The organism is Pedobacter sp. FW305-3-2-15-E-R2A2 (assembly GCF_038446955.1).
Lineage (GTDB): Bacteria > Bacteroidota > Bacteroidia > Sphingobacteriales > Sphingobacteriaceae > Pedobacter.
This window is the reverse complement of sequence record NZ_CP151803.1, coordinates 4,151,574-4,382,259: the sequence shown is the minus strand read 5'-3', so window position 1 is coordinate 4,382,259 and position 230,686 is coordinate 4,151,574. Positions and strand designations below refer to the sequence as shown.

The 230,686-nt window shown below is 42.2% G+C and carries 204 protein-coding genes and 2 tRNA genes (2 of these 206 only partly in view); 106 read left to right on the top strand and 100 right to left on the bottom strand.

The window, feature by feature from the left end:
- On the bottom strand, positions 1-123 hold the start of the coding sequence (locus AAFF35_RS17600) for an electron transfer flavoprotein subunit beta/FixA family protein (protein ID WP_342327838.1). Its footprint begins 615 nt before the window's first position; 123 of the gene's 738 nt are visible here — the first part of the coding sequence; its start codon is at positions 121-123; the stop codon falls past the left edge of the window.
- Positions 124-168: 45 nt separating this feature from the next.
- Between AAFF35_RS17600 and AAFF35_RS17595 the strand changes: the two genes are divergently transcribed.
- Together AAFF35_RS17595 and chrA are read left to right on the top strand one after the other, a co-directional pair.
- Entirely contained in the window at positions 169-504 is a 336-nt protein-coding gene (locus AAFF35_RS17595; RefSeq protein WP_074604649.1) for a tetratricopeptide repeat protein, read from the top strand.
- Positions 505-515: 11 nt separating this feature from the next.
- Positions 516-1,715 (top strand): chromate efflux transporter, encoded by a 1,200-nt coding sequence (gene chrA / locus AAFF35_RS17590; protein WP_342327837.1) that lies wholly within the window; start codon positions 516-518, stop codon positions 1,713-1,715.
- A 12-nt stretch (positions 1,716-1,727) separates the two neighbouring features.
- Here the strand turns inward: chrA and dnaB are convergent, their stop codons facing one another.
- Positions 1,728-3,296 (bottom strand): replicative DNA helicase, encoded by a 1,569-nt coding sequence (dnaB, locus tag AAFF35_RS17585; RefSeq protein WP_342327836.1) that lies wholly within the window; start codon positions 3,294-3,296, stop codon positions 1,728-1,730.
- A 209-nt stretch (positions 3,297-3,505) separates the two neighbouring features.
- On the opposite strand from dnaB, the gene rlmB reads away from it, so the two are divergent.
- Positions 3,506-4,273, top strand: a complete 768-nt coding sequence (gene rlmB, locus AAFF35_RS17580; protein WP_342327835.1) for a 23S rRNA (guanosine(2251)-2'-O)-methyltransferase RlmB — start codon at positions 3,506-3,508, stop codon at positions 4,271-4,273.
- 60 nt (positions 4,274-4,333) lie between these two features.
- Here the strand turns inward: rlmB and AAFF35_RS17575 are convergent, their stop codons facing one another.
- The 8 genes from AAFF35_RS17575 to AAFF35_RS17540 form a co-directional block, all read right to left on the bottom strand.
- Positions 4,334-5,710, bottom strand: coding sequence for a hypothetical protein (locus AAFF35_RS17575; protein ID WP_342327834.1), 1,377 nt, complete (start codon positions 5,708-5,710; stop codon positions 4,334-4,336).
- A 34-nt stretch (positions 5,711-5,744) separates the two neighbouring features.
- A complete protein-coding gene (locus tag AAFF35_RS17570) occupies positions 5,745-6,371 on the bottom strand; it encodes a YceI family protein (protein WP_342327833.1) in 627 nt (208 codons plus the stop codon).
- 122 nt (positions 6,372-6,493) lie between these two features.
- A complete protein-coding gene (locus AAFF35_RS17565) occupies positions 6,494-6,901 on the bottom strand; it encodes a hypothetical protein (RefSeq protein WP_342327832.1) in 408 nt (135 codons plus the stop codon).
- Positions 6,902-6,906: 5 nt separating this feature from the next.
- The gene (locus tag AAFF35_RS17560) at positions 6,907-7,527 is read right to left on the bottom strand and encodes a YceI family protein (protein WP_342327831.1); all 621 of its coding nucleotides are present in this window, start codon (positions 7,525-7,527) and stop codon (positions 6,907-6,909) included.
- Complete coding sequence (locus AAFF35_RS17555; RefSeq protein WP_342327830.1) at positions 7,524-7,919, bottom strand: hypothetical protein; 396 nt, start codon at positions 7,917-7,919, stop codon at positions 7,524-7,526. Before AAFF35_RS17555 ends, AAFF35_RS17560 begins: the two co-directional genes overlap by 4 nt.
- Before the next feature lie 144 nt (positions 7,920-8,063).
- Positions 8,064-9,335, bottom strand: a complete 1,272-nt coding sequence (locus AAFF35_RS17550) for an Hsp70 family protein (RefSeq protein WP_342327829.1) — start codon at positions 9,333-9,335, stop codon at positions 8,064-8,066.
- A 101-nt stretch (positions 9,336-9,436) separates the two neighbouring features.
- A complete protein-coding gene (locus AAFF35_RS17545; RefSeq protein ID WP_342327828.1) occupies positions 9,437-10,528 on the bottom strand; it encodes a mannose-1-phosphate guanylyltransferase in 1,092 nt (363 codons plus the stop codon).
- Between the two features lie 14 nt (positions 10,529-10,542).
- Entirely contained in the window at positions 10,543-11,508 is a 966-nt protein-coding gene (locus AAFF35_RS17540) for a KpsF/GutQ family sugar-phosphate isomerase (protein ID WP_342327827.1), read from the bottom strand.
- An 89-nt stretch (positions 11,509-11,597) separates the two neighbouring features.
- On the opposite strand from AAFF35_RS17540, the gene recQ reads away from it, so the two are divergent.
- Positions 11,598-13,787: a DNA helicase RecQ gene (gene recQ, locus AAFF35_RS17535; RefSeq protein WP_342327826.1), complete on the top strand. Its 2,190-nt coding sequence runs from the start codon at positions 11,598-11,600 to the stop codon at positions 13,785-13,787.
- A gap of 15 nt (positions 13,788-13,802) precedes the next feature.
- The gene (kdsA, locus tag AAFF35_RS17530; RefSeq protein WP_342327825.1) at positions 13,803-14,618 is read left to right on the top strand and encodes a 3-deoxy-8-phosphooctulonate synthase; all 816 of its coding nucleotides are present in this window, start codon (positions 13,803-13,805) and stop codon (positions 14,616-14,618) included.
- Positions 14,619-14,636: 18 nt separating this feature from the next.
- On the opposite strand, the gene AAFF35_RS17525 is transcribed toward kdsA, so the two are convergent.
- Positions 14,637-16,532 (bottom strand): OmpA family protein, encoded by a 1,896-nt coding sequence (locus AAFF35_RS17525; protein WP_342327824.1) that lies wholly within the window; start codon positions 16,530-16,532, stop codon positions 14,637-14,639.
- Positions 16,533-16,585: 53 nt separating this feature from the next.
- A complete protein-coding gene (locus AAFF35_RS17520; protein WP_124582479.1) occupies positions 16,586-17,209 on the bottom strand; it encodes a 7-carboxy-7-deazaguanine synthase QueE in 624 nt (207 codons plus the stop codon).
- Positions 17,210-17,311: 102 nt separating this feature from the next.
- On the opposite strand from AAFF35_RS17520, the gene AAFF35_RS17515 reads away from it, so the two are divergent.
- The 4 genes from AAFF35_RS17515 (at position 17,312) to AAFF35_RS17500 (ending at position 19,289) form a co-directional block, all read left to right on the top strand.
- Entirely contained in the window at positions 17,312-17,644 is a 333-nt protein-coding gene (locus tag AAFF35_RS17515; RefSeq protein WP_342327823.1) for a Rieske (2Fe-2S) protein, read from the top strand.
- A gap of 2 nt (positions 17,645-17,646) precedes the next feature.
- Complete coding sequence (locus tag AAFF35_RS17510) at positions 17,647-17,988, top strand: hypothetical protein (RefSeq protein ID WP_342327822.1); 342 nt, start codon at positions 17,647-17,649, stop codon at positions 17,986-17,988.
- 58 nt (positions 17,989-18,046) lie between these two features.
- Entirely contained in the window at positions 18,047-18,310 is a 264-nt protein-coding gene (locus AAFF35_RS17505) for a hypothetical protein (RefSeq protein ID WP_342327821.1), read from the top strand.
- Positions 18,311-18,401: 91 nt separating this feature from the next.
- Positions 18,402-19,289: a hypothetical protein gene (locus tag AAFF35_RS17500; RefSeq protein ID WP_342327820.1), complete on the top strand. Its 888-nt coding sequence runs from the start codon at positions 18,402-18,404 to the stop codon at positions 19,287-19,289.
- Between the two features lie 488 nt (positions 19,290-19,777).
- Here AAFF35_RS17500 and AAFF35_RS17495 read toward each other — a convergent pair whose 3' ends face one another.
- The 7 genes from AAFF35_RS17495 to AAFF35_RS17465 are packed head-to-tail and all read right to left on the bottom strand — an operon-like array spanning position 19,778 to position 29,276.
- The gene (locus AAFF35_RS17495; protein WP_342327819.1) at positions 19,778-20,659 is read right to left on the bottom strand and encodes a tetrahydrofolate dehydrogenase/cyclohydrolase catalytic domain-containing protein; all 882 of its coding nucleotides are present in this window, start codon (positions 20,657-20,659) and stop codon (positions 19,778-19,780) included.
- A 51-nt stretch (positions 20,660-20,710) separates the two neighbouring features.
- Entirely contained in the window at positions 20,711-22,498 is a 1,788-nt protein-coding gene (lepA, locus tag AAFF35_RS17490) for a translation elongation factor 4 (protein ID WP_124582475.1), read from the bottom strand.
- A 30-nt stretch (positions 22,499-22,528) separates the two neighbouring features.
- Complete coding sequence (locus tag AAFF35_RS17485; RefSeq protein ID WP_342327818.1) at positions 22,529-25,462, bottom strand: GH92 family glycosyl hydrolase; 2,934 nt, start codon at positions 25,460-25,462, stop codon at positions 22,529-22,531.
- 20 nt (positions 25,463-25,482) lie between these two features.
- A complete protein-coding gene (locus tag AAFF35_RS17480; protein ID WP_342327817.1) occupies positions 25,483-26,214 on the bottom strand; it encodes a copper homeostasis protein CutC in 732 nt (243 codons plus the stop codon).
- Between the two features lie 27 nt (positions 26,215-26,241).
- Complete coding sequence (locus AAFF35_RS17475) at positions 26,242-27,276, bottom strand: N(4)-(beta-N-acetylglucosaminyl)-L-asparaginase (RefSeq protein WP_342327816.1); 1,035 nt, start codon at positions 27,274-27,276, stop codon at positions 26,242-26,244.
- Between the two features lie 26 nt (positions 27,277-27,302).
- A complete protein-coding gene (locus AAFF35_RS17470; RefSeq protein ID WP_342327815.1) occupies positions 27,303-28,106 on the bottom strand; it encodes a nitrilase family protein in 804 nt (267 codons plus the stop codon).
- A gap of 24 nt (positions 28,107-28,130) precedes the next feature.
- Entirely contained in the window at positions 28,131-29,276 is a 1,146-nt protein-coding gene (locus AAFF35_RS17465) for a methionine aminotransferase (RefSeq protein WP_342327814.1), read from the bottom strand.
- A gap of 67 nt (positions 29,277-29,343) precedes the next feature.
- Between AAFF35_RS17465 and AAFF35_RS17460 the strand changes: the two genes are divergently transcribed.
- Positions 29,344-30,111 (top strand): queuosine precursor transporter, encoded by a 768-nt coding sequence (locus tag AAFF35_RS17460; RefSeq protein ID WP_124582465.1) that lies wholly within the window; start codon positions 29,344-29,346, stop codon positions 30,109-30,111.
- A 5-nt stretch (positions 30,112-30,116) separates the two neighbouring features.
- Here the strand turns inward: AAFF35_RS17460 and AAFF35_RS17455 are convergent, their stop codons facing one another.
- The 4 genes from AAFF35_RS17455 to AAFF35_RS17440 form a co-directional block, all read right to left on the bottom strand.
- Positions 30,117-30,566 (bottom strand): RES family NAD+ phosphorylase, encoded by a 450-nt coding sequence (locus AAFF35_RS17455; protein ID WP_342327813.1) that lies wholly within the window; start codon positions 30,564-30,566, stop codon positions 30,117-30,119.
- Between the two features lies 1 nt (position 30,567).
- Entirely contained in the window at positions 30,568-31,032 is a 465-nt protein-coding gene (locus tag AAFF35_RS17450; RefSeq protein ID WP_083361657.1) for an antitoxin Xre/MbcA/ParS toxin-binding domain-containing protein, read from the bottom strand.
- Positions 31,033-31,166: 134 nt separating this feature from the next.
- Positions 31,167-31,547, bottom strand: a complete 381-nt coding sequence (locus tag AAFF35_RS17445; protein ID WP_124582459.1) for a GreA/GreB family elongation factor — start codon at positions 31,545-31,547, stop codon at positions 31,167-31,169.
- A gap of 204 nt (positions 31,548-31,751) precedes the next feature.
- The gene (locus AAFF35_RS17440; RefSeq protein ID WP_342327812.1) at positions 31,752-31,901 is read right to left on the bottom strand and encodes a hypothetical protein; all 150 of its coding nucleotides are present in this window, start codon (positions 31,899-31,901) and stop codon (positions 31,752-31,754) included.
- Between the two features lie 90 nt (positions 31,902-31,991).
- On the opposite strand from AAFF35_RS17440, the gene def reads away from it, so the two are divergent.
- The 3 genes from def to mgrA all read left to right on the top strand — a co-directional run bounded on the left by def (position 31,992) and on the right by mgrA (position 34,063).
- Entirely contained in the window at positions 31,992-32,651 is a 660-nt protein-coding gene (gene def, locus AAFF35_RS17435) for a peptide deformylase (protein WP_342327811.1), read from the top strand.
- A 151-nt stretch (positions 32,652-32,802) separates the two neighbouring features.
- Complete coding sequence (locus tag AAFF35_RS17430) at positions 32,803-32,982, top strand: histone H1 (RefSeq protein ID WP_073228855.1); 180 nt, start codon at positions 32,803-32,805, stop codon at positions 32,980-32,982.
- Between the two features lie 88 nt (positions 32,983-33,070).
- Positions 33,071-34,063 carry an L-glyceraldehyde 3-phosphate reductase gene (gene mgrA / locus AAFF35_RS17425; RefSeq protein WP_342327810.1) on the top strand — a complete coding sequence of 331 codons (993 nt, stop codon included), beginning with the start codon at positions 33,071-33,073 and terminating at the stop codon, positions 34,061-34,063.
- Positions 34,064-34,128: 65 nt separating this feature from the next.
- On the opposite strand, the gene AAFF35_RS17420 is transcribed toward mgrA, so the two are convergent.
- Entirely contained in the window at positions 34,129-35,271 is a 1,143-nt protein-coding gene (locus AAFF35_RS17420) for a histidine decarboxylase (protein ID WP_342327809.1), read from the bottom strand.
- Between the two features lie 155 nt (positions 35,272-35,426).
- On the opposite strand from AAFF35_RS17420, the gene AAFF35_RS17415 reads away from it, so the two are divergent.
- From AAFF35_RS17415 to AAFF35_RS17400, 4 genes are all read left to right on the top strand, one after another.
- Positions 35,427-35,903, top strand: coding sequence for an Lrp/AsnC family transcriptional regulator (locus AAFF35_RS17415; RefSeq protein WP_073228848.1), 477 nt, complete (start codon positions 35,427-35,429; stop codon positions 35,901-35,903).
- 2 nt (positions 35,904-35,905) lie between these two features.
- Positions 35,906-36,559, top strand: coding sequence for a YceH family protein (locus AAFF35_RS17410; protein ID WP_342327808.1), 654 nt, complete (start codon positions 35,906-35,908; stop codon positions 36,557-36,559).
- A gap of 23 nt (positions 36,560-36,582) precedes the next feature.
- Positions 36,583-37,131: a lysozyme inhibitor LprI family protein gene (locus AAFF35_RS17405; RefSeq protein ID WP_342327807.1), complete on the top strand. Its 549-nt coding sequence runs from the start codon at positions 36,583-36,585 to the stop codon at positions 37,129-37,131.
- A gap of 108 nt (positions 37,132-37,239) precedes the next feature.
- A complete protein-coding gene (locus tag AAFF35_RS17400) occupies positions 37,240-38,979 on the top strand; it encodes a thiamine pyrophosphate-dependent enzyme (RefSeq protein WP_342327806.1) in 1,740 nt (579 codons plus the stop codon).
- Positions 38,980-39,056: 77 nt separating this feature from the next.
- Here AAFF35_RS17400 and AAFF35_RS17395 read toward each other — a convergent pair whose 3' ends face one another.
- The 5 genes from AAFF35_RS17395 to AAFF35_RS17375 form a co-directional block, all read right to left on the bottom strand.
- Positions 39,057-40,058 carry an aldo/keto reductase gene (locus tag AAFF35_RS17395; protein WP_342327805.1) on the bottom strand — a complete coding sequence of 334 codons (1,002 nt, stop codon included), beginning with the start codon at positions 40,056-40,058 and terminating at the stop codon, positions 39,057-39,059.
- 80 nt (positions 40,059-40,138) lie between these two features.
- On the bottom strand, positions 40,139-41,047 hold the full coding sequence (locus tag AAFF35_RS17390) for a helix-turn-helix transcriptional regulator (protein ID WP_342327804.1): 909 nt from the start codon (positions 41,045-41,047) through the stop codon (positions 40,139-40,141).
- Positions 41,048-41,105: 58 nt separating this feature from the next.
- Complete coding sequence (locus AAFF35_RS17385; RefSeq protein WP_342327803.1) at positions 41,106-43,451, bottom strand: GAF domain-containing protein; 2,346 nt, start codon at positions 43,449-43,451, stop codon at positions 41,106-41,108.
- A 12-nt stretch (positions 43,452-43,463) separates the two neighbouring features.
- Positions 43,464-44,003, bottom strand: a complete 540-nt coding sequence (locus tag AAFF35_RS17380; RefSeq protein ID WP_342327802.1) for an SRPBCC family protein — start codon at positions 44,001-44,003, stop codon at positions 43,464-43,466.
- A 93-nt stretch (positions 44,004-44,096) separates the two neighbouring features.
- The gene (locus AAFF35_RS17375; protein ID WP_342327801.1) at positions 44,097-45,236 is read right to left on the bottom strand and encodes a sterol desaturase family protein; all 1,140 of its coding nucleotides are present in this window, start codon (positions 45,234-45,236) and stop codon (positions 44,097-44,099) included.
- 292 nt (positions 45,237-45,528) lie between these two features.
- Between AAFF35_RS17375 and AAFF35_RS17370 the strand changes: the two genes are divergently transcribed.
- Together AAFF35_RS17370 and pncB are read left to right on the top strand one after the other, a co-directional pair.
- Positions 45,529-45,921, top strand: a complete 393-nt coding sequence (locus AAFF35_RS17370) for a DoxX family protein (protein WP_342327800.1) — start codon at positions 45,529-45,531, stop codon at positions 45,919-45,921.
- Between the two features lie 45 nt (positions 45,922-45,966).
- Positions 45,967-47,148: a nicotinate phosphoribosyltransferase gene (gene pncB, locus AAFF35_RS17365; RefSeq protein ID WP_342327799.1), complete on the top strand. Its 1,182-nt coding sequence runs from the start codon at positions 45,967-45,969 to the stop codon at positions 47,146-47,148.
- Here pncB and AAFF35_RS17360 read toward each other — a convergent pair.
- Positions 47,132-47,914: a DUF695 domain-containing protein gene (locus AAFF35_RS17360; RefSeq protein WP_342327798.1), complete on the bottom strand. Its 783-nt coding sequence runs from the start codon at positions 47,912-47,914 to the stop codon at positions 47,132-47,134. The two genes, pncB and AAFF35_RS17360, sit on opposite strands and share 17 nt — an antisense overlap.
- 122 nt (positions 47,915-48,036) lie before the next feature.
- Here AAFF35_RS17360 and AAFF35_RS17355 point away from each other — a divergent pair, with 122 nt between their 5' ends.
- Both AAFF35_RS17355 and AAFF35_RS17350 read left to right on the top strand, forming a co-directional pair.
- Positions 48,037-49,065 (top strand): hypothetical protein, encoded by a 1,029-nt coding sequence (locus AAFF35_RS17355; RefSeq protein WP_342327797.1) that lies wholly within the window; start codon positions 48,037-48,039, stop codon positions 49,063-49,065.
- Complete coding sequence (locus tag AAFF35_RS17350; RefSeq protein WP_342327796.1) at positions 49,062-49,499, top strand: hypothetical protein; 438 nt, start codon at positions 49,062-49,064, stop codon at positions 49,497-49,499. Before AAFF35_RS17355 ends, AAFF35_RS17350 begins: the two co-directional genes overlap by 4 nt.
- 87 nt (positions 49,500-49,586) lie before the next feature.
- On the opposite strand, the gene AAFF35_RS17345 is transcribed toward AAFF35_RS17350, so the two are convergent.
- From AAFF35_RS17345 to AAFF35_RS17335, 3 genes are read right to left on the bottom strand one after another with little or no spacing between them, the layout of a single operon-like run.
- Positions 49,587-50,168, bottom strand: coding sequence for a PhnA domain-containing protein (locus AAFF35_RS17345; RefSeq protein WP_342327795.1), 582 nt, complete (start codon positions 50,166-50,168; stop codon positions 49,587-49,589).
- Between the two features lie 33 nt (positions 50,169-50,201).
- Entirely contained in the window at positions 50,202-51,425 is a 1,224-nt protein-coding gene (locus AAFF35_RS17340) for a DUF6596 domain-containing protein (protein ID WP_342327794.1), read from the bottom strand.
- A gap of 52 nt (positions 51,426-51,477) precedes the next feature.
- Positions 51,478-51,816 carry a YciI family protein gene (locus AAFF35_RS17335; protein WP_342327793.1) on the bottom strand — a complete coding sequence of 113 codons (339 nt, stop codon included), beginning with the start codon at positions 51,814-51,816 and terminating at the stop codon, positions 51,478-51,480.
- A 93-nt stretch (positions 51,817-51,909) separates the two neighbouring features.
- Between AAFF35_RS17335 and AAFF35_RS17330 the strand changes: the two genes are divergently transcribed.
- Complete coding sequence (locus AAFF35_RS17330) at positions 51,910-52,626, top strand: DUF2071 domain-containing protein (protein WP_342327792.1); 717 nt, start codon at positions 51,910-51,912, stop codon at positions 52,624-52,626.
- A 36-nt stretch (positions 52,627-52,662) separates the two neighbouring features.
- On the opposite strand, the gene AAFF35_RS17325 is transcribed toward AAFF35_RS17330, so the two are convergent.
- Together AAFF35_RS17325 and AAFF35_RS17320 are read right to left on the bottom strand one after the other, a co-directional pair.
- Positions 52,663-52,947 (bottom strand): hypothetical protein, encoded by a 285-nt coding sequence (locus tag AAFF35_RS17325; RefSeq protein WP_342327791.1) that lies wholly within the window; start codon positions 52,945-52,947, stop codon positions 52,663-52,665.
- A gap of 176 nt (positions 52,948-53,123) precedes the next feature.
- Positions 53,124-53,825 carry an aspartate/glutamate racemase family protein gene (locus tag AAFF35_RS17320; protein WP_342327790.1) on the bottom strand — a complete coding sequence of 234 codons (702 nt, stop codon included), beginning with the start codon at positions 53,823-53,825 and terminating at the stop codon, positions 53,124-53,126.
- Between the two features lie 100 nt (positions 53,826-53,925).
- Between AAFF35_RS17320 and AAFF35_RS17315 the strand changes: the two genes are divergently transcribed.
- The 4 genes from AAFF35_RS17315 to AAFF35_RS17300 all read left to right on the top strand — a co-directional run bounded on the left by AAFF35_RS17315 (position 53,926) and on the right by AAFF35_RS17300 (position 57,776).
- A complete protein-coding gene (locus tag AAFF35_RS17315; protein ID WP_342327789.1) occupies positions 53,926-55,362 on the top strand; it encodes a PLP-dependent aminotransferase family protein in 1,437 nt (478 codons plus the stop codon).
- A gap of 68 nt (positions 55,363-55,430) precedes the next feature.
- The gene (locus AAFF35_RS17310; RefSeq protein ID WP_342327788.1) at positions 55,431-56,417 is read left to right on the top strand and encodes a hypothetical protein; all 987 of its coding nucleotides are present in this window, start codon (positions 55,431-55,433) and stop codon (positions 56,415-56,417) included.
- A gap of 5 nt (positions 56,418-56,422) precedes the next feature.
- Entirely contained in the window at positions 56,423-57,127 is a 705-nt protein-coding gene (locus tag AAFF35_RS17305; RefSeq protein ID WP_342327787.1) for a hypothetical protein, read from the top strand.
- A 10-nt stretch (positions 57,128-57,137) separates the two neighbouring features.
- Complete coding sequence (locus tag AAFF35_RS17300) at positions 57,138-57,776, top strand: START domain-containing protein (protein WP_342327786.1); 639 nt, start codon at positions 57,138-57,140, stop codon at positions 57,774-57,776.
- Between the two features lie 94 nt (positions 57,777-57,870).
- Here the strand turns inward: AAFF35_RS17300 and AAFF35_RS17295 are convergent, their stop codons facing one another.
- The 5 genes from AAFF35_RS17295 to AAFF35_RS17275 all read right to left on the bottom strand — a co-directional run bounded on the left by AAFF35_RS17295 (position 57,871) and on the right by AAFF35_RS17275 (position 61,920).
- Positions 57,871-58,956, bottom strand: coding sequence for an NADH:flavin oxidoreductase (locus AAFF35_RS17295; RefSeq protein WP_342327785.1), 1,086 nt, complete (start codon positions 58,954-58,956; stop codon positions 57,871-57,873).
- Positions 58,946-60,196, bottom strand: coding sequence for a DUF6596 domain-containing protein (locus tag AAFF35_RS17290; protein WP_342327784.1), 1,251 nt, complete (start codon positions 60,194-60,196; stop codon positions 58,946-58,948). The genes AAFF35_RS17295 and AAFF35_RS17290 overlap by 11 nt, the downstream gene beginning before the upstream one ends.
- Before the next feature lie 5 nt (positions 60,197-60,201).
- Positions 60,202-60,528, bottom strand: a complete 327-nt coding sequence (locus tag AAFF35_RS17285; RefSeq protein ID WP_342327783.1) for a YciI family protein — start codon at positions 60,526-60,528, stop codon at positions 60,202-60,204.
- 73 nt (positions 60,529-60,601) lie between these two features.
- Positions 60,602-61,411, bottom strand: coding sequence for an SDR family oxidoreductase (locus AAFF35_RS17280; protein ID WP_342327782.1), 810 nt, complete (start codon positions 61,409-61,411; stop codon positions 60,602-60,604).
- Positions 61,412-61,599: 188 nt separating this feature from the next.
- Positions 61,600-61,920, bottom strand: coding sequence for a hypothetical protein (locus tag AAFF35_RS17275; RefSeq protein ID WP_342327781.1), 321 nt, complete (start codon positions 61,918-61,920; stop codon positions 61,600-61,602).
- Positions 61,921-62,091: 171 nt separating this feature from the next.
- Between AAFF35_RS17275 and AAFF35_RS17270 the strand changes: the two genes are divergently transcribed.
- From AAFF35_RS17270 to AAFF35_RS17240, 7 genes are all read left to right on the top strand, one after another.
- The gene (locus AAFF35_RS17270) at positions 62,092-62,682 is read left to right on the top strand and encodes a Crp/Fnr family transcriptional regulator (RefSeq protein ID WP_342327780.1); all 591 of its coding nucleotides are present in this window, start codon (positions 62,092-62,094) and stop codon (positions 62,680-62,682) included.
- 56 nt (positions 62,683-62,738) lie between these two features.
- On the top strand, positions 62,739-63,098 hold the full coding sequence (locus AAFF35_RS17265; protein ID WP_342327779.1) for a DUF4406 domain-containing protein: 360 nt from the start codon (positions 62,739-62,741) through the stop codon (positions 63,096-63,098).
- Entirely contained in the window at positions 63,085-63,666 is a 582-nt protein-coding gene (gene nudK / locus AAFF35_RS17260; RefSeq protein WP_342327778.1) for a GDP-mannose pyrophosphatase NudK, read from the top strand. The genes AAFF35_RS17265 and nudK overlap by 14 nt, the downstream gene beginning before the upstream one ends.
- A gap of 68 nt (positions 63,667-63,734) precedes the next feature.
- Positions 63,735-64,106 carry a VOC family protein gene (locus AAFF35_RS17255; protein ID WP_342327777.1) on the top strand — a complete coding sequence of 124 codons (372 nt, stop codon included), beginning with the start codon at positions 63,735-63,737 and terminating at the stop codon, positions 64,104-64,106.
- Positions 64,107-64,135: 29 nt separating this feature from the next.
- A complete protein-coding gene (locus tag AAFF35_RS17250; protein ID WP_342327776.1) occupies positions 64,136-64,432 on the top strand; it encodes a hypothetical protein in 297 nt (98 codons plus the stop codon).
- Positions 64,433-64,466: 34 nt separating this feature from the next.
- Positions 64,467-65,156, top strand: coding sequence for a hypothetical protein (locus AAFF35_RS17245; protein WP_342327775.1), 690 nt, complete (start codon positions 64,467-64,469; stop codon positions 65,154-65,156).
- A gap of 339 nt (positions 65,157-65,495) precedes the next feature.
- Positions 65,496-66,482, top strand: a complete 987-nt coding sequence (locus tag AAFF35_RS17240; RefSeq protein ID WP_342327774.1) for a DUF6266 family protein — start codon at positions 65,496-65,498, stop codon at positions 66,480-66,482.
- 81 nt (positions 66,483-66,563) lie between these two features.
- Here the strand turns inward: AAFF35_RS17240 and AAFF35_RS17235 are convergent, their stop codons facing one another.
- Together AAFF35_RS17235 and mraY are read right to left on the bottom strand one after the other, a co-directional pair.
- Positions 66,564-67,115 carry an HD domain-containing protein gene (locus AAFF35_RS17235; RefSeq protein WP_342327773.1) on the bottom strand — a complete coding sequence of 184 codons (552 nt, stop codon included), beginning with the start codon at positions 67,113-67,115 and terminating at the stop codon, positions 66,564-66,566.
- 46 nt (positions 67,116-67,161) lie between these two features.
- Positions 67,162-68,409: a phospho-N-acetylmuramoyl-pentapeptide-transferase gene (gene mraY, locus AAFF35_RS17230; protein WP_342327772.1), complete on the bottom strand. Its 1,248-nt coding sequence runs from the start codon at positions 68,407-68,409 to the stop codon at positions 67,162-67,164.
- Between the two features lie 143 nt (positions 68,410-68,552).
- Here mraY and abc-f point away from each other — a divergent pair, with 143 nt between their 5' ends.
- From abc-f to AAFF35_RS17210, 4 genes are all read left to right on the top strand, one after another.
- Entirely contained in the window at positions 68,553-70,142 is a 1,590-nt protein-coding gene (gene abc-f, locus AAFF35_RS17225; RefSeq protein WP_342327771.1) for an ABC-F type ribosomal protection protein, read from the top strand.
- 90 nt (positions 70,143-70,232) lie between these two features.
- Entirely contained in the window at positions 70,233-70,829 is a 597-nt protein-coding gene (locus AAFF35_RS17220) for a TetR/AcrR family transcriptional regulator (RefSeq protein WP_342327770.1), read from the top strand.
- A gap of 92 nt (positions 70,830-70,921) precedes the next feature.
- The gene (locus AAFF35_RS17215; RefSeq protein ID WP_342327769.1) at positions 70,922-71,407 is read left to right on the top strand and encodes an acyl-CoA thioesterase; all 486 of its coding nucleotides are present in this window, start codon (positions 70,922-70,924) and stop codon (positions 71,405-71,407) included.
- Between the two features lie 59 nt (positions 71,408-71,466).
- The gene (locus AAFF35_RS17210; RefSeq protein WP_342327768.1) at positions 71,467-72,708 is read left to right on the top strand and encodes a cystathionine gamma-synthase family protein; all 1,242 of its coding nucleotides are present in this window, start codon (positions 71,467-71,469) and stop codon (positions 72,706-72,708) included.
- Between the two features lie 77 nt (positions 72,709-72,785).
- Here the strand turns inward: AAFF35_RS17210 and AAFF35_RS17205 are convergent, their stop codons facing one another.
- Positions 72,786-73,709 (bottom strand): AraC family transcriptional regulator, encoded by a 924-nt coding sequence (locus tag AAFF35_RS17205; RefSeq protein WP_342327767.1) that lies wholly within the window; start codon positions 73,707-73,709, stop codon positions 72,786-72,788.
- 242 nt (positions 73,710-73,951) lie between these two features.
- Here AAFF35_RS17205 and AAFF35_RS17200 point away from each other — a divergent pair, with 242 nt between their 5' ends.
- From AAFF35_RS17200 to AAFF35_RS17190, 3 genes are all read left to right on the top strand, one after another.
- Entirely contained in the window at positions 73,952-74,437 is a 486-nt protein-coding gene (locus AAFF35_RS17200) for a nuclear transport factor 2 family protein (RefSeq protein ID WP_342327766.1), read from the top strand.
- A gap of 15 nt (positions 74,438-74,452) precedes the next feature.
- Positions 74,453-75,220, top strand: a complete 768-nt coding sequence (locus AAFF35_RS17195) for a DUF2310 family Zn-ribbon-containing protein (RefSeq protein WP_342327765.1) — start codon at positions 74,453-74,455, stop codon at positions 75,218-75,220.
- 77 nt (positions 75,221-75,297) lie between these two features.
- Complete coding sequence (locus tag AAFF35_RS17190) at positions 75,298-75,744, top strand: DUF6265 family protein (protein WP_342327764.1); 447 nt, start codon at positions 75,298-75,300, stop codon at positions 75,742-75,744.
- Positions 75,745-75,753: 9 nt separating this feature from the next.
- On the opposite strand, the gene AAFF35_RS17185 is transcribed toward AAFF35_RS17190, so the two are convergent.
- Genes AAFF35_RS17185 through AAFF35_RS17175 form a run of 3 tightly spaced genes read right to left on the bottom strand, consistent with a single transcriptional unit; the run spans position 75,754 to position 78,359 of the window.
- Positions 75,754-76,218 (bottom strand): DinB family protein, encoded by a 465-nt coding sequence (locus AAFF35_RS17185; RefSeq protein WP_342327763.1) that lies wholly within the window; start codon positions 76,216-76,218, stop codon positions 75,754-75,756.
- Positions 76,219-76,230: 12 nt separating this feature from the next.
- On the bottom strand, positions 76,231-77,070 hold the full coding sequence (locus AAFF35_RS17180) for a hypothetical protein (protein WP_342327762.1): 840 nt from the start codon (positions 77,068-77,070) through the stop codon (positions 76,231-76,233).
- An 11-nt stretch (positions 77,071-77,081) separates the two neighbouring features.
- Positions 77,082-78,359, bottom strand: a complete 1,278-nt coding sequence (locus tag AAFF35_RS17175; RefSeq protein WP_342327761.1) for a hypothetical protein — start codon at positions 78,357-78,359, stop codon at positions 77,082-77,084.
- 198 nt (positions 78,360-78,557) lie between these two features.
- Here AAFF35_RS17175 and AAFF35_RS17170 point away from each other — a divergent pair, with 198 nt between their 5' ends.
- The 4 genes from AAFF35_RS17170 (at position 78,558) to AAFF35_RS17155 (ending at position 84,812) form a co-directional block, all read left to right on the top strand.
- Positions 78,558-78,944 carry a hypothetical protein gene (locus AAFF35_RS17170; RefSeq protein ID WP_342327760.1) on the top strand — a complete coding sequence of 129 codons (387 nt, stop codon included), beginning with the start codon at positions 78,558-78,560 and terminating at the stop codon, positions 78,942-78,944.
- A 156-nt stretch (positions 78,945-79,100) separates the two neighbouring features.
- Positions 79,101-80,183 carry an efflux RND transporter periplasmic adaptor subunit gene (locus AAFF35_RS17165; RefSeq protein ID WP_342327759.1) on the top strand — a complete coding sequence of 361 codons (1,083 nt, stop codon included), beginning with the start codon at positions 79,101-79,103 and terminating at the stop codon, positions 80,181-80,183.
- A gap of 38 nt (positions 80,184-80,221) precedes the next feature.
- Complete coding sequence (locus AAFF35_RS17160; RefSeq protein ID WP_342327758.1) at positions 80,222-83,386, top strand: efflux RND transporter permease subunit; 3,165 nt, start codon at positions 80,222-80,224, stop codon at positions 83,384-83,386.
- Positions 83,379-84,812 carry a TolC family protein gene (locus AAFF35_RS17155; protein WP_342327757.1) on the top strand — a complete coding sequence of 478 codons (1,434 nt, stop codon included), beginning with the start codon at positions 83,379-83,381 and terminating at the stop codon, positions 84,810-84,812. The genes AAFF35_RS17160 and AAFF35_RS17155 overlap by 8 nt, the downstream gene beginning before the upstream one ends.
- 69 nt (positions 84,813-84,881) lie before the next feature.
- On the opposite strand, the gene AAFF35_RS17150 is transcribed toward AAFF35_RS17155, so the two are convergent.
- Positions 84,882-85,034, bottom strand: coding sequence for an alpha/beta hydrolase (locus AAFF35_RS17150; RefSeq protein ID WP_342327756.1), 153 nt, complete (start codon positions 85,032-85,034; stop codon positions 84,882-84,884).
- A gap of 162 nt (positions 85,035-85,196) precedes the next feature.
- Here AAFF35_RS17150 and AAFF35_RS17145 point away from each other — a divergent pair, with 162 nt between their 5' ends.
- The 3 genes from AAFF35_RS17145 to AAFF35_RS17135 are packed head-to-tail and all read left to right on the top strand — an operon-like array spanning position 85,197 to position 87,650.
- Positions 85,197-86,159 (top strand): hypothetical protein, encoded by a 963-nt coding sequence (locus AAFF35_RS17145; protein ID WP_342327755.1) that lies wholly within the window; start codon positions 85,197-85,199, stop codon positions 86,157-86,159.
- Positions 86,160-86,170: 11 nt separating this feature from the next.
- Positions 86,171-86,812: a hypothetical protein gene (locus AAFF35_RS17140; protein ID WP_342327754.1), complete on the top strand. Its 642-nt coding sequence runs from the start codon at positions 86,171-86,173 to the stop codon at positions 86,810-86,812.
- Between the two features lies 1 nt (position 86,813).
- Positions 86,814-87,650 (top strand): maleylpyruvate isomerase N-terminal domain-containing protein, encoded by an 837-nt coding sequence (locus AAFF35_RS17135; RefSeq protein ID WP_342327753.1) that lies wholly within the window; start codon positions 86,814-86,816, stop codon positions 87,648-87,650.
- A 10-nt stretch (positions 87,651-87,660) separates the two neighbouring features.
- Here AAFF35_RS17135 and AAFF35_RS17130 read toward each other — a convergent pair whose 3' ends face one another.
- Together AAFF35_RS17130 and AAFF35_RS17125 are read right to left on the bottom strand one after the other, a co-directional pair.
- The gene (locus AAFF35_RS17130) at positions 87,661-88,461 is read right to left on the bottom strand and encodes a methyltransferase domain-containing protein (RefSeq protein WP_342327752.1); all 801 of its coding nucleotides are present in this window, start codon (positions 88,459-88,461) and stop codon (positions 87,661-87,663) included.
- Between the two features lie 296 nt (positions 88,462-88,757).
- Complete coding sequence (locus AAFF35_RS17125; RefSeq protein ID WP_342327751.1) at positions 88,758-89,534, bottom strand: DUF3667 domain-containing protein; 777 nt, start codon at positions 89,532-89,534, stop codon at positions 88,758-88,760.
- 88 nt (positions 89,535-89,622) lie between these two features.
- On the opposite strand from AAFF35_RS17125, the gene AAFF35_RS17120 reads away from it, so the two are divergent.
- Positions 89,623-90,384 carry a helix-turn-helix transcriptional regulator gene (locus tag AAFF35_RS17120; protein WP_342327750.1) on the top strand — a complete coding sequence of 254 codons (762 nt, stop codon included), beginning with the start codon at positions 89,623-89,625 and terminating at the stop codon, positions 90,382-90,384.
- A gap of 179 nt (positions 90,385-90,563) precedes the next feature.
- Here the strand turns inward: AAFF35_RS17120 and AAFF35_RS17115 are convergent, their stop codons facing one another.
- Positions 90,564-91,031 carry a hypothetical protein gene (locus AAFF35_RS17115; protein ID WP_342327749.1) on the bottom strand — a complete coding sequence of 156 codons (468 nt, stop codon included), beginning with the start codon at positions 91,029-91,031 and terminating at the stop codon, positions 90,564-90,566.
- A 202-nt stretch (positions 91,032-91,233) separates the two neighbouring features.
- Between AAFF35_RS17115 and AAFF35_RS17110 the strand changes: the two genes are divergently transcribed.
- The 5 genes from AAFF35_RS17110 (at position 91,234) to AAFF35_RS17090 (ending at position 98,503) form a co-directional block, all read left to right on the top strand.
- Positions 91,234-93,465 (top strand): radical SAM protein, encoded by a 2,232-nt coding sequence (locus AAFF35_RS17110; RefSeq protein WP_342327748.1) that lies wholly within the window; start codon positions 91,234-91,236, stop codon positions 93,463-93,465.
- 11 nt (positions 93,466-93,476) lie between these two features.
- Positions 93,477-94,256: a toxin-antitoxin system YwqK family antitoxin gene (locus AAFF35_RS17105; RefSeq protein WP_342327747.1), complete on the top strand. Its 780-nt coding sequence runs from the start codon at positions 93,477-93,479 to the stop codon at positions 94,254-94,256.
- Positions 94,257-94,403: 147 nt separating this feature from the next.
- Positions 94,404-95,222 (top strand): helix-turn-helix domain-containing protein, encoded by an 819-nt coding sequence (locus tag AAFF35_RS17100; RefSeq protein ID WP_342327746.1) that lies wholly within the window; start codon positions 94,404-94,406, stop codon positions 95,220-95,222.
- A 40-nt stretch (positions 95,223-95,262) separates the two neighbouring features.
- Entirely contained in the window at positions 95,263-96,846 is a 1,584-nt protein-coding gene (locus tag AAFF35_RS17095; RefSeq protein ID WP_342327745.1) for an FAD-dependent monooxygenase, read from the top strand.
- Between the two features lie 106 nt (positions 96,847-96,952).
- A complete protein-coding gene (locus AAFF35_RS17090) occupies positions 96,953-98,503 on the top strand; it encodes a tyrosinase family protein (RefSeq protein ID WP_342327744.1) in 1,551 nt (516 codons plus the stop codon).
- A 56-nt stretch (positions 98,504-98,559) separates the two neighbouring features.
- On the opposite strand, the gene AAFF35_RS17085 is transcribed toward AAFF35_RS17090, so the two are convergent.
- The 6 genes from AAFF35_RS17085 to AAFF35_RS17060 all read right to left on the bottom strand — a co-directional run bounded on the left by AAFF35_RS17085 (position 98,560) and on the right by AAFF35_RS17060 (position 105,159).
- Complete coding sequence (locus AAFF35_RS17085) at positions 98,560-99,048, bottom strand: hypothetical protein (RefSeq protein ID WP_342327743.1); 489 nt, start codon at positions 99,046-99,048, stop codon at positions 98,560-98,562.
- Between the two features lie 67 nt (positions 99,049-99,115).
- Positions 99,116-100,558: an alpha/beta hydrolase gene (locus AAFF35_RS17080; protein WP_342327742.1), complete on the bottom strand. Its 1,443-nt coding sequence runs from the start codon at positions 100,556-100,558 to the stop codon at positions 99,116-99,118.
- Between the two features lie 61 nt (positions 100,559-100,619).
- Positions 100,620-101,423 (bottom strand): helix-turn-helix domain-containing protein, encoded by an 804-nt coding sequence (locus tag AAFF35_RS17075; protein ID WP_342327741.1) that lies wholly within the window; start codon positions 101,421-101,423, stop codon positions 100,620-100,622.
- A gap of 48 nt (positions 101,424-101,471) precedes the next feature.
- Positions 101,472-102,767, bottom strand: coding sequence for a M20/M25/M40 family metallo-hydrolase (locus AAFF35_RS17070; RefSeq protein WP_342327740.1), 1,296 nt, complete (start codon positions 102,765-102,767; stop codon positions 101,472-101,474).
- A 140-nt stretch (positions 102,768-102,907) separates the two neighbouring features.
- Entirely contained in the window at positions 102,908-103,906 is a 999-nt protein-coding gene (locus AAFF35_RS17065) for a hypothetical protein (protein ID WP_342327739.1), read from the bottom strand.
- 35 nt (positions 103,907-103,941) lie between these two features.
- Entirely contained in the window at positions 103,942-105,159 is a 1,218-nt protein-coding gene (locus AAFF35_RS17060) for an MBOAT family O-acyltransferase (RefSeq protein WP_342327738.1), read from the bottom strand.
- A 551-nt stretch (positions 105,160-105,710) separates the two neighbouring features.
- Here AAFF35_RS17060 and AAFF35_RS17055 point away from each other — a divergent pair.
- The 6 genes from AAFF35_RS17055 to AAFF35_RS17030 are packed head-to-tail and all read left to right on the top strand — an operon-like array spanning position 105,711 to position 111,995.
- Positions 105,711-106,205: a hypothetical protein gene (locus AAFF35_RS17055; RefSeq protein WP_342327737.1), complete on the top strand. Its 495-nt coding sequence runs from the start codon at positions 105,711-105,713 to the stop codon at positions 106,203-106,205.
- A 2-nt stretch (positions 106,206-106,207) separates the two neighbouring features.
- Entirely contained in the window at positions 106,208-107,866 is a 1,659-nt protein-coding gene (locus AAFF35_RS17050; protein WP_342327736.1) for a GMC family oxidoreductase, read from the top strand.
- Between the two features lies 1 nt (position 107,867).
- On the top strand, positions 107,868-108,917 hold the full coding sequence (locus AAFF35_RS17045; protein ID WP_342327735.1) for a ferritin-like protein: 1,050 nt from the start codon (positions 107,868-107,870) through the stop codon (positions 108,915-108,917).
- Between the two features lie 11 nt (positions 108,918-108,928).
- Positions 108,929-109,465 (top strand): hypothetical protein, encoded by a 537-nt coding sequence (locus AAFF35_RS17040; RefSeq protein ID WP_342327734.1) that lies wholly within the window; start codon positions 108,929-108,931, stop codon positions 109,463-109,465.
- A 2-nt stretch (positions 109,466-109,467) separates the two neighbouring features.
- Positions 109,468-111,084: a S8 family serine peptidase gene (locus tag AAFF35_RS17035; RefSeq protein ID WP_342327733.1), complete on the top strand. Its 1,617-nt coding sequence runs from the start codon at positions 109,468-109,470 to the stop codon at positions 111,082-111,084.
- Positions 111,081-111,995, top strand: coding sequence for a S1/P1 nuclease (locus tag AAFF35_RS17030; protein ID WP_342327732.1), 915 nt, complete (start codon positions 111,081-111,083; stop codon positions 111,993-111,995). The genes AAFF35_RS17035 and AAFF35_RS17030 overlap by 4 nt, the downstream gene beginning before the upstream one ends.
- 36 nt (positions 111,996-112,031) lie before the next feature.
- Here AAFF35_RS17030 and AAFF35_RS17025 read toward each other — a convergent pair whose 3' ends face one another.
- Entirely contained in the window at positions 112,032-112,601 is a 570-nt protein-coding gene (locus tag AAFF35_RS17025; protein WP_342327731.1) for a dihydrofolate reductase family protein, read from the bottom strand.
- Between the two features lie 251 nt (positions 112,602-112,852).
- Between AAFF35_RS17025 and AAFF35_RS17020 the strand changes: the two genes are divergently transcribed.
- Positions 112,853-113,305: a VOC family protein gene (locus AAFF35_RS17020; RefSeq protein WP_342327730.1), complete on the top strand. Its 453-nt coding sequence runs from the start codon at positions 112,853-112,855 to the stop codon at positions 113,303-113,305.
- A 110-nt stretch (positions 113,306-113,415) separates the two neighbouring features.
- On the opposite strand, the gene AAFF35_RS17015 is transcribed toward AAFF35_RS17020, so the two are convergent.
- The 10 genes from AAFF35_RS17015 to AAFF35_RS16970 form a co-directional block, all read right to left on the bottom strand.
- A tRNA-Lys gene (locus AAFF35_RS17015) sits at positions 113,416-113,488 on the bottom strand.
- 120 nt (positions 113,489-113,608) lie between these two features.
- The gene (locus AAFF35_RS17010) at positions 113,609-114,790 is read right to left on the bottom strand and encodes a chromate transporter (RefSeq protein ID WP_342327729.1); all 1,182 of its coding nucleotides are present in this window, start codon (positions 114,788-114,790) and stop codon (positions 113,609-113,611) included.
- Between the two features lie 10 nt (positions 114,791-114,800).
- Positions 114,801-115,328 carry a hypothetical protein gene (locus AAFF35_RS17005; RefSeq protein WP_342327728.1) on the bottom strand — a complete coding sequence of 176 codons (528 nt, stop codon included), beginning with the start codon at positions 115,326-115,328 and terminating at the stop codon, positions 114,801-114,803.
- Between the two features lie 43 nt (positions 115,329-115,371).
- The gene (locus AAFF35_RS17000) at positions 115,372-116,229 is read right to left on the bottom strand and encodes a chromate resistance protein ChrB domain-containing protein (RefSeq protein ID WP_342327727.1); all 858 of its coding nucleotides are present in this window, start codon (positions 116,227-116,229) and stop codon (positions 115,372-115,374) included.
- A 379-nt stretch (positions 116,230-116,608) separates the two neighbouring features.
- Positions 116,609-117,076: an SRPBCC domain-containing protein gene (locus tag AAFF35_RS16995; RefSeq protein WP_342327726.1), complete on the bottom strand. Its 468-nt coding sequence runs from the start codon at positions 117,074-117,076 to the stop codon at positions 116,609-116,611.
- A 20-nt stretch (positions 117,077-117,096) separates the two neighbouring features.
- Positions 117,097-117,717 carry an SRPBCC domain-containing protein gene (locus AAFF35_RS16990; RefSeq protein WP_342327725.1) on the bottom strand — a complete coding sequence of 207 codons (621 nt, stop codon included), beginning with the start codon at positions 117,715-117,717 and terminating at the stop codon, positions 117,097-117,099.
- Positions 117,717-118,049, bottom strand: coding sequence for a metalloregulator ArsR/SmtB family transcription factor (locus AAFF35_RS16985; RefSeq protein ID WP_342327724.1), 333 nt, complete (start codon positions 118,047-118,049; stop codon positions 117,717-117,719). Before AAFF35_RS16985 ends, AAFF35_RS16990 begins: the two co-directional genes overlap by 1 nt.
- Positions 118,030-118,482 carry an SRPBCC domain-containing protein gene (locus AAFF35_RS16980; RefSeq protein ID WP_342327723.1) on the bottom strand — a complete coding sequence of 151 codons (453 nt, stop codon included), beginning with the start codon at positions 118,480-118,482 and terminating at the stop codon, positions 118,030-118,032. Before AAFF35_RS16980 ends, AAFF35_RS16985 begins: the two co-directional genes overlap by 20 nt.
- A 55-nt stretch (positions 118,483-118,537) precedes the next feature.
- A complete protein-coding gene (locus AAFF35_RS16975; RefSeq protein WP_342327722.1) occupies positions 118,538-119,626 on the bottom strand; it encodes a Gfo/Idh/MocA family oxidoreductase in 1,089 nt (362 codons plus the stop codon).
- Between the two features lie 145 nt (positions 119,627-119,771).
- Positions 119,772-120,095, bottom strand: coding sequence for a nuclear transport factor 2 family protein (locus AAFF35_RS16970; protein ID WP_342327720.1), 324 nt, complete (start codon positions 120,093-120,095; stop codon positions 119,772-119,774).
- Between the two features lie 138 nt (positions 120,096-120,233).
- Here AAFF35_RS16970 and AAFF35_RS16965 point away from each other — a divergent pair, with 138 nt between their 5' ends.
- Positions 120,234-120,599, top strand: coding sequence for a helix-turn-helix domain-containing protein (locus AAFF35_RS16965; RefSeq protein WP_342327719.1), 366 nt, complete (start codon positions 120,234-120,236; stop codon positions 120,597-120,599).
- A 92-nt stretch (positions 120,600-120,691) separates the two neighbouring features.
- On the opposite strand, the gene AAFF35_RS16960 is transcribed toward AAFF35_RS16965, so the two are convergent.
- Positions 120,692-121,486 carry an SDR family oxidoreductase gene (locus tag AAFF35_RS16960; protein ID WP_342327718.1) on the bottom strand — a complete coding sequence of 265 codons (795 nt, stop codon included), beginning with the start codon at positions 121,484-121,486 and terminating at the stop codon, positions 120,692-120,694.
- A 350-nt stretch (positions 121,487-121,836) separates the two neighbouring features.
- On the opposite strand from AAFF35_RS16960, the gene AAFF35_RS16955 reads away from it, so the two are divergent.
- Both AAFF35_RS16955 and AAFF35_RS16950 read left to right on the top strand, forming a co-directional pair.
- On the top strand, positions 121,837-122,745 hold the full coding sequence (locus AAFF35_RS16955) for an alpha/beta hydrolase (RefSeq protein WP_342327717.1): 909 nt from the start codon (positions 121,837-121,839) through the stop codon (positions 122,743-122,745).
- A gap of 121 nt (positions 122,746-122,866) precedes the next feature.
- Positions 122,867-123,739: a helix-turn-helix domain-containing protein gene (locus AAFF35_RS16950; RefSeq protein ID WP_342327716.1), complete on the top strand. Its 873-nt coding sequence runs from the start codon at positions 122,867-122,869 to the stop codon at positions 123,737-123,739.
- A 282-nt stretch (positions 123,740-124,021) separates the two neighbouring features.
- Here AAFF35_RS16950 and AAFF35_RS16945 read toward each other — a convergent pair.
- A tRNA-Lys gene (locus AAFF35_RS16945) sits at positions 124,022-124,094 on the bottom strand.
- Positions 124,095-124,292: 198 nt separating this feature from the next.
- On the opposite strand from AAFF35_RS16945, the gene AAFF35_RS16940 reads away from it, so the two are divergent.
- Together AAFF35_RS16940 and AAFF35_RS16935 are read left to right on the top strand one after the other, a co-directional pair.
- Positions 124,293-124,457, top strand: a complete 165-nt coding sequence (locus AAFF35_RS16940; protein WP_342327715.1) for a hypothetical protein — start codon at positions 124,293-124,295, stop codon at positions 124,455-124,457.
- Positions 124,458-124,654: 197 nt separating this feature from the next.
- Positions 124,655-139,321, top strand: a complete 14,667-nt coding sequence (locus AAFF35_RS16935) for an amino acid adenylation domain-containing protein (protein WP_342327714.1) — start codon at positions 124,655-124,657, stop codon at positions 139,319-139,321.
- Between the two features lie 36 nt (positions 139,322-139,357).
- On the opposite strand, the gene AAFF35_RS16930 is transcribed toward AAFF35_RS16935, so the two are convergent.
- A complete protein-coding gene (locus AAFF35_RS16930; protein WP_342327713.1) occupies positions 139,358-139,711 on the bottom strand; it encodes a hypothetical protein in 354 nt (117 codons plus the stop codon).
- A 145-nt stretch (positions 139,712-139,856) separates the two neighbouring features.
- Here AAFF35_RS16930 and AAFF35_RS16925 point away from each other — a divergent pair, with 145 nt between their 5' ends.
- From AAFF35_RS16925 to AAFF35_RS16915, 3 genes are all read left to right on the top strand, one after another.
- Positions 139,857-141,686, top strand: coding sequence for an alpha-L-fucosidase (locus tag AAFF35_RS16925; RefSeq protein WP_342327712.1), 1,830 nt, complete (start codon positions 139,857-139,859; stop codon positions 141,684-141,686).
- 117 nt (positions 141,687-141,803) lie between these two features.
- Positions 141,804-142,151, top strand: coding sequence for a hypothetical protein (locus AAFF35_RS16920; protein WP_342327711.1), 348 nt, complete (start codon positions 141,804-141,806; stop codon positions 142,149-142,151).
- Between the two features lie 100 nt (positions 142,152-142,251).
- Positions 142,252-143,235 (top strand): hypothetical protein, encoded by a 984-nt coding sequence (locus AAFF35_RS16915; RefSeq protein ID WP_342327710.1) that lies wholly within the window; start codon positions 142,252-142,254, stop codon positions 143,233-143,235.
- 31 nt (positions 143,236-143,266) lie between these two features.
- Here the strand turns inward: AAFF35_RS16915 and AAFF35_RS16910 are convergent, their stop codons facing one another.
- Positions 143,267-143,719 (bottom strand): nuclear transport factor 2 family protein, encoded by a 453-nt coding sequence (locus AAFF35_RS16910; protein ID WP_342327709.1) that lies wholly within the window; start codon positions 143,717-143,719, stop codon positions 143,267-143,269.
- Between the two features lie 197 nt (positions 143,720-143,916).
- Here AAFF35_RS16910 and AAFF35_RS16905 point away from each other — a divergent pair, with 197 nt between their 5' ends.
- A complete protein-coding gene (locus tag AAFF35_RS16905; RefSeq protein ID WP_342327708.1) occupies positions 143,917-144,417 on the top strand; it encodes a hypothetical protein in 501 nt (166 codons plus the stop codon).
- Here the strand turns inward: AAFF35_RS16905 and AAFF35_RS16900 are convergent.
- A complete protein-coding gene (locus AAFF35_RS16900) occupies positions 144,406-145,212 on the bottom strand; it encodes a helix-turn-helix domain-containing protein (RefSeq protein ID WP_342327707.1) in 807 nt (268 codons plus the stop codon). The genes AAFF35_RS16905 and AAFF35_RS16900 overlap by 12 nt on opposite strands.
- 74 nt (positions 145,213-145,286) lie before the next feature.
- On the opposite strand from AAFF35_RS16900, the gene AAFF35_RS16895 reads away from it, so the two are divergent.
- The 5 genes from AAFF35_RS16895 (at position 145,287) to AAFF35_RS16875 (ending at position 152,633) form a co-directional block, all read left to right on the top strand.
- Positions 145,287-146,021: an Error-prone repair protein ImuA gene (locus tag AAFF35_RS16895; RefSeq protein ID WP_342327706.1), complete on the top strand. Its 735-nt coding sequence runs from the start codon at positions 145,287-145,289 to the stop codon at positions 146,019-146,021.
- A 1-nt stretch (position 146,022) separates the two neighbouring features.
- Positions 146,023-147,519 carry a DNA polymerase Y family protein gene (locus tag AAFF35_RS16890; protein ID WP_342327705.1) on the top strand — a complete coding sequence of 499 codons (1,497 nt, stop codon included), beginning with the start codon at positions 146,023-146,025 and terminating at the stop codon, positions 147,517-147,519.
- A gap of 11 nt (positions 147,520-147,530) precedes the next feature.
- Positions 147,531-150,692 (top strand): error-prone DNA polymerase, encoded by a 3,162-nt coding sequence (locus AAFF35_RS16885; protein ID WP_342327704.1) that lies wholly within the window; start codon positions 147,531-147,533, stop codon positions 150,690-150,692.
- A 268-nt stretch (positions 150,693-150,960) separates the two neighbouring features.
- Positions 150,961-152,142 carry a hypothetical protein gene (locus tag AAFF35_RS16880; RefSeq protein ID WP_342327703.1) on the top strand — a complete coding sequence of 394 codons (1,182 nt, stop codon included), beginning with the start codon at positions 150,961-150,963 and terminating at the stop codon, positions 152,140-152,142.
- 11 nt (positions 152,143-152,153) lie between these two features.
- Positions 152,154-152,633, top strand: a complete 480-nt coding sequence (locus AAFF35_RS16875) for a hypothetical protein (RefSeq protein WP_342327702.1) — start codon at positions 152,154-152,156, stop codon at positions 152,631-152,633.
- Between the two features lies 1 nt (position 152,634).
- Here the strand turns inward: AAFF35_RS16875 and AAFF35_RS16870 are convergent, their stop codons facing one another.
- Positions 152,635-154,044, bottom strand: a complete 1,410-nt coding sequence (locus AAFF35_RS16870; RefSeq protein WP_342327701.1) for a hypothetical protein — start codon at positions 154,042-154,044, stop codon at positions 152,635-152,637.
- 230 nt (positions 154,045-154,274) lie between these two features.
- Between AAFF35_RS16870 and AAFF35_RS16865 the strand changes: the two genes are divergently transcribed.
- From AAFF35_RS16865 to AAFF35_RS16850, 4 genes are all read left to right on the top strand, one after another.
- A complete protein-coding gene (locus AAFF35_RS16865) occupies positions 154,275-154,841 on the top strand; it encodes a DUF4256 domain-containing protein (protein WP_342327700.1) in 567 nt (188 codons plus the stop codon).
- A 95-nt stretch (positions 154,842-154,936) separates the two neighbouring features.
- Positions 154,937-155,464, top strand: a complete 528-nt coding sequence (locus tag AAFF35_RS16860) for a hypothetical protein (RefSeq protein WP_342327699.1) — start codon at positions 154,937-154,939, stop codon at positions 155,462-155,464.
- A 310-nt stretch (positions 155,465-155,774) separates the two neighbouring features.
- A complete protein-coding gene (locus AAFF35_RS16855; protein WP_342327698.1) occupies positions 155,775-157,325 on the top strand; it encodes an ATP-binding protein in 1,551 nt (516 codons plus the stop codon).
- 14 nt (positions 157,326-157,339) lie between these two features.
- A complete protein-coding gene (locus AAFF35_RS16850; RefSeq protein WP_342327697.1) occupies positions 157,340-157,702 on the top strand; it encodes a response regulator in 363 nt (120 codons plus the stop codon).
- A gap of 70 nt (positions 157,703-157,772) precedes the next feature.
- Here the strand turns inward: AAFF35_RS16850 and AAFF35_RS16845 are convergent, their stop codons facing one another.
- Both AAFF35_RS16845 and AAFF35_RS16840 read right to left on the bottom strand, forming a co-directional pair.
- Positions 157,773-159,266, bottom strand: coding sequence for a Dyp-type peroxidase (locus AAFF35_RS16845; RefSeq protein WP_342327696.1), 1,494 nt, complete (start codon positions 159,264-159,266; stop codon positions 157,773-157,775).
- 16 nt (positions 159,267-159,282) lie between these two features.
- The gene (locus AAFF35_RS16840; RefSeq protein ID WP_342327695.1) at positions 159,283-160,800 is read right to left on the bottom strand and encodes a hypothetical protein; all 1,518 of its coding nucleotides are present in this window, start codon (positions 160,798-160,800) and stop codon (positions 159,283-159,285) included.
- A gap of 219 nt (positions 160,801-161,019) precedes the next feature.
- Here AAFF35_RS16840 and AAFF35_RS16835 point away from each other — a divergent pair, with 219 nt between their 5' ends.
- From AAFF35_RS16835 to AAFF35_RS16825, 3 genes are all read left to right on the top strand, one after another.
- Positions 161,020-161,610 carry a hypothetical protein gene (locus tag AAFF35_RS16835; protein WP_342327694.1) on the top strand — a complete coding sequence of 197 codons (591 nt, stop codon included), beginning with the start codon at positions 161,020-161,022 and terminating at the stop codon, positions 161,608-161,610.
- A 157-nt stretch (positions 161,611-161,767) separates the two neighbouring features.
- Positions 161,768-162,247 carry a MauE/DoxX family redox-associated membrane protein gene (locus AAFF35_RS16830; protein WP_342327693.1) on the top strand — a complete coding sequence of 160 codons (480 nt, stop codon included), beginning with the start codon at positions 161,768-161,770 and terminating at the stop codon, positions 162,245-162,247.
- Positions 162,248-162,299: 52 nt separating this feature from the next.
- Positions 162,300-162,617 carry a hypothetical protein gene (locus tag AAFF35_RS16825; RefSeq protein ID WP_342327692.1) on the top strand — a complete coding sequence of 106 codons (318 nt, stop codon included), beginning with the start codon at positions 162,300-162,302 and terminating at the stop codon, positions 162,615-162,617.
- A 7-nt stretch (positions 162,618-162,624) separates the two neighbouring features.
- Here AAFF35_RS16825 and AAFF35_RS16820 read toward each other — a convergent pair whose 3' ends face one another.
- Genes AAFF35_RS16820 through AAFF35_RS16810 form a run of 3 tightly spaced genes read right to left on the bottom strand, consistent with a single transcriptional unit; the run spans position 162,625 to position 168,586 of the window.
- Positions 162,625-164,010: a RagB/SusD family nutrient uptake outer membrane protein gene (locus tag AAFF35_RS16820; RefSeq protein ID WP_342327691.1), complete on the bottom strand. Its 1,386-nt coding sequence runs from the start codon at positions 164,008-164,010 to the stop codon at positions 162,625-162,627.
- Positions 164,011-164,044: 34 nt separating this feature from the next.
- Positions 164,045-167,236 (bottom strand): SusC/RagA family TonB-linked outer membrane protein, encoded by a 3,192-nt coding sequence (locus AAFF35_RS16815; protein ID WP_342327690.1) that lies wholly within the window; start codon positions 167,234-167,236, stop codon positions 164,045-164,047.
- Between the two features lie 33 nt (positions 167,237-167,269).
- Positions 167,270-168,586 (bottom strand): redoxin domain-containing protein, encoded by a 1,317-nt coding sequence (locus AAFF35_RS16810; protein WP_342327689.1) that lies wholly within the window; start codon positions 168,584-168,586, stop codon positions 167,270-167,272.
- A gap of 233 nt (positions 168,587-168,819) precedes the next feature.
- Here AAFF35_RS16810 and AAFF35_RS16805 point away from each other — a divergent pair, with 233 nt between their 5' ends.
- From AAFF35_RS16805 to AAFF35_RS16790, 4 genes are all read left to right on the top strand, one after another.
- On the top strand, positions 168,820-169,065 hold the full coding sequence (locus AAFF35_RS16805) for a helix-turn-helix transcriptional regulator (protein ID WP_342327687.1): 246 nt from the start codon (positions 168,820-168,822) through the stop codon (positions 169,063-169,065).
- A 104-nt stretch (positions 169,066-169,169) separates the two neighbouring features.
- Positions 169,170-170,450: a TlpA disulfide reductase family protein gene (locus AAFF35_RS16800; protein ID WP_342327686.1), complete on the top strand. Its 1,281-nt coding sequence runs from the start codon at positions 169,170-169,172 to the stop codon at positions 170,448-170,450.
- 46 nt (positions 170,451-170,496) lie between these two features.
- Entirely contained in the window at positions 170,497-171,906 is a 1,410-nt protein-coding gene (locus tag AAFF35_RS16795; RefSeq protein WP_342327685.1) for a histidine kinase, read from the top strand.
- A complete protein-coding gene (locus tag AAFF35_RS16790; RefSeq protein WP_342327684.1) occupies positions 171,907-172,659 on the top strand; it encodes a LytTR family DNA-binding domain-containing protein in 753 nt (250 codons plus the stop codon).
- Positions 172,660-172,727: 68 nt separating this feature from the next.
- Here AAFF35_RS16790 and AAFF35_RS16785 read toward each other — a convergent pair whose 3' ends face one another.
- The gene (locus tag AAFF35_RS16785; RefSeq protein WP_342327683.1) at positions 172,728-174,242 is read right to left on the bottom strand and encodes a PAS domain S-box protein; all 1,515 of its coding nucleotides are present in this window, start codon (positions 174,240-174,242) and stop codon (positions 172,728-172,730) included.
- An 88-nt stretch (positions 174,243-174,330) separates the two neighbouring features.
- Positions 174,331-175,212, bottom strand: coding sequence for a hypothetical protein (locus tag AAFF35_RS16780; protein ID WP_342327682.1), 882 nt, complete (start codon positions 175,210-175,212; stop codon positions 174,331-174,333).
- A 171-nt stretch (positions 175,213-175,383) separates the two neighbouring features.
- On the opposite strand from AAFF35_RS16780, the gene AAFF35_RS16775 reads away from it, so the two are divergent.
- The 3 genes from AAFF35_RS16775 (at position 175,384) to AAFF35_RS16765 (ending at position 177,190) form a co-directional block, all read left to right on the top strand.
- Positions 175,384-176,004: a response regulator gene (locus AAFF35_RS16775; protein ID WP_342327681.1), complete on the top strand. Its 621-nt coding sequence runs from the start codon at positions 175,384-175,386 to the stop codon at positions 176,002-176,004.
- A 126-nt stretch (positions 176,005-176,130) separates the two neighbouring features.
- Entirely contained in the window at positions 176,131-176,943 is an 813-nt protein-coding gene (locus AAFF35_RS16770; RefSeq protein ID WP_342327680.1) for an endonuclease/exonuclease/phosphatase family protein, read from the top strand.
- 25 nt (positions 176,944-176,968) lie between these two features.
- A complete protein-coding gene (locus tag AAFF35_RS16765; RefSeq protein ID WP_342327679.1) occupies positions 176,969-177,190 on the top strand; it encodes a hypothetical protein in 222 nt (73 codons plus the stop codon).
- Between the two features lie 10 nt (positions 177,191-177,200).
- Here the strand turns inward: AAFF35_RS16765 and AAFF35_RS16760 are convergent, their stop codons facing one another.
- Entirely contained in the window at positions 177,201-177,455 is a 255-nt protein-coding gene (locus AAFF35_RS16760; RefSeq protein WP_342327678.1) for a helix-turn-helix transcriptional regulator, read from the bottom strand.
- A 435-nt stretch (positions 177,456-177,890) separates the two neighbouring features.
- Between AAFF35_RS16760 and AAFF35_RS16755 the strand changes: the two genes are divergently transcribed.
- Positions 177,891-178,403 (top strand): DUF2199 domain-containing protein, encoded by a 513-nt coding sequence (locus tag AAFF35_RS16755; protein ID WP_342327677.1) that lies wholly within the window; start codon positions 177,891-177,893, stop codon positions 178,401-178,403.
- On the opposite strand, the gene AAFF35_RS16750 is transcribed toward AAFF35_RS16755, so the two are convergent.
- Together AAFF35_RS16750 and AAFF35_RS16745 are read right to left on the bottom strand one after the other, a co-directional pair.
- Entirely contained in the window at positions 178,400-179,134 is a 735-nt protein-coding gene (locus AAFF35_RS16750) for a LytTR family DNA-binding domain-containing protein (RefSeq protein ID WP_342327676.1), read from the bottom strand. The two genes, AAFF35_RS16755 and AAFF35_RS16750, sit on opposite strands and share 4 nt — an antisense overlap.
- The gene (locus AAFF35_RS16745) at positions 179,131-180,204 is read right to left on the bottom strand and encodes a histidine kinase (RefSeq protein WP_342327675.1); all 1,074 of its coding nucleotides are present in this window, start codon (positions 180,202-180,204) and stop codon (positions 179,131-179,133) included. The genes AAFF35_RS16750 and AAFF35_RS16745 overlap by 4 nt, the downstream gene beginning before the upstream one ends.
- A gap of 227 nt (positions 180,205-180,431) precedes the next feature.
- Between AAFF35_RS16745 and AAFF35_RS16740 the strand changes: the two genes are divergently transcribed.
- The 4 genes from AAFF35_RS16740 (at position 180,432) to AAFF35_RS16725 (ending at position 183,019) form a co-directional block, all read left to right on the top strand.
- Entirely contained in the window at positions 180,432-181,451 is a 1,020-nt protein-coding gene (locus AAFF35_RS16740) for a hypothetical protein (RefSeq protein ID WP_342327674.1), read from the top strand.
- Positions 181,452-181,461: 10 nt separating this feature from the next.
- Positions 181,462-181,680: a hypothetical protein gene (locus tag AAFF35_RS16735; RefSeq protein ID WP_342327673.1), complete on the top strand. Its 219-nt coding sequence runs from the start codon at positions 181,462-181,464 to the stop codon at positions 181,678-181,680.
- A gap of 79 nt (positions 181,681-181,759) precedes the next feature.
- Entirely contained in the window at positions 181,760-182,533 is a 774-nt protein-coding gene (locus AAFF35_RS16730; protein ID WP_342327672.1) for a GDSL-type esterase/lipase family protein, read from the top strand.
- A 165-nt stretch (positions 182,534-182,698) separates the two neighbouring features.
- The gene (locus AAFF35_RS16725) at positions 182,699-183,019 is read left to right on the top strand and encodes a hypothetical protein (protein WP_342327671.1); all 321 of its coding nucleotides are present in this window, start codon (positions 182,699-182,701) and stop codon (positions 183,017-183,019) included.
- Between the two features lie 40 nt (positions 183,020-183,059).
- Here the strand turns inward: AAFF35_RS16725 and AAFF35_RS16720 are convergent, their stop codons facing one another.
- Entirely contained in the window at positions 183,060-185,288 is a 2,229-nt protein-coding gene (locus AAFF35_RS16720; protein ID WP_342327670.1) for an alpha-L-fucosidase, read from the bottom strand.
- 194 nt (positions 185,289-185,482) lie between these two features.
- On the opposite strand from AAFF35_RS16720, the gene AAFF35_RS16715 reads away from it, so the two are divergent.
- On the top strand, positions 185,483-188,347 hold the full coding sequence (locus AAFF35_RS16715) for a sugar-binding domain-containing protein (RefSeq protein ID WP_342327669.1): 2,865 nt from the start codon (positions 185,483-185,485) through the stop codon (positions 188,345-188,347).
- 104 nt (positions 188,348-188,451) lie between these two features.
- Positions 188,452-189,648 carry an alginate lyase family protein gene (locus AAFF35_RS16710; protein WP_342327668.1) on the top strand — a complete coding sequence of 399 codons (1,197 nt, stop codon included), beginning with the start codon at positions 188,452-188,454 and terminating at the stop codon, positions 189,646-189,648.
- Between the two features lie 180 nt (positions 189,649-189,828).
- Here the strand turns inward: AAFF35_RS16710 and AAFF35_RS16705 are convergent, their stop codons facing one another.
- Positions 189,829-190,620, bottom strand: coding sequence for an SDR family oxidoreductase (locus AAFF35_RS16705; RefSeq protein ID WP_342327667.1), 792 nt, complete (start codon positions 190,618-190,620; stop codon positions 189,829-189,831).
- Between the two features lie 48 nt (positions 190,621-190,668).
- Positions 190,669-191,250 (bottom strand): TetR/AcrR family transcriptional regulator, encoded by a 582-nt coding sequence (locus AAFF35_RS16700; RefSeq protein ID WP_342327666.1) that lies wholly within the window; start codon positions 191,248-191,250, stop codon positions 190,669-190,671.
- Between the two features lie 189 nt (positions 191,251-191,439).
- Between AAFF35_RS16700 and AAFF35_RS16695 the strand changes: the two genes are divergently transcribed.
- From AAFF35_RS16695 to AAFF35_RS16685, 3 genes are all read left to right on the top strand, one after another.
- Positions 191,440-192,036, top strand: a complete 597-nt coding sequence (locus AAFF35_RS16695; protein WP_342327665.1) for an Rpn family recombination-promoting nuclease/putative transposase — start codon at positions 191,440-191,442, stop codon at positions 192,034-192,036.
- 57 nt (positions 192,037-192,093) lie between these two features.
- Complete coding sequence (locus tag AAFF35_RS16690) at positions 192,094-192,375, top strand: hypothetical protein (protein ID WP_342327664.1); 282 nt, start codon at positions 192,094-192,096, stop codon at positions 192,373-192,375.
- A 178-nt stretch (positions 192,376-192,553) separates the two neighbouring features.
- Positions 192,554-193,015, top strand: coding sequence for a hypothetical protein (locus AAFF35_RS16685; RefSeq protein ID WP_342327663.1), 462 nt, complete (start codon positions 192,554-192,556; stop codon positions 193,013-193,015).
- 25 nt (positions 193,016-193,040) lie between these two features.
- Here the strand turns inward: AAFF35_RS16685 and AAFF35_RS16680 are convergent, their stop codons facing one another.
- The 4 genes from AAFF35_RS16680 to AAFF35_RS16665 all read right to left on the bottom strand — a co-directional run bounded on the left by AAFF35_RS16680 (position 193,041) and on the right by AAFF35_RS16665 (position 196,364).
- Positions 193,041-193,379 (bottom strand): TfoX/Sxy family protein, encoded by a 339-nt coding sequence (locus AAFF35_RS16680; RefSeq protein WP_342327662.1) that lies wholly within the window; start codon positions 193,377-193,379, stop codon positions 193,041-193,043.
- Between the two features lie 49 nt (positions 193,380-193,428).
- Complete coding sequence (locus tag AAFF35_RS16675) at positions 193,429-194,598, bottom strand: DUF6266 family protein (protein ID WP_342327661.1); 1,170 nt, start codon at positions 194,596-194,598, stop codon at positions 193,429-193,431.
- Positions 194,599-195,093: 495 nt separating this feature from the next.
- A complete protein-coding gene (locus AAFF35_RS16670) occupies positions 195,094-195,309 on the bottom strand; it encodes a hypothetical protein (RefSeq protein WP_342327660.1) in 216 nt (71 codons plus the stop codon).
- 209 nt (positions 195,310-195,518) lie between these two features.
- Positions 195,519-196,364, bottom strand: coding sequence for a M12 family metallopeptidase (locus AAFF35_RS16665; RefSeq protein ID WP_342327659.1), 846 nt, complete (start codon positions 196,362-196,364; stop codon positions 195,519-195,521).
- A gap of 441 nt (positions 196,365-196,805) precedes the next feature.
- Here AAFF35_RS16665 and AAFF35_RS16660 point away from each other — a divergent pair, with 441 nt between their 5' ends.
- Together AAFF35_RS16660 and AAFF35_RS16655 are read left to right on the top strand one after the other, a co-directional pair.
- Positions 196,806-198,548 (top strand): hypothetical protein, encoded by a 1,743-nt coding sequence (locus tag AAFF35_RS16660; RefSeq protein ID WP_342327658.1) that lies wholly within the window; start codon positions 196,806-196,808, stop codon positions 198,546-198,548.
- Between the two features lie 206 nt (positions 198,549-198,754).
- The gene (locus AAFF35_RS16655) at positions 198,755-201,664 is read left to right on the top strand and encodes an AAA family ATPase (protein ID WP_342327657.1); all 2,910 of its coding nucleotides are present in this window, start codon (positions 198,755-198,757) and stop codon (positions 201,662-201,664) included.
- A 447-nt stretch (positions 201,665-202,111) separates the two neighbouring features.
- Here AAFF35_RS16655 and AAFF35_RS16650 read toward each other — a convergent pair whose 3' ends face one another.
- The 6 genes from AAFF35_RS16650 to AAFF35_RS16625 are packed head-to-tail and all read right to left on the bottom strand — an operon-like array spanning position 202,112 to position 216,586.
- On the bottom strand, positions 202,112-204,538 hold the full coding sequence (locus tag AAFF35_RS16650) for a penicillin acylase family protein (RefSeq protein ID WP_342327656.1): 2,427 nt from the start codon (positions 204,536-204,538) through the stop codon (positions 202,112-202,114).
- Between the two features lie 46 nt (positions 204,539-204,584).
- Positions 204,585-205,667: a fatty acid desaturase gene (locus AAFF35_RS16645; protein WP_342327655.1), complete on the bottom strand. Its 1,083-nt coding sequence runs from the start codon at positions 205,665-205,667 to the stop codon at positions 204,585-204,587.
- Complete coding sequence (locus tag AAFF35_RS16640) at positions 205,657-206,295, bottom strand: hypothetical protein (RefSeq protein WP_342327654.1); 639 nt, start codon at positions 206,293-206,295, stop codon at positions 205,657-205,659. Before AAFF35_RS16640 ends, AAFF35_RS16645 begins: the two co-directional genes overlap by 11 nt.
- An 11-nt stretch (positions 206,296-206,306) precedes the next feature.
- Entirely contained in the window at positions 206,307-211,553 is a 5,247-nt protein-coding gene (locus AAFF35_RS16635; RefSeq protein WP_342327653.1) for an amino acid adenylation domain-containing protein, read from the bottom strand.
- Positions 211,554-211,587: 34 nt separating this feature from the next.
- Entirely contained in the window at positions 211,588-214,785 is a 3,198-nt protein-coding gene (locus AAFF35_RS16630) for an amino acid adenylation domain-containing protein (RefSeq protein ID WP_342327652.1), read from the bottom strand.
- A gap of 1 nt (position 214,786) precedes the next feature.
- The gene (locus AAFF35_RS16625; protein ID WP_342327651.1) at positions 214,787-216,586 is read right to left on the bottom strand and encodes a hypothetical protein; all 1,800 of its coding nucleotides are present in this window, start codon (positions 216,584-216,586) and stop codon (positions 214,787-214,789) included.
- Between the two features lie 468 nt (positions 216,587-217,054).
- On the opposite strand from AAFF35_RS16625, the gene AAFF35_RS16620 reads away from it, so the two are divergent.
- Positions 217,055-220,156: a lantibiotic dehydratase gene (locus AAFF35_RS16620; RefSeq protein WP_342327650.1), complete on the top strand. Its 3,102-nt coding sequence runs from the start codon at positions 217,055-217,057 to the stop codon at positions 220,154-220,156.
- Here AAFF35_RS16620 and AAFF35_RS16615 read toward each other — a convergent pair.
- Positions 220,151-220,849: a LytTR family DNA-binding domain-containing protein gene (locus AAFF35_RS16615; protein ID WP_342327649.1), complete on the bottom strand. Its 699-nt coding sequence runs from the start codon at positions 220,847-220,849 to the stop codon at positions 220,151-220,153. The two genes, AAFF35_RS16620 and AAFF35_RS16615, sit on opposite strands and share 6 nt — an antisense overlap.
- Entirely contained in the window at positions 220,839-221,918 is a 1,080-nt protein-coding gene (locus AAFF35_RS16610) for a sensor histidine kinase (protein ID WP_342327648.1), read from the bottom strand. Before AAFF35_RS16610 ends, AAFF35_RS16615 begins: the two co-directional genes overlap by 11 nt.
- Before the next feature lie 593 nt (positions 221,919-222,511).
- On the opposite strand from AAFF35_RS16610, the gene AAFF35_RS16605 reads away from it, so the two are divergent.
- The 4 genes from AAFF35_RS16605 (at position 222,512) to AAFF35_RS16590 (ending at position 228,339) form a co-directional block, all read left to right on the top strand.
- Positions 222,512-225,379 carry a hypothetical protein gene (locus AAFF35_RS16605; RefSeq protein WP_342327647.1) on the top strand — a complete coding sequence of 956 codons (2,868 nt, stop codon included), beginning with the start codon at positions 222,512-222,514 and terminating at the stop codon, positions 225,377-225,379.
- Positions 225,376-226,476 carry a serine protease gene (locus AAFF35_RS16600; RefSeq protein WP_342327646.1) on the top strand — a complete coding sequence of 367 codons (1,101 nt, stop codon included), beginning with the start codon at positions 225,376-225,378 and terminating at the stop codon, positions 226,474-226,476. Before AAFF35_RS16605 ends, AAFF35_RS16600 begins: the two co-directional genes overlap by 4 nt.
- Before the next feature lie 30 nt (positions 226,477-226,506).
- The gene (locus AAFF35_RS16595) at positions 226,507-227,277 is read left to right on the top strand and encodes a trypsin-like serine protease (RefSeq protein ID WP_342327645.1); all 771 of its coding nucleotides are present in this window, start codon (positions 226,507-226,509) and stop codon (positions 227,275-227,277) included.
- 126 nt (positions 227,278-227,403) lie between these two features.
- A complete protein-coding gene (locus AAFF35_RS16590) occupies positions 227,404-228,339 on the top strand; it encodes a peptidoglycan-binding protein (RefSeq protein WP_342327644.1) in 936 nt (311 codons plus the stop codon).
- Positions 228,340-228,455: 116 nt separating this feature from the next.
- On the opposite strand, the gene AAFF35_RS16585 is transcribed toward AAFF35_RS16590, so the two are convergent.
- Positions 228,456-229,055: a hypothetical protein gene (locus AAFF35_RS16585; RefSeq protein ID WP_342327643.1), complete on the bottom strand. Its 600-nt coding sequence runs from the start codon at positions 229,053-229,055 to the stop codon at positions 228,456-228,458.
- Between the two features lie 480 nt (positions 229,056-229,535).
- Here AAFF35_RS16585 and AAFF35_RS16580 point away from each other — a divergent pair, with 480 nt between their 5' ends.
- Positions 229,536-230,054, top strand: coding sequence for an STM3941 family protein (locus tag AAFF35_RS16580; RefSeq protein WP_342327642.1), 519 nt, complete (start codon positions 229,536-229,538; stop codon positions 230,052-230,054).
- 49 nt (positions 230,055-230,103) lie between these two features.
- Here the strand turns inward: AAFF35_RS16580 and AAFF35_RS16575 are convergent, their stop codons facing one another.
- Positions 230,104-230,686, bottom strand: partial view of an AraC family transcriptional regulator gene (locus tag AAFF35_RS16575; protein WP_342327641.1) — the 3' portion only. The gene runs 410 nt beyond the window's last position; 583 of the gene's 993 nt are visible here — the last part of the coding sequence; its start codon lies beyond the right edge, outside the window; its stop codon occupies positions 230,104-230,106.

Sequence of the window (230,686 nt, the reverse complement as noted above, 5' to 3'; positions counted from 1 at the left end):
AATTTCATCATAGGGATTCACAATAAATGAAACGCCTGATGTATTGAATTGTGTATTATCGTTAGTAAAAGTTATTTTTGTCGTTGTGTCGGGCACATTACTGATACAAACTAATATTTTCATAAAATTGTCTTTTTGCAAATCTAATTAAAAAAGCAGGGAATTAAAATGCAAAGTACCCGATTAGCAAAGTTATTGGAGTTTTTATCCAATGATCCTAATGATCCATTCGTTCTATACGCTTTAGCGACCGAATACAACAACTCAAATGACACAGAAAAGGCATTTGAGTATTACCTGAAACTCACTACTGATCATCCGGATTATGTAGGGACCTATTACCACCTTGGTAAATTGTACGAAAAACAAGGCCAGAAAGAGGCGGCACTTCCTGTGTATCAAAAAGGAATGGCAGAAGCCAGAAATAAAAGAGATATGCACGCCTTTTCTGAGTTACAGGGGGCTTATAATTCTGCTGCAGGTTTAGATTACGAGGACGATTAACCTTTATTCAATTGAGCAAAAGACAACTGCTATTTATCAGGGATGTGTTTCTGTTTACGTTTACCGCCTTTGGTGGTGCACAGGCACATCTGGCCTTATTGTTAAAGTACTTCGTGAAAAATGTCCCGTATATTTCTGAAGAGGAATTGCTGGAGCTGAATGCCCTGGCCCAGGTCTTACCCGGGCCCGCCTCCACACAAACACTGGTGGGGATCGGCTATAAGGTAGGAGGGTTGAAGCTGGCCATCATTACCTTCCTGATCTGGATCATCCCCTCTGCGGCAGTGATGACTTTTGCTGCCATCAGTTTTGCGAAATGGGACCAAAAACAAAAGTTCAGTACGATCCTGGAATACATGCAACCGATCGCCCTCGGAATTGTCGCCTTTGGTGCATTTAACCTGGCCAAAAGGGTGCTGGTTTCTCAGCTGACCATTTTCCTTGCTGGTGCTGCAGTGATCGTAACACTGGTCCTTCGCAACGCTTACGTGTTTCCGATTGCCATTTTAATCGGAGGGATGATCTCTTCGGCTATTGGAACGCCGAAAGAAGAAAGCGAACTCCGGGTGAAGTTATTCTCTAACATCAACCCTAAAAAACTAATCTATTTTAGCAGTGTTTTGTTATTATTTTCCCTTTTAGGGGCCATTATCAACAGAACTTCTCCTTTCAGTTTACCGATCAGGCTGTTCGAAAACTTTTATAGAAACGGGGTGCTCATTTTTGGCGGCGGACAAGTCCTGGTGCCTCTAATGTTTACGGAGTTTGTGGAAATGAAGCACTACCTGAATGGTCCAAGCTTCCTTTCTGGTTTTGCACTTCAGCAGGCACTACCAGGCCCTACTTTCTCTTTTACGAGTTATGTAGGTGCTTTGAGCATGAAAACTTTTGGTTATGGCTTAACAGGTCAGATCCTTGGAGGTTTTGTGGCGGTGATGGGGATCAATCTGCCGGGACTAATTCTCGTCCTCTTTATTGTTCCTTTTTGGGAAGACCTGAAAAAGATCTCCCGAATCAAATATTCTATGACCGGAATTAATGCGGTCAGCGTGGGTTTTATCATTGCCGCATTTATCCTCCTGGTGAAGCCTACAGGCTTAAACTTAATGGGAATAGGGGTGATGACCGGTACTTTTCTTGTACTTAATTATACCAAAATAAGCCCGCCATTCATTGTGCTGGCGGGAATCTTATTGGGTTATTTCATTTGATCTTTCAGTCGGTTAAAATGGTGCATCGTCATCGCTCATGTCGTCCATTCTGGATGGCTTGATGATGACATTGCCTGCCGGTCTGTCAAAGTCCTGAGAAGGCTGCATGCCTGCACTTGGACTTTCCATCGAGAAGGAAGTAGGCGCAGAGAAGTTTTCCTCCAAATCGGCAAACTTAACGTACTTGCCGATAAAGCGTAATGGCACAATTCCGGTTTCACCGTTACGGTGTTTCGCGATAATTACCTCACCAATACCTGCCTGTGAACGTCCTTGCTCATCTTCCGTAATCCCATAGTATTCTGGTCTGTAGAGGAAGAGCACCATATCCGCATCCTGCTCAATGGAACCAGATTCACGTAAATCCGATAGCATCGGTCGTTTACCATTTTGGCCGGGTCTGCTCTCTACCGCACGACTCAACTGAGATAATGCCAGTACAGGAACGTTTAATTCTTTGGCTACAGATTTCAGGGCCCTGGAGATACTACCAATTTCCTGCTCCCTGTTTCCACCGCCACCTTCACCTTTACCATGCATCAGCTGCAAGTAATCGATGATGATTAACTGTAAGTCGTATTGTGATTTTAACCTTCTGCATTTTGCCCTGAACTCAAAGATGTTTAAAGCCGGGGTATCGTCAATTAATAATGGTGCTTCTGTTAACGTACCTATTTTACTGTGGAGCTGTTGCCATTCCCACTCTGCAAGATTTCCTTTTCTGATCTTTTCCTGCTCAATTTCTGTTTCTCCTGAAATCAAACGATTCACCAACTGTACCGAGGACATCTCCAGGGAGAACACCACTACTGCACGTTTAAAATCTACTGCGGCATTTCTGGCACAGGTCAGTACGAATGCGGTTTTCCCCATCGCCGGACGTGCCGCGATGATCACCAGATCCGAAGGCTGCCATCCACCGGTAATCCGGTCAAGATCCGTAAATCCGGAAGGTACCCCGGTTAATCCATCACTCTTTCCACGAAGTTCCTCTAAAGTGGCCAGGGATTGCTTGACAATCTCGTCCATCTTCTGGGTATCCCTGCGCAGGTTATTCTGGGCAATATCGAAAAGGTTCTTTTCTGCATGGTCCAGCAGGTCGAAAATATCGGTGGTATCCTCGTAAGCATTCTGAATAATTTCAGAAGAGATTCTGATGAGCTCCCGCTGAATGTATTTCTGAGAAATGATCCGGGCATGGTATTCTATGTTTGCTGCCGAAGCAACCCTGTTGGTCAGGTTGGTAATATAGTAAGCACCGCCTACCATTTCCAGTTGTCCCAGGTTTCTAAGTTCTGAGGTTACGGTCAGGATATCTACCGGCTTTGATTTCTGGAACAATAATGCGATGGCTTCAAAAATCTTTTTGTGCGCTTCCGCATAAAAGACTTCTGGTTTTAAGATGTCAATTACCGTAGAAAGGGCATCTTTTTCCAACATCAAAGCACCAAGGACCGCTTCTTCAAGGTCTAATGCCTGAGGTGGTATCTTTCCCATGGTGTTCATGGAATTGCTCAACCTGTTCTTTCTGGCAGTGAAGCTTGCTTTATCTTGTCCCTGATTTCCGTTATCATTACTCATAGGCACAAAAATAGACAAAAATTAGGTCCTTTGCTTAATTCTTTTATGAACATTTGAAAACATCAAATACCGGAATTCCAGTACCATTCTGCTAAATCGTACTTATTTTCCAACAGAACTATGTGGATAAGACGGACTTAGCCCGGCAAAAAAATAGGTTTCCTTTAATCGTAATATTTCAGCTATTTTTGCGCTTCAATTTAAGAAAGATGGAAAATTCCAGGAGAGCCCCGAGAGCTAAAGAAAATAATGAATTCGTATTTGGTATACGTGCTGTAATAGAAGCAATTAAAGCTGCTAAAGATATTGAAAGTATTTATGTTCAGCGCGGCTTGTCAGGGGACCTGATGCTGGAGTTGAAAACCCTTTTAAAAGACGTAGATGCACCAATTCACAATGTGCCGGTAGAGAAATTAAACCGGATGACACAGAAAAATCACCAGGGTGTGATTGCGGTAATTTCTTCCATCACTTTTCAAAAAATTGAAGACATCATTCCAGCAGTTTATGAAAAAGGAGAAACACCGTTAATCCTGATTCTGGATGGCATCACTGATGTGAGAAACATGGGAGCCATTGCCAGAACTGCTGCCTGTGCAGGGGTTCACGCGATCGTTGTACCTACAAAAAACTCAGCTCAGATCAATGCAGATGCGATCAAAACTTCTGCAGGTGCCTTATTTACGATTCCGGTTTGCAGACATCCGAATCTTCATAAAACAGCCTTGTTTTTACAGGATTGTGGCTTGCAGATTGTAGCTTGTACAGAAAAAACAAACGATTTGATTTATGCACCTGATTATACAGTGCCTACCGCAATTGTAATGGGAGCGGAAGATGAAGGAATCTCTAATGAGATTATGAGAATGGCAAACCATTTGGCCAAAATTCCGATGATCGGAGAAATCAGCTCATTGAATGTTTCGGTTTCTGCCGGAGTAATTCTTTACGAAGCCATCAGACAACGTCAGTTGTAAACCTAATAAGGGCTGTCTTTTTTAGACAGCCCCAATATTTTGCTTTAAAAATCTTTGCCGTTAAAATCCTACTACCGCTTCCAGTACGAAACCATTGAATTTTCCGCCTGAGCGGATATCAGCAGTTGGAAAATCTTTATATTTCTGTTGTACATATTCTCCCTTCATCATTATATTTTTAGTTAAAAACCAGCCTGCAGCAGCAGCAATACGGTCGATCTTCACATCTGAAGTGTAAACAACCGGACCAGCTCCTGTGCCAGTGGCATTATTGGCCAGTCTTGCAGAAACGGTATTGTATTTCAGGCCAACAAACAGGTTTTCCTGATTTCCAAAACGGTACACACCATCAATGGCGAATTGTTTGGCATCCCTGGTGTCAGTTTCCTTCGCCGTTCTTCCTGAAGCCAGTTCATAAGTACCAAACAGTTCCGCACCTTTTACTTTCAGGAACGCATTGAACATAAAAGTATTTACCTTTTTAGTGAAGCCAGGATTGAAACGTCCCGAAAAGGCCATTGCGGTAGATTCTGATATGGTATTTGGCTCCATCACATATTGGTAGTTGGAACCGGTACGGTCACCCCCAAACAGGGTGTTGGCACCGCCTCCCTGATTGCCATAATAAGATCCGCTTACCCTAAACCTGATGTCTGAGGTCAGTTGTTTATCAAAACCACCTTTTAGCAATATGGAAGGGGATTTGGTATAATCTTTATCCGGATTGGCAGCGGCAGTCAGAGAGTCAATATTTCCTTTGATCATTCCGCTGCTCATTCCTGCCAATCCAAAGAATCCGTTCTTTCTCAGCATCACCTGGCCTCCGATCTCCGTTGCAAACCCGTCCATAATATTGTTTTCCATAAATGGGTTATAGATCGTATGACCGCCATCACTTCTGCGGAAATGTACGTCGCCATAATCCAGCTCATAGTGACCAACCTTAATCGTTGCGATTTTCATCAGCTCCTCCCAAATCTGCCCTTTGAAAGGGAGTTTGTCAAACTGAATGTAACCACCTTTCACCCAAACTTCATTATGGTGTCTTGAGGACAGATAAGTGGTGATGTTCAACCTGATTCCATCCGACAGCTGCACATCCATAAACAGGTTGGCCTGTGCGGTCATAAATCCGGGTGTAATGCTTCTTAACCTGTTGCCGGGTGTGCCGACAGCCCCAATGTTATTGTTTAAAGCGGTTGGGTTTTTATGTTTCAGGCTTTGAAACTGTTGGGTAAAACCTGCGCCAAACTTGAGTTTAAGGCCATCAAAGAGCGTCGTGGAATCTTTGGGATCTTCAAATACGTTGATACCGGTTTTGTCATAGGGTCTGAGGTTATCTATTTTTTGAAACTGGGCTTTGCTGAGCAGCGGCATAAAACAAATCCACATTAATGCAATTAGCGGTATTAAAAATGAGGAATTTTTAGTTTTCATGATCGTGGGGTATATCGTGTGAAATTTTAATAGACTATTTTTTAAAATGAAGCGTAAATGCAATGGTCAGGTCGTTGCCCACCTTCATTGCACCAAGCATAAAGCTGGGCGGTTGAATGCCGTAATCAGTGAGTTTGATTTTTTCCTGACCACTGCATACGATGGTATTGTCGGATTTAACGTCCCCGTTTACCTGTAAACTGATGACTTTGGAAACCCCGGCGATGGTCAGCGTACCTGTGGCGTTCACTAAGAATTTATTTTTCTGCTGAGGTGTAACTGTCGCTTCCCGGAGTTTAAAGGTGATCTGAGGATAAGCATCGGCCTTAATGGCTTTATAAGTGCGGTTATTCATGGATGTACTTTCGCTCTTCAGGTTTTTGGCATTTACGCTGAAATTGAGTGAAGTCAGGCTTTTAGGGACGCTTTCCTCAGCCGTGAATGCTGCAAAACTGGCCTCACATACCGGGTTTTCTGCAGTCATGGTCCAGTCGTGAACATTTGACTTGCCGGAAACCTTTACCAGGTTGTCCTTTGAACCATTGAGTTTATAATTAACCTGTGCCTGAAGGTTACTGCTGACAGCAACGCTGCTGAAAATCAGTAAAAGCAGGTATTTAAATGGGCTGGATAGCCGGGCGGGAGACAGGATTGTTTTCATAACGTATTGATTAATTTGTTTAACCAAAATTACAAACCGCTATGTTGCCTTCTGATGACGTTAAGCACTTGGAAACATGATGTTCATCATCTTAATTGTGCTTTTCGGAGAAAAGGAAAACCTCAGGGATTGAGCTTTGCAAATAGTGTTCCCGCAACAACTGCCTGGAAAAATCCATAGAGGAACCAGCTGAGGACCATAAAGAACGTAATGTCGAGCGAACTGAAGGTGATCCACATGACGGGGAGTAAGGAAACGATGGCGTATACAAAACCGAACTCCAGTCCCCTGAGGATAAAGTGACCATGGAAAAGCCCTTTAAAACGATCCCAAAACCAGGATAAAGCAAAGCTGATGATAAAAGCATGCATATAGAAAAAAACATCCCTGTTTCCATCTGAATTAAAAAGGGGGTTGTTATAGTCCATAAATAAAGCGGGGAAAAGCCTGATTCCAAGGTAGAGTCCGCCATAGCACAAGATAAACAGCAGGGCTCCGGCAGTTAGTCCGGAAAGGATAATTCTCTTCATTTTATTTAATTTAAAGTTTTGATGTTGAGTACAAATTCGACATTCAGTTCATTGTTGGTTTTGATCATTCCACCAAGTTTTCTAGGCGGGCTGATGTTAAAGTCTGAAAAATTCACTTGTTTTGTTCCGATGAGCTTTATATTTCCATTGCTGTTCATGGCATATTTATAATCTACTTCAAAACGTTTGACTGTTCCGGCCAGTTCAATGGTTACGGCTCCTTTTATGGCCTCTTCCCGATTGTAGAGGTCGGGGTATTTACTCAGGCTCAGGAATTTGATGATGATCTTAGGATAGACTTTCGCCTTCAGTGTCTTTCTCAGGTCGTTGGTCATGACGGCATGCTTGCAATCGAATTTTTGGACGTCAAGGGCCATCGATCCGGTAATTTTTATGGAGCCGTTTTTGCTGTCTTTGGAACAGATTAAGGTGTCAGGCCGGGTGTATTCCGGAACAATACAACTGAATTTATTGATATTGGTGCTCCCGTTAACCTTCAGTGTACATTCTTTGGTTAAAATCCACTTCACCGGATCTGTATGACCAGCATTAAAGGCGAGGGAGGGCAGTAGGAGCAACAGCAACAGCAAGGATGGCCTGATCAAAGCGCCGGAGGAAGGACTCATTTGGAAAGAGAACTGTTCACGATTGAAAGGTTGAAAACTGCTTTTCTTTCCGCCTGGAAAGCCTTCAATAGTTTTTCAATTTTTAGCTTTAAGCTGATGTGATCGGCTAAGAAACTGAAGGCTATCTTTTTTTCTGAGGCGACCACGAGAACCCCCAGAACATCGATGAACTTCCGGACATCGTTTTTCAAATGTTCGTAGCTATCTTTTAACTTATGCAGTCTTTCTGTAAAATCATCTTTATCCGGCGACTGAACCAGCGTTTTGTGCAGCTTGATTAAGAATACCATCTCCGGTTCAAAAAAGTCCAGGTCTGTCAACCATTGTTTGCCGATCAGGTAAAGTTCCTGTAATTCGGTGTTCAGTTCATTGTCTTCTATTGATGTTGTCATGGCTAAGAAATAATAAGTAAATTTTAGATTATTATTTCTTTGTTTGATTGACCGGGATCAGTCTTTATGGTGATGTTCATCACCTTTGAAAGGGAGGACGTTTAAAATATTGGGGCAGCCTTTTCAGACCGCCCCATAGGCTATTTAAGCTTCTTCAAATAAATATCCGCTATAGGCCAATCCTTTGGCTACACTGATAAAGTTATCTCCTGAATTTACAGGAACACCTGGGAATTTGGTGTCAAACAAGTTTTTAACTGCTGCAACGAGTGAAGTTCCGCCAGTGAGGAACAAACTGTCGATTTCTTCTGCTTTGATCTGGTGTTTAAGGATAAACTCATCCAGATACATGCTGATCTTTCTCAGGTCTTTCTGAATGATGGTGTTGTATTGATCAATAGATACCTGCTCATCAATCTCTATTTCCATCTTGTTGTACACAAAAGGAGAATCATCGCTTTTTGACAACTGTACTTTTGTTTTTTCAATAGATTGAAAAAGGGAATAGCCGAGATTGTGATTGGTCAGCGTGATCAGGTTCTTTAGTTTCGGGTTCTGTTTCGAATAGTGGTAATAATTCTGAAGATCATTCCTTACCCTTAATCCGTTAAAGAAGTTCATTTGTTCCCAGGAACAGATGTTGCTGAAGTAGGAGTTCGGAACGGTTAACATTTTGCCCGGAGCGGCTTCATAAAGGGTGTCTTTTCCGAAATGAGGCGTTCCCCGGTCCCACATAAACGAAGAATCGAAGCTATCGCCACCGATATAAATACCACCGGTTGCCAGGATGTCGTTTCTACGGTCCTTGCTGCCCACTTTTTCAGGATCCAGGATGAGGTAGGTAAAATCGGTTGTACCACCACCTAAATCGGCAACGAGTACTTTCTCTTTTTTAGTAATGGTTTTCTCATAGGCAAAGGCCGCACCGATGGGTTCAAACTGGAACCTGATGTCGGTAAATCCTGCACTTTCTGCGGCTTTATTTAAGCGTTTCTGTGCAAGGGCATCTTTGGCCGTATTGTCGTCGTCGAAGAAAACAGGTCTGCCAATGATGGCTTTCTGACAATCATATCCGATGATCTTGTCCGCTTTCAGTTTCAAGTCTCTTAAAATTAAAGTCACCAGGTCTGAAGCGTTGTATTTTTTATTGTAGACACGGGTTTCAATGAAACTGCTTCTCGGCAAAATCCTTTTTATGGATTTCATAAACCGGCCTTTCATTCCATCTTTCAGGTAGGCAGTAATGGCATCTTCGCCCACAAAATGGCTTACAGGCTCTGCAGCACTGAGCTCATTCTGGAAATATAAAATGGAGGGAACGGTAATTGTATCGATGATTTCTTTTTTTTCATCATCATAGATCGATAGGGCAGAATTGGTTGTTCCAAAGTCAATTCCGTATAAATACTTAGTCATTGTAAAGAGAAATTTTGAGGCAACGAAAAATGTTAAAACAATACATCCGGATTTTAGCATTTGCCAGAATCCGGATGTATTAAAAAAAGGTAAGTTCTTGGTTATATATACTTTGTACCGAATTTAGATTTTACATCGGCCACAATCTGTTTAATATTCTGTTCTTCCGTTCTTGGACAGATCATCAGGGTGTTATTAGACTCTACCACAATATAATCATGTAATCCCTGAAGGATCACCAGCTTGTCTTTAGGAACGTTTACCATGCAGTTTGAAGAGTCAAACATCATCACTTTCTCGGCAGGGATTACCGCATTGCCCACATAGTCGTGCTCGGCGATGTCGTAAATGGAAGCCCAGGTACCCAGATCTGACCATCCGAAATCCGCAGGCAGGACATAAACATTATCTGCTTTTTCCATGATTCCAAAATCTATAGAAATATTGGTACACTGCTGATAAGCCACGCCAATGAACTCTGTTTCATTAATGGTGTTGTATATCGGATTTCCCTGAAGAAAGATCTCATGCATCTCCGGAAGGTGCTTAGCGAAAGCTTTAGTGATCGACTTTGCCGACCAGATAAAGATGCCGGCATTCCATAGAAAATCTCCGCTCTGAATAAATGACTTGGCAAGATCCAGATTTGGTTTCTCCGTAAAAATTTTAACCTTATGAATCTGATCGTCTGTCTTTAAAGTGTTTTCTACGTACTGGATATACCCATAACCTGTGTCCGGTCTGCTAGGCTTAATACCCAGTGTAATCAGACAATCGTTTTCAGATGCCGCTTTTAAAGATTGTTCAATAGCTGCGATGAAAGCATCCTGGTTGGTAATGGTGTGGTCTGAAGGCGCTACGACAATGGTCGCATCGGGATTCAGGTTGAGGATTTTCATAGAACCATAGGAGATACATGGTGCCGTATTGCGCATGATAGGTTCCGCAAGAATCTGGTTCTCTGCCAGGTTTGGCAGTTGCTCTTTAACGATATCAGTGTAAATTTCATTCGTTACCACAAAAATATTCTCCGGCGGACAAATCCTTAAAAAGCGTTCGTAAGTACTTTGAATGAGTGTTTTTCCAATACCAAAAAAATCAATGAACTGCTTGGGATATTCTGTTCTGCTCACTGGCCAGAATCGGCTGCCAACGCCACCGGCCATGATTAGTGCGTAATTATTTTTATTCATGCTAAACTAAATTCTTAAATTATACCTTCCTGAAGAAGGTCGTGTAAATGTATCATCCCAAAGTAAGCACCGGCATCAGTCACCAATAACTGTGTAATGTTGTTTTCTTTAATCATTTCCAGTGCATTAATCGCCAGGAGCTCTTTTTCAATGGTTTTAGGATGGGGATTCATCAAATCACTCGCTTTAATGTCGGCTAAATTAGTGTGTTTTTCTAACATTCTCCTGATATCTCCGTCAGTAATGATTCCTAAAATCGCATCCGCCTCAATAACAACGACTGCACCTAAACGGTTTTGACTAATTTCAATTATGACATCTTTTACAGAAGCTGTGGGCGGGATGCTTGGCTTTTGATTTTTAATCGCAATATCTCCCGCCTTGAGGTACAGGCGTTTACCTAATGCACCTCCGGGGTGGTATCTGCCAAAGTCTTCTTCATTAAAATTCCTGGCATTCAGCAAACAGATCGCAAGGGCATCGCCCATGGCCAGTTGGGCTGTTGTACTTGTGGTAGGGGCCAGGTTATGCGGACAAGCTTCCTTTTCCACAGTGGTATTCAGGATCAGGTCAGCCTGTATGGCGAGCTCTGAATTCAGTTGTCCTACCATTCCGATCATCAGGTTTCCGGATTGCTTCAGCAGGGGCGCCAATACTTTGATTTCCGGGGTGTTTCCGCTCTTGGAAATACAGATCACAATGTCGTTTTTCTGGATCATTCCAAGGTCTCCATGCACCGCATCTGCAGCATGCATAAATATCGATGGAGTGCCTGTAGAATTGAAAGTTGCCACAATTTTCTGCGCAATAATCGCGCTTTTACCGATTCCTGTAACAATAACACGGCCTTTACATTGCAGAATAAGGTCGATAATCTGGATAAAATCGTCATTTATGTGCTCAATCAGCCCCAAAATTGACTGTGCTTCCAGCTGTAACGTGTTGACTGCGTCCCCGATAATAGTTTTTTTACTTTTCAAACAGAATTAATTAGTATATTGATGCTTTGAATTAGTGCAAAATTATGTTATTTTGAAGTAAATATAGCACTGAATATTTTATACGCGTAATGGATGTGAAAAAGTCGTTGTTTGATAACTTACAAACCTTTTTTGGTTTTAACAATTTTAAAGGTGATCAGGAGTCTATCATCACTAATGTTCTTGAAGGAAAGAATACGTTTGTTATTATGCCTACAGGTGGAGGGAAATCCATATGTTACCAGTTACCGGCGCTAATGAGCGAAGGTACTGCAATTGTTATATCGCCCTTGATTGCCCTGATGAAAAATCAGGTAGATCAGCTGAGGGCTTTCGGCGGAAGCGACAGCATCGCTCACTTTTTAAACTCTTCTTTAAACAAAGCGGAAATTACCCAGGTAAAAAGTGACTTGCTGAGTGGACAAACCAAATTGTTATACGTTGCCCCGGAATCGCTTTCGAAGCAAGACAATATTGAGTTCTTAAAACTGATTAAGATATCCTTTGTGGCGGTCGATGAGGCCCACTGTATTTCTGAATGGGGGCATGACTTCCGTCCGGAATACAGGAAGATAAGACAGGTCATCTGTGGCCTGGGAGATGATATTCCAATTATCGCTTTAACGGCAACAGCCACTCCGAAAGTTCAGCAGGACATCATTAAGAACCTGCAGATGTCGGACGCAACCTTATTTAAGTCGTCCTTTAACCGACCGAACTTATTTTATGAGATCCGCCCGAAAAGAGATGTCATTAAGGAAATGATCCGGTACATCAAGTACAATACGGGCAAATCCGGGATTATTTATTGTCTGAGTCGTAAAAAGGTAGAAGAAGTCGCGGAAGCGCTAAATCTGAACGGGATTAAGGCTTTGCCTTACCATGCAGGATTAGAACCTAAGGTGAGGGCTGATACGCAGGACAAATTCCTGATGGAAGATGTGGAGGTGATTGTGGCCACCATCGCTTTCGGTATGGGAATCGATAAACCGGATGTACGTTTCGTGATCCACCATGATATTCCAAAGAGTATGGAAGGCTATTACCAGGAAACCGGTAGAGCAGGAAGAGATGGTGGTGAAGGGGTATGTATCGCTTTTTACGCGCAAAAAGATGTAGATAAGCTGGCAAAGTTCATGAAGGATAAGCCGGTATCTGAGCGTGAAATCGGAACACAGATCCTGAAAGAAGTGATCGACTATGCAGAGTCCGGCGTGTGTCGGAGGAAACAGATCCTGCATTACTTTGGAGAAAACTTCAATGAAACAGGCTGTAACTGCATGTGTGATAACTGTAAAAAGCCGAAGAAACTTTTTGACGCGGAAGAATCCCTGCTGGTTTTATTGAAGTTGATTCAACGCATAGGAGAGAAGTTTGACGATACTCATATCCTGAACATCTTTACCGGTTCTGAAACGGCACAAACGATTGCTTACGAGCATGGTAAGATTGCGGAGTTCGGTCTGGGAATGGTAGAAGGAGAAAACTACTGGAAGTCTCTGGTTCGTCAGTCGGTACTGAACAATTTCCTGTCTAAAGATATTGACAACTACGGCCTTTTAAGGTTAACCAATAACGGAAGAGATTTCATCGAAAACCCATATAGCCTTAAATTTGTGCTCAACGAGCCGATAGAAAGTGCTGCGGACGACGATGAGGATGATGTTAAACATGGAACAGGAACGCTGGATACGCAATTGTTACAGCTGTTAAAGGACCTTAGAAAGAAAATCGCCAAGCAAAAGAATGTACCGCCATTTGTGGTATTCCAGGATCCTTCATTAGAAGAGATGTGTACACATTATCCAATCGCAATGGATGAGTTGAAACAGATCTCCGGAGTAGGAAACGGAAAAGCCATGAAATTCGGTTCTCCATTCATTGAGCTGATTAAGAAATATGTAGATGATAATGACATTGAGCGCCCGATAGACCTGATCATTAAGACTCAGGCCAATAAATCGCAGCTTAAAGTATCCATTATCCAGAATATTGACAGACAGATTGGTCTGGAAGATATCGCGAAGTCTAAAGGCATTACTTATTTCGATATCTTAAAAGAGATCGAAGCTATCGTAAATTCAGGCACTAAGCTGAACCTTAATTATTTTGTAGATGAATTGATTGATGAAGACCGTCAGGATGAAGTATTTGATTACTTCCAGTCTGCGGAAAACGATTCTATCGATGAAGCATTAAAAGAATTAGGGGAAACAGATTATTCCCGTGAAGAGATCCAGTTGATGCGGATCAAATTCATGTCTGAATTAGGTAATTAATACACAAGATACAAAATGATCAATTTCCCATTAGATAATTTAAAACATCAGGATTCCAATAATTTCTTTTTAATGGCTGGGCCATGTGCCATTGAAAGTGAGGAGATGGCACTGCGCATTGCGGAGAAAATCGTTACCATCACTGATAAACTGAATATCCCTTATATTTTTAAAGGCTCTTACCGTAAAGCGAACCGCTCAAAAGGTGGCTCATTTACCGGAATAGGAGATGAAAAAGCATTGAAGATTCTCGAGAAAGTTGGTAAAACTTTTAACGTGCCAACGGTGACTGATATCCATGAAAGTGGCGAAGCAGCAATGGCAGCAGCTTATGTGGATGTCCTGCAGATCCCTGCATTTCTTTGTCGCCAGACAGATTTGCTAATCGCAGCAGCGCATACCGGCAAAGTGGTGAACGTAAAGAAAGGTCAGTTTTTATCTGCCGGATCGATGAAATTCGCGGTAGAAAAGATCGTAGAATCCGGAAATAACAGGGTCATTTTAACGGATCGCGGAAATACTTTCGGCTATCAGGACCTGATTGTAGATTATCGTGGATTACCGGAAATGCGGGCCTTCGGAGTTCCGGTAGTGATGGATTGTACGCATTCTCTGCAACAGCCGAACCAAAGTTCTGGTGTAACAGGAGGAAAACCTGAACTGATTGAAACCATTGCCAAGGCGGCAATTGCTGTTGGTGCTGACGGGCTTTTTATAGAAACACATCCTGATCCTGCAAATGCAAAATCAGATGGTGCAAATATGTTACATCTGGATTTACTGGAAGATTTACTGGTAAAACTGGTAAGATTAAGAAAAGCGGTTATTTAACCGCTTTTCTTATATCAACTAAATCTTGGTAATGAGGAAGGAAGTTCTTCTGTTCCTTTTACGTTTTTCTTCTGTTTCATTTCCTGCTATGGGCTTGCTCTCTCCATAACCTTTATAGGTTAAGCGCTCCGGATCGATCTTGCTTTCAATGAGGTGATCATAAACAGCTTTTGCGCGATTCACTGATAATTTCTCGTTCTGCAGGTCATTACCTATGTTATCAGTATGCCCCTGAACTTCAATATGGATATTCAGGTTATTTTTTAACAGGTCTTTTAAGGTTGCCAGTTCCGTTACTGATGAAGGTAACAGGGTGTATTCATTGGTGTTAAAAAAGATGTTTTTCAGAATCATATCTGTGCCAACTTTTAAGCGATCCAGGTCAATCTCAAGAAGAAATGGTTTATTTCCATTGGCGGCGGTCAGCTGATAATTTTCAGAGTAGAAAAGGTAACCATCTGCGCTGACGTTAAATGCATAATCAGCGCCTATCGGCATTACCGCAAGAAATTCTCCGTTTTCCTTAGAAGTATAGTCATTGTAGGCTGTCTTTTTATTGCCCAGGTTTACCACCTGAACCCTTGCTTCCAGAAATTTCCGGGTCTCTTTATCTCGAACAATGCCTTTTACATACGTTATGGCCATCGGTTTTTTGTCGTCCGGTAGTTTAAACTGATAAATGTCCATGTCGCCATATCCATCTTTTAAGTTAGAGGAGAAAAAGGCTTCCGTTCCGTCCGGACTCACAATTAACCCACTCTCTTCGCTAAAGCTATTGATCGGATAGCCCATGTTCAGGGGATTACTCCAATGACCGGTACTGTCCAATCTGCTCATAAATATGTCTTTGTTCCCCATTCCGGGCCATCCGTCTGATGAAAAGTATAATGTTTTTCCATCTGCATGAAGGAAAGGCGTATTTTCGTCGTATGGGGTGTTGATTTCCGGACCAAGGTTAACAGGAGCTGACCATTCGCCTTCCTCATTCAGCAAGGTCTTCCAGATGTCATAACCGCCGATACCTCCGGGTCTGTTGCTGACAAAGTACAAGGTATTTCCATCGGGGCTGATGGCTGGCTGTGATTCCCAGTAAATGGAGTTTACAGGTGCACCAAGGTTAAAAGGTTGTCCCCAGTTATTTCCTTCTTTATGGCTGACGTAGAGGTCACATCTTCCTAATCCATTTGGTCTGTTGCAACCGGTAAAAAAGAGGTATTGCCCGTCAGGAGAAATGGATTGTGCACCTTCATTAAATTGTGAGGTATTGATGTTGCTACTCAAAGAAACAGGGCTACTCCATTCTTTATTGCGTTTTTTGGAAATGAAAAAGTCTTCATTGCCTGCTATGTTTCTGCTGAAAATTAAGGTCTCATTATCCGCAGTAATGGCAGGAAAATAATCCCGGTGTTCGGAGTTGATTTGCGGACCAAGGTTAACAGGTTCATATTTTTGAGGCGTTTTTAAAGCCAGAATCGAAAATTCACAGTCCTTTTTGTATTTTTTTGCCTTTGCAAGGAAGTCCTTGTCGCTGCCGGTATATTTGTCGATAAAAAGGGTTATATTTTTTAGCGCATTGTGATAATCACCGGTATTGAGATGTGATTCCGCCAATCCATAATAGATCCGGGCATCTGATCCGGCACCTAAAGCAAGAGCTTTGTTATAGTACTGTTTGGCTTCGTCAAAAGATTTAATCCTTCTGTTCAGTTCGGCGAGCTGAACAATGGCAACCTGGAAATTTGGGTCTGCGGTTGCCGCATCTTTTAAAGAAGCAATTGCACTTTCGTAATTGTTGTTGTTCAAGTATACCTGAGCCTTATCAAAATCAGCCATCGCTTTTTTGACAGAGGAGGTTTGAGCGCTAACACCAAGAATTACAAAGACTAAAAAAGCCGCAATAGATATTTTTTTCAAAACGCTACTGTTTATGAATAATATTAAATGTAGCGAAAAATCTGAAGATATAATTAAGGGATATTTAAATATTTATGAGTTTGTAAGGAGATTTCCCATTTAGGGTTCGCCATTACATAATCAATAATCAGTGGAGTCATCTCTTTTGATTTAGACCATTCCGGTTGTAAATACAACTTACAGGTATCAGAAACACTTTCTGCGTATTTCTCTGCCCATTCAAAATCACTCTTATTGAAGACAATCACTTTCAGCTCATTGGCAAAAGGAGTGATGTCCGGACGGGGTGCTTTAAATTTCTTTGGAGAAAGACAAATCCAGTCCCATGTACCCGAAAGTGGATAGGCACCGGAGGTTTCTATAAAGGTCAGGATATTTCTTTCTTTTAGCTTTTGGGTCAGGTAATCCAGGTTGTAGATCAATGGCTCACCACCAGTAATCACTACTGCTTTCCCTGGAAAACTATCTGCTTTAATGACAATATCATCCGATAGGGTTAGTGGATGTAACTCTGCATCCCAGCTTTCTTTAACATCACACCAGTGACAACCGACGTCGCAACCCCCCAAACGAATAAAATAAGCCGCTTTTCCTGTGTTAAATCCTTCGCCCTGAATGGTGTAAAATTCTTCCATTAAAGGAAGTAATGTGCCGTCTGCTGGTATTTGATGTGCCATATAAAGTCTGCAAAGGTAAAGAAAATATCGGCGGGAAATGAGATTATATGTATATTGAAAACGTTTATATGACCAATCTATGAAAAAGAAGGGAATCCGGAGATGCTGAAATGGTATAAAATAGAAGGCACATTCCCCGAGCAGGATTTTGTACAGCAAATCAAGGTGAACGGGAAAAAGTTATGTATGCTTAGGCATCAGCATCAGCTTCATGTGGTTCAGAATACCTGTCCGCATGCAGGAGGAATTCTGAGTGGGGGGCGTTGTAAAGATGGTTATCTGATCTGCCCGATCCATCGGTATGAGTATAATCTGGAAACAGGAAGAGGGGCAGAGGGCCAAGGTGATTATATCGATACTTATCCGGTGGAAGTGCGGGAAGATGGGATATATGTGGGGTTAAAAGAAAGCTGGATAAAGAAACTATTTGGGTAAGTATGCAGGATTTTAAAATAAGATTTCCGTCTGGTTACCAGGTAAATGATATTTTTAATGATAATTTAGACCTAAATGTGATCTTCCCCGATAACCGTGTCTTTTTTGGAACGTCTTTTACGGTTTATAATATTCAACATTTGATGGAAAAGGGCCCAGACAATTACTTTTGGGCTGTTGATATGTTCATTGTAAAAGATTTAGAGAAGATGACCATAAGGAAGGCTATTCAAGACGCAATTAATGATGAATATTTTGACTTAATTTTTTCAAGAATAGGTTCTTTAAGTACGGTTTACGGTAAATATGCACAGTATGATATTATAGTTGATGAATGTACTTAGTGTATATCCACTTTTACCTGAGAAAAATGATGGTCCTGATCATATCTAAATTATGTCGATGAAAAAGTACTGGTTTGAATTTGGCATTAGTGAGAATTTGTTCCCTTTTGGAATAAGAATGGGGTGTGGATTGACAGCATATGATTATAATGATGCGTTAAGTTTGCTTAACAATAAAGTGTTTAAGGATAGGCCATTGCCGGAAATCATAAATGCAATTGAAAATATCGATGTGTCGACGTTAGATTCTGGGCATGTTTTGTCAAATATGCTATCGCCTGATAAAAGAGGTGTTTGGTTTCCTATTGGTTATGATTTGTAACAAGAGCAATTATAAGCTAACTATTCTGATAAAGCTTGTTAAGCTCCTTCTAATTGGTGTTTTTCTTATACTTGAGTTTATAGAGATTGAAATGTTATCTAACGACAGATTAAGTTATAGAGAAAGCCATATTTTATTAATGCCACTTATTGTCTTCCTAATTTTGTATCGCAGTAAACTGACAGACCTATTATTGTTTCTGATTTGCGTATACGGTATCTATGTTTTTTTTGATTCAACAGATAAAAGTTACGTAACATCCATGGATATCACGGGTAACTTGCAATTGCACTCTTTTTATGGAAGTTTAGGAGGAATCAGTCGTAGAATAATTATCATATATCCTCTTTTCTTTTATCTGGGGACATTGATCGCCTTGAGTACTGCATACTGTAGGGGGAGATTGAGAGCTGCTCACCTAAATCTGGTTTTGATTTTTTGTTGCCTCGTCATCGCAGGTTGTCAATCACAAGAAAAAACTGCGGCAATAGCTTTCCCGGAACAGGATGAAATTTTTAAGATATGGTTAAGAGATACATTAGATGTCATAAAAAAACATCCTGATAGGATCGGAGGGGGCTTGGTTAAATCGGAAGTTAAAATTGCCGAAGACTCTTTGCTTTTTGATGAGATCAAAACTTATGAATTTAATGCCGGAACAGAAACTGGAAATAAAGAAATATTGAATGTTATTGCACTGTTAAAAGATTATGATGAAGTCCCAAAAGTTGATTATCAACTCTCCTTTGTGGTACAGACTTCTTTTTCCCCATCAATGGTACCGCAATTGAAATCTGATTACCTCTTCGAATTACAAAATATTATCGTTCGAACAGTTGAAACGATCAGCGAATATGATTATATCAGAGGAAGATTATCCGGGAAAAAGGTGAGTCCAGGGAGGAAAGATTCAAATCAAAAAGAAGGTACTTATGATTTTCTTTGGCAAGGACGTAAGTTAGTAAAACGTAAAAAATAAAAGCAAAAGTGATTAAGACAAAGATTAGTGGAAGTTCAGCCGTTGGGAGCCAATTGTTTCTTATTTTTAGTTTATTGCCATTACTGATATTTTTTTCGTATTTAATACTTGATGTATTGACATTTACTAGCCTGGGTGTTCTGGCAGTTATTCTTGCTATTGCATCTTTTATCTTTATACGTGCCTTTTCTTATTACGACGTTTATAGCATTGGAAATGAGCTGGTTTTTAAGAACCTTTTTTTTAAGGCAAAGAAGTCCAGGGCCGAGGTAAAGGAGGTCGATAGGTGGTTGTCGAGATCTTCATTTTATGTATGTTTTAATGATGGTTCTACATTTTACTTCCGATCCTCAATATCAGATGGTTTTAGGGATTCTGATCAGTTAATTAAGGAAATAAAAGAAAAAATTATGACTCCGGAACAATAAAAAAGAGGGTTGACTTTTAAATCAACCCTCTTTTTTATATATAGAGATATCAAGATATCCTTATGGATAGATTTCCTTTTTTGCTGAAGCCAATGTGTTCTTTAACAAACCTACAATCGTCATCAGACCTACACCTCCGGGAACCGGAGTAATCCATGAAGCTTTTGGTGCTACATTTTCAAAATCAACATCACCATACAATTTATAACCTGATTTCGTTTCTGTTGAAGTCTCTCTGTTGATGCCTACGTCAATAATGATTGCACCAGGTTTTACCATATCAGCAGTTACAAAATTCTTTTTGCCGATTGCAGCAACAATAATATCTGCCTGTAAAGCCAGTTCTTTCAAATTCGCTGTTTTACTATGGGTAAGTGTTACCGTACAGTTCCCTGGGTTTGCATTTCTGGCCATCAGGATACTCATTGGGCTTCCTACAATATTACTTCTGCCAACTACCACACAATGTTTCCCTGTGGTATCAATCTGATAAGCCTGAAGCATTAACAGAATCCCATAAGGGGTTGCAGGAATAAAACAAGGAAGGTTTCTCATCATACGACCCAGATTTACCGGGTGAAAACCATCTACATCTTTACGATAATCGATCGTTTCCGTTACTTTTTCCGGATCGATGTGTTTAGGAAGGGGAAGTTGAACGATTAAGCCATCTACATCAGCATCCTGATTAATTTCCTCGATCTTCTGTAATAATTCTGCTTCAGTAACAGTGACATCATATCTGATCAGGGAAGATTGGAAACCTACCTTTTCACAGTTTTTCATTTTACTGGCGACATATGTTTCGCTGCCACCATCATTACCAACCAATATCGCTATCAAGTGAGGTTTTCTGCCACTCTCTGCTAAAAAAGCCGCTGCTTCTGCTGCGATTTCCTGTTTTATTTTCTCTGATGCGAATTTTCCGTCCAGTAACTGCATGTAATCCTAATGTTGTTTATGTTTAGGCAATGCCAGGCATTGCCCTAAAAATTAATCTAATTTAAGTACGGCCATGAAAGCGGTTTGTGGAATTTCCACATTACCTACCTGACGCATCCGTTTTTTACCTTTCTTTTGTTTCTCCAAAAGTTTACGCTTACGGGAGATATCACCACCATAACATTTGGCCGTTACATCTTTACGTAAAGCCCTTACGGTCTCACGGGCAATAATTTTTGCACCGATAGAAGCCTGAATCACAATCTCAAATTGTTGTCTCGGAATCAATTCCCTCAATTTCTCACAGATTCTTTTTCCAAAATCATAGGAATTGCTACGGTGAATTAAGGACGATAACGCATCCACATGCTCTCCATTCAATAGAATGTCCAGACGTACCAGGTCAGATTGCTTATAGCCAATCTGGTGGTAATCGAAAGAAGCATATCCTTTGGAGATGGTTTTCAGCTTATCGTAGAAATCGAAAACGATCTCACCCATAGGCATTTCAAATATCAGTTCAACACGGTCTGAAGTCAGGTACGACTGATTCACAATAGTCCCTCTTTTCTGAATACAAAGCGACATTACCGGACCAACAAATTCAGCTTTGGTAATGATGTTTGCTTTGATGAAAGGCTCTTCCACGAAATCCAGTTTACTTGGATCAGGAAGGTCTGAAGGGTTGTTTACGATGACTTCAATGCCTTTACTGGTATGGGCGACATAAGATACGTTGGGAACAGTCGTAATTACCGTCATATCAAATTCGCGTTCCAGACGCTCCTGGATGATCTCCATGTGCAGCATTCCAAGGAACCCGCAACGGAATCCGAAACCTAAAGCTGCAGAGCTTTCCGGTTCAAATACAATCGAAGCATCGTTCAGCTGTAATTTATGCATCGCCTCACGAAGTTCTTCAAACTCATCTGTATCTACAGGATAGATTCCCGCAAATACCATTGGTTTTACCTCTTCAAATCCTTGAATGGAATCTAATGAAGGCCTGGCAACGTTAGTGATCGTATCTCCAACCTTAACCTCACGCGCTTCTTTAATTCCTGATATGATATAACCTACGTCCCCGGTTTTCACCACGTCCTTAGGTAACATGTTTAATTTTAGTACACCCACCTCATCAGCAAGATATTCTTTACCGGTATTGATGAACTTTACTTTATCCCCTTTTCTGATTTCACCATTCACTACTTTGTAGTAAGCAATAATTCCTCTGAAAGAGTTGAATACAGAGTCAAAGATTAAGGCCTGTAATGGCGCTTCCGGTTCTCCAACAGGAGCAGGTACGCGGTCTATAATCGCCTGAAGGATGTCCATTACCCCCAATCCGGTTTTTCCGGATGCAGGAATGATCTCTTCGCGTTTACAACCAATCAGGTCAATGATCTGATCTTTTACCTCTTCAGGCATTGCGCCTGGTAAATCCATTTTGTTCAGGATCGGAATGATCTCCAGGTCATGCTCTAAAGCAAGATATAAGTTGGAAATCGTTTGTGCCTGAATCCCTTGTGAAGCATCAACGATCAACAATGCACCTTCACAGGCCGCGATTGAACGGGAAACTTCATAAGAAAAATCTACGTGTCCGGGGGTATCAATCAGGTTTAATACATATTCCTGTCCGTCTACGGTGTAGTTCATCTGAATGGCGTGGCTTTTTATCGTGATGCCGCGTTCACGCTCCAAATCCATATTATCCAGCAATTGAGCCTGAGACTCACGTTGGGTAATGGTTTTAGTATATTCCAATAAACGGTCAGCCAGGGTGCTCTTACCGTGGTCAATATGTGCAATTATGCAAAAATTACGTATGTGCTTCATCAGTGGCGCAAATATAGGATTTTGAGTCGATTAATTTATCGTAATTTCATCAAAGAAAGAATGGGCCAGCTCACCTGAACCATCATGCCAGTCGCCAAGAATGCCATAAGCCTTGACTACCACCTTAATATATCTGCATTCTATGCCTGCTTTGGCACTAAACTCCTGAATTTGCTGACGTTCATCTTTTGGATCAACCGTTGATTTTACCTTGCCGATTTCTACAAAATGAATGTTGTCCGAAGAGCCATAAAAACTCACTTCCGAAGGAATAATGATCCAGGCATTGGTATCTTGCAATGCGCCAATGCTTACGGTGTTCACTTTCTTCTTCAAACCAAGGTCTACAACAGCCTCAATTTCCGGACTTCTGAAGCCTTGCCAGATGTCTCCGATTTTGTAATTGGCCGTTCCCCGGATTCCATCAATCAGCGCATTGTTTCCACCGCCGGTAAAAGTAGGATTAATCGCAGTTTTAACCTGTATGGTATAATGTTGATCTGCCGTTTGGTAGGAAGCTTCTACAGGAAAACTGTTTACATAGCCAGCTTTATAGGCAATGGCTTTAATCTGACTGCTTTTGTCGATCTCAAAGGGCTGAGTATAACGAAGGGAAGCTGCAGAAGGCGTGCTGCCGTCGGTGGTATAATAGATCTCTGCGTCCTTTAACGAATTACTGATGCTGATGCTTTGTTTTCCTTTGAAAATAGCAGAGGGGCCATTAATCGATGGGTTAGGGGTAATGAGTTGCCCACTGATCTTCATCACCGGCTTCTCCAGACTGTTTAAATAATCCATATCCGGTTTAGCCGAATGCGCAAAATCAAGTGTTCCTCCATTGGCAAGATCGTTGTAATTCAGAAACAGTTTACCATAAGGTTTTCCGTTTAATTTCAGTCCGGAAGTATAATAGCGGTCCTGATTAAGGGAAGGCGCATTCACGACGATCTTTTTCCCGTTTTCCAGGTGTACCGTTAGTTTCTTAAACCATGGACTGCCGATATTGTAAATGTTGTTGCCGGGAGAGACCGGATACCAGCCCATCGCACTCATCACCAGCCAGGCACTCATCTGACCACAGTCTTCATTTCCGGATAAGCCATCAGGCTGATCATGGTATTGTTCCCTGTAAATTCTTTGCAGATAATGTGCCGTCTTTTCCGGATGCCTGGTATAATTGAACAAATAAGACATATGGTGACTCGGTTCATTTCCATGGGCATATTGCCCGATTAAACCTGCGATATCATCCTGAGCCCTGCCTGTCAATCCTTTTTTTGTAGTAAATAGCTCATTCAGCTTTTCCTGATAGGCCGGTTCTCCGCCCATAAATTCCATATGGGTATTGACGTCCTGCTGGGTGCTGAAGGAATAATGCCAGGAATTGCCTTCCGTGTAATTGCTGTTGACTTCTGTAGGTTCAAAAGGTTTGTAGAAACCTCCGTTTTGCCGGGCACGGATAAAACCGGTTTCCGGATCATAGAGGTTTTTCCAGTATTGTGCCCTGCGGCTGTACAATTCCTGGTCTTCCTTTTTGCCCAGCATGCGGGCGAATTCCGAAATGCACCAGTCGTCATAAGCATATTCTACTGTTTTGGACGCAGATTCTTCTTCCTTATCGGAAGGAACAGCGCCTTGAGCAACGTAAAGGTCTATTCCGAACTGTTTCCTGTTTACAGAAACTTTCATCGCTTCCAGGGCTTTTTCCGTATCAAAATCGCGGATTCCCTTTGCATAGGCATCTACAATCACTGGAATGGAGTGGTTTCCAATCATACAAAAGGTCTCATTCGAAGCCAGTTCCCATATGGGCAACAGCTTTCCCTGGTCGTACATAGCCAGAAAGGTTTTAATGAAATCCAGTGTTCTTTTTCTGTCGATCAGTGTGAGGAGTGGATGTTCTGTGCGGTGGGTATCCCATAAAGAGAAAACAGTAAAGTATTCAAAACCGACTGCACGGTGAACCTTCTTGTCCAGACCCAGGTATTGTCCATCCACATCCATAAATAAATTGGGATTGAGGAAACTATGGTACAATGCGGTATAATAAGTACGGAGTTGTTTCTGATCGGTACTCTCTGCTTCAATTTTAGAAAGCTCGGTATTCCAAATCGTTTTAGCCTTCGCTACGGTGCCTTTGAAATCATAACCTTTTAACTCTGCATCCAGGTTTTTTAAGGCACCTTCCGCACTGACTGCCGAGATGGCCACTTTAGAAAGCACATTTTCAGCAGCCTTGGTGTCAAACTGGATAAATAGCTTGATGTTTTTACCGGATGCCTTTTTCAGCCCTTTCTGTACGACATCATCAACAGCAATGCCATAAGATTTAAAAGGCTTGCTAAACTTAGCATAGAAATAAACAGGCTGGTCTTTAGCCCAGGCTCTGGACCTTCTGAACCCGCGGATTTCAGTTGGGCTGACCACTTCAATCCAGGAATCCAATACGCGGTCCCGGTGTTTTAAATCGATGATGATATTCGATTGCTTTGAAGCAGGAAAGGTATATTGGTGTAAAGCAACTCTTCTGGTGCTCGTCAGTGCTACATTGATGCCATATTTGTCGAGTTTAGTGGCATAATAACCTACGCTTGCTTTCTCATTTTTCTTTTGAAAAGGAGAGGCATAAGCAGTATTCTGGAACTCCGGTTGTCCTACCGTGGGCATGAACAAAACATCGCCATAGTCAGGAATCCCTACGCCACTTAAATGGGTATGAGAGAAACCATAAACGACACTGTCGGTATCGTGGTAACCGGAGCAGCCATCCCATCCGGTTAAACGGGTGTCAGGACCCGGTTGAATCATGCCAAAAGGCATAGAAGGGCCTGGATAAGTATGTCCATGGCCACCTGTCCCGATAAATGGATTTACATATTGCGTATAATCTTTTTTAGTCTGGGCAGTGCTGATGGAAAAGAACAGGGCCACAACTAAGGTTGTGCTGGTCAGTTTTTGTATCATTATTATCGATAATTATAACGTTATTTATTGCTGTTGGCCAATTCAATCAGCTTTTTTACGGTCGCTGCATCCGTCAGGTCATAGCTGAACTCATCTACGGAAGTCCCCATACTCAATCCTGGATTTCTGAATTTCATATCGCTCTTTACGGCATGTTTTGCTGAAGCATGGAACTCTTTTGCTCCCGTAATCCGGATGATCTCTGCAATGTTTTCGGTTTTGACACCTGCTCCCGGCATAATGCTGATCCTTCCGGCAGCCTGGGTGATTAAACCTTTTAGCTTTTCTGCACCCAAAAGCGCAGAAGCTGCAGCTCCTGAAGTTAATACCCTTTCGCAGCCCAGTTCAATGAGCTCCTCTAGCGCTTTTTCCAGGTCATTACACATGTCAAAAGCCCGGTGAAAAGTGACCTTCATCGGCCTTGCCAGTGCAATCAGTTCTGCGCATCTTTCCTTATCAATGCTGCCATCTGCTTTTAGAATCCCGATGACCACACCATCACAATTTAATGATTTACAGATTTTAACATCTTCCTTCATGAGGCGAAACTCCAGGTCAGAATATAGAAAATCCCCACCTCTGGGGCGGATAATCGGATAAACAAGGATGTGCAACAGCTCTTTTGCCAGCTTAATTTGTGCATAACTGGGAGTAGTCCCACCTTCTGGTAAATTATCACAAAATTCTACCCTCACAGCGCCACCTTCCTGAGCCGCAAGGGCAGAGGTAAGCGAGTTGGCGCAAACTTCCATTTGAATCATTTTATAAAAAGAAAAATGTTAATAATAGCTTTTTCCAGGGATCAATAAATCGTCTTTCTGACTGGTACATACCGCATAGCTGAAGCCTTTTTGGATCGCATAAGCTCCGTATTCCCCCTTTTTATTCAGGGCAAGGAAACCCACCTGAATGCCTTTTGCAATTTCCGGTTTCTTCTTAATGATCCTCATTACCGCTTCTTTACAGGCATCCTCAGGAGCATAACCTTGTCTCATCAATTCTACGACTAAGAAGCTGCCTACATTACGGATCACCTCTTCGCCTACTCCTGTAGAGGTGGCGCCGCCAACTTCATTGTCTACATATAAGCCTGCTCCGATGATCGGGCTATCGCCCACACGTCCATGAAGTTTATAAGCCATTCCGCTGGTGGTACAGGCCCCAGAGATGTTTCCTTTGGCATCAATGGCCAACATACCTATGGTATCATGGTTGTATTGGTTTCCTGGTAATTTAGTAGGAGCAGCCTTATCGTACAATTTATTCTCGATGTTCATCACCGGCGCATATTTGGCTGTTTTCAACCATTCCTTCCATGCTTTTTCACTTTCTTTAGTGAGCAGGTTTTCTTTTTTAAAGCCGTTTTCTAATGCAAACTGAAGTGCACCATCACCAACAAGCATCACATGCGGCGTTTTCTCCATCACGAGTCTTGCCACAGATATCGGGTGCATAATGTGTTCTAAACCTGCTACCGCACCGCAATTGCCTAAATCATCCATGATACAGGCATCCAGGGTTACATGACCATCTCTGTCCGGTAAGCCGCCATATCCTACCGACTGATTTTTAGGGTCAGCCTCGGGAACATGAACACCTTTCTCCACCGCGTCCAAAGCCCGGCCTCCAGTGGAAAGCACTTTCCATGCCGCCTGATTGGCTGCAATACCGAAATCCCAGGTCGAGATCACAATCGGTTTTACGGGTTCCTGGGAAGAAGGAGCAGGGATCATCGCTGCCGCACTTGTTCTGTCGATGGCCAATAACGAAGCGGAAAGCGCAGATGCTTTTATAAATTTTCTACGGTTAAACATGGTTTGGTTTGGTATAGTTTGTTTGGTTAAATGATACTAAAATTGTCGGCATCCTTTAAGAAAGGAAAGCTTTGACGGGTTTTTACAAGTTCTTCATAACCGATGCTGAAGGTATATAAATCTTCATCTTCAGGTTTGTAATAAACGGTTTTACCCATAGGATCGATACATTGGGATTGACCACTATGGTACACTTCTTTGCCATCATGGCCTACGCGGTTAGCGGCGATCACATAACTTTGGTTTTCGATTGCACGGGCAGGAATCAATGCATTCCAATGTATGGCGCGTTTATCCGGCCAGCTGGCAACGAACAACAGGATGTCGTATTCTTCATTCTGGTTGCGCAACCAAACCGGGAAGCGAAGGTCATAGCAGATCGCAAGGCGGATTTTCCAGCCTTTTAATTCCACGATGACTCTGTCATTGCCAGGGGTATAGGTTTTATCTTCTTCCCCTAAACCAAAGAGGTGTCGTTTGTCGTAATGACTGTATCCGCCTTCCGGAAGCATCCAGATCATGCGGTTATAATAATGTCCGTTTTCTTTAATGATCAGACTTCCGGTAACCACACATTCGTATTTCTGTGCAATTTCGTTCATCCATTGCATGGTTTTTCCTCCCATCTCTTCAGCAAGTGCCTCCGCATTCATGCTAAATCCGGTATTGAACATCTCAGGAAGAATAATCAGATCTGTTTTTTCTTTAACACCCGAGGATAATCTCAAGGATAAGTTCTGAAGGTTCTTGTCAATATTTTCCCAAAATAGGTAGGCCTGAAATATGGTGATCTTCAGGTTTTTAATATTCAGGTAATCTGGACTTTCCATTATTCTAATTTAAGGGGATGTAAATTATAATTTAACTAGTCTTTCAACGGCTTTTTCCAAAGTTTCTTGCTTTTTAGCAAAACAAAAACGTAAAACATGATGGTCCGTATTCCGGATATAGAAGGCAGAAACGGGGATAGAAGCTACGCCATACTCTTTAATTAACCTTTCGGCCATGGCGACATCTTTTTCATCGCTGAGGTGCTCATAGCTAACGCATTGGAAATAAGAACCATTGCAAGGTAATAATTTAAACTTAGTTTCGGCAAGCAGGGAACGGAACAAATCGCGTTTTTGCTGGAAGAAAGCCGATAATCCAAGATAACTCTGCGGATCTTTCAGGTACTTTGCTACGCCCAGCTGCATTGGAGTATTCACACTGAATACATTAAACTGATGTACTTTTCTGAACTCTTTCATCAAGGCTTCAGGGGCAAGACAATAGCCTAATTTCCAGCCGGTAGTATGGAGTAACTTGCCGAAAGAGGCCACAATAAAGCTTCTTTCCCGAAGTTCAGGGTATAAAGCTACACTCTGGTGCTTTTTACCGTCAAAAATAATATGTTCATAAACCTCATCACTCAAAATCATGATGTCGGTGTTTTTGGTCAGTTTAATGAGCGCCTTAATGTCTTTTTCTGATAAAACACAGCCCGTTGGATTCTGAGGGCTATTTAAAATGATCATTTTGGTATTGGCAGAAAATAGCTTTTTGACCATTTCCCAATCGATCTCGTAATTTGGCGGGGCGAGTTGATAAGGCTTTACCAAACCACCAAGCATTTTGATCGTGGGTGCATAACAGTCGTATGCAGGCTCAAAGATGATCACTTCATCTCCGGCATTGATGTAAGCATTTAAAGCGGTAAATATCGCTTGTGTACCACCTGCGGTAACGGTAACTTCCGTTTCAGGATGGTAGTCTGCGCCATAAAGGCTGTTCATCTTTTCAGAAATCAACTCCCTTAGGACCGGAAGGCCAGTCATCGGGGCATATTGATTAAATCCTTGTTTCATTGCATCCGCTACATATTCAATTAGTTTAGGATCGCAATCGTAATCAGGAAATCCCTGGGAAAGATTAATTGCTTTGTGTTCTTCGGCTAATTTGGACATGACCGAAAAGATATTCGTGCCTGTTCCAGGTAGTTTTGATTGAGTAGATATCATGTGACAACGAAAATAGAAATAATATTTATCCTCTTATATCAGATTTATTTAATAATTTCATCCTGCTATGACTTTTAAAACAAAAGAAAGCAGGTTGCTGCTCGTTTTAGGCTCTTTTTTTGTCGCCAATGCCATTCTCTCAGAATTTATCGGAGTAAAAATATTTACGGTCGAGGGAACGCTTGGCATCAAGCAGTTTGACATCAATTTATTGGGCGTACCCAACCTTTCCTTTAACATGTCTGCAGGCGTATTGACCTGGCCACTGATCTTCATCATGACAGACATCATCAATGAATATTTTGGAGTCCGGCAGGTACGATTCCTGTCGATCTTAACCGCAGTACTGATCGCGTATGCTTTTTTTATTGTAGGTGCGGCGATGAAACTGACGCCATCAGACTTTTGGGTAAACCAGAATATTCAGGGACATCAACTCAATATGAATGCTGCTTTTGCGGGGATATTCGGACAGGGGATGTGGATCATTGTAGGTTCTATCATTGCTTTCCTGATCGGACAGATTGCCGATGTACTTATCTTTCATAAGATAAAAAAGGTGACAGGAGATAAAGCATTATGGCTGCGGGCAACGGGTTCAACTGTAGTTTCCCAATGTATTGATAGTTTTGTGGTGATCTTTATTGCTTTTTACCTGAATCCTCAATACCATTGGAGCTGGCAAATGGTGGCTGCCATCGGGTTGGTCAATTATACCTATAAGTTCATTGTGGCCATTCTGATGACCCCGATATTGTACCTTGTTCATGGCATTATTGACGGTTATCTTGGAAAAGACCTGGCACAGCGCATGATCAAAATGGCAGGTAGGTAATCCCGTTATAGCTTGATCCTTTTATCAAACACAAAAGATTCAGATTTTAACAGTTTGATGAACTTAAAATCCGGATGTTGCGGGTTGATCAGGTAATTGTATTCTGCAGGAATGATAGAAGAGGGGACTTTTAAGATGGCTGATTTGCCTTGCTTTGTCCAGTTTTCACCAATTTCCTGTGTGAGTGGCATATTTTCAAATTCAACCCAGTTTGCGGGGAGCTTTTTGAGCTCAATTGTCTGAATCATGATGTCATCAGGAATTTCAATGGTCATCACCTGGAAGGAGTTGTTAAGTCCGATCTGGTTTCTATGCACCACATTTTCCAGGCAGGCCAGAGAGCGTGATCCTGCACTGTAAATCACTTCTACTTCATTCGGATTCCAGCGTGCTGCTCTTCCTGAGGCCATTAAAGAACCGGCATATTTTGTGAGGGCGATACGAAATACCTGCATATTATGCTAAATCACCGTATTCAATGCGGATTAATTCTTCTTCGATCAGGGAAATCCCGGTAATGGTATCCATCAGTTCAAAAGGGATCTGATTGCCTAAGCCATATGAAGGGGTATTCAACCAGAGGTGAAAGGCTTTTGCGGTTCCAAAGATTTCGATTCCTTTTTCGAAAAGAGAGAAAGATTTGAGGAGTTTTTCACTTAAGGAAGCATCCAGCTTGGAAGCATTGGACACATAATTCTCTATTGTTTTTACATTTGTTTTAAAAGTATCCTGAAACTCCTCCCTGGTAAAGCCGGAAAGACTCAGAAAGTCTAATGCAGCCTTTGCCGATAAGCCGTTTTTTGCACTGGTGAGTACACTGATGGAATTGGTATACAAAGATTGATAAGGTGCAATGAGCGCAGCCTCAGCAACGACAGATACTTTAGCTTTAGTTTTATAGGGTTTTGGAGTGCTTGCCATAATACTTCTTTTTTGCTATTTCAAATGTAGGAATATTTTCTGTGATTTTTAGAATATTTTCCAAACAAAGACGCATTCCTGACAATCCTGGCTTTGAGGGGCATGGAATGCGACTTTGAAGCGGGAAGGAGGACCTAAGAAATTTTCTTTACTTCCAGTATTTTAAACTCCTGAATGCCATCGGGCATCTCCCAGTTGATGATGTCTCCCGTTCTGTATCCGAATAGCGCAATGCTGATCGGCGCAAAAACAGATACTTTCTGTAATTTAATGTTCGCTTCTTCGGGCATCACAATTCTAAATGTAAATTCTTTACCGGTTTTCGTGTTGGCGATTCTGGCTTCAGATTTCAGACAGACCACGTCGGCAGGAAGTTCCTGATCGGCATAAATGGTGGCTTCTTTAATTTCCTGTCTCAGTTTTTCCTTGTTATAAGGACTCATGTTGGATTTGTCCAAATGTTCTTTTAACAGTTTTAAATCGCTTTTTGATAGTGACAATGATTTTGTTTCCATGTTTTAAATGTCTTGATATAAAAAAATATTTAATTGCTTTGAAAAATGAAGGGCAACGCAATGGGATTATCGCGTAAAAGATCAATTTTTGTGAACAGGAACCTGCAAAATCGAAGGAATCCTGATGCTTAAAATATTAAATAGCAGTATTGATCAGAAGAAGAAGGCCCCTGAATCGAAGGTATAAAAGAAATGATTCGGGGCTTAATTAATAAAGTCTTTACTCGTTATCTGGTAAGTAAAGCCAAAGGGATAGTTCTCCCTGAAAAACCTTTTGAAAAGGGCATATACCTGCAGCTGACTTTTATTATAAGTCATCAATGTTGCTTTATATAGACCGGTTTTCTGTTTCATTTTTGCTAATCTCGGTAGCTTTTTTACAAATTCAAAGTAAAAAGCGTTTTATTTTAAATCATTACCTTAGTCAGACTATCCTGTTTTAATATGATGAGAACATTCCTTTTAGCCCTGTTGGGCTTCCTGATTTTTAAACCTGTCTCCGGCTTCGCACAGGGCTTTACCAATAACGAAAAATCAATTATCCTCTCGGGGGATACCGCAACGATGCTGAGGGTCACCCAGATCACCGAAGCCGAAGAGTTGAAAGTATTGACAACTGCTTCTACTGATATTAATCCAAAAGATCCTTTAATTAAGGTGCTGGCACAGCGCATGTACCTCGCCATGCGGGATGTCACCCGCCCGGGAATAGGAATTGCAGGACCCCAGGTAGGCATCAACCGCAACATCATCTGGGTAAAGCGATATGATAAGGAAGGAGAGCCTTTTGAACTGTACCTGAATCCAAAGATCACCTGGAAATCGGAATTGTTGAGAAAGGGAACGGAAGGATGTTTATCCATCCCGGATGCCATAGGAGAGGTGGTCCGCCATCATGCCATTAAACTGAATTATTTCGACCGACAGGGCAAAGCAAAGGAGGAAATTATTGAGGGTTTTACAGCGGTGATCTTCCAGCATGAAACGGATCACCTGAACGGAATCCTGTTCACTGAAAGGTTGAAAGAACAAGAAACAAAGGCCTATAATTCCCTTGTCGGACGCCTTAATTTTATGCAGGAGAAGCTGTACCTGCGCCCCTGAGAAGCGTCTCAGAGGCTTCTACGAAGGTTAAATGAAGCCGAAAAATCAATGAAATGACAGAGATTTAGCAGAAAAAGCGCAATAGAAGCTAAGTTATGTACGTTTATTTCCAAAATAATATATATTTGGCTATAAATTAAATAATCAAAACATGGAAAAATTTTCAAAAGTTAAAGAATTACTAGCTTCTGTTGAGGCTGATGCAGAGAAGTTTTATAATGCAGGAAACAGTGCAGCAGGAACAAGAGTACGTAAAGCTATGCAGGATTTAAAAGTTCTTGCACAGGAAATCCGTACTGAAGTAACAGAAAAAAAGAACAGCGATAAATAATATCGATTCATTCGAACATCAGTAGCCATCACGTATGGCTACTGATGCTTATTCCCATATCCTATATCCCCCATTTTTCCTCCAAGCCATGTCTTATACAGCCGCCCCAAACAGATATTCTCAAATGCAATACCGCAGGTGCGGAAAAAGCGGATTAAAGTTGCCCGCAATCTCCTTAGGTTTATGGCATAATTTCGGACATGTAGATCAGCTGGAGAATTGTAGCAATATCTTAAAACTGGCATTTGACAATGGAATCACTCATTTCGACCTTGCCAATAACTATGGCCCGCCTCCGGGATCCGCTGAAGAAAACTTTGGCAGGTTATTGAAAAGAGATTTTGAAGGGTATAGGGATGAAATGATCATTTCTTCCAAAGCCGGATATACCATGTGGGACGGACCTTATGGCGATTGGGGCTCCAAAAAGTACCTGGTTTCCAGCCTGGATCAAAGCCTGAAACGAATGGGACTGGATTATGTAGATATCTTTTATCACCATCGTCCGGATCCGGAAACTCCACTGGAAGAAACCATGGCCGCATTGGACCTGATCGTACGTCAGGGAAAAGCATTATATGTAGGAATCTCCAATTACCAGGCGGAAGAAGCTGCAAAGGCGATTCAGATCCTGCAAGATCTTGGTACCCCATGCTTAATCCATCAACCTAAATATTCCATGTATGAACGCTGGATTGAAGGCGGATTACTGGACTTATTGGGCAATACAGGAGTGGGGTGTATTCCTTTTTCTCCACTTGCTCAGGGAATGCTGACCGATAAATACCTGAAAGAGATCCCTTCAGACTCCAGAGCCGCTAAATCACATGGCGCATTGCAGCAGGATCAGATTACTCCCGAAAGAATCAGACAACTCAATGAGCTAAATGCAATTGCAGCAGGACGAGGTCAGAAATTGGCACATATGGCCCTTTCCTGGATTCTGAGAGATGAACGTGTCACTTCTGTATTGGTCGGCGCAAGTAAGCCTGAACAGCTGGCAGATTCTCTAAAATGTCTGAATAACATTGTCTTTACTGCGGAGGAACTTCAAAAAATCGACCAGATCTTAGCTTCATAGCCAAAAAATCAAGGGCATAAAAAAGGCAAAGAATAAATTCCCTGCCTTTTCATTTTCTTTAGTTTTTATAGCGTAACGCTTGTCGCGGGGCTAATTTCTGCGAACAAGTCTGCCACAAAATGGTCAATCTGAGCTTTGCTTACGCCTGGCATACAGATGATATGGCTGTTGCCATCTTCTGTTGCAATTTGCCATTTTTGTCGCAGCTCAATCGAAGGGGCAGGAAATACGACGGTTAAAGCCGAAGGGTTTGTCCATGCAGGAATTCCGATATCGTTGAGACTTTTTACCGTATAAGCTGCGGTTTCCAGGCATTCCAATGCCCTTTGTTTCAATCCTTCTTTCCCTAATTTCTTCAATGCATACCACATGAAAACCGGACTATGCCCATTTCTGCTGCCGGTAATCGTTGTATCAACTGTACCGATATAAGGGATAGCTTTGCCAATTCTGTCTTTATAATTCTTTTTTACCAGCACCAATCCGCAGGGAATTGGGGAGCCGATAAATTTATGTCCACTGATGGCCATACTGTCTGTTCCGTGGTTAAAGTCAAAACCAGGTTTCAGGTCCAACAATGCACTGTAAGTTCCTGCAAGCGCAGCATCACAATGGATATAGTGATTTTTGATCGCCTGTCTGCGCAGGATCTGCTGAATTTGCTGTAAATCGTCTTTCGCTTCCATCATCGTTGTCCCGATGTTCGCTAAAATGATCACTGGTTGATCACGGTGCATCTGAACCATTTCATTGAGGTCTTCATAATCCATTTCCCCGTTCTTCTGAGTTCTGATGACGATGCTGCGCAAATTGAGCAACTGGATGTTCTTCTGAACGCTATAATGAGTCGCTTCTGAATAATATACAATGCCATTAGGATATAACTCTCTGGCTACGTACAGGCCGTATAAATTCCCTTCAGAACCACCATTGGTCACATATCCCCACCAGTTTTTAGCGGGTGCATTGAACAGTTCGGCAAAAAATTCAAGCACTTCCAATTCCAGCGAACGGGAATTCAGATCGTAGGTCGATTCCACCCATGGATCACCTACATTATTTAATGGTAATTTTAAAAGGGGGTAAAGTTCTGAATAATCGAAATCCTGTGCGATAGGATAGCCAATAAAATATTTTGAACGTTCCTCGGCTAACTGCATATAGGTGCTTAAACGCTCGTTATCCTTGGTGTTTAATTGAGTTTTCATGGTTGTGTGCTGGTATTTAATTCTTCAAAATTAGATAAGTACCATATATTTTCCTTTGATTAAATGATATTCAATAAAAAATCCTGTATATGGATTGCTCAACAGTAAAAAGCCTCATATTTGTATTCCGCTGAATCCCATTTCAGTAAAATACAATGATTTATAAATTAGATAAACTCGATACCCGGATTCTGAATATCCTGCAGAAAGATGCTTCACTGAGCACAAAAGACATCGCAGAGCAGATCGGGTTGAGTGTTTCCCCAACCCACGAACGCATCAAAAGGTTGAAATCAGAAGGATATATAGAAAAATATGTGGCCTTGGTGAACCGGGAAAAGCTGGGTAAACACCTATTGGTCTTGTGTACGGTAACGCTAAAAGAGCAATCCATTGAAACGCTGAAAAACTTTGAAGAATCGGTTACCCAGTTTAAAGAGGTCCTGGAGGTCTTGTGTATTGCCGGCGGACAGGATTATCTGTTGAAGATCGTGGTGGATGATGTGGATGATTACCATACCTTTGTGGTCACTCATTTGTCGTCCTTATCAAATATTTCCACCTTAAGCAGTAGTTTTGTCTTAAAAGAAATCAAAAGAGAAACGGCATTCCACCTTAATTTTTATCTTTAGGCATGGAATCTACACAAACTTTGCCCGTATTAAACGCTGAAGAGCTTCGTGTTCTTGGCGTATTGATGGAGAAATCAAAAACGACACCGGAGTATTATCCAATGACGATCAATGGAATTACTGCGGCCTGTAATCAAAAAACTTCCCGGAAACCGGTCGTTCAGTACGATGAGCAAACGGTCGTATTGACGCTGGATGTGCTCAAGAGAAAAGGACTGATCTCTACTGCTACCGGTGGATCAAGCCGTAGCATTAAATACAAACATAATTTTGCGATCGTTTTTCCAGTTACCCCGCAAGAGGTGGCGATTCTTTGTTTGCTGATGCTCAGAGGCCCTCAAACTCCAGGTGAACTGAATACCAATTCCGGACGCTTATATGAATTTGAGTCTTTGGAGGAAGTACAATCAGTATTGGAGCGTCTTTCTGATGCAGAACAACCTTATATCCTGCAATTGCCAAGAAGAGCCGGACAAAAAGAGGCGAGGTATACGCACTTGCTTGCCGGGACCCCGGATCTTAATCAGGAGGAGCAGGAGGAAGAACATTACAGTAGACCTGCAAGTGACATTGAAAACCGGTTGGCAAAAGTAGAACAGGAGCTGGCTGAGATGAAAGAAGCTTTTGATAAGCTGATGAAAGAACTGATGGGTTAATACTTATCCAAAGAAAAATGCAAATGAAATTACCCTTACTATTGGCCATTGGCCTGTTCTCTTTCAGTACAGGCATGGCGCAGGTACCCAGGCAAATCAATGAACAGGATTTGGCCCGGATGAAGCTGAAAGTCCATAAAGCAGCAGATGAGCAGCTGAAAAAGTGGCTTGAAAAACCTGAAAAGGACAACTATGAGGATAAAGATTTCCTGGAGTTTAAAACAGATACGACCAAGATTGAGCAGTTCATGAAGCAGCGGCTTGCCATTGATTATTCTACTGCAGGAATGGTAGAGGCAGCTTATGATGCAGAAAAGGAATATGATCTTCTACTGAACAAGTATTATCAGCAGGTGCTCAAAACGCTGGAAGCTAAAGATAAACCCTTACTCGTAGAAGTACAAAAAAACTGGTTGAAATACAGAGACTCCGAAAGAAAAATGAATGTACTCCTGACTGACGACAAATACTCCGGGGGTGGGACCATGCAAAGGATCATATTGGCTTCCGCCTATCTTGAGCTCACTAAAAAACGTGTTTTAGAACTGCGGGACTATCTGAGTCGGATTTAAACGCTTTTAGCTAAAACCATAGCAAGAGGATGGATGTTATATAAATTGATAACATCCATCTTAAATTTCTGAGATCTGCGATTTTATTTAAACATTAAAAATTGAGATATGTCAAAGAAAGTTGCAGAGCAATTGGTCGATATGCTGATTCAATCAGGCATTAAGCGTATTTATGCCGTAACAGGCGATAGTTTGAATGAGTTAAATGATGCCGTAAGGCGAAATCCTGATATCCAGTGGATTCATGTGAGGCATGAAGAAGCTGGTGCTTATGCTGCAGCAGCGGAAGCAGAACTTCATGGTCTGGCCTGCTGTGCAGGCAGTAGTGGTCCAGGGCATGTTCATTTGATCAATGGCCTTTATGACGCACACCGTGCGGGTGCTCCGGTGCTGGCCATTGCTTCTACCTGCGCGACCGCAGAATTTGGCTCCGGTTATTTCCAGGAAACCAATATCACCAAACTTTTTGACGATTGCAGTCATTATAACCAGATTGCGACCACACCGGCTCAGTTGCCAAGGATGGCGCAAGCAGCATTGCAACATGCTTTTCATCATAAAGGAGTGGCTGTATTGGGGCTGCCAGGCGATGTGAGCAGTATGGAGGCAGTCGAGAATATGTCGGCAGACAGAACCTATTTTTCAAAAGCAGTGATACGCCCGGCGGATGAGGAATTACTGGCGCTTTCCAAACTCATCAACAGCCATAAAAAGATTGCCATCTTTTGTGGGATTGGTGCGGCAGAAGCACATGATGAAGTCGTTAAACTGGCAGGAATGCTGAAAGCACCGGTAGGATATTCTTTCCGTGGCAAAATGAGCATTCAATACGATAATCCTTATGAAGTAGGAATGACAGGCTTACTGGGCTTGCCTTCCGCTTACCATAGCATGCATGAAAGTGACCTTATCATTCTCTTAGGTACTGATTTCCCTTATGTTCCTTTTATTCCTCAGGACAAGGTCCTGGTTCAGATTGATACCAAGCCTGAACGTTTGGGCAGACGTGCAAAACTGGAAATGGGGCTCCATGGTGATATAAAAGCAAGTTTAGCAGCTTTAATTCCTTTACTGGACCCCAATGAAGACGATAGTTTTCTGAATGCACAGTTGAAAGTTTATGAAAAGGTAAAAGAGCACCTGAGTACTTATGTGGAGGATAAAGGTAAAGTAGATGCCATTCATCCGGAAGCGGTTGCTTTTGAACTGAATAAGCTCGCTACAGCGGATGCCATCTTTACTGTAGATACGGGAATGTGTTGTGTATGGGGTTCCAGATATATTGATGCTACAGGTAAGCGTTCCATGTTGGGTTCCTTTAACCATGGTTCCATGGCGAATGCGATGCCTCATGCCATCGGTGCTGCACTTTCCAGTCCGGACAGACAGGTGGTGGCGCTTTGTGGTGATGGCGGGATCTCGATGCTGCTCGGTGACCTCGCAACAATTAAGCAATACAACCTGCCAATTAAGCTGATTGTATTTAACAACCGCTCTTTGGGTATGGTGAAACTGGAAATGGAAGTGGCAGGATTACCTGATGCGGAAACGGATATGGTAAATCCGGATTTTGCATTGGTTGCAGAGGCGATGGGGATCAAAGGAATTACGATCAGTGATCCTGATCACCTGGAATTATTATTAAAAGAAGCTTTTTTACACAATGGACCGGTATTGGTCAATGTCATGACCGATCCCAACGCATTGGCGATGCCTCCAAAAATAGAATTTAAAATGATGAAAGGAATGGCGCTGTCCATGACTAAACTCATGTTGGGAGGGAAGTTTGATGAGGTGCTGGATACCGTGAAATCCAATTATAAACACCTGAAAAGTATCATTGATTAAAGATATCTAGATATCAATGATAAGGCCGGGAAGCGTTAGCTTGCCGGCCTTATCAGGTAAATACAAAAAGCTTTTAATTAATTGTTGACCATTTTCAGTGCGCCTTCGCTATAGCGTGCACCTGTATTCGGATATTGTTCAATCACTTTTTGAATTGCTTGTAAATCGGATGGGGAAAGATTTAGGTCTACCGCACCTGCATTGTCTTCCAGGTATTTTCTTTTTTTAGTGCCCGGGATAGGAATGATCTGATCGTCCTGCGCCAATACCCAGGCAATGGCCAGTTGAGCAGGGGTAGCGTTTTTATCTTTGGCCAGTTCGGCGAAATCATTGGATAAAGATTTATTGTTTTCCAGGTTCTCCCCGCTGTAACGTGGTAAAGTTCTGCGGAAATCACTCTCATGCAGACCGCTGATGTCTGTGGTATTGATCACTAGTCCTCTGGCCAATGGAGAATAAGGGACAAGAGAAATACCCAGCTCGTTTACGGTATTCATGATTTCGCCTTCCACATCTCTGGTCAATAAGGAATATTCGCTTTGTAAAGCGGCAATAGGATGGATGGCATGTGCTTTCCGGATAGAAGCTGGTGAAGCTTCACTTAATCCAAGGTAGCGTACTTTTCCTTCTTTTACCAATTCTGCCATGGCGCCCACTGTATCTTCAATAGGCACATTTGGATCTACACGGTGGGCATAATACAAGTCGATGGTGTCGATATTTAAGCGTCTGAGGCTATTTTCTACGGCAATTTTGATCCATTTCGGAGAGCCGTCAAAATAAGTGCCGTTCACATTACTTGCCCCTGCATTTTCGTCTTTAAAACGGAAACCAAATTTGGTGGCAATAAACACTTTATCCCGGTTTGGAACCAGCACTTTTGAAATCAGCTCTTCATTCAGTCCATTGCCATACATATCGGCAGTATCCCAGAAGTTAATCCCTAAGTCTAATGATTTATGTAAGGTTGCAATGCTTTCTGTGTCATCTGTCGGACCATAAGCGAAGCTCATGCCCATACATCCCAATCCAATGGCAGATAGTTTTTCTGTTGTTGTTCCTAGATTTCTATATTTCATATCGTTGTTGTTTTATAAATCAAAAGTACCTGGATATGGGCTTGTGCTGTTTATAGGATTCAAACAGATGATTATAATAATCAAACAGTCATACTTCGTGCATCCCCGGGAGTGACACCGGTTTGTTTTTTGAAAAACTGATTGAAATAAGCGGGATATTCGAAGCCAAGGCTGTAGGCAACTTCAGCGATATTCCAATCCGTATGCTGTAAGAGTGCCCTCGCTTCTTTGGTAATCCGTTCTGAGATCAATGCGGTAGTGGTTTTTCCGGTCACTTCCTTTACCGAGCGGTTCAGGTGGTTGGCATGTACGGATAAGCTTTGTGCATAATCGTTGGCTGTTTTTAACCGCAATGCCTCCTCCGGACTGTCAATAGGAAATTGTCTTTCCAGAAGCTCCATAAAAAGACTGGTAATCCGGCTCGGTGCATTGGCATGTTTTTCAAAGCTTCCTGCCGGCTGCATTTTCATCGCTTCATGGATGATCAGATGAAGGTAGTTACGCAACAAATCGTACTTATGGGTATATTCAGATTCCATTTCCAGCACCATTTTCCTGAAAATAGCAGAGAGTTCTTCCTGTTGTACCTCATTGATGAAAAAAACCGGATTGCCACCAATCCTGAACAAAGGGGAATCCTGAAGGCCGTCTTTGCGTTCATTTGCATTTACAAAGGCTTCCGTAAACAGGCAAAACCAACCTTCTTGTTTTTCCGAAGAGGGCTCCCAGGAATAGGGGACCACCGGATTGGAGAACAACAATGCAGGGCGGTCAATGGCAATCCATTTATCGGCATAATGAAGGATTCCTTCGCCGAGAATCAGGGAAACTTTATAAAAATCACGACGGCTATATGGTGTCTGGACCCTGCAAAGGTTCCGGGTATAGACATTAAAATGACCTGCTCCGGCATTGTTTAACCGAAGACCGGAGGCGTTGGCTTGTGGAACACGTTTATAAAATTCTTCAATAGTTTCCGTCTGGTTCATTTTATAAAGTTATAAAATTCAAACAAGATGTTTGCTATGAAAAATCATAATCCGGAGATTACTCCTGCACAATCCCGACCCTCAATGCTTTCAATCCGCTTAATCCCTGGACGTCCTCCAGGTTCAGTTCTTCCAGTTCCGGATGAAAGACCCCGGTTTCCTGCAGGTATTGTATAAATGGAAGGTAATCTTCGATGTCTTTCTTACTAAAATAGATGATCGCCAGCTTATCCGGTTGTGTTAAGCGCTCTCCGGTTTCACTAACCAATACTTTGTCAATTCGTTTTTTGATCATTTGATACCTGATGTTATAGGCCCCCTCTACATCAAATTTACGCTCGTCCGAACGGAAACTGATGTCGATCGTCTGGTTATGTACAAAGATCAGTTGTGTCGTATGAAGCTTCTTTGGCATGCCCGGCAGGAGGGAGTGGGTCAGTTTTGCAATAGCTGCCATAGAAGAGAGCTGCCAGAGCCGTAGGTTTTTAAGGTGAAAATGGTTAAAAGGCCTTTTCGGAGCGATAGATTGACCAATATAAATGTCGTATTCTACACCATCTGTTCTGAATTTTTCAAAATAGCAGGGATAAGATTGTTGTAGTCTTTCTCTTTCAGCCTCAAAATAATTGTTCACGGCATTGTTGATCATCTGCATGGATACTTCCAGGGCATACCTGTTTTTATGGACCTCCCCATCTGTCTTCCCGGAACGATCCAGGTAATGCTGAACCACTTTATGTGTTTTTGCATCCTGTTGGGCAAGATGATTCAGATAATCGATCATATCTGTTTTAAGGAAGTTATTCAGGTTGTTTTCTTCTGTTGTATTCCAGTGTTCCTCATTCAATGCAGACTGCCATTTTTTGCAGTTAAAAATCATCTCTTCCATCAGGGAAGAGTTATGACTCAGCGTTAAGGACTGTAAGGTTTCAGAAAGAAGGTTCAGGTGGTATTCCAGATCAGCCTTGCTGGCAACATTTCTTTCTACCGTTGAATTTCTAATGTCTATAGCTCCATACAGCGGATAAACTGCATTGAAATAAATAGACTCTGTTCGTTCAGGAAGGTGTTTCTTTTTATTATGGAGGTAATGCCAGGCCACTTCATTGAACTTCCACTGTACGGAAGGCTGAATGGAAGTGAACTTTTCTTTAATGATATTTTCTATTTCAAGGTTGAACTCGTCAATATACATTTGCAGCAACTGGGCAATCGGCGGCATGGCTGGTTCCAGACGGGCCAGGGCCGATTCATTAAAAAATTCGCCATCATAGGTATGTACAGCCAATACACCAACAAGGGTTTGGTTGTAAAATAGGGGAATCAGTGCCAGCGACCTGATGCCTAATTCAATAAAGCTGGCCAGAAAAGGAAACTGTTTCAGGTCCTCCTTGGTAATATCCGGAGAGAAAAAGGAATTCGGATTGGCGATATAAGAGGAAGCCAATTGTTGAAATGCGTCGGGAGAAAGCCTTTTTTCGCCCCATACGGAAAATAGAATCCCGGTGCCACCTTTTTCATAACCGTATACCGGCTTGTCATTAACCCTGACAAATGGAAAGAAATCAAACTCGATCCGATTATTTTGCAGCAGACTTTTTAAGGATTGCATCACGACCTGATAACCTTTATCTTCTTCACCAGGAATACGGTTTAACCGCATTTTGTTGATATTCTCCACGGCCATTTGTGCAGTTACATCTTTTACGGTAAGAACAGAAATCCCCCGGAACTGAAAAATATCAAGGGGAAGGATGTTTTCCAGCATTTCATATCCCATGCCTTGGCCAAGGTGTTCATGAACTTCCCTGAAATCTAATTTTGGCAGCTCGCCTTTTACGGTCACCTCTATAAAGTCCGTATTGACCATGACATGATAATAACTCAGTAAACCCGTTTCATGATTAATTCCTGAATGATACTTTTCTTTTGGCAGCGGAACATGAAAATCGTAAAGCCGGCCGAGGATGAAAGCATAGACATACCTCAGCCTTTCTTTATTAAAGTCTTCCGGAGTTCTGTTGTCAAGATATCCCTCCTTATCTTCCTGTTTATTCTTTAACAGCTCATATAGAGAGTCTGTTCCATAGAAATTAATAGGTTGCAGTGGGAAACACAGTCCCCACGCAATAAATTTTTGGTCATCCTGAACCGGGGAAAGGCAGGCGTACATGTATTCCAGCAGGAGCTCATACTCATATATGTTTTCCAGTGGAATGTCTTTCTCAGACCCCGCCTGATTTTCAAATGCCTTTAGTGCCTGTTGATAGTAAGACTTTCTCACCGTTTTCTCTTTGGCAATCCTTTTTCTGAGGTATTCCATAAAAGGCCTGAAAGAGAGTGCTGCATCAGCCTCTAAAAGTTGTACTTTATTTCCCGAAAGGTCCAGGGTGACTTTCTTCATGGCCCTAAGATACTATTTTTCGAGGATCACTTTTAAATCATCCAAGCCCTTTTGCAGGTCTTTGCCCAGCATATCTTCCATATTTACGCATAGCAACATCAGGTTCATGGGATACTTCATCGAGCCTTTAAAGCCCCACCTTACCTTAGTCTGAGTTTCAGAAACAGATTCAGTGATCATATACGCATCATCATTTGCTTCAAAAGGTTCTTTAAAGCGAAGCTTCATGTCGATTCTTTCTCCTTCGACAATTTTAGCGATTTCCTGTTCTCCTTTTCCAACTTCTTTATTGTTGCTGTCCCAGGAAGCGATAAAACCTACCGTTCCGTCAGTGCCTTTATACGCTTTCTTTGCCGCGGGGTCTCTCTTGATCCAGACACTGTAAAGGTCCTGGTTTTTCAAAAGTTTGATGTAGTCAAACACCTGGCTTTTAGGTTTGTTGATCGTAATTTCGCGTTCTACGGCATAATCTTTTTTAATAAATAAGGCAACAATCAGCAGAAGTACGACGATCAGTACAATTCCGCCTAAGATTACTTTTAAGATTTTCATTGTTTTTCTGGTTTAGTGGTGGTGAATATAAGTTGTTTGTCACCACTAAATTACATTGCTGTTTTCGAAAAACAATGAGTTCACCTCTGTTTTTTACCGGTCGCTGCGCTCGTCCATATTTAAGTCGGTATCAAAAGGACTTTTGGTAAAAGGATAAACAGATTGTTTGACAAAACCCTTAGGATATTGTGCCTCATGTACCCCTGTGCCGGCAGGCCACTTCTTTCCAGGCAGGTAATAAGTGCCAAACATCCAGTCGATAAAAGGAAAGATGGAAGCAAAATTATGGCCATAATACTTCGGGTCTTCGCAATGGTGCCAATGGTGGTATTGCGGAGTAGTGAAAATGTATTTCAAGGGACCAAAATTTACCCGTGTATTCGCATGGATCAGTACCGCATGTATAGCAATAAAAATGATGTATACGTTGAAAACAGTCGTAGAAAATCCAAGAACGTATAAAGGGATGAAGGTCATTGCTCTGGTAAAAAAGATATCCATAAAATGAGTCCTGCTCCCTGCCAGCCAATCCATACTTTTTGTCGAATGGTGGATGGAATGAAAGCGCCACAGGTACACACGGGTATGGAAAAAGCGATGTGCCCAATATTGAAAAAGATCGGTGGTAAAGAAAGCCAGAAATAAGGCCAGGATAAAGGGCAGATTCTGGATCCATAAGTGCAGTTGTTCCAATCCGATCCAGCCAAAGAATAAGACTGCAGGTTTTTGAGTCACAATGCCAAAGAACTGAATAAATAAATGACTGATGACGAAGTACATCAGGTCGGTTCTCCATTCCTCATGAAACTTGGTTTGCGATTTGTTTTTCGGAAAAAACAGCTCCAGGGGAATGAAAATTGCCGTCATCAGTAACAGGTCCAGAATCATCCAGTCCAGCCCGAAATGCCAGTTGGTTTTTTCTACGCTTCGTCCTTCAACGGTAAATGCGCCAAGTATAATGGCAACAGCCGCTATGGAAGTCCCTATTAATGCCCATTTGATTCGTTTACTTAAAATTAGGCTGAGGACTGCAAAAAAGAAAGACGTAATAATTCCCACGGTCATCATCATTTCTACCACCTCTTCGGTATAGATTTCACGAAATTCAGGAGTGGTCAGCTGTTCAGGGTATCGGAAACAGAAAATCCCCAGGAGGGCAAGAATGGATAAAAAGATGGAGATATACCCACTAATTTGGCCCTGGCCAACTTTCAAGCGCTTATTTGGTGACATAATATAACTATTCTATAAAAAAAATATTTTCCCGTAACGAATAAAGGGTAAATTCCGTTAGAAAACAAGCGCCCGTGGTTTTTTTATTGACGACAATTGTATCAACCATTCCTGATGTTCAAATAGCTGATGAGTGGTTAAAACCCTTAGATAATGGTCTCAAGTAGAAAAAGATTATTTTTAAACAGAAGTTAAACAGGTTAAATAATTTTAGAATAACTTGTAAGTCTGAAGGTTAATCGACAAATTTGAGTATACCTGCTTTAATTTAACTAAATACGCACTCGTTTTTATGAAAAATTTTCCTTTTATAACGTTATCAAATAGCCTGGTGTTGTTGCGGCTTTCTGTGGCCTTCATATTTCTTGCCCATGCCATCATTCGTGTGACCGGAGGAACGGTAGTCCGCTTTGGCGATTACTTAAACAACAAAGGTTTTGTTTACGGAACGCCATTAGTTTGGGGACTTACCGTTTATGAGGTAATCGGGGGATTTCTGCTTGCTTTCGGAATCTTTACCAAGTGGTTATCGGCAGGCTTTATTGGAATCATTGCCCTTGGCATTGTAATCATTCATCTCGAAAATGGCTGGTTTGTTGGAGAACATGGTGCAGGAGGTTGCGAATATAGCTTTCTGTTGATCATTGCATTGATCGTGATTGCCGCTGCGGATAAAAAGAAATAATACAAAAATCGGTAGTTTTGGAACAAACTTTGTCAAAAGCTAACGATGCAACTAAACCCAAGGGTAACGCTTTCTTCCATTCTGGATAACGACTTCTATAAGATCACGATGCAACAAGGTGTGGTCCGCTTATTTCCCGCTGCAAGTGCGCGTTATAAGTTTATCAACCGGGGTAAACATTCCTTTCCACCCGGATTTTCAGAAGCACTGAGAGCAGCGGTTGATCAAATGGCTTTACTGAAACTGAGTCGCGAAGAGAAACATTTCCTGCAGGTCAACTGTCCGTATCTGGATCCGGTATATCTGGATTTTTTAGAAGGATACCGCTATAAACCGGAAGAAGTACATATCGAACAGCATGGCGACCAGCTTGTGGTTCAGGTAGAGGGCCTTTGGTATCGGACCATTTTATGGGAAGTTCCGCTCATGTCGCTGATCTGCGAACTGTTTTATGTCCTGACGGGCTCAGAAAGGATCAGCAATGAAGAAGTAGTGGAAGTTACCCGTAAAAAAATAGAAGGTTTAAGGGATTTAGGGGTTACCGTAGCAGAGTTTGGAACCCGTAGGAGGTATTCTTATCAGGTTCATAGATTGGTTTTGCAGTCCCTGAGCCAGTACGGGGCAGGTTCATTCATCGGAACGAGCAATGTCCATATGGCCATGCTTCATCAAACAAAACCCATTGGAACGCATGCCCACGAGTGGTTCATGTTTCATGCAGCGAGATATGGTTTTAAAATGGCCAATGCTATGGGACTCGAGCATTGGGTAAATGTTTATCGCGGAGATCTGGGCATCGCCTTATCGGATACTTATACCACGGAAGTTTTCTTTAAGCAATTTGATAAAATGTTCTCCAAACTTTTCGATGGTGTGAGGCATGATAGTGGCGATCCACTGCTTTTTGCCGATAAAGTGATCAGTCATTATCAAAATATGGGCATAGATCCTAAATCTAAAACCATTATTTTTTCTGATGGGTTGAACTACGAAAAAGTAGCCCGCATTGCGGACCACTGTCGGGATAAAATAGGAATGTCTTTTGGAATAGGAACGAATCTCACCAATGATGCCGGACCCGATCCGATGAATATCGTCATTAAAATGACCGAAGCGCATCCTAAAGACGGGGAATGGACAGAAGTGGTGAAGCTCTCCGACGAACATGGAAAATATACCGGAACGGAGGGGATGATCAACCTCGCAAAGACTATTCTTCAGATTTAGCTACAGGACAACCCCAGCCATCATAAAAGCCTTTGTGCTTTTCTGCGGTTTCGACTAATTCCCATACATAATGGTTTACTTCATGAGGAAGTACCGTGTTTTTTCTGGAGATGTTCAGCACATAAGGGAAATCTTCACGATCATGTTTGTCCTGGGATAAAACCCTGAATCCGGAAGTATTTACCTCTTCAACAAAGGTGTTCAGGTCCTGTTCGGCGTTGAAATAGATCCAATGGTCAACTTCACGTTCCAGCTCAAACACATCACCGCTTTGTTGCAACTGTCTCAATACCTTGGTGTTCTGTATGCATTTGTATTCGTAGTGGTTAGGGTAGAGGAATTCAAAATAGGTTTTCCAATCTTGCTCTTCAGAACTATCGGTTGCATACTGGTATTCAGGGAAATTCATCATTGCCTGTTGGACAAGATTTTCATATCCTTCATTTGTTGGGGCATAGAAGAACAATTCCAGCTTTCCGTCGGATTTCAAGGCTGCGGTAAACAGGGCATTTATCCCGGTTAAGGCCGCATCTATCGCGTCTTCAATATCACAAATCGTTTGAAACTCCTCGTTGGTGGTAAATCCATTTTCATCTGGTTTTTGGAGCTTTACACCACACCACAGTAGTTTTGGCAGGCCTGGAATGGGGGCAATCTGGTTTAAGGCCAGATTTAAACGTATAGAAGCCGGAAGGTCGTTTACGCGGCTGAAATAGCTATCCCAGTCCATGGGAATTTCTTTTAAGTCTGTTGCGGTGTTGCTCATTGGTTTTTAATTATAGTTCAGGTAAATGTAGTATTATTGTGAGAAATTTGTTCGGTTTAATAATTTTATCCCGGAAGGAAAAATAATTGTGCTTACTTAGTACCTGGTAAGAATAATAATAAATGGAAGGATTGAAAAAAAGGAATCCCTATAAAACAAATGTAATACTGCTTGTACTGATCATCAGCTTATTTATGCTGACTCACATTTTGCATTTCGCATTTAGAAATACGATTGATCAGCCCGCTCTGCCAAGTCAATACGCAGGTTATCTGCCTTTAGATGCTGCTGCTAAAAGCAAGGCGCTAGAGCTGAAACTGTTGTTCGGTGATGGCAGGGACAGAAGAAAAATCCTTCCTCCGCTGAGGGATCCGAAAACTGGGATGATCCTGTTGCATACCCTACAGGAAGAAACGAATTCCAGCGACGTAAATGTATATTACAGGCTGGATACCAATGGCAAGCTCAGGGATTCACTGCGTGTTCAAGACTATGACATCAGCTTAAACCGGGAATACATCATTCACCCTGATTATTATTACTCCTGGTTTCTGGACGGTAATCCCGAAAAACAGGAATATTTACCTGTAAATAAAGATTTAAAACTCGGAAATAAAGCTTTGCAACAGCAATATGAAACTCTTTACAAGAAGGCAACGCTTGTTCAATTTTTTGGTTATCAGATGCTCTGGGGAAAGAATGGCGTTACCGTGGGAGATAGAAGACGATTTTACGATACAAAAACGGATAAGACCATCTTTTTAATTCAGAACAAATGGTATGCTCTATTTGGGAAAGAGCTGGAGGCAATGCCTGGAGGAGAGAAAAAAAGTACCTTGGATTCCGTTAAAGCATTCAAACTGGACCAGTTGAGCGTACCTAATCCGTATCTGTATCTCGCGAATTTCCATAAAGAAAGTAAAGGATATAAGGAATGGAACGGAACTGGTTATTTAAATCTGATGCTGGGAAAAGACACATTAAAACTGCGGACAGGAATGACTGTTAAGGAATCTGAGGGAAAAGCTCCCCTGGATTATCATCATCAACTCCAGTATTTCAGAGATCAAACAATGCCCTTCCCAATCATCGTCAACGAGAATTACCAGTGTTATATCTTAAGGTCCAGATCAACAAATTATAAAAAATGATAAAGTCACAACGATTATCAACCTCAAGGGTTTGTACGATTGCTTTATTGGTATCCCTGCTTGCGATCATTGTCTGCACGGCAAGTTCTGACTCGTTATATGCATTGTTCTTTTTTGCCAGTTGCAGTCCCGGAGTATTTATTTTTACGATCATATACTGCTATGTCATTCTTGCCCTGGAGGCCCGTGGCATATTGTATCCCAATGTTTTTTTTCGGTTTATGACTCCTTTTCTCTTTTTCAGTCTCACGATCTGGTTGTTTTCCTATACAGAGTATGTGTCTGATTTTCAGCAATATTCAATAGCGGAGTATCTGGATATTTTTATGGATTTCTCCTTTGACTTCTTGCTTCCAATGGGTCTTTGTATGGGATTGATCAGCATCATGCTTCCTCCTGCGAAAAAAGAAGAAACTGTTTTACCTGATTCCTAAGACATTGAAGAAAATGCAATAAAAATTGAATCAAAAAAAAGCCGGTCAACAGAAATGACCGGCCTTTTCTCCAAAAAACGTAGCTGATTAGGCGCCTTGTTTTCTCGTATATTTGGTAAGGATCACAATGACCTGACCTTCAATTTTGCCTTCAATCTGATCGGTATTGTTTTCCACCAGGCGGATGTTTTTCACCACTGTTCCCATCTTCGCATTCAATGTAGAACCTTTTACATCTAAAGATTTTATTAAAACAATCGAATCTCCTGCCTGAAGAATACTACCGTTACAATCTTTGTGAAATTCTGCTGCGGTACCATTTTCAAGACCTGCGGATTTTGCCCATGCTAACCTTTCTTCGTCCAGATACATCATATCCAGGTTGTCCATTGCCCAGCTCTCATTGCTGAGACGGTTCAATAAACGCCAGGAAACTACCTGTACTCCTGGAACTTCGCTCCACATGCTTCCTGTTAAACAAGCCCAATGCTTGCTGTCCAGTTCTTCTTTATTATCAATCTGAGATAAACACTTATCGCAAACCATGATGCAGTTGTCTTCATTGCTCTTTGATTGCGGAGGTACTTCGTATACGCTAAGCGCATCTCCGGATTGGCACAATTCACATTTGTTTTCGCTTCTCTGTAGCAATAGTTCTTCCAGTTTCATATCCTAATATTATGTATCAAAGCGCGAAGATAATTATTTTAAACAGTTACTTCCTGATTTACATTCTGCAATTTTCCGCAGTAAAAATTTCTTGTCAAGAGGCGCATTGCTTAGTTGAAATGCTTCCTCATACGCAAGTAGGGCTTTGTCCCTTTCTCCGATCCTTTGATAGATATCGGCCTTGGTCGCAGAAAAAAGAAAACTTTGCTGTAGTCCGGAGCTCAATTCCAATTCATCGATTTCCTTGATACAAGCTGCTGCATTTTGCAGATAACTTTGTGCGATGATCCTGTTCAGCCTGACATAGGGAGAATTTGGTTCCATCAGTTCCAATTGCTGGTAGAGGTAGACAATCTTTGTCCAGTTTGTCTGTTTAAAGCTCGGAGCAGTACAATGTAAGGAAGCGATAATGGCTTCCAGATGAAGGCATTGGACCTGTGTCGATTGGGTGGAGATCTGGAGGTAATAAAAACCTTCCTGAATAAATTTGATCTCCCAAAGTGTTCTGTCCTGTTCCGCTAAACTCAGCCATTCTGCGGTTTCCGTTAAACGTGCAGGAAACCTCGAAAGGTTGAAAAACATTAAAGCCAGTTGAGCATTCACCTGATGGTAACAGGCCTGCTGCGGATTTAACAGCAGTTTAGTCAACCTGATCGCCTCATAACATAAGTCCTTATTGATGCCCTTCTCAGCTCTTGTCGTTTTGTATCCCTCATTGAAAATTAAATACAAAATGCGAAGCAGTGTTTCTGTCTGTTCATTTGAAGGAAGGACAGCAGGAAAATTTAGTAGCTGAGGAATAGTTTTGAGTGATGATTTACACCTGCTAAGGCTCTTTTTGACCGCCTCATGCTTCATCAACAGGGCGTTGGCAATCTCAGGAACACCAAAGCCAGATAAGATATGTAAGGTGATGATGATTTGGTTCCTGCTGGAAAAAACAGGCTGACAGCAAATGATTAACAAGCGGAGCTGACTGTCTTTAATTTCATGATCTGTACAGATCCGGTCAAAATGATCCTCCAGATCATCGGATGCCGGTAAAACGAGATCAGGAGAAAATGATTCGCTCTTTTGAGCCCTCTTAACTGCATTAAGTGCTTTGTTTTTGGCTACTTTCATCAACCAGCCTGAGGGATTGTCGGGAATTCCACTAAATCGCCATCCGGTTAATGCGGCCTCAAAGGTATCCTGGACGATGTCCAGGATCAGATCAAGGTGTTGTAAGCCAAAAATCCTGGATAATATAGCAGTCATCTTTCCCGAATTTTCACGGAAAAGATGTGCTGTTAACTGAGGAATGTGCTCGTTATTGCTCAACCTGAATAACTTCTCTGACTTCCACACTCGCGCCAAGCGCTAATGATGGACATCCTTTAGCCAGTTCAATTGCTTCTTCCAAAGAATTTGCCAGTAAAAAATAATAGCCACTGATACATTCTTTACTTTCTACATAAGGGCCATCAGTAATGACATTTCCTTTAATATAGCTTCCTTCAGGGCTAAGTGGATTTCCATCTTTAAAATTGCCGTTGGCCATCAGTTCTTCTACCCATTTGATTTGTTTTTCGATGTCATCCTGCATCTGCTCGGCGGTCATTTCTCCATATTCAGCATTTTCTCTGATCAGCATTAAAAACTCCTTCATAAATCGTTTGTTTAATAAATACCTGGTTAATTTGTAGATTGACAATCGGATAGTTCGTTTAGGGACAAAATAATTGATTTATTTTATATAGCAATGAAGATACCTACTATACACGGTAATATAGAACGCAGGATTTTAATCAATTATACGGCCGATCCGGAAGTGGTACAAGAGCTGCTCCCTTTTCCGTTTCGTCCTAAAATATATAAAGACAAGGCAATTGTAGGCATCTGCTTAATCCGTCTGAAAAAGGTAAAGCCGAAGGGATTCCCTGATTTAATGGGTGTTTCTTCAGAAAATGGAGCGCATAGGATTGCGGTAGAATGGGATGAAGGTGGAGAGGTTAGGGAAGGGGTTTATATCCCCAGAAGAGATACCTCGCTCAGACTCAATACCATTGTTGGTGGCTGTCTGTTTCCCGGAGTTCACCACCTCGCCAAATTTAATGTGAAAGAAGCCGATGGTCAGTATCATATTGATTTTATAAGCGCTGATCAAACGGGTGTTTCTATCGATGCGAAGGAAGCGGACCAATTAAATGAGAACTCTATATTTCAGACTTTAGCTCATGCTTCTCATTTTTTTGAAAAAGGTTCTTTGGGTTATTCTCCAAACAAAAACCAGTTTGATGGTCTTCAGCTGCTGACTTACCGATGGGAAATGAGGCCCTTATCGGTATCAAAGGTCAGTTCCAGTTTTTTTGAAGATCAAAATATCTTTCCAAGAGGATCAGTGGTCTTTGACCATGCCTTACTGATGACCGAAATTGAGCATGAATGGCACAGTGTGCCAACACCGGCAGAAGCCTGATCTTACTCAAATTTCTTTTGATCTTCATGGAATTGTTCATAACGGGGTTGCAGCACCTATTTTAACTATTTCCGCTTTGATGCCACTAAGTTGTTCAACAACTTTAGTAAAATTAGTCGAGGTTTCTGCAGACAATGAATGTAGTCTAGCTTCATTTTTGCTTAATCGATCTTCAATTTTGTTTAATCGACATTCAATTTTAATGAAATTTTCATCTGCCTTAGTTGCAATTCCGTCCAGCATTGCTATAGTGCGCTCATTTTGATTTAATAGAAGTGCTAAAGACTCTTCTAATGTTGGCTTTTTGTTTAACTGTTCCATATGAAATGTTGTTTGGACAAAGCTATGTAATTTATATTCAATAATTAAATATTTTACACTTTTATTAGCTTAATATTTCTTTTAAAGATAATACAAGAAAACAACCAAATGTCAATATACAATATTGGATTACCGGAAAGGGTGGGGAAGCCTTTCCGGTGTACCAGGGAAATTGTCTATTCGCCGGACTGAACCGCAAAGGCCACGGCAGCTTCAGCATGAATCTTTGTCGTATCAAAAACCGGTATGGCAATGTCTTCCTGATGAATTAACAAAGGAATTTCGGTACATCCTAATATGATCCCTTCCGCGCCCTTGTCAACCAGCTGCTGAATGATGGCTAAATATTGTTTTTTGGTTTCCGGATTCAAAAATCCCCGTCCCAGTTCATTTCTCAGGGTATCTTCAATATAATCCCGGTCTTCCTGACTTTCGGGAATAATGGGCTCTATTCCACTGGAAATCAGTTTATCTTTATAAAAATCCAGTTCCATGGTATAGGTAGTACCCAGCAATCCTACCTTTTTCAAACCCTTTTGATGAATGGCATCGGCCACCGCGGTAGTAATGTCTATCAGTGGCAGATTTACCCTTTCTGCAATTCTATCGGATACGATATGGGCAGTATTTGCACCTAAGACAATAGCTTCTGCACCTCCTTTTTTTAGATTTTCAGCGGCACCAACGAGTAATTCAAAGGTTGCATCCCAATCGTATGCCGCATTGAAACGCTGAAAATCATCAAAGTTTACAGAGTAAATTATACACTCTGCAAAATTTAATCCACCCAATTTCTCATTTACTCCTTCATTGATGTAACGGTAATAATCCACTGTAGATGTCCAGCTGATTCCTCCAACAAGTCCGATTTTTTTCATCTGTATATAAGTTTTTAAAATTTATTGTTTTTATGATGTAAAAGTAGATAGCTTTGAATAACTGTAACAGATACAGAAATTAACTATTTTACTATAACAGATGAAAGGCTTTCAATACCTGATCATTGCAGATGAACTGGAGAAATTAATCAATACTGAAGTTTACCCTGTTGGTCAGAAACTTCCATCTTTGAGGTTGATCAGTTTGCGTTTCCAGGTGAGTATAGGTACGGTGCTGAAAGCCTTTGTATTACTGATAGATAAGGGCCTGATTCTTGGTAAAGAGCGCTCGGGTTATATCGTGTTGAGAAGATCCGTACTGAAAGCCGATTTACCACAAAGCAGCAAAACAATATCTGCCGCAACCGAAGTAAGGATAAGCCCTGTTTTACAAAAAATCAGCAGGGAAAACCAGGAGCATAAATCATTTGTCTCCTTTTTTAATGCCATATTGGATGTGGGACTTTTACCCCTCAATGCGATCAGGCGAAGTCTGCAGCATGCTTCGAGGGATTTGACCGGCGCTCATTTATTATACGAAGAGGCCAATGGAAATCCTTTGCTAAGACAGGAAATCGCCGGGAGATCTTTCCGTTGGTTTGGAGCGCTCAATGCAGACGATGTGGTCATTACAAACGGAGCGTTGGAAGCGGTGAGCCTATGCCTGAGAGCAGTAGCAGAAAAAGGAGATACCATCGTGGTGGAAACGCCTTTTTACTATGGCATCCTTCAGACGATTGAAGCACTGGGGCTGAAAATAGTAGAACTTCCGGGAGATACTTTCTCAGGAATTGACCTCATTCAGCTCGAACAGGTTTGTGAGGAACAACGGGTAGCGGCATGCGTCCTGATCTCTAACTTTAACAACCCCAATGGGGCCATGCTTTCTGATCAGAAGAAACAGGATATTGCTGCCTTCGCAAAGCGAAAAAAGATCCCTGTTATTGACGATGACATTTATGGAGATCTTCATTTTGATCCGGAAAGACCTTCCAATATTAAAAGTTACGATGCGGATGGCTGGGTGATGTTGTGTTCTTCCTTTTCTAAATCTGTTGCGCCCGGATACAGAATCGGCTGGTGTGCCCCGGGAAGATTTACAGAGAAAGTCATCAGGCTGAAAGCCGTAACGAATGTGGCAACCGCAAGTGTCGTTCAGTTGTCGCTGCTGCAATTGTTAAATACCGGAGCCTACGACCGCCATTTGCGCAGGTTAAGGCCGGAGTTACACAAACTGATGTTATTGACTTTGCAGGCTATAGAGGAACATTTCCCCCCGGAAACAAAAGTCAGCAGACCGAAAGGCGGACTGGTGCTCTGGATTGAGCTTCCCGGGGGAGTTGATGCGCTTGTACTTCATCATAAAGCCATAGCCAAACATATTCAGATCGCCCCGGGAACCTTATTTTCTAACAGGGGGGATTATACAAACTATATCCGTATAAGTTGCAGTAACCTATGGAGCAAAAGAATAGAACTGGCCATTCAACAATTGGGGAACCTGATAAAGGATCAGATGATGAAAAACAAAAATTAATTTCTGGGCGTATTCCTTATTGATTAGCTTTATTCAGTAATTGATCAACCCTTGCTAATTTGTAAAAAATGAAACGTGGTGCTTTAATTTTCTGGACACTTTACAGCCTTTTCTTTGCCATTCCGTTCCCTATGATCATCTATTATTCCACCAATCATCCGGATGACATCGACGGCCTCAGAGATGCTGACCCATGGCTTTCTCTTGGCCTTGTAGCGGTATCGATTCTGTTGTGGCTCGTTGTTCTGGTGGTATTTTACCAAAAATGGGTGCTAAATGTTTTTACTTCCAAAAAGAATATTGAATACCTGAAGAGGGAAGGGGAACCCCGGGAGGCCCGGATTTTAAGTGCAAACAAGCTGACCGGGCCAGGAGCAAAGATGGATACTTATGAACTGGGGCTTTCCTTTAAAAATCTGGTTGGCACAGAGATCGTACAAAAGACCGGAGTGAATGATAGTAAGCCTTTTGAACGTCGCTATGAAGTTGGCAAAAAGGTCATGCTGCTGATAGATAAGGAGATGAAACGGATTCCTTATTTTATTTTCTCCGGAACGGTAGCAAAAATAAATACAACAATTGTACTCTTGAGAAGTTTGGGCTGGCTGGCGCTTGCTGTAGCGCTGTATGGATATTATGTATATGCCTATCAATCCGAAAGCCATGGTTTGGGCTGGCGGTTTATGAGTTTTGGACACCCATTAATTGTTTGCCCGCTGATCCTTTTATTTTATCGGGTTTTAGTAGACCTGATCGTTAATAAACTGGGGGGAGATTACAAGGACAACAGCCCCTTAATTAAATTTAAAGGCCTGAAGACAAATGCAAGGCTGATCAGTGCCAGTCAGACGGGAACCTATATTAATGAACAACCCATGATCCGTTTCGAACTGGAATATACCGATGAGAAACAGCAAAAGTACAACGGGAATATAAAAAAGGTGGTAAACCTGCTGGATTTAAATAGTATAAAAGTCGAATATATGGAGATTTTTTACCTTAAATCTGATCCTAAACGGATTGCTTTTGCCAGTGATTTAAATGAACTAAGCTAAACAGCATGAAGAAGTTAATTGCCTTAATGATTTGTAGCCAGATCCTTTTCGGTTGTAAGCAGATCACAAAAAGCGTGGAAGAAACGTTTAAACCCAATGATTCTGTGGCCAATAAAGTGGCACAGGATAAATCCTCCGAAAATGAAGATCACTTTCATACCGAGACCCAAACGACCAGTAGTACTACCGTAGAAACACATACGAGCACATATACAGAACAGCATCTGGAAGGAAAGAAAACTGGTTTTTTAACGAATGTCGATCAATTAACGAAAGCAGAAAAGGAGCTTAGAAAACTACCTCAATATCTGGGAAAGGAAATCTTTATTTATACCAATATTAATTTTTATGACGATGGGCATATCAGCGCGATGCTGCAACATCCTGAAAATCCTAAGTATGTAGACAGCTATGAATACAACGCAGGGAAGTGGTCTGCACCTAAACCGAAGCAGTTGTCGGTAAAAGATGAGGTTAATAGCAACCTGGTTTCGCTAAATAGTATCCCATTTTCTAATGTTGCTAAAGTAACAGGTATCTATAATGAAAAGGCTTCCCATATTGAAGGAGCAAAGCCGAGTGATCATACCTATATTACTATCTTTAAGAACAAGATCGAATGGTACCCGATGAACATTAATGGTACCAGGGAGCGCTATTACATCCAGTTTAATCCAGATGGAACATTAAAAGAATTCAAACAGGATTAATAAATCAAAAATGTATAAAGTATTAGTGATCACCTTACTATTAATGGCTAAAATGATTCCTGTTTTAGCACAAAACAATTGGGTACTCGAAGTAGAAAAAGAGGGGATAAAGATTTATACAGCTGCGTTCTCAAATTCCAGGATCAAGGCCGTAAAAGCCCAATGTAATGTTAAGGCAACTGCTTCTCAGGTGGTGGCCTTATTGATGGATGTGGAATCTGCTACAGATTGGGTGTATCATACAAAATCATGTTCACTGATCAAAAGGGTTTCTCCTGCTGAACTTTATTACTATTCGGAAATCAGCTTACCCTGGCCTTTACAGAACCGGGATTTTGTGGCACATTTAAAGGTGAGCCAAAATGCCGCTACTAAAGTGATTACCATTGACGGACCCGCAGTAAAGGGCTATGTAGCGGAAAAGAAAGGTATGGTGAGGATTCAGGATTCCAAAGGGAAATGGGTAATCAGTCCATTGGGGGCCGACAATGTAAATATTGAATACACCATTCATGTAGACCCGGGAGGGACTTTACCACCATGGCTGATTAATATGTTTGCTGCTGAGGGGCCATTGAAAATCATTAAAAACCTGAAAATACAAGTGCAAAAACCAGCCTATAAAAATGCGGTTATTCCTTATTTATGATTTTTTAGATTTCATTCCCTGCTTCATCATAGAAAATCTGTTTAACAAAACTAACCTTTATAAGCAAAACCTATAAAGATTAGTTTCGAATCATTTACACCAAACTGTTCAGTGCTTCCTTTTGAAATCCCTGGAATTCAGTCATCCGGTTTCCCTTTACCTTTTGTACCCAGTAAGGGTCTGCCAGGAGCGATCTGCCGACTGCTACCAGGTCAAATTCGTTCTTGTCCATTCTTCGAATGAGTTCCTCAATAGAAACAGCGTTGGAGCTTTCCCCGGTAAAGATGGTCGTCACATCATTATCCAGGCCAACAGAACCAACAGTGATGGTGGCTTTGCCGGTCAGCTTTTTTGCCCATCCGGCGAGATTGAGGTCAGATCCAATAAACTCAGGCTCCCAAAATCTGCGTGTCGAGCAATGAAAAATATCGATCCCTGCATCTGCAAGCGGTGTGAGTAAGGATTCCAGTTCCTCCGGATTTTTTGCCAGTTTGGTATGAAAGTCGCTGAACCGCCATTGGGATAAGCGCATCATCAGCGCAAAATATTCCCCCACTTCTTTGCGGATCTCTTTGGTGATTTCTACGGCAAAGCGACTGCGCTCAGCAAGAGTTTTACCGCCAAAAAAGTCGGTTCTTCTATTCGTATTCTCCCAGAAAAACTGATCGATAAGATAACCATGGGCTCCCTGGACCTCCACACTGTTAAAACCCATCTTTTTTGCCTTTGCTGCGGCACGGCCAAAAGCGGCAATCGTATCTGCAATGTCAGTATCGGTCATGGTTCTCCCGTTACCAATACCTGATGGTCCTTCAAAAGGAGCAGGGGGCAGCCATCCTGAATGGTGGTTTTCCTGGATCCCGATGTGCCAGAGCTGTGGTGCCATTTGTCCACCTGCATCCAGTACACCATCAATCACTTTCTGCCATCCTGCCAATGACTGATCCTTGTAAAAATCAGGAACATCAGGCTCATTTGCTGAGGATGGCCGGTCAATCACCGTTCCTTCGGAAATGATCAGTCCCACTTCTCCTTCAGCCCTTCTTTTGTAATAGTTTGCAACATCGGCTGTCGGAACTCCGGAGGGAGAACAGGACCTTGTCATTGGTGACATCACAAAGCGGTTTCTTGTATTTAATGATTTCAGGCGGAAAGGCCTGAATAAATTTTCAATGTTCATCGTCGTCTAATTTTTTTATCAGATTTTCCATTTCTCTCCTCAGTGTTTTCTTTTCAGGGAGAGATTTTGTCAGGTCAATGGCTTGCTGATAGAGATCAATTGCTTTAGCTGCTGCAGTATCGGTATAGAGATAAGCCAGCAAGGCATAATATTCACTACTGTCTGTGAGTTTCAGTTTTTCTGCCTCCTGGATTCCCTTTTCATTTCCATAAACCCTGGCAAAGGCGAAAGTTCTGTTCAACGCAGTGACGGGTGAATATTCTATCAGAATAAGCTCGTTGTACAGCTGTAAAATATAATCCCATTTATGCTGATCTGTTGGAGTACTATGCCAATAGGCGATGCCGGCTTCCAGATGATATTTTGAGATTTCCGTTCCGGAACAGGCGTTCACGAGATAATAGTTTCCTTTGTCGATCAGTTCCTGACTCCATAGGCGCTTATCCTGTTGCTCGTACAAGATGGTTGCTCCCGAATCATCGGTTCTTGCAGCCAACCTCGAGCTCTGGAAACACATTAAAGCGAGAAGGGCATTGGTTTTAGGGACATTGGTCCATGCATTTTCTGTCAGGATGAGCGAAAGTCTGATGGCTTCAGAACAAAGTTCTCTTCTGATAAGCTGGTTGTTCGATTTTGAGAAATAACCTTCATTAAACAAGAGGTACAAGGTTTTTAAAACTGCATCAAGTCTGGACGATATTCCTGCTTCCTGTAATGTTCTGATCTGGAAATGATCCTGACGAAGAACATTCTTTGCCCTGAATAACCTTTTCTTAATCGTTTCTTTTTTGCTGAGAAAAGCATCTGCAATTTCTTCCACGCTGAATCCACAAAGGATCTGAAGTGCCAGACAAATCTGCGCTTCGGTAGAATTTGCCGGATTGCAAACTGCAAAAATCATCGCCAGCTGACTGTCGGAAATGCTTTCTTCATCAAAGTCCCAATTGACTTCCCGCTCTTCCGGCTTAATTTCTCTTTTGACCTGCGCTTCGAAGATGGCGTTCCTTTTCAGGTAGTCCTTCGTCTTATTTTTAGCTACAGTATATAGCCAGGCTGTTGGATTTTCCGGCAGGGTATTCGCCCCCCAAACCTCAGTGGCCTTTAGAAAGGTTTCACTCACAATGTCTTCAGCAACCGCGATGTTTTCCAATCCAAAATGACGGCACAGGACCGCGGTCATTTTGCTGTACTCCAGCCTGAACAGCTGAGGGATAAGCGTATGATCTCTATTTGTTGCCATTGCCCTTAAAGCACTTCTCTTACCTCTATATTACCGCCCAGTTTGAAAATCGGATTGCCTTTAGCAAATTCCACAGCTTCCTCAATTGTCTCTGTTTTGACTATGACATAACCACTGATAAATTCTTTGATTTCTGTATAAGGACCATCAGTTACCACGTTGTCTGGCATTACTGTTTTTGCATGGACAGTGGAGAGGGTATTCCCTTTGTCGGCCAGCTTATTTTGTGCGGCAATACCCGCCAGCCAATTCATTCTTTCCTGAATTTGCTCCGGTGAGGGCTTCACATTGGAGGCGTTGCTCAGCCTGAAGATTAATAAGAATTCTTTCATCGTTTGTAAATTTTAATGTTTTGCACTCATGACGATTGAATTCTAAAGATGGGGACAAAATCCCGTACTATTATTACCGGGAAAAAGGGATTTTTGTAACCTTATAATTTAAAGCAGCAGTTGTTCCTGCGGTAACATCTATAGTGACCCCTGTAATTTTTCCCGCCAGATCAGATGCCAGAAATACTGCCGTATTTGCAATGTCTTCCATCATGGGCAGTTGTTTTAGCATCGTATCCGCTTCCAGTTTCTTAAAGAAATCCCTGACTTCTTCAGTGGCATTTTCCAAAGCTTCTTTAAAAGGCCTGGAATCCGGTGATCCCGCCGACCGGATATTTACTGCACGTACGCCATAGGGTCCAAGTTCTGCGGCAAGGTTCTTCGAAAACGACTCTATCGCCACACAAGCCGGACCAAAGCCACCAACATTTGCATAGCCAATACCTCCGGGAGTCGCAGTAAGGGACAGGATGACCCCCGATTCTTGTTCCATCATGATCCGTCCGGCGGCAGTAGCGATGAGGAAATGGCTGCGCATGGCGATATGAACCGGACGCTCGAAGTCTGCCAGTTCCATTTCTACCAGAGGCATATCCTGTGTGTCTTTCAGACCGATGAGGTTAAAAATAATGTCGACGCTTCCTGCCTTTTGTTTTACTGCTGCTAAATGGCTGTTGATGGCGGCGGCGTCCAGTGCATCCACTTCTGCCGCTTCTGCCAGGCCAGCCCGGGCACGAATTGATGCTGCCACCTTTTGTGCGACTTCCATTCTTTTATGGGTCACAAATACGGTTGCACCTGCGGCAGCAAATGATTGTGCAATCACACCTCCGAGCGAGGGGCTTGCCCCATAGATAACGGCATTTTTGTTTTGAAGTAACATAAGCTGAGTACTAAAAGATGAGCATATGATTTTATACATCAAAAATGCAGGATAAAACGGAGATTTAAGGTGTAGGGATGTGACAAATAAGAGGGGCATTTCCGCCAATAAAAAAAGCCACCCGGGAGAGTGGCTTCGTTATCCTTGTTCAGGATTGTATATCAAGGCAATTGAGATCCCGATGTTAATTATACCGTCTCGTTTGTCGTTTTAATCGTTTTTTCCAAAGCATGCAGTATGCTGTCTTTATAACCGGTAAAGTTCGTCTGACGTGTTTCATCTGAATCACTTTCTTTCAGCGTTCTTCTACTTTCTTTGATCTGTTGTAATTCGTTGGTATATAAATCAAGGAACAATTCAGGTTCTTTGTTTTTTAAAATCCTGACTGTGTGTGAGTATTTTTCATAGCTATCTACAAGAATCGCCAGGCTTTTCTCGTCATATGTATTTATACCAGCTGTCTTTGTCAGTAACTTTTCCAGCTTTCCTCTTTCTTTTGCGTAACCCATAATTGCGACAAATATACCAGTTCTCCGGAAGAATTATACTATCATCCTGCTCAACACCTGAAATTTCTATCAGAAAAATTATTAAATAACCTGTCATTTAGTGTAATTAGTATAGTTTTGCGCTTCCTCATGGCTAAGTATCGAAAAGATGCCGGCGTAAATTAGCAAACGATGCATGACCTTATTCTAAAAAACATAGCTAAACACATTACACTTGATGAAGCAGAAGAAGCCTGCTTTCTGGCCTGCTTAAAAGAAAAGCAGGTCCCAAAAAAGGAATTTATCCTTCAGGAAGGGCAGATTTGCAGGGAAATCAATTTTGTGGTATCCGGGACACTGAGGGCCTTTTATCTGGATAAAACGGGTAAAGAATCCACGATCATGTTTGCGGTTGCAGACTGGTGGGTGACCGACATGTTTTGTTTTGTAAATGAGCAAGCCGCGATGTTGAATATTGAAGCGACTGAGGACAGTTGTATTTTACAACTTCAAAAAGAAGACCTGGATCGTCTGTACATTGAGGTGCCGAAATTTGAACGGTTCTTTAGAATAATTATGCAAAATGCCTATATCAGGGAACAACTCCGGGTCATTCAGGGCTTATCGCTCTCTGCGGAAGAACGGTATCATAATTTTCTGATCAAATATCCGAAAGTGGCCCAGCAGGTCAAACAAAAACAAATTGCTTCCTACCTGGGCATCACTCCTGAATTTTTAAGTATGATCCGGGGAAATAAAATCAAAAAGAAAAAAATTTCTTAAACTACATTATTTTTTCCTTCCCATTTCTTCCCTTTTTTTGTAGAAAAACATATCCTATGCTCATCCTTATTGCAGGTCCCTATCGTAGCGGGACAAACGACGATCCTATATTAATGCAGCAAAATTTAAACAGATTGGAAGCTGCTGCGCTTCCTTTATTCCGGCTTGGGCATATCCCAATGATCGGGGAGTGGGTCGCATTGCCCTTACTACACCTTGCAGGTTCAACACGTCCGGGTGATGAAGCCTATGAAGAAATTCTATACCCGGTAGCGCATCGCCTGCTTTTAAAATGTGATGCAGTGCTGCGTTTGGAAGGCGCATCAAAAGGGGCAGACGAAGATGTCAGGATTGCGCTGGAAAGAGGTCTGAAAGTGTATTACCATATCGATGAAGTCCCTAATGAAGCATCCTAAAGTTAACATTCTCCAGACAGACATTTTATCGGACAACTGGTATACCCTGAGAAAGATCACCTACGAATACCTTAAAAAAGACGGAACCTGGCAGACCCAAAACCGGGAGGCTTACGACAGAGGTAATGGCGCAACGATTTTGCTGTACAACAAAACGATGAAAACCGTGATTTTAACCCGTCAGTTCCGATTACCCACTTTTCTCAATGGAAATGAAAGCGGAATGCTCATTGAAACCTGTGCCGGCCTGTTGGATAAAGACAATGCCGAAGACTGTATCCGGAGAGAAACGGAGGAGGAAACAGGCTATAAAATCTCTGATGTTAAAAAAGTTTTTGAAGCGTATATGTCGCCGGGATCTGTTACAGAGATGCTTTATTTCTTTATCGCCGAGTATTCCAAATCCATGAAAGTGACGGATGGAGGCGGAATAGCGCAGGAGCAGGAAGAAATAGAAGTGCTGGAAATGCACATCGACAAAGCGATGGAACTAATGTATAGTGGTGAAATCAAGGACGGTAAGACGATCATGTTACTTCAACATCTCAAACTGGCAAATATTCTTTAACCGTCTTTTGGTCATTTCCATTTAAGGAATATTAATCGTTATTTAGTAGAGACCAAAAGATAAAAAACATGAAACTAGGGGCATTTTCAATCAGCCTGAGTGTCAAGGACCTCAACGCTTCCAAAGCATTTTATGAAAACCTGGGCTTTACCGCTTTTGCAGGCCAGCTGGAAAAGAACTACCTCATTATGAAGAATGGGAATGCCTTGGTGGGTTTGTTCCAGGGAATGTTTCAAAATAATATTTTGACTTTCAACCCGGGCTGGGATGAGAATGCCGGCAATGTACCTGGTTTTGACGATGTGAGAGCGATTCAGAAACAGCTGAAAAGTAAAGGACTCAAAATAGAAGGAGAAGCCGACGAAGATTCTTCCGGACCTGCCAGCTTTATGGTAACCGATCCGGATGGGAATGTCATTCTTGTGGACCAGCATGTTTAATTCCGATCAGCTCAACGCGATGAAACAGTATGGCAGATAAGGATCATTTTAAAAATACCACGATCAGTGGACAAATGCCTGAAGAACTCTCTATTCCGCTTCAGGCTTTGTGGCATGATGGAAAGGGGGATTGGAAAACAGCTCATGATCTGATCGACCATCTGGATGACCGGGTTGCTGCGCATGTTCATGCTTACCTGCACCGCAAAGAAGGAGACCTATGGAATGCAGGGTATTGGTATAAGCGGGCAGGGAAGCCCGTTCCTGATCAAAGTCTTGAAGAGGAATGGGAGGAGCTGGTTCAGCTGTATCTGTCGACGACCTAAATTTCTGGCTATGCATCGGGTAAATCTAATGATATTGTTATTCTTAACATCTTTTGCTGCCTTTTCACAGCAAAAGAATGAGGTCAGCATTGGCTATGTAGACACTTATGAAAAGTTGCCAAAAATCAGCTTCCAGAAAACTACTGCTGCGGAATATGAACGTTATGAGCAGGACAAAACACTGGCAAAGCCCAAACTGAAAGAAACCAAATCACAGTTTCAGATCATAGCAAAAGGAAAACCTTACTGGCTAAAAAAATACGATTCCCAGGCCGGTAGTGATGGTTTTAGGGGATTCGAGTTTTTCGGCTATTTCCCAAAACTGAAAATGTATGTGCTGACGAGCAATGCAACATCCGAACACATTGGTTTTAGTGACCTGATTCTGGTAGATAGCCTCAGTAATTACAGGTATGCAATCGTATCTATAGGCGATGCTGCGGTCGAAACCCCTGTCCCTTCCGTCAATAGTAAGTACCTGCTTTACTTTTACAATGAGTTATACAAAGCAAACAACTGTACGATTGCCATATTGAAAGTAAACGACAGAAAAGCTCCTTCAAAATTGCTTACAGAATATCAATATTTCAAGACCGATAAATGGAACGTAGATCAGATTAAATGGATTGATGATCATTCCTTCCTTGTAAAAGCGTTGGTCAGCAAGATGGAAAATTCGCAACGTTCCAAACACTTTGAATATTACAAGGCTCAGTTGAACTGAGCTTTTTTCTTTTTCCTTCGCCAGGCGCGATAGATCTTCTTTTTCATCACATGTTCCTCTTAAATGGATCATTGCTTCCAAAATATTGATTTTATGGGCAATCTTGGTGGGTATCCATGCGAAATAGCACAACCTTATCCAGAGGATTGTTCCGTAACTTGCTGGTATCATATAGCAGGGTAACAAGCACTATATTCGGTGTACCCAGGGTCTATACTCGGTGGACACCCGCTTAGGAGCTTGTGAACAGCGGGTAGGCTACGAGTAAAATGCTTCTTTGCAATGGTGCAAGCCCTAAGGAGTTACAGGGTTGGTATGATGTTAATTAAATCAAGTATTATGGCAAGAATTACAAAGGGTTTATTGGGTGGTTTTAGCGGGAAAATTGGTGCCGTGGTCGGTTATACGCTATATGGCATAGACCGGATGAGGAGTTTACCTGACCGGACCGCTCCGCCCACCGAGAATGAATTGAAAAACAGAAGCCAGTTTAAGCTGGTCCAGGACACCCTACAATCATTAAAAGAATTGCTTCAGGTTGGATTTAAGAATTATTGGACGGTAAGCGGAGGAACGCGTGCTGCCCTTTCTTATAACCGAAAATTTGCGGTTCAGGCAAATGAAACAGGTTATGAGATCGATCCGAAGCATTTTAAAATCAGTGGCGGCAACCTCCCTGGTTTAACAGGGCTCTCTGTTGTGCAGGAAAGTGCAGCGGTTTTGAGGTTTCACTGGAATCCGGAAGATGTTCCCGAAAGTTCAGGTTATGACCAGGTGATGCTGTTAGCAATCGACCTGAAAGGTCAGCAATCCAGTTATGAATGCCCGGGTAATTTCAGAAGTGCTGGGACAGCTATGCTGCGGATTTCAAAAGATTTGTTAGGAAAAGAAGTGGATGTGTACATTGGAGTCGTGGCTAAAGACCGCTCTGCTCAATCCCATAGCCAGTATTTAGGCCGGATCCAATTGCAGGACGGAGAGCCGGTCTTAAACACAGAAACAGAAGCAAAAGCGACGGTTCCCGAACTTATGGAAGAAGATAAGATTCAAAGGCCAGGTGGTGATGATCGGCAGGAAGCGCATTGGAAAACGGAATTTAATTTAGGTGAACACGCAATGATCAAGGCATTAAAAACGTTAGTGGAAGCAAAACCGCCCGAAGGCAGTCCTGAAATTTGGGCAAGATTATTAAATAGGAACGCCCTGTTTACCCCGTTTTCTGAAGGATCTTTATCCGATTTTTTCAAACGCTTCCTCTCAAAGGATGATTTCCTGAAAATCGTTGAAAATTATATGGAAGAGCGGAAAACTGATAAACAACCCTAATAACAGCATGGATGCAGGGGATATTGAAACGCTGCTTCCAAGAGGTATGGAAAGGAAAGTAAAACGACGTTTGGAGCAAAGCTAAACTCCCGGATCAATGTATTTTTCGTATGCTGCTATTTGTGTCTGCAACCTTTCTTCAAGATAGCTGTTGCCACCTGTCAGTTCTTCCAACAGCTGAATGGCTTCATTTCTATATTCCGTCTTTTTTGCGGTATTCCAGTGACTTGGTGGTACCTGGAGATTGGTGATCCTATCGGCTAATTTTACTGCCCAGACTTCCTTTTGCAATATTTTAATTCTTCTCAGGCTATCTTGCATTTTCTCTGCTTTTGGGAGTTTATCGTCTTTTGTGAGCGCCAATACACCTTCCGCTACCTCTACACCAAAAGCTATTGCAATTTCTTCGAATGTTGTTTCCGTATCTTCCAGGGTATCATGGAGCAAAGCCATTTTTATCGCAAAATCAAGTTTGAAGGCATGGCTGTGTTGCGAGGCAATTAAGATTTCCATAGCCACGTTGCTGAGGTGAACGACATAAGGAAGGTCTGTGCCTGGAATTGTCTGATTTTGCGCCAAATGTCTTGCGGTTGCGAACTTTATCGTCTCCTGATATATTGATTGTATTTCCATTTTATTTGTAATGATGACCTGTTACCAGATATTTCGAAGCTTGTGGTTATCGTACTTTTAAAGTAATGATCGTGATGATGGCCAATAAAATACTGATGATCCAGAACCGGGTCACAATTTTTGCTTCATGGTATCCTTTCTTTTGATAATGGTGGTGTAGCGGCGACATTAAAAATATCCTTCTACCTTCTCCAAACCTTTTCTTGGTATACTTAAAATAGCTCACCTGCATAACGACGGAAATAATCTCTATTAAAAAGACTCCGCATAACAAAGGAATGAGCCATTCTTTACGGATCATGATCGCAAAAGCCCCAATAATACCGCCAATTGCCAGACTACCGGTATCACCCATGAAAACCTGTGCAGGATAAGAATTGTACCAGAGAAAGCCAACACAGGCCCCAACGAAAGCTCCTGCAAAGATCATCAGCTCACCGGAATTTGGAATGTACATGATGTTCAGGTAGTCTGCAATCACCGTATTACCGGAAACATAGGCGAGCAATCCTAAGGTAATGCCTATAATCGCAGAGGTGCCTGTTGCCAACCCATCAATTCCATCGGTGATGTTAGCCCCATTAGAAACAAAGGTAATGAGGAACACGGTGAACAATAGAAAAACGGCTAACGCATATTTTTCGTATCCTTTTCCAGTAAATTTTAAGACTTTAGCATAGTCAAATTCATTCTGTTTGTAAAAAGGAACATTGGTTTTTGTAGATTTCACATCCTGACTATAATAATAGCTATTGCCCTTTTGGCGCAGGATCATCGGGGCAGAAGATACCGGATCCTTTCCTTCGGGAACCGTTTGCCGCACCACAATGTTAGGATGGAAATACATGGTACATCCAATGATCAGCCCTAAGCCCACCTGACCCACAACCTTAAATTTTCCAGCCAGACCTTCTTTATTTTTCTTAAATACTTTAATATAGTCGTCGAGAAAGCCAACAGCACCCATCCAAACAGTCGTTACGATCATCAGGATCACATAGACATTGGATAAATTGGCGAGTAGCAGGGTGGGAACCAGGATCCCCAGCAGGATAATCAGTCCGCCCATCGTCGGTGTTCCCTGCTTTTGCATCTGTCCCTCCAGACCAAGGTTTCTAACAGTTTCACCTACCTGTTTTTGCTGCAGGTAATTGATCATCCTTCTTCCATATACGGTAGTGATCAGCAGAGATAAAATAATGGCCAGCGCAGTTCTGAAAGTAATGTATTGGAATAATCCTGTTCCGGGAATTTCATAATGTTGACCCAGATACTCAAATAAGTGATATAACATGGCCAAATTTACATCATATTTTTTATCTTTGCAGGGCAATAATAAACACCCTTAGCACATGTAGCATCTAATTTCTTTCAGAAAAATAAATGGAACCCCAAACCCGGGGCTTCTATAATTATTCAAATCAAAAGAAAGGAATTATGATTATTCTTCAAGACATTACTTATTTACATCCCAATAGGGATGTGTTGTTTGCTGATTTAAACGTCATCATCAATAAACACGATAAAATCGCCTTAATAGGCAATAACGGCGTAGGAAAATCCAGCCTTCTGAACATCATTGCCGGAAACTTAGTCCTTTCGAAAGGATTGGTCAAAACAGATTCCAAGCCATATTATGTGCCCCAGATTTTTGGTCAGTTTAACGACTATACGGTTGCTCAGGCGCTCCAGATCGAAGATAAACTGCAAGCCTTAAAGGAAATTCTGAATGGACAGGTTACAGAAGAAAACCTGGCCTTACTGAATGACGACTGGGCCATTGAGGAACGTTGCAAATCAGCTTTTGCACATTGGAAACTGGATGAGGTATCGCTCAGCCAGAAAATGGAAAGCCTGAGTGGCGGACAAAAAACAAAGGTGTTTCTGGCTGGAATCCGCATTCATCAGCCGGAAATCATTTTATTGGATGAGCCTAGCAATCATTTAGATACGCTCAGCAGAAAGATTCTTTATAATGATATCGTAACCAGCAGAAAGACTTTGGTCGTGGTGAGCCATGACCGAACGTTACTGAACCTGTTAAATGTGGTTTTCGAACTCGACAAAAGAGGCATTGCCATCTATGGCGGCAATTATGACTTTTATGCTGCGCAAAAGGCCCTGGAAGGCGAGGCTTTGACTCAGACGTTGAAAAACAAGGAAAAGATGTTTCGAAAAGCTAAAGAAACAGAAAAGGAAGCAGTTGAACGGCAACAAAAACTGGATGCCCGTGGAAAGAAAAAGCAGGAGAAAGCAGGTGTTCCTACCATTTTCATGAATACACTTAGAAACAATGCGGAGAAAAGTACTTCACGTATGAAGGGTGTTCACGCAGAAAAAACAACTGCAATTTCAGAAGAACTGACGCAGCTGCGGAAAGAGCTGCCCGCTATAGACAAGATGAAAATGGATTTCGACAGTTCTGCGCTTCACAAAGGGAAAATCCTGATTGAGGCAAAGAACCTGAATTTTGGATATCATGATCAATTATTGTGGCAAGAGACCTTGAGTTTTCAAATCAAAAGTGGCGAACGACTGGCGATCACAGGAGGGAACGGCTCCGGCAAAACTACTTTGATAAAAATGATTTTAGGGCAATTTGAGCCCCAGTCGGGAAGCATAGAACGGGCTGATGTTCAAAGCATTTATATGGATCAGGATTATTCTCTAATTGATCCCGCGCTTCAGGTGTATGAACAGGCACAACAATTTAACTCGGGAGCATTGCAGGAACATGAAATCAAGATTCGCTTAAACCGGTTTTTGTTTACAAAAGAGGATTGGGATAAACCTTGTAAAGCACTCAGTGGCGGAGAAAAAATGCGATTGATGCTGTGCGCGCTTACGATCAGCAATCAAGCCCCGGATATGATCATTCTGGATGAACCGACCAATAACCTGGATCTTCAAAATATAGAAATTTTAACTGCTGCGCTGAATGAATATCAGGGCACATTGCTGGTGGTCTCTCACGATGAATATTTTTTGAAACAGATCAATGTAGAACATTCCATCGATATTGGTTAACAAATATAGATGCTCATTAGAAAAATTACTTTTTAATCACCAACATACCGATCGGTATTTTTACTATCTTTGAATTAAACCATTGACCCATTGCAAAGAGATTCAACAGCAACACATGCTTTTATACTGGAGAAAGTAGCCCCTATATTCAATAAAAAAGGTTATTCGGGAACTACGCTTAGCGACCTGACGGAGGCAACCGGGTTGACTAAGGGGGCACTCTATTTTCATTTCAGGAATAAACAGGATCTTGCAATTCAAGCCTTCCGGATCAATGTAAAACGGGTCATCAATCCGCTTTCTGCAAAAATGCAGGACTGTAATACTGCCCTGGAAAAACTTCAGGTGATGATCAATTATTACCGTGTCTATTATGAGGTGGTGGATCAGGAGGGAGGATGCCCGATACTTAACATGGGAACGGATGCCAATCACAATAATCCGGAGTTGTTTGAGGCCGTTAAGGCGGTGATCATTAAACTGGAAACAGGTATTATAGAACTTCTCAGTTCGGCCATAGCCGAAGGTGAAATAAAGCAGGATACAGACGTGGTGGCATTTGGAAAGAACATCTACTGTATGATCGAAGGCGGTGTTTTTATGGCGGTTACCCATAAGGACCGCAGTTATTTAACCAATATGATGGACTTGATAGAAAGTCTTTTAAAAGAAAAAATGAGTAATTAAAATTTTTTATACAGTAACATACCGAACGGTATGTGGTTAGCAAATATGAAATATAACAGCTTTAAAACCATTAAAAAAACAATGATATACCGATGAAAAAAATACTATCGAGCAGCAGAAAAGTAAGGTTTCAGGATTGTGATCCCTTCAATCATTTAAACAATTCAAAGTATCTTGAATATTTCATTAATGCCCGGGAGGACCAGTTGCTGGACGATTATGGGCTGGATGTATTTGGCCTGATGGGAAGCCAAAAGCTGAGTTGGGTGGTCTCTTCCCAGCAGATCGGCTATTTCAGGCCGGCAACGGCGATGGAAAGCATCAGCATTGAGACACAACTGATCTCTTATGATTCCAGAAATCTTGTGGTGGAAATGAGAATGTATGATGAAAACAAAACGAGGTTAAAAGCTTTACTCTGGACACGGTTCAGCCATTTTAATCTTGCCCTTCAAAGGTCTGCGGAACATTCGGAGGAATTGACAGAATTATTCAGGGAAGTGTTGCTTCCTGTTGAACAGTCTGATTTCGAGGCGAGACGTACTTACATTAGTCAGCAAAAAAAGGAAGCTAAATAAAGCCAAATCGTCTTTTTTTTAAAATAAAATGCAGAAGTTCGCCTCTTTAATCAATTGAAATGAGCAATACAAAAGGATTTACTACCACCATTCTTCATTCAGACCGACTTTTGAAACCAGAATTCGGAGCCATACATCAGCCAGTCCATAATGCCGTAACCTGGGGATACGATGATGTACAGGGCCTGGTAGATGTTTTTCAGAATAAAGCCAAAGGATACGCTTATTCCCGTCAGGGGAATCCGACAACCGCTGCGCTGGAACAAAAAGTATCACAAATGGAGCAAGGAATTGCCACTGTTTCTTTCTCTACAGGAATGGCTGCTATTTCTTCTACCATACTCGCATTAATGAAAGCTTCTGACCATATCATTGCAAGTTCCTACCTTTTTGGGAACACCAGGAGCGTGATGCAGACTTATATAGATATGGGGCTGGAAATCTCTTTCGTAGACTCAACGGATGCAGAGGAAATCAAAAAAGCTTATCGGGAGAATACCAGAATGGTATTTGTGGAAACCATTGCTAATCCTGCTACACAGGTATCAGATCTTGGAGCAATCGGCGACTTTTGCGCAGAAAAGAAATTGATTTATGTAGTGGATAATACGATGACTTCTCCTTATTTGTTTCGTCCGGCAACGGTAAAAGCAAGTTTGGTGATCAATTCATTGACCAAATATATTGGTGGTCATGGGAATGCATTGGGTGGTAGTGTAACTGATACCGGTTTATTTGACTGGCTTGGCTTCCCTAACATTGCCCCAATCATACGCGAGCAAATTCGTCCGGAAATGCAGGGCATCACACAAATCAGAAAAAGAGGTCTAAGAGATGGGGGAGGAACACTTTCTCCGGAGGCTGCGCATAGCATTTCTGTGGGTTCGGAAACGATTGCCCTCAGACTGGATCGCGCTTGTGGCAATGCAGCGATATTGTCTGAATTTCTTGAAAATCACCCCCTGGTGAGTCATGTTTACTATCCCGGATTGAAAAGTCACCCTCAGCATGCACTGGCTTCCAGTTTATTCCACCGCTTTGGCGGATTAATGAGTTTTACATTAGTAGATGGCGTAGATTGCCTTGAATTCCTGAACGAACTTAAACTTGTGATTAAGTCAAGCAATCTTGGAGATACACGTACCTTGGCTATTCCGGTGGCACAAACCATTTTCTTTGAATTGGGCCAGGAAAAACGTGATGAAATGGGTATCCCGGATTCGATGATCAGGTTATCTGTTGGAATTGAAGATATCGATGATCTAATAGCGGATTTTAGTGCCGCATTTGCTGCTTTTTAAGTAAAAATTAATTTAGCAAGTAAAGAATCGTAAAAAGGCAAGGTGAATTCCTTGCCTTTTCTCGTTCATCCCGGTTTCTATAAAAACTTAGTTTCCCGGAGTGTTTCTCTTTTGATTTTATAATCTTGGGGGGCGACACCCATTATTTTAGAGAACATTCTCGAAAAATAATATTGGTCATCAATTCCGAGCGCTGCTGCAATTTCTTTAACGCGGAGGTCTGTAAACTGGAGATATTGACAAGCCTTTTGTATTTTAATCTGATTGAAGTATTTAATGGGGGCAAATCCGGTTTGTTCTTTAAAGAGCGCAGAGAAATGCGATGATGATAAATTAACAGATTTAGCGACCTCTGCTAAAGTAAAGGTAGCATGCAGGTTTTTTTGCATGTATTCAATGGAGAGGTCTATCGGATTTACCATGACCTTTTTGGAGGAATAGTTAAATTTATCATCAAAAATAAAGGAAGATAAAAAATGCTGGAAGCTCGTGTTTACATAACAGAGGTTATCTGTGCTATATCCCCGCTCCAGATTCAGATAGATGTCGTCAAACAGCTTTATTCTCGATTCATTAAACTGCACAAAGCCTTTATAATTTTTCTGCCGCCTGAGCAATAAGGCAATCAGGGATTTGACGAGATGTCCTTTGAAGTGTGCCCAGTAAATCGTCCATGGGTTGTTCTTGTCGGAGGCATAAGCATGCGCTTTTTCTGCCGGAATGATGATGAAATTCCCGGCAAGAAGGGGATATGGCATTTTTTCAATCTGAACTTCTCCCTTGCCAGCGGTACAATAAAGCAGGATATACTGATCAATACCCTGCTGGCGTTCCCGGTAATGAAATTCGGCTTTTGGATAGAATCCGATATCGGTCACATAGATTCCGGATAATAAAGGATTGGAAACACAGCTTTTTGAAATAATGGACCTGGGTAACATAATTGCCCTTTGCCCGTTAAAGCCTTCTTTTTTCTTAATTTCGGTCGTATCGGTTTCCATATCAGCTCGTTTCTGAGGGTGAATTTATATAGAATTTTCCTAAGATTGGTTTAAGGCTTCATAAAGCTGTACGCTGAAATGTTTAAGACATGGTTTGAGGCTGTTCAATATGGTGCAGCCGCTGTTCGTTATTGAACATGCAGGTTTATTTAGATTACTGAATTGTAGGGCATTAATACTATTTTCGCCTTTGGCATAAACTTGGCCAGTCACCTGGTATGAAAATATCGAGCTTTTACTTTTTGAAACTAACATTTCTGATTTGTTTCCTCTCTGTAAATACAAAAGGACAAGCGGCTACACCTGCATCAGGAATATTATATGCCGACATTGCCCGCATGGACAGTGTGTTATTTAATGCATTTAATACGCGTGCACTAGACACGTTAAAAGTATTGTTCTCTAAAGACATAGAATTTTATCATGATTCTGGTGGCTTAACAGATTATAAACAAAATATGGATGCTTTTGAAGAAACATTTAAAAGCGAACGTAAGCTGAGAAGAGAACTTGTTGCCGGAAGTCTGGAGGTTAGCCCGATTAATGGCTACGGCGCAGTGGCAACCGGGATCCATCGTTTTTATGCAACGGAAAAAGGGAAGAAGGAGCAGTTGAGCAGCGAAGCGAAATTTGTAATGCTTTGGCGACTGCGGGATGGAAAATGGAAAACTACCCGAATTATTAGCTTTGGCCATCAGGAATATTTGAATAGGCCAGGTAAGCCTTAACCAATAGAAACATACATGTATATTCAGAAAATTCAAATCGAAATAAAGAGTAAGGCCGACAAAGACGAGATCTTTGAAGAGATGAATATGCTGACCTGTTATTATCGTGGTAACGGACAAAGTCAGGGGAGGATCGAATCACAATACATTGCAGGGCGTAAAATTATTTCTCTTCCATTCACATTGGAAAAGGACTCCTTAGACCGGAAATACAATAACTTTTATACCGAGCGGCAAATTGACAAAATAGAACAGCTGTGTGCGGCTAAAATTCAAATCAAAACGGTTGGGAAAACTTCAGCAGATTATAAGTCGGCCTGTAAATGTAAAAAGAGTGATTTCTATATTTTAATTACAAACTACGTTACGATTGAATCTCCCATATTTTGTGGGACTTGTCACCAGTCCGTTCCTTTATACCGGCTTCCCAAATATAAAGACCATGGCTATGTACCTATTCTAAGTTGGGAAAGTGATTATATTTCCTGTGATACTTTACAAATGAATTGTTATGTCGGCGAACGTTGGGCTTTAAACCAAATGGAAAATTTAAAATCGACATTGACAAAACAGGGATTGAAAATTTGCAGGACATTGGAAGGTCTGACGAATACACCGACTTATTATTACTTACATAATTACTTAAGATATAAAGAGGATGACCTGACCAGGGCCTGTCCGGGCTGCGGTAACAGTTGGGGGCTGCAACCGCAGTTACATGAGCGGTATGATTTTAAATGTGATCAGTGCAGGTTAGTATCTACGCTTTCGAGTTGTTCATAGGAAAATATTTGCTGTGCTCAGTTTGTAAGCACGAACAAGATAAAAAGGATGGTAATATATATTCGTAATTTTATAGCATGAAGACATTAATCACCTTAGGTATACTCCTTACCTTCAGCTCTTTTATTGGAAAAGACAGATTAAACGGGCTTGGCTTTTTAGCGGGAACCTGGAAAACAGAAAATAAGGAAAACTATGAAAGCTGGAAAGTAGTCAACGATTCCCTGCTGGAAGGAAATGGGTATAAAATGAAAGGCGGACAAAAAGTTGTTACAGAATATTTTTCTATAAAAGCGAGTTCCGGCAAAATTGTTTATCAGGCAACAGTGCCAGACCAGAATAATGGAAAAACCATTGATTTTGAGCTGAACAAAAGCCTGAAAAACAAGTACTCTTTTGAGAACCTCTCGCACGATTTTCCTAAAAAGGTCCAATACACTAAATTAAACGATACGACCATTTTTGTGGAGGTATTAGGAGAAAATGACAAAGGCTTTTCTTATAAAATGAGGAAGCGAAAATAGGAAGGATGTTTAAGCCCTCAGCATTTTTTTGATCAGGGCAATCTGTCCCAAATGGTAATGGGTATGTTCTATGATTCCATGGATATTTCTATAATAAATCCCGTATTTCTCTTCCTCAAAATATTCCCAAAGCCGTTGTTCCGGTAGTTGTTCAATCAGATCTGCGAATTTTTCAGCATCGGCCAGGGCTTTGTTTTTCAATGCTTCCCAGTCTTCCTCGGAACAGATGGGAGGATGGTTAAAGCTGTATTCATCTTTAGCATCGAGTTGTGCTCCCTGTAATACTTTCAGGACGGCGCTTACATAATAATTCACATGATAAACGAGTGCGGCAATGGTATTCAGGTTTTGAACTGGCGTGATCGCCTGTTGCCAGGTTACATTGGCCATGTTGTCTTTTAGGTTGGAACAAGTCCAGTTTCCTCCGAAATGAACTTCTCTAAAGTGTTTTGCAATTTGTGCGGTCAGGTTCATAGTTGAAATTTATTATTGTCCGGATGGGGGTGATGGTTTATGCATGTCCATATATTTCTTTAATTCAGGATCGTTATATAGCCCAAAGTAGCTCGAGAAAAAATATTCGTTTCGCCGGGCAATGGCGATATGCCAGAGACCGATCTGAGACAAGTGACCATACCGGGACAACACTTTGTGCTCTTTAAACCAGGTGACCCGCTCTTCTGATAGTTTCGGCTTTATCCGATCGTTCAAGCTGTTTTCACTACATTGTTTCAGATAAAGACTGAGCTCCTCATCAGAGATGTGATTGACGAGCTCCTTTACGCTGCTGGTCAAGGCTATATTTTCTAATGACCGAAATAGCTCCTCTATTGTGAAATGTATGCCTTCTGATTTAAAAAATGCGGGAGCCTCAGCCTTCATTCTGGCAATTTGCTCAATTTTAAATTCATTGATGCTGTTATAGGATTTATCAAAACAATCGACCAGGGCATACAACGCAGCATAACCATAGGTTCTACTGTCGGAATCTACCACGTGAAAAGTCCCATCGGTGATTTCAAAAACCAGTTTAATGTCATCGCCTTTTAAGACCGACAAATAGTTAGTGAAAAATAAAAGATATTCTTCAATGGCCTTACTGATACCGATGTCATAGGGGAAGTAAGTTTGGTCTGTGTTCCATATCACATGGCTATAGTAGGAATCCGATGGGTATAATTTTATTTCAAGATGAGCATAACGCTCTCTTTTTCTATATACAGCTCTCCCGGCCACTGGTTGGAGATCCCAGTCTATCAGTTGTGGCATAATGTGTCGCAATTCATTGATATTGAAGAGCTTGTTGTTTAGGCTGATTTCTGTCATGTCTGTTTTTTCTATTTTTTCCAGGGCAGTTCAGGATTTGGGTTGGGCATTTTTGGCAGCACCTTACAAATGATCCCGATGATTTGCTCCTCAGCAACTTCAATAACTTGATTGGTAATTGTGCCCCTGACCCTTTGATTTTGTCCATAGCGCTTATCAGCGATGGCAAAAGGACCGAAGCCAACAGCCTGCACACCGCGCTCCATTTCCTCATTGATTTTTTGAACCACATCCTTTTCAAAGTGGCCATTGACCCTTAAGTTTTTGCAAATGATCGCCGAGACGGGCAATAAAGTCATCTCTCCAACAGGCAGGATACCTTTTTCTAAGTCGGCCCCACTTGACAACGACAGATCCGGTTCCGGGGAGTTCTTGTCCATGCGCCAGTCCCTGCTGGAGAGTACCAGAGGATTGAGCCAATTTCTTTCGATGTGGACCTGCGTGAGTTGACATTCTACCTTTATTGCAGTTTCCGCTATTTTTAAAAAGGATTGCTGGTTCCGATCACTTTGCTTATTGGAAAGGTTGAAAAGGCCAAAGGAAGGATCCAGATCCCTCGTCAACTCTGATTTGCGTTGATGATCAAGGTCTTGCTGGTCAAAGCTGAAAGCGCTCCAGCCAGAATTCTCAAACCAATACTTGTAACTGGGGTAGAAGTCTGTTAACTGAAAAACAGCCCCTGTATTGGTGGTCTGCTGTCCATTTTTAAACTGTTCCCCTGCCTGCTTCCAAAAAGCAGCTGCATCTAAAAGCTTGTATTCCTTTATGATGGCTAAACTGAGTTCCATCCCGTTTTTTTGACCTTTTGCAATCCACTTGTTGATGGCCTGATCAAGTCTCATCATCAAATTTCTCGGTATTTTTGCGCCACCGTTTTCCTGAGTTGCCTTGGCACTCAGGTATTCGAGTTGTACAGCTTCATAAGCGTATTTGTAAAACTGATATTCCTGGATATGGTCACCGTAGTGCCTTTCTGCATCTCTTAACTGCTGGGCTCTTTGTTCGGATATTCCGCTGCTGACCGGGCTTTCCTTACAATTCAAAATTGAATTGTACACTTCGGAGATTTTCCTGCCTTTCTGTTTTTCAAGCCAACTGAACGCAGGAGCATAGTCAAAAATCGAGGAAAGAATTGCCGCATCTTCCGGTTTTACGTTAGGATTCAGGCCGGAAGGAAGAAACTTGCCGGGACTGGACATCACGAATAACTGTTTATGGGAATTTTCAATCAGGGAAATGGAGAGTTTAGCATAAAGCTTTTCAAAAAATTCGGTATTCCAATTTTGCATATTGTTTTGATGAGATCGACAGCTGATCTGGAGACGCTCAGCTGCCAAGAGGTTAAATAATTATTGAAATTAATAAAAAGGCAGGATTTTATGGCAATTCTTTTTAAATGCGCAAATTATGTCATTCATCTCTAATCTTTTAATCAATTTATTGTCTGGATTTTTTTCTTTCAATACTTTGATTATTTTTGCGGCCGAATGAGAGTAGTTGTGTTTTTCGTTTTCCTGTTTTCCCATCTGCTATGCAGGGGGAATGATATTCATGCAGGTACAGCGCATCATTCTATGCCTCCTGTTAGTCATTGTTCTCATCACAGGCTTGCTAAAAGCGAACCCACAAATTTTGCAACTGCAGACCTGGACCTCACCGTATCTGAAGAAGGTGATTTAGATGAAGAACACACCAATGGTGATGACCTTCAGCATGGGCTTACACACAGCAATTATCTTTTATGCGACAAGTGGTACCTGAGCTTTTTCCCGGCTTTAATTTTAGAAGACTACCACCAGCATTTTAAAACATTCCCGCCTTTCTGTGGCGACACTTCTCCAATTTACATCAAACAAAGAGTTTTAAGGATCTGAGGATTTCCATCCATCCATCCATCCATCCATCGGTTTCTGGTTTGTGATCATCCCCTGGCTGATGGCCTGGAGACCGACGATTAGTTATGTCCTGAGGGTTCGTTGATCAATCATTGAATTTCAGGAACTTATTCGCTTAATTTCCCACTAAATATCATGAAGAAAACAATCGTGTTCACGGCTGCTATTGCCTTGTTGAACCTTGCCAGCTGTACCTCAAAAAAAGAGGAGAAAAAAGAAGACAGCAAGTTTACCACCACCAATCCTTTAAAGACGGATACTTCCTTTACCAAGGAATATGTTTCGCAAATCCGTTCTGTTCGTAACATTGAGCTCCGGGCGCAGGAAAAAGGATACCTGCAAAACATTTATGTGGATGAAGGCCAGTCTGTAAAAGCTGGTCAGCTGCTGTTTAAGATCATGCCTAAAGTTTATGAAGCAGAATTGCGGAAAGCGCAGGCCGAAGTAAAGGCAGAAGAGATAGAACTCAAAAATGTCAAGTTGCTGGCCGATAAAAATGTAGTTTCCAAAAACGAGCAGGCCATGGCTCAGGCCAAGTTGGACCAGGCGAAAGCGGAAGTTGCACTGGCTAAGCTCCATTTGTCATTTACCGAAATCAGAGCCCCTTTTGATGGGACCATAGACCGGATTCCTTTGAAAATAGGAAGTCTTGTTGACGAAGGCGCATTGCTAACCAGCCTTTCTGATAACAGTCAGGTATTTGCCTACTTTAATGTTTCAGAGCCTGAATATTTAGAATACCAAACCAATGTCAAAGCACGTGCGGACAATAAAGTAAGTCTGTTATTGGCCAATAATGAACTTTTGAAAGACAAAGGAAATGTCGAAGTGGTAGAAAGTGAATTCGATAGCGAAACAGGTAATATCGCTTTCAGAGCACGCTTTCCTAACCCAAACAAGTTGTTAAAAAATGGTGAAACCGGAAAAATACAGATGCTGGTTCCGCTCAGAAATGCATTGATCATCCCTCAGAAAGCAACTTATGAGATTCAGGATAAGATGTATGTATTTGTGGTGGGAAAAGACAATGTAGTCCATTCCAGAAATATTACCATTGCTGCGGAAATGCCTGATATGTATGTTGTTGGCAGTGGTCTTTCTGAAACCGACAGCATTCTGCTGGAAGGCGTTCAGAAGGTAAAGGACGACGAAAAGATCAAAAGCGAGCACCTTGCGCCTAAAGAAGTTCTTTCCCGTCTGCGTTTAAAAGCAGAATAGCTGTCCAGTTTGGTATCTATCATTAAAAATATAAACAAATGTTTAATAAGTTTATACAAAGGCCAGTCCTTTCTATAGTAATATCGCTCATTATTGTGTTTCTGGGTGTGCTGGCATTGAGCCACCTGCCGGTTACACAATTTCCATCGATCTCACCGCCTAAGGTGAACATCACCGCAGAATATCCGGGAGCAAATGGTGAGCTCATGATCAAATCGGTAATTATCCCCCTGGAACGGGCCATCAATGGTGTTCCGGGAATGAAATACATGGCTTCTGATGCCGGTAATGATGGAGAAGCCTCGATTCAGGTGGTCTTTAACCTGGGCACAGATCCAAATCAGGCCTCGGTAAACATTCAGAACCGTGTGGCCTCGGTAGTCAATAAACTGCCGCCATTGGTGGTACGTGAAGGGGTGAAGATCACGCGTGAAGAATCCAACATGTTAATGTATATCAACCTGTACAGCAAGGATCCGAAGATGGATCAGAAGTTTCTGTTCAATTTCGCAGATATCAATGTGCTTTCAGAATTGAAGCGGGTAGACGGTGTTGGTGTGGCTGATATTTTGGGGAACCGGGAATATGCAATGCGCATCTGGCTAAAGCCCGACAGGATGTTGGCTTATAAAATATCTGCAGATGAAGTTTTGGAAGCCTTGAACCAACAAAGTTTAGAGGCTTCGCCGGGTAAAACGGGTGAAAGTTCCGGAAAAAGATCTCAGTCTTTTGAGTACGTATTGAAATATCCGGGACGTTTTACGACCAAAGAAGGATATGAAAATATCATTCTACGTTCTACTCCAAAAGGAGAGATTCTTCGTTTAAAAGATGTGGCGAATATAGAGTTCGGGAGTTCAATGTATGACATTTACTCTAACCTGAATGGCAAAGCTTCGGCAGCAATTACGGTGAAACAATCTTATGGAAGTAATGCCAGTCAGGTAATTAAAGACATCAAGGCCAAAATGGAGGAGATCAAGAAAAGTTCTTTTCCAAAAGGGGTAGATTATGAGATCAGTTATGATGTTTCGAAATTCCTCGATGCCTCAATTGAAAAAGTGATTCACACTTTGGTGGAAGCTTTTATCCTGGTTGGCTTGGTCGTGTTCCTCTTTCTTGGTGATTGGCGTTCTACACTGATCCCTGCCATTGCCGTTCCGGTATCCTTGATCGGAACCTTTTTCTTTATGCAGTTTTTCGGAATCACGATTAACCTCGTGACGCTGTTTGCACTGGTACTGGCGATTGGGGTCGTGGTCGATGATGCGATTGTCGTCATCGAAGCGGTGCATGCAAAGATGCATGAACTGCATATCTCTGCAAGAAAGGCGACAAAAAAAGTGATGCATGAAATCAGTGGAGCCATTATTGCCATCACCTTTTTGATGGCGGCAGTGTTTATTCCGGTGGCCTTTATGTCTGGACCGGTTGGGATATTTTACCGTCAGTTTTCCATTACGATGGCCACAGCGATTATTCTTTCCGGTATCGTGGCATTGACGCTTACCCCGGCATTATGTGCGATCTTATTGAAAAACCATGGTAAGTCGCAAAAGAAAAATGGATTGGATAAGTTCATGGACGGTTTTAACAATGGCTTCGATAAGCTTTCAGGAAAGTATCAGAAGGTACTCGGCAGCATTATCAGCCGTAGAATGGTGACTTTCGCTGTGCTGATTGCCTTCTGTGCCGGAACGTATTTCCTGAACAATAGTCTTCCTTCAGGCTTTATTCCGAACGAGGATCAGGGGATGTTCTATGCCATTATCCAGACGCCTCCGGGATCTTCATTGGAAAGAACGAATGAAATTGCAGAAAGGTTACAGAAGATCGCTGAAAAGGTAGAGGGGGTGCAATCTGTTTCGGCTCTGGCTGGTTACGAAATTCTGACGGAAGGAACGAGTGCAAACTCCGGGACCTGCCTGATCAACCTGAAAAGCTGGGAAGACCGTAAACATTCTGTGGAAGAAGTGATGAAGGAGCTGGAAGAAAAATCTTCAGAGATTTCCGGTGCGACGATTGAATTTTTCCAACCGCCGGCAGTGCCTGGATATGGAGCTGCGGGAGGTTTTGAGCTTCGTTTACTGGACAAAGCCGGATCTGGTGATTTCAAGAAAATGGAAACGGTGAGTAAGGACTTTGTAAAAGAATTGAGTAAACGTCCGGAGCTATCTTCGGTATTCACCTTTTACAGTGCAGGTTTTCCTCAATATATGTTAAGGGTGGATAATGACCTGGCCCAGCAAAAAGGAGTCACCATTGAAAATGCGATGAACACGCTCTCTACTTTGGTAGGAAGTAATTACGAGACCAATTTTATTAAGTATGACCGTCAATATAAGGTGATGGTGCAGGCTTTGCCTCAATACCGTGCATTGCCGGAGGATATCCTGAAGTTGTATGTGAAAAACAGCCGGGAGGAGATGGTGCCTTTTTCTGCTTTCATGAAAATGGAGAAGGTGTATGGCCTGTCGGAAATTACCCGGCACAATATGTACAATGCTTCAGAAATCAGTGGCTCTTCCGCGCCGGGTTACAGTAGTGGTGCGGCCATTAATGCAATCAATGAAGTGGCAGAAAAGACCTTACCAAGAGGATTTAGTATCGATTGGGCGGGTATTTCCAAAGACGAAGTATCCCGTGGCAATGAAGCGATCTATATCTTCCTGATCTGTCTGGGATTTGTATACCTGATTCTGGCAGCACAGTATGAAAGTTTTATCTTACCATTATCGGTGATTCTTTCCCTTCCTTGTGGGATTTTCGGTGCTTTTTTATTGCTGAAAATATGCGGTCTGGAAAACAATATTTATGCGCAGGTGGCTTTTGTGATGCTGATTGGTTTATTAGGTAAGAATGCCGTGCTGATTGTAGAATTTGCCGTTCAGAAGCATCGCGCCGGAGCAACTGTACTTCAGGCAGCGATGGAAGGTGCTGCGGTGAGGTTCCGTCCAATCCTGATGACTTCCTTTGCCTTTATTGCCGGATTGATCCCTTTGGTATTCGCCTCAGGACCAGGTAAAATTGGGAACCGGACCATCGGTTCTGCTGCCGCTGGTGGAATGCTTTTAGGAACGCTTTGCGGTGTGTTAATCATCCCGGGCTTGTATTATATATTCGCCAGGATTGCAGAAAAACATAAGCTCGTTAAAAATGAAGAAGAAAACCCATTAACAGAAGAAATCGATCACAATGTATAAACTGAATTTAAATCGATGCATCATTGCGTTGAGTATAGGTCTTGCGATAGCTGGCTGTAAGGTTCCGTCGGTGGTGACGCCGACGGCAAAATTAACTGTTCCCGGGGCCTACGACAAGGCTCGGGATACCACTAATATGTCGGCAATGCCATGGCGTAGTTTCTTTAAAGATCAGAATCTGGTCGATTTGATTGATACGGCTTTGAAGAATAATCAGGAACTGATGATCACTTTGCAGGAAATTGAAATCGCAAAGAATGACATCCGGGTGAAGAAGGGTGATTTGTTACCCCACGTTGGGATAGGAGCAGGTCTGGGTGTTGAAAAAGTAGGTAGGTATACCAGTCAGGGGGCAGGCGATGCTTCCACGGAAATTGTTCCGGGTAAGGCTATGCCTGATCCGCTGATGGATTATTCTTTGGCCATTCATGCGAATTGGGAGGTAGACATCTGGAAGAAATTACGGAATTCTAAGAAAGCAGCAATCAGCAGGTATTTATCGACCGTAGAGGGCAAAAACTTTGTGGTCACTAACCTGATTGCAGAAGTTGCAGATTCATATTACGAGTTGTTGGCTCAGGATAACCAGCTGGAAATTGTAAAACAGAACATCGCACTGCAAAAAAATGCCTTGGAGATTGTCAAAGTTCAGAAAGAAGCTGCCCGGGCTACGGAATTGGCCGTTCAAAAGTTTCAGGCAGAAGTGCTGACCTCAAAAAGTATGGAATTTGAGATTCTTCAAAAAATAAAAGAAACAGAAAACAGGATTAACTTTTTACTCGGCCGCTATCCACAGGAGATCAAACGGGATAAAGGAAACTTTTTAAGTTTGTTACCTTCTGCTGTTCATTCGGGGATTCCTTCGCAATTGCTGGCCAACCGTCCGGATATCAAACAGGCGGAACTGGAATTGACGGCAGCAAAGCTGGATGTGAAAGTGGCAAGGGCAGAATTTTATCCTTCTCTGGATATTTCAGCGGCGATAGGTTTACAGGCATTTAAGCCGTCCTACTTTTTAAAGTTTCCGGAATCGGTGCTTTATTCGCTTGCAGGAGATATCGCCGGACCGCTGATCAACAGAAATGCAATCAAAGCGGAGTTCCTAAGTGCCAATGCAAGGCAGCTTCAGGCCATGTATAATTATGAACGTACGATTCTGAATGCATATTTGGAGGTTTCTAATCAGCTTTCCAAAATCAGTAATCTGGAAAAAGGGTATGGCCTGAAATCGCAGCAGGTGGAAGCACTGGACAGGTCAATCGTTGTTTCGAACGACTTGTTCAAATCTGCCAGAGTGAATTATTTTGAAGTCCTGATGACTCAAAGAGATGCATTGGAATCTAAACTCGAACTGATAGAAACCAAGAAAGAACAATTGAATGCCGTAGTTCATTTCTACAGGGATTTAGGTGGAGGCTGGCAATAGCATCTGCTGCAATGCCCCGCGATAAGTTAACTTGTCGCGGGGCATTTTTATTTGTTTAAACGTTTTAAATCAGCTGTCCTCCCAATGGGCTACCAATGAAACAGCAAGGCTATGGTCCTGTTCCAGCCGAACAACGTGCTCAAGATGCATTGACCAAAAACTTTGCCAGTGGTTTTCTCCCGAACCACCCAGTCCGGGCAGAATCAATATTTTTGTCGACATCCTTCTTAGATGGCTTTTTCTAAATTTACAGGGATAAATCTACTGATAATATTTTTTAATAAATTTTTAGACGATATTGCCTGCATTTTAACTAAAATGTTTCCTCCTTATGAAATTTATAGTTTTAATGCGCTTACCGATTATTAAATTTTAAACCGAAATATGAAGAACGATATACGCGTTGCAGACAGCATCTCTAACGAATTAGAAAACGAAATTTTTGATTTGGCGGATGAGGCTTCTGAACTACTGGAAAATGGCAAGACCGAAGCGTCTTTAGGGAAAATAAGGTCGGCTTGGGAAAAGCTGCCGGAGTCCAAATACAATACTCCCGTATCACATATGATATTATCTGAATTGATTCCGGTTTTAAATGCAACAGGAAAATACGAGGAGGCAGTTCAGGTGGCTAAAGACTGGATCAGGGATCTGGAGACTTGTGGTTATAAGATCTATCATACCATTCCCTACATATTACATGGGGAGACCTTACTGTTTCTCGGTCAGCCGGATCTGGCAAAGGAGGCTTTTTATCAGGCGATAAAATACGGCGCTACGAAAAGAGATTTCAACGATAAGCCTGCTTTTTATTTCGACATTGCCAAAAAGAAATTGAACGACAATGAGGAGATTCTGAAACTATTTCAGAAAGAAGTTTTATCGCTGCCTTTCCCTGTACTTAAGACTGAGTTAGCCGAACTTTCAGCCGAACTGACCGATCGTATTGATGTGTTAAGTGAGCAAGGCAGCGACTTATTTGATGAAGATAAATTTCAGGAATGTATTGAGGTCTGGTCGGAAGCATTAGCATTGATTCCCTCTCCGCAGAACTTATATGGAGAAACATTTTGGTTGGAAACTTCTATCGGTGATGGCTATTTTATGTTAAATGAGTTCGAAGAATCACTAGTCCATTTTTTAAATGCAAAAGGGAATATCGAAACCAATGCCTATGAAAATCCATTTGTGATGTTGCGTTTAGGGGAGCTGTTTTTCGAAGTTAACGAGTTCAACGATGCTAAAGAATTCCTGCTTCGGGCATATATGCTGGAAGGAGAGGAGCTCTTTGAAACGGAAGAAGAGAAGTATTTTGACTTTCTAAAGGAAAATGTAAAAATCGATTAAACTATTTAGCGATGAAAAAACTAGTACCGCTATTATTCCTGGTTATTGGCCTTGCGGGCGCCTGCAGAAATGAAACTTCGACCAGGGACAGTAATCCGCCTAAAGCCGATAGCGTTGAAGCTGCTGTGGTGCTCACAGACACAACGGTAAAAGCCGTTTCTGCGGAAATTCCGGTCTCAGACACTAGGGAGGAAAGCCGGGCCAGTGCTGTGGATAGCATAGATTTTAAGAAGTATCAGACTGAGGCGCGAACACCAGCAGGTAAGGCCGCGATAGATTGGCAAAGCTATCCGGAGGCAAGGGGTTTTAGAACCCGGATTACTGAGGGCTATAAAAACGGCGAGATCAATTTTGCGGCGCATTACATTGCCGTTACTTTCGGATGCGGCGCAGGCTGCATTTTAGGTTTTATGGTAGACGTAAGGGATGGGAAAATTTATGACCTGCCTTTAGGAGAAGAGAATTCCTGTTTTTATATGGAAGATGCCGCAGTGATGAAGCCAGACAGCAGGTTATTTATTGCTGCAATTTGTAAAGAAGAGGCAGAATCCACTTCGCTAAATTATAAGGCTTATTTATGGGATGAGGAAAAGAAAACCTTCGGTGCGATCGACGCAGGTGAGTTTGTGAAATCATCAAAAACAGAACGCTGAGATGAAGAACAAGATAGAAATTGAAACTTTACATTTGTTCCCTGTATTGGACAAAATGCTGATCAACCTGTTGAACGATTTAACCGATGAGGAATGGGAGGCGCAGACCGTAGCAAAACTTTGGAAAGTAAAAGATGTTGCCGCTCATCTGCTCGATGGTAATTTGAGAACATTGTCTGCCTCAAGAGATGGTTATTTCGGCACTAAGGCAGAGAATATAAACTCTTTTCAGGACCTGACGGCTTATCTCAATCATCTGAATATGACCTGGACAAACGCCACGAAAAGACTTAGTCCTAAAGTATTGACCTTCCTCTTAGAAATAACAGGACAGCAGTATTCAGCACATCTTAATTCCCTTGAACCATTTGAAAATGCTGTATTTCCGGTTGCCTGGGCAGGGCAGGAAAGTTCAGCGAACTGGTTTCATATTGCCAGGGAATACACCGAGAAATTCTTACATCAACAACAAATCAGGGATGCCCTGGGTAAACCGGGATTGATGATAAAGGAATTGTATGATCCTTTTCTTGATACTTTTATGTATGCCTTCCCTCATACTTTTAGAGAGGTCTCAGCGGCACAGGGAACGGTTGTTTCCCTAATCGTAACCACTGAAATCGGCGGACAATGGAATATTGTTAAAGGAGAGCAGGAATGGACCCTGAACAAAGAAACGAATGTTAAGGCCAATGCTATCGTGAAAATCGCCCCCGACATTGCCTGGAAATTATTCTCTAAAAGTCTGAGACCAGCACAGGTTTTAAAAGAAACCGAGCTCATTGGTGATCAGCAACTGGGGCAACAGGTTTTACAGATAGTTGCCGTAATGGCCTGATTAAAAAGATTTATGGTTTCCTGGTTGCTTCAATGGCATAAACCATCGGTATCTTGTCGTCCAAATGTTCAATTCTATATTTTCCTGGTTCAAACTCGATGGTCTTATTAAAGCAATTATATGGTGAATAGTCGAATTCCTGGAAAGTCTTGATCTCAAGTCCATTTGTAATTAAAGCGCTGATGACCTCAGCCATACTATGGTTCCAGCAAACATACTGTTGGGTAATTTCGGCATTCCGGTCAGCATAAGTTCCACTTTCAGTTTCGAGAATCGGACCTGAATTGAAGTAATTGTAGGCAACAGTCTCGAAATTATCGTCAAACATCCATACCACAGGATGGAATTCTGCGAATATGAATCGTCCCTCAGGTTTCAGGTAATTTGAGATGAGTTTTGCCCATTCCTGAAGGTCGGGCAACCAGGTGATTGTTCCGTAACTTGTAAAAATGATATCGAACTTTTGCTCTAAATGATTGGGTAGGTCGTAAATGTTACAACAGATGAATTTAGCTGTTGAGTTCATTTGGCTTGCAATGCTTTTTGCACTTTCTATGGCTTTATCTGAAAGGTCAACTCCGGTAACTTCGGCTCCAAGCTGACTTAAAGAAATGGTATCCTGGCCAAAGTGACATTGTAAATGTAGAATTGATTTCCCTTCAATATTGCCCAATAGATTTAACTCAATGTCATTGAGCGAAGATTTTCCTTTTAAAAAGCCATCAAGATCGTAGAATGCTGATTTTAAATGTGCGTCTGTTCTGTTATTCCAGGATTGTTTGTTGATGGCGAGGTAATTGATGTCAGTCATGATTTTTGCTTTATAAAGGACATTGAATTTTCTGCAGGATAATATACCAAATTTGTCAATTGAAAGCTACGTTTTTCTTGAACGGATGATGATCGTATTGAGTTTTCCACACTGACCTTTGTAGGTTCCAATGGGATCTCCAAAAATATTTAATGTTTTTGAAACACTGTAATTTTGAGCATCAGCGCTGATTACTTCTGTTGCCTGTAAATATCTTGCCAGTTGTGTAGCGACCGGAGGTAACTTTCGAAAATAAATAGTTAAGATGATAAAGGCAATGGTCAGTATTGCCTTTATTAAAACGTAATGTAATTGATAAAACCAATGTAAGCGGGGATTTTGTCAATTAAGAAAGCTAAAAGTACCGCTGAAATAAAGAAGGTCAGCATTCCTAACAGGTAGGCAACCAGCGTTTTTAAATAGCTGGTTACTTTCTTTTGATCGTAAAATCGTCCAATTGCCCATGCGCAATAGCATATCCCTATCACGTCCGAAATTCTCTTCAGCTTTAGTGGGGTCAATCCTTCGAAAAGTGCAAAAACAGAAGACATCAGCATTCCCATTCCCATCACAAAACACAAGAGAATTAATATTTCGAAAAAATTGTAGCCGGACTTTCCGAAAAATAGTTTTAGCCAAAAGGCGATAAATAGACCCATGATGATATTTGCATAGCCATAATGACTTTGAATCCAGTTGAAAATCAAACTTATTGCGCCTTTTTGTAGGTGCTGATGGTCAGCGTATCGTTCTTCAATATGAAAGAAATGATTGATCAGGCTGTATATTAAGGAGCTGACGATGATAAATATAATCGGCTTTACCAATCTGCTTCTGTTCGCTGTAATGAATTCTCTTATACTTTGTCCCGGTCTGATCAGCAACTCTTTTACGGTATATAAGATGCCCTTTTCAAAATGTAAAATATGCTGAATTTCATGCAGGATATAATGTCCGTCAACTCTTTTGGTCTTTAGCGGCTGACCGCAATTGCAACAAAAATTACCATTGACAGACTTGTTGCAGTTTTTGCAATTCGTCATGGTCATGACCGGATCGGGGTTCATCATCATACAGAGGTTGGTTTCTGCAAAAGTCAACACAAAAATATTCTCAGAGACTACACTTTAGTGTAAATTTATCTCCTGTTAATCCTGGCAAATGAAGAATAAAATGAGTTCAAGCCTGCTTACTAAGAATAACGTAGGGAAAATCTCTGAAGAGGACCGCCTTCTTCAGAAAGATTATTTAGAAGCGCTCAAATCTTTTGCGCGGCTAACCTATGAAAGCGTATATGTGATTGATTATGAGAAAATGACTTTTGAGTACGTTTCAGAAAACCCGTTGTTTTTAGCTGGGCATTCCCCTGAAGAAGTTCTGAATATGGGCTATGAGTTCTATTTTAAAAACGTTCCTGAAGATGATTTGGAATTGTTGACTCTGATCAATAATGCAGGATTTGATTTCTTCGAAAAGCTGCCGGGGGAGGAAAAAAAGCAGTATAGCATCACTTATGATTTCCATTTGGAGAATAAGGATGGTAAACTTGTTCTGATCAATCATAAACTTACCCCCTTGTTTCTAACCAGCGAGGGAAAGCTGTGGAAGGCGATGTGTATCGTTTCTATTTCGCATCATAAAAATGCGGGCAACGTTTATATCTACAAACAGGGCGCTGATGAAATTTGGGAACTGGATCTGGTAAATAATGTCTGGCGCAAATCAGAGAAACCAAAACTCACAAAAAGGGAGATCGAAATCTTGCAGCTGCACGCACAGGGGCTAACGATCAACCAGATCGCAGAAAAAATATTTGTCGCTCCGGATACAGTTAAATATTATAGAAGGCGAATCTTTGAGCGTTTGGGCGTCAGCACTATCGTCGAAGCGCTCTCTTATGCGGTAAACAGCAAAATTATCTGATCAGTCAACAGATAGAGTCGGACAGCTGGCAAACTACTTATACTGTTAAAATATTAAATGGCAGTAAGAAAACGGAGTTAGATGTGGCCCAACGGATTTACCTGACCAAAGATTTTAAAACGTTTGTGGGGAACTCGAAAGAAGTCTGGCAGACGTTTTTGGGAGAAATCGAGTAGTGTTTATTGTTCCAAAGGTCTTTGCGCATCAGCTGAACTACGCTTGTATTCCCCAAGTAAGTACATGATTTCCTCGGCCTTCCTATCCAGATGGGATACTGGAACTTTCGCCGCGCTGCCATCTTTTAATAATAATGTGATGTAATTTTTATAGATGCTTCCGGCATTATCACGTCCTACTTCCTCGATGCCGAATGTAAAATCATCTATGTTTTCCCAGGCATAAAAATGATGTGCTTTAATGAGCAATCCTTCTTCTGTAAAAGTCATATGAGGTGTTTTTCTGATCAGCTCGCGGAGGGCATAAATAAAAAGCCATCCTGGAAATAGACTGAAAACAGCGATGATGCCTATCGTGATCAGTGTAAAATCTCCATAAAAAATATAGATAAAAAGTGCGATTGCTGCGACTGACAACGCTAACAAAGCATATAGATTTATCATTGCTTTTCTGATAATGAGGGGTTCCATGGAAATGTTTTAATCGTAAAAAATCTATGCCTGTAAAATATAACCGTTCTTATTGCCTAAATGACAAAGTAATCATAAAATTATAAATAATGTAAAGCTCCTCTGAATTGCAGCAGCAGGGGCGGTCCTGATGTCAAAATCATTGCTCCATCAGCATGCAGGTGAATTTTATCATTTGAGAAAGGCCGATACTAAAATAATTATGGATATTTTTGTCAGGAAATACAATTCCATTTTGAAAACAGATCTTTTCCTTGTTACGCCTCCCTTTACCCAGCTGAATACCCCGTATCCTGCAACTGCCTATATCAAAGGATTTTTGAATACTAAAGATATTTCTTCGACGCAGGCTGATTTAGGTATTGAGGTAATTTTGGCCTTGTTTTGCAGGAAAGGTCTGGAAGATTTGTTCGGCCATGCCGAAGGGCTCCGTCATCAGCAAAAGAGCTTAAATGCAAAGCGAATTCTTGCCTTAAAAAACGAGTACATCAAGACTATTGATGCCGTTATTGCCTTTTTGCAAGGTAAAAACCCAACCCTGGCTTTGCAAATCTGTCAAGAGGATTTTTTGCCGGAAGCATCGCGATTTGCGGAATTGGAAGAGCTGGATTGGGCATTTGGCGTCATGGGAACGCAGGATAAGGCCAAACATTTAGCCACATTATATCTTGAGGATATTTCGGATTTTATTATCGAATGTATTGATCCGAATTTTGGCTTTAGCCGTTATGCCGAAAGGTTAGGCAGAAGTGCAAACTCCTTTGATGAGCTTTACGAAGCTTTAAACCAGGAGTACACCTATATGGATAAGATCCTGGTTGAAATTTTAGAAGAGAAAATTGCCATTGTTCAACCGAAGTTATTCCTGATCTCTGTTCCCTTTCCGGGAAATTTATATGCCGCTTTCCGCTGCGCACAGTTTGTAAAAAGAAATTATCCTGAGATTAAAACCTCCATGGGTGGCGGATTTCCCAATACAGAATTGCGTTCCCTTTCTGATAAAAGAGTCTTTGAATTTTTCGATTATATCTCCCTGGATGATGGGGAATTGCCTGTGGAACTGATCTATAATTCGATCATAAAAGGTGGAGATTTTAACTTGTATAAAAGAACCTTTTTATTGGAAAATGGAGAGGTTACCTATAGAAATGACGCATTAAGAAGTGATTATAAACAGTCTGATGTAGGAACGCCGGATTATAGCGATTTGAAACTGGACCAATACATTTCGGTGATAGAAATTGTAAATCCAATGCACCGGATGTGGAGCGATGGGCGTTGGAATAAACTGACCATGGCGCATGGTTGTTATTGGGGAAAATGTACATTTTGTGATATTTCTTTGGATTATATTAAAGTCTATGAACCCGTTGCTGCTAAACTGATTGTAGATCGAATTGAGGACTTAAGTGAAAAAACGGGGCAGAATGGTTTTCATTTTGTAGACGAAGCAGCACCACCAGCGCTGATGCGGGAAGTCGCACTCGAAATTTTAAGAAGAAAAATTTCTGTTACCTGGTGGACAAATATCCGGTTTGAGAAAAGCTTTACCAGAGATTTATGCCTGCTGCTTAAAGCATCAGGTTGTATTGCCGTTTCCGGCGGTTTAGAGGTAGCATCGGATCGCTTATTAAAGCTAATCGATAAAGGAGTGACGGTTGAACAGGTTGCCCAGGTTACCCGGAATTTTACGGAAGCAGGGGTATTGGTTCATGCTTATCTGATGTATGGATATCCGACACAGACCATTCAGGAGACCATAGACAGTCTGGAAATGGTGCGACAATTGTTTGAAGCAGGAGTGCTTCAATCTGGCTTCTGGCATCAGTTTGCGATGACTGCACATAGCCCTGTGGGCATGTATCCTGAAAAATTCGGGGTGGTCAAAGAGACCGAAGCGATCGGAACCTTTGCCAATAATGACATCAATTACATCGATAAAACAGGAATAGATCATAATAAATTCAGTTTTGGCTTGAAGAAATCGCTTTTCAATTTTATGCATGGCATTTGCTTCGATTACAAATTGCAGGACTGGTTTGATTTTAAGATCCCAAAAACAACGATTGCTCCTGATTTTATTGAGAAAGCAATCAAAGAGGAAAGTAAGTTCAATACTAAACCAACGGCTAAAGTGGTTTGGCTGGGAGGGAAGCCGGAAGCAGAAAGTTTTACCAAGTACAAAAAGAACAAGCCTCTGGAGATGACGATTTTGACTTTTCATGATAAAAAGGAAAGCTTTGAGATTCAGGTCAATAAAAATGAAGGGGCATGGCTCGGTTCTATCTTAGAGAAAATAGCGGTTTCCAATACCCAGGTATATACATTCCAGGATATTAAGGCTGATTTTGAAAGCAGCATGGAGCATTTTGAATTGTTCTGGTATTCAGAACCAATTTATAATTTAAGAGATTTTGGGTTGTTGGTCTTATAAAATATAGAAACATGAAAATTCATCAGAAAATGGTTAAAAAGCTTAGCTATACCCTTGTTTTTCTTTGTCTGGGGACCTCTCTTTTTGCACAGTTGCCCGAAGAAATTAAATGGGAGCATCTGCTGAAAACCTATAACAAAGACAGTACTGAAATGGTCCTGTCTTTAAATCACAAACTATTACAGGGCCAGTATAAAATCCCTTTTGATGAAGGCGGTTTCGCTTTATACACCATTCATAAAGGATTGATTACAGGTGAGGCTTTTTGGTATTCCCAGGGAGGAAAAATGGAATGTAAACTGCATTATAAAAATGGTCTGCGCAATGGTTTAAAGGAAAACTATAACAGTGAGGACCAGGTTTGGTTGCGTCAGGAATATAAAGACGGCAAGCAGGATGGCCTAAGCGAGATGTATAAAGGAAGCAAAATCATCAACAAATCAGCCTATAAGGCAGGTAAAAAGCATGGTTTGTCTTTAACCTATTCCGGTGATCAGCTGAGTACCGAGGCTTATTATGAAAATGATTTGCGACATGGCCCTTACCGTGTTTTTAATAATGGTAAAATCATAACAGAAAACAATTATAAGGACGATTTGCAAAACGGTTTGTCAACTTCCTACGCTTTGGGCAAAAAAAGCATGGATGCAATGTATGAAAATGGTAAAAGACATGGCGTTTCGCACATGTACAAACCCGATGGAAGTATTCTTTTCGAAAGCTATTACCTTCTGGGCGATAAAGTGACAAAGGCTGATTTTGAGAAATATCAGCAAAGCGATAAAAAATAGTAGGGTCTCTTTATTTATTCTTTCGATATAGCAAAGGTATTCGGATAGATTTCCAGAATCAAAGAAATTACAGAAACTTATGGTTGTATGCACGCTACTTATGGTTGTTATATACAACTATGGATAGAAATATGCCTATCTTTCGACATGCAGCACCAAGAATTTGAACCTCCTGAAGCACTACGGGATACGATAAAGTGCTTTTGGTACAACAGAAGGGAGTCCGGAGAAACAGAATCGGGTTTTGAGGTTGTACCTGATGGTTCCGCGGAAATTATTTTTCATTTCGGAGGTAGCTGCAGCATTGTAAATAACGGAGAGTTGCAACCATTGCCATCACCGTTTATGGTGGGCTTACTTAATCAACCTGCTATCTTTTACATGAAAAACCGTTTAGAAATCATTGGGGTCAGGTGCTTTCCCTGGACGGTATTCGACTTGCTCGGACTGCCTTCCGGTAGAGACTGGATTCGCGTATTTGAACATCCCATCACTCAGCTTCAACCCAGGTTGAATCAGTTGATGCTTGGGGGTAGGATAGCGGAGGCGCTGACTGAGTTAAAGCAATATTTTCTGGAGGCACGGTCGCGGGTTGCTATTGACAGTATGCTCTTCAAAGCGGGAGTTGCGATAAATGAAGCAAAGGGCAACATACCGGTAAGCCAGGTCGCAGCGGCGGCTCATGCGACGGTTCGTACTCTGGAAAGAAACTTCAAGCAATCTTCCGGCTATACGGTTAAAGATGTGTCTGGCCTGATGCGCTTTGAGCAGGCGCGAAACCAATTGTGGCTTTATCCGGATTCTAACCTTGCCAGTTTAGCTCATGAGCTGGGCTATACAGATCAATCCCACCTCAGCAGGGAATTTAAACGCTATAGTGGCAGTACCCCGGCGGCATTTGCCCGAAAAGCAAAGAAAGCGAAACAGGCGCTGGACAGTAATTTTGTCGCATTTATACAAGCCTAACCCAGGCGTATTCCTGAGTTTTGTATTTCATTTATTTTATATGAAAACAACACTTAAAAATCCTTTTATTTACGATGTCATCATTTCCGGTGCCGGACCAGTAGGCCTTTTCCTCGCCTGTGAGCTGGCCCTGGCCAAATGTTCAGTGCTGATACTCGAAAAGGCGGAACATCCGAAATCGCCATTGAAGCAAATTCCTTTCGGTATACGGGGGCTTTCGGCGCCTACTATTGAAGCACTTTACCGCCGCGGTTTGCTAAATGAACTAAAACTACATCAACATATTAAAACTCCTCATGTCAGCTCGGCTGCAGCTGGGAAATTGTCCGAACCGCAACGTCCGGGAGGGCACTTCGCTGGCATTCCCTTTAATTTTAACAATGTAGAGGTTTCACAGTGGAAATACCGTCTGCCAGGCGCTACAGCTATGAGTTTAATTTCCGAAATGGAGGAGCTGGAAACCATGCTGACCAGTCGGGCAGAAGCGCTGGGTGTAGTGATTAAACGTGGACTTACCATGACTGATTTTGATCAAAATCAGTCTGGGGTAACCGTTCAGTCGGCCGACGAATCTTTCCAAAGTAAATGGTTGGTAGGCTGTGATGGAAGCCGCAGTATGGTTCGCAAGACCGGTGGTTTTGAATTCGCTGGTACCGAACCTGAATTTACCGGTTATTCTATTCAGCTTGCTATTGCCGATCCGGAAAAACTTAGCCCTGGCAGAATCGCTACGCCAACAGGAATGTACATGCTATCGCGGCCGGATTATCTGATCCTGCAGGATTTCGATGCCGGGGCATTTCATCAATCCCGAAAACCAGTCACCCTTGAACATGTTCAGGATCTGTTACGCCGCATGTCGAATACCGACGTTACGATTACTGCGCTACATATCGCAACCACCTGGACTGACCGGGCAAGGCAGGCCAGCACCTACCGCAACAAACGGGTACTTTTAGCCGGCGATGCGGCACACATTCACGCACCATTGGGAGGCCAGGGGCTTAACCTTGGGCTGGGCGATGCCATGAACCTTGGCTGGAAACTCGCCGCAATCATTCATCATAGAGCACCGGAGGGGTTGTTGGAGAGTTATGAAGCAGAGCGTCACCCAATTGGCGCACAGGTGTTGGATTGGTCACGCGCACAGGTGGCCATCATGAAGCCGGAGCCAGCTGCCCTTGCGCTGAATGCAATTGTCCGGGATCTTATCAATACCCGAGATGGAGCGACCTATTTCGCAGGACGGATCTGGGGTATCTTTACACATTATGATCTTGGTGGCAATCATCGGCTGATCGGTCATAGTGTTCCCAATTTTGAGTTGGAAGAGGGGATAATGATTGGAGAAATGATGCGCGATGGCCGGGGAATCCTGCTTGACTTTGATGGGAATGCCTCGCTAAGCGCTTTGGCTGGCGATTATGGCAATCCAATGAAGTATGTTTCAGGTCGGGCGAAGGATCAGTTGGGTTTGAGCGCTGTACTGATCCGACCAGATGGAATTGTCGCCTGGGCTGCTGATCAGGAACCGAACGGTCAGGAATTTAAAAAGGCGGCGGCCTGCTGGTTTGCACCAATTTGGAATCGGACACTCTGCGAAGGCCGCAATCTGAGCGGATAATAATTACTGACAGATTCGCCGGAAAAACAGGTTTGTTGCATTGCAATTAATAAATTTATGTATAGATTTATATTATTGTAATTACGCTATCAAAACACCTTTAATCATGTTAACACCCTCACAAATTACCCAGGCGCCTACATGGCATGGGGAAGTCAAAAATTATTTTACCGCTTTTGATATTGCACAAATGCGGAGCATCAGGGGATTCGACCTGAGCAGTTATTCATTCGTGGTGAGCCATGCCCCGGACATTTATCAGCGGGTATCTCTACCTCCTGATGCACCGGGGCGGATGCCGATGGATCCGGGAACACCATGGTCCAAAGAAATGATCAGTAGCTTTCTCGCCTGGATGGTCGCCGGATATCCCGAAGGAGAACCACAACATCAAAATAGCTCCTTACTAAAAATGTCTGCTGTTCCGGTAACAGGGAGGGTAAGGAAGAGCCTGACCTCGTTGACTGCCGAAGAATTGGAAAAACTGAAAACCGCCTTCATCGGAATCATGAATCTTGGTACCGATGATTTGAATGGATATTTTCAGAATGCTGCAATACATGGATTACCACTTGCATTCTGTCAGCATCATGATCCGGGTTTTCAGCCATGGCACAGGGTTCAAATGTGGGCATTTGAAAATTGCCTGCGTACAATTGAAGGTTGCGAAGACGTAACATTGCCTTATTGGGACTTTAATGAGCTGCTGCCCGACTGGATGTATGAAGCACCATTTGGTTCCTATACCTTGCCAATTGACATCGGTACCGCCTCAGGAAGTACTAATCCCAATTACAAAGCGGGCTACCAAACAAACCGTTACGATGCTCAGACCATTTTCAAAAATTTCAATGCGGATGTCATGAAATACTATGCCAATGCGCAGACAGAAGTATGGTGGGACAATTTCAATGGTCTGCTTGATGGTACGCCCAGCCTGGACTTCATCGAGGGCCATGATTCCGGACACGATGCCACAGGCGATACGATGAGTAAGCAAAATATTTCTGCCTTTGATCCCATTTTTTGGTTTTACCATTGCAACCTCGACCGAATGTGGTGGATATGGCAGGCCAATAACAATGCTCAAACCGTTGATGGTTTCATGAAAACCATTAAAAACAAAAGCAGCTCCAGTTATCTCGTGTTTACCAATGCTGCATTGGGTAAGATGAATCCATGGGCGCAGACCTTGAAACGGGATGACCTGACCGCAGAATTTACCATAGACCTTGCTACGAATTTTGATGTTTCCTATGAATCTATGACCTTGGATCTGCCGCAGGCCCAATCAAACAAGCACTTGTTTCTGGGCATGGCACGGACCTTTTCGGCCTATGATCAGGAAGTCAATGTGCGGGTGAGCGACCTGGATAGAACCAAGATTCCCGGCACTTTCAAGGTGTATCTGCTTAAAGATGGGGAGGTGCTGGATAAGTCTGTTTTTTTCCAGCCGGACGAAGTAGAAAAGTGTTCCAATTGTATGAAAATACCAAAGGTTCATTTTGACTTCAGATTACCGCTCGCTTCGGTAACAGGCGGTCTGCTCAGCATCCGTGTAGAACCGAACGATAAAGAAATGTATGGTGCCACTGTTCCGCTTAAAGTGCTTGGCAATCCTACAATTGCAGTATCGCTGTTAATGGATGCGATATAATATTTGCGGTCGTTTAAAACCCTATAAGCCGAATGACTTATGGGGTTTTATTTTTTCTATTCTGTCGCTGTAACAGGCATCGGAGCAATTGGGTTTTCCTTTTCTACGTCAAGAAGAACACCTCTTTCTTTAGTATCGAATTGCGAATAATGAAGGGAAAGTGTATCTCCAACCTCAACCGGGAAAGTAACATTTGCATAGGTAATTTCAAAGCATTCCTGACCAAAATAAATGAAGGTCCCATCCCCGGGAGGTTCCTTTTTAGTGATTTTTCCGGTGAGTATAAACTTCGGATTATTTAGTGATTGTTCGTTTTTCTTGTTGGTGGAAAAAGCAGACACATTATATAAAACGACAAGGGCCAGGCTGATGATAAAATACCATAATCCCAGGAAAAAGACTAAAATTAAAAGAGGGATCAGTAAATTATTGGCCTGATAATAATTCTTTATCGTCTTTTTGATGACTTGCTTGTCTGCTGCTGTTAAAGGCAGAAGCGCTGTGGTATAAAAGTTATCGGCGTTTTCGTAAAGCGGATCAGGCATGGTCTAATCTACAATTTTTGTGCACTAAAACCAATTGTCTTTCGATATCAAATGCCCGTTCAACCAGTTACTGAATGGTCACATTATTGCTTTTGGATTTTAGTTTTCTGAAGGGATCCGCCATGAACTCTTCCAGATAATCAAATGCATCGGCTCCAAACCCAGATCCATGTGCCCTGTTATGGATAAGGAGAAGCTGTGCGTTGGGAAGGTATCTTTTGATCAGGATGTTGTAAAAAGGCCTGCACCAGGGGTCTGCATCACCTCCGGAGATCAGGGCTGGAATCGTCGAGTAGACAGGTGTTTTTGCTTCCTGTTCTTCTGCTTTGACCCTCCAGCAATCGCAGATTGCTGCGTTCACATTATTAAAAGGGTAACCCGCAAACCAAGGCAGAATTTTCTCCTGCAGGGCAATCAGTGCGGGGTTTGAATAGGCAATTTGTTCCGAGCAATAAACCGAATACCGCATGCCTAAAGAGAGGCCCGGGTCTCCTGAAAATACGCCATTGAGTATTTCAGTGATATAACCGTAATGATTGCCCTTTATAATCTCATCCATGACAAATGGAACGGATCGCAGACGGCTATTGTCAATTCTATCGATTATTGCATCAAGGAGTTCTGCTTTTCCATATCTTATAGTAAGGGAGTCTGTTTTTCCTTTTGGCAAGTACCTGATCGTAAAGCGCTGACCGGTTATTTTGCTGAAATATTCCTGGAAACGGTTTCGCAGATCTTTATATCTTTCATTCTTTGAGGAATCTGCAAGCACATTGCTGAAAATCTGTTCCAATGCTTCATTCATATTGATCAGTCCATGCTCCTCATAATTAACAAAGCCAGGGAGTGGTGAATTTAAAACGAGTGCTTTGATTCCTTCGGGATGGTTTTTGGCTACTTTAAGCATCAATCCGCCACTGTAAGAAAGACCTACAAGGGTCAGCGACTGGATTTTTAAAGCAAGTTTCAGATCGTTGATATCGGCTGCACTTTCTGTGGTATTATAGGAAGAAAGATCAATGCCCTGAGCGCTGATCTTTTTTCTGCAAGCCTTTACCGCAAGGAGCAAGAGGCTGTCTCTGGAAAGATTTTCTACATACGATCGTTTAATGGCCTCCTCTATTTCAGGACAGTCTAATGAAGGAATTGCCTTTTTTGTTCCGCGCTGATCGAAAGCAATAAAGCCTCCGTATTTCAGGAAGCCAGAGTTTGCGGTAATCCCGGAAATTCCCAACGTTGTGCTGTAACCAGGGCCACCAGTGGTGTAAAGTGAAATGTTCCTTACCGAATCCATTCCCTCTTTCCGGACAAAGATAAAAGGTATTTTAATGAGGGCTTTACCGGGCCGCTTCCTGTTTTCCGGAACAACAAGATAACCACATCTGGCAATAACACCCTTTTCAATTTTAATGTTGCATGGACCCGGTTCAATCTTTGGCGGGTAGGGCTGGGCAAAACCTGCGGATAAGCCAAGGGCAAATAACAGGAGAAGGATGGAGGAAAATTTCATGTTCTTTTTTGACAAATTTACTGTTGCCATTTTATGGAAAAAAGGTAAAAATCGGACAAAATTATCTTGATTCCGAAATGCGGGTACCTGTGAACTTAATCACATCCCTATAAAAATGGCTCATGTCATAGTAACCGTAGGAATCTGGGAGAAAGCTGTCGCGCTTGCTCAGAAAGTCGGTAATGGAAGTCCTGGCCCTCAGGATATTGAAATAGTTTTTTGGTCCGGTGCCCACAACTTTGTTGAAATATCTGTTCAGCGATTTTTCAGTCAGGAATAGCTCATTGGCCAGTTGAGCTGCAGAAAGCTTCATCCCGGTATCTAAAAAGGTGTCGATGGAACGCTGTACCGTCATGAGATAATGGCGTGTTGCATTTTGAGCTTTTCGTTCGATCAGATAGTCCTCCCAGAGCTTTATCCGGCTTTCAAAATCGGGAGCTCTTTTTATCTGGTCAATTTTGTGAGGAGGAACCAGTTCATCCAGCGAAATGACCTGGTCTGCGATCTTCGTCTGACTTATTCCAAAAATAGCCTCGAAACCTCCCGGTAAAAACTTTACCGTGAATATATTGTCGGTTGGTGCATTTTCCCGTTCTATGGTCTGGCTCCGGAGGACAAGTACATCTGTCCACTCATCAATTTGGTGGGCTCTGCTTGCCAGGTGAAGCTGGTAAGGACTTCCCAGGTTCATCCAGATGGTAGGACTGAAGCTCGGAAAAAGTTTTACCGTAAACTTCTTATCTTGGATAAAAGATCCTGCCGAAATAAGGTCTGTTTCTGAAAAAAACTCGATAAAAGGAGAGAGCGTTTCCATTGGAAGCGAAAAACGGTAGAGCTTTCTGATATTATCGAATATTTCTATCATGTTTAGGATTCGGACATAAGATGATTTTTTTCCGGGCAGCCGGAGTTTTTATTTTTTATTCAGCCGTTCCAGCATTAAAGATGAAAAACATTTGACTCCTGTTCGGATACTTTCTTCATCAAATTGGAAATTCGGGGCATGATTCATGGCAATAATTCCTTTTTCGATGTTGGAGCCCCCAAGAAAGAAGTAAACACCGGGTATTTTTTGTTGAAAATAGGCAAAGTCATCATTAAAATATGGTACCTGACCGTAATCGGGAATGATTACCTCTTTTCCGTAGATGTTTTCAAGAGTTTTTGATGCAATATTTGTTAACTTTTCGTCATTGATCACCGTTGGATTTTCTTGTATATAGGAAATGGAAAGCAGCTGGTTTTTATAACCACTGTCTTCTATTACCTGTTTAATTTTAGGAAGGATGTCTTTCAGCTTAGATGAATCCGTCTCGTATAAATATGCTTGCAGAGAGAGGATGTCGTTTTTAGAATGAATGTTGAAATTCTCATCCATAAACAAGTAATCCTTAAAAATGGTGTTGGGATTCATCAATCCGATTTTTGGGTCAATCATCTGTTGTATTTCCCATGGCTTGCTGTTGGTGGTTACACGAGATAAAAAACGGTGGATTTTTTTTGTTAATGCTTTTGCTTCCTCTTTGGATAATTCATCTTTTAATTGAATGTGTACTCTTTTTTGATAGGCAAATAGCTCATTTGGTTTGACCATGATTTGCCCGGCCGGTAAGGCCGTTACATGCAATCCATAAATCTCGTCTGGCTTTATCCTGGACAACAAACCGTCATTAATCATACCTTTTGCGCCGATAAAGGTTTCTTCTTCCGGCTGAAATATAAAATATGCAGTTCCATTTAAAGATGCTTTATGCTTTGCAAGTACTTCAGCTATTCCCAGCCCAATTGCCATGTGTATATCATGACCGCAACCATGCTGAATGCCCTTGTTTTTGGACTTGAAAGCAACTTCATCAGGAAAATCATTTGGCAATGCATCCATATCGGATCTCCAGACTATTTTTTTCCCCTTTCTGCCTCCCTTTAAAATCCCTACAACACCATGACCGTAAATGTTGGTATCTACTTCAAGCCCTAAGTCAAGTAAATATTGTGCGATGACTTTTTTAGTTCGTATTTCATTTCCTGCCAGTTCTGGATTTTCATGAAAGTCTCTCCTGATTTTAACGAGTTTGTTGAAAATGTGATCAGTTTGCAGCTGGATAGACGAATGGGTTAAAGCCGCTTTTGATGTAATTTTAGGTTTCGGTTCTTGTGCAGATGAAACGGAAATAGTAAAGCAGCTGAAGAGGAATAGGAGTTTTTTCACGGTTGATACCTGATTGATTTAAATCAGTAATTGTTAGAGTAGGTCATCAACTAAAAGGTTACACGCTTTATTTATTTTTGAACTTTATTTAACTCGATTGCTTTTTGTGTGTTGTTTGTAGTTTTGTGTGTTGCTGGAATTTACATAGATTTAATCTTTAGTGAATGATGTGCCTGTTTTTTTAGATCTGGATTGGTTTTTATTATCCTTAGCAAGGAAGGGAGTCCGATGCTAATTTGTTTCGCCACCCGGCTATGTCCGTAACATGACCAATGTCCATCATTTGCATTTAAAGCCCAGCTTTTTTCCCCTTTCTCTGTATTTAATACCATATTTTTGACGTGGTAATGATTGGCCAAATTAATGATGGTCTGTTCAGTTCCCGGATGAAAAACTAACACTACTTTCTCCATATCGTAATTTTTACGGCAGTAGGCAAACAATTTGTTGACGTCAGTTCCATCGAATTCTGGTTTCCTCGCAATGGTTTTTTTTGTATCACCTTTGTGGTCTTCTTTGTTTTTTGCATCAACAAACAGGGGGAATCTTAAGTATAAATAATACAGGAGTTTAATGTTGTAAAGGATCTTTTTTAACCCCGGACTTTTTAAATTGCCATTTAGAATCGTATTCGTACTTAAGTCGATCTGGACCCGATCTGTATGTCGTTGATTAAGCGCAGAGCTTTCCGGAAAATCGCCGGTGTTTACATAAATAAGGTGCAATTTCGGATGGATGGTGGAATCTAGTAGTTTGCTGATTTGCATCGCTTCAATAAAGGTGACTCCGGATCTGCCAGCTTCGAAAAAACTGTAATCCTGAAATCGGGATTTAAGCAGATTTCCTTGATTACAGGAGATAGGATTCATCATGTTTTCAATGTAGGAATCACCAATAACAGAGACCACCGTGTCTTTGCTGGTATCGGATGTGCCAAGCCAGCCATATTTATTCACGACCCATTTTGTCTTTGCTTTGGTATAATATCCAGTCTGACCAGGTACATATCGCTGTATCCCTGTTTTATCAATATACAATCTTGGAATATCCGGAACAAGCTTGTAGATCCTGATGATGAATTCGCCGGCAACACCAATCACAAAAGTAAATACGAGGAGTCTGATCAGGAATTTTTTCATAAATAATTGCTTTTTTGGGGTGCGGGTGATTTCATCTAAAATTGAAAATATATAAAGGTTTGAGCTTCTCCCTGATAAATAAACATGAGCAGGATAAGGGAGAAATAGAATGACCATCTTAGCGCTACAGGTACTTTCGCGATATTACTTAAGGAGAAATGACCTGCTCTGCCAATCCATTCTACCAGCAGAAATCCTGAAACAAGAAGAGAAATGACTAAGGTAGATTCGGAAATATCTGGTGTGACAAACAAGGAAGGAGAAAAGATTCCTTTTATATATTCTATGGCGTCGGACAGGCTTTTGGCTCTAAAAAATATCCAGGCAAATACCGTTAAACTAAAGGTGAGTACAATGTTCAGAAAATCACGGAGACTTGGCAGGTATTTGCCTTCTGCTACGATATTTAAATTATCCCTATGGGTGTTGAACAGGATCGAGGGCATGATGTACAAGGCATTTAATGCGCCCCATATGATGAATGTCCAGTTGGCACCATGCCAGAAACCGCTGACAATGAAAATGATGAAGGTATTTCTGACTTTTTTCCAGAGGCCGGCTTTACTTCCGCCTAAAGGAATGTATAAGTAGTCACGAAACCAGGTGGAGAGCGAGATGTGCCAGCGCCTCCAGAATTCAGCGATGTCGCGGGAAAAATAGGGGAAAGAAAAGTTCTTTAAGAGCGATATTCCAAAAAGCCGGGCCGTCCCTAAGGCGATGTCCGAATAGCCGGAAAAGTCTCCGTAGATCTGAAAAGCAAAGAACACTGCTCCTAAAACTAACATGCTGCCTGGTTGACCACCAGGATGGTCGAATATCGTATTGGCGATATCGGCACAGTTGTCTGCAATGACGATCTTCTTAAAGAGCCCCCATAAAATTTGCCGGAGACCATCCACCGCATTGGTGTAATTAAACTGTCTTTTGCGCTGAATTTGCGGTAACAGGTGGGTTGCTCTTTCTATCGGACCGGCAACCAGAAGTGGAAAGAAACTGACGAATACGGCGTAGTCGATAAAATTTCTTTCGGCTTGGATTTTACCTTTATAAATATCGATCACATAAGATAGACCATGAAAGGTATAAAAGGAAATTCCTACGGGAAGGATCACATTTAAGGTAGATGGATTCACCTGCAGTCCTAAATTCCCTAACGCTTCCGCAAATGAGCTGGCAAAGAAATTGTAATATTTAAATATACCGAGAAATCCAAGGTTAATCAAGACGCTTAGCCAGAACCAGAATTTCTTCATTTTTTGGCTATTGGATTCAAACATTTTTATTCCCGTAAAATAATCTAATAGGGTGGAGAAGATTAAAAGAAACAGGAAGCGCCAGTCCCAGCAGGCATAAAAAAAATAGCTTGTAGACAGCAACAACATATTCTGGAGCTTCAAATTCTTATTGGCGACAAACCAATAGAGAAAAAAAACTATGGGCAGGAATATGGCAAAATTGATGGAGTTGAAGAGCATTGACTTTGAAATTAAAAGGGTAATTATCTAGCCTAAAATTAAAAGTAGAATAAAATAAAATGATTGCAAGGGGTTGTATGTCAGTTGTATATCAGGTTGTATACTTTACACTCTTTGGTTTACACTTTTAGTCGTCTCGATGGTCTGGAGCAGCAAACAGGGGGGTGGAAGAAAATTTTGATAAATGCTTTGGATATTTACATATTTTTTGCAATTTGTAAATGACATTACACGGTCAAACCATTTAAAGAAGTAGTAGCCCTTACGATTTATTTCTTAGCGACGTTCCTCAAACAAACATTATTTTAACACTCTTAATTCCTAATTGCATGGCAAAGTATAATCTTGAAGCCAAGTATTTCCTACAGGAAAATCTACGTAAGTTAGATGATGCTGTACTGGATAAGCTTTGGCAGCTCTATGCCGAAATCTGTAAATTCTGGGAGACTGTTGAAGATCCGGCTGATATGAAAGCGGATTTTCTGGTTTTTATTTCCAACCGTATAGAAACGGATCTCCGGTACCTGATCGAGTATGTAAATTATGCGGAGGTGATCGATGAACTGATCAAAGAATTTGGTGCGGAGACGGCTTTCAAAAAGCTGTTTACCGATACTCAGGCGAATATTACACCCGCATTTACCAATCTGGCCAGGGCAAAGCAACTCGTCGTAAATGAGTTCATCGCTTTAAACCTCGCGCTTGGAGGATTCAGAACTTTCGGTGACCCCAGTGTCCCGCAGGGTGTCCCGTTAAACTATCCGGGATACATTGGAGGAATGAACAGAAAAGACAACATACCATACCGTACTAAATCTAAATAATTATGCAGACAGAGATCATCGTTATCGGATCTGGAGTCGCAGCAACCGCTCTTATTACCAAAATTCTTGAATCCCGTCCGGATACGACCATTACCGTACTAGAAGCAGGAGGAAAAATAAAGATGCGGGATTTCGCACTCTACCAGAACTACCTGATCAGCAATAAGCTTCCTTTTGACCATCAGAATATTTATGATTCCTGTTATGATCTGGCTTATCAGGATAGAGATAAGCCAGGCGAAAATGCGTTTTCAGGAGATACAGAAATCCCTATGAATGGATCGAGAGCATTTCTCTATGGCGGTTCTACAGTGCATTGGGGCGGTTGGGCCTTTCGGCTTAAGGAGGAGGATTTTAAACTTCGAAGCAATTTAAAGGCAAAAGGAAAGGCGACAGGAGATGTGATCGACTGGCCGATCAGTTATGCTGATCTTGAGCCTTTTTATCAGGAAGCAGAAGATTTTATCGGCGTGTCGGGAGATTCAGAAGATCAGACCACTGCACGTTTAGGGAAATATCCGTTCCCGGCTTTTCCATTTACTTTAGAAGATGGACTGTTTATCGACGCATTCAATAAGCTGCCGCAACCGATCAGTTATGCCCATTTGCCGATAGCCCGTTATGGAGATACCCATTCCAATAACAGTCATGGACCATGTCATACTACAGGCCTTTGTAAATACTGTCCTTTTGGCGCCCGTTTCGTAGCGGCAAACAATCTTGACGACCTGGTGTCATCGGCGAAGTATCCGAATTTAAAGATCATTACCAATGCGATTGTTGAGGAGATTCTGATGGACACCAAAGATCATGCGACAGGAGTAAGGTACTTTGACAAAAAGAAGAATATCTGGGTAAATATTCAGGGCAAGCGGATTATTGCGGCTGCTGGCGCGATAGAAACACCCAAACTATTACTACGTTCCGCAAAAAATCTATGGGAAAACGGGATCGGCAACGACCGTGATCTGGTAGGTCGGTTTTTAATTTCGCATCCTTATTTTTTTTATAAAGCGGTATTGCCCAAAAACCCGCAGATGTTACAACCGGAGATGGGTTTTCCAACATTGGTGTCGCGCCATTTTGATAGTCTGGAAGAACAGCATAAAGGTAAATTCATTATGATCAATCCACCCTCATCCCCGAAACTGAATCTTGCCAGATCTATGGGGAGTGGCAAGAGCAGGGAAGAGATCATTAAATCCATCCAGAACAATGCTACAGTACAATTACAGGGAATTGTTGAAGTTTTTAGTGAAGCCCGTAACCGGGTAACGAATACGAAGAAGACAAACCGGTTTGGTTTATGGGAAACAAAAATAGAGTTCTGGAAAAGCCCCGGATTCGAGGACAGAATGAAAGAAATAGAGGGAACCGTAAAAAAGATATTCGAGCAGATGGGGGCGGTAGATGTGGGCATTGAAACCGCGATCTCCTGGCGTGCTGACCATGCAGCCTGTACCACCCGGATGAGCAGTGATCCTGAAGTTGGAGTCGTAGACCAGAACCTCAAGATCCACGGAACCTCCAATATCTATGTCTGTTCCAATTCTTCTTTTTCCTCCCTGGGGGCAGTAAATCCAACCCTGACCCTGACGGCCTTGTCATTAAGGTTAGCGGGACATTTATTAACCGAATTAAAAACCGAAGCCAACTTGTAACATGAACCTACAGGATCAATTATTACCGATCAAAGAAAAGCTGCAAAAGGCTATAGAACTGGAACTGGCAACCATTCCGCCATACCTTACCGCCATGTTTAGTATCAAACCAGGAAGCAATGCGATGGCATCTTCGATCATCAGAAGCGTGGTGATGGAAGAGATGTTGCATATGTTGCTGGCTGGGAATCTGTTGTCTGCTATCGGAGGCAGTGTGAAATTGGGTAAGGACAATATTCCGGTGTATCCGGTACAGATGGAATTTCAGGGGAAAATGTTTAAAAACCGGAAATTTGATATCCATCTTGCGGCATTCAGTAAGGATACGATGCATATTTTTCTTCAGATCGAACTACCTGAAGGAATGGAAAGCAATAAGCTGAAATTGAACGCTATCGTCGTACCCGGATTTACCATCGGAGAATTCTATAATGGGATTAAGCATGACCTTGCCGAAGTCTGCAAAACATTTGGGGAAGAAAATGTATTTACCGGTAAAAAAGAAAATCAGGTTTCAGAGGAATATTTCTGGCGTGGTGGTGGGACTCCAATCGTGATTACGAAGCTTTCTGAGGCGGAAGCGGCCATAGACCTGATCGTTGAACAGGGGGAAGGTGCATCGTTGCAGCCAGGTACAACGACCTTCTTTTCAGCGCATGAAGATGTACCACATTATTTCCGTTTTAATGAGATTTATTGCGGCAGGCTTTATGATAAAAAAGATGATCCGCATCAACCACCCACAGGAAAAGCGATTGAGGTAGACTATGAAGCGGTCTTTCCTATAAAAACCAGCTGTAAAGGCAAGGATCTGGAGGGATCTCCGGAACTCAGCTACCTCAATAACCTGTTTAATGTTAACTATTCTGCAATGCTCTCCCAGCTGGAGGAAGGTTTTAACGGCAATCCCAATGCTTTTTATCTGGCTATCCTGAACGGGATGAAAAAATTGTCGCCAATTGCTGCCAGTCTTGTACAGCTACCCATTCCCGGAGATCCACAGGGCAGATATGCCGCACCAAGTTTTGAATGGAGTTCCGATCAGGTCTAAAAACATAAATTATGAATAGAATCTACAAAATTGAAAATGGTGTCGTTGTTCCTGACGGCACTACAGTGTATGAAATTATAGGGCCGGTTCAATCTAAAATTGCCGGTCTTCCCATCATTTCGGAAGAAAGCCTTGCCTATGGCGAACTGGATCCGGGCGAAAGATCTCATGTGCACGTACATCCGATCATCACGCATCTGACATGGGTAGTGTCTGGTACGCTGACTGTTGGCATGAAGGATGCAGCCAGTAAGGAAATGTATTACATTGAAGTTAAGGAACGTCAAACAGTTCTGACACAACCGGGTACGTTTTTTCAGCTGATCAATAACAGCGACCAGCAGTGTCAGGTCCTGTATATTGTTGCCCCGGCATTTATATTCGAAGTAACTGAACAGGGAGAAATACTTTACAATGACCAGATTGTGCTCGACCTGAGTTGGGATGAACTCAAAGCAAGAAACTGGGAGATCCCTGAACTTAAGGACCTGGAAAAAATAAAAGCGGAACGCCTTGCGTCATTGGAAAGGCTAAGTAAAAAACCGTAACTATGGATAGTGTCATCTTAAAGCGTGGAAATTCTACGATATCGCTTGAAAAAAGTGAGGACGCTATCGGACTGAGAACGAAGAGTATCAGCGATCTGAAGGCGGTGCTTCCAACGATGGACGAAGGGATGAGCTGGGTGGATACCAGCAAGGTATTGGCAGGATTCCATATTATCAATATTAAAGGTCCGAAGGATATAGATTTCACATTAGACCAATTGCGGGAACATGAGATGATCAATGTCGGTTCACATGTCTATCATACGCCACAGAGCCGCATTCCATACATCCCGACCGGAAAGATTACCCTCAGGTTTGATCCCGCTGTCACTGAAGCGGAGAAACAACTTGTTATCGACAGCTTCCACCTTCAGGTAGTGGAATCCAGGATAAAAGAAAGGGAAGGAACCGAAAATGAGGAAACGTTTATCGTTTCGGTAACGCCACAATCTCCCAATCCCTTAAAAGTGGCGCTCGAGCTGCAGCATATGAAAAACATAACGCTGGCTGAACCTGACCTTTCTACACCAGGTAAGCTCGCGCAATTCGATCCACCCGCAGATCCGCTTTTTAAGGAACAATGGCATCTTCAGAATAAAGGTTTACAGTTTGGGAGCAGTTTAGGGCTTAAAGCAGGGGCAGATGCGCGTGTCGTACAGGCATGGGAGATCATGGGATCTTTTGGAAACCCGGAGTGTGTGATCGCAATCATTGACGATGGTTTTGACCTGGGGCATCCCGATCTGAGCGGCCCGGGGAAAATTGTGGCACCCTGGGATTTTCAGACGAAGACTGCCGATCCGACACCAAAGTATATGACACAATATGAGGGGGATTATCATGGTACGGCATGTGCCGGCATTGCCGTTGGCAGTCATAATGATGTTGGAATCGTAGGAGTGGCTCCTGATTGCAGGTTAATGCCGATCAGGTGGGGCGGAAATATCAATGATGATGCGATCGAAGATTGGTTTTTTCATGCCATGAGAAATGGCGCCTGGATTATTAACAGCAGCTGGTGTGCATCCGCGGCTAACTATGTGCTTTCCACAAGGCAGTTAGAGGCTATAGAAGAATGTGCAAATAAAGGGCGCAACGGTTTGGGTTGTGTAATTGTATTTGCCGCAGGGAATTCAAATACGGATGTCAATGATCCACAAAAGGAAACCGTCAATGGTTTTGCAATACATCCGAATGTCATATCCGTTGCGGCCTGTACGAGCCGTGATGAACGGTCAGCTTATTCCAATTATGGGAAGGAGATCACCGTATGTGCCCCTAGTGATGGTCAGGGAGGAAGAGGGCTGCTGACAGCTGATGTAAGGGGTAAATTTACTTTTCAGGGTGTTGAATATTTTGCAGGAAATGATGTCGGAGATTATTTCAGGGGCTTTGGAGGAACTTCAGGTGCTGCGCCATTGGTATCTGGTGTATGTGGGTTAATATTATCCTTAAATCCCAAACTGACTGCCAGAGCCGTGAAGGAGATCTTAAAGGAAACCGCAAGAAAAATCGGAGAGCCGGCCGATTTTGACAATGGTCATTCTGTCCATTTCGGTTATGGCTGTGTAAACGCTGAAGAAGCAATTAATTTCATATTTAAATCAATACAACCATGAACTCAATTACAAATGATCCACAGGTGAGTCCCCTGACTGTTAGTCCAGAAGAACTTTTTGGGCCATCGAGGCATAAATATATCGCCGTGGAGGCAGACAAAAGGCTTAGCGATAAAGCAAGAGCTGCAGTTGCCGGTATTTTAAGTCCTTTAGGCCAGAACAGCCTCGGGGAGATCGCAAATTGGGCAGATGAGATCAAAGGAGAGGGGCCGGATGATGATGATACGAAACAATTTTTGAAGGATTTCCCGGGCCCGCAGCATAAGGCCTGGCATTTTGTGGATCTTCCTCTTGGTGTTTCGGGATATGACCGTGTGAAATATGCCGCATTTACAAATGATACCGATGTGGTTCAGATGATCGGTAAATCAGTGAAAATACTTCAGGGAAACCTAAACATCATGAGCAAGGTCAATGCACTGCGTTGGCTGACTCATCTTGTTGGCGACCTGCATCAGCCTTTACATGTTGCCTGCGGTTACCTGGATTATGAATCCGAAAAGCCTGAGCTGCTTAGTGATCCCGAGGTGATCGTACAAAAAGGGCTTACAGACAAAAGTGACCATGGAGGTAATAATTTAATTTTATCCTTAGATAAGGATACCACATTACATTCCTATTGGGATTCAATTATTCCTGAAGGTAAACCTTCGGAGATCGCTGCAAGAATCAAAGTTATTGCTCCGGAAGGGCTGGTTGATCAATGGGCAGAACATTGGGCCTTAGATTCTGTATTAAAGAGCAGGATTGCTTATCAATCATTAAGTATCAGTAAAAAGGAAGGCAAGAAGTTTCGGTTGGCATGGGAAGGTAAAAAAGGATATGATGCCAGGTGTGCACCCCTGGTGGCAGAGCAACTTGTACTAGGTTCCCAACGTCTTGCATTAATGGTCAACGAAATTTTCAAGTAAGCATTCCTTTATAATATTTACCGCAGCAATGGGAAATCAGCTTTTCAGCGATTCCAGGTGGCGGTAAATATTGAGCAACACTCCTGTTGGCGTGCTTGCGGTGCTCACAAATTCGAGTTTTCGGGCGTCAAAGTTGTCTGAAAGAAGGCGTTTGCCCTTGCCCAGTAGTACCGGGTATACGATCAGGATCACCTCATCTATCAATCCAGCGTCGAGCAGCACAGACGTTAGTGATATACTTCCGGTAAGCACCAGGTCAGGGCCCTCTGTCGATTTGATGTTTCGAAGCTCTGCTATAATGTCCTCGCCCAAGTCCTTTACTGGTCCCCACTCGAGGCTTTCAGGCCTGTGGGTGGCTACGTATTTTGTTGCGGCGTTTATAGCATTGGCCATCGGAAAGTCTCCGGCATTTGGCCAGTATCCCAAAAACTCGTCGTAGGTCTTACGACCAAGCAGCAGGTCGAAACCTGTACCGTAGGCTTCAAGAAGCATCGCCATCCCGGCAGGGGTACGATAAGGTGCTGTCCATCCGCCGTAAGCGTAGTTTTTGTCGTGCTCGATAACACCATCAAGAGAGGTATGCTCGAAGATTCTAATTTTTCTCATTTTATAAGTATTAGTTTAATGATTAACCAAATTTAAGGCAGATCAGATACATAGGTGGGGTGCAATTCCGACAATATCAGGGGGGTAAATAACCATAGCAGAAAAGAGATAAAAGGCATCTGATGAATATACAAATTGCGCGATGGGTAGCTTTGTAAGTTATGCGTAACTTTAGTGAAAGAACGGCTTGGATGTAAGCTTAAATGTATGAAATTCAATTAATTATTAGGACTGTTATTAATAACAAAACCATGGCGAAAAATAAATTACTGCGAATGGACAATGTTGGGATCGTTGTAGAATCCCTCGATGAGGCGATCTCTTTTTTCACAGAGATAGGACTGAAGCTCGAAGGGCGGGCTTCGATCGAGGGAGAATGGGCTGGTCGCGTTACCGGATTGGGCACTCAGAATGTAGAGATTGCGATGATGGTTACCCCTGATGGTCATAGCAGGATCGAGCTTTCCCGATTTTTAACTCCAGCTACTATTTCCGATCATAGGGATGCTCCTGTGAACGCGCTGGGTTATCTGCGCGTTATGTTTACCGTTGAGGATATTGACGAAGTGGTATCGAGACTCATCAGGCATGGCGCTCAGCTCGTTGGAGAAGTGGTTCAGTACGGGGATTCCTATCGGCTTTGCTACATTCGGGCAAAAGACGGGCTGTTAATCGGTTTGGCGGAACAACTTGGTCATCAATGATGCTCGCTTTTATTTGGTTATTCAGGAAATCTTCTTTCAGTAATATGCTGTAAAACAAGGAGTTGGTTGCAATAAAAAAGGAGGCAATCAAAATTGATTGCCTCCTTAAGTGATCCCGCTGGGATTCGAACCCAGGACCACTACATTAAAAGTGTAATGCTCTACCAGCTGAGCTACGGAATCATCTTCTTTTTATAACTGAAGAGGCCGCGAAGGTATCATTTTTTGTTTAATCTCCCTAATAAAAATGAAAATTCAATCTGCAATGACAGAAGCAGGTCACTGGTTATGCTTTTATTGGTCTTATATCCACAGTTTTAGGATTAATCCGATCACAGCCGAGACTATAATCAGGTAAGGCTCTTTTATTTTTTTGAGGAAGATCAGCGCCAGCATACTACACACAGCGATCAATGCGGTTGGAATATCTATAATTGCCCGCATAGCGATAATAATTACTGCAGCCAGTAGCGAACCAATAATTACCGCTGTAATCCCCTCAACAAATGCTTTGATGCTGGTGTTCCTGGCAATTTTTTTAAAGGAAGGTGCCAGTGCTACAGTAAAAATATAACAAGGTAAAAAAGTGGCAAGGGCAGCGACACAAGCTCCGGGAAAACCAGCAACGAGATAACCAATAAACGCAACAGTGATCACTATAGGACCGGGTGTGATCATCGCTACGGCCACAGCATCCAAAAACTCATGCTCCGTAAGCCAGCCGAATTCCTGAACTACCCCGCCGTGCAGGAAAGGCACAATCGCAAGGCCACTCCCAAATACAAAGGCACCTGCCTTTAGAAAGAACCAGCCGATCTCCTGTAGGGTCTTTCCTTCATAGTTCCAAAATCCTAAGCCCATTAAAATTACTGATGGTGCAGCAGCCTGGCGTTTGACCCATTTAGGGGGTGATTTAACCACCATATAGATTAGACCACAACCGGCAAAAAGTAAAATGTCTTCCCTCCGGGTGATCACAGTCACTACAACACCAACCAGATAGAAAAACCATAAGAGCCATTTAGATTTTATGGCTGCCAAATCGAGACTACTTATTGATTTAATGGTTAGCTTATAAGCACTAATAGCAATAATGCCAATTACAGATGCACTTACCCCATAAAATACCGCCTGCATTCCGGGCAAACCACTATACAATTTATACGAAATGCCCAACAGTACGACCATGACGAAAGAAGGAAGTACAAAAGCCAGTCCGGCTAAAGTCGCGCCGATTAAACCATAGTGCACAAATCCTACGTAAATGCCCAGTTGAGCTGCCAATGGTCCTGGCGCCAGTTGTGCCAGCGCAAGTCCTTCTTTGTATTCCTCGTCGGTAATCCATTTCTTGTTTTCTACCAAATCACGGTGCATGTAGCCTACAAGTGCAACAGGGCCACCAAAACCCCAGGTGCCTAATTTTAAAAAGTAGGTACTAAGTTGAGTTCTTGAATAAGCAGGTTTAATGATCTGTTCTTTTTCCATAAATGTCGCTTTAAAATGAGATGCCAAACTGAAAACCTATACCCAAAGAGGAGGGAAGGTCATTGCCAAAACGGACAGGTAAGGGAAGGGCAATGAAATAGCTGCTGCCCTCATTTTTCTTTACTATTTTATTTAAAACAGGAGTTACGCCATACCTGCCGGAGGTTTCAAATGCTGCACGACCTGCAAACGTAAAGCCATTACCCAATGCAACAAGTACACCGGGATGGAACAATACATTGTTTACTTTACTTCCAGTACCTGTGGCTTTCACGAAGGGGACAATTTCACTGCTGAAACCGATTTTAGCACTCTTCCAGATGTTAATGCCTATGGGCATTCCAACGGTATAACTGTCTTTAAAATTTGTATGGGTTCCATCAGCGCTAAAAGTAGCAATGGGATGGACAATGCCAATGTACCCAGCTATTTTGGGGTAAATTGGCAGGGGTGTTTGTTGGGGATAAGCGGTAATGGAAAAGAGAAGGCTACCTAAAAATAGGATAACAAATTGGGTTTTGTCAATTGTAGTTTGCATAACACAAGACTACGTCCGTTCTGCAAGATAAAATAGAATGGTTTTAACTATTAGGATGTATCTTACCTTTTAATATACTCTTTTTGTATGCCGAAGGGGTTAAGCCCTTTTCAAGTTTAAAAATGCGTGTAAAATGGCTTTGATCAGAAAAGCCGGTCAGGTAGGCAATTTCAGATAAGGAATAGTCCGAAGTTTCAATGAATGCAATCGCCTTATCAATCCTCAGTTTTCTAATGTATTCGCCAAAGGACAGGTTCTCAAAATATTTGGAAAATTCTCTGGAAACATAGGCCGGATTTACATTTAATACCTGGGAAATCCCTGTTAAACTCAAGGTCAGGTTGGTGTCAATCTGATCTTGTATGATGGTTTTCAGTTCAGTTGCCCATGCAGGTATTTTGCCAGTATTTCCCTTTTTAATGAATTTCTGATAAACATCAACCAATAGCTGTTCAACCGGGCTTTCCGTATGTTTTACATTTTGAAGATGTTTTGCCCATGTATATAAGGCATCATAAATAATTGTTCCGGCCTGTAGTAGGTCCTGATCGTCTTTAATGTTATAAGCCATGCCAGCGGCTATTGCCCATAAACCGGAGCATTGGCTGGATAAGTGATGTTGATCAGTATCAGCACCCCTCACTATGGGCGCCATTACATCAATTGCAGGATCATTTAATTTGTACTTTTTGATCAGTGCATCAAAAGTGCATTGATCTTTTTGATGACTGAGTTCAACACCGGGAACATCAAATGGAATCGCATCTAATTCAGCAGCTTTATCAATTACCTGGTCAAATGGAACATAAAAGAAAACGGCATTTTTATCAATGAAATTTTTGATTAGCCAGGGACAGGCTATTCGGTCTATTTTTGGTCTTTCACGTGTGATCCAGTTCATTGATCTATAAATTGTATATCAAACTTAGCATTATTTTTAACAGGGTTACCTTTGTCTCCATTTTTCCGGAATAGGTAAAGATGGAGACACAAAGATCCAGGAAAACTAACCCAAAATACAACTAATTAGCAACAACAAACGAGGAGCAGTTAACATGATTGCTCCTCGTTTGTTTTCTGATATGATACAGGACGATGATGAGAATAAAAGTTCTAGGGTCATTTATGGCTTTTCAATTATAGACGAACAGGTTTTACAGGTTGCTATATATTTTGATGAAGAGGAGGACTTCAATTGGGCAATTGAAACATGGAAAAATATAAGAATGAGGCGAGATGAAAGTTAAGCCGATGGCTTACCACCAGCTTAAAATCATTTTTCATTCGGTTTTTACCAGAACATCATTCTTTAGATGTGGTTGTCCATTACCTGTGATGATCAGGTTTAATAAGCTGTTCTGCAGGAAATAATTCCAGCCTTTGAAGCAGTCTTTATAACACTCACTTTCTGGTACTAAACCAACATGTGTAAAATGCACCTGTGTTATGCCTTCTTTTTTCGAGATTTCAAAGCGGATCTCAGTTCCGGTCCATTCGGTTTTATCTTCCAGGAAACTTAAATAACTGTCGGTAACGAGCCATACTACTTTTTCGTTCGGGATTATTTCCGTTAACTTTTGTTTGGAATAGTGCATGTCTGCAAAGCGGACTTCGAATTCATCATTTAATTTTTCCGAATGGCCTTTAAAATCTTCCGACCACCAGGCAGGGATATTGTTAATGGCATTAAACACTTCTTCCGGGCTTTGGTCTACCGATAGGGTAGTTGTAAAATCATGTGTTTTCATATTTGGTCTTATTAGGGTTTTTAATGTTTGATCTTCCATTTGTCTGCTAACTCGGCATTAAAGCCATCAACATCTTTAGGGTTAGGTTTTCCCTTGCCGGTAGCAATTAAGCGGTATAAGCTATTGTTAATATAATTCCCCCAGGCATCGTAGCAAACTTTGTAACACTCATATTCCGGGACCAGGCCTTGATGTGTGAATTTTACTTTTGTTTTAGCTCCTTCTGTAGAAATATCGAAAATGAGTTTAGTGCCGATCCATTCGGTTTTATCCTTTGTAAAACTGAACTGATTGTCCAGAACCTCGTAAACCAATTTTTTATACGGGACCATTTCTATGAGCTTAATTTTACATATATGGACGTCTTTGTAGTGATAGACGAATACTTCGCCCAATTTATTTGTCCGGCCTTCTATTTCTTCAGACCACCAACCACGAAAGTTGCTGATCGCTTCGAAAGCTGTTTTTGGGTTCTGCTCCACTAAAATGGAGGCAGTGTAATCTTGCTTTTCCATATCATATTGTTTTAAATGGGTTACTTTGACCTGATACTTGGTTTCGGTCATTTGCATTGGGTTATTGTTCCAGTTTGAGAGCAATAATGCGGTCAAAAGGGCTGTTGTGAAATTTGATGCGATCATTATTGTCCTTGGTTAGGTAGTTTGTTATTTAATAAGATCTCCAACTTTTTCAGTTTCGATGCCCAGAACTCGTCAAAGTAGTTCAGCCAGGCCTGTAGTTCTTCAAAGCCATCTTTTTTCAGCATACAGTGGCGCTCCCTGCCTACATCCTGGATAGAAATAAATCCGGCAGTCTCCAGTATTTTGACATGCTTGGATACAGCTGGACGGCTCATATCGAAATTATCTGCCAGGCTGTTAATGGTCAAACTATCCTCCGAAAGGAGGAATAGCATCTTCCTTCGGCTCGGATCCCCGATCACCTGGAAGGTATCAAGCGTTGGTATCGCCATGTGGTTCTGTATTTAAAAGTTTTTCAATGTTTTGGAATTTCTCTAGCCAGCCGTGTAGCAAGGCATGGTACATGTCCAGATTTTCTGCTTTATCGAAGCCGCGGTGGTCCAGAAAGACTTCCGTACCGTTGTTCTTGGGTGCAAGTTTCCAGGTTACGACCGATTCAAGTGTGATTTTACCCTCACCAGGGCCGCAGTTCCAGGAATAGCTTAATGTTTTTAAAGATTCAATTTCAAGCACCTTGCAATAAAAGATGCCGTCAAAATTGAGGTTGGCTTTGCCGCCGGTCCGGAACTGAAATTCATGACCTAATACAGGCTGAAAATCATTTTTCATGAGCCATTGTGCCATGAGGTCGGAATTGGTTAAATACTCCCAAACTGTTTCAACAGGGTGGGCGAAGAAATATTGGTGTTTAATAACTTTTGCCATAATGAGTAACTTATAGGTTACTCAAATATATAAGTAACTTCTGAGTTACGCAAATTTAATTTTTATTATGTGATGATTTTTCTATCCTGTCAATCAATTCATGAAGAACAACCCCATCTTGAAAATCTGGCGCTTTTCGTGAGCCTGTCCGGATATCTTCAGCGATAAGTGCATAGAGGTGACCAACATTACGTGCTCCTGAAAACGACGGCCACCCATTGTAGACACTGGCAGGCGGGGTAAGTGTTTTTAACTCTTTTTCCTCACCTTTCGCGCCTTTAATAGTCAGCTGAACAATTTGGCCATGGCCATTATCGCCGGTTACTTGCAGGTCACCCTCTGTACCGTTGATCTCCCATAATAAGTTAGTGCCGCGTGTTATACCACCACGATAATGCACCGATAAGGCGGCACCGCCTTTCAATGTTCCATGTATTAATAACTGGTCCTGGGTGTTCTTCCGCTTTAAATCTCCCGTATCGATAATCCTAACCTGGTCAAACTGTGTGAGCATTCGGGTCGATAATTGGTCAATACTGCCAAGAACCTCCGTTAAGCCTGCCAGGGTATGTGCTAAAGGTATGGCTTGCAGCGTTGCGCCATTGGCCTGATCGTAGAGGTAGTAATGATCCTCTGTTGTTTCATTTCCCCAGCTACCGCCGGCACCGATTAGGGTGGTGGATAATACTTTACCTACATAACCATCTGAGATAAGCTGTTTCAGGTAGGTCACCTCAGGCGCGTGGCGCATTTGTGTTCCGATTGCAGCAATAACTCCTTTCTGACTGGCCAGCTCGGCCAGTTTCCTGGCTTCCTCAACTCCGTTCCCCAAAGGCCATTCACAAAAAACATGTTTGCTGGCATTCAAAGCTGCGCTGACCAGTTCAAAGTGATAGGGTACTTTTACCGTTACCACGACCAGGTCGATCTCCGTGGAACTTACCAATGATTGCGTATTCTCAAAGGCATGAGGCAGGTTCAAGGCCCCGGCTGTTTTTTTTGAGCTTTCATAACTGCGGTTGGCCACACCCACGATCTCAAAATCATCAGCTAATGACCTTAACGCCGGTAAGTGGGCCGCTGCTGCCCAGTGGCTGTCGGGGTTAAGCCCGATAAAACCTACACGGATCTTTTGTTTGTTCATGTTGCTTGAATTAAATCAGCACAGTTAGGACTGTGCTGGCTGTTTTTAATTTAATTGGGATATGGACAATTCATATTGCGTCATTGCTATGGACTGATCGGTTCGTGATTTTTGTTTTGGCAGGTTATTGCCCCTGCGCTGGTGCCTATCCGGTAATCTTCAGCGATCCGACCAGGCCGTGCTGAAACGTGAAATTAAAGTGCAGGACTGCCGGGCTACCTGGAAATGTTCCTGAAACCTCAGCTTCAAGTACCGAGCCATTGTCGCTGTTTTTATAGCTGATCGGTTTTAGTACGCTCTGATATTCCTCATTTGATTTTTCGATCCAATTTTGGATTGCCTCTTTTCCGGTATGTGTCTTTCCCTCATCGAATACTACGGCATTTTCTGAAAAAAGGGAAGCATAGGCTGCGCCATCGTGGCTATTCTGTGCTTTAACTAGGTCGGTTATTAATTTTGGCAAGTTCATGATATTTATTTTTAGATTAACTTATTAATGTACAAATTTCGGTAGTACTTGTCTAAGCTGCAATAAGGGTATTACGATTCAGATAGGGAATAATTTATCCGTATTGATTGTTAGGGAGCCTATGCATATCTTTGATACATGTACGAGAAAAAAACTTTTCCCAACCTCAACTGCGGACTGGACTTGGTCGGAGAGGTGCTTTATGGCAAGTGGAAAATCAGGCTATTGTGGTTCATCAACGAAGGCTACCTGCGTCCGAGCGAACTGCAACGAAAGATACCAGATGCAAGCCGCCGGGTCATCAACATCCAGTTAAAGGAACTTGAGGAGCATGAGCTGGTGACCAGGACGATTTACCCGGTAATGCCTCCAAAAGTCGAGTATACACTCACTGATTTCGGCAAGACGCTGATACCCGTACTCACCTCCATCGGACTGTGGGGAGATGAGTATCAGGACAGGTTAAGGCGGGTAATATTAAAGGGATATCCAGACCATGTTTAATCGAATGCGGTTCAATTGAAAGACCAGATGATTTAGGTTATTTCAGCGCGTATTTCATCCCTGGCAGCAGCCTGGGGTGGGAAATCAATATTTTATATGGTAGGTATGGTGCCCCCGTCGATCACAAATTCTGTTCCGGTCAGATAACCGGCCCTTGGGGATACCAGAAAGCCCACCAGTTCTGCAACTTCTTCTGGCATAGCTGCCCGTCCATAGGGAATGCCCCCAAGTGCATCCATCACGCTTTGGGTAGCTTGTTCGATAGTGATGTCCCCGTTCTCAGAAATTCGCTCCATCATTCTCTTGGAACCATCGGTCATGATCCAGCCCGGAGAAACCGTCAGTACCCTGACCCCTTTCGGGGCAACTTCGTTAGACAGACTTTTACTGTAGTTGATCAGTCCTGCCTTAGCCGCCGCATAGGGAAGCGTGCTGTCGTATAATGGCAGTTTGCCCTGGATGGAAGCGATGTGGATGATGACACCACTCCGTTGCGCAATCATCTGCGGCAAAAACCCCCTGTCCAATCTTACGGGCGCTAACAAATTGGTATTTATGGTCTCCTCCCAATGATGGTCGGTCAGGCTGACGAAACCACCTGCTGGGGTTTCTGATCCGCCGAGGTTGTTGATCAGAATGTCCAGTTTCCCAAATTTCTCCGATATTTCGGCAATTAACCTGGCGGTTCCTCCTGGTCTGCTCAGGTCGGCCGAAATGAAATGTAAATCTTCATCAAGTTGCGCTGGTTGGTTCCTGGCGGTTATGATCACTTTAGCCCCCGCTGCCATTAGCCTTTCGGCGATCGCTTTTCCAGTTCCCTTGGTCCCGCCAGTTACCAGGGCAATCTTGCCATGTAGTTCGTTTTTGAAGTTTAATCTGTTTTCCATTGTATAATTCTTTTGCACAAAATTCAGCTATACAACAGTTCCGCACAAGTACGGCATTACGATTCGTATAGGGGCTGATTTATCCCTATGCAATTCGTATTTCCGTAATTGCAAAAATTGAATTGGCCCCACATATTTGCTCAAGCATTTGAATAAGTTGGAGAATCGCCGGACCGCTATAAATCCAAGCATTAGTCGATTGTGGACCGCGGATTGGAATATAAATCTGAATCATGGGAAAAATGTACAAGACAGTTGTCCGTATGTCCATTCTTTACGCCCAGCATTCTCCCCACCTTTGTATGGTCAACAAACAACAAGTATTTTAAACCATTTAAAAAAATAAAAAAATGAAAACTCTTATTCTAACAACCTGCCTGATCATGACATTAATTACCAGCCAATCGGTATTTTCACAAACCAAAAGAGTTCCAGCTTCTGTCGGAAGAGCAGAATATGTTGAGGTTGAGCCTGGTGTAAAACTTCACGTAACAGACCTTGGAGATGGACAGCCGATCGTGTTGATCCACGGATGGCCACTGAGCGATGAAATGTACCAGTACCAATACCAGTACCTGGTGAGGAAGGGCTTCAGGGTGATCGGGATTTCCCTACGTGGTTTCGGTAAATCTGACAAACCCTATGGAAAGTACGACTTTGACGTTTTTTCGGATGATATCTATGCCGTCCTTCATGCCCTAAAGATCGAGAATGCCGTACTGGGTGGATTTTCAATGGGCGGAGCTGCAAGCATCCATTATGTAAACAAATACAAATCGGCGCATATTAGCAAACTGGCCCTTTTTGGAGCAGCGGCACCATCCTGGAAACAGCGCCCAGGCTACAGCTACGGAATATCTGAGGAGAATGCTGCCGGACTGATCAAGCAAACCATGACCAGCAGGGAGGAGCTGATCGCAGGTCTGGGAGCAGCATTCGCGGCCGAGGGTACCACACTTCCCAAAAATACAGAAAAATGGCTGGAGAGCATCAACCTGTCGGCAAGTCCATATGCGGTTACCGAATCCATTGCTTCCCTTGGAGAGCTTGACCTTCGTCCGGTGCTCAAGGACATCACAATTCCCGTTGCCATATTCCAGGGGGTGAAGGATCAATTGATCGAGTATGCCCATGCAGAACAATTGCACAAGGGCCTGAAAAATTCATACATCGTGAGGTTCGAGAAAAGCGGACATGCACTGTTTGTGGAAGAGATGGACAAGTTCAACTCAGAACTTGAAAAGTTTGCAAAGAAATAGAGGTAAGAGCTACCTGCAGGTTCTCAAACTAGGGCTGCAGGTAATTTTTATTTTAACCCCAAATTGAATTTATCAACAAGAATGGTAATTTTATTTTAAGTACTTATTAACCGGCCCTATCATGAAACAGCGCATCTTTGACGTAAACCTTAAGACCATTGGAATGGTTCATATCGATTCGGACAGTGTTGAAGATATCAATTCTGAAACCTATAAATCCTATATCAAGGTGCTATACCTCAACGAGGGGTTTGAGATAAAGGTGGATTTCAAGATATACAGCACGGACGGCCCCACGCTATTCTTCATAAGCCCGAATCAGGTACTCAGCATTGATGAACTGGGCGGACAGCCGGGATTTCTTGTGTTCTATAACCGTGACTTTTATTGCATCCAGCTGCACGATGAGGAGGTTGCCTGTGACGGGCTGTTGTTCAATAACATCAATAACATGCCCATGACAACCATACCTGAGCAGGATGCTAGCTTCATTGAGTACCTCTTCTCCAGGATTCAGGATGAGTTTGAACTGAGGGACAGCTCGCTGGAAGAAATGATAAGGACCTACCTCAAACAGCTCTTGATCAAGTCGACACGGTTATGGAAGGTACAGCATCTGGACGGGGCAATGGCATCAAGGCCCAGCACCGACCTTGAATTCTTCAGGAAGTTTACCCAACTCGTTGAAGCGAACTACAAGGAAAAGCACAATGTTGCCGACTACGCTGACATGCTTTTACTTGCGCCAAAGACCCTCACCCACAGATTCAAGCGACTAAGTCTCCCCCAGCCAAATGACATTATCAAGAACAGGATCATTCTGGAGGCAAAGCGGCTGTTGGTACATACCGACTGGACGGCAAAGGAGATTGCCTATGCCCTGGGCTATGACGATCCCGCCTACTTCAGCAGGCTATTTTTTATAAAGACCGGCGAGCCACCTTCCGGCTTCAGGAAAAAATATCTAGGTGCACATGAGCCGGATCAGGCTTAATATTTGTTGCTAGCCGACCTGTAGGTGCTTAACCATGGTTCGAATACCAGGGGGATATTGGTGCTTTTTTGTTTCATTGACCGTTAATAAGTGACAAATAAAAAATAAATTGCTGTAAATCAGTATTGTAAAGACATGGCCGTGTGGTTCGAGGTCTCAAAAAGAGGGACAAGCAGTGTCGCTTGTGCGTTGAACTAATGGAAATTCTAACCCGCAGACTTAAAGGTTCTTAAAGCAAAAAAAATGTGATACATTCTTTCTAAAGAATTGTATCACATTTCGTGATCCCGCTGGGATTCGAACCCAGGACCACTACATTAAAAGTGTAATGCTCTACCAGCTGAGCTACGGAATCATCTCCTTTTTATCATTGAAGAGGGCGCGAAGGTATCATTTTTTGTTTAATCTCCCTAATGAAAATGAAAATATTTTGAATAAAAATTGCCCGTTTAGTGCTGTGTGGTATTATCTTCCTCGTTTTTAGGGATTGGTCCTAAAAAACAAATGAGCAAAGACAAGGTCATGTCATCTCGTTCAAAGTTAAATTCTGGGAATGTCTTTGAGTGAAACGTTCTGGTCGAAAAGCTTCGGAATGTTTACGGATAAATTTGGAATCGACTGGATGGTAAATCTTTGGGATTTGTTGTTTATGGCGATACTGTCTTTGAATTTTATCAGTGTATTCTCATTTTATGATACTTTAAACGTAGATATGTAATAATAAATTAACAGTAAAACAGTTTTTTGATGATAAATATTTATTGTAAATAATTTTTGTGTCTTTATTAATAAATATATCTTTATGAATATCGTGGTTTAAATCATTTGTTGCTATTACAGATGATACCTGCGGGGGGATTTATTAAACTTTGGTGATTTAGCCTGAGAATTTCTAAATTTTTAAAAAAAGAATTCATGATTGAAAGATTTTTTCCCCTGCACCCTGCACAGCAAGACATTTATGTTGATCAGGTCATGCACCATTCCAGCCCGGATTATAACATGGGCTTTTACCTGATTCTGACAGGTAACTTAGACAAAACGTTGTTTTCCAATGCGCTGGACGACGCTTTATCAACACACGACGTGTTTTGCCTCAGGTTTGACCTGAATCATCCGGAACCAGTTGCTATCGTTGCCGATGATCATCCTCAAAATATCATAATAGAAAAAGACTTTACTGCAGTAATAGATCCGGAAAAGGTGGCCAGAACCTGGATGCAGCAGGTGTTGGATAGCCCAATGCCGCTTAAACCAGAACTGTTGCCTCATGAACACTATTTGTTAAAGATCAATGAAAACACCTCCTGGTATTTTTGCCGGTTCCACCATTTGGTGATGGACGGTGTTGGTCTTTCCAACTGGCTGAACGACTTAGGTGAACATTTCCGCGAACGGAAAGCGGGAGGGAAGCGGACGGTTAAAGCTCCTTCCTATCTCGAATTAATGAAAACTGCTGCTGATTATTACCAGTCAGCAGCCTATGCCGAAACAAAACACTACTGGCAACAAAAGATCCCCGCCGTTTTTCCTGTGCTGTTGGAAAAAAAATATCAATCCGCAACTCAAAAATATAGCAGTGGCATCCACATCCTGGAACTCAGCCCTGCACAAGATGCCCTCATGAAGGTCTTAGTGAATGGCAAAGGTGCAGGAATACAGAAACTTAGCCTTGCCGCACTGATCATCTATTTTGCACGTGTTACAGGGCAGCAGCAACCTGCTTTTGGAATTGCCTTACATAAAAGAGGGTTGAAGGAAGAACGGAAGTGTGTGGGCATGTTCTCCGGATTGCTGCCTTTCTGTGGCAGTTATGATCCTGAAGAAACTTTGTCGGCACTCCTGGCTCGGATCTCGACTGAACTAAGGGAGGATTACCCACATTACCGTTATCTGCCCAGCGATTTAAAAGCGTCGCTCCAAAATTCCGGAGAGGATACACCATTGTTTGATGTGATTGTGAACTATGGCAGATTGAATTTTACGCCTGATTTTGGCGAAGATACCCAGGCAGATTTCTGCCTGATAAGAAATAACCATCAGCGAAGGCCATTGGAGATCTTCTGGCAGGAATTCGGTGAAGGTCATCCCGCGAGGATTGAATTCATTTATCACCATTCTTATTTTACTTCAGAAGAAATCGCCTGGTTTGCCAAGCGGTTCATTTCCATTATCGAGCAATTTCCGGATGCCTTAAACCGTCCGGTAAGCAGTATTCAGGTCATCTCAGCAGAAGAAGCTCAGCTGATTAAAAGCTTCAGCAACGAAGAAGAACAATATACCGCTGATGATACCATTGTATCTATGTTTAAAGAGCAGGTGGCGCTTCGTCCGGAAGCCATTGCATTACAATCTGAAAAGCTGGCAGTTACCTTTGCGGAACTGGATCAGCAGTCGGAACAGCTGGCGGCTTATCTGCTGGAAAAAGGGGTACAACCAGGAATGCCTGTGCCGGTAGGGATGGACCGTTCCCCGGCATTGATCATCTCCATCCTGGCCTTACTCAAGGCTGGGGCAGCTTACGTGCCGATAGACACGGAATATCCGCGGGAAAGGATTAAGTTACTGATTGCTGATCTGAAGAGTCCCGTCGCGATTACGACGAGTGATTACGCTGCTCTTTTTGATGTTCCGGAGCTCATTTTAACAGATCGGCTGGAATTGTCTGATTTCCAGATGCCAAAGCGGAACCTGAGCGATAAATCTGCGGCTTACCTGATGTATACTTCCGGTTCTACAGGAACTCCTAAGGGGGTCATCATTTCCCACCGGAACGTGGTCAGCCTGGTTAAAGCACACCATTATTTTCCTTTTAGCCCGGCAGACCGCTTATTGGCTGCCGGTTCTCCTGCTTTTGATGCAGCTACTTTCGAATACTGGTCCACCTTATTGAATGGCGGCCAACTGGTTCTGGCGAGTAAAGCAGCATTGATGGACAGCAGTCAATTAAAAGAGATCATCCTCCGGTATGGCGTCAATAAAATGTTCTTTACCACAGGCTGGTTTAACTTATTGGTAGATACCGATATCTCGGTATTCCAGCGGCTCTCGGCAGTGATTGTTGGGGGCGAACGTTTCCCTGCAGCATCAGCAGAAAAACTGAAGGCACATTATCCTGATTTACAGTTGTACAATGGATATGGGCCTACAGAAAATACCACCTTCTCTTTAAGTTATCAGGTCCGGACCGGGCTTTCGGAAATTCCGGTGGGTAAACCGCTGAGCTACCGAAGTGCCTATATCCTCGATGAAAATATGGAAACGGTTCCTATTGGTGTCAGCGGGGAGTTGTATGTTGGAGGTGCAGGACTGGCAGATGGATATTTCCGTCAGCCGGAACTGACATCGAAAACCTTTATCAGGAACCCTTTTGCGGGAGATAAGGGGGTGGATCGTTTATACCGTACCGGAGACCTTGCGCGCTGGCTTCCGGATGGTAATATTGTCTTTGTTGGCAGGAAAGATGATCAGGTGAAAATCAGGGGTTTCCGTGTTGAACCTGCAGAAACAGCAGCAACAATACAACGCTCGGAACTGGTTAAACAAGCGGTTGTGACCACAAGAGCCGATGCTACCGGGATCTTACAATTGCTGGCATACGTTGTTCCTGAGCCCGGTTTTGATAAAGAAACGTTGCTGACCTGGCTGGAAACACAATTGCCTTCAGCTATGGTTCCTTCCCATGTAATGGTCCTGGATCAGATTCCCCTTACTGCAAATGGTAAAACAGATAAGGCTGCATTGCCTGCTCCTGAGCAAACCAAAGGATCGGAAATCGTGCTGCCTCGCAATGAAACGGAGCAACAGCTGGCAGAGGTCTGGATGGAGCTATTGCAAAGGCCACAAATCAGTGTTCATGATGATTTTTTCAGACTGGGTGGACATTCGCTAATGGCCATGCGGGTCATCGCTTATATCAGAAATGAGTGGGATATTAAGCTGTCGCCAACAGTATTTTTTAGTTGTAAAACCATTGCAAGACTCGCTGCACTGATTGATGAATTGCAGGAAGAGGAGTTGGTGCCGGAAGAATTTATCCAGCTGGAGTTGACTCCCGAGGCTGCACTGCCGGTCTCTTTTGGCCAGGAGCGCATGTGGTTTGTGGACCGGCTTCAGGGATCTGTGCAATATCATATTATATTGGCTTTCAGGATCCATGGGGTGTTTGATTTAAATGCTTTACTGAAGTCTTTTAATCATATTCTGAACCGGCATGAGGCGCTACGGACAGTGATCAGAGCGGAGCACGGCTTGCCTTATGCTCATGTGCTGGAAAAGGACAGCTGGAAAGCCGATGTGATCATTGACCACCCCGATGCAGCTGATCGGGAGAAAATTCAGGCGCTCGTAGAAGGGCTGCTGAACAAACCTTTTGATCTTTCAGAGGAACACCCGCTGCGTGCACACCTCATCCGGATTTCCGAAGTGGAACACCTGCTGGCGATTAATGTCCATCACATTGCTGCGGATGGATGGTCGCTGTCGATTCTGTCTGATGAGCTGGTTACAGGTTATCGCGCTTTTGCTGCGGATACCATACCGGAGTTACCTTTATTGCCTTTACAGTATGTCGATTATGCGCGCCGGCAGCGCAATGAGGAGGGTGCTTTGGCTGCTCAGCTCGATTACTGGGCGCAAAAATTGTCAGGAACACCTTCCTTAAACCTGCCTTTGGATTTCAGTCGCCCGGCGATACAGAGTACACGTGGCGATTCCATGGTATTTAAGGTCAATAAAACATTAACTGAACAACTGAAACAGCTTTCCTTACAGGAAGATGTGACTTTATATATGACTTTGCTGGCGGCTTTTAAAGTCTTGCTGCAGCGTTACTGTTCACAGGATGATGTCTGTGTAGGTGCAGCTGTGTCGGGAAGAATGGAACAGCAGCTGGAGGGGCTGATCGGCTTCTTTGTAAACACGCTGGCATTACGTACAGACCTGAGCGGCGATCCGGATTTTCGCAGTGTATTGCAACGGGTAAAAGCCACAACGCTGGAAGCCTACGATCATCAGGAAGCACCTTTTGAAAAAGTGGTTAACCTGGTCACGACAGAACGGGATACCAGTCGCAGTCCTTTATTTCAGGTGGTATTTGTATTGCAGAATACACCGGACATGCCGGAGATGAAGCTGGGGGATGCCTTGATGGAATCGGAATCTCATCGCTATCAAACGAGTCAGTTTGACCTCCATTTTTCTGTTTCTGAGACAGAAGAAGGATTGTCTGCTGAGGTTTCTTATTGTACTGATCTTTTCAAAGCAGGTACAATTTGCAGATTGTTGGACCATTTTTCAACCTTGTTAAGGGCCATCGTGGAAAATCCTGATGCTAAAGTGGCCAATATCACATTGGTTTCTGAGGAGGAACAGGAGCTGATCAAAAACTTCAGTAATGAGAAAGAGCAATATAGGGGACAGGATACCATCGTCTCTCTGTTTAAAGCACAGGTCGCCATCCGGCCGGAAGCCATCGCTGTTCAGTCAGAAACAACAGCACTCACGTTTGCAGCTTTAGACCTGGAATCGGAACGTCTTGCGGCTTATCTGCAGCAGAAGGGCGTCCAGCCGGGAATGTCGGTGCCAGTCTGCATAGACCGTTCTCCTGCATTGATCATTTCGATCCTGGCCTTGCTCAAAGCAGGGGCTGCCTATGTACCGGTAGATCCGGAATATCCTCAGGAAAGGATTAACTTGTTGATTGAGGATCTGAATAGCCCGTTCGCAATGGTCACGGGTAATTATGCCGCGCGGTTTGATGTTCGGGAATTGATTTTAACGGATCAGCTGAGCTTACCTGATGCTACAGTAACCACAGGCTTTAGTGTGGATCATCCGGCTTATATCATGTATACTTCGGGTTCTACAGGCAAGCCAAAAGGAGTGCTGGTTTCGCACCGAAATGTGGTCAGCCTGGTCCAGGCGAAAGATTATTTTCCACTAAACCCTGATGACCGGATCCTTGCTGCCGGTTCTCCGGCTTTTGATGCGACGACTTTTGAATATTGGTCTGCTTTATTGAATGGTGCCCGACTGATCCTGGCGGATAAAGCACAACTGATGGACAGCACACAGTTGAAAAAGATCATCCGCAAATATGGGGTCAATAAAATGTTCTTTACAACCGGATGGTTTAACCTGTTGGTGGATACTGATATTTCAGTATTTGAAACCTTATCGGCGGTTATAGTCGGCGGGGAACGTTTCTCTGCACAACGTGCGGAAACGGTCATCACCCGTTATCCACACTTACAGTTACACAATGGATATGGGCCTACAGAGAACACGACTTTCTCGCTGAGCTATCTGATCAATAGTACGCTTGTTTCAGAAGTCCCGGTAGGCAGGCCGCTGAATTATCGCAGTGCCTATATTCTGGATAAAAGTCAGAAAATTGTGCCTATAGGCGTAACAGGAGAATTGTATGTAGGGGGTGCAGGACTGGCGGATGGATATTTCCACCAACCAGAATTAACGGCCAAAGTTTTTATTCCTCATCCCTTTCTTAAAGACAGTAAGGAACGTTTATATCGCACCGGAGACCTTGCTCGATGGCTTCCTGATGGCAACATCGCATTTGAAGGCAGGGCGGATGATCAGGTCAAGATCAGAGGTTTTCGTGTGGAACCCGGAGAAACAGAAGCTGCAATATTACGGTCTTCGCTGATTAAACAGGTGGTCGTGCTGACAAGGCCGGATGCTACCGGTGTTTTACAGCTCCTGGCCTATGTTGTTCCTGAGCCCGGTTTTAAAGAAGAAACCTTGTTGACCTGGTTAGAAACGCAATTGCCTGCCTATATGATTCCTTCACATATCCTGGTGTTGGATCAGATTCCACTAACGAAAAATGGTAAAATAGATAAACAAGCTTTACCTGCTCCGGAAAATACCGGCGATACTGCAGTGCTGATGCCGCGAAACCAAACGGAACAACGCCTGGCGACGATTTGGATGGAATTGTTGCAAAGATCGGAAATCGGAATTCATGATGACTTTTTCAGACTGGGTGGACATTCGCTGATGGTGATGCGGGTGAGTGCTTTTATCAGAAATGAATGGGGCCTGGAGGTCGCTCCGACAGTTTTGTTTAGCTGTAAAACCATTGCGAGATTGGCATCACATATCAACGAATTGCAGGGAAGAGCAGAAGAAAATCTGCTGGAAGTGATCAGACCGGACGCTTCCGCTGAAGGCCATCTTCCGGTTTCTTTTGGTCAGGAACGCCTTTGGTTTATCGACCGTCTTCATGGTTCTATTCAATATCATATCATTCTGACTTTCAAGATAGATGGTTTGTTTGACCTGAATGCTTTGGTTAGTGCTTTCAATCACATTGTGAACCGCCATGAGGTGTTGCGGACGGTGATCAGACAGGAAGACGGCTTGCCTTATCAGCATATCCTGGAAAAGGATACCTGGAATGCGGAGGTCTTAAATGACCATCCTGCAGTTGCTGAGGAGGAAGGACTTTTACAACTGGTAGATGAACTGGTAACGAGGCCTTTTGTCCTTTCGGAAGAACACATGTTACGTGCACATATCATCCGGATTTCCGAAAGAGAACATTTCCTGGCGGTCAATATTCATCACATTGCGGCAGACGGATGGTCGATGTCTATCCTGGCAAAAGAACTGTATGAAGGTTACCAGGCTTACGCGGCGGCGAGTATCCCTGAATTTACAAGTTTGCCGATCCAGTATGGTGATTATGCCCGCTGGCAGCGCAACAGGGAAGCGATATTGGCGCCTAAGCTGGATTACTGGCAGCGAAAACTGTCGGGAACAGCATTGTTGAATTTGCCGACGGATTTTGGACGCTCAGCGATGCAGAGTGTGCGTGGGGAGACGATGAAATTAAAGATCAGCAAGACGCTGACAGAACAGTTGAAAGCGTTCTCTATACAGGAAGACGTGACGCTGTATATGACTTTACTTGCTGCATTTAAAGTCTTGCTGCAGCGTTATTGTTCGCAGGATGACATCTGTGTTGGTGGTGCCATTTCAGGAAGAATGCAGCAGGAAATGGAGGGCCTGATCGGTTTCTTCGTGAATACACTGGCATTGCGGACCGATCTGAGTGGTGATCCGGATTTTCTGGAGGTCCTGCAAAGGGTCAAAACAACCACCCTGGAGGCCTATGATCATCAGGAGGCGCCATTTGAAAAAGTGGTGAAACTCGTGATGGGAGAGCGGGATACGAGCCGGAACCCTTTGTTTCAGGTCGTATTTGTCTTGCAAAACGCACCGGAGATGCCTGCGATGAAGCTGGGTGAGGCGCTGATGGAAAGAAAGTCGAGTCATTACCGGACGAGTCAGTTTGACCTCCATTTCTCTGTCTTTGAAACTCCGGAAGGTCTGTATGCGGATGTCGCTTATTGTAGTGACCTTTTCAGGGAATCGACGATTCGCAGGTTAACAGGGCATTTTGAACAGCTGTTAAAGGCGATCGTAACCAATCCTCAGCTTAAAGTCGCGGATATTCCAATGATGGGCGCAGAAGAAAGCCATCAGCTGCTGCATGATTTTAGTGGCATTGAAGCAGCGTATCCTATGGAAGAGACGATTGTCAGCCTTTTTCAAAAACAGGTGGGCCGTACACCGGAAAGAATCGCTTTAACGTTTGAAAAACAACAATTGAATTATAAGGACCTGGATCGCCGCTCTGATGCACTGGCCAGAAGGCTTAGACAAGAGGGCGTTACGGAGGGAAGCCTGGTGCCGATCTGTACTGGTCATAGTATAGAAATGATGATCGGGATCCTGGGGATTTTAAAGGCCGGAGGGGTGTATGTTCCGGTAGATCCTGAGTATCCGCAGGACAGGATTCGTTTTATGCTGGAAGATACCGCCGCTCCGTTGATCCTTGTCCTGGAGCATACGGTTTCGGTGATAGAGGCACTGAGTACTGCAAGGTTAATCTGCCTGTCTGAGGATTGGGCAGAGCCGGAAAATGGGGCGGTGTTACCGGTATGTAAACCGGAGCAGGCGGCCTATATTATTTATACTTCCGGTTCCACAGGACGCCCTAAAGGTGTGATCATTCCTCACCGGAATGTAGTTCGACTATTCATGACTTCCGTACCGCTGTATGATTTCAATGAGCAGGATGTCTGGACGATGTTCCATTCTTATTGTTTTGATTTTTCTGTCTGGGAGATGTATGGTGCCTTATTTTATGGAGGCAGAATGGTGATTGTACCACGTTCTATGGCAAGAGATACGATTGCTTTCGCTGCGTTGCTGCGGACAGAAGGGGTGACGGTACTTAACCAGACGCCTTCGGCTTTTTATGTTTTACAGGAGTACCTTCAGGGCAGCCCGATGCCGCTTTCGCTTCGCTACGTCATCTTTGGCGGAGAGGCTTTACATCCATCACGTTTAAAAGCATGGAATGGATGGTATCCGGAATGCAAGCTGATCAATATGTATGGCATCACGGAAACGACGGTACATGTCACCTTCCAGGAGATTGGGGAGGAAGAAATGAATAGCGGCGGCAGTAAAATAGGAAAACCCATCCCTACATTGTCTGCTTATATCCTGGATGCAAGGTTGCAACCTGTACCTATAGGTGTTCCGGGCGAGCTGTTTATTGCGGGTGCTGGTGTAGCCAGTGGATACCTCAATAGAGAAGAGCTGACCAGGGAACGTTTTATTCCCCATCCTTTTAGTGATGATCCGGAAGAAAAAATCTATAGAACCGGAGATTTGGGGCGATGGATGGAAGATGGCAGCATAGAATATCTCGGCCGGATCGATTCCCAGGTTAAAATAAGGGGCTATCGGATAGAACCGGGAGAGATAGAGCATGCCCTGAACAGGTTGCCTCAGGTGGCAGAAAATTGTGTGGTACTGAAAGCTTCAGGTGCGCATGATAAGAAATTGGTTTGCTATTATGTACCGGATCAGGATCGGCTGAAGGAGCTGGAACAAAGTCTGTACGAAGACCAGGTGAACAATTGGAAGGTCTTGTATGAGGATACCTATGGCAACTCGGAACCGGATACAGGAGAGGAAGAGTTTAACATTGCGGGCTGGAATGATTCCTTTACCGGAGGAGCGATTCCTGCAGCAGATATGCAGGCATGGCTGGATGATATTGCCCAGGTGATCTTATCGCAGCAACCTGAACATGTGCTGGAGATTGGTTGCGGTACGGGGATGATTTACTACCAGTTGGCTCCGCACATCAGCAGCTATGCAGGGGTAGACCTTTCAGAAGTTTCTGTTGCACAGATCAGGCGTCATGTGAGCCAACATCCTGCACAATTTCCGGATACGCATCTGCGGTCCTGTGGAGCGCATGAGGTAAAACCTGATGAAATGGAAAAAACAGATACGGTGATCATGAATTCCGTAATTCAGTATTTCCCGGGAGAGGATTACCTGACGAGAATCATCGCAGATAATATTGTTCGCCTGGAAGGTTCCGGAAGAATTATCCTGGGGGATGTAAGGGATTACAGATTGCTGTATGCGTTTAAGTCACGTCTTTCCCTGGCAAAATTACAGGAGCGCGCAGCGGTTACGGAATTCAGCTGGCTGGTGGATCAGGAAATGATGAAGGAGGAAGAGCTTTGCTTTACACCTGATTATTTCTATCAGCTTCCGGAGCAGTTTCCCGAAATCAGTCATGTGGAAATCCGATGGAAGGAAGGGGATTATGTGAATGAGCTCAGTCTTTACCGCTTCACGGTGATACTACATATCGGACTGGAGAAAGCGGTGTCGGAACGCTCATGGTCGGAATGGGGCGACTTAAAAGAGTCTGCAGATCAGCTCTTTGAAAATCTTCCTCCGGTCATTGCCATCAGCGGAATTCCGAATCCACGTTTATGGAAAGAACGCCAGCTGCTGCAAGGACTGAGGGATCATACTGCGGTTAATGTAAGGGACTTAATCCGTGCTGTGGAACAACCGGACGAAGAAAATGAAAAAGTGACGCAATTGCTGAAGACCGCAAAACAAGCGGGGTATCAGGTCCGGATGATGCCTGCAAAAGATCCGATGCAGATGGAACTTCTTTTGGAGCTAAATCCGGCAGGAGATTTTGTAATGCCTTTATATCAGGCAGACCGGGATTTTCCTTTTACCAATATCCCTTTGTTTCCGGACATTACGGCTATTTTACAGAAAGAAATCAGACAGGATTTATCTGTGGTGATTCCGGATTATATGGTGCCAACAGACCTGATTGCTTTACAGCGCATACCGGTAACGGGCAATGGCAAGGCAGACCGGGGATTCCTATCCCGTCTGGAAGATCAGCAATGGAAACATCATGCGGAATATCAAGCGCCCTCAACCGAGAGAGAAGAGCTGTTGGCCAATATCTGGATGGAGATACTGGGGGTAGACCGGGTAGGTGTAAAGGACAATTTCTTTGAGCTTGGCGGCGATTCTATCCGTGTGGTAAAGGTTGCTGCAAGAATCAGAAAGCTGACGGGAATGGAAGTCAGCGTCGCGGATATCTATCGTTCAGGAACGATCCTGGAACTGGCAGAATTGCTGGCTTCACATGCAGGGAATGAAGGGTCGGTTACTTCGGCGCTGCAACAGGAACTGAAGGAAATAGAGGCGGAGTTTATGCCAATGCTGTCCGGAAGGGCAACATTGGAAGCGGTTTATCCAATGAGCGATATTCAATGTGGCATGATTTACGCGTCTTTGCGTGATCCGGAATCAGCGGTCTATCATGATCAATTTCTCTATCCGGTAGCCCGTTCCCTGGACCCTTCCTTGTTTGAACAGGCACTGCGCATGATCGTCGCGAAACATGAAATATTGAGGACTACCTTTCATCCCAACCTCCATGAACAGGGATTGCAGGCAGTCCATAAAAATATACCGGTGAAAGTGAAGGTTTTAGAGAGGTTAAACAGCACTGCGGAAGTGCTGAAACCTTACCTCAGAGCATACCTGAAGGAGGAACGCGAAAGGCCTTTTGATCTGGAGCATGGGCCACTATGGCGTGCAACATTGCTGAACTGGCAGGAAGGAACAGTATTTGTCTTGCAGTTCCACCACGCTATCCTCGATGGATGGAGTGTGGCAGCCTTCAATACAGAACTTTTTAACTTGTATCTGCAGTTGGATAAAAACCCGGAAACTCAACCGTTAACCCGCCTGAAAGGAAGCTACCGTGATTTCGTCCTGCAAAATATGATGGGTAGAAAAACAAACTTGAACCATGATTTCTGGAAAAAGGAAATGGAAGATCACCAGCGACTGGACTTGTTTACTACAGAAGAAAAGCAGGATGATCTGATCGCAAGTTATACGAAGGAGATGCTGGATAGTTTGAAAAACCTGGCCAAAGAACATCGGCTTTCCCTTAAAGGGGTCTTCCTTGGTGCCACCCTTTATACGATCGGAATGCTGAGCCATCAGCGGAGGCTAACGATCGGACTGGTCACGAACAACAGACCAGTGGTAGAAGACGGAGATCAGTTGCTGGGATGCTTCCTGAATACCATTCCTTTTGTATTCGAGATGCCGGATGGGAAAGAAAGCTGGGAGGCCTATTTTAGAAGGATCGAGGATAAATTACAGTTGCTGAAATCATATGACCTGACCTCACTCTCAGAGATTGCAAGGATCAATACCGCTTCTGCTCCACAGGAAAACCCTTTCTTTGACCTCATCTTCAATTTTATAAATTTCCATATTTATGATGAACTGGAAGAAGAACTGATGGACGTTTCCCTTGCTCAGCAATGGCTGGCCAGTGTAAGCTATGGGCTTTCCAATACCTTTCTGGATTGCTCGGTGAGCCTTACCGGCGATACCATGGCAGTGGTCTTCTCTCAGGGACGAAAACTGCAAAGTGGAAAAACACTGAAAGATGTGCAGCACTATTTTGACCATGTGCTGGATTGCTTCCGTCACCGGTTAACAGACCGGATCAGCAAACAATCTTTTCTGCCTGCCAGAGAACAGCTCCTGCTGCTGCATGAATGGAATGATACGCTCTCAGCCTTCCCGCGTGAAAGCACTTTGATTTCCTGTTTTGAGGAAGCGGCCTTGCGTTATCCTGAGCGGATTGCGCTGGTCACGGCAACTAAATCCTATACGTACAGGGAGTTGCAGGAATGGTCAGCCCGTCTGGCCACAAAGTTGATTCATGCTGGTGTGAAGCCCGGAACGTTTGTCCTCCTGCATGCAGACAGGTCAGCGGATACGGTGGCCGGAATACTGGCGATCATGAAGGCTGCTGCGGCTTATGTACCACTGGATCCGAACATCCCGGCAGCGCGACTGATGGGAATACTGGAAGATACAAAGGCGGAGTTTATACTTGGTCGCATGAAGGTCGATTTGCCGCTTCCTTCGGATGAACTGAGCTGGATCGGTACGGAAGTAGCAGGGGAAGCGGAGGCTTCCTTATTTCCTGATCTTTCTTCATCTTTGGATGCCTATGTGATTTATACTTCCGGTTCTACGGGACGGCCGAAAGGAGTGCCTGTAAAACATCGGGCGGTGTTGAACCTGATCTGGCATTATGCACCGGAGATCGGCTTTACAATAGACGAACGTGTATTGCAGTTTTATAGTTTCAGTTTTGATGCTTCTGTCCAGCTTATATTTCTGCCTTTAATTCATGGGGCGGCATTGCTGATCCCGGAGCAGGAAGCTTTACAGGATCCGGATCTCTTCAGAAAGATGCTGGAAGCGCAGAGCATCAGTCACCTGGACCTCACTCCGGGCTTCCTTCAAAGTCTGGGAAGGGAAGCCTTGTCCGGCAGCCTGAAACGAATGGTGGTTGGAGGAGAAGAATGCCCGCCTGAACTTGCGGCGTATTGGGGAAATCAGCTGGATTTTTGCAATGAATATGGACCTACCGAAACTACGATTGTAGCCACGCGTTATCGCTATCATGAAGCAGCAAATGGAAAGCGCCTGTCCATTGGAAAACCCATTCCAAACACCAGAATTTACATTCTTGACGAAGGCTTGCAGTTGTTGCCGGCCGGAGTAGCTGGAGAAATCTGTATCAGTGGGGAAGGCGTATCTTCCGGATACCTCAACCGCCCGGAACAAAATTTAATACATTTTATTGCGGATGTGTTTAGTGAAGATCCGGAAGCAAAGATGTACCGTACAGGTGATCTTGGCCGATGGCTTCCGGATGGTTCGCTTGAATACCTTGGACGAGCAGATGATCAGGTGAAAATTCGTGGTTATCGTATAGAACCGGCAGAGGTAGAAGCGATCCTGTTACAACAAGACAGTGTTCAGCAAGCCGCAGTGGTGGTTCATACGGATGATGTTGGAGAGAAACGTTTGCTGGCTTACCTTGTTCCTGCACCAAACACCTCCTTAGCAGTGATTGAAGCCTCCCTACGGGAACGCCTGCCTGCTTATATGATGCCTGCCCATATTTTTTTAGTGGAGGAGTTGCCGGTAACGATATCGGGGAAAATAGACCGGCGTTTGCTCGCCTCGTCGGGTTTGCCTTTAGCAAATGCACCGGAACCTGTTGCACCTTCAAATGAAAGGGAAAGTTTGCTGTTGGAAATATGGCAACAGGTATTGGGACTAAAACGCATAAGCATCGATGACGACTTTTTCTTGCTTGGCGGACACTCCCTGAATACCTTACGCCTGCTCGGCAGAATCCGTCAGGCTGGATATGAGGTTCAGTTGCAGGAAATCCTGAGTCACAGTACAATTGCCAGACAGGCCATTTTGCTCCATGACCGGAAGATGGATGAAGCAGTACTTTCTTTAAGAAAATCCGTAAATGAGCATGTGTTGTTATTGAACAATAGCCAACAGGAAAGGAATGTCTTTTTACTACCCGGATCTACGGGAAATTGCGACAGTTACGATGAGCTGGCCAATGCACTCTCGGATAAAGTAAAAGTCTACGGGATCCAGATGATGGGATTGCTGGAAGGAGAAAAACCCCTGCAGCGTATGGAGGAAATTGCGGCATTGCAACTTTCCTGGATCCGGGAAATTCAACCCAAAGGGCCTTATCGCTTTATCGGGCATTCCTTTGGAGGTCAGGTTTTATATGAAATGACCAAACAGCTGGAAGATTTAGGTGAAGAGGTAGATGTGGCCATTATGCTGGATGTCGCAACTGAGTTAAGAGGAGCGCAGGAACCGGAAACTTTTGAGGTCAGCGAGGTCATGGATTTCGTATTGCTATCGCTCGAAAAGTACGACATGCTGGGCTTAATGAAGCCTTCATTCCCGGATAAATTGCGGCCTGAAATCGAGAACCTGGCTGCACAAAAAGCTATTCCTTGTCTGACTGATTTGCTGAAAGATCAGGTTGCCCTGCAAAGGGAAGATACCACGCTGGTTTTTAGGGTCATGGACCTGCACCTGGCCAATATGTTATTGCCTTACCGCATTTCGGGTAAAGTGAAAGCACCTTTAACGATTGTAAAAGCCAGCGTTAACCCATTGGAGAATGTCCATGAAGCATTGGGTTGGCAGGATCATGCGAACTCGGTAACGGTGATGAGCACTTCCGGTGATCACTTCAGCATGCTTCGTGATGCCTTTGCGCAGGAACTTGGTGATGCTTTGAAAGCAGTATTCGCATCGACGGAAGAAACGCTGATTTGATGAATTGTTGCTTCAATAGAAAAACCCTGGAGAAATTCAGGGTTTTTTCTTTATAAGGGACAGCACTATAAATGCGCTAAACTTTAACAGACTGGAGAAGAATTGCGAAACGTAAAACAAACTGATCCCATTGGCTTCCTGGTTCAATGTTGCAATTAATGGAAATATGGTCAGAATCGTTGCCAATAAAATGACCCATTTGATCCAGTCTTTTCCGATAAAGGCAAAGTATCCGAAGGTTAGGAACATCAAAGCCATTTCAGCAGTAACGGTCAGGTCAAAATTGGGGCTTTTACCCCATTGAATGAATCCGCTAACCACATCAACAGTGATGGCTGCAAAAATTAAATAGGCTGAAAGTTTATAGTTTGGGTGTATCTGATCGTCCATTAGTATTGAAAAAGCCGCAAGATAGCATTAATAAAAAAATTGATTGTATGCTACTAACATAACATTAAACAATTTTAGCATATCGCTGATTATATCATGCAAAGCATTTAGTTTTATTCTTCCTCAGTTGGTAATATGATCACAAATGAAACCTGAATATAAAATGAGAAAAATCACTTTATCTTTTATCCTGATGCTCAGTACGGCAACGTCGATCTTCGCTCAGGAATCTAAGCCTTATGAAGGGGTTCCCGGTTGGGCGGAAACCAAAGACCAGCGACTCAAATGGTTTAGGGAAGCCCGGTTTGGCCTCTTTATCCACTGGGGCTTATACAGCGCCGCCGGTGGTTCCTGGAATGGCAAGGTATACCCTCAGCACTATGCAGAATGGATCGAAACCTGGGCTAATGTTCCGAGCAAGGAATATAGCGAAACATTGAAGCCTAAATTTACAGCGGCAAAGTTTAAACCGGAAGCATGGGCAGCACTGGCAAAAGAAGCAGGAATGAAATATATGGTGATCACCTCCAGACATCATGAAGGCTTTAGCATTTTCAATAGTAAAGCTCCTTATTCCCTGAATAATCCGGTAACGGGAGGAACGAACATCTCTCCGAAAGGAAGAGATTTATATGGAGAAACGGTTGCTGCTTTTAAAAAGGCAGGACTGAAAACCGGTGCCTACTATTCTTTGCTGGACTGGCAGCATCCTGATTCTTACCATACTTTTCAAAATAATCCACGTGTTCCGGGAACTAAGCCGAATCATGAGGTTTACAAGAATTACCTGTACGATCAGGTGAAAGAGCTGGCACAGAATTATGGTAAAATGGATGTGCTATGGCTGGATTTCAGCGGAAAAGATACTCAGGGTGAAACTTGGGGAACCAAACGCATCCTGACAGATCTCATCAAATGGCAGCCAGGTATTATCGTAAATAATCGTTTCTGGGAGGGCTTGGAGAACAAAAACGGAGATATTGGTACACCTGAGAAATATGTCCCACCAGCAGGTTTGCCGGGAATGGATTGGGAAGTGAGCCATACCATGAACGAAAGTTATGGTTATAGTGCCCATGATCAAAACTGGAAATCTTATGATAAGATGATGAACCTGTTTTTAGAAACCGTAAGTAAAGGAGGAAACTTCTTGTTAAATATTGGTCCGGATGGGGAAGGACAGATTCCTGAACAAGGTGTAAAGATCCTGAAAGAAATAGGCGCATGGATGAAGGTAAATAACGAAGCGGTATATGGAACAACGGCCAGCCCGTTTCCATCACTGGATTGGGGTTATGCGACACAGAAACCCGGAAAGTTATACCTGGAAGTTTTTAATCCTCCTGTAAACGGAGTGTTGGATGTTCCTTTGTCCAGCGGCATTAGCAAAGCTTATATTTTAGGGAATAAAGGAAAAGCATTGTTGGTTAAAACGGCGGCGAACGGCAAGACGATCCAGCTTCCTGCTGATTTCTCCGGGCCGAAACCAATGGTCATCGTCGCAGAGATCAAAGGTCTGCCTGTCGTACTGACCCAACAACTGAGCTCGCTGAAAGATGGAAGTATTGTGCTGAATGCGAATAACGCTAAACTGACGGGTACCGGCGGTATTAAGTTAAAAGGAGCATCGACTCATGATCCAAACAGACCAAATACCATTGCTTTCTGGACAAATAAAAATGATTATGCGTATTGGGATTTGAAAATTCAGAAACCAGGAAAGTATAAAGTAATGGTCAATTATTTCGCATCAGCTAATGCAGCTGGAACACTTCAGTTTAACCTTGAAAATAATGCACTTAATTATAGCATTCCGGCTGAAAATAGTGCTGGTTTTAAGGAGGTTGAGGCAGGAATGATCGAGGTTTCGCAACAGGCGATAGGAGCAGCCTCGCTAAGATTGGAGCTAAAGGCAACAGGGATCACTGGCAAGTCTATGCCGGAGATCAGCAGCATTACGTTGAAGCCGATTTAATCGGTAAAAATAAGATAGTAAACCCCGGTTGACTCAGTCAGCCGGGGTTTTATGTTTTGGATTTAAGGGTATTATAAAGCAATCTTTTGTTGTACTTTTGCCGGCAAAGAACAGATTATGGAAGCGACTGAACTAAGAATTGGGAATTATACATTGGATCATGGTCATCCTGAGCAAATACCTTATGGATCTGATATTGATTCTGCGGGATTGATGGAGCCGATCTTGTTAACGGAAGATTGGGTGATCAAGTTTGGTTTCGAACGCTTTGAATTTGAATATGAAGAGGGGATTGAGGTCACTTATGTATTAGAAAAAAAGAACGGTCATCAGTTCGTGTTAAGTGACACGCTCCAACCTATGGATGGGGAAATTGCCATGCTGGATTATAAGTTGCAATATGTGCACCAGATTCAGAACCTCTATTTTGCATTAACAAATGAAGAGTTAACAGTCAAAGGTTAACTATATTTACCGATAATTTCCGGATAAACCGAATGCTGAACTTTCAATAAAACAGATTGTTTTTTCGTGTATATTGCTTTTAACTAATGAATAGTTTTTTATGAGCCTTAACACGAAAAAGCTTTTACTTTCTTTACTGATGGTATCGGCCATCAACTTCTCTTACGCTCAAAAGGTGGTAACAAATCACTATCCCTGGTTTCAATTTCAATGGTTAAGCAGTAAAATAAGCGGTAAATATTATCAGAAACTAGCAATGGCTATCCCTGTATCCTTTAATGATAGAAAAGGTAATATGCTGTTGCAGTTTGACCTGGGAAGCGATGGAACATCGATGTATGAGAATAGTCTGGCCAGCTATTACGATTCTATGGAAGAAGTTAAAGCGTTGTTGCCTGCTAAACTCGATACCGGCAGGTCTTCTGCAGGACTGTTACATGCCTCCTTAAATCCACTTAGCCTGAAAATAGGGCCTAATACCAAAACCGATGTAGGTATCTTCCTCAATTATGGAGCTAAGATTGCTAAAGATTCGCTGCTTAGCGGAAAGAAAAATCTCGTTGGTACCCTTGGTGCAGATTTCAGTAGAGATAAAGTGTTAATTATTGATTATGTAGGTACGAGGATGTGTCTGTTGGATAGCCTCGATAACCAGCTGAAAAAGGAGATTGATTTCGTCGATTGTAAATTACAAAAGGGAAGGATGTTGCTTCCTCTTAAAGTTGCAGATCAGACGAAATGGGTATTGTTTGATACGGGGGCGAGTTTGTTTGACCTGGGAACAAGCAAAGAAAACTGGCTGCAGCTCTCCACAACTAAACTTCCCATCGACTCCCTTGTGGCAGGTTCCTGGGGTAAAAAGACAAATTTTTATAAAGGAATGATCAAATCAAAAGTCTACCTGGGCAAGGCACAGTTAAAAAATCCTTCTGCATGGTATTCCGACAATCAGCTCCTGGAAGATTTTTATAAGTCGGAAGCGCTTTTCGCTCTGGTCGGAAATTCCCTTTTTTTTGAGGATATCGTTGTTATTGATTTTAAGAATGCAAAGTTTGGAATTGTAAAGAAAAACCAGCTTTTATGATAAAAAAGATTTTAACAACGGGGATGGAATCCTATTGATGTTCTGATGTCTTATTATACTGCCAAAGTACGTTGATGATTTTCCATTCTCCATTCGTCTTCACGATGTGCATATAATCAAACCATTCGTCGGCAATTAATTTTACGGATGCGGTTAATGCAGATACATCCAGTAGCTTAATTTCTTTCTTTGGCGTTTTTGGAAACTTATCTCCAGCAGTATTATAGGTTTCTGCAAGAATCACCAGATTTTCAGCTGAATATTCAGAAACAAAGTCTTTTTGTGTTTTCTTGTTTTTGAAAACCGATCTTTTGACTACCCGGGGATGTAATGCTTCCTGCATTTGTTTAGGATTTGGCGTATGTTGAGACTCAATATAAGCAAGTGCTACTCTTTTGATGTCCAGTGTGTCCTGCCTGGTCTGCGCTTGAACTTTCAACGTGCCCATCACAATGAGTACGAAAAGAAAGGGGATTAACTTCATAAATAGATTTAAGTTGGCGTTTCGGATTAATTGCTTAGCTAAATATAGCTAATTCTTACAATCCAGCCGTAGGGTAAATCGGCTTATTTTGGCATCAGAGCGTAATCGGGTATCAATGTTGTTGCAGTAAGTTAAAGGATAAATATTATTTTATTTAATTGCTTTGAATCGATATATTTGAGTTAAAGTAAATCTGTATGAAAAAAATTATCATTGCTTTCGTTGTCATCTTTATTGCCAATCTGGGTTGTAAAAAAATATCAAATACAGATGGTCTTTGTGCCTGTTCTCCCATTCAATATCCAGGTATTTCTCTCGTGATTAAAAATGCAGCTAATCTGGATTTATTGAATCCAGCTAATAAAGAAGCTTATGCGCTGAGTCAGATTAAATTATTTCAAAAGGATGATAAAGGGGGAGAGAAGCAAGTGAGCTTTTTCCTTCGCCCAACATTTAGTTATGGCTCAGAAAAGTTCAATTATTATCAGCTGTATTCTGAAGAAATGATTGCTTTAGCGAGGACTAAGCAACCAATTTTTTATCTGAAATTGGGCGATGGAACTCCTTATGAGCTTAATCTGGAATTGAAGGAAGGTATGCCTGATGCCGGGAAATTATTAATTGATAAAAAGGAAGCACCTAAGGAAACAGGTGAGCTTGCAAAATATAATGCCAGCATTTTCTACCTAAACCTTTAATTTTTTTAGCAATTGGTCTTGTAACGAACTGATCATGTGTTTAATTTCCATCAAATCAGTTTCCTGTTCCGGAATCTCCTGACTCTGGTAACTATGAAACTGCCACAATTCCAATACTTCAGCAACAGGTACACGATAAGGCTGGAATAACTTGTTTAAAGATTCCAGGAGTATGGTTCCTTCCTTTTCAATCGTCAGCTGCTTGAATACAAAATCCTGTTCTCCTTTCAATATAACAATGCATAGACTGCGGGCTTTTAACTGTTGCCAGTCGGCTACAAATCTACAGATCACCTCAGCACCTTCCGGAATTGGTAACATCGAAGCTCCTGTGGTGGGGAACATCCGGAAAGTACCGGATTCAGGGAGATTGGGCAGGGAAAATCTGGGCAAAGAAGCCAGGAATTCAGGGTCCTTGTAGCCGGCCTGATAACCGGCCTTCGCCTTTACAGGGATATATTCCATATTTTCTTTGTTGTCCTTATCCACCGTGATCGCCAATACGCGGAGGTTGCCTCCCTGCAAATAAATATCAGTTCCAGCCTCTAATTCCCGGAGCTTGAGTTCTGAAATCCTGGAAAGCTCCACTTTCAGGAGGCTGTCTATACTGATCTTAAAAGTATTTGAACAATTGATAAGGTCCTCCGGCTGGGGGGCTTTAGTCTGCCCGCTTTCCAGCGCATTGAGCTTAGAACGGCCTATGCCCAGGCTTTCTGCCATCATTTCCTGGCTCAGTTTCTTCCTTTCCCTGAGGAACTTAATATTGGCAGAAAAAAAAACTTTTTGAGTATCCATTTTGTATTGTTATTATTAGTGTCAAATATTTGACACTGATCGTGTCAAATGTAGTAATTTTAAAATTAATTGTAATGGAAGAAGCGGCGAATAAAAATGATATCATTGAAAAACTGAAAAAGGAGATCCTTTTAATGCAGGGATTCTCTGCGGTTTTAGATCATGGACGCCTGGATATTGGCCTTGGGCCAATGGAAAAAGCTTTTCCTAACCATATTTTTCCGACCGCTGCAGTACATGAATTTGTGAGTACCCATCCCGCAGCTGCAGCAGCCACCACAGGTTTTATGGCTGGTCTGATCAGCCATTTAATGAAAACGGAAGGCACTTGCCTTTGGGTCGGGACGCGGCGTCAGCTTTTTCCACCTGGCCTGAAAGCTTTCGGGATCTCTCCAGACCGGGTGATTTTTATAGACCTGCAACGCGAACGGGATGTCCTTTGGGCAATCGAAGAATCCCTGAAATGCAGCGCGGTAACTGCAGTAGTTGCCGAACTTAAAGAAATTAGCCTTACTGAATCCCGGCGACTACAACTTGCCGTAGAAAAAAGCCGGGTTACAGGTTTTCTGCACCGCTGCAATCCTCAAAAAATAAACCATATTGCCTCTGTTTCCCGCTGGGAAATTAGTCCAATCATCAGTCATCTGGAAGCGGGTGTTCCGGGGGTAGGCTATCCCCGCTGGAATGTAGAACTGCAAAAGATCCGCAACGGTAAACCCGGAAGTTGGCAGTTGGAATGGTCGGCAGGGCGATTTAGCCATTTGGAAACTGCAGCAACCCCAAACACTTTGATTCAGCAAACAGGATAGTATGCCAAGGCGATACCTTACGATATGGTTCCGTCATTTAACGACGGATCAACTCGCTATCCGCAAACCGGAGCTGAAAGGGGAGCCTTTTGTACTGGCCGCTGCCGAACGCGGACGAATGGTGGTAAAGGCCTGTAGTGCTGCTGCCAGGGAGAAAGGAGTGGAAGCAGGAATGGTCCTGGCTGATGCAAGGGCCCTAATTCCCAAACTGGAGGTGCTGGATGACCATCCGCTCAGGGGTGAAAGATTGCTTCGGGCCCTGGCCGAATGGAGTTTGAGGTATACGCCGATTGCAGCTGTTGATTTACCGGATGGCCTGATTCTCGACATTAGTGGTTGCGCACACCTTTGGGGTGGCGAAGAACCATACCTCAATGATATTTTAAGCAAGCTCCGTAAACCGGGTTATGAAGTCCGGGCGGCCATAGCAGATACAATAGGCGCCTCCTGGGCAGTATCCCGCTTCGGACAAAGCAGTCCGGTGATTGAGCCGGGAGCGCATGTTGATGCCTTGCAGTCTTTACCACCAGCGGCATTGCGACTGGAAGCAACTGTGCTGGACCGCCTGCAGAAGTTGGGCCTGTATCAGATCCGGAGTTTCATCAATATGCCTCAAAGGGTGCTGCGCAGGCGTTTCGGACAGGATTTGCTAAACAGGCTGGATCAGGCTTTAGGCTTGGTGTCAGAGCCGATAACGCCCATCCAGGCCATCGTTCCCTACCAGGAAGCACTTCCATCCCTGGAGCCGATCCGTACGGCCACGGGCATTGAAATCGCCTTGCGGAAGCTGTTGGAAATCCTTTGTCAGCGGTTGTTTCGCGAAGGTAAGGGAATGAGGAAAGGGGTGTTTAAAGGTTACCGGATCGATGGAAAGCTTCAGCAGATAGAAATCGGAACAAATGAACCGGTGAGAAATGTAGGCCATTTATTTAAGCTATTCGAGCTGAAGGTCGCTACGATTGCGCCGGGATTGGGAATAGACTTGTTTGTTTTGGAAGCACCTGTGGTGGAAGAACTTTCCATCCAACAGGAAAGCCTTTGGGCAGCGAGTAACCAGGAGCACCTGGCCATCGCAGGTCTGCTGGACAAGATTGCAGGGCGATTTGGTGCGAATACCATACACCGCTACCTGCCTGATCAGCACCATTGGCCGGAACGCTCTATCCGGGAAGCCAAAAGTTTACAGGAAAAACCGGCCATCGCCTGGCCGGAGGATCAACCCCGGCCACTCTGCTTATTGCCCCAACCGGAGCGAATCCAGGTCACCTCGCCAATTCCTGATTATCCACCCATGCTGTTTATCTATAAGGGAAAGGTTCATAAAATCAGAAAGGCAGATGGCCCGGAAAGAATAGAGCGGGAATGGTGGATTGAACAAGGGCTGGTCAGAGATTATTATCGGGTAGAGGATGAGCAGGGGGCACGTTACTGGGTATTCCGATCGGGTCATTATCATGATGGCCAGCCAGAATGGTTTATACATGGTTTTTTTGCTTAAAGAAGAGAGAGATGAGTTATACAGAATTACAGGTAACCACAAATTTTAGTTTCTTAAGGGGGGCTTCGCATCCTGAAGAAATGATCGTGCAGGCCGTATCGCTTGGCTATAGTGCGATTGCGATTACCGACCACAATACGCTTGCGGGGATTGTCAGAGGGCATGCCGCTGCCAAGGCAAATGGCATCAGGATCATTCCTGCCTGCAGGCTTGACCTGGTAGATGGCCCAAGCCTGTTGGCTTATCCGACAGATCAGCCAGCCTATGCCCGTTTGTCTACCTTACTCTCCACAGGCAACCTGCGGACAGAAAAAGGCAAATGTGAATTGTATAAAGCAGATGTTTATCATTTTTCAGAAGGCATCAAATTCATCACTGTGCCTCCGGCTAAATTAAATGGAGAGTTCGATTTAGATGTGGAGTTTAAAGCTGCGTTAAAGGAATATAAAGAAGCATTTGGAATCAACCTTTATCTGGGTGCCTGCTTTTCCTATCGGGGTGATGATGCGAAAAAGTTGTATCGGATTTCGGAGCTTGCAGATCAGATCGGAGTAGCGATGGTGGCCACGAATGATGTGCATTTTCATCATCCTGACCGGCGTGAGCTTCAGGACATCGTGACCTGTGTAAGGGAAAAATGTACGATCTATAACGCGGGCTATCACCTGTATCAGAATGCGGAAAGGTACCTGAAGACTGCTGCCGAAATGGAGCGTTTATTCAGGCAATATCCGGATGCGATCAGACGGAGTCAGGAAATCGCGGAAGCCTGTCAGTTTTCCCTTGACCAGCTGAAATATGTCTATCCGGAAGAAATTACAACTGAAGGACGTAACCCACTGGAAGAATTAACCCACCTGGCCTGGAAAGGGGCAAAGGATTTTTTTGGAGAAGAGCTGCCGGAGAAAATTACGACGGCTATTGAGTATGAGCTGAAATTTATAGAAGAAATGGATTATGCGGCCTATTTCCTCACGGTATATGATATTGTTCGGTTTGCAAGGGAACAAAATATCCTGTGTCAGGGCAGAGGATCTGCTGCGAATTCAACGGTCTGCTTCTGTCTGGGCATCACCTCGGTAAATCCTACTAAATTTGAATTGCTTTTTGAACGCTTTATCTCTTCTGCGCGCAATGAACCGCCGGATATTGATGTGGATTTTGAACACGAACGGAGGGAAGAAGTGATCCAGTATATTTATAATAAATATGGGCGTGACCGTGCGGCCATTGTAGCCACGGTTACCCAGCTCCACCGGAAAGGAGCCCTGCGTGATGTGGCAAAAGCAATGGGGCTGTCTGTAGATGCGGTAGACCGGCTTTCTAAATCGATGTGGGAATTTACAGACGAATGGCTGGAGGGCAAAGTGGCCTCTGATCATGGATTTAGCCATGATGACCCACACCTGATGAAGATCCTGCAGCTGACACAGCAGTTTATCGGTTTCCCCCGCCAGCTGGGGCAGCATACGGGTGGTTTTGTAATCACCAGGGGGAAGCTGAGCGAGCTTTGTCCGATTCTGAATGCACGTATGGAAAACAGAACCTGTATTGAATGGAACAAGGATGATATCGATGCCCTGGGCTTCCTTAAAATAGATGTCCTGGCATTGGGCATGCTGACCTGTATCCGAAAGGCCTTTGACCTGGCGAAACAGCATTATGGTCTTGACCTTACCCTGGCCAATATTCCTGAGGATGATAAAGAGGTGTATGATATGATCAGTCATGCGGATACGATAGGGGTGTTTCAGATTGAGAGCAGGGCGCAAATGTCGATGCTGCCGAGATTAAAACCGAGGAATTTCTATGACCTGGTGATTGAAGTGGCGATTGTCCGCCCGGGACCGATTCAGGGAGATATGGTGCATCCTTACCTGAGGCGACGCAATGGAGAAGAGGACATCACCTATCCTTCAAAAGAACTCGAAGAGATTCTTGGACGTACCTTAGGCGTGCCTTTATTTCAGGAACAGGCGATGAAAATTGCCATTGTTGCGGCAGGTTTTACACCGGCAGAAGCCGATGAATTGCGCCGGAGTATGGCCAGTTTCAAATCCCATGGCATGGTGAGCAAGTTCAGGAAGAAACTGGTAGATGGCATGACTGCAAAAGGTTATGAACAAGATTTTGCGGAGCGTGTCTTTAAACAACTGGAAGGATTCGGGAGTTATGGTTTTCCGGAGAGTCATGCGGCAAGTTTTGCCTTGCTGGTGTATGTATCCTGCTGGCTAAAACATTATTATCCGGATATTTTTGCGGCAGCTTTACTGAACAGCATGCCTATGGGATTTTACCAGCCTGCACAGATTGTCAGCGATGCAAGGAAGCATAAAGTAGAGATGAGGTCAATTGATGTGAATTTATCCTCCTGGGACAATACGCTTGAAGAACTATCCGGCAAATACTGCGCGATGAGGTTGGGCTTCCGTCAGGTGAGTGGTTTGAACGAAGAGGACTTAAATCTGCTGATTGCCGGGCGAAAGCAAGAGCCTTACCGCCATATTCATAGCTTAATGGAAGCAGGTGTGCCCCTGGCTGCGTTGGAAAAGTTGGCAGATGCAGATGCTTTCCGCTCTATGGGAATGGACAGGAGGCAGGCTTTATGGGAAGTGACGGCACTTGCCGACCGCCCTTTGGGTTTATTTGAAGGAGAGCTAAAAGAAGAAATTAAAGAAGAACAGCAAATCCAATTGCCGAAGATGTCTTTGTCGGAACATGTGGTTCACGATTATAGTACCACTTCCTTATCCTTGAAAGCCCACCCGGTAAGTTTTGTCAGAAAGGAGCTGTTTCAGCGTCAGGTGCTTTCTGCTAAAGAATTGAAACGCTGGCCGGATGGTACACTGGTCAGGGTCTGCGGATTGGTCCTGGTGAAGCAGAGACCGGGAACGGCGACAGGCGTTTGTTTCATCACGATTGAGGATGAAACAGGAATAGCGAACCTAGTGGTTTTTCAAAAGCTGTTTACCAAATACCGTAAGGAGATTTTAAGGGCAAAGCTGCTCATGGTAGAAGGGAAGTTACAGCGGGAGGGAGAAGTGACCCATGTAGTGGTAAAACATTGCTATGACCTGTCTGGTCTTTTGCAGGGACTCGTAGAAACGGATATTAAGAAAGGTAAAAAGGTGATCCAGGCGGAACTCTTTCCGGAGTCCAGGGATTTTAAATAAACTATTGTTTTTCATATAAGGCGTCACATCTGGCTTCGTAGTTGAAATTTATCGCATCAGTTTTTACAATTTTTTTGGTGCTTTGTCCGGATACAACATTGGAAAGGAGGAGTATAATTAGGCTTATCGTGTACTTCATCAATGATTCATTTAGTTTTATGATCTCTATGGTTTGATCCCCTGCTTTATGACGCTTTTAATTGACATAAAGAATAAGGAATAATTGACGGGTTAAATTATATATTTGAAAATAAATAAACGAAATACTATGAGTATGATTTTTAGAAATGGTTGGGCATACCTGATTTTATTTATTTTAATGGGCTCAGGCTGTAAGCGGGTGGTCAAACAAGAGGATCAGGGCCAGGAAATTTCTGCTGTTTCTGCGACAGACTACAAGGCTGAAATGAATAAAATTATGGGCTCAAAGCTGCCACAAAAAACAATTTTAGTGGATAAGCAGTACAGTTTTAGCATACCCGCGCATTATATTTTTGATGTACAAAGGGTTTTAGCCGGAGATCTTGAAGAAGATCAAAAGCTGGGGAAGCTGGATCTTTCAGCCTTGAAGGATAGCATTTCGGTTGTTTCTTTTGAAAATGTCTTTTCCAGAGAGGAACGTTTGTATCATCAGCGCATCATGATCATCCCGGAAAGCGATTCGACATTGCTCACTGTGGAAGACATCAAAGCAGATTTCCCCAATGTGGAGACGGTTTATTTCCAGGATAAAAACAGTATTATTTTTGATCATAATGATAATTTTATTGCCCTCAATCTGAAATATGATGCACTGCACAAAAGCTATATTTTTTATAAAGCTGAAATGGACTGGAGCCAAAAACTTCCAAAGCAAGAAAAAGTAAACCTCTTTTCACACCTGATCAGGAACGCTAAAAATTTTACAAATAAGAATGAACTGCCTATTCAATTCAGCTCCTGGGAAGAGTATGCGCATAATTTGCCTTTGATGGAAGTAAATATGCTCAATAGATTTTTTAAAAAACTGGAAAAAGAGCAGACCATATTCCTGGAAGAAGGGGAAACCATAAACCCAAGAACGGAAGGTAATTATAGGCTTGCCGCATTATCCCGGCTGAGGACAAATGAGGAATTGGCTTTTCATAAATTTATTGATGCAGTGAAAGCAAATAAGGTAAGTGAATTGACTAATCTGGATTATAACCGGGATGTTTTTGAGGTAAACAACCAGAACAGGTATACCTTAAGTACCGATGGCAATTGTTATATCATCAAGACCTCACGTAAAGGGTATGATGAGGTGTTTGCGCCAGGTACAGTAGACGTGGTTTGCCTGATGGATTATCGCAATAAAAGCTTTATACTAAAAACTATGGTAGAGGACCTGCAGGCCGGCGATGTAGACCTGTTCGTTAAAATCTTTAGCTATTTTAGTAAACACCATACTTTAGATCTTAAATCAAAATAAAACCTACACTCATGTTTAAATATCCTATTCTCCCTTCTTTATTGCTGCTTACACTTATTTCCTGCAATCCTGTCGGAGCGGACATCATTGAAATTCCTTTGAAGGTGGGGGAAATCTCTTCGGCTGAAGGGATCGACTTAAAAAAAGGAGATAAGGTCATGATATGGTCTAAGCTGGAGACGAATGATAAGGATGATTCTCCTGCTTTTAAGGTCAGGTATCATATCGAAAGCGAAGGGAAATCTCTGCTGTATGATAGTTTAGATGTGTTTAAAGGCGAACATCAGATCAAATCAAAGAAAACAACAGAATCTTATCATACCAATGGTTCTTCCGGTAAAGATTCAGCCATTTACTATACAGAGCATAAATTTGAAATTGAGAATACTCAGTTTATTGCACCCAAAGACGGTAAGTATAATTTTGATTTTAAGCTGACGCAAGACCTGAGCAGTTTTTCTAAAGGACTCTCCATCATACTGAGAAAATAAGTTATTTAAATTCTTCAATGTACTGCTCAAATTTTTCTGCATCATGTTCTTCAAAATATTCGGTGTAAAACGACTTGTGAAGGATATAATGTATGATATAGTAAACGAAGGCCGAGGCGGCAAGTCCTAGCCATATAAAGGACAGAATCTTGCCTTTAAAGAAGGAAAGATAGCCTTCTGTGAAATCGAAAAATCCGGTGATATCTCCGTAGTACAGGAATATAAAGACCAAAAAAGTAACTATTTTAGTGCTTACTTTATACCTGCTCAGCAACACAATGGCAATAATAAATACCGGTATTTTGTAGAATATAGCCGCCTCCCGGTATCCTGCAGGATCTCCAAAATATTTATAAAGGATGTATAGGGTGATTATAAGCCCATAAATAATCAGGTGGATATTTCTATTTTTCTTTAAGTTTTCAACGTAACTGCCAATAGGGGCAACACTCTTTTTAACAAAAAGCAACACGAAAAAGGAGATCAGGTTTAAGAGGGGTAAGATCGATATGGCATTTAAAACGCCCAGATACTTCTGGAGCGTGTAATTCCTGTACTGAATCAAATTAGCGAAAAATCTTCCACTAATGATCAGTATGATCAAATAGGATAGGATATAGGTGATCGTTGTTATTTTTAGCGAGGAGGAAGAAAATGATATGGAAAATATGGACCCGACCATATCCATAATCGTCAGTAACAGGATCGTGTAACTGATAATAAAGCCCCATTTAAAGAAAGTGTTGGAAATGGCCTGACGATCAATTGGGTACATTAATTTTTCAATGGAATAAATCCGGTTGGAAAGGTACAGGAAGCCAACTAATACCGCAGTAGTTTTAAAAGAGAGCACTAAGAAGATAATAGAAACGAGAATGTCTTTTACGTATAAAGAATCCGCAGTTATAAATCTGGTATATTTATATAAAGAGTCTGGGTCGGAGGATATGGCATAGCTGAAAACTAATGCACTGCAGAAGGGGATGATCAAAGATTTTAGCCTGGATATGCCTGCTGGTTTGGCTTCATTTTTAAAGTAAAAGAAAGCAAAACAGATCAGCGGGATAAAAAAGGTGACAAACCTCATCGCGTTATAAATGTTCATGCTGTTGTCTATATCTAAATGATAATCCAGAAAGGCCGACCAATCTGATTTGAAGATATAATAGGGAATAAAAAGGAGCTGTATCAGCACACCTTTAACAACGAGCCTGTTTTTGTAAAAATACCAGGCAAAAACCAGGCTTTCTAAAAACCAGTTCTGTGCCTGCCACAGATAATGGTAAAAGGAATTATCTGGTCCGTAACTGTCTATAAAATAATTGCTTATTTGAAGAAATGCAATAATAATACCTAGTATCCAAATAGAATTGAGGGCATTTTGTTGTTTATCACTAAAGAGCAAGGTCATATTTATTAACTTTAATATATCCGTTTAAACAAGTTACCCGTTTGAACAAATATATTAAAGTTTTGGAGTCTGCATGATGTTATGCAGGATAAACTCATTATTTAAATGAAAAAGCTTTGAATTTAGCGTAATTTAATCGTCGATTTATTACCAAAACTCATCGCACACAATGACATCTATTGCAGATTAACTAAGTTAACACTACATTCCACATCACAAAAAAAGACGACATGAAAAACAATAAAAAAGAACTGTTGCCAGAACAACGTGAAGAACTACTCCGCATTTTAAAAGAACGTTTTGAAAAAAATATGAACCGCCATCAAGGTCTGGAATGGACTAAAGTGCTGGCAAAACTGGAAGCCAACGCCGAAAAGCTCTGGGCACTTGACGACATGGAAATCAGCGGTGGTGAACCTGATGTTGTTGGGTATGACCAGGAAAGCGGCGAATACATTTTTTATGACTGTTCCGCCGAAAGCCCAAAAGGCCGCAGAAGCGTTTGCTATGATGCCGAAGCACTGGAGTCAAGAAAAGAACATAAACCAAAAAATAGCGCTCTTGAAATGGCTGCTGCAATGGGAATTGAAATTTTAACGGAAGAAGAATACCGCAAACTACAACAATTTGGAAAGTTTGATACGAAAACTTCGAGCTGGATACAAACACCTGCAGCTATCAGAAAGCTGGGTGGAGCACTTTTCGCTGATTATCGCTATGGTACGATCTTCGTTTATCACAATGGCGCAGAATCTTACTATGCTGCCAGAGGCTTTCGGGGTTCGCTTAAGGTATAACTTAAACTACCGCTCCGAATTCTATCCGATAATTCCAGTGGCTATTGGTCGCGACTTTGAGAAATTTTCATGAATAATGTTAAATATTACTTACAATGGAAAATATTGCAGATTTCTTTTTAAAGAAACTAATTACCGATGAAAGGTGGAACTCAAAAAATCCGGTAGGCGACCAGGCTTTGTTAGTACCTGAATTTCTGGACAGGTTAAATACATGTGTCGGTATCTATAAGCAGACCTACCCTGAGCAGTCAGTTACATTTACCGAAACTTACCGAAGTAATGCCTTACAACTTAAATACTATAACCAGGGGGCAAGCAAGATTAAAGAAAATGGCATGCATCATTATGGTATTGCCGCGGATAGTATCTTTATTATAAATGGCAAGCGTTCCTATAAAGGAGATGTGGTTTTATTGCGAAAAATCTATGTGGATAATGGACTTACCATATTGGGTATGTGGGATGCCTTACATGTGCAGCTGATTCCCGTTGGAAAACAGCAGCTGCTGAGGAAGACAGTAGTCAATAGGTTAAAAGCATTTCAAAAAGAACAAGGCCTTCAACAAACGGGGCTTGTCGATAGTGCAACAATCGAAAAGGCAAAAGCGGTGTTTCCATAAATACGAAAACCTCCAATGGTGCGGCATCTGTCTTTAGCATATCAATAAAGACAATTGATGCTGAAATGGAATTTGCTATTCTTATTGACCAATCTAAGGTAGATACCTATTAAAAAAGGCGAATTTTGGATCCTTTCCAAAGACGATTGTAGTTGACATTAAATTACGGTAAAATCATTGTCCAACCTGTTTCTAAGAGGGATTTCTTTAGTTTTATAAGGGCTTCAATACCAGCTGTTTCTTGAAAAAGATAGCGAAATTTCAAACAAACCCTATATTTTTTGAGTTTAATTGAAAAAAATATTTGCCCTTGGAGACGAAAAACATAAAACATACGCCCCTATCGGAACAACGATTTCTCGATCCGACTATTCTCGCCAGTGTATTGGATGCAACCAACACAGGTGTCGTAATCACTAATAATTTATTACCAGACAATCCTATTATCTATTGCAATGCTGCTTTTGAGGAAATGTGTGGTTATGACCACGACGAGATTATTGGTCATAATTGTCGCTTTTTACAAGATAAGGATCGAAGCCAGGAGGCTCGTTTTAAAATTGCACAAGCCATAAAAGATGGTGAAAACTGCGTCGTGGAAATCAGGAACTACAGCAAGGACGGACGGTTATTTCACAATGAACTCCACCTTTCTCCAGTAAAAGATGTCTCCGGTAATGTAACCCATTTTGTCGGTATCCAGAACGATGTGAGCTTAAGAAAGAAAGCAGAACAGATGCTTCAAATGAATTTCAAGGAAACGGAGCAGAAGGTGATCGAAAGAACGCGCATGCTGAAAGAGAGTGAAGAGTACCTTTCCAGTATTGTGGAAACGATCCGTGAAAGCCTGCTGGTCATGGATAAAGATTACACGGTTTTAAGTGCAAACAACCATTTTCTGAATACTTTCAAGGTGTCCATCAATGATACCAAAGGAAAATTGTTGTATGACCTTGGAAACGGGCAATGGGATATTCCTGAGTTGAGGCTAATGATGGAAGAAATATTGCCGACCAATAACCCGGTGCTTGATTATGAGGTAGAACATGAGTTCCCGCATATTGGGCGGAAACTCATGCTGTTGAATGCCCATAGGGTAGAGTTGGAAGGTCAGTTTAAGGACCGGATTTTATTGGCGATCGAAGACATCACCGAAAGAAAGGCCGTTGAGCAGCGTAAAGATGATTTCCTTTCCATAGCAAGTCATGAGTTGAAAACGCCTTTAACTACTGTGGTTGGTTATGTTCAGATGATGCAGCGCTTTATGCCTGAAAATTCAACAGAAAAATTCCGCTCTGTAGTCGAAAAAACGGGAACATATGTAGCGCGTTTAAATCAGCTGCTGAAAGAACTGATGGATGTTTCACGTATACAATCCGGCAATATCGAATTGCACATGGATTATTTCGACTTCGATAAAATGGTTAGAGAAACCATTGAAGGACTCCAGGCTGCTGCTCCGGGACATCGAATTACCGTAAAAGGGAAACCTGTTCATCAGTGTTATGGGGATGAATCCAACCTGGTACAGGTGATCAACAACCTGATCAGTAATGCCATCAAATATTCGCCGGATTCCAGAGATGTCGAGATCCATATCTCCCAGGTGAGCAATTTTATTAAATTTTCAGTCAGAGATTATGGACTGGGCATTAAAGAGGATGATTTGAAAAAGGTATTTGAAAGGTTTTATCGTGTCGGAGATATTCAGAAAAATTATCCTGGTATGGGCATTGGACTCTATATCTGTGATCAGATTATAAAAAATCATAAAGGAACGCTTTGGGTAGAAAGTGAACCAGGAAAAGGATCAGTATTCAGTTTTACTTTACCGGTAAATCTTGATAAAAGTAAATCTTGATAAAAAAGCGGCTTATGAGGAATAAAAAAGTGATGGTATGTGATGACGACAGAGGAATATTAGATTTAATCGAATTGATCATGGAGGATGCCGGATTTTCAGTCATCTCTGAAATCAATAGTCTGCATGCAATCTCCAGAATCGAACAAGAAAAACCTGATTTGCTGATTTTAGACATTTGGATGCCTGTATTATCCGGAGATCAGGTGTTAAAAAGTATCAAGGACAGTAGCAGTATCGTTAATCTTCCGGTGATTATGTATTCGGCAAGCACAGAAGGGGAAGGTATTGCCAAAGCTGCAGGTGCCGACGATTACATTGCCAAGCCTTTTGATTTAGATGAATTGGTGGATAAAGTAAATAGATTGATGGTATAGAAAAGGGGGGCACCCCCCCTTAAAATACGGAACATAAGCCTGTTTCGAAAGCATATCTTTCAAAAAAGGATTAAACCAAGGTCAGTTTCCTGAAGAAATCAATTGAGGGCGAAAACATAAAACAGCCACCGGAAGGAATTACCCATTTTGCTTCTGTGCTAATTTTTGGTTTGTCCGGTAAGGTTCCTGACCGCTCCTTAGTGATTAAAGATTGCCCCACAAGAAGGTCGTGATTGTGCTGACCTACCTCTGGTGCATCAGGATTATTCATCCATTGTGTATTCAGCTTTTTAAACTGTTCATTGAATGAAGTCTGATAGGAGAGGAATAACAAACCTCTTTCCTGCATTTCCTTTTCCTTTGGGTCGTACAATGGGCCAAAAGGAATTCCCCTTCGAATCATTTGCATCATTAACGTCCTGCCTGGCCCACCTTGATCCGTATTCAAATCTCTTGGATTTACTTTTCTGATATGTGCAAGGTGAGGGCATCGAAGTCCGTTATTGTCCTCATAAGTACCGGTTACGGTTCTTGAATTTCCGTTTTCTTCTTTAACGATGACCTCATCTGTTCCGCCATAATTAAAGTGATTTATCCGCATGGCATCAGCGACAATCAATGGGTCCGTTGATTCAGGAGATAGGATTAATGGTGTTCCATCAGGCCATCTGCCTACGATTTTCGCACTGAGCTGATCCGCAGTCAAATCTAGCTTTGGTGCAGTTTCAGTTAAAAAGTTCCTGAATGCCGCCACGTCCTGAGTTAACCTCCGAAATACAAGGAGTGAACCATTTCGCAGCCATTCCGACTGACCGGAAAGGGGACCTGGTACTGTTGATTGTTCCTGTTGTGTAGGGTATCCATAAACAAACTGCCCTGGCCAAACCAAGGGGCGGCCTGGTGCAGCAAATGTTTCATGTTTGGGGTCGCTTTCCTCAATTTGCCTCAAGGTCAGAGGTTCTACCGGAGTCTGGTTGAGGAGGCCCCTTACACCAACCTGAGAAATCCCGTCACGAAAGCCGAAGTGTTCAATATCTCCGGGAAGTTTAGCACCCATTTCTCTGTAAATCAGCTGAAGTCCCGCTTCTTCGGCACGGGCAATCAATAAATCGGATTTTTTAACGAGGGCGTCTTTCTGCTCAGAACCGATCAGCAATAACACTTCCGGGGTACTTGCCTTATCTTTTCCCAGTTTAAATTTGGCAACATCTTCCTTACTGTCTCCCAGCGTTACCGCCAAAGAACCCATCGGTAAATTTAGAAATCCCTCCCCAATGACAGCTGTATCAAACTGAAGCATTTTTAATGCAAATCCTGAAATTGAGGCATTGATGAGGACAGGGTTTGTATCCGGCAAATGATCTCTTGATCTGGACAACCGGTATTCATGTACCTCTTTTAAAGTTGAAATTTCAGATGTTAAACTACTCAGCCAATTTCTAAGCATAGCCTCTGAAGTCGATTTAAAACCGATCAGTTCCTGCCACTGCGTATCAAATCCGCGTAGTATATTTCCTTGAATCTCTTCTACATCTAAAAGAGGTTCTTGAAGTAGCAAATTCATAAGCTTAACTTTTTATTTAGAAAAGATCGGGAGCAGTATCGTCAATTGGTAACACCCCACGTCCTTTCCCAAATTTTAATAACGAGGGAACATCAGCAGGTTTTGATTCCTCCGCAGAGATTTCAAAATCAAATTCAACCGCAACATTTTTAGCAAATTCTGCATTTGCTTTGAAGGCGATATCGTGGAGCTTACTTTTAGCCTGGAGAAGATCATGGATTGACGTTTCAACTGGAATGTCATAGCGTTCAGCCTGCCAGTCCCCGTCTGCTAATGTAGCGCAACTTAAACCCGACTTTACAGAAAATGTACCTTTAAACAATTGATGCTGGGGATGGTTGCAGCAGAAAGACGGACAACTTGTGACCTGCTTTTTTACCTTTCCGGGAATCTTCTTGGCCACACCAAATATTGCCATGGTGATCTGTTTTGCTATTTGTCCACCATACAACAATGGTTCTCCACTTAAAAGGCATTGATCCAGCGTATAGCCGGCATCTTTTGGTAGGGATACTTCCACCCGTAACCACTTACTTTTATCCGGGCTGGAGCGAACTACATTAAGTGCAATGTCGCCGATTTGATTGCCATCCGGATCCAATAAATCCAGTTGAAATGGCATGATGTATAGTCCGATTGGATTTGCAAGTGCTACGCTATTGTTGTCTTTGGCGAAATTATACACTCCGGCTAAAATCAAGGGGTCACTGGAACGGTTGATCCCTCCAACTCCTGCGCAACACATTAATTTATCTATTTCGATTTGCCCACTGGCGCCTGGAGTAACAGGCCAGCCAAAAGTGCTGTCAGATGCCAGAAACATCTCAGCATAAAGTGAATTAGCAGGGTGGGTGAGGTGGATCGCTCCATCTGTGGTATTCCATTTATTGTTTGGATTATAATCCCCTTTTCTTGCCGCAAGTTGCATTTTGTCGTCATCGGTTTTCTGATATACATCTTGTTGCCAGAAAATGTCTGATTCCTGGATTTGCGGGTTGTGCAATAATTCACGATACAAGGCCAACATCAGCTCTTTATCATTTTCTGCGAGAAAATTCCAGTATTCAGGAGGTTCGCAGGTGAAGAAAATTTTACTGATGCTACCGGGTGTTTCCCCTTTAACCACATGCCATTCACAATATTCGTCCTGAATCCTGAAAGGGACGGTCACCGGCTGATATTTGTTGCCGCCAGCTTTGATATATTGGGTGTCGGCAAGAAGCTGCTCTGCTACCGTAAACATATGATTTCGCAGCTGAACTGAAGTCCCTGGATTAAACCATTTTTCAAGTCTTAATGGAAAGGCATTCCATGGGATTTTAGCTGGCGGACTATCGGGAATGTTGCTTTCATCTGCAAGCTGATCGTAGAAAAGAGGGCTAATTCTTGTGTTCTTCTTGCCGTTAATGGTTTTTGTTCCCATGATGTAACCCAACAGATCTGAGGTTGCTTCATGCCATTTTTGTTTGAGTTCTTCTGCTTTGGTGGATCTGGAAAAATCGTCTATTCCAGCAGGTGAGAGGTAATTTTTCATAACAGTTTGTTTTATGAGTTCAAGATGATATGTATCACCAAATTAATGAAAATATGAAACAAAACAATGCCCTGCCTGATGCGGGTATCCTGGCTTAATACACCTGAAATTAAGAATGAGAGACATTACAGTCAAAATGTTTTATTATTTCTATATTTTAAAAATAATTTCCTAACTTAATTATTTACATTTCTTTTCCTGATTTTAAACGTTCTTCTTATGCATCAATCTATATTATTTTACCAAATGATAGACATCCTGCAGCGAGTTTATCCAATCTCGACTGCATTGGTAGTACAGCTATCGCAAGTCATACATTTTATTGATTGCAGAGCTGGCGATACCATCCTCAATTATAAAGAAATCCAGAAATTTGTTTGGTTTCAGCTGAAAGGAACTTCCGCAGAAATGACTAGAGACGTTAAAAGTTCAAAGGAATCTATAAGCTGGTTTTGGTTTGTTGGAGATTTCTTGCACACCACACCAGGCTTGTTCAGTCAGCAGCCTTCAGGAAATTCCATCGTCATACTCGAAGATAGCAGCTTTATCGCCATTTCAGTGGAGGATTATACCCTATTAAAAAAACAATTTTCGGAAGCTGACTGGCTGATTGAAAAACTTCGGGATAATTGTAAGGTGATCAGAACGCAGCACCTGATAGATATGAAATGCAGCGCTCTGGAACGTACCAGAAATCTCTACCATGCCCATCCAAATCTTTTGAAAATTTGTTCCAGAAAGCAATTGGCTAGCTTTTTAAATATGTCTCCGGACACCCTTACAAGATCGTTAAGGAAGTTAGCCGGCTAATTTGATACTTCCAATTGATATTCCTCCCGTGCCAAGCTCAATATTTCCCAAATTAACCATTATCCGACAACAATCGTATCATCATCCGACTGCCGTCGGATAAGTTGCTAAGAATTGTCCAGAACTTTAATGTAGGATTTAACAAATACAGAAAGTAATGGAAACGACAACGAAACGGCCAAAATCTGCTAATAGGAGAGAAGTATACCTGATGATCTTATACACGGTCTTTATTCTGTTCTGGCTATACTCAGCAGGATTTAAGCTCTATAATTTCGAGGCATTTAAACAAGAAATGCACAGTCAGGTTTTTTCAAATGGAATAAGTAACCTGTTGAGCTATGTAATCCCTGCTTTCGAGATGATGATTGCTGCACTATTGGTTTATTCCGTCACAAGATTACTGGGGATGACACTTAGCTTTTTGTTAATGCTGATTTTCACGACCTATGTTGGCCTGGCTTTGCTGGATGCTTACCGCTATATGCCTTGTAACTGTATCGGCTTGCTCGGTGAAAATGCGGGTTGGGGCACTAATTTTATCTTGAACCTGTTTATTGCCATCGTTGCCGCTGTAGGGTTGATCTTAACTTTTAAACATAGAGAAAGGAGGAAGAAAAAAGGTATGAATGTATGAGGTTACAGTATGAAAATTTTCAAAACAATATTAAAAATTAAAAGAAACAGTTATGAATATAATTAAAAAATTGCCCTTGATGGCCTTCTTATTAGGTCTCGGGTTTATGATCGCAATGAGCTCATTTAAAGGAGAAGTGAAAAGGTCAACTACCTACTTTTATAACCATCCCAGCGATCTTTTTTCAGATATGAAAATTCCGGGAAATTGGGATACAGCACAGGATGCTGATTACACCTGTGCCGGACCTGCATCTATTCCTTGCTCAGTAATGGTGCCGGATGGAGTAACTATTGACCACTATTTGTCAAGTTACAGTACTTTACCGGCACTTCTTGGAGCCTCAGATAAGAGGAGACAACTTAAGTAGATTTCTTCTAACGAGGGTTTTGTTGTATGCCAGAGAGACGTATGGTCTCCTCTGGAAGTGGCAAAGCAAAGCGGTGATCATTAGCGGGCAACTGATAGGTTTGCCCGTTAATTGTTCGTTTTAGCAGGATATTAGCTCCTTCTTTGTTTAGTCGTTTAATATCCATCCATCGTATCCCTCTCATGACGAGTTCTTTTCTTCGATGTTCGAGAATTAAACTTAAGGCTTCAGTTTTTGAATTGGTTTTTAAAGTTATAAATGTGGTAAGCCCATCCTGTTTTTTCCACCTGGTCACTAGTAATTGATTAAGATCTGCCATGGCTTTTTCTATATGCCCATTTCTTGCTAAGCATTCGGCCCGAATCAGGTAAATCTCGTTGGTCGATATGCCACTAAACAGGAGAGATCCTTGCCTATAGCTTCCTTTAAAGCGGAACGTTCCATCCGGCCTCAATCTATAAAATACGATTTTCCTTAAATCATTATCCGCATAAGATCTATATAAATCATCTGATATTTTAGCTGTTAGTACGCTTATCGGGTTCGTAGGCTCCATTGTACGGTTAAAAATCACTTCTACGTTGTTCATCGCAATTGGAGTGTTTGATGAACTGTTCAATGTGCTATAATCCATTAGGTCGCTATATAGCTGCAGGCAGGAATCAGCATTTAAGTAAGCATTCTCATAATCCCTCATTGATAAGTATGTTCTCGCGAGTAACCCGTAGCTTGCCGCTCTGGAACTTCGCCATTTCGATATTGGTATGTTTGGTAAAAGATTCAGCGAAGTTTTTAAATCATCAATAATTTGCTGGTAGGTTTGTTCTAAATTAGCCCTCTTCAATTTTACATTGAAGTCTGGAGTCAAGTGTAATGGCAATCCCAAATCTGTTGAGGAGGATATTTTATCATAGGTTTTACACCAAATGATGGCCATATCTAGAAATGCATTTGCCCTGATGAGCGAGGCTTGGCCTTTGATGTCATTAAACTGTTGCTGTTGCTCAAAAACTGGATCGATCTTCTGTAAACCATATAGAACAGTGTTACAGTAATAAACAGTTCTATATCCTAAAGTCCAACCACTTTGAGCTTTATCAGAGAAAAGAATTTCATTTCCCCAGATATACATGTTTTTATCTGTTTCACGCCCTAGCTTGGCCCAGTCCACATCGGTCAGGTAATAATCGTCTGAACTAATCTCCCCCTCGGATGGCCCTGATTCATTTGTATTCGGCGTATTGTCGAGCAACGCCTGAAAATCTTCTAATGATTTTGGTATAGCTAATTTCTGATTTGATTTTTCATCAAGAAATTTCTTACAACCCATATTCAAGGATACAAGCGCCAACATTAGCAGCCCGATGATATTGCGTTTATTTAAAATATTCATAACTATAATTGTTGTGTTGAATAAATAAGTCCGTTTAATTGATATTGGCCCTGAGTCCGATTGAAAAAGATTTTGAAGGCAATAAAGTATTTCCATTTTGATATTCGGGATCCAGCCCAAGTTTATTGGCACGCCAAATAATTCCCAAATTGCTTGCGTTTAAGAAAATGTTTAGGTTTTTTATTCCAAGTTTACCGACAGTCCTTTCGTTCAGGGCATAGGATAGCGTTGCATATTCTATTCTTACATGATCCGCTTTTTCGACTAGTACAGCGGATCCGGAATAAAATGCATCTCTGTTCGTATTAAGGGAATATACAACGGAAGGAATATTTGTATGCTGTTCATCGCCTGGTTGCTGCCATCTTGCTGCATAATCACTATGACCACGAGCGCTATTAAATAAGGAAGAATAGTCGATTGAATTCCGTTTAAAATAATGCCCTAGTTTATAGCTTAATCTTAAGCTTAAAGACAATCCAGCATACGAGAAGGTATTTCCCAGAGCACCGGAGAAAACAGGTAATACCTGCCCACCATATTCCAGGTCACTTAGCGATGAGCTATACATTAACTTATTATAGTCATTTGTTTTTTTGCCTTCGAAATATCCTGTTGGGTCACCGGTTTTAGGATCGAGGCCAGCCCATTTATACGAATATACAGAGAAGATGGGCTTTCCTTCAATCCCCGAGATACTTCCTGCACCGATAAAATTAAAAGCGTCTTTAGTGTCCAGATAATAATCTACCACCTCGTCTTTGTTATAACTAAAATTAAGATCGGTTGTCCAGCTAAATCTCTTCTGTTTGACGTTAATGCTACTCAGTTCTATGTCTACTCCTGAACCTTTTATCCTGGCTACATTCTTAATTATTGTCTGTCCTACGCCATAGGTTTGATCCATCATTGCATTCCCAAACAGGTGGTTCCCACTTTTTCTGTAGTACTCAATACTACCGCTCAACCTGTTTGATGCCAACCTAAAGTCTAATCCTAAATTCAACATTCCGGATGTTTCCCATCTGAGGTCAGGATTTGCATAGTTATTAAATTGAGCATTGGGCAGGCCTGGATTGTAGGAGTTGGGTTCTAAATAACGTATGGTACTCACTGCACTCATTGCGGGATCAATATTTCCACTAAAACCGTAAGTTGTTCTAAGTCGCAGGTAAGGTATTAAGCTCGATTTATAGAACGATTCTTTACTGATATCCCAACTGCCACCCATAGACCATAAAAGATTCCATTTGTCATTTGTGTTTAGCCCGAAAAGATTTGATGCATCCCGCCGGGCGCTGGCAGAAACGATGTATTTATCATTGTAGGTATACGAACCATTCGCATAAACAGATACAAAGCGGGAAAGCGTGTTTTCAAGATTTTGGTTTTTTGGGATATAAGATAGCTCTTTGCTGATGTATTCCGGGTATTGATTGGTATAATCAACTTGTCCTGTAGTTAGGATTTCTGAATTGTAACCATACATGCGGTAATCGTTGCTTGTTGAACGCGCGTTTCGAAATTCTGTTCCTCCTATCATATTAACTTCATGCTTATTCCATAAATGGTTGAAATTTAACTGAGCTCTTACATTAAGGGATTCCAACATACGATTTGACAAATCCAAAATGCCTCCCTTTGGAACCTTATAAATTACTTCTCCAGTTGAGGGATTGATTTGGGTATAGGTGTTCACCAGGTTCCTTGAAAAGTAACTGTCCTGATCTCTGTGGTTTTTACCTGTTGATTGCTGACGTTCATACTGATATTTTAGATCTGCACTGAAACCTTTGAAGAAAGTGTAGTTGATGCCTGAATTAAATAAAATATCACTCGTGTGTGTGCTGCTTTGACTATGCTTGTAATCTAACATCGGATAATAGTTCCAGTCAAGCAGTTTTTCTCCTTGCAATGATTCAATAAAACTTTGCCTCTTTTGGGCAATGGATAATGGGTTGCCCTTATCATCTGCAAACCGTGCGTATGGATACAAATTATAGTTTGAAACCCTAACGTCCCCATAACCTGGCCGTCCGCTCACATCGCGGTTTAAAGTATAGTACATGTCTGTAGTAATCCTCAAATCTTTTAATGGCTGATAAGTATTGCCGAACCTTAGATTTAAGCGCTGGTAATTTTCGTTCAGAATACTTGAATTGTGATCATAACCTGCCGAAGCAATCCAATTGTGCGTTTGCGATCCACCATCTAAATTCAGTGCATATTGCTGATTAAGGCCAACCTGATACATGTATTTATCGTATTCTTTCCTGACGTCAAATGTTCTCAGCAGAGCTGTTCTTTTTTGGTAATCAGGGTTGCTGATATCGCCCTTGTATTTGATCAATAATTCTACGACAGGAGTTAGGGGAGGCTTGCTTGAATTGTTAATCCTGGATTCATAAAACTTGTTTTTATACAACATTTCTTCCACATCTATAAAATCAGAAGAAGACATTTGGCGAAGGTAGCCCAGGTTAGGTTTAGTTTTTAATGTGGTGTTGATGTTAAAACCGATACTTAATGGTTTATTGAAAGAACCTCTTTTAGTCGTGATGACGATAACTCCGTTTCCGGCTCTGGCCCCCCAAATAGAGCTTGCTGCCGCATCCTTCAGTAACGTGATCGATTCGACATCATTGGGATTAATGTTGTCAATGTTTCCTTCGTAAGGGAAATTGTCCAAAACAATTAGTGGTGCCTTTGGACCGTTAATGGTACTTAATCCCCGGATCATAAGTTTTCCTTTTCCGGCAGTTGTGCTATTGTCCGCTATTAACCCGTTGGCGATCGCCGGCAGTCTGCTCAGTATATCAGTACTTACTTGTTCATTGAATCTTTTGTTGCTGATAGAAGTGAAAGAGCCTGTTGCCCTTTCTTTTGGTAACTGCTGATAACCGGACGAAATGGTTACCTCCTTTAAGTTGTTTTCCCCTGATTTTAGTGAAATCAACAATGGAGTTGCGGATGAAGAAATATGAACCTTTGTACGTAAATAACCAATGTATGATACTTCGAGAATGGAATCACGCGGATCAACGCTAATGCTAAAAACACCAGCTTGATTCGCCGTACTTTTAGTGTTTCCGGGTATTGACTTAATTGTTGCACCAGGTAAAGGTTGTTCAGACCCGGTTATTATGATTTTGCCGGTTATAATTTTTTGGCCATAGAGATGGGCACAGCAAAATAGTAGGATGATATGGAATAATGCTTGTTTCATTTTACAGAAATTATGAATGAAATATTTTGCTTTTTATTGATCTGTTATGACGAAGAAATCGATCTCCCTAACGGCTTCGATTAATTCGAGGTCAAATGTTCTCAGTTCCTTTTTTAGTGTTGGAAAATCCGGATTGCCGGAGAGATCGATATCTATCTTAGCAGTATAGCCTGTTTCATTCAAAACCGGAACTTTAATGATATCAAGCGCATTAATGCAAGCTGCTAGTGAAGAAAGAGAAAGATTTTGCAATCTCGATCTGGGGTTTGAAAATAAGGTGTTAAACGGCTTTCCACCTTTTGTGCTAATTTTATCCTTGCGGCTGGTTCTTTTTAAAATCAGACATTTTGCCTTTCTCTTTTCGATTTTCCCATAATAACCGGAGCATCTGTTTAGATCGTCCAGCATATAAGAATAGAACTTGTTAATTTTATTGGGTGGTATTACCATGGAATAGGTGTAAAAATTGCTTTTTGGAAATAAGCTGTCGGGTTGGCCATAATCCCTGATCAATTTGGATTTGTCCTTAACTTTTATCACCAATCGTTTAGGATCATAAGCATCTTCATGTGAAGGCATCAGATAGCTGATCGCATGAGTATATATTTCAATAAGTGGAAGGTTACTAATCGTTTTACCAGTTAGCACACCTTTTTTAGTTTTAAGGTCGTCTTTCCCTGATCCTAACCCGTCGTAATACCCTTTGAAAAGAATTCCATAGCTTTTTAGATCTAAATTGCTTAGCAAATCATTTCTTAGCAAAACAGGGATTTTAGGATCCAGGTCTATTTTCTTACTGATGGAGGAAGGGTTATTGTCTAATGCAAGCTGGACATTTTTAACCGTTACCTCATCTGATAAACTTTCTGTGATTACCCTGCCGTCGGCAGATATCCAGGTACAGTGAGGGAGGATGCGATGAGGAAATGTCTTTCTAAGTAAGTTATCTGCATAGACGCTTGATAAATTCAAAGGGGAGAGCGTTTGATTTGTTTTAATAAAAGATCCTATCTTATTTTTCTCCTCGTATGCTATAGGAAGTATAATTATTTTGTCTTTAAACTGTTGTGCTACATGATGTAGTTTTGGCATCGTAACCACACAGGAGAAACACCATGTTGCCCAAAAGTCCAGAATGATTAATTTCCCTCTGTAATCGTTCAGCGTAACCGTCTCTTTCCCTTCCGGATGGTTTACGACTTTTAAAGGCATATTCCATAATGCTTCAGGAATCTGATCACCGATTTTTAAAGGTTTAATACTGTATTTCAGTGTGTCTGCAGTCTGCGCTTCTGCCTTGAAAAAAAGGCAATGCATGGCCATGGCGATGCATATCATTAATTTGTTCATCGTGATTGATTTTAATTTATAAAAGAATTTTTGTGGGTGTTTTTGTGTTCGTTAATCAATTCCCTGATTTTATTGATTTGCCATTTGGCAAGTTTAAAAAGGGATTATAATTAAATAATTAACGTAATTGAATTTGAATTGTATCTTTAAAGTTTATTATTGTTGAATATATAGAGAATTCGCCATAGGTGTATGGCTTTTTGATTATTTATTTTTTATTCCTTTACTGTACGATGAACGAAAAAAATGAAATAACTCCTATTGATCAGTTTGTGATTGATTATGTAATCAAATTAAGGGGGCAAAAAAAGCTCAATCAGCAAGACATAGCTGCGATATTAAATGTGGGGAGAACATTTATTACGAATGTAGAGAGTCCAAAAAGCAGAGCAAAATACAATCTTACTCATATTGCGAAATTGGCGGATCATTTTGGGATGTCTCCGCAAGATTTTTTGCCAAAAGAATCTATTTTATAACATATGTTTGATTTTATCCATACCGATTACCGAATTCACAGTCAGACATGCTGTGCTCACAGTTTGCCTTTCTTTTGCCTGTGTCGGGGCTTAATTTTGCCCCCATGTTAAAAAAGAAAACGATCAGCACCTTATTATTGAGTATGTTCTTTGGCCTCTCATGGAATGCAAAAGCACAAACCAGCCAAACCATGCAAAGCCGGATTCAATTGATGGCTAAAGAAACAAACCCGGAAAAAAATGTGGTATCACTACACAGTATCATCAGGGATTACAAGCTTGATTCCGTCAGAAATGCGGAGGATATTGATATGCTAAAAGGCCAGGTGGCAATTTCCTTTCTCAAAGTTGCCGAATTTCCAAAATTTGAAACCTATATCGCTTTGATCAGCAACAAGTTTAATCAGACTTCTTATTTGAACCTTGCAACGGCTGAATTACTTGCTGCTAAAGTAAACATGGATTACGCACAAGTTCTGGCGCAAAGGACCGTCGAACTGTACGATGCTTATAAGGACGACCCCTTGGCCCGGCCAGACAATTTTCCTCTGGATGACTGGAAAAGGTTTATGAGAATGGCTGCATATCCGTATTATGAGACGTATGCCACAATTCTTCATGCAAATGGCGATGATAAAACCGCATTGTTGTTTGAAGAAAAAGCATTAAAAGACATCGATATGGAAGAGGCGACCTCCTCCTCAATAGCCCTTTATACCACGCTGTTAGCGTCACAGAGGCAGGAAGATAAAGCATATGAAATATTGCTGAAAATGGCCCGGGTTGGAAAATCAAACTTAGACATGAGTCGTCAATTCAGGAATTTGTGTATAAACAGGATGGGAAGCGAAAGGGCTTCCATCTTGTTGGATTCTATTCAAAGAAATATCAGTAACACCTACAAAATTGAGGTCGCCAAGAAAATGATGGCCAACCTGGAAGCCCCCAATTTCAGCCTGTCAGACCTCCATGGAAACCGTGTAACACTTGCTGGTCTAAAAGGGAAGATTGTTGTGCTTGACTTCTGGGCTACCTGGTGCAATCCTTGTATTGCTTCCATGCCGGCAATGGAAAAAATCAGTAAGGCGCACCCGGAAGTTGTCTTCCTGTTTGTGGCTACCCGGGAGGAGGGAAACGGTGCCGCAGAACGGGTAAGATCCTACATTAAACAGCATAAGTTCCCGGGCAATGTGTTGATGGATCAGCCTTTAGATCAGCATCCGAAAGTATTTCAGGTGGCATCCGCTTATAAAGTTGATGGGATCCCCGCCAAAATGGTCATCGACGCAAAGGGTAAACTCAGGTTTTCAACCAAAGGATATTCATCAGATACTGAACTGATCAACGAGCTGGAAGCAATGATCGCTATTGCCGGGGCACAATAAGCAGCCAAATGATATTAACTTTATATTAGTAGTTTAAGAAAGGCATATGAACTTATTTCCCTTTATTTTATTTCTTGTGTTCTGCGTTCAAAGTGCCTATGGTCAGCAAGTTCATGCGCCAGAAAAATCATATCTGCGTTTTGAAGCAGCAGGGCTGCCGGGAAGTCAGGTTAAGGAAACCGGACAAGGAAAGCAGATTAACGTTTATACATCGGGTGGCTTTATTCGCGTCCATACCACCGCTGCATTCGATAAATTGAGCCATAAACTTTCAGAAAAGAACAACACAAAAGAAACTAAAATCCGGGAGGGTAGTTTCGAGGCTTATATCTATCCCAATCAGGAATTTTCTATTGATGTCCTGGACAGAAAGAATGATGCCGTTCTGAGCAGGTATGTCATCAAAAGGCCGAAATTAATTCCTGAAATCAGGTTCTGCCATCAGGAAAAAAACAGCCGGATTCCTTTCTATATTTCCTCTTCCGGCGATCATTCCGAGGAGCTCAGCACTTCAGCCGGGGAAATAACATTAGGCATTTCCGAAAGGAATGATTTTAAGGATATGGAGGTGGAATATACATTGGTCAACTTAAAGACCAAAAGATCCCAACGGGGAGTAGGGAAAACAGGCTTCGACTCCTTAAAGCTGATGGCGAATACAGATTATGAATTGAGGGTCAACTATGTCGTTCAAAAGGAAAGCCAACAGGTCACTTACATTCATGTAAAACCTTATTGGTATCAATCTGCGATCAGCTATATCCTATTCCTGTTCGTAATTGTAGTTCTTGGTTTTCTATTGATCACCAGAGGTTTAAAAAACAGGATCAAGTCATCACAAAAGGAGCAGCAAAAAATGGAAGAAGCGGCGATCCGGCTGCAATCCCTGCTAAACCCACATTTTACCTTTAATGCACTCAGCTCTATTCAGGGACTGATGAACACAGATCGCATTGAGGAGGCCAATCATTATTTGCAGGAGTTCAGTCTTTTACTGAGGAAAACGCTGGCTAAAAGTAAAGATGTTTTTAATAGCCTTGATCAGGAACTGGAAATGATGCGCATGTATGTAAACTTAGAAGCGTTGCGCTTCAATTTTTCCTGGGATATTGAGGTCGCTGCGGAGCTCAATACATCCGATATAGAAATACCGACCTTGCTCGTACAGCCCCTGATCGAGAACGCAATTAAACATGGCCTTTCCCGCATTGGTGATAAAGGGCGATTACTGATCATTTGCAGGGAAGGGGAGAAAAAGAATACTTTTGTAATTGTAGTGAAAGACAATGGAACCTGGCTGGATAAAAAGCCGGATTCAGGTTATGGTCTTTCTTTAACTGCAGAAAGAATCCTGACCATTAATAAGCTGATGGAAGAACAGGCAATTGTGCTTGATTTCAATAAACAATCCGGAACAGAAGCCATTTTAACATTTCACAATTGGATCAATAATTAAATGATAACTGCAATATTAGTCGATGATGAACGCATCAATATAGATAACCTGCAAGCTTTACTTGCCCGTCACTGCCAAAATATTGAGGTCGTAGCCACAGCATTAAGTGCAGATGAGGCAAAAGAACATATCCTGGAATTAGCGCCGGATGTGGTCTTTCTTGATATTGACATGCCTGGAAAGAATGGTTTTGACCTTTTAAGGTCGATAAAAGACCCCGGTTTTGATGTTGTTTTTGTGACAGCTTATGACGCCTATGGCATCATGGCCGTTAAGTTCTCGGCACTTGACTACCTGTTGAAGCCTATAAATATAGAAGAGCTCAAAAGTACGGTAGACAAAATAGCTCAATCGGTCAATGTCAAAAGACATCACCTGCGACTAAACAATCTCTTCAAGCTGTTAGACCGGAAATTACCGGATGAGCAGCAAAAAATTGCACTGCCCACGATGAAAGAAACTTATTTGGTTCCGGTAAGGGACATTGTGCGCTGCAGCTCTTCAAATAATTATACCACGTTTTTTTTAACCAATGGAACGGAACATCTGATCTCAAAACCCTTATATGAGTATGATGAATTGCTGAGTCCTTATGGTTTTATTCGTTGTCACCAGTCACATTTGGTAAATAAAGCGCATGTAACGAGTATTCTAAATGAAGATTCCGGATACCTGATTATGGACTACAGCAGCCAGAAAATTCCCATTTCAAAACAGAAAAAGAGTTCGGTCAAAGCCTTGTTAAAATTGTAATCCGCGTATTTCCCCCTGGTCAGGCAAGACAATAAGAGGGGGGAAATGAGAAATAATGAGTTTGAATTTTAGCGAAGCGGTAAGGTAAAGAAAAAGATGGAACCGGCTCCGATACTGCTTTGCACCTCTATTTTGGTGTTATGATAACGCAGTATTTCTGAAACAAGGTATAGGCCGATGCCGAAGCCTGATACATTTTTTATCCTTTCATCATCAACTCTGTAGAACCGCTCGAAAAGTTTCTCCTGATCTTTACTGCTGATCCCAACGCCTTCGTCTTTAACGGATACTTTCACTGCGCCTTCCACCAGTTCACAGCGGATGAGAATGGTACTTCCGATTGGAGAATATTTAATAGCATTACTAATCAGGTTTGTAAATACCTGCCCGATTTTGTCGCGATCTCCATATAGCATCGCTTCACAACAATCAGATTCGATGTGATGGCTCGTATTTGTGACTTGTATCTCGTGTATGATTTCTTGCAAGAGGGCAGTCAACTCAAATTCAGAGTTGGAAAGATGAACCTTTGCTTCCTCCAGTCTGGCGACATTCAGGAAATCATTGATCATATTTACCATTCGTTTAGCCTGGATTTCGGTTCTTGTGAGCATCTGTATCCCAAATGAATCATCCGTTTTTTTAACCTTTGAAAGCAGGAGCTGGATGTAGGAAAGAATGGAGGTAAGCGGAGTCTTCAATTCATGACTAACCATAGCAACAAAATCATTTTTGCGTTGCTCTTCCAGCTTTTTTTCAGTGATATCGCGTATGATTTTAGAGATACCTGTAATGTGACCACTGGCATCGACTATGGGCGACATCGTTAAGGAAACATCAAGAACTTTTCTTTCTTTGGTAATCCGCCTGGTCTCAAAATGTGTCAGTCTTTCACCTCTTTTAAGCCTGGCAAGTATTTCTTGCTCTTCTTCTACCAGGTCTTCAGGCAGCAGTAATAATGTTGATTTATTGATGATCTCTTCAGCGGTGTAACCAAACATCTCTTCAGCAGAGCTGTTCCAGCTGGTGATGGTATTGTCGAGCTTTTTACTGATAATTGCATCATAGGAGGATTCCACAATGTCAGTTGCCATGCGCAATTGCATTTCACTCTCTTCCAGCATGCGGATCAGTTCTGTTTTACGTTCCTGTTCCTTCACTATTTCGGTAATATCTCTTGTAAAACAACGGGTGTGAACGAATTTGCCATCCTTCCTTCGCACGTTCGAGCTGATCAGTACATGCTTGATACTGCCATCTTTACATTTGAGCTTGGCTTTATAGTTCTGGAGTGTTTCATTATTGACTAGCCTTTTAAGGATGTCACCAATGGTTTCTGGGTCCGCATGGAAACTGCTGATCGGAGCGCCGATATATTCTTCTTTAGTATATCCCAATGCATCTAGTTCTGCCTGATTTGCCCAAATAATTATACCTTGTCCATCTACCCAATGGAGTGGGATGGAGGCATTTTCGATAAAATCAGTCAACTCTTCAAGACGAATTGCCATTTCCTTTTCCCGAATTTCATATTGAGCTATTTTGTCGCGGAGATGTTGGATCGTTTCCATGGAGTGGTTCATGCATTATATTTAGGTAAAAGTACATAATTTACCCTATTATGTCTTTCTACAGTTTCCAAATATGATGATAAGCAAGCTTTTCAAGCGGTCAATTTGATTGATCTTGTAGGCTATCGGTCAATTTAGCCCCGAAGTATTTTCTTAATATGGGTAAGGATAATTTTTTCAGCTCCCTGCCCGGATATAAGGGATGATTGCCGTCGGTAGTGAAACAATCGGGAACGTCCCCGATCTGTACACACCAAACCTTTCCAACGGAATAAGCCGTCATGGTGTCCGGCTTTGTTATTTTTTTAAAATGATTAAGTTTAAAGGTGTCTAACGCGATGCTCTGAACCCCAAATAACTGCTGATTACAATCTACCGCTTCATACCGGTCTCCAGACCAGTACATACACTGCTTTTTCGGCGGCATCTTCAGCAATAGGAACAGGGTAAGTCCGAGCAAAAGAAGAACCACTGCAGTTTCTTTCTGATGTTTTTTGATTCGTTCTTTCCAGACTGGTGCTGGAGGTCTTGGTTTTGTTGGATGTTCTGGTTTTGCCGGGGGTGCCGGCTCTGTTGAAGGTTCTGGTTCTGTTGGAGGATCTGGTTCCGGATCGTCATCTTGGTTTACCTGATAGGCATATCTAAAGGGTCTGGGCTGGTAATCTATCAGCCAGGCTAAGAGCTCTATGTTGAACGCATTGGGTTCCCTGTTTGGATCACGCAGAAACTGGGCCAGGGGCCTGAATCGCGATACTTTAAAGTTGTAAATGATTGAATGGTAATCGCCATGTTCGTCTGGTTTTTCAAAAAAAGCCTCGAGTGTCTTACTATCTCTCTTTTTATCGTACCTGGAAGTATAGACGAACAGACATTCGTTCCTAAGTTTTGCCGGGGTAGGATCGGCGAGATTATAGGAAAGTTTTTCCGCTGCAAGCTTTTCCTTATAACTTCTTACGACAAGATCTTTATAGTCCTTGAACATTTCTGATGCGTTGAAGGCTGCAATGTAAGAAAAACAAGCAATGCCCGCGCTACGGGAAACCGTATGGATTGAGTTCTGAGATGGATTACATTTGCCAGCATTCCGGATACATTAATATCATTAACCATGTTCAAAAAAGTACTTATAGTTGAAGACCAAGAAATGATTAGTATGTCCCTGACTATGACCGCGGAACAGCTGGGCATAACCGACACAGCATACACTTATTACTGTGATGATGCATTGATGTTTTTGAGGAAAGCCAAAGAGAGTGGCAATCCATTCGATCTGCTGATCACTGATCTCTCTTTTGAACCGGATCACCGTGAACAGCGTTTGTCGGGAGGAGCTGATCTGATTCGCGCAGCCAAGGCACTTCAACCGACACTAAAAGTGCTGGTGTTTTCTGTAGAGAACAGATTCATTCCGGTCGGGCGGCTTTTTACTGAGCTGGGTATAGATGCCTATGTCTGCAAGGCGAGACATGATGCGAAGAATCTAAAGCAGGCCATTGAAGAGATTTCAAAGGGCATGCGTTATATGCCGCCTCAGCTCAGAGAGGTGATCAGGAAGAAAAAAGCACATGATTTTACACCACTCGATATTGCCATTATCTCGCAGCTTTCCTCCGGAACTTTGCAAAAGAATATCCCTGCTTATCTTGAGGCCAACAATATTACTCCTTCAAAGTTGAGCAGTGTAGAAAAACGTTTAAAAATAATGAAGGATGAGCTGGGATTTTCTAAGAATGAACAACTGGTCGCCTACTGTAAAGATAACGGGCTGATCTGATTTTCCATTTTGCCCTTATTTCCTTTCCTTCAAAAGTGTTTTCAGATCATATCCGGCTTATGGTTTCCCGTAAGGAAAAACGCAGAAGAGGCGATAATTTTGAGAAGGTAACATTAAATCTATAGTATGAAACAACGAATACTCATCCTGTTTTTTCTTATTGTCAATCTGAGTGTGTTGGCTCAGGGCAGCCTGAGCGTTGTTTCCTGGAACCTCAAAGATATGGGCAAGTCCAAAACTGAGGTCGTGATAGGGATAATCGCCGAAACGCTTTCCGCTTACGACATCGTGGCGGTCCAGGAGGTCGTTGCAGGCCCCGGAGGATCGCAGGCGATTGCCAGATTGGCCGATGAACTGAACAGGAAGGGAACAAAATGGGAGTATGAGGTGAGTGGAGTAACTTCCGGAGACTCCCGGCATAAGGCAGAACGCTATGCTTTTCTGTGGAAAAGTGCGAGAGTCAGTAGGGTAGGCAAGGGCTGGCTGGAGCATCAGTATGGGGCAGAGATTGAGCGGGAGCCATTTTATGGGAGGTTCCGACTGGGGAATCAGACCCTGACACTGGTCAACTACCATGCGATTACCAAATCTCAGCAGCCGGAACGTGAACTGAAGTATTTCAAATTCCTGCCGGCACTTTATCCTGAAGATCAGCTGGTATTTTGCGGTGATTTTAATCTGCCGCAGTCGCACAGTGTATTCAATCCCCTGAGGTCAATGGGCTATGTCCCGGTATTCGTCGGACAGAAAACTACTTTACGCCAGCGTTGTCTGAATGGGGATTGTCTGGCATCAGAATTTGATAACTTTTACTATAGGCCGGCAAAGATGTTGCTAAAGGCGGCCGGAATTGTTCATTTTTATCGGTTGCTGCCAGATCTTGCACAGTCGCGCAAGATCTCTGACCACATTCCGATCTTTGCGATCTACCAATTATAAAATTTATATATTAATATAATCGATCATGAAAATACTCTTACACTTAGTGTTGCTAATGCAGCTCAGCATGGATAAAAAACCGGATACCCCGCAGGTGTATATTTGTACCAGTCCTACGGCAGTTGCCTATCATAAGTCCAAGGATGGTTGCAAGGGAATTCAGGCTTGCAACCGCAAAGTTTTGAAAGTCAGTAAGTCAGATGCGATCCGTAAATACAAGTACCGCGCTTGTAAGATCTGTTATTAATATCAGGCTTTCAATTTTTAAATTCCAGTGTACCGGAGATTTCTTTGATGATCTTTGCACTGAAAGTATGTCTGCCAGTCAGCCACCTGTTAATTTCATCTGGATTGATGTCCAGGGAGACCGCAAGGTCATTTGGGGAAAGGCCTTTATCGGCTAACGTTTTTTCAGTTTTACTGGCAACGTCCAGATTCAGCTGCGCTAATTCCTCTATAGCGGGGTTTCCGCTTTCTTCCAGCCAGATGGAGACAAAATCGTTCTCTTCCATTTCTTTTTTTGTAATTGTTTAAAGTATTCCGGGTATTTCAACCCATTTATTCATTGAACGGCAAATCTAATGATATTACTTTTATGATCACAGAACGAAGGGCAGGGGCTTACAGCCTGATCTATCTACAGCAATTTCTTTTTGCATAGATATTTTTTTAAATTAATTCACTATTATGTGATATATTTGTATTCCCTATACTTTTTTTTTATATTTAATGACCCATTCACTTGAAGTTATTATTATGGAAAAAATTTGAAAGACTTTCTAAATGAGCAATTTAAATAATAATCTCCCCTGATTATAAATTAGATGCCCCTAAAACACAACAGCTTCAGCGCAATCTGAGGCTGTTGTGTTTTAGGCTTTATTGAAACAATCAAATTCAGATCGTTTTCCTGGAGTTAGGGGATTTATTCTAATTTTGGTGCTACTATGAATGCTTTAAACACTTTCATTTGTCCATCATGCGGCAAAGAACATTACGAATGGCCTGCATTGGCTTTTCCATATCCTTCCAGTTATGGTTCGCTCAGTGAGGAGGAAAAACGATACGGACAAACAGAACTCAATGAAGACTTTTGCGTTATTGAATATCCGGATCGGATTGACTTTTTTATACGGGTCACCTTGACTCAAAAAGTAATCGGAAGCTGTGAGGGGCTGGATTATGGCGTATGGGTTTCACTGAGTGAAACGAGTTTTCTGGATTACAGTGATAATTTTAACAATGAAAATCATGAGGTTGTTTACTTCGGCTGGTTGTCAAACTGGCTTCCTGACTATGATTTCAGTGGTTCAATTCCAATGAATGTGGAAACGAGAAAAGGCAATCAACGTCCTGATGTGATTCCTCATGAAGATCCTAACCATCCATTTGTTCAGGATTATTATGCAGGAATTTCATTGAAAGAGGCCGAACGCAGGATTGCTGCGCTATTGCTTTAGCTGACGTCTTTGTCGACAGAAATTATTCCTCCTGAAAATAAGTGGAAGAAATCTTTTTTATAAAATTCACCCAAGGGTAGCTCATTTCCATTTAGATAAATGTTGTGGTGGTCAAAAGATTCTATGACATTTTTGTTTACAATGTAGGATTTGCTTACCCGTATAAACAGGTCCTGTGGGATTTTTTGGTGGAAAGTTTTTAGATTCATTGCAGTGATCAGCTTTTGATTGGCCATATGGATGACCACATAATCCTTCAGGCCTTCTATAAACCTGATGTCTTTGTATTTAATCCGGTGAAATCTCCGTTCTGATTTAATCAAAAGAAAATCTGCTGTATTTCCTTCAAGGGTGTTTTGTTCGGGATGATTTAGCAGCAGCTTTTTGTATGCCTCGGCCTTTTTTATCGCTTTATCCAGCCTGAATTTATCTACAGGTTTAAGGAGGTAGTCAATGGCATCCAGTTCATAGCTCTTCAAAGCATACTGAGGGTATGCGGTGGTAAAGATGACCAACGTTGGGGTGGGTAATAATCTGGCAAACTCAATTCCGGAGACCATAGGCATTTCGATGTCCAAAAAAATCAGATCTATTTCATTTGTGCTTAGAAAATCAAGTGCTGCCCGGGCATTAGAAAATGCGCCTAAAATTTCAATATTGCTTACCTCTTTGATCAGCGCCTGCATTTCCTGTCTGGCTAAAGGTTCATCATCTACAAGGATAGCGTTCATATAGGTACAATTAAGGTGATGGTAAACTGATTCTTAGTCGCATCTATCGTTAAAGAATGATCTTCCTGATAGAGTAGTTCTAATCTGCGTTTAATGTTTGCAAGGCCCAGTCCGCTGTTTTTTTTATCTGAGGCTATAAATTCCGGGTCTTTTGAATTTGTACAACAGAAATGAAGCTGATTTCCCAAAATCGCGATGTTGATGTGGATAAAAGATGCTCCGTCGCTAATATCAGCGCTATGTTTCACTGCATTTTCTACAAAAGTGGTAAACAAATTAGGGGGAACATAAACACCGTTCAATACCCCTGGTTTTTCGGGAGTTTTAATTTCGATGGATAATTGATCCCTTCGCAGCATTTCCAGACTAAGGAAGTTGGATAGAAAGGTGATTTCCGATTTTAATGGTGTTTTCGCCTCATTATTCTCGTAGATCTGGTATCTGAGGAACTCTGAAAGTTTCATAATGATCAGGTTCGCCTTTTCAGGATCGCTGCGTACCAATGCCTTTATACCATTCAACATGTTGAACAGAAAATGCGGGTTGATTTGATTTTTTAACTCGTTAAGTTCCATTCTCAGGGCAATGTTTTTCAGCTCCCCAATTCGTTCATTATCTCTGGTCCAGCGTTGAAATAACTTAATCATTGTGGTCACTAGTATGATGGGAACCAGAATGATAAAACCTTCATATATCCCTTTGTCTGCTTCAAAACGGATGTGTGTTAAAAATTTGGTGGGACCGAGCACGGAATGCAACAGATATCTCATCAGCCGCAGGCATAAAATTGCCAGTAGCGATAGCGAGGCAAAATAGGATATATACTTTGCTTTGAAGAAGAACAACGGAACGAGTACATACATGTTGATATAGCACATCGTGATCAATACTGTAAAGACAAAGAACAGTCTGTAGTATTTTAAAGCCCCTGAATATTCATACTGCCAGTTAGAATAAAAGATGACCACAAGTGTAATGAACAAGAGGAGCGCATGACGGAAGAAACTGCAGGGCTTATCCACGATCAGCTGCTGTAGTCTGTTATTCTTGATTTCCAGGTCTTCTTTCATCTGATTTTTGTCAATCCAAAGGTAGTACAAATCGTTGCCTATGGTTGGTAAATTATACCAAACCCTGTTTTTCTTATATCAAAAATCAGCTCGCATCAATTTAGTATAAAATGTAGCTGCTTTCGTATAAAAACAAAAATACGGGCTAAGATTATACATTCTTTTGCGCTGTGTTTTAACGGGAATTGTACGCTTTCAGGATTCAATTTTTAAAATAAACGATGAATATGATATCAAGAACAATTGCCACATTGAGTATGTTGGTATTATCGGTCGACTGTCTTTCCCAAAGTACGGATAGCATACCAAAGGTCAAAAAAGACACCTTGAATTTACCTAAACGGCTGGTTGCAGTTGTCGCAGACAATTTTGCCGTCACGCGACCCTTAAATTTCGAATTTTCCAATACTGCGCCATACAGCTATACATCTGAACAAGGAAATGATAAACTTCCGGATAGCAAAGTCAGGAAGTTTCAGCAGATAAAAATGAGCGCTAATTTCAATTTTATTAAAAGAAAATCATGGCTGCTGGGGGCAACAGCAGGCTACAAAGGGACCTCTGTGGAGACAGAAATCGTACATCCCGGGACGATTGAAAATACCATTTTCAAAGATGATTTTCATTATCTTTTTTCAGCAGTCAGCTTTACCTATTTTTCTACATTATTCAAAAAGCGTACGTTTTATTCTTCAACGATTATGGTCGACGGGAGTGATAAATATGTGGAACGGGTTAAGGGAATATTCTTGGCCACAATGCTTTTAAAAGCGAATCAAAAGACAAGGATGACTGTTGGATTTATGGTTAATATTGACCCCGCTGCTCAGATTCCCGCCATCCCCACATTCTCTTATGAGCATAAATTTGATAATGGACTGATTGCAGATATCGTATTGCCCAGAAGCATGTACCTCAGAAAATTCGTTTTCAAGCGGAATGGCAGATTGTCTGTAGGTATGGAACTCGATCAAACGAATTTTTATATGTACAATTTAGACGGTACCCGGCAAAAATATGAATACCGGCAACTGGACATCAACCCGGGAATGGTCTATGAACATGCGATAGGGAAGTACCTGATGCTGACTGCAAAGTCGGGAATGAAATTAAGCCCCAACGGTAGAATTTTTAAGAAGGAAAGTTCGTTTGGAGATCCTGTATATGAAATCAAACCAGATCCGTCATTCTACTTCAATGTAGGTGTTTCCTTTAACCCATTTTCCTTTTTTGGAAAGAAACGATAAACAAAAAAATATGGTTGCAGTTTTTAAAACAAATGCGGAATTCCCTACAGATGCGATGAAAATCATTGAACTGTTATCAGGAGCATATCAAGGATTCACCGTTTCGGTTGATAAGGAGGATGAAGATAGAATTCTCCGGGTGGAGGGAGATGTCTTCGATGTGGAAGACATTATCATTTTACTCCAGTATAACGGCTTCAATTGCGTTTACCTTCCTTTTGATTGGTGAGTTGGGGGATTGGAAGTTTTCTTATCCCTTATTAGTCTTATATTAGATTTTCCTAATTCAAATTGATCAACCTTTAAAAATGATGAAAAATATCGCTAATTACACCTGTTTGCTGTTGTTCTTTGTGCTGACTTCTTTCTCAGGAAAAAAAGCACAAAAACTAAATATTGTTTTTATTGGCGATAGCATTACCGAGGGTGGCGCTTTACCCGATCCAAAAACTGAAGCTACACCAATCTATGTGGCGGAGTTGTTGAGACATCGTAAAGACATTAGCTCCCTGAATTTTAGTAATAAAGGGTTTAGCGGACACACCACCGTAGATTTTCTGCCAACGAACAATATTGATTTTCCAAAAGTAGTGGAGGCAGCCGATATCTTTGCACAAGATAAAACAGCCACTTTGTTGTTCTCTATCATGCTGGGCACAAATGATAGTGCCATGTTTGGACCAAACGGTTCCCCTGTTCAGGCGACTCAGTATAAAGACAATTTGAATGCCCTAATCAACGCTTTGATTAAAAAATACCCTGATGCCAAATTTGTGCTCCAATATCCGCTTTGGTACAGTCCAAATACCCACAATAACGCGGGATACATGCAGGAAGGACTTGATCGGTTAAGCAGTTACTTCTCAGAAATCGAAGCCATATCTGCGGCGCATAAAATTAGTCATCCAAACCAGGTTTATTTAGGCAACAAAGCGGTGTTCAGTTTCTTTCAAAAGAACCCTAAACAATTGTTTAAAGCCGAGGAGGGCAAGCATGGTACTTTTTATTTGCATCCCAACGCGGAAGGGTCTAAAGCCTTAGCTGAATTTTGGGTAAAAGGAATTTTGAATGCAATTAAATAATTTTCAGCCTCTTTTCTGCTATGCAAAGTCTTAGAGGATGTCTGGTTTTAACCAATATCAGGACAAGGCATCTTGCAGGGTAAGATCACTGATTATTCGGCCAATTTGCATGACTTCAAAAAGTACGGTAAAAGTTAGCTTTAAGGAAAATTAAACCCAGCAACTATGAAAAAGTTACTATTTATTCTTTTCCTGTCTTTTGTCTGTACCAGTATCCATGCGCAGGTAAAAGCAAACTCTCCCAGTACTCCGGTATATAATAACGGTGATTCTTATGGTTATTACATCGATGAGATTCCCGGAGCAATTTCTTATACCTGGTCGGTTGTAGGACCAAGCGGCGGTGCATTGATCTGGCCGGCCTGGGATACCGCAATTGACATCACGTTCTCTAAACGTGGCATGTACGACGTGATTTGCACGGTCGAAATGGACAGTGGACCTGATCAGGTATATGGCCTCACGGTGGATGTCTACGAAGAATAAAACCAACAAAAAGCCCCATGTCAATGGGGCTTTTTGTTGGTTATTTTTCCAAAAAATCCAGTTCTGCAATTGCTGTTGACTTTTTATTTCCAGCAATTGCTATGGGTTTAAGTTTCACATATCTGGTTGATATTTCATTTTTAAAATAGTGTGTTCTGGCGGTTGGATCGTTAATCAGATTGCCAAATTCGAAACTTTCTATATCCTCCCAGTTTTTACCATCCTTGCTGATCTGGATGATTCCCTTTTCAATCATGCCATCAAAAAAAGCTTTGGGAGGCGTATAAATGAAGGCTGTTAATTTGTGTACGGCACCTAAATCTATAGCCATCGGATGTGCATCATCGTTAAATTCCGCTTGCCAATAAGTCTCTTTATTTGCATCAAAAGCCATGGTTCCTTTATTTGATTCGCTCCCCGCAGTCAATAGTTTCCAGTTTTTCTGTAGCAGGCCAAATGTTTCTTTGGCAACACTTCCTTTATCATGATTGGCAATGGCGATGGCTTTAAGCTCAGCATTAAGGACCAGGATAGGGGCGGTGTATTTTTTTGAAGCGGAAGAGGGTGCTGTACCGTTGGTCGTGTAATAAATTTGAGTACCGGTACTCAGGTTTCCTGTAGCATCCTGTCCATGTGGGTTCCATCCAAATTCATGTTTTTTTGGCGATATGGTCACAAGACCGTTTAGGTCTCTGTCGAATTGAAGTTGAGGTGGTTTTGACCGGTAATAATGTCCCTCAATTGTTGCAATTGCAGGAGTGGCCCTGGATGACAATACTTTTAGTCTGAATCTTGAAGCGGTTACTTCTGGGAAACGCAATATGCGCTTATATCCAATATTCGTTGCAGCAGCAATTTTCTGCCACTTATTTTCAAGCCAGGCTTCAAGGATATGTTCTTCCACCCGTTCACTATGAGTGGCAATGGCCTCCTGTATAACAATTCTGTTGATGGTAACGGGGCTACCGGTCGCAATTTCTATACTGTTTTCTGGCTTTGTGAGCAACAGGTAGGTATTTAAGTTTTTATCCAGAATTTGTTTTGGACCTTTTGCAGCAGCGAACAAATTTTTACCATAAGTTTCCTGAATGCGTTTACCTACTTCGGTCAGGACTTTTACATCCTCCGGAGAGAATTTGCCTTCCCGGTTTGGCGGAATGTTGAGTAAGAAGGTAGAATTGCCGCCAACAGCTCTTTCGTAAATGTCAAAAACATCATCGGTACTGCGTACTTTTTGTCGTTCATCATCCCGGTAAAACCAGCCTTCGCGTATGGACGTATTTGTTTCCGCCTGCTGATAATGTAAATATTTTCCTTTATACAACTCATTTCTGGTGCCCAGGGATTCCTCGGTTAAGTCCGGAAAATCGGTTGCAGTATTGGGGTTTTCAGGATAGGGAATAATATTCCATTCCGTATTTCGCGTTCTACCAGCTTCATTACCGCACCAACGGATATCTTCTTTGCCAAAAATAACCGCCTTAGGTGCCAAAGTATGAATTAGTTTTTTCCAGGCAGCATAGTTGTATTTCTGACCACCTTTTGTTTTCGGGTGAGCGCCATCAAACCAGACTTCATCAATCGGACCATATTCTGTTAAGAGTTCAAAGAGCTGGTTAAGAAAATACTCATTATAGTCATCTACCTCAAACTCAAATTTGGTTTTGTTGGCAAAGGGCCTGCCAGCAACCATTCTTGGAATGGTACGTTTGTTAACTTCACTTAAATTACCGTATAAGCCGCTGGGACTCTCAATCTGGAAGAGATCTGCTGGAGACAGGTAAATACCTAATTTTAAACCATATTTTTTACAGGAAGCGGATAGCGCTTTCACAATATCTCCTTTACCATGCTGAAAACCTGTCGACATTATCCCATGACTGGTATAGCGGCTTTGCCAAAGTACAAATCCGTCATGGTGTTTTGCGGTCAGGATGACCATTTTCATCCCTGCTGATTTCATCGATTGGCACCACTGATCGGTGTGCAATTCCTTTAAATCGAATATTTTTGGATCCTCCTTGCCATTTCCCCATTCCATGCGGGTAAAAGTATTAGGCCCAAAATGTATAAAGGCAATAAACTCGTTTTTTAAGGCAGCAAGCTGATTAGCGGTGGGTACTACATGGACCGCTTTTGCGATAATCGAGGCTTTGGTGTCATTTGCTGTTACCGGAATTGTATTTTGTAGGGTGATCGCACTTTTTTGTGCATGTACATTTAAATAAAATATTGCGCCGGAGAGGACGCTGATAAATATTTTTTTCATTCGGATAATTTGGTTGAAATCAAATGTACGAAAGCAAACCGCATAAAAATTTGACTTAACTGGACTTTTTCTTGTACAAATCCGACTATTTGTTTGCTGTGGTTAATGAGAAAGTCCATCCTTTGCATAAGATTGTCTATTGTGCAAAGTGCTTGTCATTAATAAGTTTGTTGTATTGCCAACCAACCAGATGTATGAAAAAATTCCTTGCACAATTAATTCAGTCACTTTTAATAGGGGCTCTGTTCGTGTTTACAGCCGCCGCACAGTATAAAAATGATTCACATATTAACCTTTCCGGAATCTGGGCTTTTCAAATCGACTCGCTTGATCAAGGAATTGCCGACAAATGGTACAATCTGCAGTTAAAGGAGCAAATAAAGCTTCCGGGATCAATGACTACGAATGGAAAGGGCAATGAAATTACTGTAAATACACCATGGACGGGTGAGATCCTTGATAAATCCTGGTTTACCAAGAGTGAATATGCGAAATACAGACAACCAGGGAATGTTAAAATTCCCTTCTGGCTGCAACCGGAAAAGTATTACAAAGGTGCCGCCTGGTACCAGAAAACAGTGAATATCCCCGGTTCCTGGAAAAACAAATCTATACAGCTCTTTATCGAAAGAAGCCATTGGGAAACGACAGTATGGTTGGATGATGTCCAGATTGGAATGGAAAACAGTCTGGGGACAGCACAAATATTTGAGATTGGGAGTCAATTACAGGCAGGGAAACACCGCTTAACAATTAGGGTAGACAACAGGATAAAGAGCTTTAACATGGGGGAAAACGCCCATAGTGTGAGTGATCATACCCAGACCAACTGGAACGGAATGGTGGGAGAGCTGAGTCTCAAAGCCAGGTCAAAAGTCTTTATTTCTGATGTACAGCTTTATCCCGACATTAAAAATAAACAAGTGCTTGTAAAGGTTCAGTTGAACAATACAACAGGTACTCCTAAAGAAGTCTCTTTAAGCTTATCGGCCATCCTTGACAAAAAGGGGGCAGCAAAAGGAAAATCTTTAAGCCGGAAATTACTGCTTTCTGAAAAGGAAAATGCGATCGAAATGGTCTATTCCATGGGAGATGATCCATTGCTATGGAATGAGTTTCATCCCAACTTATATAAAATGCAGGTCAGTCTTGATCCGCAAAAACAGGGAGAATCAGACCGTAAAAGCATCTCCTTTGGAATGCGCGAATTCAAAGCTAAAGGCACGCAGTTTACCATCAATGGCAAGCTAACCTTTTTGCGTGGTGCCCTGGATTGTGCTTCTTTTCCTAAAACCGGTTATCCTCCAACCGATGTAGCCAGCTGGATGAAGATCTTTAGTACGGCAAAGGCCCACGGATTAAACCATATCAGATTTCACTCCTGGTGCCCGCCGGAAGCCGCTTTTACTGCGGCCGACCGCCTTGGTCTGTTTTTGCAGGTCGAATCCGCCGCCTGGGCAAATGGCGGGAATGGCGCTTCAATTGGTGATGGCTTACCTTTAGATAAATACATCTATGAGGAAAGCGAAAAAATGGTTAAAGCCTATGGCAACCATCCCTCTTTTGTAATGATGACTTATGGAAATGAGCCCGGAGGAAAAGATATGGTCAAATATCTTGTTGATTTTGTCAATTACTGGAAGGCAAAAGATTCGAGGAGAATGTATACCACTGCTGCAGGCTGGCCACAAAATGACGTTAGTGATTATAACAATATGCCAGAACCAAGAATTCAGGGCTGGGGACAGGGCCTGACGAGCATTATCAATAAGGAAGCACCGCGGTCAGATTATGATTTTGCTAAGATGATCTCCAACTGGAAACAGCCTACGGTTAGTCATGAAATCGGTCAGTGGTGTGTATATCCGAATTTCAGGGAAATCAAAAAATACGATGGGGTCCTGAAGCCAAAGAACTTCGAGATCTTCAGAGATAAATTGCAGGAAAATGGCCTTTCTATGTTGGCTGATAGCTTTTTTATGGCTTCAGGAAAGTTGCAGGCACTGTGTTATAAGGCGGATATTGAAGCAGCATTGCGTACTCCCGGATTTGCTGGTTTTCAGCTGTTGGGTTTAAATGATTTCCCTGGCCAGGGAACAGCATTAGTAGGGGTATTAGATCCGTTCTGGGAGCCGAAACCTTATATTAATGCTGCAGAATATCGCCGGTTTTGTGCGCCTGTAGTACTTCTGGCAAGGCTGCCGAAGATGATCTATACCAACAATGAAGAATTAAATGTGCCATTGGAAATCGCCAACTTTAGTGATGCGCCTATAAAAGAGGTCGTAAGCTGGAGCGTCGAGTCTGAAAGTGGAATCAGATTATTTAATGGAAGCTTTAAGAATGAGGCGATTGCGATGGGAAATGCGATAAAACTAGGAACCATCCGGCAGTCGCTCGGAGCCATTAAAAAAGCACAGCGTGTCATTTTAAAGGCAACGATATTAAACCATACCAATACATGGGACATCTTTGTTTATCCAAAGGAACATTCAGAAACTCCCAAAGAGATCATGATCACCCAGGCATTAGATGCTAAAGCGATTGAAACGTTAAATCAGGGAGGCAAGGTATTACTCACGCTAAAAAAAGGATCGGTTAAGCCAGAAATGGGAGGGGATATTAAAATCGGATTTTCTACGATATTCTGGAATACGGCATGGACTAAAAGTCAGCCTCCAACAACGATGGGGATCTTATGTGATCCTAAACATCCTGCATTGGCGGAGTTTCCTACGCAGTACCATTCCAATTGGCAATGGTGGGACGCAATGACACATTCAAATGCAATTATGCTTAGCGCTATAGGAAAAGACATAAAACCAATTGTAAGGGTTATCGACGACTGGGTAACGGCGCGTCCGCTGGGTTTGGTGTTTGAATGTAATGTAGGAAAAGGTAAATTACTGGTTTCTGCTATCGACCTGCTGACTGATCAGGACAATCGTCCGGAAGCCCGCCAACTGCGCTACAGCCTGGAGCAATACATGAACGGAGCAGCATTTAAGCCGGGACATACGGTTGATTTGACGAAGATTCAGCAATTGATAAATGAATAACAAGGTGTTTATACCAGTTAAAAAACGACAATATGGTTGAGTATTTTGCAGATTTGAATGATTAATCGATAAAAGCTTATCGGCACATTGCATCAAGCAATACTATGAGCTATAAACTTGCCATTTTATCTACACTCTTATTCTTAAGTTTCACCGGTTTTGCTCAGCGTAAAACCAATAAAACTGTTTTTATACTGCTTGATGAGCAAACATTGCTGAATTGTAAACAGCAATATCAACGCAAGGATGCGACTATGGTAACACAGGTTAATGAGTTGATCGTCAACGCCGATAGTTTACTCGCCACCGGGCCTTACTCTGTTACCTTTCATAAAACCAAACTAGCTTCAAGTGGTAATAAGCATGATTACATTAGTCAGGCACCTTATTGGTGGGCAGACCCCTCAAAAAAAGAGGGCAGGCCTTACATCCGTAAAGATGGTCTCCGTAATCCTGAGATCTATTTATTGCATGATGGAAGTCAAATGGGTAAAATGTGCCATCATGTACGGCAATTAACCTTGGCATATTACTTTACCGGCAACGAGAAATATGCAGAAAAAGTTAAAAGTTTACTGGAAGTCTGGTTTATTGCCTCGGATACCCGTATGAATCCTAACTTAAATTATGCGCAGTATATTCCGGGGCTTAATGACGGACGGGGTATTGGCATTATTGAAACCGCCGGCTTAACCAGCATTCCGGATATGCTGGCTATTCTTCAATCCAGTAAAAATATAAACTCCGGTTTAGTGAAGGGCATAAAACATTGGTATAAGCAATATTTAAACTGGCTGCAAACCAGTAAAAATGGCAAATCAGAACGCGCCCAGATTAATAATCATGGTACTTATTATGATTTACAGGTGGTGAATTATGCGCTGTTTACCGGTAATGAGGCCTTAGCCGCCCGGACGCTGAAAACATCTACCATTTTGAGGATCGATCAGCAATTTACGACCGATGGTTTACAGCCTTTAGAACTGGTACGCACCAATTCATGGGGATATTCCAATATGAACCTTTTGGGCTGGTGTAAGCTGGCGATAATGGCCAAGCGGATAAACATTGATCTTTGGCATGAGCAAACTTATGATGGCAAAGGCATTAAAACAGCTATTGCCTGGCTGATGCCCTATGCTTTAAAGGAGAAAGCATGGCGCTATGACCAAATAGACCCCTTTAGTTATGGCACATTTAGTCGGATCGCTCAGGAAGCTGCTGTTGCCTATCCTGACATTTCTTTTAACGCGTTTTTAGAAGCGCATCCTATAAAGAATCCGTTGCAAAACCTCAATTAATCGCTGATCATGCGAGGTGTTTTCTCAAATATTTAGCCGTTGGTTTACATTTAACGTCCCTGGTTTACATCAAAATACAATTCAAAGCCAATGGCAGCATCTTTGGTTGTGATCAGTGTAAGTCCTTTACCCACCATTGTGAGCAACAATGGTGGGTTTACCGGCGCCTCTTCCTACCTGCTAAATTGTGTTCAACACACCGCCATCCGCCCGTAAGCTGGCTCCATTAGTTGCCAGGGAGCGAGGACTTGAGAGATAAGTGACCAGGTTAGCAATTTCCTCCGGCTCTATAAAACGTTGCAGGAGGGAAGTCGGATTTGTGGTACCGGATATATAAGATTTCAGGCTTTCCACATCTTGATTTTGCGAAGTTGCAATATCTGCTATGGCATTGGCAACACCATCTGAATAGGTTGGCCCCCCTAATATGGAGTTTACAGTCACCTGTGTGCCTTTGGTTAGCTTGGCGAGCCCATTGGCTATGGCAACCATCGCTGTTTTGGTCATTCCATAATGAATCATATTTTCTGGGATGTTAATCCCGGATTCACTGCTGATGAAGATCACTCTTCCCCAGCCGCGTAAGCGCATTTTGGGCAATAGGGCCCTCGACAATCGCACACCGCTCATGACATTTATTTCGAAAAAGCTCATCCAGTCGGCGTCTGTAATGGATTCAAAGCTTTTGAGTTCAAAAACCCCTACATTATTGATCAGGATATCGATATCCGGCAAAGCAGCAATCAGATCCTGAACTTCACCGGGCTTCGAAAAGTCTGCTGCAATCCCCGAAACCCAAGCTTTATCTGAAACTTGTTTCAGCTTTTCAATAGCTTTGTCTATTTTTTCCTGGGAACGCCCGTTAATAATTACGTTTGATCCTTCTGTTAATAATTGTTTTGCGATGGCAAAGCCGATGCCCTGCGTAGAACCACTGATAAAAGCGGTCTTCGATTCTAAATTTAAATTCATTGGAATGTATCTGATTTTTGTCTGAAAATTATCGGAAGCCGAGCTGGCTCAGCTGATCACTTTGAGTTGAAGTTCAATCTGTTCAAGCAATATTTCAGGCTCAGGATAAATTCTCCTTAGTACATTGAGTCCAGCCCAAAATGTGATGAGATATCTACCCAGTATCGCTGGATCGGTTTGGTTTTTGATCAAACCATCTTCCTGCCCTTTTTTTATAGCTGCGGTATACATCGTTTCCGTATCTTTCATAATGGCTGTTGCTTCTTCTAAAAGATCCTGCTCTAGAAAGGTCATTTCTACGATGGTATTGGCAATGATACAACCTTTAAGATGCCCGGAAATATCGGTTGTTGCCGTACTTCTGAAGAAATCTTTGATCAATTCAATTGGTGACTCCTGTTTATCTAGTTCTTCCTTAAACTTGTTGAATGCTGCTCTTCGTTGCAGCAGGGCTTTTTTAAACAGCTCTTTTTTACCGCCCTTGAATGTGTTGTAAAAGCTACCGCTGCCCATGCCGGTGGCAGTCAGGAGATCGGAGAGGGAACTGGCCGTATAACCTTTTTCCCAAAAGAGTCCTTGTGCACTTTCTACTGCATTTTCGCTCTCAAATAGTATGGGTCTTCCTTTCATATTTTTACTTTTGTATTGATCGATACAAAAGTAGGTTTATTTTCGGTAACCTGATCAATATCTGTGAAAATCAATAAGTATAAGGAATAAGCCGGAGGTTTTTAAATTATAATTAATATTTTATTTATTTTTAGGATAAATATTTTCTTTAAAATTTGTTTTTGTTGTGCGTAATGCATAATTTAGCCTATGAAACGTCCTGCTATAACTTCTGGCCCTACATCCCTATTCATTGACCCGCTTACGGATTTTGGTTTTAAACATCTTTTAGGGAGTGAGCCCAATAAAGAAATTATGATTGCTTTTCTGAATGCCATTTTTGCTGGAAAAAAGGAAATCGTGGATTTGGTTTTTAGTCCAACAGAATATGCTGGAAACACTGATGAGTATAAGAAAGTCTTTTTTGATCTGATGTGTACGGGAAAAGATGGTGATCAGTTTATTATTGAAATGCAACGCAGAGAGCAAGAATCTTTTCATGACCGTTGCATTTATTATTTATCCAGATTAATTAGTGAGCAGCTTCCTAAAGGAGCATCCAATTGGGATATAAAACAACTTAATGAGGTGTATCTAATTGCGATATTGGAGTTCAAATTTAAAAACAATGATGATGACCGTTATTTACATGACATCGCCTTAATGAACAAAGATACAGGCAAAGTTTTCTATGATAGATTGGGGTTTAAATTCCTGGAATTACCTAATTTTGGTAAGGAGGTCCATGAATTGAAATCAGACCTGGACAAGTGGTTTTATATTCTTAAAAATATGAGCCAAATGTAAAAAATACCACTGTACCTCAATAAAGGAATCTTTCAAAAATTATTTAAAATAGCAGAGGTGAGTAAATTAACAGAAGAGCAACGGAAAATTTATGAATCTAACTTAAAGGCGAAGCGAGACTATGAGAACAGTATTGCTTTCGCCAGAAAAGAGGAAGGAAAAAAGGCCAGAGAGTTAGGTCGGGAGGAAGGTATAGAGTTAGGCATGGAGAAAGGTATAGAGTTAGGCCGACTAAAAGAAAAATTGGCAACGGCTCTTGAATTAAAGGAGACAGGATGGTCAGTTGATCAAATTTCAAAAATTACGAAACTTTCAATTGAAGAAATTGAGAAATTATAGGTTTACTTCTCGGAAGATAGAATGGTAACTTTGTTATTGGCCAGCTTTTTCATACTATTTTTGGAGTTTAACACAGCGTCAACTAATATTACTATCTTGTTTTAATGGATAGGAACTATACGTCATTAAAATGACCAGCTTATTCTATTGACAAATGGTTATATAATTCAAAAAAGTTGTGAAAGCGGTTAGAATCAACTCAGATATAATTGATGCTAAGGAGTTTAATCATATAAACGCCTATTTGGCTAAGTGGGACTTAAGTGCTGTAGAGGGGCAGGCGCTATATGCCGGCGCAATGAATAGAGCTTATGCCCATCTGAAAATTAAGATGTATAAATCTTTAGATACTGATGATAGTCATGTTATCTGGAACGTGTCAGAAAATGAATTGCCTTTAGAATTTAGGACTACGATTGTTGCTGGTCTAAGCTTTTTTCTAAGCTATTTAGAAGGGATAAAGGGGCAATCTATATCATTAACCTTCGAGATTAATGACGGAAGTTATCATCCCGTGGATTCTGAGTTGAAAGGTTTTAACCGTGTTACGACGCGTGCAATCGTTAATTGCTTTGACCCGGATTATTTTGGATTTAAGGCTAACCGGGTATTCAGAGAGGCATCTTTTAGAGGACATTAATTAAATGCATTGATGATGGAGTAGTTCAAGTTTTTTTGGATGATTTGGCTATTGGGTTAAATTCAAGGCATAGGTCAACCCAATAATTCAACTTCTTTAAGTTACCAAGGGCAATGTCTTCAACGTACACATAGTCTTTCATTACCCGGCCATTGTTCATCATGTTCCTGCAATTGCCTTTCTCAAGTTCTACCTGGACTTTTTCTGAGCCTATGCGGCATAATAGTTCATTGCCTGAGACACAGACACACATTTTGTGATCAACCATAAAGCATATTCCACTGAACATTTCCTTTTCAGTTACATCTTCACGGTCAGAGAGTGATTCTCGTATCTGATTAGCCAGTTGTTCATCATAAGCCATATTTTCATATTTTAATGAATGCTAATTCAAATATAATGAATGCTTATCATCATTTTGATGAATCCCAATCCAATTTTAATAGCGCAAACTGATATTCACTGGCCCATTTGCCCTCTGAAAATACACTGTCCTTGAAATATTCTCCTTCCCTGAAGCCCAGGCTTTTCAGCAAAGCAATCGCGGCCTCATCCTGCGCATCCACGATTTTTACAATCCGGTTCACTTCTGATTTGCTAAACAGGAAGGAGATCATCGCTGATGCCGCTTCTTTTGCATAACCTTTGCGTTGTTCTGCAGGAGAAATGTTGACTTTCATTTCCGCGGTAAACTTCTCATTTTGTTTGAATCTAATGGAGCAATCGCCAATTCTCTGATCGCTGATCGTGCTTTTTAGTACGTATATCGACCAGGCGCTGGTTATTATTTCCTTCCGCCCGCTTGCTGGTTCGATAACAGCGGTTCCCAGATCCAAAAGATATTTCCGATAGCTGATGATGCCAAAATCTGAACCGATATAATTGAACTCCTGCTTTGAGCCTTCCCTTTCCGGATGGGGTTTCTCTGAAATTTCTATGTTTTTAGGGGCATTTAAAGCACCCGCATACATGCTGTCCGAAACTGCTCTTCCATTGTCTTTGACAAAAGAGATATAGGCCTCCATGCGTTCATTTACATGGTCCTGAGCGATCTTGAGGGTATGTACGCCTTCAATTCTTCTTGAACCGAGTAAATCGCAACGGGATATTTTTAAATCAGGAAAATAGACCACCAGCATTGCACGATCGTTGGCATACTGATAGGCCTGATCAGCCGTTACTTCCCAGTTAAAGGTGATTTGATCGCCTGTCTGACTAAGGGTAGGATGAATGGCTGCAGGAAGCGTTCCCATGCTCAATAACACTTTGCTATAGTCCAGGCTAAGGTTTGGATAGGTTCCCTGAAGGGCATTTTTCTTATTGTAAGAAACCGCCTCATTGTATTCGTTTTTGTCCGTTCCTGCCACCGCAAGGCGATATCCTACCTGGATAGCAGGAAGGGAAGGGCTCAGGATCTCATTCACAAGTGTCATTTTTTGACAGTTTGCTTTCCTGCCCGGAGTGAGGGGTTTAGAACTTCTTCCTATTTTTCTGATGATGTATTTACCGTTTAAGGTATAACCCACCAGGTTGCCGATTCTGCCATGGAATCCGCCAAATATGCCATTTATTAATTTTCCCATAACTGTTCTTTAATTAAGTAATTGACTGCTGTAATAACAAGTTACGAAATGTTTTTGATATGAATATCATGTGTTGTTAATTAAAATTAATAATTACGTAATTATAAATACATGGTTAATAGGTCAATTTAACCAATGATTGACCTATCAACCACCTGTTAATGACGTTATAATCACTAATAAAAATAAGACAGAACTGAGCGGCATATTAACCGCATATGCCAATAAAGGCAACAGGATTTTGTCGTTGGATAAGAAGAATAGGCTTCACATCAAAGTTTCTTTATCTATTGCTGTCCTGCTTACCTGGTTCGTTTAATGGTAGAAAAGCGGAGGCAGGGGACTTTGATTCCCGGGAAAGGATTTAGATAATCAAGCGCTCGTGCGCAGATTGAAAATAGAGCTCTCTTTCGTCGGAATCTAATGCGCTTTAAAAATTTCGCGCCTATGCAGTTCTGCATAGGCGCGAAATTGAAGTTGGAGATATGAACCAGGTTACTCGCCTGCATTCGAGCCAATTACGGGCTCATTCTGGCCCCATGGAACTCCACATACTATTTCGCCTCCATCATGCTGGATGTCAGCATAGTATTGGCCATTAGTGTAGCTCCAGCCAACAATAGTTCCATGCGAACGACCTCCTGGTAATTTTCCACCTAATACTAGGCTTTGCTGTTCTTTAGACAGCACGTTAAAAGTTTTATTTTTCATCAGTATAGATTTTATGGTCTCCCTCTCTTGCCGCCGTGGGAAACAGTTACTCAGCGTACACCAGTTTTATTCAGGTTGTAGGTGCGTCTTCCTTGTTATAAATATAAATGATAAATCACATAGGTGTGAAATATTTTATAATATTTATTTGTGGTCAAAAAAAAACGCCCATGCAGGGCGTTTTTCTTAATATGGAAAGCTTTTACGTTTTAAAGTCCGTACATCGTTTTTACCCAATTTACGTCACCTGTAGAAGGGGTTTTAGATCCACTCCATGAGGGATCAACCCAGGTTGTTCCGTTTTTGCGGGTAGTGGTAGGGAGGCTACTGTTGATCGCACCGTAACCGTTATAAGAGCCATATAGCATAATGGAGGCGAAATCAAAGGTTGTTCCTCCGTAATTCAGTCCTGTCATGATATTATAGCTGCTTTGAGCGGACTGACTGATATTGTTCCATTTCACGTCAATATAGGTGTCCCGGTCGGCACGCAATTGCTCATGATGTAAGCCGATGGCATGTCCCAGCTCATGTACTACTATTCCTTTTGCAGTTGGGTCAGATAAGTTCATCGTTGCATTGCTGACATACCCAACGGTACAGTTATTGGCGCTGCCACGTTGTATCCTCAAATAAGTACCGGTATTTCTGGATACAAAGCTAAGCCCGGTTTTATTTGCCCAGTCATTAATGGCTGATGTAATCACAGATCTTTCATTGGTGTTGAAGTTCGAACTGATGCTATAATAAATCGTTGCACCTGGCCAGATATTGTTTTGACCATGTCCTTCTGTCTGAACATCTGTTTTTTTAGGTGGAGAAGCAGATAACTGATCGTCGGTAATGATCATATCTCCATTGAATACATTTTGCCCGTTGATGCGTTGGTAGCTGATGAGTGAACCCATGTAATAGGCGGCTTTCCATTCGCCCTCCTGAGTTTTACCGAGGTCTTTCGACTCAGGTTCTGAAGCATTGTCGATTTGTTTTTTACAGGAGGTTACACATAGCAGGACAGCCATGATGCCTGTCAGAATCAGTTTAGTGGTTTTCATAATTTCTTAGGATGATTTGGTTAGTTAATTAGTTTTTTATGTAATTAAAAATATACTAATTAATGCTAAAGATGTGGTATCATGTCAATTTTGTATACTGTTATGTAAGAAAAAGACACTATTATACAATCTCGCGTTTACTTATAGCTAAACCGCATACCTCCATTGTTTTTTGTGTTTAGGGTTTACCGTATGGTTTTATATCGAATAACGCAACGCATCAAGATTTATATCGAATTTAAAAAAATATAAAAAATTGTTAATTGAGGCTGAGTTCTATAATGAAGGGATAAGGCAAATGGAATTTGATATCGGGGGCTTTAAATGGGATCACTAATATGATCGTATCGGTCTGGTTTGAATTCGGGTTAAATTTTTTACATCGTTAAAACTTTCATTGTATATTTGAGCTAAGTACCACCAAATTAGCTGTCTCTCTCAATGGGTGTTAAATACGACTTCATCGATAAAATACTTGAACAACACCAACTGGTTACGCCAGATTTAAGGGTTTTAAGGCCCGATTATGAGCATTATAAAGCGTTTGTATATCAGCATAGTGGAGAGGTCGTTGTCAATGTAACAGGAACACCATCGGTAAAGAATGCGGATGCTAAACTTGCCGCTGAAAAGCATTTGGCTTTTTTTGAGCATGCAACCAGGGAAACCTTCGATTTGTTAGTCACCCCGGAATACTCTTGCCCACTGTCCGCACTTCAGGACTTTGTTAAATCAGCGGGTTTTGATCAGCCGGGCAGCCTGATGGTTGTCGGGTGTGAATCTTCGACTTTAAATGAGCTTGAAAATTTCAGGAATGATTTGAATTCGGACACTTTGGTCGTTTTGATGGAGTCGGAGGTGTTCGCCTCGAAGGAAAATAAGTTTGTCGATCCTGTCGCCTATGTGTTTGTGACCAAAAAAGCAGGGCAGGATCAATACATTCGGGTCGTTTTATTTCAATTTAAAACCTACCCAATGGGAGCTACGCCCGTTGAAAATGAATTTATGGCTTTTGGTACGAAGCGGTACATTTTGCGTAACGATGAGGAGTCGATTTACCTGGCCACAATCATATGCTCAGAAGGATTGGAAATTGATCTGGAAAGAGACTTAAGGCAGTTTATAGACAAACCTTATCTGTTATTGCATCCTCAACTCAACCTATCCCCAAGAACAGCAAATCTAAAACGCTACCGCACTAATTTCTTCAACAGCTGTTCGGAGGATACCAGCGTCGAAATATTCTGTTACAACTGGGCAAAAGGTAGTACCATCGACGGCAACGTCCTGACTTATGCCCATTCCGCTATTTACACTAAAACCAGGAAGATTTTAATTGATGATCAGCGGATCAATGGGAATGATAAACTCGGACTTTATTATAACCATTGGAAAAATGCGAAGTCCAGTATTCTGATTTTTGATGAAAACGAAGCGGTTTTTTGTTTTTCAAATTCAAAGGTTTCTAAACGACGGCTAAATGTTCAAAACCAGGCCCGTTACGGACCAAAAATGCTTGAACGACTGGTATGGGAAGATAAATGGGTAGTAGTCGATAACAGTTTGATCCAATCACTGGTAGAATATTGCCGCGAAATAGATGGAGATTTTGAATACTTCTTTAATGAAAATATGAGTTTCATCGACCGGGAAAGGTTATTGAGTATAACGGTCGGGAAAATTTCCGGAAAGGAATGGACCTCGCCTGACGGGAACAAATTCTTTGAGATTTCTGATGATGAACATTCAAACAGAATTAGCCTTTTTCAGGACCCGGATACGCAAATTTCGAAAACTGGTCTCTTGAATATGTACGCTGCGTTTTCGACCAAACTGATGAAAACCGTTGACTGGATCCCTGAAAATGGTTTTTTTCAAGACCTGATCAGCGATCGTAAGATTCATTACAGTTATCCTAATTACCATTATAATGTAGTTGGGGCAAATGGACTTCCCGCGTGTATTGTATATGCCGGGGATATTCACCCATTAAAGGTAGGAGAGTTGCGTGCGATGATGCTTAAATCACACCCGGATGACAATACGTTTCCTAACAGATTGCTTATAGTCTATAATCACAAGGGCGATAGGGCGGTCGATCCGGAAAAGGTAGCTCCTAGTCCTAGTTATTCAACCAATAATAACGATAACCCAACGGCAATAAACAAAACAAAAGAACCATGACGATCGAAGAACTCATCAGACAACTTGAAAAATACTATAAGTCCATTGAGCCGATAACTGATAAAGTTGTAAAAGCTTCCCGGTTTTATAAGGACATTCCTTATCAGACTTTTTACTTTGATTTGTCTGGTTCGATCACGGCTAACAAACTGGGCGCTTATTTAAAAAGTACCATTACCGATGATTATTTTGCTAATCGGAATGCGATGCAATGGAATTATTATGTCGTATTTTTAGTTGAACAGGAAATTGAGGCACAAGATAGATTTGCCATTGAATCTGATCTTGACTTTGCACGAAAATTTGTGCTGAATAAAAATGCTCTGGCAGGTTGGCTTCAGCGGTTTTATGAGGTCGGCACTACCTCCGACTCACAAATTATCGATAAGGGCCTGGCTGAAATCTGGGGAGAAAAACTTGGAGAACATGGACTGGACTTTTTAGTGGAAAGGTCATTGCCGGTCAATTTGGGCGTGGAAAGAATTATTTCCGGTGATTTTCCCGGGACCTCTGATAAAAACAACAACAATGAATGGGTTGAAGACCATGAGGTATACTTCGGGGCTATCCAGGAATTGAAAACAATAAAGTACCGGGAATATCCGAAATCGGATGTGCCCTTTGGTTTTGGCAAGGTTAATCTGATTAATGGAGCAAATGGTCATGGAAAGACTTCTCTCCTGGAAGCTATCGAATATTTTTATACCGGCGATAATTTCAGGAACGAGGAGGCCGTTTCAAAAAAAGACTATGAGATCCAGGTCAGGTTGGAGGGAGAGACTGATTATCGTGTTTCTAAAAGCGATTTGGCCATTTTTGACGAAAGAGATCGTGTTTGGTATAATGGTGCTAAAGGCCGTTCTGGAACTGCACTTGCTTTAAATTTTAACAGGTTTAATTTTTACAATACAGATGCCTCTTTCCGGTTGACGTTAAACAAAAATGAACTGGATGTCGAAAATGCATTCCGTGATCTGGCCCTGGGTGAAGAAATTAATCAGTTGAAAACTCATATTAAAGCTTACCAGGAAGAACTTAGACAGGGGTTTGAATGGAAAGGGCAATTGTGCCTTGAGTACCAAAAAGAGATTGATGAGGCTGCTGATACTTTAAATCAACTCTCCCGCTCAAGGGATGATTTTTCTATTTTGTTTGCCGAATTGACCGATCTGCTTTCTAAGAGTAGTATCAATATTCCTTCTTACAACCCAGAATTGCCTAATCTGGAGGAGATCAGGCATAATTTAAAAGAATTCAACGCAAATCTTAATCATTTACTAAAAGAGGTGGATTGGTTGCCGGAAGTAACCTTAAGAACAGTAAGAGAAGAATATAAAGCGTTAAATGCTATTTATGGCACTGCTAAAAAATTGAATGTTGAACTAGAGGAAATGCGCGAGAATGTAGGTCGTGTTGAAAAAGATAAGCGGCTGGCATTGCAAAAAAATAGTTTGCTCAAGATCCTGTCAAGTCTCATGAAGGAAGGAGTGACCGCGACAGATCCAAACTACAAAATTTATTTGGAGTTGAGCGATAAAAAAAAGCACTCTTTTGCGAGCTACGCTGATATGAAAAAGCATTACGAATCCAGGTATGCAAAACTTCAGTTCACCATTCCCCAATATATAGATCAATTACAATTCCGGCTACGAGAGCTTAGACATGCCCAAAGTGTAGCCAGAATATCTACGAGCTGGGCACGCGAACGTCTGTCGGAGGCGCAGACAATAGTTTCCACTATTTCTGATTATGGATTTGAGTATCTGAACATAGTCCCTGGAGTTTGTATATGCCCGCTCTGTAAGACCGGGTTTGAATCATTTGAAAAATTAAAAGGTGGCATCGAATTGGATCTTAAACTTTTAAATGAGCGCGGGAATTTTGTGGATACCTTAAAAGAAGAACAAAAAATCAACAATGAACTTCACGATTCATCTTATGATTTTGACAGGATTCAGTCTTTGGAGTTTCGTGCCATACAGTGGAAGGGTAGTAAAAAAATTGATCTGCAATCCGACACAATTGAGCACATTATCCGGGTGATCTTTGATCGGATTAAAAAGAAACTTGACCAAAGTGAATCTTCGATAGAGGAAACTAATCGTATTATTGACTGGGGCAATAAACGAAAGCTCCAACTGGAACAGCTTGAAAAGGTGCGAAGGCAGCTGGATGATTATGTCCCGGCAGAAATCACAGGATCTGCTGAAGAAGTAAACGATACTATTTTAGCATTGGAAAATGAGGTGAGAAATTTCAATGAAGAACTCGGTAAACACACGACCGCAATTGATGCTTTGTCTCTCCAACACTACAATTTGTTAAAAGAATTTACTCCAATTGAATCAAGGAGGCAGGGGCGGCATTTAGAGCAACCGATTTTGAAGCGAATCGACTGCCTGAATCATTATGCTGAAAATTTCATTAATTATCAATATATGGTCTATGATCCTGACAGGCGTGTGCAGGATGTTTTAGAGGAAACAGAACATTTGTATGAGTTTGTAGATCAGTTGTGCTATGATTTGACGTTAAAAGAAAGAAGTGCCAGTTTGTCTCAACAGGCGATGGAAACCATCGATGATCGGAACGGCCAGTTAAAACGACTTAGGCCGGAGATCAAGCGCCTGGAGGATGCTTTGGATGCTATTGACTCGCTTCATGAGCATTATAGTGAGGCAGATTATTTCAATAATTTTCTGCTTGCTAATAAAGAACAAATAAAGGCTATATTTCTTACCATTCATGCCCCTAAGGAATTTACAGACATTTTAATTAGCGGGGGCAAAATTCAACTGCTAAAAACGAATGGTGAGATCAGCGATCTTTTCACGATCAGCACCGGGCAACGGTCAGCACTGGCATTAGCGGTATTTTTAACGCTTAATAGCAAAGTTAAAAAGGGGCCACAGCTCATCATATTCGACGATCCTCTTGCTTTCACTGATGACCTTAATATTTTGTCTTTCCTCGATTATCTCCGGGAAATAATTTCGGGTAGTTCCGGTGGAAAGCAACTTTTTTTTGCTACCGCAAATGAGAATCTCGCATTTCTTTTTAATAAGAAATTTGATGTGTTCAAGGATGCATACAAGAATATTGTTCTTAAGCGATGAGTTCGAACTGCCGCCCCAATTCGTTTTATGATTTCCTTAATTCATTTAAACTGATGATTTAAAAGGTGTCTGGGTTAATATTTTAGGATAGCCCTTCATTTCAATACGTGATAGCTTTAAAATTCAGGCGGTAAAATACAGCACCGCAATACCCTGATATCCCGGCAACGAGCCCACCGGCTATACCACTAATGATGGGCACCAACCACCAGGTTTGTAATTGCAGCATGTGCGCGACCCTTAGCGCGAGAATATTATCGTTGGAAAGGCTAAAAAATAATGCAGAAATGGTCCACAAAATAAATATTGCCAGAAATGATTGAAAAAAAGCCATTCTGCCACTGGATTTCATCAACAGACACGTCAAAAATGAAACCGGAACTATAATCCACCATTGGAGGAAAAATTGTGATAAAAGACTGAGTATAATAATGATTAAGAATGCCATTACTTGCTAATTTCTAATTGTTTGATAATTTTTTTCGACTGATCTTTTTTATCCTTCAAAAAGAGGAGTTCGTTAAGTTCCCCGGCTGCCCAGGTATCGATCATATTGTCATAGAACCGGCTGCCGGGATTACCAGACTGACCACCCGGATAAATGCCATAACCTTTAGGAGTTTCCCCCATTTCAACGACCATTCTCCAGGACGGGCCATGAAAACCGTTCAGGGAATTGATGGTTCCTTTAGCCCCGCCAATATCCAGGTCTTTGGAGCCAAAACCCGGTATTTTTGCCATATGGGCAACATTGGTACGCTTATAAGCAGCCCAGGCCCATTTATCGCCGATCGTTCCCATTTTCTTTGTCAGCGTATCCAGGCTGAACCGGAAGGACTTGCTGATGAGATCCTGCAAGGTTTCCTTTTCCTTCGTTTTGACGTTGTCAAAATAGCTGGAAGCAGGATCGTTTAGCAGAAGTTCAACCGTACGGTCTCTGGAAGGATACCGCATCGGTACTCCCTCCACTGTGAATTCATCATCCCATATCTCATAGAATAACCTTTCAGCCATCACGTCAAAAATCGTTGCTGCGGGTTCATGGGCGTCATATCTTTTGTTCCAGATTCTCAGATAGTCATACGCCTTTCTTTCTGCCGGAGAAAGTTTCTCTTTTTCCAGATTTTTCAACAGGACAGGCAGGATATTTTCAGCAAGGATGCTGTAGCTGTCGAGTTGCATTTTTCGCATGGTATCCACTGTAGCTCCATTCATTTTTCCAAGCAGCTGGTTGATCCTTTTACCCCGTTCATAAGGTTCAAATTCCCAGTTGATGTAATAAGGGTAGCTCTGGTCGGTCGGCGATTGGTTGGCAGAGCTGACAAATTTTCGTTCCGGATTTTTTACGTTCGGATTCTGTGATGCAGGAATACGTCCATGCCAGTCATTTTCCGGCCTGGAACCATCAAGTAAGAATTTACCCTGGTTTTTCCATTTTAAAGGGAACTTTCCGGCAGCGGTGATTGCAATATCATTTTCATTACTGGCGAAAATAAAATTCTGTGCTGGAGCGGAATAAAAGGTTAAGGCCTTTCTGTAATCCGCATAATTAGTTGCATGGTTCAGGTGATAGAAAGTCAGAAGTTCGTTAGACTCATCATGAACTACCCAGCGTAATGCACTTCCGGTTGGAACATTGTCGGCAAGTTGATAAGATGGTTTTTTAAAATAGACGATCGGGCCATGATGGGTATAGTACACGGTATCAATAACGGGCTTCCCGTCCCTGGTCAGTATCTGCTCAACGCGTTTCGTTACCGGTGCCCAGGCATTGTTATACCAGTACATCTGTCGCTGTTTATCCTTAAACCTGATCTGATAAAAATCGAGCACATCAGCGGCGACATTGGTAACGCCCCAGGCAATTTTTTCATTAAACCCGATGACGATACCGGGTGCTCCGGGCAGTGATACCCCATAGGTATTTCCTTTTGTGGTATGAAGTTGTATCTGATACCATAGGGAAGGCAACGTGAGCATCAGGTGGGGGTCGTTGGCTAAGATGGGCTTTCCGGAAAGGCTTTTTTCTCCCGATATTGCCCAATTGTTACTGCCGATGCCTTCTACTTTTTCATGCGTTTTCACATTGGTTTTTGTTTTCGCGGCAGGGAAAGCAGGAGCAGCAGGGACCGGCAAAGTGCTGAAATCCCATTTTGTGCCGGCAGGGATCATCGGATCTTCTCTGAAAGGATAATCGGGAAACAAGTCGTCCGTAACCTGATTGCCAAACTTTTGCAGGATATTACTCATATAGAACTCGTTTGATCCCATGGCCAGAGCTGCAGACATCTGTTTGAGCAGCAGGGCACATTTGATGGGGGTCCACAACTCCGGTTTATAATCCAGCAGTTTAAATTCTATCGGATAATCGCCCTCAGATAAGCTGTTGATGTAAGCGTTAACCCCATCCGTATAAGCCAGGACCATCTCACGACTTTTTTCGTCAGACATCATCCCCTTGAGTGAATTTTCCGCACCATACACCAGGCCCATTCTTCTCTGGTAACGGTCGATCTCGATTGCGCTGTGACCTACAACTTCACTGATCCTTCCGGCGGCATATCTGGTCTGAAAATCCATTTGCCAGAGTCGGTGCATGGCAGTCACATATCCTTGTGCAAGATAAAGGTCGCGGTCGTTGGTGGCAAAGATGTGCGGAACCATTTTATCATCAAATAATATGCTGATGGAGTCTTTGGCCCCAGGTATGGATATTTTTTCGTCTGCCAGTCCGCTGCGCTCTGCATTTTTCCAGAATCCCATAAACGGGTTGAGAAATTTGAGAACCGGAGGGATGTCGCCAATTTTTTTGTTGCAGAAGAAGATCAGTAATATGGGAATGATGATACAGAGTGTACTTTTAATTTTATTCATTTTTGAACATTGGGTATACAATTTAACGATTCCTGCTATGGTGTTGTTAAGCCGGGATTTTATCAGAGGACAGCATCTTCAGGTATCTGAAATGAGAAACTATCGAGCTGTAAAGCGATTTTCTTTTATAGGGCAGGCCATGCTTGATGGCTAAACGTTCAATCATCCTGGTAATTTCAACATAATGGATATGGCAGATATTGGGAAAAAGGTGATGTGCAACATGCGTATTAAATCCGCCAAAAAACAGGTTCACGATCCTGTTATATGGTGAGAAATCTATGGTCACTTCCAGCTCATGTTCTTTTTTATGTTTCTCGATAACTCCGGAAGCATTGGGCTCAGGAAAAACCGATTCATAGATCTGATGGTTCAATACGCCTACAATGGTAAACAGGATACTGGCAACAACATGTGCAGTCAGGATGCCCAGAAGAATTGTACCTGCAGGCAGATCGATTAAGATCAGTGGCAAAGCGATGATGAAGAAAAGGTACAGCAGCTTATTTAAACAAAGTTCTGCCAGTTTGAACCGGGGATGTTTGATTCCACTGTTGTTGCCCAGTTTTTTTCTTGCGTATACGGTAAAATCCAGCGAAAAGATGTAATAAAGCACAATCAGGCAATAAATTACCGGTGCATAATAGACCTGATATTTATGGATGGGCTTTACCTCCTGATTTCTGGATAGCCTCAGTATGGAATATTCCTCCAGCGGAATGTCATACCCTGTTCCCTCGATACTGGTAAAAGCATGGTGAACACGGTTGTGCAAGAGGTCAAATATATACGGATTGAGTCCGATCAGGGTCAGCGAGTTCAGCAAAAGCCGGTTGAGTCCTTTTTGCCTGAAAAAGGTATTATGGGAAGCATCATGTCCGATATTTAGAAAAATACCAGCCATCCCCAGGCCGAGAACCACCTCCAGAAGAAAGAATACAGGCAGGCTGTAACTTCCCAGGATCAGGAAAATATAACTGAACAGATAAGCTGCCAGGGTTAGCCCGGATTTGATCAGCATTTGGACATTCGCGTATTTGCTCATCTTCTTTACAGAAAAATAATCATCCACACTACTTTTGAGCTCTTCATAAAAAGGAGAAGTTGCCGTTTTATATTTAATTACCATAACTACTTCTTTTGAGGTTCAAACCAATGGGCTTTTCAATAATTACCTTTGTCATCCGGCACCATTTTTTTGTCAGCGCATACAGGTCTTCGTAACCGTGAACAAGACGCCTGACCTCCGGATCATCCTTAAAGGAACAGGGAATAAGGAGCTGTGTCCCTGTGATGGAAACCTTGCCATCCATTTTCAATAACTCCACCTGAGTGATGAGCTCTTCGGTTCGCTTACATATTTTCCAGATGACCTTTAACCGTTCCACATTGGCAAAATAAGGGAGCCAGCCAATGAAAGAATTGTTGTTCATGTCATTTTTTACCGGACGGATATACTGGTCATAAAAATGCCATCCTTCCTTTCCCATACCATTCAGGCAGGGGAGGGTGGCGCCTTCTGCATCCTGTTCGAACGTATACAGGCGGTAAAAGAGCGGGCCCAGAGAAGTATGATAAATATTGCCTAATGTGTAGCGGTCTTCATCAGTTAACCGCTGCTCAAATATACACCGGGTTGCCTTCATGATCTGCGACTGGCGGTGTCCTGCATTGGAATGCAGGTATTGCAGGTTCAGATAGACCCTGCTGAGCAGGAATGTGGTAAATACACTGGTGATGATGGAAGTGAGGATCATATCAGTTGTGGTTAAGCGTAATAAATAGAACAGATGATTTCCATCCTGTTTTTCACATTTGCAATATCCAGAAGGAGGATCTTCCGGTTTTCGGTTGTCAGTCCGGATTTCATCAGTGCCTCCAACTGAAGCGGAAGTGATAAATTATACGGATCGCTGGAAGGCCATTCAAAATGGCCCGAAATAACATTTCGCTCCTGCATCCATGCAGGGAAGCTGTCGTCTACAGGCATTGAGCAGAGGACATCATCCAGGTCAGATAAGATCAGACTTTCCCTGTCTAACAGCTTTTCTACAAGCGCTCCTATAGCATTAAAATCCTGTTGATGTAGCTTTTCGGATGGAATCTTTTTGGCGATCAGTTTGTTGTCCTGCCATTCCGAATAGAAGGAACTTTCCGGGAAACCAGCGGCGACGCGGGCGATGCTGCCATATTCAAAATTTCCAAAACCCTTTTTGTTGTCCGAAGCAGTAAGGATCAGGGCAGTACCTGCCTCTACGATATCCAGTGAATCCAAACCGTATTGCCTGTTGTTGTCTACCTCAGAACTCGCCAGCAGGGCCATATTTGATTTTCCGGAAATGATCAGTTCACTTGCCACCTGACAGGAGCTGAGGAAGCCCATTGAACCGTTATAAATATCGAAGGCAAAGGTTGATTTTCCTTCTCTCACCAGCTCTTTGCTCGAATTGATTTTGGTTTTGCCCGTCAGAAAGGAAGCGATGGCAGGTTCATAAATGTAATCGTCACGCAGTGTACCATAATAAAGCACCAGGTCTATTTCATTTTTCGGGCCGTCGAGGTTTTTCAATGTCTTTTCAGTGGCACCGTACAACATTTCCATTCCCGATCGTACGGTTTTCGGGTCAAAGTCAACTTCAATCTGCCTGATTTGTACCCTGGGTCTTTCAATCGCTGCTGTTTCCGCATTCGTCGTTTTTACCTTCTGCTTTTCTATCGTTCCTTTTTTTACCCGATCAGGAAGATCATCAAATTTGTAAAGCGCAGTGCCCAGGTTTAATCCGGAACCGCTAACCGAATAAATCACCTTCTCATTGGCTTTGATCCGTCCATTGATCATGTTGTCAATAGTGGCCAGGAAATAAGTTGTTGAGGCCGTATTTCCGCGGTTTTTGATGTTGTCTATAATGTTGCCGCTATGCAGCACCTCCTTATTAAAAAACTTATTCAGCTCCCTGGTGGCGTTGAGAATGGTGGTACTGGATGCCTGGTGCATGATGAAATGGTCGAAATCGACACCCCATCTGTTTTTCTCCAAAGTATTCAAGGCATGACGGGCAGCTTCGATATAACCTGCTTCACCCATCCTTATTGCATCTGTATGAATGATAAAGCCGCCATGTGTTCTTTCTGTAGGCTGGATGATACACAAATCGCTGTATTCTCCCATGGTGAACAGGTCAAGGTCCTGAAAGCCGGTTTCTCCGTTTTCACCAAGCTCAACAATCATGGCCAACCCCGCGTCACCTGCAGTCAACGCTGCAATCTTGCGGTCACTGATTCCTTCCACTTCCCGCTGCGCAGTCTTTGTCACATGACTTAAATACTCAGAACTGAAGATCAGACATTTCTTTGCAGAATTGTTTTTGAGAAAAGATTCTGCAATCACCAGTCCTGTGAATATCCCCGCGCAGGCATTGGAGATGTCAAAATTCTGTGCATTCGACATGCCAAAATGTTGTTTAACATGGTAGGAAAAGGAAGGGTCAATCTGTATGGCAAGTTTGCCATCTAACCTGAAAATACCACAGCTGATGATCAGGTCAATATCGTCTGGCTGGTATTTGGAAATGCTGAGACATTGCTGTATGGCCTCAATGGCAAGCGAAAGGGAATCTTTTCCTTCCGGCAGGTTCCTCACGCTCTCGATACCGGTGATTCTTTGCATCGGAAACCTGATGCGCTCCGAACAGCCGTTTACAATGTCAACTGCGGAAACTTCCGTTTCAGGCAAATACTTTCCGATGCTTTCGATGACCATATTCTTTTTCAGGACATCAATAACATGATCACCATCCGCCGATAGAGAGAGGTCTCTGAGTGAACCCAGAAGCGAGAGTTCTTCCGGCTGGGCCTGGATGCCGGCTCCGATACTGATGCCTTCAGACCTGGATGAAACCATCGCCAGTTCTTTTATCGTCGGATATTCAAAGATCATTTCAGGAGAAAGGGCCATTCCCTGTGCCGATGCCATCGCAGTAATTTTGACACTGGAAATCGAGCTGCCACCCAAGGAAAGAAAATCATCAGTAGTGCTGATGGATTGCAGGTTCAGCACTTCCTGCCAGATGGCGAGCAGCATTCGTTCTGCATCGTTGCCGGGTTCAATAAGCGTTTTTCCGGCAGCGGCCAGTTCTGTGTTTTCTGCTATCCGAAGTGCATTCCTGTCGATCTTGCCATTCGCCGTTACGGGGAATTTCTCAACAGTAACGAATTTTGCAGGAATCATATATTTGGGTAATCTCGTGCTGATTTCGCTCCTTACCCGGAGCATGTCGATGAGAAGTCCGTTGTTTTCAAAATAGGCAACCAGTTGCTGGTTACCTGCACCAAACTCGTCCACTAAAACGATGGCCTGTCCGATGCCATCAACCTGACTGAGCACCGTTTCAATTTCTTCCAGCTCAATCCGGTAACCGTTCAGCTTGATTTGAAAATCCTCTCTGCCCATGAAATATACATTTCCCTGCTGATCGTACTTGGCACGGTCGCCGGTTTTGTAAAGTCTTTGCCCGATGTTTTCAAATTGCCAGTTGATAAATTTTTTAGAAGTCTGTTCTTCATCCCGATAATAAGCGGTTGCTAAACCTTTTCCGCCCAAATACAGATCTCCCGCAATTCCGACAGGTACCGGCCTTAGGAATTTATTCAGAATAAATACCTGCGTATTTGCTATTGGTTTTCCTATGGTAACCCGTTCAATCCGGCTGTCAAATTCATGTGTCAGCGACCAGATCGTTGTTTCCGTTGGGCCATACATATTCCATATGCTGCCGCAGACCTTCTTTAGCCATAGGGCCAGGTCCTTCGGAACACTCTCGCCTCCGCAAAGAACCTTTAGTTGTTTGTTGCCGGCCCAGTTTGCCTCCTTTAGCAATTTAAAGAGCGAAGGAGTGGCCTGTATAACTGTAGGCTTGTATTGTGCGATCACGGAGATCAGCTTTTCGGGATCAACGATCGCCTCATGCCTGCATACGATGGTTGTTGCCCCGCTGATGAGTGGCAGGTAAAGTTCAAGTCCGGAGATATCAAATGATATGGAGGTAACCGCCAGCATGCGGTCGCCCGTTTCTATTCCGGGTCTTTCCTGCATCGAACGCAGGAAGTTTGCCAATGCTCCATGCGAAATTGCGACCCCTTTCGGTAAGCCGGTTGAGCCGGAAGTATAGATGCAATAGGCGATTGATGCTTCGCTTAATTTTTCTGCATCATATTTGACAGGACGCATTGTGATCGATGCGAGCGCATCCTCAATGAAGATCAGATCGGTTTGCAGCCCCAATCCGGAGATGTAATTTTTAAGAGACCTGTGGCTCACAACGAACTTGCTTCCCGAATGGGAAATGATGTAACTCACCCTTTCCTTCGGATATAACGGATCTATGGGCACATAGATCGCACCAATTTTCATAATCGCCAGCAGGATAGGGAGCAAGGCCCCGTTTCTTTCAAAGATCAGGCTGACGAAATCTCCTTTGCGAATGCCACGTTCAGAAAGATAGGATGCATAATTGTCGGAGGCAATATCCAGCTCCTCATAGCTCAGACTGGAATCTCCGAACACAACGGCGGGCTGATCCGGTAAGGTAACCGCCATAGCGGCAAACAGATCCGGGAAAGTACCTGAATTTCCGAAATCTTTGCCTGTATCATTCCAGTCGTATAAAATGACCTTTCTTTCCGCAGGGGGCAAAGCATCAATATCGGTCAGAGCCGTAGAAGGGGCAACTGTCATTTCGGTTAAAACCGAGATAAATCCCTCTTTTAATCTCTGGATAAATGACTCTTCAAACAGGTCCGTATTGTATTCAAATGAAAGTATGATTTCCTCTGCGGTCTTATCGGTTACATTCAGCGTCAGGTCGAATTTCGAATAAGTCCCTTCCATCCGTTGGATGCTCGTCTGCAGATCTCCAAGTTTAAGCGCCGTATCAGGAAGGTTTTCATAGCTGAAGAGTGCCTGGAAAACAGGATTATGACCTGAATTGCCGGGCATATTTGCTGCTTTTACAATGTCATAAAAAGAGATCTCCTTGTTTTTCAGGACATTGGTGAAGTCCTTGCTGATATGGGAAACGAGGTTTTGAAAGGTATCCAGCTGGTCGAGTTTAGTCCTTAGGGGGAGCGTTTTTACCAGGAAACCGATGATGTGTTCCAGTTCTTTACGTTCCCGATTGGCATAAAGTGTACCCACTGTAATGTCGTCCTGACCGGAATACCTACTCAACAGCACCTTAAATACCGCCAGAAGTGTTACAAAAGAACTCGTACCCAGCTTGGCTGATAGTGCCCTTAATTTCAGGGTTAAATCTGTCTCAAGACTGATTTGTATGGTACTTCCTGCATAACTCTGTATTTTTTTTCTCTGGCCAATGGTTGGCAGCTCCAGCAACTCAGGGCTTTTGTCCAGGTATTTTTTCCAGAATTCAATTTGCCTGTTATAGTCGTTAGAATCCGAAAAGTCCATTTCTGAACCTACATAGTCTACATATTGTATGTCGAGAACCGGTAATGCGGTAGCCTCCGTAAGACCGGTTCTTTGCGTATAAAAGGCAGATAAATCGCGAAGCAATACGTTCAGCGACCAGCCGTCGGCAATAGCGTGGTGAAGAACGACAAGGAGCATGTATTCTGAATCTCCTTTATCGATCAGGTAAACGTTAAAGAGCCGGTCTTTTTCAAGGTCGGGAGCCATATGAATCTTCGCCTGTACAAAGGTATTAATGGCTTCTTTGTCCGTTAACTGCACAACAGGCAGTTCATAACCGTTAATGTCAGTGATCGTCTGGAACAACTGGTCATTGTCGAAAACAAAAGAGGTTCTCAGTGGCTCATGTCTGGATAGAAGATCCACAATACATGCCCTGAGGACTTCCGGGTCTAATTTACCCTTGATATGAACAAGTCCGGACATATTGTAGGCTCCTTTTACCTGCTTGAACTTTGACAGTATCCAGAGTCTTTCCTGATCTTTGGAGGCAGGAAATTGAAAGATTTTTTCTTCTATGGTCTCCATTTTTGTTTCTTTGGTTTGTTTTTAGGGGTGGTGGTTAATTGTTGATCCGCTGTTGATCGTTGTTGATGCGGTATTGTGATCTGATTATTTTTTTTATCGGTGCCATACCTTTTGGCCTTGATTGAACCTGTTGTTCCAGTAGCAGGCATAAACCATGGATCGTTTGATTTTCATATATATCTGCCACGGAAACTGTTTTTTCCAGTGAGCCGGAAATTTCAGCACAGAGTCTAATGGCCGACATAGAGTCTCCGCCACAGGCAAAGAAATTATCATAAATGCCAATTTGCGCACCTGGTAGTATTTTTTTCCATATCTCCCAGACGGTTTGCTGTAATGGGTTTTCAGGAAGGTCATGGGACTTCATCCCAAATGAATGATTTGCTACAATGGTTCTGGCTTGTTTGAGGTCCAGTTTACCATTGTGGTTGATGCCCAGATCGGCCATCAGCAGGTGAGCGGGGACCATGTGCATCGGCAGTTTTCCGGCAAGATAGTTTTTCAGCTCGCCTTCACTAACCTCCACCGTATCGGTCCGGACCACGGCGATGAGGGTAGAATTGTTGTTGATCTGTTCAATGGAGACTACTGCCTGTTGAATATGCTCATGGTTGATGAGCACAGCTTCAATTTCGCTGAGTTCTATTCTATGGCCATGGTGTTTGACCTGTCTGTCTTTCCTGCCCACAAAAATGATATTGCCATTTCCATCTTTAAAGCCGATATCTCCGGTTTTATAGCGTTTTTTTTCGTTAGATATTCCGAAGCCACTGTTCTTTACCATTTCAGGATTCAGATAACCATTGGATAAACCTTTGCCCGAAATGACGATTTCTCCATGGAGAAAGTCTGGAAGAATCCGGTCATGCTTGTCCATGATCTGTACCTCAACGCCGTCGAGGGCCGTACCAATTGGAATAGATTGCTGTCCGGGCAGCAGTTTATCAACTTTAAAAAAAGTACTGAAGACCGTACATTCGGTTGGACCGTAACCATTGATGATTTCAAGTGGTCTGTGTGCAAGTAACTTTTCTACATATTTTGGCAATAAGGATTCACCGCCAACGATGAGCGTTTTTAGCGTATCAAAGACCTCAGGCTTTTGCTGTACGATTAAATGAAAGAGCCCTGTCGGCACAAACATAATATTCGGCTTATGGCTTTGAGCCAGCTCCAGGATTTCCGATGGAGTGGGGATATTGCTGGATGGAAGTACGAGTGTGCCGCCCTTTAGGAGCGCACTAAAAAAATCGTATACACTGCCATCGAATGCGAAACTGGACACATTCAGAAAAACTGTTGATTCAGTGGTGGCAACAACATTTTGGTTGCCGATAAGGTTCAGCACATTGTCCTGGCTAACCTCTATACCCTTTGGGGTACCGGTTGTGCCGGATGTATAAAATACATAGGCGGCATCTGCCGATCTGGATTCGGGATAGGTAAAACCGGCGTAATCGCTGAGTTTAGCCGATTCAAAAGAAGGTTCAGCGATGATGACCGGTACCGTATCCGTTAAAGCTTTCATTCGTGAATGACTTTTCTGATCTACGAGCAGGTAATCGATCTGTGAATCTTCGATCAGAAAACGGAGCCGGTCGTCGGGAAGATCTGCAGCTATCGGTACATAGGCGTTCGCCAGATTGATGCTGCTGAAGATGGCAACTATTTGCAGGTAAGACCGGTCTATACAGATGCCGATTCTACCTTTGGGCCTGATTGAAAATCTGGAGCCGATCCAGAAGCTGAACTGTTTGATCTGATGGGATAGCAGCTGATAGCTAACCGCATTGCCTTCGCTGATTATCGCACATTTGTTGGGATAAAGTTGTGCCTGGTGATGAAATAGGCTGGCAATCCCTTCCTGATCCCTAAGTTCGGCATCAATCTGATTTGAAAAGTTTTTTTCCGTCAGGCTTTCTATGTCGTTGATTCTGAGTTCAGGAGCGCTGATACCTTCCATAATAAGATCGGTATAACGGTTACTGAAAGCCTCCATAAAGGCTTGGCTATAGGCTGTTTTTTTGTATTTATAATTGAGCTGTAGTTTTTTATCGATCAGTTTTGCTTCGAGTGTCATCTCGAATAAGTCGCCCTGAGAAGGAAGGTTGATGTTTTTACAGAAAAAACCGGATTCATCCTGGTGGGCCATTCCTGCTTTTTCCATTCTTCCCTGGTCGAGATAACTGAATACCGTATTGAAATTTGGGGCATTGATACCGTTCTCGTCATTTCGGATGATATCCTGTATCTCTTCGAAGGGGAAAAACTGATTTCTTTTGATCAGGTTGATCTCCTGATCATTTTGTCTGATGTATCCGAGGATGTTTGTATCGTCATCAATTCTTGAGATCAGTGGAAGAATATTGGCAAAATATCCGATACTTTTCAAAAACATTCTTTCTCTTCCTAAAAAGGGAGTTCCTACTACAAAACTCTCCTGGCCGGTATACCTGTGCAGCAGGATATTAAAAAACGAAAAGAGTACATTATAGAGTGATGTATGATGATCGCCGGCAAATTTCTGAATGGCGGTGATGATGGGCTCTTCCAGTGTTTTGATCAGTATTCCTCCTTTTTTTTCTTCCTTATCAGGGAAAAACAGTGTTTTATGATCTCCGGGAATGCTTAAAAAAGGAGGGCAGTTGCGGGTATAATCCGTCCAGAAGCTTCTGGATTCGGAATATCCGGAAATCATCTCCTTTTGTTTATTGATATAGGATTCAAAAGAGTCGTCAGTTTCCATGGAAAGATCACCATTGCCGGAAAGGTATTTCCGGTAAGTGGCCAGGAGTTCTTTCAGCAGGATCCTTGCAGAGAAGAAATCAAAAATGATGTGATGTGAAACGATCAGGAAAGCAGGTTCCCCGCCGGGTACTTCTATATAATATGTCCTTACATTAAGCTTGTCGCCGGCCAGGTTAAAAGGCGTTGAGTAAGCATTGATCAGAAATTCCTTTAACTGATCCCCGGCTATTTGCAGGATTTCAGGCCCCTCAAAATGGCCATTGAAATGTTGCAAAGGATTGCCTTCCTGATCTTTGCTAAACGTGGTCAGGAGTGCCGGATACCTTTCAAAGGTGGCGCTTAGCGCGTCCAGAAACAGTTTTTTATTGACTGTTCCTTTCATTCGAAAGGCAAACCCGATATTAAAAGAGTCCGATAAAGGGTTGACCATATTATGTAACCACAATGATCTTTGTTGTACGGAAAGACTGATCTCTTTTTTCATATTATACAATTTTTAAATCTTCCAATAAAAATGTTCCGTTCATCGTTTCCGCTATTCCGTCTTCAAGCTTATACCTAAAGCTCATTTTGCCGTCAATGATGTTAATCTCAAATCGGATATTTCTTACTGCCAATGGATATTCTTCTGTTAGTTTGGACAGGGCCAGATCATGGGTAGCGATTACGCCAAAGCCATTTATTCTGATCAGTTTTTCAATAAGTTTTCTTGCACCGTTGTACTGGTCTGCCGAATTTGTTCCTTTCAGAATTTCGTCGAGGAGAAAAAATACATTTGGTGTGGCAGCATAGGTGTCCATCATTCCCTTTAGCTTTTTAAGCTCCGCATAAAAGAAGGACTCATTGTTTTGTAAGGAATCGTTGGTGCGTAAGCTCGTGTAGAGATTAGTTGGACTGAAAATAAAACGGGTAGCATTTACCGGGGCTCCGATCATCGACAGTACCATAGAAACACCCAGTGTGCGTAAAAAGGTGCTCTTTCCAGCCATGTTTGCCCCGGTGAGGATGTCTATCCGTGGCGTTCCGCTGATTTCGTAATCATTTGGAATCACCTTCTGTTCATCCATCAGGGGGTGTTTGATGCCTTTCGCCTTGATATAGAAAGGACTTGATGATATTTCCGCAAAATTGTAATCAGGATGGTTATGACTGTATATCGAAAGACTGATCAAGGCATCAAATTCGCCGATGATCTCCTGCCAGTAATTGAAAGAATTCGTATTTTTAACCTTCCATTGTTCCAGCGATAACACCAGGCGGATGTCGTATAAGAAAATCCCGTTCAGCACGATGGCCAGGATCGGGTTCATTCTGCTATCGAAAGAATCCGATATGCGTTTCAGCTTTTTGATTTCAGAAATTGCTGAGGAATCTGTATCCTCAAGCGCATGTTTTAAAAGCTTTAATTTTTTACTCTCAAAATTCTGAGACAGGATCAGTTCAACGATAGACAATATTCCATCTACATAATAAAGCCTTGGGCCAATCATCTTATGGATCTTATTCGTATGTCTGGCATGAAAAAGTGTAATTACAAACTGACACAGGGTAGTCAGGATAAAGGGCAGGGGATGAATAATGCCAATAAAAGTCGGTACCATCAGTAAGATACTGAGGAGGGGAAGGATGTTAATGAGGTATTTATAAAGCGGTGTGCTGATGAGGCGGTTCGGTGTCGCAATCCAGCTGAAGAAAGAAGCTTTATCGTTGATTTTTTTTGTGCTGGTTGAAATCTTTGAACAGAAATCCTGGCACCATTCAAACTGGTCCGATAGTTCCCGGATTGCTTCCTGATGTCCGGTGATCTCTTTCTTATCCAGAAAAGGCTTGCTGAGCCAGGAGGCCAGGGTATTCAGGCCGGATAAGGTGGAGGTTCTGTTCAGGACCTGGAAAATCGAGCCATTGCCAAATAGGTCAAGGTCTGTTGCATAAGGGTGATGCTGGCTCATCAGGTCTGATCCGTTATACAGATCGGCATATTTTTTTAAAGAAATGACCAGTTCCTTTTTATTCAACTCCAGCTTGTTTTTTAAGAACTGAATATGGAGTTGAACCTTATTGAGTACAATCGAAGCCCAGATGAACAAGAGCAGCATTGCTACTATGGCGGCATACAGCAGCATCGCCGGCAGGCTTTGATAATAGCATAACAAAGCGACGATCGCGATGATGCTGACTAATTTAGCAGTGCTGAGCAGATGATCTGTTTTCTGTTCGTTTTTGATTTTATCTTTGAGTTTATTTATGCGGTCTTCATAAAAAACGTCACTGCCCTGAATTATCATTTCTATCCTATTTAAATATTATTTTCCCTTAACGAAGACGGTTTTTTTCGCTGTTGACTTTTTTTAACAAAAGTATCTACTTAAAGCTTGCGGAGATTTTGTTTGGTACTATCGAATTTCAATTTGGTCGATTCTTTCAGTTTTGTAAAAGACCAGTCCTTTCTGTCGGCAGTGAGGATGGACCGGCATTGCCGAAAATTTTTGATACCAATATTTTTCAATTTAATCCTGCCGGATACCTATTTGGTCGAACTTAATTTTTTGTGAATGCCAATCGTCCAATATTTGGGTAAATCAACAAGCAAAATCATGAAAAATGTAAATGAAAAAGAGAGCCAGGAGCTTTCGTTATCCCTCGAATTCGAAAAAGTCTATTGCGATAATTCCAGTAACTGGAATTTCAGCGGCAAGGTTGACGATATTGTTTACACCGGAATAACCATGGCATCATCCGTTCTTCTCTAAAAAATGATTCAAAAGATGACACCCTTTGATTTTTATCTGGTTAGATGTCCTGACTTGCCATTAGGTGTACTAAACCGCTTAAATGACCACGATGCTGATGAGATCCTGAAAAAGATGAACTCAGTTTTCTCCTGTCCGGAAGTTCAGGAGGCGATTTTTTTTGCCAGCCCTGAATTCTATCACCGGTTGATGGAGCATCAAGGTAAAAGTGGTGTCATGCCGGAGAAGCTGCAGGTGAGTCTTTATAAGTACCTCGCCAGAATGTCCTCACGCTGTACACCCTTTGGAATGTTCTCGGGAGTTTTTCCGGGCCGCATTGTTGAAGGGTGTTTTACAGCGATGACGATCTCTAAAAAGAGAGTCGCACTGCACTATGATTTAGATTACCTTGCTGAACTGTCCAGTCAGATGCTGAAGCAGGACGACTTCAGGTCGGGAATTCTGTTCTCGACAAATCATACCCTTTATGATGGGGAAGGTGATTTCAGGTATTATGAAAGCCAGCCAGGATCAGGGACAGGTAGCACCGTCCTTACCTCGCTTAGACATACTACGATATTGAAAACAATTGCCCTTTTTGCAAAAAAGGGCAAAAGGTTTGAAGAACTGGTCCGGTTGCTGCTGGATCATGAGATCGACAAAAGTGCGGGGATTCAGTTTTTAGAAGAACTGGTTGCCCGTAAGTTTCTCGTCTCGGAGCTGGAGCCGAACTTTGATACCAAGGCCTATTTTTATCTGCTGAAAAGCAAACAAGAGAAATTTAGCGGCGACAAACGCTTCACTGATTTTTCCGGATTGGAGCAATTGCTGAGCAGTAATACCAGTTTGATCGAAAAAAGTAAGCAGCTGGATGTCCCGCATAGCAACTATTTCAGCTTAGATCAGGTGTATGAAGGACAAAATGTAATCAACCAAAAGATTATCGATTCCCTTGCCAGAGAAGTAAAGGAGATTGAGCCTTTTTTTTTCGAAAATGTTTCTCCCGACCTGCTGGCTTTTAAGCGGAAATTTGAATCCCTTTATCAGGGCGAACCAGTCAGGTTAACCACCGCGTTGGATAAAGATTACGGCATCGGTTATGGCGACGAAGAACACCTGTCGGACCTGAATATCCTGGGCCAGGTTTTTCAAGGCAAAAAGGCATCCAAAAGTACTTTGACTGGCCCTGTTGAAGAATTTATACTGAATAAGTACAACGAGATGCTAACCAGTGGCCGGGTGGAAATGGTGATAGAAGAGGCCGACCTGCTGGAATTGAAAGAAAAGCGTGCTGATAAGGGAATGAATTGTCCGGCTACATTTTATCTTCTGGGCAACCTGTTTGCCAGTAAGCTAAAGGAAAATATGAACCGGGATTTTGTCTTTAACCTCTCTGCGATTTCCGGGCCGAGCTGCCTGAACCTGATGTCGAGGTTTGCTGAGGCAGATAAAGACCTGCTGGGAAAACTCAGGGACTGTGCTGAATATGAAAATCAGTTTTATGAGGAGGCAGTGGTAGCAGAGCTGATCCACTCGCCAAAGTCTCAGATTGGCAATATTTTAAAGCGCCCTTCTATAAGGAATTATCAGATAGTGCTGCTCAATTCAAGTCCGTTATCAGGAGCAGTGCAGATACCGGTTGATGATATCTATCTATTTATGAATAAAGGTAAACTCTGTCTCTGGTCTAAAGCACTCGGGAAAGAAATTATTCCGAGGATGAGTACTGCACATAATTATACAGGGGACACCGTTATTTACAAGTTTTTGTGTGAGCTGCAGCATCAGGACCTTAATTTTTCCTTTAAATGGAACTGGGGTAATTTACGAAATGAGCAACATTTGCCCCGTGTTCGCTATAAACACCTGATTTTGTCGAGAGCGCAATGGATTTTTGACAACAGCATCGCGCAATCGTTGGAAGAAGTGCATACGCTTACAGATCGGGACCGTTTCAGGAACCTCTATAAGTTACCGCAAAAAGTCCTGTTATGCGAGGGCGACAATGAGCTGCTGATCGATTTTTACAGTCCAGTTTCGATTCCTATTCTCAAAAGCCGGTTAAAAGCCGGAAAGCTGAGGTTGTGTGAGTTTTTGTATGGATCTTATCCCTCGGTTTTAAAGGACCGTTTTGGCAACCAGCATGCAAATGAAGTCATCATTCCTTTTAAAGGGAGTCCTGGGAGCTTTGAGAAAGCTAAAAATCCATTTGTTGCCACTGAACAGGTCGTCCGGAAATTCCTCCCGGGAAGCGAATGGCTATCCATTAAGATTTATTGTAGCAGTTCGTCCGCTGATCTGCTGATTAACCGGCAAATCAACCAGCTTATCGCAGAAGCCAAAGCCCGGGGTTTACTGGAGAAATGGTTTTTTCTGCGTTTTTATGATCCCGATCATCACCTCAGGCTGCGGCTGCAGTTGCGGGAAGGAGTAGAACATGGATGGGCAGGCATCAATGATTTGATACAGGCTGCTTTTTCAGATCCGCTCCACAACGGAATGGTAAAAAGTCTGCAATACGATACCTATAACCGGGAGCTGGAAAGGTATGGGGCAAAGCAGATCGGTACTGTTGAAAACCTGTTTTACAGAGACAGTGAGCTGGTTACCCGTATCATTGAACGCGCTTTACCTCCGGAAGCGAGGATAGAGGGCGCTTGTTTTCTTGTCGACCAACTGTTGACTTATGCGGGCCTGGATATGTGTTCTAAAATGCGATGGGCCAGCAAAATGTTTGATTCCTTTTTCAGCGAATTTGCTACCGAGGAGAAGATCAAACATAAATTAAACCTGCTCTACAGGGAAAAAGGAAATATTGGTAAAGTCTTATCCCGAGCCGACTTTTACCTGCATCAGGAGGGTTTTAAACCGGAGCTGGAAAACAAGGAAAGGGCTTTCAATGAATGGCTGAGGTCTATTCGCCAGGTGCCAGATGGGGTCGCTGATGGGGAAATCCTGTTGGAGGAGCAGCTGGGCAACCTTAGCCACATGATGATCAACAGGCTTTTTGCACACCACCAACGCCGTTATGAACTGATCGTATATCATTTCATGATGAAGTATTACAAGACCCGCAGGGCGCATTCCGGGGAAAGCAACATACGGGTCGGGCGCATGGAATTATAGCTGAAGTCTGCGGAAGAGTTCATTCCTGTATAGGAGGCCAATCGGAACTTCGAACCGGTTTAAGGTCAGGATCACCTTCGAAGACTCCACACTTACTATTTTTTTGATATTGATGATATATGATTTTTGAACACGGATAAAACCTTCTTTCGGCAAGAGCTGTTCAAGGGATTTCAGCGTGGTCATGGTCACGATGCTTTTGTTAATGTTATGTATTTTTACATAGTCTTTCATTCCTTCAATATAGTTGATGTCATTGTATTTCAGGAAGATGGTCTTGTTTCCGTCCTTTACTTTCAGGTATTCGTCTTCCCCCATTGATTTGGTGTACCGGTAGGCAATTCCCTTCTGCGCGCGCTGTATTGCTTTCGCAAAGCGTTCCAGTGAATATGGCTTCACAATGTAATCCAGTACTTCCAACTCAAAACCTTCTACTGCAAATTGTGGGTGAGCGGTAATAAATATGGCGAAAGGAGGATTTTTCAGTATTTTTAAAAACTCGATGCCTGTCATATCGGGCATCTGAATATCGGAAATAATGAGGTCAACCTGTACGGTATCCAGGATATGAAAGGCCTCCAGGGGATTTTCAAAACTGCCTAAGAGCACCAATGACGGGATTTTTTTGATGTATGACTCGATCGTATTTCTTGCCAGAGGTTCATCATCGATGACTATACAGTTAATTTGCATTGGTTTTTCGTTTGTTGGGGATGTGTAATCTGAGGTAATTACTTAGTTTAACTGACAGGGTAACCTCATAGCACCCATCTTTGATCCCTTTACTTAGCTCATAATTGCCTTTGTAATTGATTTCAAGTCTTTTGAGCACATTTGTTATCCCAATGCCTCCATAATAATTATCCGGTTCTGATTTCTTTTGATCGGTCAGGACGCTATTGGCAATATGAAACAACAGTCTGTCCCTTTCGAGCTGAATGGAGATTTTGATCTCAGAATTTAAGCTGGATTTATCAGGGCCATGTTTAAACGCATTCTCGACAAAAGGGAAAAGTATAAGGGGAGCAATTCCGAGGTCATTTTCCGGTACATTGATGTTGATCAGCAGTTTAACTTTTTCGTTGTAGCGGATCTTTTCCAGCATCAGATAATTGTTGATGAACCTGATTTCCTTTTCTAAAGAGACTTCTTTTTCATCACTCTGGTACAGCGTGTATTTCATCAGGCTTGAAAGATGGAGAACCGTGTCGGCTGCGGCCTGATCACTCGCAATCACCATGGAATGAATGTTGTTCAGGGTATTGAAAAGAAAGTGGGGATTGATCTGTGATTTCAGGAAATCTATTTCCAGTTCAAGATTATCCCGTTGTAACTTTATGCCCCTGTTTTTTTCATTTAGGAGGGTTTGCATGAGTTTTAATCCCAATGGCAATGCTGTAAAATATACATAGTCCAGAACGTAAAAAGGAAGCTTATGCCAGCTGATAATGCCGACGAGCCCATTTTCGATCACTATTTTCACATAGATTTTTAACCTTTCATTTGGAGTACCAAAGTGATGCAGGTAGTAACACATCAGGTAAGTACCGATCGACCACCAGAAATAGGTTATAATTATCCAGAGCGCCAGAAACAGTGTACCGCGATCCAGAAGGAACCTGGGGATGATAAAGTAGGAGGTGATGTAGAATATGGTGACCACAGAAAACAGATCCTTAGAAACTAAAATCCAGGCATTTTCAGGGTCAAGTCTTCTATAGCTTAAATAATACAGAAGGCTGACTACAGTCCAGAAAATCAAATGATATATTATTCTTCTGCTATTTGTGTAATTTTCCTTAAGATAAAATTCGCCAAACATTTATTTTCATAGGATTAATTTAACCTGTTACAGGCAATAAAAAAAAAGCGTATTATACCGTAGCCCGCCAAAATACTAATTTTAGCAGATGTTTTTTTTAATAAGTTAAGCAATTAGTTTTAAGAGCGTTTTTGTTTGCAGCTTTTTCCGAGTTAATAATAAGAAAATTAATTGTTTTTCTTTGCTTTTTATTACATTTTTTTGCTGTTCTTTCCGCGCGCCATATTTGTTCAATAGTCTAAAGCAGCTATGGAATTTGTCCTGTTTTAAAACTGATCCCCAACCGATCCCTGGAGTTCAGGATCAGGTGATGCAAAATCCTGGATCAGCACTATGCTATTTTTTGATTTATTTTCCTGATGGCTATTGCGATGGTTAATAAATAGTTATATTCGAGTGTATTAACCTTGCTCTCGATGAAAATTCATGTATTATATACGCTCCTGACTTGCCATCATAACGCCTGGTCAATTCACCACATGACCCCGCTGAACAATAACCATAACATCTGATTAACCAACAAACTCAAAAACATGAAATTTTTTTCTGTCCTGTCATTGTGCCTGTTACTTTGCTTTTCAGCACTTGCACAAAAAGATGCCCCTGTTGCGGGACACGCTGCCTTGCTCATTGATCTGCTTAAAAAAGATTATCAAAGTGTGGATCCTGACATCCGAAAAAATGAAGTGATTAAAGACCGCTCATTGGTACTGGGGATTTTCAAAACCTATCTGGAGGATGATGCCCTGAAAAATGATACAACTGCCAGCAAAGCAATTAAAGCTGCTGATGAGAAGCTTATTCAATACAATCGTATAAAAAAGTTGGTTGAAACAGCTACCGCGGTCGGAGTTTCCAGTAACGATAAAGGTCGTTATGGTACCCTGGATAATTATGTCGACAATCTGGAATCATGTAGGCTGGAATATGACACTTCTAAATCTGTGGCTGATGATTTAGAGTTACAGGCGGTTGGTCTGGCATACAGTGCAAGGAATAACACATTTCTATACGATATGGTGGAGCTCTACCGCACAAAATATCAGTCATTACGCCTCGGTTTTGCTGATCGGTCTTCAGGAGTAAATTACAACACCTCCCTCCAAAAAGCGATACCCTTTCTTGGCGGGAATATGAGCTATGAGATTATCAATGGGCTGGGGGAGTTCCTGGCCAAACGGATCAAAGAAGAACTTGTGGCTTATGCAATGACTAACGTGAAAAAATATCTGGAGAACCACAAGGATAAAATCCCCCTGGAAGAACTCCATATCTTACTTCCCAAAACGGTCGCTTATCTGAAGAGTTTCAAACCAGAACAGCTTGGTACTTTCCAAATCGATCTAAAGGGCTATATCCAAAATGATTTAAATAGTATTTTAGACAATGCCTATCAGCTTAGAAATTCGAGCCGGGTTTCCAGTCTTTTACAACGCTATCCGGACCTGGATTTTGCGTTTGAAGCCATGCTTATTATTCCAAACCTGTCAAAGGTTAAATATCCGGTAGACTATTTTACCATCCTGAGCAATAGTAAAAATATCAGCCAATGGAAATTGTCTGATAATTATACGCGGAAGAATATGGCTAATCTGCTTTCCATGTCGGAGATGTTCGCCAGGAGTCTAACCTTGATTGAAAATGGAGAACCCAAGTTTGCCGGCCTCGATTTTTGGAATAGTTATGCCTCAGAAGTTAATTTTTATCAATTGTATGCTGGGTTTCTTCACCAGCAGAACTTGAAGTATTACAAAATTGAATTTGCGCGGGAGGGGCATAAAGACGTTATCTCGTTATGTGGTTTGCTTGAAAAGGTCGTGACTAGCAAGAAGCTGACATATAAGGCTAAATTTGAATCACTTATCATCAATATGACAAAAAATGCCGAGCATGTCTACAATACCGCAGTGGCGATCAAAAAAGCGAATAAGGCTGGTGAGCATGTAGGCGCCGATACCGTATATAATTTTGTAAAAGGTGTAATTGATTTCTCTAAGCAAATTATATCCAGTCAGCAATCGTTACTGGCAGATATTTCAGATGACTCTACTGAGAAATATGAGCCTACTGACCAGCTTGCCAGATATTTTAAGGTAGCAAACGTTGCAAACGAGGTGGTGTTTGCCTTGCGGAAAAAAAATTATGCTAACGGCATTGAACAAATGCTTTCTTTAGTAGATACCTTAGTACCGGTAAGATTCACACAAGAAATTCCTGAGTTAGTGGCACTGGTCAATCTTAGTCCTAAAATGGAATTTGCGAGTTGGGCAGATGCCTATAAAATGCTGAAGATTGCAAAATCAGACAATCTAGACCCAAAAATCTTTGATAAAGTTTATATCGAATTCGGCAAAGTTGAGCATTGGCTTTCTACACATTCGGACCAGGTTCCAACGGGTTATCGAGGTAAAATAAAGAACTTCAGAGAAGTTTTAAATGCATACCGGTATGGAAACGCAAAACCTGATAATTTAGTGGCGGATGTAAAGCAGATGAAAGACATGCTTGATGATCCTAAATTTCAGCTCTTAGTCGTTTCCAGTTATACTCAAATACCGCTCCGGAAAGTAATGGAGCAGCTCAATACGAGTATGAAAAAATTAAAAGGTACTGCCAATGGCAGCGAATTTCGTCCTTTCCCTGATGATGTTGCTGATCAAATGACGGCTAACATAGAAGCGTATGCAGTAGAATATTACAATGTATTTATTGCAGGGATTTCCACTGATACGGCGCCCCTTAAAAGACGAGCTGAAATAATGAAGGCAGATGCAATTAGTTACACTGATAAATTGCTGGGCCAGATCAGTCCGGGACTTGATCCGCAAATCATCTCCATCATTCATTTGGTAAACGGCATGGCGCAGGCCAAAGATTCAGAGGATGTACAAAAGGCTATAGAAGCTTTTGCATTACCGGTGGGAAGTTATTCTGTGAAACGTCAGTCCGCATTCAATGTTTCTATAAACAGTTATTCGGGTATATTATTGGGCGCAGATTTTGCTCAAGTTGACGGTAAAACAAGGACCGCATTTAGTACAGGATTTACCGCCCCATTGGGGCTTAGTGTTTCTTTTGGTAATTTCTTCTCATGGAAGGGGAGTGCTTTTGGCTTATATATTCCGCTTATTGACGTAGGTGCGGTTACACGGCTAAGGTTTGATAGCAAAGATAATGCGGACGTTCTTCCAGAGCTAAGTTTCAAAAACATTTTCTCTCCAGGTTTATATTTTACGCTGGGTATTCCCGGATCTCCATTTTCTTTAAACCTCGGTGGACAGTACGGACCGGAATTTAAACAGGTTGGAGGGACTGCTAACTTCTCTTCCTTTAGGGCCGGGCTAGGTTTAACGATTGATATTCCGTTGTTTAACCTTTATACCAGACCAACATCAAAATGAATAAACCGCTGATATTATTTGTTTTTATGCTGCTTGGCTGTAACTTAAAAATAACGGCTCAAACAGATAGTTCCAGGGTTCGGACTGAAATGATAGAAAGAGCATTTGAAAAATACAAAAACTACCAAACTGATAAGAGAAGTACCAGAAAGATGACTGCAGATAGAGTCCGATCCAGCGATCAAAAGACTGTGATTGGTTCAGATTATGAGTCTGCTGAAGCAGTTGGTCTGGTGAAGGCAGCAATAACAGCAATAATAGTAGACCCGTTTGAAGGGCTGCCCGCTAAACGCAGGGTGCTGGTTGGCGCAACTCAATATGATAGTCGTATTGAGGCTCGAAATGTTGATCCTAAAACGGCATTCGGGAAGACTGCACTCATCAATTCAGTTTCGGTAGGAATAGTAATTGACAAAGATAAATTGCATCAAATTTCCAGGGATGAATATCAATTGGACTTTAGCAGTACTTTGGGCACAACTTATAACCTTTGTCAGAGTGAGCCATTTATTAACCAGCCCGTGCTGGGCTCAGGAACAGCTTTTGTTGTGGGCAAGGATAGGCTGATTACTGCCGGACATGTTTTTCAGGGTGATCTGAGCAGATATGCCATTGTTTTCGGGTTTGAACTGACAAATGCTTCAGGAGGTATACAGGCAATCATCTCAGCTGATAGCGTATATTTTCCTAAAAAGATTACCCGTAAGTCAGAAGAGTTGGATCTAAAGGAATTCACCGTTGACCGGGAACTGAAGCAATTGCCTTTGAAACTCGGATTGACCGATCCGGTAAAAAAAGGAAACGGGGTGTATATGATTGGTCATCCTTATGGATTGCCCAAAAAAGTAGCTGCAAATGCAGGTGTAGAAAAAGATGAGGAGCGGGATATATTTTATACCTCACTGGATGCTTTTCAGGGAAATTCCGGATCGCCGGTTTTTGATGTTGTTACCCACCGTGTAATTGGTGTTCTTGTCGGCGGGCAGGTAGATTTCCAATGGCAAGGAAACTGTAACATTTCTACACTCTGTAAAATGCCCTATTGTCAGGGAGAAAAGGCAGTTCGTATTTCTTCCGTCGCTGATTGGTTTCCCTAATTGCATGTATCCACCTAAAATAAAACTCATATGAAACTCTCTATTGCTTTAATTGTCTGCGGTTTGATGTTGTGTAGTGGAAGATTAATGGCACAAACGAAAATCCACAAAAAGTGTGGTCCGGAAGTCTATCTGAATTCACGCAGCATGGTTCAAACTGAACTGTTGAATACCTATCCTTATACTGCAATTGTCCATGTATATATGCGTGGATGGGGTACGGCGACCTTTATTAACGATAGCACATTGATCACCGCGAGGCATGTTGCGGATAAATGGTGGCTGCGAAAAATGAGCATTTATAAAAATATTTTTAAATCAGGTAAAGTGGAAACGCTTGAAGCCCAACTTAAGGCAGATGACTTCAAGGTAGAAAATGTAGCATCCGATAATTGCCATTTTATCAGTAGTGATATTTCTTTTATTGTGCTCAGTGAAACTGGAAAGGCAAAAGTGAAAGGATTGTATACCGGTCACCTCGAAATCGTAAACTACAAGAAACTAAATCTCAAGCCAGACCAGGAGGTTATATTAACGGGCTATCCGGTAGATTTGGCCGAAACCGGGATTAATGGTACAGATATTCTGTCGGATAAAAAGACGAAAGTAAGCGATTTAATTTTTCATGACAAATGCGATATGGTGGGTTACAAGTTATTTACCTGTAGTGGTGATAGTGGTGCTCCACTATGGCTGAAGGATGGTGAAAAATACTATGTCATAGGAATACATCACGGCGGTCCTGAAAATGTAGCAGAATTCAATAGAGAAGAACGAAACAGTGCCGCGCTGATTAAATAAATACTCCTTTATAGTCAGGGTCTTGTACCCGAGGTTTTTTCACTCTTTTGGGGGATTGTTTAGGTAGGATCTAATTTTGAACTTTAGGTATTCTTTAACAGGGTTTAACCATAAAACGCTCTAAATATGTCTCGTCAAAAAATCCTCGAAACCGCTGAATCACAGAATGGTATTAAAGAGTCTCCTGCAGGCTCTAACAAAACAAAATATGGCGCCTGGTATGGTCTTAACGGAGTAAAATGGTGCGCAATTTTTGTGAGCTGGGTTTATAATGAAGCTGGTCATCCATTGGGAAAAATCGATACGCTTAAAGGATATCAGAGTTGTGCTTCCGGTTATAATTTCTGGAAAAAGAAGAACATGCTGACTTCAAGTCCACAGCCTGGAGATATTGTGCTTTATGACTGGAATGGAGATGGAACATGCGATCATACAGGTATATTCATAGCCTGGATCAATGAAGGTGTCTCCTTCTTTGCCTGGGAAGGAAATACGGCGGTGGGCAACAATAGTGATGGGGGACAGGTGATGCGTAGAGAACGTAAAAAATCTACTGTAAAAGCTTTTGTCAACCCAGGGGTAATAGATACTGTACTGACCCCCGTTAATGGGGTATTGAAAAAGGGTGATATTGGTGCTTCAGTTACGGCTTTACAGAAAAAATTATATGACCTGGGTTATGTCTTAGTGGTGGATGGCGACTTCGGAAAGGAGACGGATAAGGTAGTTAAGCAGTTTCAACAGGATAAAGGATTGGAGAGCGATGGAGAAGTAACCAGCTCTTTAATGAGTCTGCTGGATGAAGAACTTGCCAGTCATAAGGTGAATAGCAGCAAAATAACTACGGGCTCATTTATCAAAAAAGGAGACGTAGGTTCGGTGGTGATTGCATTGCAAAACGCGCTCAATAAGAAGAACGTTGCTTTTCCTGTCACTGTTGATGGGGTATTTGGGGCGGAAACATTTAAAAGCCTGAAAAATTTTCAACAAAGCCAGAACTTAAAGGTAGATGGCATAGCGGGACCAGAAACGCTAAAAGCATTGGGAATTAGCAAAATGTAAGGAGCACATTTCTTATTACTCTAACCAGCCTTTTAATATCTCAACTTTTTCCTGTTCGCTTTTACGAGTCGTTCCAGGAGCGCTACTTTTTCTTCGTAGAGCTCCACTATTTACCATTAATTTATTGATGCGGTGCTTTGGAGATAAATAACGGATTGGGTATTGTCAATCAGATACATCACTTCAATCAGTTTTTCGATATATTCTTTGATGATGACCATCTCAGCTCCATCTTCCAATACTTCATCAATGGTTTGAGTACGGTAAGCATATTCCACAATCCGACTGAACATTAAGCGCCAGCCGTTGAGTGATCTCGAACCGAAGAAGTCTTTAAAGAAACAATTGGTATTTCTGATTTCCTCATGGGAGAGGTTCCTGAAATGGGAATTGATAAGGGTATGGTAGTACTTAGAAAGATCTATGGTACAGGGAGTACAGACGGTAAGGTTCGCTGCAATAGAGAATTTCTTACCTCTTCTAAAGAATATATGTGCAACTTCTAAGCATTGAAGCAGGCGTCTGTAGTTGTAATAATAATCTTCCGGATTTCCATGTTTTTTGGAAGAGCATGCGGAGCGGATGAGGTTGAGGATTTCGGTTCTGAAGGTTTCAATATCCATGGCGCACCTGCAGAAATATTCCAGGAATAGATGAGGGTTGGAAATTTGTTCTTTGGTTAATTGGTTGTAACAGAGGTTGTCTTTACTGCTCATGTTTAATAAATTAAACAAGCCTTACGGAATTGGAGTTAAAGCCCGTAGAAGGGGCTGGTTCACTTGCTTTCTATATTTGCAACCGAAGGCACTGGTAAGCCCACCTCAGCTTCAAAATGAATTGAAGCATCAGCTTTGCCATTTCTTTCGAAACGGTTATCATACAAAAATATAAGCAAGCACCAGCCCCACCTAAGAGGCTTTTGGACTACGAATGTAGGGATTTGGCGCCATACTTACTCTCACATGATAAATTACCAGTTTGTCAGTTGCGAGGCTAGTTGGGTTAAATAATTAAAATTTGTTGTTTATATCATATCTTCAAATTGATCTATGTCGAATATATGTATAATGTATCTTTATTGTTTATATATTTAACTATTTATTTTAACATCGTTGTTGGTGGTAAATGAGGGGGGTATTGCTATTTGCTTTATTCTTATTTAGGTGTATTTTTAATGTCTTTATGAGGAGTTAAACATGGAAATATATTCGAGCAAGAAAAAGTCTTTTCTACTGTTAATCGGGGCAACGTTTTTTGTAATTATGGGGATTTTGATGGTGATGAAAGTGGGAAATGACAGCGCATACCGCGTACAAAGTCCAGCCTTTATAAAAGGCGTAGGAATTGCCTCAATTCTGTTTTTCGGATTGGGCATCTATGTTTCCATCAGACAGTTGATCAAAAATCATTTGATGCTTATCGTTGATGAAAAAGGATTACACCTCAACCCGAATAAATCTTCATCAGTGCAGATCGCATGGGATGATATCCAGGGATTCTCAGAAATTAAAATTCACCGCACAAAACTGGTAATTATTGATTTACACCTTTCAGGAAATTGGATTGAAAAGGAGCAAAATAAAATGCGGAAGCAGCTGATGAGGTTTAATGTAAATAATTACGGATCGCCCTTTAGCCTTTCCGCACAATTTATGCAGATCAATCACGATGAGCTGATGAAAATACTGACCGAAAATTTGGATAAATATCAATAAAATACTTCCAGGTAGCTTGAAACAAGGATTGTAACTGTCAGATTTAGTATTATACGTTCAGCTTCCCTGGCGAAACGGCAAACTTCTTCTTAAATGCATTGCTAAAATGTGGAACGGAGGAATAACCCGATTGAAATGCCACAGACTTTATCGGCGTACCCTCCAGCAGGAGTTGCCTGGCGTAGTTTAGCTTGTGGTCACTTAAATAACCGAATATGCTTTTATTAAACAATTCCTTAAACCCTTTCTTCAATTTAAATTCATTAATGCCGCATACCTTTGCAAGCTGCGCAATAGAAGGGGGCTCCTGGATGTTCTGAATCAGGTAATCCCGGGCATAATAAATACAATCTTTATCATAAGCGGATTGCAAGGGTAAGTTTTCATTTTTAGTGGCAGCCCTTTCAAAAGCCCCGGCCTGAAGCACCAGTAATTCTGTGCATTTCGACTCGATCAGCAGTAGTTTTAATCCTTCTGTATACCTACAATTGAGGATATCATGCATACAGTTTTGCATGGCCCAGGAGATCGGCAGGTTTTGTTCAGCCATTTGCGAATAACGTCCTGCATCCATATGGTCAGCTAAAACCTGAAGTGGCCTGTTCGAGTTTTCGGCGAGTTGCAAAAACTTT

Coding starts and splice junctions, on each gene's coding strand:
- AAFF35_RS17595 (WP_074604649.1), top strand. CDS start 169: ATGCAAAGTACCCGATTAGCAAAGTTATTGGAGTTTTTATCCAATGAT.
- dnaB (WP_342327836.1), bottom strand. CDS start 3,296: ATGAGTAATGATAACGGAAATCAGGGACAAGATAAAGCAAGCTTCACT.
- rlmB (WP_342327835.1), top strand. CDS start 3,506: ATGGAAAATTCCAGGAGAGCCCCGAGAGCTAAAGAAAATAATGAATTC.
- AAFF35_RS17575 (WP_342327834.1), bottom strand. CDS start 5,710: ATGAAAACTAAAAATTCCTCATTTTTAATACCGCTAATTGCATTAATG.
- AAFF35_RS17570 (WP_342327833.1), bottom strand. CDS start 6,371: ATGAAAACAATCCTGTCTCCCGCCCGGCTATCCAGCCCATTTAAATAC.
- AAFF35_RS17565 (WP_342327832.1), bottom strand. CDS start 6,901: ATGAAGAGAATTATCCTTTCCGGACTAACTGCCGGAGCCCTGCTGTTT.
- AAFF35_RS17560 (WP_342327831.1), bottom strand. CDS start 7,527: ATGAGTCCTTCCTCCGGCGCTTTGATCAGGCCATCCTTGCTGTTGCTG.
- AAFF35_RS17555 (WP_342327830.1), bottom strand. CDS start 7,919: ATGACAACATCAATAGAAGACAATGAACTGAACACCGAATTACAGGAA.
- AAFF35_RS17550 (WP_342327829.1), bottom strand. CDS start 9,335: ATGACTAAGTATTTATACGGAATTGACTTTGGAACAACCAATTCTGCC.
- AAFF35_RS17545 (WP_342327828.1), bottom strand. CDS start 10,528: ATGAATAAAAATAATTACGCACTAATCATGGCCGGTGGCGTTGGCAGC.
- recQ (WP_342327826.1), top strand. CDS start 11,598: ATGGATGTGAAAAAGTCGTTGTTTGATAACTTACAAACCTTTTTTGGT.
- kdsA (WP_342327825.1), top strand. CDS start 13,803: ATGATCAATTTCCCATTAGATAATTTAAAACATCAGGATTCCAATAAT.
- AAFF35_RS17520 (WP_124582479.1), bottom strand. CDS start 17,209: ATGGCACATCAAATACCAGCAGACGGCACATTACTTCCTTTAATGGAA.
- AAFF35_RS17515 (WP_342327823.1), top strand. CDS start 17,312: ATGCTGAAATGGTATAAAATAGAAGGCACATTCCCCGAGCAGGATTTT.
- AAFF35_RS17510 (WP_342327822.1), top strand. CDS start 17,647: ATGCAGGATTTTAAAATAAGATTTCCGTCTGGTTACCAGGTAAATGAT.
- AAFF35_RS17505 (WP_342327821.1), top strand. CDS start 18,047: ATGAAAAAGTACTGGTTTGAATTTGGCATTAGTGAGAATTTGTTCCCT.
- AAFF35_RS17500 (WP_342327820.1), top strand. CDS start 18,402: ATGTTATCTAACGACAGATTAAGTTATAGAGAAAGCCATATTTTATTA.
- AAFF35_RS17495 (WP_342327819.1), bottom strand. CDS start 20,659: ATGCAGTTACTGGACGGAAAATTCGCATCAGAGAAAATAAAACAGGAA.
- lepA (WP_124582475.1), bottom strand. CDS start 22,498: ATGAAGCACATACGTAATTTTTGCATAATTGCACATATTGACCACGGT.
- AAFF35_RS17485 (WP_342327818.1), bottom strand. CDS start 25,462: ATGATACAAAAACTGACCAGCACAACCTTAGTTGTGGCCCTGTTCTTT.
- AAFF35_RS17480 (WP_342327817.1), bottom strand. CDS start 26,214: ATGGAAGTTTGCGCCAACTCGCTTACCTCTGCCCTTGCGGCTCAGGAA.
- AAFF35_RS17475 (WP_342327816.1), bottom strand. CDS start 27,276: ATGTTTAACCGTAGAAAATTTATAAAAGCATCTGCGCTTTCCGCTTCG.
- AAFF35_RS17470 (WP_342327815.1), bottom strand. CDS start 28,106: ATGGAAAGTCCAGATTACCTGAATATTAAAAACCTGAAGATCACCATA.
- AAFF35_RS17465 (WP_342327814.1), bottom strand. CDS start 29,276: ATGATATCTACTCAATCAAAACTACCTGGAACAGGCACGAATATCTTT.
- AAFF35_RS17460 (WP_124582465.1), top strand. CDS start 29,344: ATGACTTTTAAAACAAAAGAAAGCAGGTTGCTGCTCGTTTTAGGCTCT.
- AAFF35_RS17455 (WP_342327813.1), bottom strand. CDS start 30,566: ATGCAGGTATTTCGTATCGCCCTCACAAAATATGCCGGTTCTTTAATG.
- AAFF35_RS17450 (WP_083361657.1), bottom strand. CDS start 31,032: ATGGCAAGCACTCCAAAACCCTATAAAACTAAAGCTAAAGTATCTGTC.
- AAFF35_RS17445 (WP_124582459.1), bottom strand. CDS start 31,547: ATGGAAACAAAATCATTGTCACTATCAAAAAGCGATTTAAAACTGTTA.
- AAFF35_RS17440 (WP_342327812.1), bottom strand. CDS start 31,901: ATGAAACAGAAAACCGGTCTATATAAAGCAACATTGATGACTTATAAT.
- def (WP_342327811.1), top strand. CDS start 31,992: ATGATGAGAACATTCCTTTTAGCCCTGTTGGGCTTCCTGATTTTTAAA.
- AAFF35_RS17430 (WP_073228855.1), top strand. CDS start 32,803: ATGGAAAAATTTTCAAAAGTTAAAGAATTACTAGCTTCTGTTGAGGCT.
- mgrA (WP_342327810.1), top strand. CDS start 33,071: ATGTCTTATACAGCCGCCCCAAACAGATATTCTCAAATGCAATACCGC.
- AAFF35_RS17420 (WP_342327809.1), bottom strand. CDS start 35,271: ATGAAAACTCAATTAAACACCAAGGATAACGAGCGTTTAAGCACCTAT.
- AAFF35_RS17415 (WP_073228848.1), top strand. CDS start 35,427: ATGATTTATAAATTAGATAAACTCGATACCCGGATTCTGAATATCCTG.
- AAFF35_RS17410 (WP_342327808.1), top strand. CDS start 35,906: ATGGAATCTACACAAACTTTGCCCGTATTAAACGCTGAAGAGCTTCGT.
- AAFF35_RS17405 (WP_342327807.1), top strand. CDS start 36,583: ATGAAATTACCCTTACTATTGGCCATTGGCCTGTTCTCTTTCAGTACA.
- AAFF35_RS17400 (WP_342327806.1), top strand. CDS start 37,240: ATGTCAAAGAAAGTTGCAGAGCAATTGGTCGATATGCTGATTCAATCA.
- AAFF35_RS17395 (WP_342327805.1), bottom strand. CDS start 40,058: ATGAAATATAGAAATCTAGGAACAACAACAGAAAAACTATCTGCCATT.
- AAFF35_RS17390 (WP_342327804.1), bottom strand. CDS start 41,047: ATGAACCAGACGGAAACTATTGAAGAATTTTATAAACGTGTTCCACAA.
- AAFF35_RS17385 (WP_342327803.1), bottom strand. CDS start 43,451: ATGAAGAAAGTCACCCTGGACCTTTCGGGAAATAAAGTACAACTTTTA.
- AAFF35_RS17380 (WP_342327802.1), bottom strand. CDS start 44,003: ATGAAAATCTTAAAAGTAATCTTAGGCGGAATTGTACTGATCGTCGTA.
- AAFF35_RS17375 (WP_342327801.1), bottom strand. CDS start 45,236: ATGTCACCAAATAAGCGCTTGAAAGTTGGCCAGGGCCAAATTAGTGGG.
- AAFF35_RS17370 (WP_342327800.1), top strand. CDS start 45,529: ATGAAAAATTTTCCTTTTATAACGTTATCAAATAGCCTGGTGTTGTTG.
- pncB (WP_342327799.1), top strand. CDS start 45,967: ATGCAACTAAACCCAAGGGTAACGCTTTCTTCCATTCTGGATAACGAC.
- AAFF35_RS17360 (WP_342327798.1), bottom strand. CDS start 47,914: ATGAGCAACACCGCAACAGACTTAAAAGAAATTCCCATGGACTGGGAT.
- AAFF35_RS17355 (WP_342327797.1), top strand. CDS start 48,037: ATGGAAGGATTGAAAAAAAGGAATCCCTATAAAACAAATGTAATACTG.
- AAFF35_RS17350 (WP_342327796.1), top strand. CDS start 49,062: ATGATAAAGTCACAACGATTATCAACCTCAAGGGTTTGTACGATTGCT.
- AAFF35_RS17345 (WP_342327795.1), bottom strand. CDS start 50,168: ATGAAACTGGAAGAACTATTGCTACAGAGAAGCGAAAACAAATGTGAA.
- AAFF35_RS17340 (WP_342327794.1), bottom strand. CDS start 51,425: ATGACTGCTATATTATCCAGGATTTTTGGCTTACAACACCTTGATCTG.
- AAFF35_RS17335 (WP_342327793.1), bottom strand. CDS start 51,816: ATGAAGGAGTTTTTAATGCTGATCAGAGAAAATGCTGAATATGGAGAA.
- AAFF35_RS17330 (WP_342327792.1), top strand. CDS start 51,910: ATGAAGATACCTACTATACACGGTAATATAGAACGCAGGATTTTAATC.
- AAFF35_RS17325 (WP_342327791.1), bottom strand. CDS start 52,947: ATGGAACAGTTAAACAAAAAGCCAACATTAGAAGAGTCTTTAGCACTT.
- AAFF35_RS17320 (WP_342327790.1), bottom strand. CDS start 53,825: ATGAAAAAAATCGGACTTGTTGGAGGAATCAGCTGGACATCTACAGTG.
- AAFF35_RS17315 (WP_342327789.1), top strand. CDS start 53,926: ATGAAAGGCTTTCAATACCTGATCATTGCAGATGAACTGGAGAAATTA.
- AAFF35_RS17310 (WP_342327788.1), top strand. CDS start 55,431: ATGAAACGTGGTGCTTTAATTTTCTGGACACTTTACAGCCTTTTCTTT.
- AAFF35_RS17305 (WP_342327787.1), top strand. CDS start 56,423: ATGAAGAAGTTAATTGCCTTAATGATTTGTAGCCAGATCCTTTTCGGT.
- AAFF35_RS17300 (WP_342327786.1), top strand. CDS start 57,138: ATGTATAAAGTATTAGTGATCACCTTACTATTAATGGCTAAAATGATT.
- AAFF35_RS17295 (WP_342327785.1), bottom strand. CDS start 58,956: ATGAACATTGAAAATTTATTCAGGCCTTTCCGCCTGAAATCATTAAAT.
- AAFF35_RS17290 (WP_342327784.1), bottom strand. CDS start 60,196: ATGGCAACAAATAGAGATCATACGCTTATCCCTCAGCTGTTCAGGCTG.
- AAFF35_RS17285 (WP_342327783.1), bottom strand. CDS start 60,528: ATGAAAGAATTCTTATTAATCTTCAGGCTGAGCAACGCCTCCAATGTG.
- AAFF35_RS17280 (WP_342327782.1), bottom strand. CDS start 61,411: ATGTTACTTCAAAACAAAAATGCCGTTATCTATGGGGCAAGCCCCTCG.
- AAFF35_RS17275 (WP_342327781.1), bottom strand. CDS start 61,920: ATGGGTTACGCAAAAGAAAGAGGAAAGCTGGAAAAGTTACTGACAAAG.
- AAFF35_RS17270 (WP_342327780.1), top strand. CDS start 62,092: ATGCATGACCTTATTCTAAAAAACATAGCTAAACACATTACACTTGAT.
- AAFF35_RS17265 (WP_342327779.1), top strand. CDS start 62,739: ATGCTCATCCTTATTGCAGGTCCCTATCGTAGCGGGACAAACGACGAT.
- nudK (WP_342327778.1), top strand. CDS start 63,085: ATGAAGCATCCTAAAGTTAACATTCTCCAGACAGACATTTTATCGGAC.
- AAFF35_RS17255 (WP_342327777.1), top strand. CDS start 63,735: ATGAAACTAGGGGCATTTTCAATCAGCCTGAGTGTCAAGGACCTCAAC.
- AAFF35_RS17250 (WP_342327776.1), top strand. CDS start 64,136: ATGGCAGATAAGGATCATTTTAAAAATACCACGATCAGTGGACAAATG.
- AAFF35_RS17240 (WP_342327774.1), top strand. CDS start 65,496: ATGGCAAGAATTACAAAGGGTTTATTGGGTGGTTTTAGCGGGAAAATT.
- AAFF35_RS17235 (WP_342327773.1), bottom strand. CDS start 67,115: ATGGAAATACAATCAATATATCAGGAGACGATAAAGTTCGCAACCGCA.
- mraY (WP_342327772.1), bottom strand. CDS start 68,409: ATGTTATATCACTTATTTGAGTATCTGGGTCAACATTATGAAATTCCC.
- abc-f (WP_342327771.1), top strand. CDS start 68,553: ATGATTATTCTTCAAGACATTACTTATTTACATCCCAATAGGGATGTG.
- AAFF35_RS17215 (WP_342327769.1), top strand. CDS start 70,922: ATGAAAAAAATACTATCGAGCAGCAGAAAAGTAAGGTTTCAGGATTGT.
- AAFF35_RS17210 (WP_342327768.1), top strand. CDS start 71,467: ATGAGCAATACAAAAGGATTTACTACCACCATTCTTCATTCAGACCGA.
- AAFF35_RS17205 (WP_342327767.1), bottom strand. CDS start 73,709: ATGGAAACCGATACGACCGAAATTAAGAAAAAAGAAGGCTTTAACGGG.
- AAFF35_RS17195 (WP_342327765.1), top strand. CDS start 74,453: ATGTATATTCAGAAAATTCAAATCGAAATAAAGAGTAAGGCCGACAAA.
- AAFF35_RS17190 (WP_342327764.1), top strand. CDS start 75,298: ATGAAGACATTAATCACCTTAGGTATACTCCTTACCTTCAGCTCTTTT.
- AAFF35_RS17185 (WP_342327763.1), bottom strand. CDS start 76,218: ATGAACCTGACCGCACAAATTGCAAAACACTTTAGAGAAGTTCATTTC.
- AAFF35_RS17180 (WP_342327762.1), bottom strand. CDS start 77,070: ATGACAGAAATCAGCCTAAACAACAAGCTCTTCAATATCAATGAATTG.
- AAFF35_RS17175 (WP_342327761.1), bottom strand. CDS start 78,359: ATGCAAAATTGGAATACCGAATTTTTTGAAAAGCTTTATGCTAAACTC.
- AAFF35_RS17170 (WP_342327760.1), top strand. CDS start 78,558: ATGAGAGTAGTTGTGTTTTTCGTTTTCCTGTTTTCCCATCTGCTATGC.
- AAFF35_RS17165 (WP_342327759.1), top strand. CDS start 79,101: ATGAAGAAAACAATCGTGTTCACGGCTGCTATTGCCTTGTTGAACCTT.
- AAFF35_RS17160 (WP_342327758.1), top strand. CDS start 80,222: ATGTTTAATAAGTTTATACAAAGGCCAGTCCTTTCTATAGTAATATCG.
- AAFF35_RS17155 (WP_342327757.1), top strand. CDS start 83,379: ATGTATAAACTGAATTTAAATCGATGCATCATTGCGTTGAGTATAGGT.
- AAFF35_RS17150 (WP_342327756.1), bottom strand. CDS start 85,034: ATGTCGACAAAAATATTGATTCTGCCCGGACTGGGTGGTTCGGGAGAA.
- AAFF35_RS17145 (WP_342327755.1), top strand. CDS start 85,197: ATGAAGAACGATATACGCGTTGCAGACAGCATCTCTAACGAATTAGAA.
- AAFF35_RS17140 (WP_342327754.1), top strand. CDS start 86,171: ATGAAAAAACTAGTACCGCTATTATTCCTGGTTATTGGCCTTGCGGGC.
- AAFF35_RS17135 (WP_342327753.1), top strand. CDS start 86,814: ATGAAGAACAAGATAGAAATTGAAACTTTACATTTGTTCCCTGTATTG.
- AAFF35_RS17130 (WP_342327752.1), bottom strand. CDS start 88,461: ATGACTGACATCAATTACCTCGCCATCAACAAACAATCCTGGAATAAC.
- AAFF35_RS17125 (WP_342327751.1), bottom strand. CDS start 89,534: ATGATGATGAACCCCGATCCGGTCATGACCATGACGAATTGCAAAAAC.
- AAFF35_RS17120 (WP_342327750.1), top strand. CDS start 89,623: ATGAAGAATAAAATGAGTTCAAGCCTGCTTACTAAGAATAACGTAGGG.
- AAFF35_RS17115 (WP_342327749.1), bottom strand. CDS start 91,031: ATGGAACCCCTCATTATCAGAAAAGCAATGATAAATCTATATGCTTTG.
- AAFF35_RS17110 (WP_342327748.1), top strand. CDS start 91,234: ATGGATATTTTTGTCAGGAAATACAATTCCATTTTGAAAACAGATCTT.
- AAFF35_RS17105 (WP_342327747.1), top strand. CDS start 93,477: ATGAAAATTCATCAGAAAATGGTTAAAAAGCTTAGCTATACCCTTGTT.
- AAFF35_RS17100 (WP_342327746.1), top strand. CDS start 94,404: ATGCAGCACCAAGAATTTGAACCTCCTGAAGCACTACGGGATACGATA.
- AAFF35_RS17095 (WP_342327745.1), top strand. CDS start 95,263: ATGAAAACAACACTTAAAAATCCTTTTATTTACGATGTCATCATTTCC.
- AAFF35_RS17090 (WP_342327744.1), top strand. CDS start 96,953: ATGTTAACACCCTCACAAATTACCCAGGCGCCTACATGGCATGGGGAA.
- AAFF35_RS17085 (WP_342327743.1), bottom strand. CDS start 99,048: ATGCCTGATCCGCTTTACGAAAACGCCGATAACTTTTATACCACAGCG.
- AAFF35_RS17080 (WP_342327742.1), bottom strand. CDS start 100,558: ATGAAATTTTCCTCCATCCTTCTCCTGTTATTTGCCCTTGGCTTATCC.
- AAFF35_RS17075 (WP_342327741.1), bottom strand. CDS start 101,423: ATGATAGAAATATTCGATAATATCAGAAAGCTCTACCGTTTTTCGCTT.
- AAFF35_RS17065 (WP_342327739.1), bottom strand. CDS start 103,906: ATGAAAAAATTCCTGATCAGACTCCTCGTATTTACTTTTGTGATTGGT.
- AAFF35_RS17060 (WP_342327738.1), bottom strand. CDS start 105,159: ATGAAGAAATTCTGGTTCTGGCTAAGCGTCTTGATTAACCTTGGATTT.
- AAFF35_RS17055 (WP_342327737.1), top strand. CDS start 105,711: ATGGCAAAGTATAATCTTGAAGCCAAGTATTTCCTACAGGAAAATCTA.
- AAFF35_RS17050 (WP_342327736.1), top strand. CDS start 106,208: ATGCAGACAGAGATCATCGTTATCGGATCTGGAGTCGCAGCAACCGCT.
- AAFF35_RS17045 (WP_342327735.1), top strand. CDS start 107,868: ATGAACCTACAGGATCAATTATTACCGATCAAAGAAAAGCTGCAAAAG.
- AAFF35_RS17040 (WP_342327734.1), top strand. CDS start 108,929: ATGAATAGAATCTACAAAATTGAAAATGGTGTCGTTGTTCCTGACGGC.
- AAFF35_RS17035 (WP_342327733.1), top strand. CDS start 109,468: ATGGATAGTGTCATCTTAAAGCGTGGAAATTCTACGATATCGCTTGAA.
- AAFF35_RS17030 (WP_342327732.1), top strand. CDS start 111,081: ATGAACTCAATTACAAATGATCCACAGGTGAGTCCCCTGACTGTTAGT.
- AAFF35_RS17025 (WP_342327731.1), bottom strand. CDS start 112,601: ATGAGAAAAATTAGAATCTTCGAGCATACCTCTCTTGATGGTGTTATC.
- AAFF35_RS17020 (WP_342327730.1), top strand. CDS start 112,853: ATGGCGAAAAATAAATTACTGCGAATGGACAATGTTGGGATCGTTGTA.
- AAFF35_RS17010 (WP_342327729.1), bottom strand. CDS start 114,790: ATGGAAAAAGAACAGATCATTAAACCTGCTTATTCAAGAACTCAACTT.
- AAFF35_RS17005 (WP_342327728.1), bottom strand. CDS start 115,328: ATGCAAACTACAATTGACAAAACCCAATTTGTTATCCTATTTTTAGGT.
- AAFF35_RS17000 (WP_342327727.1), bottom strand. CDS start 116,229: ATGAACTGGATCACACGTGAAAGACCAAAAATAGACCGAATAGCCTGT.
- AAFF35_RS16995 (WP_342327726.1), bottom strand. CDS start 117,076: ATGAAAACACATGATTTTACAACTACCCTATCGGTAGACCAAAGCCCG.
- AAFF35_RS16990 (WP_342327725.1), bottom strand. CDS start 117,717: ATGATCGCATCAAATTTCACAACAGCCCTTTTGACCGCATTATTGCTC.
- AAFF35_RS16985 (WP_342327724.1), bottom strand. CDS start 118,049: ATGGCGATACCAACGCTTGATACCTTCCAGGTGATCGGGGATCCGAGC.
- AAFF35_RS16980 (WP_342327723.1), bottom strand. CDS start 118,482: ATGGCAAAAGTTATTAAACACCAATATTTCTTCGCCCACCCTGTTGAA.
- AAFF35_RS16975 (WP_342327722.1), bottom strand. CDS start 119,626: ATGAACAAACAAAAGATCCGTGTAGGTTTTATCGGGCTTAACCCCGAC.
- AAFF35_RS16970 (WP_342327720.1), bottom strand. CDS start 120,095: ATGAACTTGCCAAAATTAATAACCGACCTAGTTAAAGCACAGAATAGC.
- AAFF35_RS16965 (WP_342327719.1), top strand. CDS start 120,234: ATGTACGAGAAAAAAACTTTTCCCAACCTCAACTGCGGACTGGACTTG.
- AAFF35_RS16960 (WP_342327718.1), bottom strand. CDS start 121,486: ATGGAAAACAGATTAAACTTCAAAAACGAACTACATGGCAAGATTGCC.
- AAFF35_RS16955 (WP_342327717.1), top strand. CDS start 121,837: ATGAAAACTCTTATTCTAACAACCTGCCTGATCATGACATTAATTACC.
- AAFF35_RS16950 (WP_342327716.1), top strand. CDS start 122,867: ATGAAACAGCGCATCTTTGACGTAAACCTTAAGACCATTGGAATGGTT.
- AAFF35_RS16940 (WP_342327715.1), top strand. CDS start 124,293: ATGTCTTTGAGTGAAACGTTCTGGTCGAAAAGCTTCGGAATGTTTACG.
- AAFF35_RS16935 (WP_342327714.1), top strand. CDS start 124,655: ATGATTGAAAGATTTTTTCCCCTGCACCCTGCACAGCAAGACATTTAT.
- AAFF35_RS16930 (WP_342327713.1), bottom strand. CDS start 139,711: ATGGACGATCAGATACACCCAAACTATAAACTTTCAGCCTATTTAATT.
- AAFF35_RS16925 (WP_342327712.1), top strand. CDS start 139,857: ATGAAACCTGAATATAAAATGAGAAAAATCACTTTATCTTTTATCCTG.
- AAFF35_RS16920 (WP_342327711.1), top strand. CDS start 141,804: ATGGAAGCGACTGAACTAAGAATTGGGAATTATACATTGGATCATGGT.
- AAFF35_RS16915 (WP_342327710.1), top strand. CDS start 142,252: ATGAGCCTTAACACGAAAAAGCTTTTACTTTCTTTACTGATGGTATCG.
- AAFF35_RS16910 (WP_342327709.1), bottom strand. CDS start 143,719: ATGAAGTTAATCCCCTTTCTTTTCGTACTCATTGTGATGGGCACGTTG.
- AAFF35_RS16905 (WP_342327708.1), top strand. CDS start 143,917: ATGAAAAAAATTATCATTGCTTTCGTTGTCATCTTTATTGCCAATCTG.
- AAFF35_RS16900 (WP_342327707.1), bottom strand. CDS start 145,212: ATGGATACTCAAAAAGTTTTTTTTTCTGCCAATATTAAGTTCCTCAGG.
- AAFF35_RS16895 (WP_342327706.1), top strand. CDS start 145,287: ATGGAAGAAGCGGCGAATAAAAATGATATCATTGAAAAACTGAAAAAG.
- AAFF35_RS16890 (WP_342327705.1), top strand. CDS start 146,023: ATGCCAAGGCGATACCTTACGATATGGTTCCGTCATTTAACGACGGAT.
- AAFF35_RS16885 (WP_342327704.1), top strand. CDS start 147,531: ATGAGTTATACAGAATTACAGGTAACCACAAATTTTAGTTTCTTAAGG.
- AAFF35_RS16880 (WP_342327703.1), top strand. CDS start 150,961: ATGAGTATGATTTTTAGAAATGGTTGGGCATACCTGATTTTATTTATT.
- AAFF35_RS16875 (WP_342327702.1), top strand. CDS start 152,154: ATGTTTAAATATCCTATTCTCCCTTCTTTATTGCTGCTTACACTTATT.
- AAFF35_RS16870 (WP_342327701.1), bottom strand. CDS start 154,044: ATGACCTTGCTCTTTAGTGATAAACAACAAAATGCCCTCAATTCTATT.
- AAFF35_RS16865 (WP_342327700.1), top strand. CDS start 154,275: ATGAAAAACAATAAAAAAGAACTGTTGCCAGAACAACGTGAAGAACTA.
- AAFF35_RS16860 (WP_342327699.1), top strand. CDS start 154,937: ATGGAAAATATTGCAGATTTCTTTTTAAAGAAACTAATTACCGATGAA.
- AAFF35_RS16850 (WP_342327697.1), top strand. CDS start 157,340: ATGAGGAATAAAAAAGTGATGGTATGTGATGACGACAGAGGAATATTA.
- AAFF35_RS16845 (WP_342327696.1), bottom strand. CDS start 159,266: ATGAATTTGCTACTTCAAGAACCTCTTTTAGATGTAGAAGAGATTCAA.
- AAFF35_RS16840 (WP_342327695.1), bottom strand. CDS start 160,800: ATGAAAAATTACCTCTCACCTGCTGGAATAGACGATTTTTCCAGATCC.
- AAFF35_RS16835 (WP_342327694.1), top strand. CDS start 161,020: ATGCATCAATCTATATTATTTTACCAAATGATAGACATCCTGCAGCGA.
- AAFF35_RS16830 (WP_342327693.1), top strand. CDS start 161,768: ATGGAAACGACAACGAAACGGCCAAAATCTGCTAATAGGAGAGAAGTA.
- AAFF35_RS16825 (WP_342327692.1), top strand. CDS start 162,300: ATGAATATAATTAAAAAATTGCCCTTGATGGCCTTCTTATTAGGTCTC.
- AAFF35_RS16820 (WP_342327691.1), bottom strand. CDS start 164,010: ATGAATATTTTAAATAAACGCAATATCATCGGGCTGCTAATGTTGGCG.
- AAFF35_RS16815 (WP_342327690.1), bottom strand. CDS start 167,236: ATGAAACAAGCATTATTCCATATCATCCTACTATTTTGCTGTGCCCAT.
- AAFF35_RS16810 (WP_342327689.1), bottom strand. CDS start 168,586: ATGAACAAATTAATGATATGCATCGCCATGGCCATGCATTGCCTTTTT.
- AAFF35_RS16805 (WP_342327687.1), top strand. CDS start 168,820: ATGAACGAAAAAAATGAAATAACTCCTATTGATCAGTTTGTGATTGAT.
- AAFF35_RS16800 (WP_342327686.1), top strand. CDS start 169,170: ATGTTAAAAAAGAAAACGATCAGCACCTTATTATTGAGTATGTTCTTT.
- AAFF35_RS16795 (WP_342327685.1), top strand. CDS start 170,497: ATGAACTTATTTCCCTTTATTTTATTTCTTGTGTTCTGCGTTCAAAGT.
- AAFF35_RS16790 (WP_342327684.1), top strand. CDS start 171,907: ATGATAACTGCAATATTAGTCGATGATGAACGCATCAATATAGATAAC.
- AAFF35_RS16785 (WP_342327683.1), bottom strand. CDS start 174,242: ATGAACCACTCCATGGAAACGATCCAACATCTCCGCGACAAAATAGCT.
- AAFF35_RS16780 (WP_342327682.1), bottom strand. CDS start 175,212: ATGTTCAAGGACTATAAAGATCTTGTCGTAAGAAGTTATAAGGAAAAG.
- AAFF35_RS16775 (WP_342327681.1), top strand. CDS start 175,384: ATGTCCCTGACTATGACCGCGGAACAGCTGGGCATAACCGACACAGCA.
- AAFF35_RS16770 (WP_342327680.1), top strand. CDS start 176,131: ATGAAACAACGAATACTCATCCTGTTTTTTCTTATTGTCAATCTGAGT.
- AAFF35_RS16765 (WP_342327679.1), top strand. CDS start 176,969: ATGAAAATACTCTTACACTTAGTGTTGCTAATGCAGCTCAGCATGGAT.
- AAFF35_RS16760 (WP_342327678.1), bottom strand. CDS start 177,455: ATGGAAGAGAACGATTTTGTCTCCATCTGGCTGGAAGAAAGCGGAAAC.
- AAFF35_RS16755 (WP_342327677.1), top strand. CDS start 177,891: ATGAATGCTTTAAACACTTTCATTTGTCCATCATGCGGCAAAGAACAT.
- AAFF35_RS16750 (WP_342327676.1), bottom strand. CDS start 179,134: ATGAACGCTATCCTTGTAGATGATGAACCTTTAGCCAGACAGGAAATG.
- AAFF35_RS16745 (WP_342327675.1), bottom strand. CDS start 180,204: ATGAAAGAAGACCTGGAAATCAAGAATAACAGACTACAGCAGCTGATC.
- AAFF35_RS16740 (WP_342327674.1), top strand. CDS start 180,432: ATGATATCAAGAACAATTGCCACATTGAGTATGTTGGTATTATCGGTC.
- AAFF35_RS16735 (WP_342327673.1), top strand. CDS start 181,462: ATGGTTGCAGTTTTTAAAACAAATGCGGAATTCCCTACAGATGCGATG.
- AAFF35_RS16730 (WP_342327672.1), top strand. CDS start 181,760: ATGATGAAAAATATCGCTAATTACACCTGTTTGCTGTTGTTCTTTGTG.
- AAFF35_RS16725 (WP_342327671.1), top strand. CDS start 182,699: ATGAAAAAGTTACTATTTATTCTTTTCCTGTCTTTTGTCTGTACCAGT.
- AAFF35_RS16720 (WP_342327670.1), bottom strand. CDS start 185,288: ATGAAAAAAATATTTATCAGCGTCCTCTCCGGCGCAATATTTTATTTA.
- AAFF35_RS16715 (WP_342327669.1), top strand. CDS start 185,483: ATGAAAAAATTCCTTGCACAATTAATTCAGTCACTTTTAATAGGGGCT.
- AAFF35_RS16710 (WP_342327668.1), top strand. CDS start 188,452: ATGAGCTATAAACTTGCCATTTTATCTACACTCTTATTCTTAAGTTTC.
- AAFF35_RS16705 (WP_342327667.1), bottom strand. CDS start 190,620: ATGAATTTAAATTTAGAATCGAAGACCGCTTTTATCAGTGGTTCTACG.
- AAFF35_RS16700 (WP_342327666.1), bottom strand. CDS start 191,250: ATGAAAGGAAGACCCATACTATTTGAGAGCGAAAATGCAGTAGAAAGT.
- AAFF35_RS16695 (WP_342327665.1), top strand. CDS start 191,440: ATGAAACGTCCTGCTATAACTTCTGGCCCTACATCCCTATTCATTGAC.
- AAFF35_RS16680 (WP_342327662.1), bottom strand. CDS start 193,379: ATGGCTTATGATGAACAACTGGCTAATCAGATACGAGAATCACTCTCT.
- AAFF35_RS16675 (WP_342327661.1), bottom strand. CDS start 194,598: ATGGGAAAATTAATAAATGGCATATTTGGCGGATTCCATGGCAGAATC.
- AAFF35_RS16670 (WP_342327660.1), bottom strand. CDS start 195,309: ATGAAAAATAAAACTTTTAACGTGCTGTCTAAAGAACAGCAAAGCCTA.
- AAFF35_RS16665 (WP_342327659.1), bottom strand. CDS start 196,364: ATGAAAACCACTAAACTGATTCTGACAGGCATCATGGCTGTCCTGCTA.
- AAFF35_RS16660 (WP_342327658.1), top strand. CDS start 196,806: ATGGGTGTTAAATACGACTTCATCGATAAAATACTTGAACAACACCAA.
- AAFF35_RS16655 (WP_342327657.1), top strand. CDS start 198,755: ATGCAATGGAATTATTATGTCGTATTTTTAGTTGAACAGGAAATTGAG.
- AAFF35_RS16650 (WP_342327656.1), bottom strand. CDS start 204,538: ATGAATAAAATTAAAAGTACACTCTGTATCATCATTCCCATATTACTG.
- AAFF35_RS16645 (WP_342327655.1), bottom strand. CDS start 205,667: ATGGTAATTAAATATAAAACGGCAACTTCTCCTTTTTATGAAGAGCTC.
- AAFF35_RS16640 (WP_342327654.1), bottom strand. CDS start 206,295: ATGATCCTCACTTCCATCATCACCAGTGTATTTACCACATTCCTGCTC.
- AAFF35_RS16635 (WP_342327653.1), bottom strand. CDS start 211,553: ATGGAGACCATAGAAGAAAAAATCTTTCAATTTCCTGCCTCCAAAGAT.
- AAFF35_RS16630 (WP_342327652.1), bottom strand. CDS start 214,785: ATGAAAAAAGAGATCAGTCTTTCCGTACAACAAAGATCATTGTGGTTA.
- AAFF35_RS16625 (WP_342327651.1), bottom strand. CDS start 216,586: ATGATAATTCAGGGCAGTGACGTTTTTTATGAAGACCGCATAAATAAA.
- AAFF35_RS16620 (WP_342327650.1), top strand. CDS start 217,055: ATGATTCAAAAGATGACACCCTTTGATTTTTATCTGGTTAGATGTCCT.
- AAFF35_RS16615 (WP_342327649.1), bottom strand. CDS start 220,849: ATGCAAATTAACTGTATAGTCATCGATGATGAACCTCTGGCAAGAAAT.
- AAFF35_RS16605 (WP_342327647.1), top strand. CDS start 222,512: ATGAAATTTTTTTCTGTCCTGTCATTGTGCCTGTTACTTTGCTTTTCA.
- AAFF35_RS16600 (WP_342327646.1), top strand. CDS start 225,376: ATGAATAAACCGCTGATATTATTTGTTTTTATGCTGCTTGGCTGTAAC.
- AAFF35_RS16595 (WP_342327645.1), top strand. CDS start 226,507: ATGAAACTCTCTATTGCTTTAATTGTCTGCGGTTTGATGTTGTGTAGT.
- AAFF35_RS16590 (WP_342327644.1), top strand. CDS start 227,404: ATGTCTCGTCAAAAAATCCTCGAAACCGCTGAATCACAGAATGGTATT.
- AAFF35_RS16585 (WP_342327643.1), bottom strand. CDS start 229,055: ATGAGCAGTAAAGACAACCTCTGTTACAACCAATTAACCAAAGAACAA.
- AAFF35_RS16580 (WP_342327642.1), top strand. CDS start 229,536: ATGGAAATATATTCGAGCAAGAAAAAGTCTTTTCTACTGTTAATCGGG.